Annotated in this window: 212 protein-coding genes and 9 pseudogenes; 105 read left to right on the top strand and 116 right to left on the bottom strand. The window is 65.7% G+C overall.

Annotation, left to right across the window (positions count from 1 at the left end; translation table 11 throughout):
- Positions 1–104 precede the first annotated feature (104 nt).
- The 6 genes from choX to PVZ72_RS01670 all read left to right on the top strand — a co-directional run bounded on the left by choX (position 105) and on the right by PVZ72_RS01670 (position 4872).
- Positions 105–1040 (top strand): choline ABC transporter substrate-binding protein, encoded by a 936-nt coding sequence (choX, locus tag PVZ72_RS01695; RefSeq protein WP_273861047.1) that lies wholly within the window; start codon positions 105–107, stop codon positions 1038–1040.
- A gap of 19 nt (positions 1041–1059) precedes the next feature.
- Positions 1060–1947 carry a 3-keto-5-aminohexanoate cleavage protein gene (locus tag PVZ72_RS01690; RefSeq protein WP_058791816.1) on the top strand — a complete coding sequence of 296 codons (888 nt, stop codon included), beginning with the start codon at positions 1060–1062 and terminating at the stop codon, positions 1945–1947.
- Positions 1944–2888 (top strand): L-carnitine dehydrogenase, encoded by a 945-nt coding sequence (locus tag PVZ72_RS01685; protein WP_273861046.1) that lies wholly within the window; start codon positions 1944–1946, stop codon positions 2886–2888. The genes PVZ72_RS01690 and PVZ72_RS01685 overlap by 4 nt, the downstream gene beginning before the upstream one ends.
- A gap of 8 nt (positions 2889–2896) precedes the next feature.
- On the top strand, positions 2897–3367 hold the full coding sequence (locus tag PVZ72_RS01680) for a thioesterase family protein (protein WP_273861045.1): 471 nt from the start codon (positions 2897–2899) through the stop codon (positions 3365–3367).
- Positions 3364–4353 carry an alpha/beta hydrolase gene (locus PVZ72_RS01675; protein ID WP_273861044.1) on the top strand — a complete coding sequence of 330 codons (990 nt, stop codon included), beginning with the start codon at positions 3364–3366 and terminating at the stop codon, positions 4351–4353. The genes PVZ72_RS01680 and PVZ72_RS01675 overlap by 4 nt, the downstream gene beginning before the upstream one ends.
- Positions 4354–4620: 267 nt before the next feature.
- Entirely contained in the window at positions 4621–4872 is a 252-nt protein-coding gene (locus tag PVZ72_RS01670) for a hypothetical protein (RefSeq protein WP_064309107.1), read from the top strand.
- A 6-nt stretch (positions 4873–4878) separates the two neighbouring features.
- Here PVZ72_RS01670 and PVZ72_RS01665 read toward each other — a convergent pair whose 3' ends face one another.
- The 3 genes from PVZ72_RS01665 to PVZ72_RS01655 form a co-directional block, all read right to left on the bottom strand.
- The gene (locus tag PVZ72_RS01665; protein ID WP_273861043.1) at positions 4879–5670 is read right to left on the bottom strand and encodes a phosphatase PAP2 family protein; all 792 of its coding nucleotides are present in this window, start codon (positions 5668–5670) and stop codon (positions 4879–4881) included.
- Positions 5671–5774: 104 nt separating this feature from the next.
- On the bottom strand, positions 5775–6653 hold the full coding sequence (locus PVZ72_RS01660) for an alpha/beta fold hydrolase (protein ID WP_133860312.1): 879 nt from the start codon (positions 6651–6653) through the stop codon (positions 5775–5777).
- 1 nt (position 6654) lies between these two features.
- Positions 6655–7740, bottom strand: coding sequence for a tartrate dehydrogenase (locus PVZ72_RS01655; protein ID WP_273861042.1), 1086 nt, complete (start codon positions 7738–7740; stop codon positions 6655–6657).
- A gap of 105 nt (positions 7741–7845) precedes the next feature.
- Here PVZ72_RS01655 and PVZ72_RS01650 point away from each other — a divergent pair, with 105 nt between their 5' ends.
- From PVZ72_RS01650 to PVZ72_RS01640, 3 genes are all read left to right on the top strand, one after another.
- Positions 7846–8742 (top strand): LysR family transcriptional regulator, encoded by an 897-nt coding sequence (locus tag PVZ72_RS01650; RefSeq protein WP_263258534.1) that lies wholly within the window; start codon positions 7846–7848, stop codon positions 8740–8742.
- 74 nt (positions 8743–8816) lie between these two features.
- A complete protein-coding gene (locus PVZ72_RS01645) occupies positions 8817–9656 on the top strand; it encodes an AraC family transcriptional regulator (protein WP_273861041.1) in 840 nt (279 codons plus the stop codon).
- Between the two features lie 47 nt (positions 9657–9703).
- Complete coding sequence (locus PVZ72_RS01640; RefSeq protein WP_273861040.1) at positions 9704–10288, top strand: LysE family translocator; 585 nt, start codon at positions 9704–9706, stop codon at positions 10286–10288.
- Here PVZ72_RS01640 and PVZ72_RS01635 read toward each other — a convergent pair.
- Positions 10285–11193 (bottom strand): LysR family transcriptional regulator, encoded by a 909-nt coding sequence (locus PVZ72_RS01635; protein WP_187980683.1) that lies wholly within the window; start codon positions 11191–11193, stop codon positions 10285–10287. The two genes, PVZ72_RS01640 and PVZ72_RS01635, sit on opposite strands and share 4 nt — an antisense overlap.
- A gap of 110 nt (positions 11194–11303) precedes the next feature.
- Here PVZ72_RS01635 and PVZ72_RS01630 point away from each other — a divergent pair, with 110 nt between their 5' ends.
- Complete coding sequence (locus PVZ72_RS01630) at positions 11304–11906, top strand: FMN-dependent NADH-azoreductase (protein WP_187980684.1); 603 nt, start codon at positions 11304–11306, stop codon at positions 11904–11906.
- A gap of 218 nt (positions 11907–12124) precedes the next feature.
- On the opposite strand, the gene PVZ72_RS01625 is transcribed toward PVZ72_RS01630, so the two are convergent.
- Positions 12125–13105, bottom strand: coding sequence for an aldo/keto reductase (locus PVZ72_RS01625; RefSeq protein WP_273861039.1), 981 nt, complete (start codon positions 13103–13105; stop codon positions 12125–12127).
- 119 nt (positions 13106–13224) lie between these two features.
- Between PVZ72_RS01625 and PVZ72_RS01620 the strand changes: the two genes are divergently transcribed.
- Both PVZ72_RS01620 and PVZ72_RS01615 read left to right on the top strand, forming a co-directional pair.
- Complete coding sequence (locus tag PVZ72_RS01620) at positions 13225–13653, top strand: OsmC family protein (protein ID WP_017641568.1); 429 nt, start codon at positions 13225–13227, stop codon at positions 13651–13653.
- 116 nt (positions 13654–13769) lie between these two features.
- Positions 13770–13898, top strand: a complete 129-nt coding sequence (locus PVZ72_RS01615) for a hypothetical protein (RefSeq protein WP_260175707.1) — start codon at positions 13770–13772, stop codon at positions 13896–13898.
- Here PVZ72_RS01615 and PVZ72_RS01610 read toward each other — a convergent pair.
- From PVZ72_RS01610 to PVZ72_RS01600, 3 genes are all read right to left on the bottom strand, one after another.
- The gene (locus PVZ72_RS01610; protein ID WP_273861038.1) at positions 13895–14167 is read right to left on the bottom strand and encodes a cupin domain-containing protein; all 273 of its coding nucleotides are present in this window, start codon (positions 14165–14167) and stop codon (positions 13895–13897) included. The two genes, PVZ72_RS01615 and PVZ72_RS01610, sit on opposite strands and share 4 nt — an antisense overlap.
- Positions 14168–14326: 159 nt before the next feature.
- Positions 14327–14560: a hypothetical protein gene (locus tag PVZ72_RS01605; RefSeq protein ID WP_187980687.1), complete on the bottom strand. Its 234-nt coding sequence runs from the start codon at positions 14558–14560 to the stop codon at positions 14327–14329.
- A 65-nt stretch (positions 14561–14625) separates the two neighbouring features.
- Positions 14626–15042, bottom strand: a complete 417-nt coding sequence (locus tag PVZ72_RS01600) for a MarR family winged helix-turn-helix transcriptional regulator (protein WP_044341206.1) — start codon at positions 15040–15042, stop codon at positions 14626–14628.
- 54 nt (positions 15043–15096) lie between these two features.
- Here PVZ72_RS01600 and PVZ72_RS01595 point away from each other — a divergent pair, with 54 nt between their 5' ends.
- Both PVZ72_RS01595 and PVZ72_RS01590 read left to right on the top strand, forming a co-directional pair.
- Entirely contained in the window at positions 15097–15891 is a 795-nt protein-coding gene (locus PVZ72_RS01595; RefSeq protein WP_273861037.1) for a siderophore-interacting protein, read from the top strand.
- Positions 15888–17234: an MFS transporter gene (locus tag PVZ72_RS01590; protein ID WP_208693409.1), complete on the top strand. Its 1347-nt coding sequence runs from the start codon at positions 15888–15890 to the stop codon at positions 17232–17234. The genes PVZ72_RS01595 and PVZ72_RS01590 overlap by 4 nt, the downstream gene beginning before the upstream one ends.
- On the opposite strand, the gene PVZ72_RS01585 is transcribed toward PVZ72_RS01590, so the two are convergent.
- Positions 17231–18352, bottom strand: a complete 1122-nt coding sequence (locus tag PVZ72_RS01585; protein ID WP_273861036.1) for an aminopeptidase — start codon at positions 18350–18352, stop codon at positions 17231–17233. The genes PVZ72_RS01590 and PVZ72_RS01585 overlap by 4 nt on opposite strands.
- Between PVZ72_RS01585 and PVZ72_RS01580 the strand changes: the two genes are divergently transcribed.
- Both PVZ72_RS01580 and PVZ72_RS01575 read left to right on the top strand, forming a co-directional pair.
- Positions 18351–18773: a PA0061/PA0062 family lipoprotein gene (locus PVZ72_RS01580; RefSeq protein ID WP_133860296.1), complete on the top strand. Its 423-nt coding sequence runs from the start codon at positions 18351–18353 to the stop codon at positions 18771–18773. The two genes, PVZ72_RS01585 and PVZ72_RS01580, sit on opposite strands and share 2 nt — an antisense overlap.
- 34 nt (positions 18774–18807) lie before the next feature.
- The gene (locus PVZ72_RS01575; protein WP_187980692.1) at positions 18808–19242 is read left to right on the top strand and encodes a PA0061/PA0062 family lipoprotein; all 435 of its coding nucleotides are present in this window, start codon (positions 18808–18810) and stop codon (positions 19240–19242) included.
- A 43-nt stretch (positions 19243–19285) separates the two neighbouring features.
- Here PVZ72_RS01575 and PVZ72_RS01570 read toward each other — a convergent pair whose 3' ends face one another.
- Positions 19286–19462 (bottom strand): hypothetical protein, encoded by a 177-nt coding sequence (locus PVZ72_RS01570; RefSeq protein WP_166655878.1) that lies wholly within the window; start codon positions 19460–19462, stop codon positions 19286–19288.
- A gap of 103 nt (positions 19463–19565) precedes the next feature.
- The gene (locus PVZ72_RS01565) at positions 19566–19796 is read right to left on the bottom strand and encodes a DUF1161 domain-containing protein (RefSeq protein WP_133860294.1); all 231 of its coding nucleotides are present in this window, start codon (positions 19794–19796) and stop codon (positions 19566–19568) included.
- Between the two features lie 147 nt (positions 19797–19943).
- On the opposite strand from PVZ72_RS01565, the gene PVZ72_RS01560 reads away from it, so the two are divergent.
- Positions 19944–20612, top strand: coding sequence for a hypothetical protein (locus tag PVZ72_RS01560; protein ID WP_133860293.1), 669 nt, complete (start codon positions 19944–19946; stop codon positions 20610–20612).
- Here PVZ72_RS01560 and PVZ72_RS01555 read toward each other — a convergent pair.
- Positions 20594–21823, bottom strand: a complete 1230-nt coding sequence (locus PVZ72_RS01555; RefSeq protein WP_208693405.1) for a nucleoside recognition domain-containing protein — start codon at positions 21821–21823, stop codon at positions 20594–20596. The genes PVZ72_RS01560 and PVZ72_RS01555 overlap by 19 nt on opposite strands.
- Before the next feature lie 127 nt (positions 21824–21950).
- Here PVZ72_RS01555 and PVZ72_RS01550 point away from each other — a divergent pair, with 127 nt between their 5' ends.
- From PVZ72_RS01550 to ubiA, 3 genes are all read left to right on the top strand, one after another.
- The gene (locus PVZ72_RS01550) at positions 21951–22520 is read left to right on the top strand and encodes a DUF2780 domain-containing protein (RefSeq protein WP_133860291.1); all 570 of its coding nucleotides are present in this window, start codon (positions 21951–21953) and stop codon (positions 22518–22520) included.
- Positions 22504–23061, top strand: a complete 558-nt coding sequence (locus tag PVZ72_RS01545; RefSeq protein ID WP_273861035.1) for a chorismate--pyruvate lyase family protein — start codon at positions 22504–22506, stop codon at positions 23059–23061. The genes PVZ72_RS01550 and PVZ72_RS01545 overlap by 17 nt, the downstream gene beginning before the upstream one ends.
- A gap of 75 nt (positions 23062–23136) precedes the next feature.
- Positions 23137–24084 (top strand): 4-hydroxybenzoate octaprenyltransferase, encoded by a 948-nt coding sequence (ubiA, locus tag PVZ72_RS01540; RefSeq protein ID WP_273861034.1) that lies wholly within the window; start codon positions 23137–23139, stop codon positions 24082–24084.
- Here the strand turns inward: ubiA and PVZ72_RS01535 are convergent.
- Together PVZ72_RS01535 and PVZ72_RS01530 are read right to left on the bottom strand one after the other, a co-directional pair.
- Positions 24069–25058, bottom strand: a complete 990-nt coding sequence (locus PVZ72_RS01535) for a DMT family transporter (RefSeq protein WP_273861033.1) — start codon at positions 25056–25058, stop codon at positions 24069–24071. The genes ubiA and PVZ72_RS01535 overlap by 16 nt on opposite strands.
- Before the next feature lie 243 nt (positions 25059–25301).
- Complete coding sequence (locus PVZ72_RS01530; RefSeq protein WP_133860288.1) at positions 25302–26255, bottom strand: LysR family transcriptional regulator; 954 nt, start codon at positions 26253–26255, stop codon at positions 25302–25304.
- A 256-nt stretch (positions 26256–26511) separates the two neighbouring features.
- On the opposite strand from PVZ72_RS01530, the gene PVZ72_RS01525 reads away from it, so the two are divergent.
- From PVZ72_RS01525 to PVZ72_RS01510, 4 genes are read left to right on the top strand one after another with little or no spacing between them, the layout of a single operon-like run.
- A complete protein-coding gene (locus PVZ72_RS01525) occupies positions 26512–28014 on the top strand; it encodes an efflux transporter outer membrane subunit (protein ID WP_263258540.1) in 1503 nt (500 codons plus the stop codon).
- Positions 28011–30167 (top strand): FUSC family protein, encoded by a 2157-nt coding sequence (locus PVZ72_RS01520; RefSeq protein ID WP_273861032.1) that lies wholly within the window; start codon positions 28011–28013, stop codon positions 30165–30167. Before PVZ72_RS01525 ends, PVZ72_RS01520 begins: the two co-directional genes overlap by 4 nt.
- On the top strand, positions 30157–30357 hold the full coding sequence (locus PVZ72_RS01515; protein WP_007160208.1) for a DUF1656 domain-containing protein: 201 nt from the start codon (positions 30157–30159) through the stop codon (positions 30355–30357). The genes PVZ72_RS01520 and PVZ72_RS01515 overlap by 11 nt, the downstream gene beginning before the upstream one ends.
- A gap of 10 nt (positions 30358–30367) precedes the next feature.
- Positions 30368–31267 carry an efflux RND transporter periplasmic adaptor subunit gene (locus tag PVZ72_RS01510; protein ID WP_273861031.1) on the top strand — a complete coding sequence of 300 codons (900 nt, stop codon included), beginning with the start codon at positions 30368–30370 and terminating at the stop codon, positions 31265–31267.
- 316 nt (positions 31268–31583) lie between these two features.
- Here PVZ72_RS01510 and PVZ72_RS01505 read toward each other — a convergent pair whose 3' ends face one another.
- Genes PVZ72_RS01505 through PVZ72_RS01495 form a run of 3 tightly spaced genes read right to left on the bottom strand, consistent with a single transcriptional unit; the run spans position 31584 to position 32261 of the window.
- Entirely contained in the window at positions 31584–31745 is a 162-nt protein-coding gene (locus tag PVZ72_RS01505; RefSeq protein WP_007160206.1) for a DUF1328 domain-containing protein, read from the bottom strand.
- A gap of 29 nt (positions 31746–31774) precedes the next feature.
- Positions 31775–31996, bottom strand: a complete 222-nt coding sequence (locus PVZ72_RS01500) for a hypothetical protein (protein WP_178083882.1) — start codon at positions 31994–31996, stop codon at positions 31775–31777.
- A 10-nt stretch (positions 31997–32006) separates the two neighbouring features.
- Positions 32007–32261, bottom strand: coding sequence for a hypothetical protein (locus tag PVZ72_RS01495; RefSeq protein ID WP_007160204.1), 255 nt, complete (start codon positions 32259–32261; stop codon positions 32007–32009).
- Positions 32262–32702: 441 nt separating this feature from the next.
- On the opposite strand from PVZ72_RS01495, the gene algB reads away from it, so the two are divergent.
- Together algB and PVZ72_RS01485 are read left to right on the top strand one after the other, a co-directional pair.
- Positions 32703–34052, top strand: coding sequence for a sigma-54-dependent response regulator transcription factor AlgB (gene algB, locus PVZ72_RS01490; RefSeq protein ID WP_187980698.1), 1350 nt, complete (start codon positions 32703–32705; stop codon positions 34050–34052).
- Positions 34049–35839 (top strand): ATP-binding protein, encoded by a 1791-nt coding sequence (locus PVZ72_RS01485; RefSeq protein WP_273861030.1) that lies wholly within the window; start codon positions 34049–34051, stop codon positions 35837–35839. The genes algB and PVZ72_RS01485 overlap by 4 nt, the downstream gene beginning before the upstream one ends.
- Positions 35840–36180: 341 nt before the next feature.
- On the opposite strand, the gene PVZ72_RS01480 is transcribed toward PVZ72_RS01485, so the two are convergent.
- Genes PVZ72_RS01480 through PVZ72_RS01470 form a run of 3 tightly spaced genes read right to left on the bottom strand, consistent with a single transcriptional unit; the run spans position 36181 to position 39476 of the window.
- Complete coding sequence (locus PVZ72_RS01480) at positions 36181–37653, bottom strand: FGGY family carbohydrate kinase (RefSeq protein ID WP_273861029.1); 1473 nt, start codon at positions 37651–37653, stop codon at positions 36181–36183.
- A 40-nt stretch (positions 37654–37693) separates the two neighbouring features.
- Positions 37694–38650: a transketolase family protein gene (locus tag PVZ72_RS01475; RefSeq protein ID WP_187980700.1), complete on the bottom strand. Its 957-nt coding sequence runs from the start codon at positions 38648–38650 to the stop codon at positions 37694–37696.
- Positions 38640–39476, bottom strand: coding sequence for a transketolase (locus PVZ72_RS01470; protein WP_133860280.1), 837 nt, complete (start codon positions 39474–39476; stop codon positions 38640–38642). The genes PVZ72_RS01475 and PVZ72_RS01470 overlap by 11 nt, the downstream gene beginning before the upstream one ends.
- A gap of 337 nt (positions 39477–39813) precedes the next feature.
- On the opposite strand from PVZ72_RS01470, the gene PVZ72_RS01465 reads away from it, so the two are divergent.
- The 7 genes from PVZ72_RS01465 to PVZ72_RS01435 all read left to right on the top strand — a co-directional run bounded on the left by PVZ72_RS01465 (position 39814) and on the right by PVZ72_RS01435 (position 47868).
- On the top strand, positions 39814–40809 hold the full coding sequence (locus tag PVZ72_RS01465) for an ABC transporter permease (RefSeq protein WP_133860279.1): 996 nt from the start codon (positions 39814–39816) through the stop codon (positions 40807–40809).
- 56 nt (positions 40810–40865) lie between these two features.
- The gene (locus tag PVZ72_RS01460) at positions 40866–41798 is read left to right on the top strand and encodes a sugar ABC transporter substrate-binding protein (protein ID WP_027597270.1); all 933 of its coding nucleotides are present in this window, start codon (positions 40866–40868) and stop codon (positions 41796–41798) included.
- 101 nt (positions 41799–41899) lie between these two features.
- Entirely contained in the window at positions 41900–43405 is a 1506-nt protein-coding gene (locus tag PVZ72_RS01455; protein WP_273861028.1) for a sugar ABC transporter ATP-binding protein, read from the top strand.
- Between the two features lie 14 nt (positions 43406–43419).
- A complete protein-coding gene (locus PVZ72_RS01450) occupies positions 43420–44184 on the top strand; it encodes an SDR family oxidoreductase (protein ID WP_273861027.1) in 765 nt (254 codons plus the stop codon).
- 54 nt (positions 44185–44238) lie between these two features.
- Positions 44239–45039, top strand: coding sequence for an SDR family oxidoreductase (locus tag PVZ72_RS01445; RefSeq protein ID WP_273861026.1), 801 nt, complete (start codon positions 44239–44241; stop codon positions 45037–45039).
- Positions 45040–45359: 320 nt separating this feature from the next.
- On the top strand, positions 45360–46310 hold the full coding sequence (locus PVZ72_RS01440) for a sugar-binding transcriptional regulator (RefSeq protein ID WP_027600541.1): 951 nt from the start codon (positions 45360–45362) through the stop codon (positions 46308–46310).
- 139 nt (positions 46311–46449) lie between these two features.
- The gene (locus tag PVZ72_RS01435; RefSeq protein ID WP_187980703.1) at positions 46450–47868 is read left to right on the top strand and encodes an MFS transporter; all 1419 of its coding nucleotides are present in this window, start codon (positions 46450–46452) and stop codon (positions 47866–47868) included.
- A 12-nt stretch (positions 47869–47880) separates the two neighbouring features.
- Here PVZ72_RS01435 and PVZ72_RS01430 read toward each other — a convergent pair whose 3' ends face one another.
- Together PVZ72_RS01430 and PVZ72_RS01425 are read right to left on the bottom strand one after the other, a co-directional pair.
- Positions 47881–49512, bottom strand: a complete 1632-nt coding sequence (locus tag PVZ72_RS01430) for a methyl-accepting chemotaxis protein (protein WP_273861025.1) — start codon at positions 49510–49512, stop codon at positions 47881–47883.
- 94 nt (positions 49513–49606) lie between these two features.
- Positions 49607–53077 (bottom strand): acyl-[ACP]--phospholipid O-acyltransferase, encoded by a 3471-nt coding sequence (locus PVZ72_RS01425; protein WP_273861024.1) that lies wholly within the window; start codon positions 53075–53077, stop codon positions 49607–49609.
- A 268-nt stretch (positions 53078–53345) separates the two neighbouring features.
- Between PVZ72_RS01425 and PVZ72_RS01420 the strand changes: the two genes are divergently transcribed.
- The gene (locus PVZ72_RS01420) at positions 53346–53555 is read left to right on the top strand and encodes a cold-shock protein (RefSeq protein WP_007160189.1); all 210 of its coding nucleotides are present in this window, start codon (positions 53346–53348) and stop codon (positions 53553–53555) included.
- A gap of 414 nt (positions 53556–53969) precedes the next feature.
- Here PVZ72_RS01420 and pap read toward each other — a convergent pair whose 3' ends face one another.
- Positions 53970–55454 (bottom strand): polyphosphate:AMP phosphotransferase, encoded by a 1485-nt coding sequence (pap, locus tag PVZ72_RS01415; protein ID WP_187980706.1) that lies wholly within the window; start codon positions 55452–55454, stop codon positions 53970–53972.
- A gap of 196 nt (positions 55455–55650) precedes the next feature.
- Between pap and PVZ72_RS01410 the strand changes: the two genes are divergently transcribed.
- The 8 genes from PVZ72_RS01410 (at position 55651) to PVZ72_RS01375 (ending at position 62532) form a co-directional block, all read left to right on the top strand.
- Positions 55651–56616: a CHAD domain-containing protein gene (locus PVZ72_RS01410; RefSeq protein ID WP_273861023.1), complete on the top strand. Its 966-nt coding sequence runs from the start codon at positions 55651–55653 to the stop codon at positions 56614–56616.
- Between the two features lie 75 nt (positions 56617–56691).
- Complete coding sequence (locus PVZ72_RS01405) at positions 56692–56955, top strand: PepSY domain-containing protein (RefSeq protein ID WP_059313049.1); 264 nt, start codon at positions 56692–56694, stop codon at positions 56953–56955.
- 111 nt (positions 56956–57066) lie between these two features.
- Positions 57067–57906 (top strand): STAS domain-containing protein, encoded by an 840-nt coding sequence (locus PVZ72_RS01400; protein ID WP_273861022.1) that lies wholly within the window; start codon positions 57067–57069, stop codon positions 57904–57906.
- A 10-nt stretch (positions 57907–57916) separates the two neighbouring features.
- Positions 57917–58342 (top strand): STAS domain-containing protein, encoded by a 426-nt coding sequence (locus tag PVZ72_RS01395; RefSeq protein ID WP_133860268.1) that lies wholly within the window; start codon positions 57917–57919, stop codon positions 58340–58342.
- A gap of 4 nt (positions 58343–58346) precedes the next feature.
- Complete coding sequence (locus tag PVZ72_RS01390; RefSeq protein ID WP_007160183.1) at positions 58347–58700, top strand: ATP-binding protein; 354 nt, start codon at positions 58347–58349, stop codon at positions 58698–58700.
- The gene (locus PVZ72_RS01385) at positions 58697–59677 is read left to right on the top strand and encodes a SpoIIE family protein phosphatase (protein ID WP_273861021.1); all 981 of its coding nucleotides are present in this window, start codon (positions 58697–58699) and stop codon (positions 59675–59677) included. The genes PVZ72_RS01390 and PVZ72_RS01385 overlap by 4 nt, the downstream gene beginning before the upstream one ends.
- On the top strand, positions 59670–61427 hold the full coding sequence (locus PVZ72_RS01380; protein ID WP_273861020.1) for an ATP-binding protein: 1758 nt from the start codon (positions 59670–59672) through the stop codon (positions 61425–61427). The genes PVZ72_RS01385 and PVZ72_RS01380 overlap by 8 nt, the downstream gene beginning before the upstream one ends.
- A complete protein-coding gene (locus PVZ72_RS01375) occupies positions 61420–62532 on the top strand; it encodes a hybrid sensor histidine kinase/response regulator (protein ID WP_187980711.1) in 1113 nt (370 codons plus the stop codon). Before PVZ72_RS01380 ends, PVZ72_RS01375 begins: the two co-directional genes overlap by 8 nt.
- Positions 62533–62719: 187 nt before the next feature.
- Here PVZ72_RS01375 and PVZ72_RS01370 read toward each other — a convergent pair whose 3' ends face one another.
- The 11 genes from PVZ72_RS01370 to PVZ72_RS01320 all read right to left on the bottom strand — a co-directional run bounded on the left by PVZ72_RS01370 (position 62720) and on the right by PVZ72_RS01320 (position 72076).
- The gene (locus tag PVZ72_RS01370) at positions 62720–63268 is read right to left on the bottom strand and encodes a DUF3299 domain-containing protein (RefSeq protein WP_187980712.1); all 549 of its coding nucleotides are present in this window, start codon (positions 63266–63268) and stop codon (positions 62720–62722) included.
- A 170-nt stretch (positions 63269–63438) separates the two neighbouring features.
- A complete protein-coding gene (locus PVZ72_RS01365) occupies positions 63439–63687 on the bottom strand; it encodes a GlsB/YeaQ/YmgE family stress response membrane protein (protein WP_007160058.1) in 249 nt (82 codons plus the stop codon).
- 128 nt (positions 63688–63815) lie between these two features.
- Positions 63816–64898, bottom strand: coding sequence for a 5-(carboxyamino)imidazole ribonucleotide synthase (locus tag PVZ72_RS01360; RefSeq protein ID WP_208693383.1), 1083 nt, complete (start codon positions 64896–64898; stop codon positions 63816–63818).
- Entirely contained in the window at positions 64895–65389 is a 495-nt protein-coding gene (gene purE, locus PVZ72_RS01355) for a 5-(carboxyamino)imidazole ribonucleotide mutase (RefSeq protein WP_059316745.1), read from the bottom strand. Before purE ends, PVZ72_RS01360 begins: the two co-directional genes overlap by 4 nt.
- Positions 65390–65846: 457 nt before the next feature.
- A complete protein-coding gene (locus PVZ72_RS01350) occupies positions 65847–66767 on the bottom strand; it encodes a dihydrodipicolinate synthase family protein (protein WP_241807486.1) in 921 nt (306 codons plus the stop codon).
- On the bottom strand, positions 66764–67555 hold the full coding sequence (locus PVZ72_RS01345) for an AraC family transcriptional regulator (protein ID WP_133860158.1): 792 nt from the start codon (positions 67553–67555) through the stop codon (positions 66764–66766). The genes PVZ72_RS01350 and PVZ72_RS01345 overlap by 4 nt, the downstream gene beginning before the upstream one ends.
- Positions 67552–68787 carry an NAD(P)/FAD-dependent oxidoreductase gene (locus PVZ72_RS01340; RefSeq protein ID WP_273861019.1) on the bottom strand — a complete coding sequence of 412 codons (1236 nt, stop codon included), beginning with the start codon at positions 68785–68787 and terminating at the stop codon, positions 67552–67554. Before PVZ72_RS01340 ends, PVZ72_RS01345 begins: the two co-directional genes overlap by 4 nt.
- On the bottom strand, positions 68784–69020 hold the full coding sequence (locus PVZ72_RS01335; protein ID WP_027600458.1) for a (2Fe-2S)-binding protein: 237 nt from the start codon (positions 69018–69020) through the stop codon (positions 68784–68786). The genes PVZ72_RS01340 and PVZ72_RS01335 overlap by 4 nt, the downstream gene beginning before the upstream one ends.
- Entirely contained in the window at positions 69014–70129 is a 1116-nt protein-coding gene (locus PVZ72_RS01330) for an NAD(P)/FAD-dependent oxidoreductase (protein WP_273861018.1), read from the bottom strand. The genes PVZ72_RS01335 and PVZ72_RS01330 overlap by 7 nt, the downstream gene beginning before the upstream one ends.
- Complete coding sequence (locus tag PVZ72_RS01325; protein WP_273861017.1) at positions 70126–71064, bottom strand: 4-hydroxyproline epimerase; 939 nt, start codon at positions 71062–71064, stop codon at positions 70126–70128. The genes PVZ72_RS01330 and PVZ72_RS01325 overlap by 4 nt, the downstream gene beginning before the upstream one ends.
- Before the next feature lie 106 nt (positions 71065–71170).
- The gene (locus PVZ72_RS01320; protein ID WP_187980717.1) at positions 71171–72076 is read right to left on the bottom strand and encodes a LysR substrate-binding domain-containing protein; all 906 of its coding nucleotides are present in this window, start codon (positions 72074–72076) and stop codon (positions 71171–71173) included.
- A 154-nt stretch (positions 72077–72230) separates the two neighbouring features.
- Here PVZ72_RS01320 and aspA point away from each other — a divergent pair, with 154 nt between their 5' ends.
- The 6 genes from aspA (at position 72231) to PVZ72_RS01290 (ending at position 78791) form a co-directional block, all read left to right on the top strand.
- On the top strand, positions 72231–73664 hold the full coding sequence (gene aspA / locus PVZ72_RS01315; protein ID WP_133860164.1) for an aspartate ammonia-lyase: 1434 nt from the start codon (positions 72231–72233) through the stop codon (positions 73662–73664).
- A gap of 99 nt (positions 73665–73763) precedes the next feature.
- Positions 73764–74765, top strand: a complete 1002-nt coding sequence (locus PVZ72_RS01310) for an AraC family transcriptional regulator (protein WP_273861016.1) — start codon at positions 73764–73766, stop codon at positions 74763–74765.
- Between the two features lie 46 nt (positions 74766–74811).
- Positions 74812–75171, top strand: coding sequence for a cupin domain-containing protein (locus tag PVZ72_RS01305; RefSeq protein ID WP_133860166.1), 360 nt, complete (start codon positions 74812–74814; stop codon positions 75169–75171).
- Positions 75172–75285: 114 nt separating this feature from the next.
- Positions 75286–76317, top strand: coding sequence for a histone deacetylase family protein (locus PVZ72_RS01300; protein WP_273861015.1), 1032 nt, complete (start codon positions 75286–75288; stop codon positions 76315–76317).
- Between the two features lie 23 nt (positions 76318–76340).
- On the top strand, positions 76341–77441 hold the full coding sequence (locus PVZ72_RS01295; protein WP_273861014.1) for a polyamine ABC transporter substrate-binding protein: 1101 nt from the start codon (positions 76341–76343) through the stop codon (positions 77439–77441).
- Between the two features lie 144 nt (positions 77442–77585).
- Positions 77586–78791, top strand: coding sequence for a GGDEF domain-containing protein (locus PVZ72_RS01290; protein ID WP_273861013.1), 1206 nt, complete (start codon positions 77586–77588; stop codon positions 78789–78791).
- Here PVZ72_RS01290 and PVZ72_RS01285 read toward each other — a convergent pair.
- Entirely contained in the window at positions 78788–79576 is a 789-nt protein-coding gene (locus tag PVZ72_RS01285) for a helix-turn-helix domain-containing protein (protein ID WP_273861012.1), read from the bottom strand. The genes PVZ72_RS01290 and PVZ72_RS01285 overlap by 4 nt on opposite strands.
- Before the next feature lie 271 nt (positions 79577–79847).
- On the opposite strand from PVZ72_RS01285, the gene PVZ72_RS01280 reads away from it, so the two are divergent.
- Together PVZ72_RS01280 and PVZ72_RS01275 are read left to right on the top strand one after the other, a co-directional pair.
- The gene (locus PVZ72_RS01280) at positions 79848–81302 is read left to right on the top strand and encodes an alanine/glycine:cation symporter family protein (protein ID WP_158890251.1); all 1455 of its coding nucleotides are present in this window, start codon (positions 79848–79850) and stop codon (positions 81300–81302) included.
- Positions 81303–81389: 87 nt separating this feature from the next.
- Positions 81390–82373 carry an asparaginase gene (locus PVZ72_RS01275; RefSeq protein WP_187980723.1) on the top strand — a complete coding sequence of 328 codons (984 nt, stop codon included), beginning with the start codon at positions 81390–81392 and terminating at the stop codon, positions 82371–82373.
- 338 nt (positions 82374–82711) lie between these two features.
- Here the strand turns inward: PVZ72_RS01275 and PVZ72_RS01270 are convergent, their stop codons facing one another.
- Positions 82712–83614, bottom strand: coding sequence for a D-hexose-6-phosphate mutarotase (locus tag PVZ72_RS01270; protein ID WP_273861011.1), 903 nt, complete (start codon positions 83612–83614; stop codon positions 82712–82714).
- A 171-nt stretch (positions 83615–83785) separates the two neighbouring features.
- Here PVZ72_RS01270 and ampC point away from each other — a divergent pair, with 171 nt between their 5' ends.
- Positions 83786–84940 carry a class C beta-lactamase gene (ampC, locus tag PVZ72_RS01265; protein WP_273861009.1) on the top strand — a complete coding sequence of 385 codons (1155 nt, stop codon included), beginning with the start codon at positions 83786–83788 and terminating at the stop codon, positions 84938–84940.
- Between the two features lie 293 nt (positions 84941–85233).
- On the opposite strand, the gene PVZ72_RS01260 is transcribed toward ampC, so the two are convergent.
- The 4 genes from PVZ72_RS01260 to PVZ72_RS01245 form a co-directional block, all read right to left on the bottom strand.
- Positions 85234–86904, bottom strand: coding sequence for a Na/Pi cotransporter family protein (locus PVZ72_RS01260; RefSeq protein ID WP_027600470.1), 1671 nt, complete (start codon positions 86902–86904; stop codon positions 85234–85236).
- A gap of 164 nt (positions 86905–87068) precedes the next feature.
- A complete protein-coding gene (locus PVZ72_RS01255) occupies positions 87069–87821 on the bottom strand; it encodes a TerC family protein (protein ID WP_133860176.1) in 753 nt (250 codons plus the stop codon).
- A 116-nt stretch (positions 87822–87937) separates the two neighbouring features.
- The gene (locus PVZ72_RS01250; RefSeq protein WP_273861008.1) at positions 87938–89272 is read right to left on the bottom strand and encodes a CitMHS family transporter; all 1335 of its coding nucleotides are present in this window, start codon (positions 89270–89272) and stop codon (positions 87938–87940) included.
- A 242-nt stretch (positions 89273–89514) separates the two neighbouring features.
- Positions 89515–90444, bottom strand: coding sequence for a LysR family transcriptional regulator (locus PVZ72_RS01245; protein WP_273861007.1), 930 nt, complete (start codon positions 90442–90444; stop codon positions 89515–89517).
- Positions 90445–90544: 100 nt separating this feature from the next.
- On the opposite strand from PVZ72_RS01245, the gene PVZ72_RS01240 reads away from it, so the two are divergent.
- Positions 90545–91297 carry an SDR family NAD(P)-dependent oxidoreductase gene (locus tag PVZ72_RS01240; protein ID WP_273861006.1) on the top strand — a complete coding sequence of 251 codons (753 nt, stop codon included), beginning with the start codon at positions 90545–90547 and terminating at the stop codon, positions 91295–91297.
- 76 nt (positions 91298–91373) lie between these two features.
- Here the strand turns inward: PVZ72_RS01240 and PVZ72_RS01235 are convergent, their stop codons facing one another.
- Positions 91374–92276 (bottom strand): homocysteine S-methyltransferase family protein, encoded by a 903-nt coding sequence (locus tag PVZ72_RS01235; protein ID WP_273861005.1) that lies wholly within the window; start codon positions 92274–92276, stop codon positions 91374–91376.
- A 100-nt stretch (positions 92277–92376) separates the two neighbouring features.
- Between PVZ72_RS01235 and PVZ72_RS01230 the strand changes: the two genes are divergently transcribed.
- The 4 genes from PVZ72_RS01230 (at position 92377) to PVZ72_RS01215 (ending at position 94626) form a co-directional block, all read left to right on the top strand.
- Complete coding sequence (locus tag PVZ72_RS01230; protein ID WP_133860181.1) at positions 92377–93198, top strand: transporter substrate-binding domain-containing protein; 822 nt, start codon at positions 92377–92379, stop codon at positions 93196–93198.
- A complete protein-coding gene (locus PVZ72_RS01225) occupies positions 93195–94001 on the top strand; it encodes an amino acid ABC transporter permease (RefSeq protein WP_017639191.1) in 807 nt (268 codons plus the stop codon). Before PVZ72_RS01230 ends, PVZ72_RS01225 begins: the two co-directional genes overlap by 4 nt.
- A 66-nt stretch (positions 94002–94067) precedes the next feature.
- The gene (locus tag PVZ72_RS01220; RefSeq protein WP_273861004.1) at positions 94068–94247 is read left to right on the top strand and encodes a DUF6434 domain-containing protein; all 180 of its coding nucleotides are present in this window, start codon (positions 94068–94070) and stop codon (positions 94245–94247) included.
- Positions 94248–94308: 61 nt separating this feature from the next.
- Positions 94309–94626, top strand: coding sequence for a hypothetical protein (locus PVZ72_RS01215; RefSeq protein WP_273861003.1), 318 nt, complete (start codon positions 94309–94311; stop codon positions 94624–94626).
- Positions 94627–94741: 115 nt separating this feature from the next.
- Here PVZ72_RS01215 and PVZ72_RS01210 read toward each other — a convergent pair whose 3' ends face one another.
- The 4 genes from PVZ72_RS01210 to pdxR form a co-directional block, all read right to left on the bottom strand.
- Entirely contained in the window at positions 94742–95575 is an 834-nt protein-coding gene (locus PVZ72_RS01210; RefSeq protein WP_273861002.1) for a hypothetical protein, read from the bottom strand.
- A 1-nt stretch (position 95576) separates the two neighbouring features.
- Positions 95577–97253 (bottom strand): hypothetical protein, encoded by a 1677-nt coding sequence (locus PVZ72_RS01205; protein ID WP_273861001.1) that lies wholly within the window; start codon positions 97251–97253, stop codon positions 95577–95579.
- A gap of 15 nt (positions 97254–97268) precedes the next feature.
- Complete coding sequence (locus PVZ72_RS01200) at positions 97269–98738, bottom strand: OmpA family protein (RefSeq protein WP_273861000.1); 1470 nt, start codon at positions 98736–98738, stop codon at positions 97269–97271.
- A 231-nt stretch (positions 98739–98969) separates the two neighbouring features.
- The gene (gene pdxR / locus PVZ72_RS01195; protein ID WP_273860999.1) at positions 98970–100388 is read right to left on the bottom strand and encodes a MocR-like pyridoxine biosynthesis transcription factor PdxR; all 1419 of its coding nucleotides are present in this window, start codon (positions 100386–100388) and stop codon (positions 98970–98972) included.
- 90 nt (positions 100389–100478) lie between these two features.
- Here pdxR and PVZ72_RS01190 point away from each other — a divergent pair, with 90 nt between their 5' ends.
- From PVZ72_RS01190 to PVZ72_RS01180, 3 genes are read left to right on the top strand one after another with little or no spacing between them, the layout of a single operon-like run.
- Complete coding sequence (locus tag PVZ72_RS01190) at positions 100479–101111, top strand: FMN-binding negative transcriptional regulator (protein WP_273860998.1); 633 nt, start codon at positions 100479–100481, stop codon at positions 101109–101111.
- A 14-nt stretch (positions 101112–101125) separates the two neighbouring features.
- Complete coding sequence (locus tag PVZ72_RS01185; RefSeq protein WP_187980734.1) at positions 101126–101575, top strand: GNAT family N-acetyltransferase; 450 nt, start codon at positions 101126–101128, stop codon at positions 101573–101575.
- A complete protein-coding gene (locus tag PVZ72_RS01180) occupies positions 101572–102243 on the top strand; it encodes a GNAT family N-acetyltransferase (protein WP_273860997.1) in 672 nt (223 codons plus the stop codon). The genes PVZ72_RS01185 and PVZ72_RS01180 overlap by 4 nt, the downstream gene beginning before the upstream one ends.
- A gap of 4 nt (positions 102244–102247) precedes the next feature.
- Here PVZ72_RS01180 and PVZ72_RS01175 read toward each other — a convergent pair whose 3' ends face one another.
- The 7 genes from PVZ72_RS01175 to PVZ72_RS01145 all read right to left on the bottom strand — a co-directional run bounded on the left by PVZ72_RS01175 (position 102248) and on the right by PVZ72_RS01145 (position 107621).
- The gene (locus tag PVZ72_RS01175; protein WP_007160094.1) at positions 102248–102682 is read right to left on the bottom strand and encodes a CBS domain-containing protein; all 435 of its coding nucleotides are present in this window, start codon (positions 102680–102682) and stop codon (positions 102248–102250) included.
- Positions 102683–102748: 66 nt separating this feature from the next.
- Complete coding sequence (locus PVZ72_RS01170; protein WP_187980736.1) at positions 102749–103594, bottom strand: metal ABC transporter permease; 846 nt, start codon at positions 103592–103594, stop codon at positions 102749–102751.
- Entirely contained in the window at positions 103594–104448 is an 855-nt protein-coding gene (locus PVZ72_RS01165; protein WP_273860996.1) for a metal ABC transporter permease, read from the bottom strand. Before PVZ72_RS01165 ends, PVZ72_RS01170 begins: the two co-directional genes overlap by 1 nt.
- On the bottom strand, positions 104448–105209 hold the full coding sequence (locus PVZ72_RS01160; RefSeq protein ID WP_273860995.1) for a metal ABC transporter ATP-binding protein: 762 nt from the start codon (positions 105207–105209) through the stop codon (positions 104448–104450). Before PVZ72_RS01160 ends, PVZ72_RS01165 begins: the two co-directional genes overlap by 1 nt.
- Complete coding sequence (locus PVZ72_RS01155) at positions 105206–106099, bottom strand: metal ABC transporter substrate-binding protein (protein ID WP_273860994.1); 894 nt, start codon at positions 106097–106099, stop codon at positions 105206–105208. The genes PVZ72_RS01160 and PVZ72_RS01155 overlap by 4 nt, the downstream gene beginning before the upstream one ends.
- Before the next feature lie 195 nt (positions 106100–106294).
- Positions 106295–106426, bottom strand: a complete 132-nt coding sequence (locus PVZ72_RS01150) for a hypothetical protein (RefSeq protein ID WP_256664437.1) — start codon at positions 106424–106426, stop codon at positions 106295–106297.
- A 100-nt stretch (positions 106427–106526) separates the two neighbouring features.
- Positions 106527–107621 (bottom strand): AraC family transcriptional regulator, encoded by a 1095-nt coding sequence (locus PVZ72_RS01145; protein ID WP_273860993.1) that lies wholly within the window; start codon positions 107619–107621, stop codon positions 106527–106529.
- A 171-nt stretch (positions 107622–107792) separates the two neighbouring features.
- Between PVZ72_RS01145 and PVZ72_RS01140 the strand changes: the two genes are divergently transcribed.
- Together PVZ72_RS01140 and PVZ72_RS01135 are read left to right on the top strand one after the other, a co-directional pair.
- Positions 107793–109181, top strand: coding sequence for a flavin-containing monooxygenase (locus tag PVZ72_RS01140; protein ID WP_273860992.1), 1389 nt, complete (start codon positions 107793–107795; stop codon positions 109179–109181).
- 12 nt (positions 109182–109193) lie between these two features.
- A complete protein-coding gene (locus tag PVZ72_RS01135) occupies positions 109194–110060 on the top strand; it encodes an SDR family NAD(P)-dependent oxidoreductase (protein ID WP_273860991.1) in 867 nt (288 codons plus the stop codon).
- Between the two features lie 57 nt (positions 110061–110117).
- Here the strand turns inward: PVZ72_RS01135 and oadA are convergent, their stop codons facing one another.
- Both oadA and PVZ72_RS01125 read right to left on the bottom strand, forming a co-directional pair.
- A complete protein-coding gene (oadA, locus tag PVZ72_RS01130; RefSeq protein WP_273860990.1) occupies positions 110118–111923 on the bottom strand; it encodes a sodium-extruding oxaloacetate decarboxylase subunit alpha in 1806 nt (601 codons plus the stop codon).
- 13 nt (positions 111924–111936) lie between these two features.
- The gene (locus PVZ72_RS01125) at positions 111937–113352 is read right to left on the bottom strand and encodes an acetyl-CoA carboxylase biotin carboxylase subunit (protein ID WP_158890719.1); all 1416 of its coding nucleotides are present in this window, start codon (positions 113350–113352) and stop codon (positions 111937–111939) included.
- Between the two features lie 138 nt (positions 113353–113490).
- On the opposite strand from PVZ72_RS01125, the gene PVZ72_RS01120 reads away from it, so the two are divergent.
- On the top strand, positions 113491–114465 hold the full coding sequence (locus tag PVZ72_RS01120; RefSeq protein WP_273861104.1) for a LysR family transcriptional regulator: 975 nt from the start codon (positions 113491–113493) through the stop codon (positions 114463–114465).
- On the opposite strand, the gene PVZ72_RS01115 is transcribed toward PVZ72_RS01120, so the two are convergent.
- Together PVZ72_RS01115 and hexR are read right to left on the bottom strand one after the other, a co-directional pair.
- On the bottom strand, positions 114395–114616 hold the full coding sequence (locus tag PVZ72_RS01115; protein WP_081594569.1) for a PA3496 family putative envelope integrity protein: 222 nt from the start codon (positions 114614–114616) through the stop codon (positions 114395–114397). The genes PVZ72_RS01120 and PVZ72_RS01115 overlap by 71 nt on opposite strands.
- A gap of 74 nt (positions 114617–114690) precedes the next feature.
- Positions 114691–115560, bottom strand: a complete 870-nt coding sequence (gene hexR, locus PVZ72_RS01110; RefSeq protein ID WP_017639169.1) for a transcriptional regulator HexR — start codon at positions 115558–115560, stop codon at positions 114691–114693.
- A gap of 340 nt (positions 115561–115900) precedes the next feature.
- Here hexR and PVZ72_RS01105 point away from each other — a divergent pair, with 340 nt between their 5' ends.
- The 3 genes from PVZ72_RS01105 to PVZ72_RS01095 all read left to right on the top strand — a co-directional run bounded on the left by PVZ72_RS01105 (position 115901) and on the right by PVZ72_RS01095 (position 119152).
- Positions 115901–116419, top strand: a complete 519-nt coding sequence (locus tag PVZ72_RS01105; protein ID WP_017639168.1) for an Hcp family type VI secretion system effector — start codon at positions 115901–115903, stop codon at positions 116417–116419.
- 133 nt (positions 116420–116552) lie between these two features.
- Complete coding sequence (gene uvrD, locus PVZ72_RS01100) at positions 116553–118721, top strand: DNA helicase II (protein ID WP_273860989.1); 2169 nt, start codon at positions 116553–116555, stop codon at positions 118719–118721.
- 2 nt (positions 118722–118723) lie between these two features.
- The gene (locus PVZ72_RS01095) at positions 118724–119152 is read left to right on the top strand and encodes an EamA family transporter (protein WP_273860988.1); all 429 of its coding nucleotides are present in this window, start codon (positions 118724–118726) and stop codon (positions 119150–119152) included.
- Positions 119153–119332: 180 nt separating this feature from the next.
- Here PVZ72_RS01095 and PVZ72_RS01090 read toward each other — a convergent pair whose 3' ends face one another.
- Positions 119333–121093 (bottom strand): cation:proton antiporter, encoded by a 1761-nt coding sequence (locus PVZ72_RS01090; RefSeq protein ID WP_187980744.1) that lies wholly within the window; start codon positions 121091–121093, stop codon positions 119333–119335.
- A 271-nt stretch (positions 121094–121364) separates the two neighbouring features.
- Here PVZ72_RS01090 and PVZ72_RS01085 point away from each other — a divergent pair, with 271 nt between their 5' ends.
- The 4 genes from PVZ72_RS01085 (at position 121365) to PVZ72_RS01070 (ending at position 124173) form a co-directional block, all read left to right on the top strand.
- The gene (locus PVZ72_RS01085) at positions 121365–122222 is read left to right on the top strand and encodes a Tim44 domain-containing protein (RefSeq protein WP_187980745.1); all 858 of its coding nucleotides are present in this window, start codon (positions 121365–121367) and stop codon (positions 122220–122222) included.
- Between the two features lie 180 nt (positions 122223–122402).
- Positions 122403–122804, top strand: a complete 402-nt coding sequence (locus tag PVZ72_RS01080; protein ID WP_133860206.1) for an SMI1/KNR4 family protein — start codon at positions 122403–122405, stop codon at positions 122802–122804.
- Between the two features lie 68 nt (positions 122805–122872).
- Positions 122873–123631 (top strand): SDR family NAD(P)-dependent oxidoreductase, encoded by a 759-nt coding sequence (locus tag PVZ72_RS01075; protein ID WP_027598710.1) that lies wholly within the window; start codon positions 122873–122875, stop codon positions 123629–123631.
- 59 nt (positions 123632–123690) lie between these two features.
- Entirely contained in the window at positions 123691–124173 is a 483-nt protein-coding gene (locus PVZ72_RS01070) for an acyl-CoA thioesterase (RefSeq protein ID WP_133860207.1), read from the top strand.
- Positions 124174–124312: 139 nt separating this feature from the next.
- On the opposite strand, the gene PVZ72_RS01065 is transcribed toward PVZ72_RS01070, so the two are convergent.
- Together PVZ72_RS01065 and PVZ72_RS01060 are read right to left on the bottom strand one after the other, a co-directional pair.
- Positions 124313–125275: an energy transducer TonB gene (locus PVZ72_RS01065; protein ID WP_273860987.1), complete on the bottom strand. Its 963-nt coding sequence runs from the start codon at positions 125273–125275 to the stop codon at positions 124313–124315.
- A gap of 131 nt (positions 125276–125406) precedes the next feature.
- Positions 125407–126363, bottom strand: coding sequence for a CobW-like GTP-binding protein (locus tag PVZ72_RS01060; RefSeq protein WP_273860986.1), 957 nt, complete (start codon positions 126361–126363; stop codon positions 125407–125409).
- Between the two features lie 51 nt (positions 126364–126414).
- Here PVZ72_RS01060 and PVZ72_RS01055 point away from each other — a divergent pair, with 51 nt between their 5' ends.
- A complete protein-coding gene (locus tag PVZ72_RS01055; protein ID WP_158890705.1) occupies positions 126415–126765 on the top strand; it encodes an NADH:ubiquinone oxidoreductase in 351 nt (116 codons plus the stop codon).
- An 18-nt stretch (positions 126766–126783) separates the two neighbouring features.
- Here the strand turns inward: PVZ72_RS01055 and glmS are convergent, their stop codons facing one another.
- From glmS to rpmH, 21 genes are all read right to left on the bottom strand, one after another.
- The gene (glmS, locus tag PVZ72_RS01050) at positions 126784–128619 is read right to left on the bottom strand and encodes a glutamine--fructose-6-phosphate transaminase (isomerizing) (protein ID WP_273860985.1); all 1836 of its coding nucleotides are present in this window, start codon (positions 128617–128619) and stop codon (positions 126784–126786) included.
- A 66-nt stretch (positions 128620–128685) separates the two neighbouring features.
- Entirely contained in the window at positions 128686–129456 is a 771-nt protein-coding gene (locus PVZ72_RS01045; protein ID WP_187980749.1) for a DeoR/GlpR family DNA-binding transcription regulator, read from the bottom strand.
- A 54-nt stretch (positions 129457–129510) separates the two neighbouring features.
- Positions 129511–130878: a bifunctional UDP-N-acetylglucosamine diphosphorylase/glucosamine-1-phosphate N-acetyltransferase GlmU gene (gene glmU, locus PVZ72_RS01040; RefSeq protein WP_273860984.1), complete on the bottom strand. Its 1368-nt coding sequence runs from the start codon at positions 130876–130878 to the stop codon at positions 129511–129513.
- Positions 130879–131032: 154 nt separating this feature from the next.
- Positions 131033–131458, bottom strand: coding sequence for a F0F1 ATP synthase subunit epsilon (locus PVZ72_RS01035; protein WP_133860214.1), 426 nt, complete (start codon positions 131456–131458; stop codon positions 131033–131035).
- Positions 131459–131496: 38 nt separating this feature from the next.
- Entirely contained in the window at positions 131497–132873 is a 1377-nt protein-coding gene (gene atpD / locus PVZ72_RS01030) for a F0F1 ATP synthase subunit beta (RefSeq protein ID WP_017641466.1), read from the bottom strand.
- A gap of 30 nt (positions 132874–132903) precedes the next feature.
- Complete coding sequence (gene atpG / locus PVZ72_RS01025; protein WP_187980751.1) at positions 132904–133767, bottom strand: F0F1 ATP synthase subunit gamma; 864 nt, start codon at positions 133765–133767, stop codon at positions 132904–132906.
- A 48-nt stretch (positions 133768–133815) separates the two neighbouring features.
- Entirely contained in the window at positions 133816–135360 is a 1545-nt protein-coding gene (gene atpA / locus PVZ72_RS01020) for a F0F1 ATP synthase subunit alpha (protein WP_273860983.1), read from the bottom strand.
- An 18-nt stretch (positions 135361–135378) separates the two neighbouring features.
- On the bottom strand, positions 135379–135915 hold the full coding sequence (locus tag PVZ72_RS01015) for a F0F1 ATP synthase subunit delta (protein WP_007160121.1): 537 nt from the start codon (positions 135913–135915) through the stop codon (positions 135379–135381).
- Between the two features lie 12 nt (positions 135916–135927).
- Complete coding sequence (locus tag PVZ72_RS01010) at positions 135928–136398, bottom strand: F0F1 ATP synthase subunit B (RefSeq protein WP_007160122.1); 471 nt, start codon at positions 136396–136398, stop codon at positions 135928–135930.
- Between the two features lie 55 nt (positions 136399–136453).
- Positions 136454–136711 carry a F0F1 ATP synthase subunit C gene (gene atpE, locus PVZ72_RS01005; RefSeq protein WP_003097235.1) on the bottom strand — a complete coding sequence of 86 codons (258 nt, stop codon included), beginning with the start codon at positions 136709–136711 and terminating at the stop codon, positions 136454–136456.
- 139 nt (positions 136712–136850) lie between these two features.
- The gene (gene atpB, locus PVZ72_RS01000) at positions 136851–137714 is read right to left on the bottom strand and encodes a F0F1 ATP synthase subunit A (RefSeq protein ID WP_133860216.1); all 864 of its coding nucleotides are present in this window, start codon (positions 137712–137714) and stop codon (positions 136851–136853) included.
- Between the two features lie 16 nt (positions 137715–137730).
- Positions 137731–138135 carry a F0F1 ATP synthase subunit I gene (locus tag PVZ72_RS00995; protein WP_133860217.1) on the bottom strand — a complete coding sequence of 135 codons (405 nt, stop codon included), beginning with the start codon at positions 138133–138135 and terminating at the stop codon, positions 137731–137733.
- 146 nt (positions 138136–138281) lie between these two features.
- The gene (locus tag PVZ72_RS00990) at positions 138282–139154 is read right to left on the bottom strand and encodes a ParB/RepB/Spo0J family partition protein (protein WP_273860982.1); all 873 of its coding nucleotides are present in this window, start codon (positions 139152–139154) and stop codon (positions 138282–138284) included.
- A gap of 9 nt (positions 139155–139163) precedes the next feature.
- Entirely contained in the window at positions 139164–139958 is a 795-nt protein-coding gene (locus PVZ72_RS00985) for a ParA family protein (protein WP_133860219.1), read from the bottom strand.
- Between the two features lie 8 nt (positions 139959–139966).
- A complete protein-coding gene (gene rsmG / locus PVZ72_RS00980) occupies positions 139967–140611 on the bottom strand; it encodes a 16S rRNA (guanine(527)-N(7))-methyltransferase RsmG (RefSeq protein WP_187980752.1) in 645 nt (214 codons plus the stop codon).
- Positions 140611–142503: a tRNA uridine-5-carboxymethylaminomethyl(34) synthesis enzyme MnmG gene (gene mnmG / locus PVZ72_RS00975; RefSeq protein WP_273860981.1), complete on the bottom strand. Its 1893-nt coding sequence runs from the start codon at positions 142501–142503 to the stop codon at positions 140611–140613. Before mnmG ends, rsmG begins: the two co-directional genes overlap by 1 nt.
- A 444-nt stretch (positions 142504–142947) precedes the next feature.
- Entirely contained in the window at positions 142948–144312 is a 1365-nt protein-coding gene (gene mnmE, locus PVZ72_RS00970; RefSeq protein WP_273860980.1) for a tRNA uridine-5-carboxymethylaminomethyl(34) synthesis GTPase MnmE, read from the bottom strand.
- A gap of 63 nt (positions 144313–144375) precedes the next feature.
- Positions 144376–146091 (bottom strand): membrane protein insertase YidC, encoded by a 1716-nt coding sequence (gene yidC / locus PVZ72_RS00965; protein ID WP_273860979.1) that lies wholly within the window; start codon positions 146089–146091, stop codon positions 144376–144378.
- Positions 146092–146093: 2 nt separating this feature from the next.
- The gene (gene yidD / locus PVZ72_RS00960; protein WP_133860224.1) at positions 146094–146342 is read right to left on the bottom strand and encodes a membrane protein insertion efficiency factor YidD; all 249 of its coding nucleotides are present in this window, start codon (positions 146340–146342) and stop codon (positions 146094–146096) included.
- Positions 146335–146736 carry a ribonuclease P protein component gene (gene rnpA / locus PVZ72_RS00955; RefSeq protein WP_133860591.1) on the bottom strand — a complete coding sequence of 134 codons (402 nt, stop codon included), beginning with the start codon at positions 146734–146736 and terminating at the stop codon, positions 146335–146337. Before rnpA ends, yidD begins: the two co-directional genes overlap by 8 nt.
- A gap of 12 nt (positions 146737–146748) precedes the next feature.
- Positions 146749–146883, bottom strand: a complete 135-nt coding sequence (gene rpmH / locus PVZ72_RS00950) for a 50S ribosomal protein L34 (RefSeq protein WP_017641476.1) — start codon at positions 146881–146883, stop codon at positions 146749–146751.
- Positions 146884–147409: 526 nt separating this feature from the next.
- On the opposite strand from rpmH, the gene dnaA reads away from it, so the two are divergent.
- The 4 genes from dnaA to gyrB are packed head-to-tail and all read left to right on the top strand — an operon-like array spanning position 147410 to position 153542.
- A complete protein-coding gene (gene dnaA / locus PVZ72_RS00945; RefSeq protein ID WP_133860225.1) occupies positions 147410–148873 on the top strand; it encodes a chromosomal replication initiator protein DnaA in 1464 nt (487 codons plus the stop codon).
- 28 nt (positions 148874–148901) lie between these two features.
- The gene (gene dnaN, locus PVZ72_RS00940) at positions 148902–150005 is read left to right on the top strand and encodes a DNA polymerase III subunit beta (RefSeq protein ID WP_007160136.1); all 1104 of its coding nucleotides are present in this window, start codon (positions 148902–148904) and stop codon (positions 150003–150005) included.
- A gap of 10 nt (positions 150006–150015) precedes the next feature.
- A complete protein-coding gene (gene recF, locus PVZ72_RS00935) occupies positions 150016–151125 on the top strand; it encodes a DNA replication/repair protein RecF (RefSeq protein ID WP_007160137.1) in 1110 nt (369 codons plus the stop codon).
- On the top strand, positions 151122–153542 hold the full coding sequence (gyrB, locus tag PVZ72_RS00930) for a DNA topoisomerase (ATP-hydrolyzing) subunit B (RefSeq protein WP_133860228.1): 2421 nt from the start codon (positions 151122–151124) through the stop codon (positions 153540–153542). Before recF ends, gyrB begins: the two co-directional genes overlap by 4 nt.
- Before the next feature lie 386 nt (positions 153543–153928).
- On the opposite strand, the gene PVZ72_RS00925 is transcribed toward gyrB, so the two are convergent.
- The 4 genes from PVZ72_RS00925 to glyQ are packed head-to-tail and all read right to left on the bottom strand — an operon-like array spanning position 153929 to position 158246.
- Positions 153929–154678, bottom strand: coding sequence for a lysophospholipid acyltransferase family protein (locus PVZ72_RS00925; RefSeq protein WP_187980756.1), 750 nt, complete (start codon positions 154676–154678; stop codon positions 153929–153931).
- Entirely contained in the window at positions 154678–155220 is a 543-nt protein-coding gene (gene gmhB / locus PVZ72_RS00920; protein WP_273860978.1) for a D-glycero-beta-D-manno-heptose 1,7-bisphosphate 7-phosphatase, read from the bottom strand. Before gmhB ends, PVZ72_RS00925 begins: the two co-directional genes overlap by 1 nt.
- Before the next feature lie 3 nt (positions 155221–155223).
- On the bottom strand, positions 155224–157281 hold the full coding sequence (gene glyS / locus PVZ72_RS00915; RefSeq protein WP_273860977.1) for a glycine--tRNA ligase subunit beta: 2058 nt from the start codon (positions 157279–157281) through the stop codon (positions 155224–155226).
- On the bottom strand, positions 157281–158246 hold the full coding sequence (glyQ, locus tag PVZ72_RS00910; protein WP_150340262.1) for a glycine--tRNA ligase subunit alpha: 966 nt from the start codon (positions 158244–158246) through the stop codon (positions 157281–157283). Before glyQ ends, glyS begins: the two co-directional genes overlap by 1 nt.
- Positions 158247–158590: 344 nt before the next feature.
- On the opposite strand from glyQ, the gene PVZ72_RS00905 reads away from it, so the two are divergent.
- From PVZ72_RS00905 to PVZ72_RS00895, 3 genes are all read left to right on the top strand, one after another.
- Positions 158591–159175: a DNA-3-methyladenine glycosylase I gene (locus PVZ72_RS00905; RefSeq protein ID WP_187980759.1), complete on the top strand. Its 585-nt coding sequence runs from the start codon at positions 158591–158593 to the stop codon at positions 159173–159175.
- A gap of 90 nt (positions 159176–159265) precedes the next feature.
- On the top strand, positions 159266–160153 hold the full coding sequence (locus PVZ72_RS00900; protein WP_273860976.1) for a lysophospholipid acyltransferase: 888 nt from the start codon (positions 159266–159268) through the stop codon (positions 160151–160153).
- Between the two features lie 168 nt (positions 160154–160321).
- The gene (locus tag PVZ72_RS00895; protein WP_017641486.1) at positions 160322–160594 is read left to right on the top strand and encodes a PilZ domain-containing protein; all 273 of its coding nucleotides are present in this window, start codon (positions 160322–160324) and stop codon (positions 160592–160594) included.
- On the opposite strand, the gene PVZ72_RS00890 is transcribed toward PVZ72_RS00895, so the two are convergent.
- On the bottom strand, positions 160585–160902 hold the full coding sequence (locus PVZ72_RS00890; protein WP_273860975.1) for a tetratricopeptide repeat protein: 318 nt from the start codon (positions 160900–160902) through the stop codon (positions 160585–160587). The two genes, PVZ72_RS00895 and PVZ72_RS00890, sit on opposite strands and share 10 nt — an antisense overlap.
- 217 nt (positions 160903–161119) lie before the next feature.
- Here PVZ72_RS00890 and PVZ72_RS00885 point away from each other — a divergent pair, with 217 nt between their 5' ends.
- From PVZ72_RS00885 to PVZ72_RS00875, 3 genes are all read left to right on the top strand, one after another.
- The gene (locus PVZ72_RS00885) at positions 161120–162082 is read left to right on the top strand and encodes a M23 family metallopeptidase (protein ID WP_187980761.1); all 963 of its coding nucleotides are present in this window, start codon (positions 161120–161122) and stop codon (positions 162080–162082) included.
- An 82-nt stretch (positions 162083–162164) separates the two neighbouring features.
- Positions 162165–162422, top strand: a complete 258-nt coding sequence (locus PVZ72_RS00880; protein ID WP_273860974.1) for a hypothetical protein — start codon at positions 162165–162167, stop codon at positions 162420–162422.
- A 16-nt stretch (positions 162423–162438) separates the two neighbouring features.
- A complete protein-coding gene (locus tag PVZ72_RS00875; protein WP_187980763.1) occupies positions 162439–162879 on the top strand; it encodes a bactofilin family protein in 441 nt (146 codons plus the stop codon).
- On the opposite strand, the gene rsmB is transcribed toward PVZ72_RS00875, so the two are convergent.
- Genes rsmB through def form a run of 3 tightly spaced genes read right to left on the bottom strand, consistent with a single transcriptional unit; the run spans position 162863 to position 165670 of the window.
- A complete protein-coding gene (gene rsmB, locus PVZ72_RS00870; RefSeq protein WP_273860973.1) occupies positions 162863–164164 on the bottom strand; it encodes a 16S rRNA (cytosine(967)-C(5))-methyltransferase RsmB in 1302 nt (433 codons plus the stop codon). The genes PVZ72_RS00875 and rsmB overlap by 17 nt on opposite strands.
- On the bottom strand, positions 164161–165105 hold the full coding sequence (fmt, locus tag PVZ72_RS00865; protein WP_273860972.1) for a methionyl-tRNA formyltransferase: 945 nt from the start codon (positions 165103–165105) through the stop codon (positions 164161–164163). Before fmt ends, rsmB begins: the two co-directional genes overlap by 4 nt.
- A 58-nt stretch (positions 165106–165163) precedes the next feature.
- Positions 165164–165670, bottom strand: coding sequence for a peptide deformylase (gene def / locus PVZ72_RS00860; RefSeq protein ID WP_273860971.1), 507 nt, complete (start codon positions 165668–165670; stop codon positions 165164–165166).
- A 229-nt stretch (positions 165671–165899) separates the two neighbouring features.
- Here def and PVZ72_RS00855 point away from each other — a divergent pair, with 229 nt between their 5' ends.
- The 3 genes from PVZ72_RS00855 (at position 165900) to PVZ72_RS00845 (ending at position 168687) form a co-directional block, all read left to right on the top strand.
- Positions 165900–166931, top strand: coding sequence for a LysM peptidoglycan-binding domain-containing protein (locus tag PVZ72_RS00855; RefSeq protein WP_187980767.1), 1032 nt, complete (start codon positions 165900–165902; stop codon positions 166929–166931).
- A 51-nt stretch (positions 166932–166982) separates the two neighbouring features.
- Positions 166983–168068 carry a DNA-processing protein DprA gene (gene dprA, locus PVZ72_RS00850; protein ID WP_273860970.1) on the top strand — a complete coding sequence of 362 codons (1086 nt, stop codon included), beginning with the start codon at positions 166983–166985 and terminating at the stop codon, positions 168066–168068.
- A 64-nt stretch (positions 168069–168132) separates the two neighbouring features.
- Positions 168133–168687, top strand: coding sequence for an L-threonylcarbamoyladenylate synthase (locus tag PVZ72_RS00845; protein WP_273860969.1), 555 nt, complete (start codon positions 168133–168135; stop codon positions 168685–168687).
- A gap of 8 nt (positions 168688–168695) precedes the next feature.
- Here PVZ72_RS00845 and PVZ72_RS24125 read toward each other — a convergent pair.
- The 4 genes and pseudogenes from PVZ72_RS24125 to PVZ72_RS00835 all read right to left on the bottom strand — a co-directional run.
- Positions 168696–169013, bottom strand: a pseudogene (locus tag PVZ72_RS24125) (response regulator); the annotation flags it as partial.
- Positions 169014–169157: 144 nt separating this feature from the next.
- Positions 169158–169394, bottom strand: a pseudogene (locus PVZ72_RS24120) (ATP-binding protein); the annotation flags it as partial.
- Between the two features lie 201 nt (positions 169395–169595).
- A pseudogene (locus tag PVZ72_RS24115) lies at positions 169596–171110 on the bottom strand (PAS domain S-box protein); the annotation flags it as partial.
- A 1127-nt stretch (positions 171111–172237) separates the two neighbouring features.
- On the bottom strand, positions 172238–173215 hold the full coding sequence (locus tag PVZ72_RS00835; RefSeq protein WP_158891453.1) for an NADPH:quinone reductase: 978 nt from the start codon (positions 173213–173215) through the stop codon (positions 172238–172240).
- Between the two features lie 143 nt (positions 173216–173358).
- Between PVZ72_RS00835 and hemF the strand changes: the two genes are divergently transcribed.
- Positions 173359–174288 carry an oxygen-dependent coproporphyrinogen oxidase gene (gene hemF / locus PVZ72_RS00830; protein WP_187980769.1) on the top strand — a complete coding sequence of 310 codons (930 nt, stop codon included), beginning with the start codon at positions 173359–173361 and terminating at the stop codon, positions 174286–174288.
- Between the two features lie 5 nt (positions 174289–174293).
- Positions 174294–175109 (top strand): shikimate dehydrogenase, encoded by an 816-nt coding sequence (aroE, locus tag PVZ72_RS00825; RefSeq protein ID WP_273860967.1) that lies wholly within the window; start codon positions 174294–174296, stop codon positions 175107–175109.
- Positions 175110–175154: 45 nt separating this feature from the next.
- Here the strand turns inward: aroE and PVZ72_RS00820 are convergent, their stop codons facing one another.
- Positions 175155–175619: a hypothetical protein gene (locus tag PVZ72_RS00820; RefSeq protein WP_273860966.1), complete on the bottom strand. Its 465-nt coding sequence runs from the start codon at positions 175617–175619 to the stop codon at positions 175155–175157.
- 71 nt (positions 175620–175690) lie between these two features.
- Between PVZ72_RS00820 and PVZ72_RS00815 the strand changes: the two are divergent.
- Positions 175691–176032, top strand: a pseudogene (locus PVZ72_RS00815) (MerR family transcriptional regulator); the annotation flags it as partial.
- 351 nt (positions 176033–176383) lie between these two features.
- Here the strand turns inward: PVZ72_RS00815 and PVZ72_RS00810 are convergent.
- The gene (locus PVZ72_RS00810; protein ID WP_273860965.1) at positions 176384–176935 is read right to left on the bottom strand and encodes a gamma carbonic anhydrase family protein; all 552 of its coding nucleotides are present in this window, start codon (positions 176933–176935) and stop codon (positions 176384–176386) included.
- 44 nt (positions 176936–176979) lie between these two features.
- On the opposite strand from PVZ72_RS00810, the gene prlC reads away from it, so the two are divergent.
- The 5 genes from prlC to gloA2 all read left to right on the top strand — a co-directional run bounded on the left by prlC (position 176980) and on the right by gloA2 (position 181987).
- The gene (gene prlC / locus PVZ72_RS00805; protein ID WP_187980772.1) at positions 176980–179076 is read left to right on the top strand and encodes an oligopeptidase A; all 2097 of its coding nucleotides are present in this window, start codon (positions 176980–176982) and stop codon (positions 179074–179076) included.
- A complete protein-coding gene (locus PVZ72_RS00800; protein ID WP_158890069.1) occupies positions 179073–179345 on the top strand; it encodes a YheV family putative zinc ribbon protein in 273 nt (90 codons plus the stop codon). Before prlC ends, PVZ72_RS00800 begins: the two co-directional genes overlap by 4 nt.
- A gap of 365 nt (positions 179346–179710) precedes the next feature.
- On the top strand, positions 179711–180169 hold the full coding sequence (locus tag PVZ72_RS00795; RefSeq protein WP_273860964.1) for an anti-virulence regulator CigR family protein: 459 nt from the start codon (positions 179711–179713) through the stop codon (positions 180167–180169).
- A gap of 262 nt (positions 180170–180431) precedes the next feature.
- Positions 180432–181598: a lactonase family protein gene (locus tag PVZ72_RS00790; RefSeq protein WP_064307107.1), complete on the top strand. Its 1167-nt coding sequence runs from the start codon at positions 180432–180434 to the stop codon at positions 181596–181598.
- Positions 181598–181987: an SMU1112c/YaeR family gloxylase I-like metalloprotein gene (gloA2, locus tag PVZ72_RS00785; protein ID WP_064307108.1), complete on the top strand. Its 390-nt coding sequence runs from the start codon at positions 181598–181600 to the stop codon at positions 181985–181987. Before PVZ72_RS00790 ends, gloA2 begins: the two co-directional genes overlap by 1 nt.
- A gap of 7 nt (positions 181988–181994) precedes the next feature.
- Here gloA2 and PVZ72_RS00780 read toward each other — a convergent pair whose 3' ends face one another.
- Positions 181995–182981 carry a choline sulfate utilization transcriptional regulator gene (locus PVZ72_RS00780; protein WP_273860963.1) on the bottom strand — a complete coding sequence of 329 codons (987 nt, stop codon included), beginning with the start codon at positions 182979–182981 and terminating at the stop codon, positions 181995–181997.
- A 117-nt stretch (positions 182982–183098) separates the two neighbouring features.
- Between PVZ72_RS00780 and betC the strand changes: the two genes are divergently transcribed.
- Both betC and PVZ72_RS00770 read left to right on the top strand, forming a co-directional pair.
- Positions 183099–184598 (top strand): choline-sulfatase, encoded by a 1500-nt coding sequence (gene betC / locus PVZ72_RS00775; RefSeq protein WP_273861103.1) that lies wholly within the window; start codon positions 183099–183101, stop codon positions 184596–184598.
- A gap of 21 nt (positions 184599–184619) precedes the next feature.
- Complete coding sequence (locus tag PVZ72_RS00770) at positions 184620–185537, top strand: choline ABC transporter substrate-binding protein (RefSeq protein WP_187980775.1); 918 nt, start codon at positions 184620–184622, stop codon at positions 185535–185537.
- Positions 185538–185555: 18 nt separating this feature from the next.
- On the opposite strand, the gene norR is transcribed toward PVZ72_RS00770, so the two are convergent.
- Positions 185556–187094: a nitric oxide reductase transcriptional regulator NorR gene (gene norR / locus PVZ72_RS00765; RefSeq protein ID WP_273860962.1), complete on the bottom strand. Its 1539-nt coding sequence runs from the start codon at positions 187092–187094 to the stop codon at positions 185556–185558.
- Positions 187095–187225: 131 nt separating this feature from the next.
- Here norR and hmpA point away from each other — a divergent pair, with 131 nt between their 5' ends.
- Complete coding sequence (hmpA, locus tag PVZ72_RS00760) at positions 187226–188395, top strand: NO-inducible flavohemoprotein (protein ID WP_273860961.1); 1170 nt, start codon at positions 187226–187228, stop codon at positions 188393–188395.
- 87 nt (positions 188396–188482) lie between these two features.
- On the opposite strand, the gene PVZ72_RS00755 is transcribed toward hmpA, so the two are convergent.
- Complete coding sequence (locus tag PVZ72_RS00755; protein WP_273860960.1) at positions 188483–188710, bottom strand: DUF1161 domain-containing protein; 228 nt, start codon at positions 188708–188710, stop codon at positions 188483–188485.
- Positions 188711–188753: 43 nt separating this feature from the next.
- A complete protein-coding gene (locus tag PVZ72_RS00750) occupies positions 188754–188969 on the bottom strand; it encodes a dodecin (RefSeq protein WP_017641514.1) in 216 nt (71 codons plus the stop codon).
- Between the two features lie 218 nt (positions 188970–189187).
- Between PVZ72_RS00750 and PVZ72_RS00745 the strand changes: the two genes are divergently transcribed.
- A complete protein-coding gene (locus PVZ72_RS00745; protein ID WP_273860959.1) occupies positions 189188–189511 on the top strand; it encodes a DUF883 family protein in 324 nt (107 codons plus the stop codon).
- Between the two features lie 39 nt (positions 189512–189550).
- On the opposite strand, the gene PVZ72_RS00740 is transcribed toward PVZ72_RS00745, so the two are convergent.
- A complete protein-coding gene (locus tag PVZ72_RS00740) occupies positions 189551–190447 on the bottom strand; it encodes a LysR family transcriptional regulator (RefSeq protein WP_187980781.1) in 897 nt (298 codons plus the stop codon).
- Positions 190448–190539: 92 nt separating this feature from the next.
- Here PVZ72_RS00740 and trpB point away from each other — a divergent pair, with 92 nt between their 5' ends.
- The gene (gene trpB, locus PVZ72_RS00735) at positions 190540–191748 is read left to right on the top strand and encodes a tryptophan synthase subunit beta (RefSeq protein WP_133860257.1); all 1209 of its coding nucleotides are present in this window, start codon (positions 190540–190542) and stop codon (positions 191746–191748) included.
- Positions 191745–192551 (top strand): tryptophan synthase subunit alpha, encoded by an 807-nt coding sequence (trpA, locus tag PVZ72_RS00730; protein WP_133860258.1) that lies wholly within the window; start codon positions 191745–191747, stop codon positions 192549–192551. Before trpB ends, trpA begins: the two co-directional genes overlap by 4 nt.
- Before the next feature lie 732 nt (positions 192552–193283).
- Here the strand turns inward: trpA and PVZ72_RS00725 are convergent.
- The 6 genes and pseudogenes from PVZ72_RS00725 to gbcA all read right to left on the bottom strand — a co-directional run bounded on the left by PVZ72_RS00725 (position 193284) and on the right by gbcA (position 199297).
- A complete protein-coding gene (locus tag PVZ72_RS00725; RefSeq protein ID WP_273860958.1) occupies positions 193284–193694 on the bottom strand; it encodes a DUF2141 domain-containing protein in 411 nt (136 codons plus the stop codon).
- 10 nt (positions 193695–193704) lie between these two features.
- The gene (locus PVZ72_RS00720) at positions 193705–194337 is read right to left on the bottom strand and encodes an HAD hydrolase-like protein (RefSeq protein WP_273860957.1); all 633 of its coding nucleotides are present in this window, start codon (positions 194335–194337) and stop codon (positions 193705–193707) included.
- Between the two features lie 97 nt (positions 194338–194434).
- Positions 194435–196060 (bottom strand): methyl-accepting chemotaxis protein, encoded by a 1626-nt coding sequence (locus tag PVZ72_RS00715; RefSeq protein WP_187980783.1) that lies wholly within the window; start codon positions 196058–196060, stop codon positions 194435–194437.
- 142 nt (positions 196061–196202) lie between these two features.
- Positions 196203–197258 carry a methyl-accepting chemotaxis protein gene (locus PVZ72_RS24110; RefSeq protein WP_423815038.1) on the bottom strand — a complete coding sequence of 352 codons (1056 nt, stop codon included), beginning with the start codon at positions 197256–197258 and terminating at the stop codon, positions 196203–196205.
- A gap of 30 nt (positions 197259–197288) precedes the next feature.
- Positions 197289–197828, bottom strand: a pseudogene (locus tag PVZ72_RS24105) (MCP four helix bundle domain-containing protein); the annotation flags it as partial.
- 176 nt (positions 197829–198004) lie between these two features.
- Positions 198005–199297 carry a glycine-betaine demethylase subunit GbcA gene (gbcA, locus tag PVZ72_RS00705; RefSeq protein ID WP_187980785.1) on the bottom strand — a complete coding sequence of 431 codons (1293 nt, stop codon included), beginning with the start codon at positions 199295–199297 and terminating at the stop codon, positions 198005–198007.
- A gap of 328 nt (positions 199298–199625) precedes the next feature.
- On the opposite strand from gbcA, the gene PVZ72_RS00700 reads away from it, so the two are divergent.
- Positions 199626–200723 carry a hybrid-cluster NAD(P)-dependent oxidoreductase gene (locus PVZ72_RS00700; protein WP_187980786.1) on the top strand — a complete coding sequence of 366 codons (1098 nt, stop codon included), beginning with the start codon at positions 199626–199628 and terminating at the stop codon, positions 200721–200723.
- A gap of 111 nt (positions 200724–200834) precedes the next feature.
- Here the strand turns inward: PVZ72_RS00700 and PVZ72_RS00695 are convergent, their stop codons facing one another.
- Positions 200835–201212 (bottom strand): glutaredoxin family protein, encoded by a 378-nt coding sequence (locus PVZ72_RS00695; RefSeq protein ID WP_158890691.1) that lies wholly within the window; start codon positions 201210–201212, stop codon positions 200835–200837.
- A gap of 141 nt (positions 201213–201353) precedes the next feature.
- Here PVZ72_RS00695 and PVZ72_RS00690 point away from each other — a divergent pair, with 141 nt between their 5' ends.
- Entirely contained in the window at positions 201354–202043 is a 690-nt protein-coding gene (locus PVZ72_RS00690; RefSeq protein ID WP_273860955.1) for a uracil-DNA glycosylase family protein, read from the top strand.
- A 174-nt stretch (positions 202044–202217) separates the two neighbouring features.
- Here PVZ72_RS00690 and PVZ72_RS00685 read toward each other — a convergent pair whose 3' ends face one another.
- From PVZ72_RS00685 to PVZ72_RS00675, 3 genes and pseudogenes are all read right to left on the bottom strand, one after another.
- Complete coding sequence (locus PVZ72_RS00685; protein WP_273860954.1) at positions 202218–204080, bottom strand: hypothetical protein; 1863 nt, start codon at positions 204078–204080, stop codon at positions 202218–202220.
- Positions 204070–209880 (bottom strand): hypothetical protein, encoded by a 5811-nt coding sequence (locus tag PVZ72_RS00680; RefSeq protein WP_273860953.1) that lies wholly within the window; start codon positions 209878–209880, stop codon positions 204070–204072. Before PVZ72_RS00680 ends, PVZ72_RS00685 begins: the two co-directional genes overlap by 11 nt.
- Positions 209881–210347: 467 nt before the next feature.
- Positions 210348–210781: pseudogene (locus PVZ72_RS00675) on the bottom strand (UPF0758 domain-containing protein); the annotation flags it as partial.
- Positions 210782–210917: 136 nt separating this feature from the next.
- On the opposite strand from PVZ72_RS00675, the gene coaBC reads away from it, so the two are divergent.
- From coaBC to argB, 4 genes are all read left to right on the top strand, one after another.
- Complete coding sequence (gene coaBC, locus PVZ72_RS00670; protein WP_273860952.1) at positions 210918–212141, top strand: bifunctional phosphopantothenoylcysteine decarboxylase/phosphopantothenate--cysteine ligase CoaBC; 1224 nt, start codon at positions 210918–210920, stop codon at positions 212139–212141.
- Positions 212134–212589, top strand: a complete 456-nt coding sequence (gene dut, locus PVZ72_RS00665) for a dUTP diphosphatase (RefSeq protein WP_044341301.1) — start codon at positions 212134–212136, stop codon at positions 212587–212589. The genes coaBC and dut overlap by 8 nt, the downstream gene beginning before the upstream one ends.
- Before the next feature lie 1212 nt (positions 212590–213801).
- Positions 213802–215196 (top strand): phosphomannomutase/phosphoglucomutase, encoded by a 1395-nt coding sequence (gene algC, locus PVZ72_RS00660; protein WP_218568701.1) that lies wholly within the window; start codon positions 213802–213804, stop codon positions 215194–215196.
- A gap of 74 nt (positions 215197–215270) precedes the next feature.
- Positions 215271–216173: an acetylglutamate kinase gene (gene argB, locus PVZ72_RS00655; protein ID WP_187980809.1), complete on the top strand. Its 903-nt coding sequence runs from the start codon at positions 215271–215273 to the stop codon at positions 216171–216173.
- A gap of 60 nt (positions 216174–216233) precedes the next feature.
- On the opposite strand, the gene PVZ72_RS00650 is transcribed toward argB, so the two are convergent.
- The 4 genes from PVZ72_RS00650 to pyrE form a co-directional block, all read right to left on the bottom strand.
- Positions 216234–217085: an urea carboxylase-associated family protein gene (locus PVZ72_RS00650; RefSeq protein ID WP_273860951.1), complete on the bottom strand. Its 852-nt coding sequence runs from the start codon at positions 217083–217085 to the stop codon at positions 216234–216236.
- 15 nt (positions 217086–217100) lie between these two features.
- Positions 217101–217766 (bottom strand): GntR family transcriptional regulator, encoded by a 666-nt coding sequence (locus PVZ72_RS00645; protein WP_273860950.1) that lies wholly within the window; start codon positions 217764–217766, stop codon positions 217101–217103.
- Between the two features lie 147 nt (positions 217767–217913).
- A complete protein-coding gene (locus tag PVZ72_RS00640) occupies positions 217914–218510 on the bottom strand; it encodes a DUF4124 domain-containing protein (protein WP_187980811.1) in 597 nt (198 codons plus the stop codon).
- Positions 218511–218534: 24 nt separating this feature from the next.
- Positions 218535–219176, bottom strand: coding sequence for an orotate phosphoribosyltransferase (gene pyrE, locus PVZ72_RS00635; protein WP_158890670.1), 642 nt, complete (start codon positions 219174–219176; stop codon positions 218535–218537).
- Between the two features lie 80 nt (positions 219177–219256).
- On the opposite strand from pyrE, the gene PVZ72_RS00630 reads away from it, so the two are divergent.
- Entirely contained in the window at positions 219257–220036 is a 780-nt protein-coding gene (locus tag PVZ72_RS00630) for an exodeoxyribonuclease III (RefSeq protein WP_027598631.1), read from the top strand.
- A 58-nt stretch (positions 220037–220094) separates the two neighbouring features.
- Here the strand turns inward: PVZ72_RS00630 and PVZ72_RS00625 are convergent, their stop codons facing one another.
- The 3 genes and pseudogenes from PVZ72_RS00625 to PVZ72_RS24095 form a co-directional block, all read right to left on the bottom strand.
- Complete coding sequence (locus PVZ72_RS00625; RefSeq protein WP_158973736.1) at positions 220095–220523, bottom strand: universal stress protein; 429 nt, start codon at positions 220521–220523, stop codon at positions 220095–220097.
- Between the two features lie 81 nt (positions 220524–220604).
- A pseudogene (locus tag PVZ72_RS24100) lies at positions 220605–221081 on the bottom strand (methyl-accepting chemotaxis protein); the annotation flags it as partial.
- Between the two features lie 111 nt (positions 221082–221192).
- Positions 221193–221963: pseudogene (locus PVZ72_RS24095) on the bottom strand (PAS domain-containing protein); the annotation flags it as partial.
- Between the two features lie 215 nt (positions 221964–222178).
- Here PVZ72_RS24095 and glyA point away from each other — a divergent pair.
- A pseudogene (gene glyA, locus PVZ72_RS00615) lies at positions 222179–222354 on the top strand (serine hydroxymethyltransferase); the annotation flags it as partial.

The following is a 222354-nucleotide window of genomic DNA, read 5'->3' as shown; positions in this document are numbered from 1 at the left end:
GGGTGCAAATTCCGGTCGTCGGGCTGCACATGACCGCGGGGCGAGGCGCCTAGGGTAGAAGGCAACCGGCAGTCATCCCCGCCCGCCGCCCCAGGGAGTTCGCCATGCCCAACAAGACCCTCAGCACCACCCTCCTCGCCTGCGGCCTGCTGGCCGCCACCCTCGGCAGCGCCCGCGCCGCCGATCCCGACAGCTGCCAGACGGTGCGGATGGGCATTGTCGGCTGGACCGACGTGGTCGCCACCAGTGCCCTGGCCGAGGTCATGCTCGAAGGCCTCGGCTACGGCGTGAAGCCGACCACCGCCTCCCAGCAGATCATCATGGCGGCCATGGGTGACAAGAATCTGGACGTGTTCCTCGGCTACTGGCAGCCGACCATGCAGCCGGTGGTGCAGCCCTTCGTCGACAAGGGCCAGGTCAAGGTGCTGACCCCGCCGCTGCTGGCCGATGCCCAGTCCACCTTCGCGGTACCCGAGTACGTCTACGAGGCGGGCCTGAAGACCTTTGCCGACATCGCCCGCTTCAAGGACAAGCTCGGCGGCAAGATCTACGGCATCGAGCCGGGCAGCGGCGCCAACCGTGGCACTGCCGAAATGATCAAGACCGACCGCTTCGGCCTCAAGGACTTCCAACTGGTGGAATCCAGCGAGGCGGGCATGCTCACCGCCGTGCGCCGGGCCGAGAAGCGCAAGGAGTGGATCGTGTTCTTCGGCTGGAAGCCGCACCCGATGAACCTGCAGATCAAGATGCGCTACCTGACCGGCAGCGAAGACGTCTTCGGCCCCAACGAAGGCCAGGCCACGGTCTCGGTGGTCACCACCGCCGACTATCCGCAGCGCTGCCCCAACGTCCAGCGGCTGCTCGGCAATCTGCACATGGACAGTGCCGAGGTCAGTGCCGTGATGGCGCCCATCCTGGAGCGCACCGCGCCCAAGGACGCCGCCCGCGCCTGGCTCAAGGACCACCCGCGACGCCTCGACGCCTTTCTCCAGGGCGTGACCACCCGTACCGGCCAGCCCGCCGCTGCTCTCAAGCTCTGATCGCCCAAGGACAGACCCCATGAACACCGATGTCATCGTCACCTGCGCCCTGACCGGCGCCGGTGATACCGTAGGCCGCAATCCCCATGTCCCCGTTACCCCGGCGCAGATCGCCGCCGCCGCCCTGGAAGCGGCCCGCGCCGGCGCCACCGTGGTGCACGCCCATGTGCGCGATCCCGCCACCGGCAAGCCGAGTCGCGACGTGGCCCTCTATCGCGAGGTGGTCGAGCGCATCCGCGAGGCGGACGCCGAGATCGTCATCAACCTCACCGCCGGCATGGGCGGCGACCTGGAGATAGGGCCGGGCGAGACGCCCACCGACTTCGGGCCCGGCTCGGACCTGGTCGGCCCCCTTACCCGCCTGCTGCATGTCGAGGAATTGCGCCCGGACATCTGCACCCTGGATTGCGGCACCCTCAACTTCGGCGACGGCGACTTCATCTATGTGTCCACCCCCGCGCAACTGCGGGCCGGGGCCAGGCGCATCACCGAACTGGGGGTGAAGGCCGAGCTGGAGATCTTCGACACCGGTCACCTCTGGTTCGCCAAGCAGCTGCTCAAGGAGGGTCTGCTGAAGGATCCGCTGTTCCAGCTGTGCCTGGGCATTCCCTGGGGCGCCCCGGCCGATACCACCACCATGAAGGCCATGGTCGACAACCTGCCGGCGGGCGCCTGCTGGGCCGGCTTCGGCATCGGCCGGATGCAGATGCCCATGGCCGCCCAGGCCATGCTGCTGGGCGGCAACGTTCGCGTCGGCCTGGAAGACAATCTCTGGCTGGACCGGGGTGTCCACGCCACCAACGGCAGCCTGGTGGAGCGGGTCATCCAGATCATCGAGCGGCTGGGCGGGCGCGCCCTGAGCCCCGCCGAAGGGCGGGACCGGATGCAGCTGGGAGGTGCCCGATGAGCGCCGTCTTCGCCGCCCTCGGCACCGGCGTGATCGGTGCCGGCTGGATCGCCCGCGCCCTGGCCCGCGGCCTTACGGTGCGCGCCTGGGACCCGGCACCCGGCGCCGAGGCCGCCCTGCGCATCCGCCTGGCCAATGCCTGGCCGGCCCTGGAGGCCCAGGGCCTGGCACCCGCTGCCAGCCTGGAGCGCCTGAGTTTCCATACCGACCTGGACGCCGCGGTGGCCAGCGCCGACGTCATCCAGGAAAGCGCCCCCGAACGCCTGGAGCTCAAGCGCGAACTGCATGCCCAGGTCAGTCGCGCGGCCCGGCCCGACGCCCTGATCTGCTCCAGCACCTCGGGCCTGCTGCCGAGCGACTTCTATGCGGAGGCGCTGCACCCCGAGCGCTGTCTGGTGGGCCATCCGTTCAATCCGGTCTATCTCCTGCCGCTGGTGGAGGTGGTGGGTGGCCGCCAGACCTCGGCGGCCAACCTGGAGCGCGCCGAAGCCTTCTATCGCGAGCTGGGCATGCGACCGCTGCGGGTGCGCAAGGAGGTGCCCGGCTTCATCGCCGATCGCCTGCTCGAAGCGCTCTGGCGCGAAGCCCTGCACCTGGTCAACGACGGCGTCGCCACCACTGGCGAGATCGACGACGCCATCCGCTATGGCGCCGGCCTGCGCTGGTCGTTCATGGGCACCTTCCTGACCTACACCCTGGCCGGCGGCCCGGCGGGCATGCGCCACTTCATGCAGCAATTCGGTCCGGCGCTGAAGCTGCCCTGGACCTACCTGGAAGCCCCGGAGCTGACCGACGGCCTGATCGACGCCGTGGTCGAGGGTACCCAGGCCCAGCAGGGCGATCTGGAACTGGCGGCGCTGGAGCGCTATCGCGACGACTGCCTGCTGGCGGTGCAGGCGGCCATCGCCGACTGCAAGACGCGCCACGGGATTCGGGACTAGGAGCGGCCATGATCATCCATCGCACCCCGGTCGCGCCCGAGTGGGTCGACTACAACGGCCACCTGCGCGACGCCTACTACCTGCTGATCTTCAGCCACGCCAGCGACGCCCTGATGGACGCCATGGGCCTGGACGCCGCCGGCCGCGCCGCCAGCGGGCACTCGCTGTTCACCCTGGAGTGCCACCTCAACTTCCTCCATGAAGTGAAGGCGGATGCCCGGCTGGAGGTGCGGGTGAGATTCCTGGCGCTGGACGCCAAGCGGCTGCACCTGCACTTCGGCCTCCATCACCAGGGCCAGGCCGACCTGCTGGCCGCCTCCGAGCAACTGCTGCTGCACGTCCACCTGGACGGCCCCCGTTCCGCGCCCTTCGCGCCACGGGTGCACGACTGGCTGGCGACCCGGCTGGCGGCGCAGCGGGACGAGCCCTGGCCGGAGCATGTCGGGCGGGTCATCGGCCTGCCTCCGCCCCGCCCATGAAGGCGCCGCCGCTGTCGGCGGACATGGCCGCCTTCGTCGCGGCCAGCCAGGCCTTCGCCACCATCGATCCGGACCTCCGGGCACAGCGCCAGGCCTATGCGCGGCTCTGCGCCGCCCTGGCGCCGGCTGATTACAGGGGCCTGGCGGTCAGCGATCACCGCGCTGGCGCCGTGCCGTTGCGGCTGGTGGCGCCGCGGGAGTCCGCCGCTGACCGCCCCGCCCTGCTCTATCTGCACGGCGGCGGCTGGATGCTCGGCGACCTGGATTCCCATGGCTTTCTCGCAGCACGGCTGGCGCAACGACTGGGACTGGCGGTGCTGCTGGTGGACTATCGCCTGGCGCCCGAACACCCCTATCCCGCCGCCCTGGACGATGCCTGCCAGGCCTGGGACTGGTTGCAGCAGCAAGCCTTGACCCTGGGGCTGGACCCGACCCGGCTGGCGGTGGCCGGCGACAGTGCCGGCGGCGCTCTCGCTGCCGCCCTGTGCCTGGCGCTGCGGCAGCAGAGGCGTGCCCAGCCGCGGGCCCAGGCATTGATCTATCCCGCGCTGACCGCACGGATGCTGCCCAGCGAACGCCGGCAGGCCCAGGCGCCGCTGCTGAGCGCCGCCGACTGGCGGGCGTGTCTGGATGTCTATCTGCCCCGCCCGGCGGAGCGCCGCGAGCCTCTCGCCCTGCCGTTGCAGGCTGGCGATTTCAGCGGGTTGGCGCCGGCCCTGGTCGCCGTGGCCCAGCGCGATCCCCTGGCCGACCACGGCCGCGCCTATGCCGCTGCCCTGCGTGGCGGCGGGACGCCCTGTCGCCTGTGGCAAGGTGCCGGTCTGTTGCACGGCGCCCTGCGCGCGCGGGGCCAGAGGGCCGAGGCCCTGCGCGAGGCCCTGGAGCGCTTTCTCGCTGGCGAATTGGGCACCCTGCCCACCGCTGACCTGGCAAAAGACAAAAAAAAACCTCAACCGCTGGAGACGGAAGAGGTTCAAACGCCCTGATGGGCCTCAGTGTGTAACCGGGGGTTGCTCGACTCTGGTGGCGAACAACCGGAAAATGTCGTTGATAGGCGCCATTCTAACGGCGAACCTCGCCCTTGACCCTGCGGCAGATTGTCCGGGCAGGGCGTCGTAATAAATCTACATTGCCTGGGCAGACGGCGAGGCGCTTTCCAAAAACGACATCCGGCTATGCGGCGACGCCAGCCCGGCTTGCCGTCTGCGACACCAGTGGGAGAATCCAGGCATTCCACCGGAGAGGGCAGCACCATGATGATCGCCGACTTGATCGACCAGGACGACTTCCGCGACCGCCTGCGTGCGCTGGGTTTCAATGTGACGCCCGCGGCGACCGCGGACGAGGCCTGTCGCCAGGCGGTGACGGGCCTCAACCAGGAACGCGCCCAGGTCTTGCGGCAACTGATCCAGGAATTGCTATCGGGCAGCGCGGCGCTGCTGCCGGCGGTGCGCCAGGCCATCGACCAGCAATTGCTGCCGGCCCTGGCCCCGACGCGTGCCTAGCGAACCCTAGGGCCGCAGCAGACTCAGCCGGCCCAGCAGCGGCAACCGTCCCAGGCCCCGCAACGGGGGCGTCAGCAGGCGCTCGCCCTGGCGGGCAAAGGCGGCGGCCAGCGGCGTGTGCAGGCCCAGGCTGATCACACCCAAGGCCAGGGCCAGCCCGCCGATATAGTCATCCGAGCCCCAGTGGGCGCCGGCCACCAGCCGCGGCAGCATGAACAGCACGGCCAGCGCGGCCACTATCAGTCGCCGTCCCCCGCGGGTGAAATGCGCCATGAACAGCGCCCACAGCAGCAGCACCGAGGCGTGATCGCCGGGAAAGCTGGCGCCGGATCTGTCCTTCAACTCCCAGCCGTGTTCCAGCCCGGGAAAGCGATCGCTGAGCAGATAGGCGCCGGCGAGCACATCGGACGGACTGGAATGCTGCAAACCCCAGGCTTCGATGCCCTTGGTCAGCAGGGTGCGCACGATCAGCAGGATCACCAGTAGACCGACGAAGGCCGCCAGCGCTGGCCGTACCTGCCGGGCCGGATAGGCCCAGTCGCCCCGGACCAGCAGCGCCAGCAGGATCAGGCCGACCAGGGCATCCACTGGTCGCAGGCTGAAAAAGGTCCAGAGATAGAGCCAGGCGCTGGACTGCGCCAGCGGGGCATTGAGGGAGTGGAACAACCTGGCGTCGAAGGCCAGCAACTGACTCCGAACGTCAGGGATCAGCCAGAGCAGCAGCAGGCCCAGGGCCAGCCCCTGGCATAGCGCCAGGCGGCGCCACTGCCAGGTGGAAGGGAAGAGTGGAGCGTTCATCGAGGTCTCTTTTCACGAAAATTTCACGAATAGACCCACTTGACCTCGATAACGTCACACTTTGTTACAGCCAGATGACGCAACAGTCCTTTGCATCCGCTGACTCAACCCAGGAAGGCCAGGGCCTCGTCTGCGACCAGCTCCGGTAATTCCTCCGCCAGGTAATGGCCACCCGGCAAGGCGCGCCCGCTGACCTGGGTGGCCACCTGGCGCCATTCGGCCAGCGGATCGAAGCAGCGCCCCACGGTGCCTTCGGCGCCCCAGAGCACCCGCAGCGGCAATTCCAGCCGGCGCCCGGCATCCAGGTCGGCCTGGTCATGCGCCAGGTCGATCCCGGCGCTGGCGCGGTAGTCCTCGCAGATGCCACGGGCGGTGCCGGGCAGGCTCAGGCAGCGCAGGTATTCGGCCAGCACCTCCGGCGGAAAGGGCGCCAGGCCGGCACTGCGGGTACCCATCACGCCCTTGAGATAGCCTTCCGGATCGGCTTCGATCAATCGCTCCGGCAACGGCGCCGGGCGGATCAGGAAGAACCAGTGCCAATAGGCCCGGGCGAAGGCCTCGTCGGTCTGCCGATACATGGCCAGGGTCGGCGCGATGTCCAGCAGCATCAGCCGCTCCACCGCCGCGGGATGATCCAGCGCCAGGCGATGGGCGACGCGGGCGCCACGGTCGTGGGCCAGCACGGCGAAGCGCTCGTGACCGAGCCGGCGCATCAGCGCGACGTTGTCCCGCGCCAGGGTGCGCTTGCTGTAGGCCTCGGCACCCGCGTCGGGCTTGGCGCTGTCGCCATAGCCGCGCAGGTCGGCGGCTACCAGGGTAAAGCGCTCGGCCAGCCGCGGCGCCACCTTATGCCACATGACATGGGTCTGGGGATGGCCGTGGAGCAGGAGCAGCGCCGGCCCCTGACCGCCGACGCGGCAATTGAGCTCGACGCCGCCGACGTCCAGCCGCCGCTGTTCGAAGCCCGCAAAGAGGCCGTCCATCTCAGGCCAGGGCCGCGGCGATGGCCTGTCCCAGGCTTTCGGTGGTGCCCTGGCCGCCGAGGTCGCGGGTCAGGGGCGCCTGCTCCGGCCCCTGGCGCAGCACGGCCTCGATGGCCGCCACCACGGCAGCGCCGGCTTCGGCATGGCCCAGATGCTCCAGCATCATGGCGCCGCACCAGATCTGGCCGATGGGATTGGCGATGCCCCGCCCGGCGATGTCCGGCGCCGAACCGTGCACCGGCTCGAACAGGCTGGGGAAGGTGCGCTCCGGATTGATGTTGGCCGAGGGCGCGATGCCGATGGTGCCGGTGCAGGCCGGGCCCAGGTCGGAGAGGATGTCGCCGAACAGGTTGCTGGCCACCACCACGTCGAACCAGTCCGGATGCAGGACGAAGTTGGCGGTGAGGATGTCGATGTGGAACTTGTCCACCGCCACGTCCGGATAGGCCTTGCCCATCTCCTCCACGCGCTTGTCCCACCAGGGCATGGTGATGGCGATGCCATTGGACTTGGTGGCCGAGGTCAGCTTCCTGCGTGGCCGCTGCTGGGCCAGGTCGAAGGCGAACTTGAGGATGCGGTCGGTGCCGTGACGGGTCATCACCGTTTCCTGGATCACCACCTCGCGCTCGGTGCCCTCGAACATGATGCCGCCGACGCTGGAATACTCGCCCTCGGTGTTCTCGCGCACCACATAGAAGTCGATGTCACCGGGCTGGCGATTGGCCAGGGGCGCCTTGACCCCGGGCATCAGCCGGCAGGGACGCAGGTTGACGTACTGGTCGAAGCGACGGCGGAATTGCAGCAGCGAGCCCCAGAGGGAGATGTGATCGGGCACCACGTCCGGCCAGCCGACGGCACCGAAATAGAGGGCGTCGTAGCCCTTGAGCGTTTCGAACCAGTCGTCCGGCAGCATCTTGCCATGAGCCTGGTAGTACTCGGCGCTGGCGAAGTCGAAGTGGTCCCACTGCAGTTCGATACCAAAGCGGCGGGCGGCGGCGTCCAGCACGCGGATGCCTTCGGGCATGACCTCCTTGCCGATGCCGTCTCCGGCGATGACCGCGATCTTGTGGGGCTTGGACGCTTGCATGGGCTTTCTCCGGCAGTCTGGATGGAATGGACCCAGTGTAGTCTCGCGCCGGAGGCGTACAATCCCGCTCCAGGGAAAGCCATTCTTAACCTGGGATCAAGAATCTTGTCCACTGATGACCTTGCCTTCTTCGTCCGCCTGGCTGGCCATCCCAGCCTGACCGCCGCCGCCCGGGAACTGGGTCTGTCGCTGGCGGCGGTGAGCAAGAGACTCACCGCCCTGGAGCGCCGGCTGGGCGTGCAGCTGATCCGCCGCACCACGCGGCGCCTGGACCTGACCCCGGAAGGCCTGCGCTATCTGGAAGGCGCACGCCCGCTGCTGACCCAGCTGGAAGACCTGGAAGCCGCGGTCGGCCGACCCGATGCGCCTCTCGCCGGGGTGCTCAATCTCAACGCCACCTTCGGCTTCGGCCGCCGGCACCTGGCGCCGCTGCTGTCGGACTTCGCCCGCCGCCATCCCGAACTTGAGCTCAACCTGTACCTCTCCAGCCATCCGGTGAATCTGCTGGACGGTCCCTTCGACCTGGACATCCGCGTCGGCGAACCGCCGGACGCCCGGGTCATCGCCCATCGCCTGCTGGACAACCGCCGCCTGCTCTGCGCTGCCCCCGCCTACCTGGCCCGGGCCGGCGTGCCGGAAAGCGTGGCCGACCTGGCGCGGCACAACTGCCTGGTGCTGCGCCAGGACGCGGGCGACTACGCCGTCTGGCGCTTCACCCGGGACGGCGAGCATTTCGCCCAGAAGGTCCGCGGCAGCCTGAGCAGCAACGATGGTGAGGTGGTGGTGCGCCTGGCGCTGGAGGGCCACGGGCTGATCCTGAGATCGGAATGGGACGTGGCCGAGCTGATCGCCAGCGGCGCCCTGGTGCCGCTGCTGACCGATCATGAGGCCTCGGCGGCGGCCATCTATGCGGTGCACCGCCAGCAGCGCCACGTGCCGCGCCGACTGTCCGAACTGATCCGCCATCTGGCGCAGGAGCTGCCCGCGCGGCTGGGACGCTAAGGCTGCACGAATCTTCCAGACCGACATCAGGTCAGTGACTAGACTGAAAGGCCCGAAAGCCCCCTTCTCTCGCCATGGCCGACGATCACTGGATCCAGCTGCAGCAGGACGCCGAGACCGGCATCGAGACCCTGCGCGCCCATTTCGAGGGCCATGCCTATGACCCGCACTGGCACGACGCCTATCTGGTGGGCTACACCGAGCAGGGCCTGCAGCAATTCCACTGCCGCGGTCAGCGCCACCTGAGTACCCCCGGGCAGGTCTTCCTGCTGGAGCCCGGTGAATTGCACGACGGCCAGGCGCCGGAGGCCGAGGGCTTCACCTACTCCATGCTCTATCTCGATCCCCAGTGGCTGGCGCGCGAGCTGCAGGGACTGCATGGCGACGGCCGGTCCCTGGGCGAGCCCGGCTTCGCCCGGACCCTGGTGGAGCAGGCCGAGCTGCATCGCGCCGTGGCCTGGGCCCATGAGGTCCTGAGTCGTCCGGAATTGCGCATCGTCCGCCAGAGCGCCCTCGATGCCCTGCTGCTGCGCCTTCTGCCGCACCTGCAATGGCGGGCGCCCCAGGCCGGCGATCCACGGCTGCCCCAGGTGGCCCTGCGCGCCCGCGACTTCCTGCAGGCCCATCATCACGAGGACATCGGTCTGGAGGAACTGGCCCAGGCCGCTGGCGTCGACAGATTCCGCCTGACCCGCGCCTTCAAGGCGGCCTTTGGGCTGGCGCCCCATGCCTATCTGGTGCAGCTGCGCCTGTCGCGGGCGCGCCGCCTGCTGGCCGACGGCCTGTCGCCGGCGGAGACCGCCGCCGCCCTGGGCTTCGCCGACCAGAGTCATCTGGGTCGCTGGTTCCGCCGCGCCTATGGCCTGACCCCGGCGGCCTATCGCGCGCGCTGCTCGAATCTTCCAGACCGCTAGCGGCAAGGCTTGCGACCCTGGTGGCTCAGTCCTTCCAGGAGTCTCCCATGTCCCTGTTGCCCTTCCTGCTGTTCGCCCTGGTCGCCTCCATCACCCCCGGACCGACCAATGTGCTCATCCTCGGCCACAGCGCCCGCCACGGTGCCCGGGCCAGCCTGCCGCTGGTGCTGGGCGGCAGCCTGGGCGCGGTGACCCTGGTGCTGGTGGTGGGTTTCGGTCTCGGCCAGCCCCTGGCGCAACATCCGGACTGGCAGCGCGGCCTGGCCTGGGCCGGGGTGCTCTGGCTGAGCTGGCTGGCCTGGCAACTGGCCCGCGCCGGCGCGCCCGCGGTGGCGGATGACGGTGCCCGTCTGGGCTTTGGGGGTACCGCCGGGCTGCAGGTGCTCAACCCCAAGAGCTGGAGCATGGCGCTGGCGGTAGTGACCGTCTACGCCGAACCCGGTGCCGATCTCTGGCAGCAGGTGCTGGTGCTGGCCCTGGTGTTCCTGCTGGTGTCCGTACCCTGCCTGGGTCTCTGGGCGCTGCTTGGCCGGGTCGCGGCGCATGGCCTGAAATCGACCCGCGCCTGGCGCGGCTTCAACCTGGGGATGGCGGCGCTGCTGCTCGCCTCGGCCTGGGCGACGGTGATCTAGACCGGCATCCCGCCCTGATCGCGAAAGCTGTCCTCCAGGTGCTCCAGCCAGGCGCGTACCGCCGGCAACTGGCCGCGCCTGTGGGCATAGGCGGCCTGCAGGTGGCCGCCGGGCAGCGACCAGTCCGGCAGCAGGCGCTGCAGGCGACCCTCGGCCAGTTCGGTCTCGCAATAGAGCAGCGGCAGCATCGTGTAGCCAAGGCCCGCCAGGGCGGCGGTCTTGCGTACGCTGAAGTCGTCGATGCCCAGTCGGGCTTCCAGCACCAGTTCGCGGCGCTGGCCGGCGGGACCGACCATGCGCAGGTGCACCCGGCGATCCAGCTCCAGGGCGCCGAGCAGCGGGACCCCCAGCAGGGCTTCCGGCGCATCCAGCTGGCGACCGACGAGAAAGGCGGGGGCGGCCACCAGCACCCCGGAGGCTTGGCGCAGGCGGCGCACGATCAGCCCCGGCTCCACGTCGTCGACGTCCCTTACCCGCAGGGCCACGTCGAGGCCCTCGTTGACCACGTCCACCCGCCGATTGACCAGCACCAGCTCCAGCTGCACCTGGGGATAGCGCTGCAGGAAGCGGGTGACGACGTCGGGCAGGTAGTCCTGGGCCAGGGCCACCGGGCAGGACACCCGCAGCGGTCCACGGGGTTCGCTGGACAGACTTGCCGCCGTTTCGGCAGCGTTCTCCGCCTCGCGCAGCAGCGCCTGGCAGTGCACCAGGTAGCGCTCGCCGAGAGTGGTCAGGGTCAGGGTGCGGGTGGTGCGCTGCAGCAGCCGCGCGCCCAGGCGGGTCTCCAGTTCGGCAATGCGCCGGGACAGCCGCGACTTGGGAATGCCCAGCAGGCGCCCGGCGGCAGCGAAACCCCCGGCTTCCACCACCTTGGCGAAGTAGGCGAGATCATTGAGGTCTTGCATGGGCGATTGTCCTATCCATGGGACGAAGCATCGCATTCTAGGCGACTAATCAGCCGATCGTCTTATCGGTAGTCTGGGCTCATCGCGTCGAACCCCACAGGACTACCGCCATGAAACTCTTGCACATCGATTCCAGCATCCTGGGCGATCACTCCGCCTCCCGCGCCCTGAGCGCCAAGGTCGTCGGCGCCCTCAAGGCCGCTACGCCAGGTCTCGAGGTCAGCTACCATGACCTCGCTCACGATTCCCTGGGTCACTTCTCCGCCGCCAGCCTGGCTGCCGGTGCGACCCCGGCCGAGCAGCGCAGCGCCGAGCAACGTGACGAAGCCGAGCGCAACACCCGCGCCCTGCAGGAATTCCTCGCCGCCGACGTGCTGGTGCTGGGTGCGCCCATGTACAACTTCACTATCCCGACCCAGCTCAAGGCCTGGATCGATCGCATCACCGTGGCCGGCACCACCTTCCGCTACGGCGAAGCCGGTCCGGAAGGCCTGTGTGGCGACAAGAAGGCAATCATCGTCGCCACCGCGGGCGGCATCCATGCCGGCAAGCCCACCGGTATCGCCCATGAGGACTATCTGAAGCTGCTGCTGGGCTTCCTCGGCATCACCGATGTCCAGATCGTCCGCGCCGAAGGCCTGGCCTATGGCGACGAAGCCAAGCGCGCGGCCCTGGCCAGCGCCGAACGCCAGATCGCCGACCAGTACGCCTGAGTCCGGACGCCCTCAACCCCGGCCCCTCTCCCTCAGGGAGAGGGAAGCAGAGCGGCCCTCGTCTTTGTAAGGTGAGATTCGGGTACGCCTGAAAACTCCTCACTTCAAAGATCGCGGCAAGCTCTGGAGGCCTGGGGCACCAGCGCTCATCCAACCGCACCGATGCGCTTTTCCCCCTCTCCCTACGGGAGCGGGCCGGGGTAAGGGCAGGCCCCGCCTCAGCTGAATCCCACCACCGGATGCGGCACATAGGGCGCTTCCAGGGCACTGATCTCTTCCTCGCTCAGCTGCAGTTCCAGCGCCGCCACCGCATCCTCCAGGTGCTGCGGCTTGGACGCGCCGACGATGGGCGCGTCGATGCCCGGCTTCTGCAGCAGCCAGGCCAGGGCCACCTGGGCACGCGGCACGCCGCGGGCTTCGGCGATGCGCGCCACGGCGGCGACGATCTGCCGATCGGATTCCTCGCTGGCGGTATAGAGCGTCTTGCCGAAGGCATCGCTTTCGGTGCGCGCGGTGCTGGCGTCCCAGTCACGGGTCAGGCGGCCACGGGCCAGCGGACTCCAGGGGATCACGCCGATGCCGGCATCACGACACAGCGGCAGCATCTCCCGCTCCTCTTCGCGAGCGAGCAGATTGACGTGGTTCTGCATGGTGGCGAATCTCGTCCAGCCATGGCGCTCGGCGGTGTGCAGCGCCTTGGCGAATTGCCAGGCGTACATGCTGCTGGCCCCGATGTGCAGCGCCTTGCCGGCCTTGACCACGTCGTGCAGGGCTTCCAGGGTCTCCTCGATGGATGTGTGATAGTCCCAGCGATGGATCTGGTAAAGATCGACATAGTCGGTGCCCAGGCGCTGCAGGCTGGCGTCGATGGCGGCGAAGATGGCCTTGCGCGACAGGCCGCCGACATTAGGCTTGTCGCGCAGCGGGAAGTACACCTTGGTCGCCAGCACGATTTCCTCGCGCACGGCATTGGCCTTGAGGAAGCGGCCGACGATCTCTTCGCTGGTGCCGTCGGAGTAGCTGTTGGCGGTGTCGAAGAAGTTGATGCCGAGATCCAGCGCCTTCTTCAGCAGCGGCTGGCTCTGGTCTTCCGGCAGGGTCCAGGGGTGATTGCCGCGCTCGGGGACGCCGTAGGTCATGCAGCCGAGGCAGAGGGGCGAGATCTTCAGACCGGTACGGCCTAGATTGCGGTAGTTCATGGGGGCCTCCAGGGGTGGTCGAAAAGAGTTGACCATGGCGGTCCCGGATCGACTGCAACGAACTTACCGGCTGCTGGCTTGTTCTATATGGATTCGTACCTAACAACCGGAGATGCTCCATGAAGAAATATGCTTCCGCGGTCTGGCAAGGCGGTCTGAAGGATGGCAAAGGCCATATCTCCACCGAGAGCGGCGCGCTCAAGGACAATGCCTACGGTTTCAACACCCGTTTCGAAGGCACGCCAGGCACCAACCCCGAAGAATTGATCGGCGCGGCCCATGCCGGCTGCTTCTCCATGGCCTTCTCCATGCTGCTGGGCCAGAACGGTCTGACCCCCGAGCGGATCGAGACCAAGGCCGACGTGACCCTGGACAAGGTCGGCGACGGCTTCGAGATCACCACCATCGATCTGACCATGAAGGCCAAGATCCCCGGTGCCACCCAGGAGCAGTTCACCACCATCGCCAATCAGGCGAAGGAAGGCTGCCCGGTGTCCAAGGTGCTCAAGGGTGCCAAGATCAACCTGAACGCCACGCTCGAAGGTTAAGGGTCACAGGTGCCTGCCGGTGCCGCCCAGGCATCGGCAACACCCTGTTCCAGAGCTCGTTCGCCGAGACCTTGGTGAGTCGCTAGACTGCTCCGACCCCGCTTTCGGAGAGCACGATGAACGACTCCATCTTCATGACCCTGTTTTCCATCCTCGCTCTGTTGCTGCTGGGCGGCGGTGTATACGGCTGCGTGATCCTCAACCGCCAGCGCAAGGACATCGAGAAGAACGACAGCGAAGGCTAGGCCGGTCGCCGACACGCCAGATAGCGCACGCCCTGGGCGCCGAAGACTTCCGAGTGAGGCTCATGGGCGGCCAGGTGAAAGACCTCCCCTGCCCCATAACGACGCTCGCCCGTTGCCGTGCGAATGCGCAGTTCGCCTTCGATGACCAGCGCCTTCGCTTCGAAGGGATGCGCATGGGCTTCCAGGCTGCCCAGGGCTTCGCGCTCGACCAGCACCGGTGGCTGAAAGCCCTCGCGGGCGAGTTGTTCGATGAAGGTGGCCTGGTCCAAGAGCGCTCCTTGAGTTGATGACGATCAACGCCCAGATTAGGAACCCAGTCCAACAGGGGCCAGTGCAATATCGCTATGACAGGGCATGGCTGCCGCTATGGCCGACCGCGCCTGCCGAGACGATGGAAACCTCGGCGACCCGAGGTTCCACGTGGAGCATCAGCGCTCCAGCTTGCGCTCGACCTCGGCGGTCTTGCGCTTGAGCGCTTCGGCTTCCTGCTCCTTGGTCTTGATGTCGGTCGGCGTGATGACCTTGTCGATGGCATCGGTCGGCGTCGATTCCGGCTGCTCCATGTCCTTTTTCACCACATCCACCGGACGGCCCGCCTCATCGAGAGCGGGTTCGTTGGGCGGGGTCTTGCCCAGGTGGGCATCGGAACGCTGGTCAGTCATGGCAGGCTCTCCTCAATAGGGTGTCTCTTTCGAGCGCAACGACCGACAGGGAGTTCGCCCGCGACTCAATTGCGGATGCGAACCCGCTCCAGATAGGCCAGCAACTGCGCCTGCTCGCTGGCATCCAGCGGCGCGAAGACCGCTTCCAGCGCCTGGGTACGCGGCACCTGGGCCTGGTCCAGCGCCTGGCGACCCTGCTCGGTCAGATGGACCAGCAGCGCCCGGCGGTCCTGGGGATGGGGTTCGCGACGGACCAGGCCGTCGCGCTCCAGGGCGTCGAAGGCATCGGTCAGGGTACGGGGCGCATGGCGCAGCTGTTCGGCGACCTCGCCCGGACGGCAGGGTCCCAGGCGCTCCAGCACCTTGAGCACCTTATAGCGGGCGAAGGAGAGTCCGGAGGCCTTGAGGGTCTCATCCAGTTGTTGGCGCATCTGCCGTTTCAGATCCATCAGGGCTTCGGCAATGGCGGCGGCGGTTGACATGAAAGCTGCTTACCTCGAATATAGTGAGTAACCTCAATGAATGGTACCTCCGCAATGGCGACATCTTTTCACAGCCGCGAGGGCGATGCCAGTGCCCCTCACCTTTTCCAGCGTGTGCGCTTCGACCTCAAGCGACGTTGGGCGACCGTCGTCCGCCGCGAAGACCTGGGTGGCGACCTGCTGCGCCTGACCTTTGGTGGCAGCGACCTGGCCGATTTCCAGAGCGCGGCCTTCGACGAGCACGTGAAGCTGTTCGTGCCCGCCGACACCACCCCGATCCGCGCCGCCAGCGCCGAGCAGCTGGTGGGTCGACACTACACGCCGCGCCACTACGATGCCGCCCGTGGCGAACTGGCCATCGACTTCTATCTGCATGAAGCCGGGGTGCTGACCACCTGGGCGCGTCAGGCGCAGCCCGGTGCCGAGCTGATCATCGGCGGCCCCAAGGGCGCCCTGGTGCCGCCCGAGGACTTCGACTGGTACCTGCTGGCCGGCGACGAGACTGCCCTGCCCGCCATCGCCCGCCGCCTGGAGCAGCTGGCCGCCGGCGTCCGGGTCCAGGTCGTCGCCGAAGTGGCGCGTCCGGGCCTGGAGATCGCCCTGTCGACGGCCGCCGCCGCCGAGATCCGCTGGGTCTATCGCGAAACCGGGGCCAATGCCCTGATGCAGGCCCTGGAGCAGCTGGAGCTGCCCGCGGGCGAAGGCTATGCCTGGATCGCCGGTGAAGCCACGCAAGCCCGTGCCGCGCGCCAGGCGCTGCTGGCCAAGGGATTGCCGCGGGACTGGGTCAAGGCGGCCGGCTACTGGAAGCTTGGCGAAAGCGACCAGCACGTGAAGGTCGAGGATTGAGCACCACCGCCGCCGTCACCGACGGCCTGCCCCCGCCACGCCGCTATCGCGCCGTCGCCGCCCTGCTACTGGCCATCAGCATGACGGTGCTGGACAGCGGCATCGCCAACCTGGCGCTGCCCAGCATCGCCGAGGCCCTGGACGTCTCGGCCGCCGCGGCGGTCTGGATCGTCAGCGCCTATCAGCTGAGTCTGGTCGCCCTGCTGTTTCCCCTGGCCGCAGTGGCCGAGCGTCTTGGCCTGCGCCCGGTCTTCACGGCCGGGGTCGGGATCTTCGGCCTGGCCTCCCTGGGCTGCGCCCTGGCGCCGGATCTCGCCAGCCTGGTGGCTGCACGGGCGCTGCAGGGGGTGGGCGCCGCCGCCATCATGTGCGTCAGCGCCGGTATCGTCCGACTCTCCTATCCGCGCGACCGGCTGGGTCGTGGCATCGCCATCAATGCCCTCTGCGTGGCTCTGGGATCGGCTGCTGCGCCCAGCCTGGGGGCGGCCATCCTGGCGCTGGGTGGCTGGCCCTGGCTGTTCGCCGTCAATGTGCCCGTGGCGATGCTGATCGCACTGCTGGTGCACAACCTGCCCGACAGCCCCCGTGCGCAGCGCCGCCTCGATCCGTTCAGCGTGCTGCTCAACGCCCTGCTGTTCTGCGCCGGCATCGGCGGTCTCGAACGCCTCGGCGCCGCGCCGTTGCAGGGCGTAGGCCTGCTGCTGCTGGCCGCGGCCAGTCTGCTGTTGCTGGTACGCCGCGAGCGCGGTCTGCCGGCGCCCCTGCTGCCGGTGGACCTGCTGGGACTGCCAGCCATGCGTCACTCGGTGCTGGCTTCGGTCTGTTCCTTTGCCGCGCAGATGCTCTGCTTTCTCGCCCTGCCCTTCTATCTGCAACACCAGCTCGGGCTGGTGCCCTTGCAGGTGGCCCTGCTGATGCTGGCCTGGCCGCTCACCGTGGCCGTGTCGGCGCAGGTAGCCGGGCGCCTGGCCGACCGCCATCCGCCGCAGCGGCTGTGCATGCTCGGCGGTCTGGGCATCGCCCTGGGGCTGGCGGCGGCAGCGGTGATGCCACTGGAGCGCTCGACCGCCCTGCTGATCCCCTGCCTGATCCTCGGCGGCATCGGCTTCGGCTTCTTCCAGGTACCCAACAACAGGATCATGCTCACCGCCGCCCCGGCCGGGCGCAACGGCGCCACCGGCGGCGTCCAGGCCACTGCGCGGCAGACCGGCATGGCCCTGGGCGCCGCGGCCCTGGCGCTGCTGCTGCATCTGGACAACAGCCTGGCCCCGCGGCTGGGGCTGGCCCTGGCGGCAACGCTGGGTCTGGTCGCCGCCTGGTCCAACTGGCGGGCACCGCGCTAGGGCTGCGGTGTCGCCTGGTCGAGCAGCGCCTTGAGCGCCTGCTCACGCTCGGCCGCCGGCCGCTCGCCCAATAGCCGTACCCGCTGGAAGAACGCCGGCCAGTTGCCCGGGTGCTGTCGATAGAGGGCGGCAAAGGCCGGCACCCACTGTTCGTACAGACCATAGGGCACCAGCCGCGCGTTGTTGAGCGGCTGGCTCATCCAGCCATCGAAGCGGCGATCGTCACGCCAGGCCGGGGTGGCGCGCAGCCGCTGGTAATCGCTGCGCAGCTGCGCGAAGCGCCGGGCCTTGGCCGCGCGCTTGGCCGCGGTCGTCAATGGCTGGGCATAGAGCCTGGCCAGGTCTGCGCGAGTGGTCAGCAGCAGCGCGCGGAATTGCTGATAGCGGGCTTCGCGCCCCGTATCGGGTGGCGGCAGGCCGCGACTGGCGCGCCATTGCCGCAGGCCTTCGCCCTCGACGAAGGTGGCATAGGACTCGTTGAAGGCGGTATCGCCGGGCAGATAGAAACGCTGGTGCGCCAGCTCGTGGAAGATCGTGGCCGCCACCTGGTCGTCGTCCCAGCGCAGCATGCTGCTGAGCAGCGGATCGCTGAACCAGCCCAGCGTCGAATAGGCCGGCACGCCACCGACATAGGTGTCCTGGCCCTGCGCCCGCAGCCGCTGCGCCTCGGCTCGGGCCTTGGCTTCCCGGTAGTAGCCGCGATAGGCCACGCAACCGGCGATGGGAAAGCAGTGGGTGGTGGGCTGGGTGGAAAATTCGGCGGTGGCGAAGACATTCCACAGCACGAAGGGCCGCTTGAGTTCGACGAAACTGCGATAGCTGGCGTTGTCCGGCAGGGCCAGTTCGGCACTGGCGAAGCGGCGGGCCGCCGCCGCGGCGGCGAGGCGTTCGCGCAGGACGGCGGGGCGCGCCGGATCTGCGACGACCGTCGCAATGGGCTCGCGATCACGGATCAGCGCCCACTGGCCCTGTACCATCTGGCCGTAGTACCCGACCGAGGTACAACCGCTCAGTCCGATCACGAGGGACAGCAGCGCCAGCCAGCGGCTCGTGCGTTGCGCAGGCAGGGTGCCTGGCTGGGTGGCGCGTCCTTCCCTGCCCGGAGTTGTAGCCGTCATGCGTAGACTGTGCCTGCTGTTGCCTGTGCTGTTCCTAGGTGGCTGTTCCCTGTGGCCCTTGCCCAAGCCCGATCCGGCACAGGCCTGGATCGATCTGGACAGCGATGGCAAGGCCAAGCTGGAAGCCCTGCGCGCCGATCGCAAGGATCTCGAAGACAAACGCTACTTCCAGGTCTGGCCAGGGAGCCATGATCTGCAGGTACGCTACCAGTTCGAGGTGCAGCCCACCAACATCGGCGCCCAGGTGGCCGATCCGCTGGCGCGCACCTGCCTGGTGACCCTCAACTACAAGGCCTTCGCCGCGGGCGAGCGCTATCGCCTGGAAGCCGGCCAGACCGGCTGGCGGCCCTGGGCGCGCCTCTATGACGAGCGCAACCAGGAAGTGGCGCGCAGCACTGCCAGTCGTTGCGGCGACGTGTAGACTCGGCTGATCTCCCTGCCGCGAGTCGCCGTCCATGCGTCTGCGCCTGCTGGTCCCTCTGCTGCTACTGCTGGGCGGCTGCACCACGCCGCTGCCCCCTGTGGATCCCCATCAGGCATGGGTCGATCTGGTGCTGCGCGAATCCGCGGTAGGGGCTTCGCTGCTGGCCGAGTCCCAGGACGGCAGGCGTCTCGACGATGGCCGCTATTTCCAGCTCACCCCCGGCAGCCACAGCCTCAAGGTGAGCTATCGCTACGAACTCTATGGCGGCGGTGGCTTCGGTTCGCGCTTCGGCTGGCGGGAACCGCTGCAGATCCAGTGCTATCTGGAACTGGACTACGCGGACTTCCAGGCCGGCCGGCGCTATCGCCTGGAAGCCGAGAACACCTTCGGTCAGGGCGAGATCACCCTCTACGACGGCCCGCGCGAACTGGTGAGTTCCGAACGAGGCATCTGCTCGCCCTTCTGACCCGCGACTGGCCAGGCGGCCAGCACGGTCAGGCAATGGACCGCTAGGCGGGCACGCTGAGCCAGTCGTCCTGGCTGCGGTCCTGGGTGCGGACCACGGGCGGACGACTCTTCTGCTCGCGCAGCTGGCGACTCATGCGCAGGAAATCCTCGCGTTCCATCCAGCGCGGTGCGGGCTGGGCAAGGGACAGAGCTTGGCGAATCCGGGCGAACGGCGACATGGCATTACCCTCTTGGCTAAATACTGTATGCGCAAACAGTACTAAGCCAGGCGGAACTGTACAAGTATCCAGCGGATGAACGGTCTGTCCCCCGGGTCGGGGATCAGTCGTTGCGCTGATAGAGGATCTTGTAGGTCCCGTTGGCGCAACTGCCCACCACCATGTTGGGATCGCGCACCTCGGCATTGGGGACCGCTTCGAGGGTATAGGCGGTCACCCCGGCCGACTGGATCTTGACCTCGATGTCGGCCTTGAGCTGGTCGCAGGACAGGGGTTCGGCCCGCACGGCGGTGCTCAGCAGGGCGGCGCAGCAGAGTAGCGATAGACGCAGCATGGCGATTTTCCTTGGCGTGATGACCTCTCAGGCTTGGACGCCCGAGCTGTGGCGATGTTCTCAGCGCTGCCCTTTGCTCAGCGAAGCGGTGGAACCTGGAGCCCGAACGGTATTTCCGATGGTCACTCCTTCCAGCGAAGTGCCCCCATGTTCCAGTGGTTGAAAGACAATTCCCAAGTCCTCACGCTCTTCGCCCAGTGCTGCACCCTGGGCGTCTGGGTGCTCTATGCGCAGCTCCTGCTCAACAACTACAAGCGCCAGCGCCAGCCGCGGCTGATCATCAACCGCGGCGCCGGTAAGGGCGTGGGTGCCCTCTGCCTGCTGTCCAACATGAGCGCCGAGCCGGTGTTCATCAACCAGCTCACGGTGATCCTCAAGACCAATCGCGAGACGCTCTACACCGATGTCACCGACATCCGCGAGAGCGGCCAGGATGACTTCGACCCCGATCTGGTGCTGGGCGAGGCGACCCACCAGGGTCCGCTCAACACCGGTGACTTCACCCACATCGGTACCTTCCAGGGCCTGATCCGCCGCGCCGCCGAGCACAACGGCCTGACCCTGGAAAACCACCGGCCGCCCGAGGGCTGGGTATTCGAGGGCCTGGAGATCCGCGCGGTCGCCTTCTATGGTTCGGATCACGATCCCATTGGAGTACGCCGGCGCTTTCGCCTGGGCCAGCACGACGGCCACTACTGCGCGCTGATCGCCGAAGACTGGCAGACCCAGCAACTGACCTCGCGCCGCCAGCGGCGCATGGTGCAGGACGACTGGATGGTCGACCTGGAACCCAAGGCTCAGCCAAAGAACCAGTAGCAGATCAGGATCGACGCCGTGACCCCGGTGAACTCCGCCAGCAGGGCGCAGCCCACCGCGTGGCGGGCGCGCTGGATGCCCACCGCGCCGAAGTACACCGCCAGCACATAGAAGGTGGTCTCGGTACTGCCCTGGATGGTCGCCGCCACCAGCGCCGGAAAGCTGTCCACGCCATGGGTCTGCATGGTCTCGATCAGCAGCGCGCGGGCGGCGCTGCCGGAGAAGGGCTTGACCAGCGCGGTGGGCAGCGCCTCGACGAAGCGGGTGTCCCAGCCAAAGAAGGTCACCGCATGGCGAACGCCTTCGAGGATGGCTTCCAGGGCGCCGGAGGCGCGTAGCACGCCCACCGCGCAGAGCATGGCGACCAGATAGGGCAACAGCGACTTGGCGACGTCGAAGCCTTCCTTGGCGCCTTCGACGAAGGCTTCGTAGACCGGCACCTTGCGCAGGGCGCCAAGGATCATGAACGCCAGGATGATGCCGAACAGGGTCAGGTTGCCGAGCAGCGACGACAACCCGGCCAGCGCGGTGGCGGTCAGGGTGAAGAGAAAGGCGACGAAGGCGCCGAAGGCCAGGGCGCCCCCGCCGATCCAGGCCAGCACCACCGGATCCCAGAGTTTCAGCCGCTGCATGAAGGCCACCGAGAACAGCCCGACCAGGTTGGCGCAGGTATGGGCGAGCAGGATCGGCAGGAACACCAGGGTCGGATCGGTGGCGCCCTGCTGGGCGCGGTACATGAACACCGTTACCGGCAGCAGTGTCAGCGAGGAGGCGTTGAGCACCAGGAAGAGGATCTGCGCATTGCTCGCCGTGGTGCTGCTGGGATTGAGCTCCTGCAGGGCACGCATGGCCTTGAGGCCGATGGGCGTGGCGGCGTTGTCCAGGCCCAGGCCGTTGGCGGCGAAGTTGAGGGTGATCAGCCCCAGCGCCGGATGGCCGCGCGGCACCTCGGGCATCAGCCGGGCGAACAGCGGCCCGAGCAGTCGCGCCAGGGCGTCCACCAGCCCGGCCTTCTCGGCGATGCGCAGGATGCCGAGCCAGAGGGTCAGGGTGCCGAACAGCAGCACCATGACCTCCACCGACAGCTTGGCCATGGCGAACAGGCTCTCCACCATGGCGGCGAACACCCCGGTGTTGCCGGCCACCAGCCACTGGCCGAAGGCGCTGATCCCGGCAACGATGAAGAAGCCCAGCCACAACCCGTTGAGCATCGCGGTTCTCCCGGCAAAACGGCGATGATAACCGCAGCGTCCGCTCCCTGCAGGGACGCCGTTCAGTCTGTGGTCATCGCCGTCGGGTTATCCTCTGACCTTTCACGCAACCCGCTGGAGTCCGCCCATGCGTCTGTCCGTTCTCGCCCTGCCGCTGGTGCTCGCCGCCAGTCCGGTCTTCGCCTTCAACCTCAACGACGCCGTCAACGCCTACAACGGCGCCAACGGCAACAACAACGCCAAGGCCACCGCCGCCGCGGCGGCCACGCCCCAGGCCCAGGGCCTGCTGCAGGCGCTGACCAGCCAGCTCAACGTCACCCCGCAGCAGGCGGTGGGCGGCACCGGCGCCCTGCTCGGCCTGGCCAAGAATCAGCTGGTGGGCAACGACTATCGCCAGCTGGCCAAGGCCGTGCCAGGCCTGGATCAGCTGGCCGGCGCCAATGCCACTGGCGGCCTGGCGCAACTGGGCGGCCTGGGCAGTCTGCTCGGTGGCGGCGGTCAGGATGCCAAGCAGAGTCCGCTGGGCAGCCTGCTGGGCAATGTCGACAGCCGCCAGGACGTCGACAAGACCTTCAACGCCCTGGGCATGAACAGTGGCATGACCAGCCAGTTCGCCCAGGTGATCCTCGGCTATCTCGGCAAGCAAGGCACCCAGCCCTCCCTGCTGAGCACCCTGGGCAATGTCTGGGGCCTGTGACGGCGGCCCGCGCTGGCTGACCTACGCAGCGGCCGGCGCCGAGCCGGACTACACCGAGGCGCCGCTCGGCTGGCTCTATGCGGACCGTGGTTCCCTCACCGAACGGCTGACCGCCCTCAGCGATGGACGCTTCGCCGTCGAGGTGATCGCCCAGGGCTGGCAACCGCTGCGCCCGGACGAGTGCCAGGCGCTTGAAGTGCCGCCGGCCAGCCCCGGCTGGGTGCGCGAGGTCTGGCTGCGCGGCAATGGCGAAGCCTGGGTCTTCGCCCGCAGCGTGGCGGCGCGCACGGCCCTGGAAGCGGCGGATTTCGACCTGGCGGCGCTGGGCGAGCGGCCGCTCGGGCACTGGCTGTTCCAGGCACCGGCCTTTGTCCGCGGGCCGCTGCAAGCCTGCCGCTATCCACTGGCCTGGCTGCCCGCAGGGGCGGCAACCGCGCCCTGCTGGGCCCGGCGCTCGGTGTTCCGGCGCGGTCCCCTGGCGATCCTGGTGGGCGAGGTCTTTCTGCCGGCCTTCTGGCCTCACGCCGGGCGCGAGGGCTAGGCGGAGCATCACGACGGCAGCGGCGACGCCCCGGGGCCCCTATAATCGCCAGGCCCTTCACCATGCAGCCGTCCGATGAAAAAGAACGCCTCCCGTCCCCGTGATCGCCGTCCTGCCGCGCCGCGCGGCCCCGAGCCCAGCGCCCGGGTGATCGCCACGCGTCCGCGCCGCGAGCGCATCCGCGACTTTGTCCAACTGACCCGGCTGGACCGACCCATCGGTATCTATCTGCTGCTCTGGCCCACCCTCTGGGCGCTGTGGATCGCTGCCGAGGGCGTGCCGAGTCTGAAGAATCTGCTGATCTTCGTGCTCGGCGTGGTGCTGATGCGCTCGGCCGGCTGCGTGATCAACGACTTCGCCGACCGCAACTTCGACGGCCATGTCGCCCGCACCAAGAATCGTCCCCTGGCCACCGGGCGCATCTCGCCCAAGGAAGCCCTGCTGTTCTTTGCCGTGCTGGTGCTGCTCAGCTTCGGCCTGGTGCTCTGCACCAATGCCACCACCGTCTGGCTGTCCTTTGGCGCCCTTGGCGTAGCGGCGCTCTATCCCTTCATGAAGAGATATACCTACTACCCTCAGGCGGTACTGGGTGCGGCCTTTTCCTGGGGCATGCCCATGGCCTTCACCGCCGAGACCGGCGAGTTGCCGGCGGCGGCCTGGCTGCTGTTCGTCGCCAACGTGATCTGGACGGTGGGCTACGACACCTACTACGCCATGGCCGACCGCGAAGACGATCTCAAGATCGGGGTGAAATCCACCGCCATCCTGTTCGGCGACGCCGACCGGGTGATCATCGCCACCCTGCAGGGCCTGACGCTGTTCTGCCTGGCGCTGGCCGGCGGCCGCTTCGGCCTGGGCCTGCCCTTCTACCTGGGCCTGCTGGTGGCAGCCGGCTGCTTCGCCTGGGAATTCCACGTCACCCGCGACCGTGACCCGCTGGTGTGCTTCAGGGCCTTCCTGCACAACCACTGGGCGGGTCTGGCGATCCTCATCGGGATCATCGCCGATTACGGACTGCGCTGAGCCGGAGCGCCCGCGGCGGCATCGGCCACCACCTCCGGCAGCGCCTCGGGTTGCGCCGCCGGCACCGCCCGGGCCTTCTTGGCCCTGGAGGCCTTGCGGCTCTGCTGCCAGGCCACCGCCAGGCCGCTGGCGCAGATGATGAGGATGCCGATCAGCGCGCCGCTGTCCGGCACATGGCCGAAGACGAGGTAGCCGATGATGCCGGCGGTGACGATCTGGCCGTAGCTGAAGGGCGCCAGCAGCGCCGGCGGCGCATAACGGAAGGCCTGGGTCAGCAGCAGGTGGCCGGACATGCCGAAGAGGCCGAGCAGCGCCAGCATGAAGCCGTGGGTCAGAGTCGGGATCTCCCAGAAGAAGGGCACCACGCTGCTCAGCACCAGGGTATTGATGATGCCGGTGAGAAAGTTGCTGGTGGTGGGGCTGTCGATGCCGCTGAGCAGGCGCGTCAGCAGCTGGTAGAGCCCGAAGCAGACCGCCGAGCAGACCGGCAGCAGCACCGCCGGGGTGAACAGCTGGCCGCCCGGCCGCACGATGACCAGCACCCCGATGAAGCCGGCCAGCACCGCCGCCCACTGGCTGCGGGTCACGCTCTCCTTGAGCAGCGGCACCGACAGTGCCGTCACCATCAGCGGGGCGAGAAAGTTGACCGCGGTGGCCTCGGCCATCGGCAGATAGCGCAGCCCGGTGGTGAAGAACAGGCTGCAGCCGATCAGGCACAGCGCCCTGAGCACCTGCAACCCCGGCCGCTTGGTGCGGATCACCGCCAGCCCCGAGCGCGGGATGAAGATGCCCATCATCAGCAGGGTGTGGGAGAGGTAGCGGGCCCAGACCACCATGACCACCGGATAGAAGCCGGACAGGTACTTGGAGAGGGCATCGTGGGAAGCGAACAGCCAGACCGCGAAGCAGATCAGGGCGATGCCCTTGAGCGGCTGGTCGGCGAATCTCAGAGTGGGTCCTGCGGTAGCGCTCATTGGACTCCCGTGGTACTGACGGCGGTCCCTGACCGCCTGCATGATCCGGCCGTCCTGCACGGCGGTCCGTCGGCGTGACCACCGACTCGGGACATGGACCTCGACGCCACCGGAGCGTGCCGTCGAGCAACCGTCCTGTCGCCCTCAGGACCGCGATACCGGGCGATATTTCAATAGCTTACTAACTATGACCTGGCGTGCAGCCCGGTCTCCCCCGAGCTTAGTCCAAGCGCCCCGCCGATCTCAATGCGCTTGGCCGACGACTTCGCTGACGGCCCGCACGAAGGCCTCGTCCGCCTCCAGCGCCCCGGGTATCTGCTCGCGCAGATAGGCCACCCAGGTGCGGATCTTGGCATCCAGGTACTGCCGCGAGGCATAGAGGGCATAGACGTTGAGGCGCTGCAGGCGATAGGCCGGCAGCACTCGCACCAGGCTGCCGTCGCGCAGGCCGTCTACTGCCGAATAGAGCGGCAGCACGCCAATCCCCAGTCCCTGGCGCAGGGCCTCGGTCATGGCGTCGCCGACGTTGACCTGGAAGGGGGTCTCGCCGATGCGATAGGTTTCCGGTCCATTGGGGCCGTCGAAGTGCCAGCGGTCGAAGGACACCACCGGACTGATGAATCTCAGGCAGGCGTGATTGGCCAGCTCCGCCGGCGTCTGCGGCTGGCCATGCTCCTGCAGATAGGCCGGCGAGGCGCAGAGGATGCTGTAGGTGTGGCCGATCTGTTGGGAGACGAAGCCGGAGTCGGGCAGCTCCACGGCTACCACGATGGCGAGGTCGAAGCCCTCCTCCAGCAGATCGGGGATGCGGTTGGCCATGGTCAGGTCGAAGCGCACCTCGGGGTGCAGGGCGCGATAGCCGGCGATGGCGCGGATCACGTAATGCTGACCGATGCCGGTCATGCTGTGCACCCGCAGCCGCCCTTCGGGCCGCGCCTGAGCGTGCCCGGCCTCGGCTTCGGCCTCCTCGACATAGGCGAGGATCTGCTCGCAGCGCGCCAGGTAGCGCTGGCCGGCTTCGGTCAGGGCGATGCGTCTCGTCGTGCGGTGCAGCAGGCGGGTGCGCAGATGGGTTTCCAGATGGGCCACCGCCCGGGAGACGTGGGCCGTGGTGGTCTGCAGCGTCTGGGCCGCCCCGGTGAAGCTGCCGCTTTCCACCACGGCGACGAAAACGCGCATGTTGTGCAGGGTGTCCATGCCGCCTCGACAGTCGGGAAAAGCGTCATTCTCCATATTATTTCAGTATGTGAAACAAAGATTCGCGGGTTGACGCGCTAATCGACCACCTCGGAATTTTATAGAATCGTTAGCAGCCTAATGGTAACGTCCGCTGACCTCGCGGTTTACGTCCGTCCTCTACAGGCGTCCTCTTCAGTTCCAGCTCATCTCGCCAACCTCGCTGCGCTGCCTCATGCCAGACGCAGGTTTGGCCCTGTTGCCAACGGACCTCCACGTGTCGCCTTCCTCTAGCAGAGTCTGGCCTGCGCTCTCGGTGGTCGCCCTCGCGACCCTGCTGGCCGGCTGTATCGGTACCGGTCACAACGCGCCCCAGGCGCAGCGCCTCGACGACCAGGCGCTGGCCACCGACGGAGCCATCCAGGCCGCCGCCAGCCAGGCCGCCTGGCCCGAGCGCCAGTGGTGGCGCGCCTATGGCGATCCCCAGCTGGATGCCTGGATCAGCGGCGCCCTGGCGGACAACCCGCGCCTGGCCACGGCTGCCGCCCGGGTGCGCCGCGCCGAGTCCCTGGCCGGCCTGGCCGAATCCCGTGAAGCCCTGCAGGTCGAGGGCAAGGGCGCCTTCAAGCGCTACAGCTGGCCCACCGACGGCTTCTATGGCCCGGGCGAGCTGGCCGATCGCACCACCTGGAACAACAATGCCGAACTGGGTCTGAGCTATGCCCTGGACTTCTGGGGCCGCGAACGCGACGCCAGCGCCCAGGCCCTGGACCAGGCCCACCAGGCCGCCGCCGAGGTGCGCGCGGCCGAGCTGGAGCTGACCGGCAACATCGTCCGCAGCTATATCGGCTTCGCCCTGCACCACGACCAGCGCGACATCCTCGCCGCCACCCTGGAGCAGCAGCGGCACCTGGCCGACCTCGCCCAGCGCCAGCTGGACGGCGGCCTCGGCACCCAGTTCGAGGTCAGCCAGGCGCGCGCCCTGCTGCCCGAGACCGAACGCCAGCTGGAAGCCCTGGACGAGACCCTGGCGCTGGATCGCAACCAGCTCGCCGCCCTGGCCGGCAAGGGCCCGGGTGCCGGCGCCCGCCTGCAACGCCCGCGCCTGACCCTGGGCGCGGCACCGCGCCTGCCCAGCGCCCTGCCGCTGGAACTGGTCGGCAAGCGCCCCGACGTGGTGGCGCGTCGCTGGCAGATCGCCGCGGCGGCGAAGGGCGTGGACGTCGCCCGCGCCAGCTTCTATCCCAACATCGACCTGGTGGCCAACGTCGGCCAGTTCCTGACCCTGGGTCGCCTCAGCGAGATGCTGACCCACGCCAAGACCGGCTCCTTCATAGGTCCCGCCTTTTCCTTGCCGATCTATGACGGTGGCGCCCTGCGCGGCCGCCTCGGCGCGGAGTCGGCGGCCTACGACGTGGCCGTCAGCGCCTACAACCAGACCCTCGTCGACGCCCTCAAGGACATCTCCGACGCCCTGATCAAGGCCGATTCGGCAGCCCGGCAGGCCACCCTCGCCGACCAGGCCAGCCAGGAGGCCCAGCGCACCTACGACATCGCCCGCGAGGCCTTTCGCCGCGGCCTGACCGACTACCTGCACGTGCTCGACGCCCAGACCCGGCTGTTCGCCCAGCAACGCGTCACCGCCCAGGTGCACGCCCTGCGCCTGGCGGCCCAGGCCGCGGCCCTGGTCGCCCTCGGTGGCGGCGCGGACCTCGAACGCGGCCCGGGCGACCACGACCTGGTGCCGGCGCGCGTCGCCGTCGAGCGAGCCCCCCGATGACTGCCGGCACCGCCACCGGTGCGCCGCTGCGCCAGGCCCTCGGCGCCTGGGCCCGCAGCGATGGCAGCCTCTGGCTGTACCAGGCCAAGGTGCTGCTCGCCGCCAGCCTGACCCTGTGGCTGGCCATGCGCCTGCAACTGCCGCATCCCAGCTCGGCGGTGATCACCGTGTTCATCGTCATGCAGCCGCAGAGTGGCCAGGTGCTGGCCAAGAGCTTCTATCGGGTGATGGGCACCCTGCTGGGACTGGCGGTGATGCTGATGCTGATCGCCCTGTTCGCCCAGGAACGGGTGCCCTTCCTGATCTTCCTGGCGCTGTGGATCGGCCTCTGCGTGGCCGGCTCGGCGCGCTACCGGGACTTTCGCAGCTATGCCTGCATGCTGGCCGGCTACACCGCCGCGCTGATCGGCATCCCTGCCGCGCTCAATGCCGACACCGCCTTCATGTCGGCGGTGATGCGGGTGCTGGCCATCACCCTGGGCGTGCTCTGCAGCGGCGCGGTGAGCGCGGCGGTCTTTCCGCAGACCAGCGCCACGGCCATGCGCGCGACTCTCTATCGGCGCATGGGCGGCTTCGCCGGACTGGCCGCCGACGTCCTGCGCGGTCGTCTCGACCGTGCCTCCCTGGAGGCTGCCGGAGTACGCCTGGCCGCCGAGGCGGTGGGGCTGGAAAGCCTGCGCAGCGCCTCGGCCTTCGAAGACCCGCACATGCGCATGCGCAGCGGGCGCCTGGCCCGGCTGAACGCCGAATTCATGGGCCTGACTACCCGCCTGCATGCCCTCAGCCGCCTGCTGATGCGCCTGCGCGAGCGCAATGCCCAGTTGCCGCTGGCAGCCCTTGAACGCCTCTGGGCGCCGCTGCTGGAGGTGTTCGAGGAATGGCGTGGCCAGGCCCTTACCGAACGCGCGGCCCTGGTGGCGGCGGCGCGTCTGGAGCAGCTGCACCAGGGTCTGCGGCCGCGCATTCGCGCCCTGCGTGCCGAGTTGCCGTCCCTGAGCGAAGCTGACCGGCGGGACTTCGAGACCGCCGTGGAGCTGCTCTTTCGCTTCACTGGCGAATGGCACGGCTATCTGCAGACCCATGCCTCCCTGGCGGCGCCACGCCACAGTCGCGAACAGTGGAAGCCGCGCTTCGTGGCCAAGGCCAATGCCCTGGGCGCGGCGGTCACCGGCCTCCGCAGCGCCTTTCTGGTGCTGGTGCTGGGCGCCTTCTGGATCGCCAGCGCCTATCCCAGCGGCGGCATGCTGGCGCTCAACGCCGCGGCCGTCTCGGCGCTGGCCTCGGCCTCGCCCGATCCCAAGCGCACCGCCCTGCAGATGGCGGTCGGCGCCAGTGGCGGCGTGGTGCTGGGCTTCTTCCTGACCTTCTTCGTCTTTCCCTGGATCAGCGGCCTGCCGCTGCTGCTGCTGACCCTGGCGCCGGTGTTCATGCTGGGCACCTGGATTTCCCTGCGCCCGGGCTGGATGGGCTATGGCCTGGGTTGCCTGGTGTTCTTCTGCTTCACCTCGATTCCCGACAATCCGCCGGTCTACGACGCCTACGTCTTCATCAACAACGGCATCGCCGTGGTCCTGTCGATGGTGATCACCGCGGCGGTCTCGGCGGTGCTGCTGCCACCCAACAGCCCCTGGCTGTGGCGCCGCCTGGAGCGTGACCTGCGCCAGCAGCTGGTGCGGGCGGTGAGCGCGCCGTTGCCGCACCTGGCGCCGACCTTCGAAGGCCAGACCCGCGACCTGCTCAACCAGGCCTATGGCGTCAGCGCCGGACGCGGTGAAGCGCAGCGGCGCCTGATCGGCTGGGCCTTCGTGGTGCTGGAGATCGGTCATGCGGTGATCGAACTGCGCCAGTTGCAGGCCCGCCTGCCCGCGACCCCGCGCTATGCCGAGGGCAGCGCCTGGCGCCAGGCCATCCGCGTGCTCGGGCGCGCCCTGGTGCGCCTCTTCCTCAAGCCCGGCGCGGAACATCTGCGGCGGGCGCTGGTGGCAGTGGACGCGGCCCTGCTTGCCGTGGCAACCGTGACCGAACCGCCGGAACTGCCCTATGACGAGTCGCCCCTGCGCCAGGTGCAGAGCGACCTGCATTTCATCCGCAGTGCCCTGCTCGATCCCCAGGGGCCCCTGGCCCGCTATCACGAGATTCCCCATGCCCCGTGAAATCGCCTTCCACGGCCTCTACCTGCCCACCGTGACGGTGCTGTTCCTGGTCGCCGCCCTGCTCGCCTGGGCGCTGGACCGGGTGCTTGCCGCGGTCGGCCTCTACCACGTCGTCTGGCATCCGGCGCTGCTGCGCCTGGCCCTGTTCATCTGCCTCTACTGCGCCCTGGCGCTGTGCGTCTATCGCTAGGACTCCTGCCATGATCCTCAAGAAACTCTTCGGCGTGCTCTTTACCCTGCTGGTGGTCTGCCTGGCGCTGATCCTCGGGCGGCTGCTCTGGGTGCACTACATGAACGATCCCTGGACCCGCGATGGCCGGGTGCGCGCGGAGGTCATCACCATCGCGCCCGACGTGGCGGGTCTGGTGACCGAGATCGCCGTGCGCGACAACCAGTGGGTCAACAAGGGCGACCTGCTGCTGCAGATCGATCCGGAGCACTACGAGATCGCCGTGCATCAGGCCGAGGCCACGGTCGCCGCGCGCAAGGCCACCCTGGCCATGCGCCAGCAGAACGCCCGCCGCCGTGCCGACATCGACAGCCTGGTGGTTTCTCGCGAGAACCGCGAAGACGCCAGCAGCGCCGCCCTGGCCGCCGAGGCGGATCTGCGCCAGGCCCAGGCCCAGCTGGAATCGGCGCGCCTCAATCTCAAGCGCACCCGGGTACTGGCGCCGGTCGACGGCTACGTCACCAACCTTTCGGTGTTCAAGGGCGATTACGCCGCCGCCGGCGCAGCCAAACTGGCCGTCATCGACGCCCATTCGTTCTGGGTCTATGGCTACTTCGAAGAAACCAAGCTGCCCCACGTGCAGGTGGGAGCGGCAGCCGAGATGCGCCTGATGAGCGGCCAGACGCTGCGCGGACATGTGGAAAGCATCGCCCGCGGCATCTATGACCGGGACAATCCCCAGAGTCGTGAACTCACCGCCGACGTGAATCCCACCTTCAACTGGGTTCGCCTGGCCCAGCGGGTACCGGTGCGCATCGCCCTGGATCCGCTGCCCGAGGGGCTGCTGCTGGCGGCTGGCACCACCTGCACCGTGGTACTGGAAGACGTTCGCGGCGAACGCTCCTGGTGGGACGCCTTCTGGCAGGGCTGAGCTCGCCCCGGACACCCGCCTTTTCACTGCGCCAAAACGACAACACCCCTGACACCGGCAGGTTTCGCTTGAGACGAAACCGGTCGAATTCAGGGGTGTGGTCGTATCCAGCCCAGTCCGCCGCGAGTGCGAAAGTACTCCCTGTACTCTTGGAACCCTCCCTTACTGCAGAGCGTCCCGACCTTGTGGCCCTTGCGTCTCGGATCAGGAGACGACTTCGAGGTTGTCCATTGAATCGGCTTAAAGCTGCAATTCAATGACAGCGCCTCGGCTACCGGTCGTCACGACCGGCAGCCTGTCTCTCATGAGGCTGGCGTCAGGGACGACGACGGCCCATGAAGAACGACACCACGAACAGCACCAGGAACAGCACGAACAGGATCTTGGCGATACTGGTGGCAGTACCGGCGATGCCACCGAAACCCAGGACGCCTGCGATGATCGCGATGATCAGGAAAGTGATAGCCCAGCTCAGCATGGTGTTTCTCCTATGTATTACAAGTGCACTCAGCGGACGACAGCACCTGTCCAGCGAGCAGTGGTTTTATTAGCGAAATCCTGGGTATCCAGACTCGCCATCCGTGGTTCCACAGCGGTCAGATCGAGATCCAGACCGTTGAGGTTGTGCGTCTGATTGAGCGCACGACCCATTATCAAAGCGCTGAGCAACATCCCGATCACAACCGCCGCTGCAGCGAACAACACAATCACCAGCAGCATCCACATCATGGTCATGACCTCAGAATACCCAGCGGGTCTGCTTTACCAGACGGTCACCGTTGGACTGTGCCGGGATGGCTTTGAGTTCCCCACGACCTTGACTTGCCAGCGGCTTGGCTGCGGGCACCATGGCCTGGGCAGCAATGCGGGTAGAGGCGATGAGGGCCTGTTCGCGGCTGACGTCCTGGCCCTGAGGGGCAGCGACGGCGGCGCTGGCGAAGCAAGCGAAGAGCGCAGTACCTACCAAGTGCTTGCGAAGGGTCTGGCTGATCATCGGGTCTCTCCTGCAGTCCGTTGGCCCTAAGGCCGGCTTGCCAAGGAGATTGCAGACTACGTGCCAGCTTTTCGAAAATATTTTTTATCTTATAAATCAAAAACTTACAGTTTTCACTGGTAGCCGCCACACATGCACCTTGCAAGGTGCAACGCCAGAAGCATTGCGTTTTGCATGATGGCCAGGGGTTGCTTGGATGGCCCCGGTCCGGTCGGCTGCCAGGCGCAACGGCAAATGACCGGATAAAAGTCTTCCCGGGCACCAGGAAAACCGTCTTTTCCCCGTTTTCGCCCCTCCGGGTTGCGATCTGCACGATGCTCGCAGAGGGACGGTCGATAGCCCGATGATCCTGCGGATTGCAACTTGCACGATGTATCATGGACTAACTGCCAGCCCTGTCCTTTAGCGCGTTTCGGCCCTTTGGCCTGGAGTTTTGCCGTCATGGAACAAACCAGCGGTCGCATCCTGCTCGTGGACGACGAAGCCGCCATCCTGCGTACCTTCCGCTTCTGTCTGGAAGACGCCGGCTACAGCGTCGCCACGGCCAACAGCGCGGCCCAGGCCGAAGCCCTGCTGCTACGTCAGGTCTACGACCTCTGCTTTCTCGATCTGCGCCTGGGCGCGGACAACGGTCTGGACGTCCTGCAGCAGATGCGCATCCAGGCACCCTGGATGCGGGTGGTGATCGTTACCGCCCACTCGGCCATCGACACCGCGGTGGACGCCATGCAGGCCGGCGCCGCCGACTATCTGGTGAAACCCTGCAGTCCCGACCAGTTGCGCATGGCCGCGGCCAAGCAGCTGGAGTTCCGCCAGCTCTCGGCGCGCCTGGAGGCGCTCGAAGGCGAGGTGCGCAAATCCAGCGCCGGTCTCGATTCGCGCAGTCCGACGATGATGAGCATCCTGGAGACCGCCCGGCAGGTCGCCACCACCGATGCCAACGTGCTGATCCTCGGCGAGTCCGGTTCCGGCAAGGGCGAACTGGCCCGCGCCATCCACGCCTGGAGTCGCCGCGCGAAAAAGACCTTCGTCACCATCAACTGCCCCTCGCTGTCCGCCGATCTGATGGAAAGCGAGATGTTCGGCCATACCCGCGGCGCCTTTACCGGGGCCAGCGAGAGCACCCTCGGTCGCGTCAGCCAGGCCGACGGCGGCACCCTCTTCCTCGACGAGATCGGCGACTTCCCCCTGGCCCTGCAGCCCAAGCTGCTGCGCTTCATCCAGGACAAGGAATACGAACGCGTCGGCGATCCGGTGACCCGCCGCGCCGACGTGCGCATCCTCGCCGCCACCAACCGCAACCTGGAACAGATGGTGGCGGAAAACGAATTCCGCGAAGACCTGCTCTATCGCCTCAACGTCATCGTGCTCAACCTGCCGCCGCTGCGCGAGCGCAAGGAAGACATCGTCGATCTCGCCGAGCGTTTCCTCGCCCGCTTCGTCAAGGACTACAACAGACCCGCCCACGGCTTCAGCGAGGCGGCCCTGGACGCCCTGCGCAACTACGGCTGGCCGGGCAACGTCCGCGAGCTGCGCAACGTCATCGAACGCGCGAGCATCATCTGCGGCCAGGACCTGGTGGACGTCAATCACCTGGGCCTGGGTGACAGCCCGGCCACCGGCGGCGCCGCCAGCGCACCGCGGGTCGGCGAGGCGCTGAGCCTGGAGGCCTTGGAGCGCGCTCACATCGCCGCGGTGATGGCCACCAGCGAAACCCTCGACCAGGCTGCCAAGACCCTGGGCATCGACGCCTCCACGCTCTATCGAAAACGCAAGCAGTACGGGCTATGAAGCTGCCGATCAAGTTGCACACCCGCCTCTTTCTCAGCATCTCCGCCCTGATCGCCGTAGCCCTCATCGGGCTGCTGGTCGGCCTGGTCAGCGTGCTGCACCTGGCCCGCGAGCAGAGCGTCCAGACCCGCAGCAACCTGGACTTCATCAACCTGACGCTGAACATGCGCCAGGAGCTGAGCAACAGCCTGTTCCAGATGCTCGACGGGGCACCCGATCCGCAGTCACTGGTGGCGGCCCAGCAGCGTTTCCAGGAGTACCTGCAACGGGTCGAGGGCCAGATGCGCAATCCCGAGCAGCTGGCCATCCTGGAAGACGTCAAGCAGCGCTACCAGCGCTTCGCCGACTACCTGCGCTCACCGCCGGCGGGCTATGGCGAGTTGCGCGCCGATCGCGGCTTCCAGCAAACCCTCAATGCGCTGCGCACGCGCATCTACGACCTGCAGCGCAGCTACGTGGTGACCCTGGAGCGCATGCAGGACGAGGCCCATGACCGCGCGGTGATCATCGCCCTGCTGCTGGCGCTGATCGGCGTGGCCATCCTGGTCACCGGGGTGGTGACCGCCAACGGCATCGCCCGGCGCTTCACCGGACCCATCGATGGCCTGGCCAAGGCCGCCGAGCGCATCAGCCAGGGCAACTTCGACGTCCAGCTGCCGACCTCGCAGATCGCCGAATTCACCCTGCTCAGCCGCCGCTTCGGCAACATGGCCCAGGCCCTGCACCGCCTCAGCCAGACCAATGTCGAGGCGCTGGTGGCCGGGCAGCGGCGCCTGCAGGCGGTGCTCGACAGCATCGACTACGGCCTGGTGATCCTCGATCCCCAGGGCAACATCGAACACGCCAATCCGGTGGCCTGCCGCCAGCTGGGCTGGAACGAGAATCACCTGGGTGAATCCCTGATCGCGGCGCTGGAACGTCCGGAAATCGAGGCCAGCGTGCAGCGCGTCCTGGCCGGCGGTGCCCTGGATGCGGCGCCCGAAGACCTGGAGATCCGCGTCGACGACGAGGTGCGGCTGCTGGCCTGGAGTCTGACCCCGGTCAACCACGCCGACGGCCGCAGCGTGGGCGCGCTGATGGTGCTGCGCGATGTCACCGAGCAGCGCGCCTTCGATCGGGTGCGCAACGAATTCGTCCTGCGCGCCTCCCACGAATTGCGCACCCCGGTCACCGGCATGCACATGGCCTTCGGTCTGTTGCGCGAACGCCTCAAGGTGGCGCCGGAATCCCGCGAGGCCTTTCTGCTGCAGACGGTGGACGAGGAAACCCATCGCCTGGTGCAGCTGATCAACGACCTGCTGGACTATTCCCGTCACCAGAGCGGTCTGCAGCGTCCGGAAAAATTGCCGAGCGAGATTGGCGATCTGCTGGAGGCGGCCCGTGCCCGCCACGCCGACGAGGCCCACGAGCGCGATGTCGAGCTGGCCGTCGAGTTGCTGCACACGCCGCTGCCACGCGTCAGCCTGGACCCCAAGCAACTGGGCCGGGTGTTCGACAACCTGCTGAGCAATGCCCTGCGCCATACCCCGGCGGGCGGCCGTATCGTCATCCAGGCCATGCGCCAGAACGAGCAGCTGCTGATGGCGGTGCAGGACAATGGCGAGGGCATCGCCTACGCCCAGCAGGGCCGGGTGTTCGAGCCCTTCGTACAGATCGGCAGCCAGAAGGGCGGCGCCGGCCTGGGCCTGGCCCTGTGCAAGGAAATCATCCGCCAGCACGGGGGGCGCATCGGCGTCGTCTCCCGCCCCGGTCAGGGCACCCAGATCTTCATGACCCTGCCGACCTGAGCCAGGTCGGCCTCCGCCCACGAGTAGGGTCGCGCCAGTCGGCCCGATCCTGCCAGGACGGATGAAAACGAACGCCCGCTCGGACAGCCCCCTGTCCCTCGGGGAGAGGGTTGGGGTGAGGGCAACAGCCCATCACGACGTCACAGTGGAAAAGGCTGCGCCGTTTTCCACGCTACGGAGCCCAGTGGAATCGCGGCCATGGGCCGCTCCTACAGGTACGTATGCCATTGTAGGAGCGGCCCATGGCCGCGATCAGCAGAACATCAGAACATCAGAATCCTGCCGGATCGGTCGCATCGGCGCACCGCCATGGCCGCGATGAAGACCGTTGCCCTTCTCGTTTACCGCAGCGTCCGCTCCAGCGCCTGGCGCCAGCCGGCATAGAGTTCGGGCACGGCATTGGCGCGGGGTTCGTAACGGCGGCGGGGCCGTTCGAGATCGGCCAGGGCCGCGGCGTCCTGCCACCAGCCCAGGGCGTGGCCGGCCAGGTGGGCGGCGCCCAGCGCCGAGACCTCCGGCGACAGGCTGCAGATCACCGGGCGCTGCAGGAGATCGGCCTGGAATTGCAGCAGCCATTCGTTGCGCGTGGCGCCGCCATCCACCCAGAGTTCGTCCAGGGGCGTCGGACTGTCCTGCTGCATGGCGTCGAAGACGTCGCGAATCTGGTAGGCGATGGCTTCCAGGGCCGCGCGCATCAGGTGCGCCCGCCCGCAATTCTCCGCCAGGCCGCAGAACAGTCCGCGCGCCTCGGCCCGCCAGTGCGGCGCACCGAGGCCACCCAACGCCGGGACGAAGTAGACGCCGCCGTTGTCCGGCAGCGCCGCGGCTTCGGCGGCCAGGGCCTCCAGCTCTCCGGCGCCGCCCAGCAGCCGCGCCGTCCAGCCCACGGCGGCGCCGGTGTGGACGATGTTGCCTTCCAGGGCAAAGGTCGGGGTCTCGCCCAGGCGCCAGGCCAGGGTGGTGGCCAGGCCATGGGCGGAGACCACGGGTTCGGCGATGGGGGTCATCAGCGAGGAGCCGGTACCCAGGGTGGCCTTGACCTTGCCCGGGACGAAACCGCCCTGGCCGAACAGCGCCGCATGGGAATCGCCGATCATCGCCAGGATCGGCAGACCGGCCGGCAGCGGGCCCTGGGCACGGGTCTCGCCGAAGCAGCCGGCACTGGAGCGGATCTCCGGCAGCGCCGCCCGGGGAATGCCGAACAGACCCAGCAGTTGCGGATCCCAGTCACCATCGCGCAGGTCGAGCAACTGGGTACGGGCCGCATTGGCCGCGTCGATGAGAAAGCTCGTGCCACCGCTGAGTTGCCAAAGCAGCCAGCTGTCCACGGTGCCCAGGCAGATCTCGCCGGCGGCGGCGCGGGCCGTGCCGTCGGGAATCTGATCGAGCAGCCAGCGCCACTTGCCGGCGGAAAACATCGGGTCCAGCGCCAGGCCACTGCGCTGCAGGATCAACTCGCCGTGACCGGCGGCGTGCAAGGCTTCGCACTGCGGCTGGGATCTCTTGCACTGCCAGCTCACCAGCGGGCCGAGCAACTGGCCGCTGCTGCGCTCCCAGGCCAGGGCGGATTCACGCTGGTTGCTGATGGCGATGGCCGCCAGGGGGGCGTCCGTCTGGGCCAGGCAATCGCCGATGGCGCCCTGCAGGGCCTGCCAGATGGCCAGGGGATCCTGCTCGGCATAGCCCGCCTGCGGATGCTGGACGGTGAGCGGCCGAGAACCGCGGGCCACGACCCGACCGGCGCGATCCACCAGGATCGCCTTGGCATTGGTGGTGCCCTCGTCGAGGGCGAGGATCAGCGGTTCGGCGGCCATGGCAGCTCCTGTTGTTCTTGTCGTGGCAGACGCCTGAGCCTCAGCGCAGGCGCTGCACCGCAGCAACGATGCCGGCGGCATCGATACCATGCTTGGCGCGGGTCGGCCCGCGGCCACCGGCGGCAGCATACTCGCCATCGGCGATGCCAAGGCGGATCAGCGGCACGCCCAGCGCGGCTTCGGCCATGACCTCGGCGACCAGGCTGCCCACCCCGCCGTTGACGTTGTGCTCTTCCACCGTGACCACCCCGCCGCGAGCGGCGCAAAGGGCTTCCAGCAGCGCCTCGCGCTGCAGCGGACGGATTGACGACAGATTGATCACCTGGGCGCTGATGCCCTGCTCGGCCAGCGACCGCGCGGCCTCCACCGCCTCGTGGACCACCGAGCCCAGGGCCACCAGGCTGACGTCGTGACCCTGGCGCAGCACATCGACCTGACCGGGGACGAAACGGTAGTCGGACCCATGCAGATCGGGCAGCGCCTTGCCGTCCAGGCGGATATAGACCGGACCGTCATGGGCCAGGGCGTGCTCGACGATCTGCCGGCACTCGCGGCCATCGGCCGGCGCATAGATCTCCACGTTACCGAAGCCGCGCATCACGGCGATGTCGTCGAGGCTGTGGTGGGTACTGGCCAGGGGACCATAGCTGGCCCCGGCGTTGAGCCCGAACATCTTGACGTTGGACCTGTTGTAGCAGACGTCCACCTTGACCTGTTCGTTGGCGCGGGAGATCAGAAAGGGCGCGGCGTTGCAGGTCACCGCCACCTTGCCGGCGAGGCCCAGGCCGGCGGCCACCCCGACCAGGGTCTGTTCGGCGATGCCGACGTTGACCAGGCGCTCCGGGAAGCGTTTGACGAAGGGGCCGATCTTGGCCGTGGAGGTGGAGTCGCTGACCACCGGCACCAGGTCGACGCCGGCGTCCACCGCGGCGATGAAGGCCTCGACCATGACGCTGGCGAGATGGGCTTCACCCGGGGTCTGGGTATCAGTGGCCATGGTCGAGTTCCTCCAGTGCAGCGGCGATCTCGTCGCCCTTGGGCACCCGGTGGTGCCATTCAGGTTTGCCTTCGATGAAGGAAACCCCCTTGCCTTTGACGGTATTGGCGATCAGCACCTGGGGCTGGCCGCGGTGTTCGCGCAGGGCTTCCAGGGTCTCCACCAGCTGGGCCACGTCGTTGCCATCGCACTCGACCACATGGAAGCCGAAGGCGCGCCACTTCTCGGCCAGGGGCTCCAGCGGCAGGATCTCGGCGGTGGGACCGGCCAGTTGCAGGCGGTTGTGGTCGACGATCACCGTGAGGTTGTCCAGCCGGTACTTGGCGGCGGTCAGCGCCGACTCCCAGTTGGAGCCCTCGCCCAGTTCGCCGTCACCGGTCAGCACATAGACGCGGCGCGGACTGCCATCGCGTTGGGCGGCCAGGGCGATCCCGGTGGCGACCGGCAGGCCGTGGCCGAGGGCGCCGGTGTTGAGCTCGATGCCAGGGGTCTTCTGCCGCACCGGATGACCCGGCAGGTGGGAGTCGAAATGCTGGTAGGTGTCGAGCCATTCCGGCGGAAAGTAGCCGGCCTCGGCCAGGCAGCAGTAGAGGCCGCCGACGCCATGGCCCTTGCTCTGGATGTAGATGTCGCGCTGGGGATCGGCGAGGCGTTCCGGGGCGACATCGAGCAGGCGGAAATAGAGGGTGGCGAGGATGTCGGTCTCCGACAGATCCGCCCCGGTATGGCCGCCGGCAGGCGAGCCGGCATTGAGCTGGATGACGCGCCGGCGGATCAGCCGGGCCTTTTCGCGAATCTGCGCGACGTCGTACTGGAACGGATTCATCAGGCGACCCCCTCGGGTATCCGAAGCTGCGATGGAGCAGACGCCTGCCGAGGTTTCAGTGGGCGTCTTATGAATATTTATTCGTCACTGAAAATATATTTACCATTTAGACCCCAATCCGCAGGGCCGTCAATAGCCAGGAAAGGCCATTGGCGATCTGGCGAGCGGATAGAATGCGGGGCGGGATGCGGGATTGCCGAAGCCATCGCGTTCGGCATGCAGCGATGAAAAGGCGCTTGACTTCCATTCGGAACAGGCGGAGTCTGAATTAAAAATCAGGCACGCATAAATATTCAGGCGAGCCGGACACAAGAACAATAACCCCTAGGAGAAGTGCGTGGACGCCAAAGCCCCGACCGCCTCGCCACCCGCCAAGCCCCTCGCTCGCCTGGCACTGCGCCTGCCGCGCAACGTCGGCGGCCCGCTGATCGGGCTGGCGCTGCTGATCGCCGTGTTCTCCTTTGCCTCGGAGTACTTCTTCTCCGTGCGCAACGCCCTCAACATCCTCGACCAGGTGACCGTGCTCGGCATCCTGGCCATCGGCATGACCCTGGTCATCGTCATCGGCGGCATCGACCTGTCGGTGGGTTCGGTGCTGGCCTTCTCCATGATGCTGCTGGGCTGGCTCTACCAGGACATCGGCTGGTCGCTGGGCCTGGCGATTCCCGCCGCCATCCTCGGTGGCCTGGTCTGCGGACTGGTCTCGGGGCTGCTCATCGCCAGGGCCCGGCTGCCGGCGTTCATCGCCACCCTGACCATGATGTCGGTGGCCCGCGGCCTGGCCAACATCCTCACCGACGGTCGCCAGATCGTCGGCTTCCCGGACTGGTTCACCAACCTGGCCACGGTGCGGCACTTCGGCTTCCTCTCGGTCACCGTCGGACTGTTCCTGCTGATGCTGCTGGTGGCCTGGGTGTTCCTGCGCTTTCGCGCCGGTGGTCGCAACCTCTATGCCATGGGCGGCAGCGCCGAGGTGGCGCGGTTGTCGGGCATCAAGGTGCGCACCATCACCATCTGGATCTATGCCCTGAGCGGCGCCCTGGCGGGCCTGGCCGCGGTGGCCATGGCGGCGCGCCTGGACTCGTCCCAGCCCAGCGCCGGCCTGTCCATGGAGCTGGATGCCATCGCCGCGGTGGTGATCGGCGGCGCCAGTCTCAGCGGCGGCGTCGGCAGCGTCGGTGGCACCCTGGTCGGGGTGCTGATCATCGGCGTGCTGCGCAACGGCCTGAATCTGCTGGGGGTCTCGCCCTTCGTGCAGCAGGTGGTCATCGGCATCGTCATCGCCCTGGCCGTCACCCTGGACACCCTGCGCCGCCGTAACGGGCAGCGCTAGGTCAGATCTGCTTCGTCTCGTCACCGCAGTACAACAATAACAACGGAGTGCCATCCATGCTGACCCCCAAGAAGCTGTTGCTCAGTACCCTGTTCGCCGCCATCACCTGCACCGGCGCCCTCAATGCCCAGGCCAAGGAACTCACCGTGGGCCTGGCCGTGGCCAACCTGCAGGCCGACTTCTTCAATCAGATCAAGCAGGCCGTCGAGGCCGAAGGCAAGGCCAAGGGCATCAAGGTGATCACCGTGGACGCCCAAGGCAACTCGGCGACCCAGGTCAACCAGATCCAGGACCTGATCACCCGCCAGGTCGACGCCCTGATCTACATCCCGGCCGGCGCCACCGCTGCCGGTGTCCCGGTCAAGGCGGCCAAGGCCGCCGGCATCCCGGTGGTGGCGGTGGACCGCAACGCCCCCGACGCCCCGGGTGACACCTTCATCGCCAGCGACAGCGTCGCCGCCGCCCGCACCCTGGCCGAATACGTCGGCAAGGTCACCAACGGCAAGGGCCGCGTCGCCATCCTCCAGGGCCAGATCGGCACCACGCCGGAAAACGATCGCGCCAAGGGCTTTGCCGAAGGCCTGGCCAAGTTTCCCGAGCTGAAGGTGGTCGCCCAGCAGCCCGCCGAGTGGGCCCAGGACAAGGGCTTCGCCGTGGCCCAGGACATGCTCCAGCGCGATCCCAACATCAGCGTATTCTTCGGCCGGGCCGACGCCATGGCCCTGGGTGCCGCCCAGGCGGTCAAGGTCGCCAACCTCGACCATCCGGTGACCATCGTCGGCTTCGACGGCGACGTGGCCGGCCTCAAGGCCGTGGCCGCCGGCACCCTGTCCGCCACCATGACCCAGCAGACCCGCAAGATGGGACGCATGGCCCTGGAATCGGCGGTGGCGCTCAAGGAAGGCAAGCAGGTACCCAAGGAGCAGCTGCAGGAGGCGATCCTGACCACCAAGGATAATGTCGCCCCCTTCATCGAGAACCATCCGTAACGGATCGTCTGGCCAGCGGCGGGTAACGGCCGCCGCCTCCCGCCCCTTATCCAGGTGCCTCCCGAGGGAGGCACAGCTTCTGCTCCCCCTTCGGAGGCCCCATGTCCGCCGTCATGCCCCTGGAACAGCCCGCCGCTCTCAGCCTGAGAAACATCGGCAAGAAATACGCCGGCATCGAGGTGCTGGCCGGGGTGGACGTCGACATCCAGCCGGGTGAGGTCCTGGCCCTGCTCGGCGAGAACGGCGCCGGCAAGTCCACGCTGTCGTCGATCATCGCCGGCCTGGTACCCCCCGAGGCCGGTGGGCGCATGACCTGGCTGGGTCGCGACTACGTCCCGGATTCCCCCGGCGCCGCGCTGGCCGCCGGCATCGGCCTGATCCACCAGGAGATCCGCCTGCTGCCGGAGCTGACCATCGCCGAAAACATGTTCGTCGGCCGCCTGCCCATGCGCGGCGGGCGGATCGATCGCGCCTTCATGGCAACCGAGGCCCAGCGCCAGCTGGATCGCCTGGGCCTGAAGGTACCCGCCACACGCACCGTGGCCGGCCTCAGCGTGGCTGCCCAGCAACTGGTGGAGATCGCCAAGGCGCTGACCCTCAAGGCACGCCTGCTGATCCTCGACGAGCCCACCGCGGCCCTGGGTGGAGAAGAAACCGAGTTGCTGTTCGCCCAGGTCGAGCGGCTCAAGGCCGAGGGCGTGTCCTTCATCTATATCAGCCATCGCCTGGAAGAGATCGCGCGCATCGCCGACCGGGTGCTGGTCTTGCGCGACGGGCGCCAGATCGCCCTGCACGCCACCGCCCAGGTGCCGGTGCGGCAACTGGTGGAAGAGATGGTCGGGCGCAGCGTGGAACGCATCTTCCCGACCATGGCCGCGCCCGGTACGCAGGAGGTGCTGCGGGTCAAGGATCTCAGCTGCCGCGAGATGCCGCTCAAGCACATCGATTTCGCGGTGCGCGCCGGCGAGGTGTTCGGCGTGGCCGGGGTGGTCGGCGCCGGCCGTACCGAACTGGTCCGCGCCATCGCCGGCGCGGCCGAACAGGTCACCGGCACCCTGGTGCTGGAAGGCCGGACCTGCCGCTTCGCCAGCCCGTGCGAAGCCATCCAGGCCGGCATCGTGCTGGTGCCCGAGGATCGCAAGCAGCAGGGCGTGGTGGTCGACCACGCCATCGAGGAAAACCTCATCTATGGCAACACCGATCTGCTCGCCGCCGGTGGCTGGGTGTCGCCCGGCAAGCTGCGCGCCTTCGCCCGCAAGGCGGTGGCGCGGCTCGGCGTGAAGGGTCAGCCGGAGCAGGCCATCGCCGCCCTCTCGGGTGGCAACCAGCAGAAGGTGATCATCGCCAAGTGGCTGGCGCGCAATCCCAAGGTCTTCATCCTCGACGAGCCCACCCGCGGCATCGACGTCGGCGCCCGCGCCGCCATCTACCAGGTGATCGCCGAACTGGCGGCCACCGGCATGGCGGTGATCGTGGTCAGCTCGGACCTCGACGAGGTCCTCGGCCTGTCGCACCGGGTCATGGTGATGAGCCGTGGCCAGCAGATGGGCATTCTCGAACGCGAACAGGCCACTCCGGTGGCCGTGATGGAATTGGCTACCGCCTGACTAGGAGTTTTCCCATGCGTCTCTTCGATCTCGGCGGCCAGACCGCCTTCGTCACCGGTGCCGGCAGCGGCATCGGCCAGGCCATCGCCATCGGTCTCGCCGAGGCCGGGGCCCAGGTGGCCTGCTTCGACCTGCCCGGCAGTCGCGACCTGGCCGGTACCCTCGAGCGTATCCAGGCCCACGGCCGCCGTGCCCTGGCCCTGGAAGGCTCGGTGACCAGCGCTGCCGATCTCGAGGCCGCCGTGGCCCGTACCGAAGCCGAACTCGGCCCGCTGAGCCTCGCCGTCAACAGCGCCGGCATCGCCAACGCCCAGCCGGCCGAGGAACTGGAACTGGAGCGCTGGCAACGCATGCTCGACATCAACCTCACCGGGGTGATGCTCAGCTGCCAGGCCCAGGCGCGGGTGATGCTGCCGCGCGGCAAGGGAGCCATCGTCAACATCGCCTCCATGTCCGGCAGCATCGTCAACCGCGGCCTGCTGCAGGCCCACTACAACACCTCCAAGGCCGGCGTCATCCACCTGACCAAGAGCCTGGCGATGGAGTGGGCCGAGCGCGGCATCCGGGTCAACTGCATAAGCCCCGGCTACACCGCCACGCCGATGAACACCCGTCCCGAGGTAGCCGACCAGGTCAGGATCTTCGAGCAGACCACCCCGCTGGGCCGCATGGCCGAGGTGGAGGAAATGGTCGGCCCGGCGATATTCCTCTGCAGCCCGGCGGCGTCCTTCTGCACCGGCGTCGATCTGATCGTCGATGGTGGTTTCGTCTGCTGGTAACAACCCGCTGGCGATCACGCGCGCCGGATCGCCAACCGCCCTAGGAGGTTTCACGTGGAACGTCGCTTCGCTGGTCAAACCGTGGTCATCACCGGCGGTTGCCGCGGTATCGGTGAGGGTATCGCCGAGCGCTTCGGTCATGAGGGCGCCAACCTGGTGCTGGTCTCCAACGCCGAGCGGGTGCACGACACCGCCGCGCGGCTGGCCGCCGAGACCGGTGCCGAGGTGCTGCCGCTGGTGGTGGACATCACCGACGAGGCGGCGGTGGCCGACCTCTATGCCCAGGCCGAGGCCCGCTTCGGTCGCATCGACGTCTCGGTGCAGAACGCCGGGATCATCACCATCGACGCCTTCGACCGCATGCCGCGCGAAGACTTCGATCGCATCCTGCAGGTCAACACCACCGGCGTCTGGCTGTGCTGCCGCGAGGCGGCCAGGCGCATGGTCGCGGCCGGGCGTGGCGGACGCCTGATCAACACCAGCTCCGGCCAGGGTCGCCAGGGCTTCATCTACACGCCGCACTATGCGGCGAGCAAGATGGGCGTCATCGGCATCACCCAGAGCCTGGCCCACGAACTGGCGCGCCATGGCATCACGGTCAATGCCTTCTGCCCGGGCATCATCGAAAGCGAGATGTGGGACTACAACGACCGGGTCTGGGGCGAGATCCTTTCCACCCCGGAAAAGCGCTATGGCCAGGGCGAACTGATGACCGAGTGGGTCGGCAACATTCCCATGAAGCGCGCCGGCACCCCCGCCGACGTGGCCGGCCTGGTGGCCTTCCTCGCCTCGGCGGACGCCGCCTACATCACCGGTCAGGCGATCAATGTAGACGGTGGCCTGATCATGTCCTGAGAAGCTGCTCATAGGCGGCTACGCGTCGGCCAAACGGCGTTGAAAGCCCTTCGGAATGTTCATTTACCACTCGTAAACTCCGCTTCCTCAGGGCTTTTCGCCTTGCCTGACGCTAGCTCGCGCGCTGACGAGCAGCCTCGGGCAGGAGCGCCCGGCCGCAAAAGCCTTGGCGTCCGGCGGGAAGCTGGGGGAAAATAGCTGGAAAATGCGCCTTTCTAACAGGTACGTGCCTGCTTTTCGGTGGTTCGTCGCGGCCAGGGACTTCCCGGTCCGGGCTGGCGGCCGCGAGCGCGGCGTATCCGCTGGTACCGGGAATCTGGATGAGTAACCTCGAAGAACAACGCCTGCTGACCAAGATCGCCTCCCTCTACTACGAAGAGGGACTCAAGCAGTCGCAGATCTCCGAACAGCTCGACCTGTCGCAATCCTTCGTCAGCCGCGCCCTGAGCCGAGCGCTCAAGGAAGGCATCGTGCGCATCTCGGTGCAGCGCCCGCGCAACTTCCATCTGGAACTGGAGCGTCAGCTGCAGCAACGCTACGGCATCCGCCAGGCCATCGTGGTGGAACCCACCGGCGACGACGAAGAGGCCATCAAGCAGGCCATCGGCTCGGCGGCCGCCCACTACCTGGAAACCAGCGTCACCGAGAAGGACCACATCGGCATCTCCTCCTGGAGCTCCACCATCCGCGCCATGGTCGGCCACATGCACCGGGGCAGCAGTCGCCAGGGCGCGACCGAGGTGGTGCAGCTGCTCGGCGGGGTCGGCAACAAGGGCGCCTTCGAGGCCACCCTGCTGACCCAGCAACTGGCCAATCTGCTGGGTTGCCCGGCCTATCTGCTGCCGTCCCAGAGCATCGAGCAGTCACCGGAAAGTCGCCAGCGCATCCTGCAGCTGGACGAGGTGCGCGAGGTGACCGAACGCTTCGCCCGGCTCACCGTGGCGCTGGTCGGCATCGGCGAACTGGAGCCGTCGCAGCTGCTGCGCAACAGCGGCAACTACCATGGCGAGGCCATGCTGGAGGTACTCGCCGCCCGCGGCGCGGTGGGCGACATCTGCCTGAGGTACTTCGATGCCCAGGGCCGGCCGGTGCTGGACGACAGCGAAGAGACGGTGGTCGCGGTGGATCTGCCGCAACTGCTGAAGATCGACCGCGTGGTGGGTCTGGCCGGCGGCCTGCGCAAGGTCAACGCCATTCGCGGCGCGCTACAGGGTGGTTATCTGGATGTCTTGGTGGTCGATCTGCGCACCGCTCTGGCGCTGGTTCCCTGATCGACGCAAGCCGCTGCCAGAAACCGGCTCGAAAACGCGATTTCCTGCCAAACCTTACGTTGCACTTGGAAATCTTTGGCAACATTCGGCACAGGCTGATCCGTAAGCTGTAGGACGACTGTTCTCTGGATAGCGTCCCATGACCTCTGCGTCTTCGGCTTCGGCCACTGCCCTGCCCCCCTCCCAGCGCGCCGCCGCCCTGTCGGCGCGTCTCGATCGCCTGCCAGCCACCCGCAGCCTGTGGCGCCTGGTGGCGCTGCTGTCCATCGGCGGCTTCTTCGAACTCTACGACCTGTTCCAGACCGCCTACATCAGCCCCGGTCTGTTGCGCGATGGCGTCTTCCAGACCGGCGCGGCCGGGGTGTTCGGCGTCTCCGACCAGGCCGCCTTCGCCGCGGCCACCTTTCTCGGCCTGTTCGTCGGCGCCAGCCTGCTCAGCCCCATCGCCGACCGCTTCGGCCGCCGGGCGATCTTTACCTGGGCGCTGGTCGGCTACACCCTGGCGACCCTGGCCATGGGCCTGCAGACCACCGCCCTGGGGCTGATCGTCCTGCGCTTCGTGGTGGGTATCGGCCTGGGCCTGGAGCTGGTGACCATCGACGCCTATCTGTCGGAACTGGTGCCCAAGGCCATGCGCACCTCGGCGTTCGCCTTCGCCTTCGCCCTCCAGTTCCTCTCGGTGCCGGCGGTGGCGTTGCTGTCCTGGTGGCTGGTGCCCCAGGCGCCGCTGGGGATCTCCGGCTGGCGCTGGGTGGTGCTGTCCAGTGCCGTCTTCGCCCTGTTCATCTGGTGGCTGCGCCAGCGCCTGCCCGAATCACCGCGCTGGCTGGCCCAGCAGGGCCGGCTGGACGAAGCCGAACAGGGTGTGGAGCGCCTGGAAGCCGCCTGCCAGGCCGACCGCGGCCAGCCGCTGCCGCCGCCGGCGGCAGTGGTGGAAGAACCTGCGGTAAGCGCGCGCTTCGCGGCGTTGTGGCAACCACCCTATCGGCGCCGGGTGATCATGCTGATCGTCTTCAACCTGTTCCAGGCCATCGGCTTCTTCGGCTTCGGCAACTGGCTGCCGGCGCTGCTCTCCGGCCAGGGCGTGAGCCTGACCCACAGCCTGGGCTATGCCTTCGTCATCACCCTCGCCTATCCGCTGGGGCCGCTGCTGTTCGTGCGCATCGCCAATCGCTTCGAGAACAAGTGGCAGATCGTCGGCTCCGCCCTGGGGACGGTGGGCTTCGGCAGCCTGTTCGCCCTGCAGCAGGGCGCCCTCGGTCTGATCCTCTGTGGCATCGGCATCACCTTCTGCAACGCCTGGCTGACCTTCGCCTTCCACTCCTACCAGGCCGAGCTGTTTCCCACCGCCATCCGCGCCCGGGCGGTGGGCTTCTGCTATTCCTTCAGTCGGCTGTCCACGGTGTTCAGCAGCCTGCTGATCGGCACCCTGCTGGAGCGCCTGGGCACTCCGGGCGTGCTCGCCTTCATCGTCGCCAGCATGCTGATCGTGGTGCTGACCATCGGCCTGTTCGGCCCGCGCACCCGCAACCGGGCGCTGGAGGCCATTGCCCGCTGAAGGATTCCGCGTTCAGAGCCGGAATTGCCGCACCGCACCGCTCAGGTCACCGGCCAGGCGCGCCAGGTCGGTGCTGGCGGCGGCGGTCTGCCCGGCCCCGGCGGCGTTCTGGGTGGACAGGTCGCGAATGCTGGTGAGGTTGCGATCCACCTCGCGGGCCACCTGGGCCTGCTCCTCGGTGGCGGCGGAGATGCTCAGGTTGCGCTCGGTGATCTGCCCGATGTGGCGACCGATCTCGGCCAGGGCCTCGCCGGCGGCCGCGGCCACCTCCAGGCAGACACCAGCCTGCTGATTGCTGGTGGCCATGGCGTCCACCGCCTTGCCGGCGCCGCCCTGGATGGCGCCGATCATGTCTTCGATCTCGCCGGTGGACTGCTGGGTACGGGCCGCCAGGGCGCGCACCTCGTCGGCCACCACGGCAAAGCCGCGACCCGCCTCACCGGCACGCGCGGCTTCGATGGCGGCGTTGAGCGCCAGCAGATTGGTCTGCTCGGCGATGCCGCGGATGACGTCGAGCACCCCGCTGATGCGTTGCACCTGGGCGGCCAGGCCGTCGATCTCGCCACTGCTGGAGGTCACGGCGCCATGCAGGGCGTGGATGGTGGTGAGGGTCTCCTCGACCCGGCGCTGACCGAGGTCGGCCGAGGTGCGCGAATCCTGGGCGGCGGCGCTGGCGGCGGCGGCGTTGCGCGCGACCTCCTCCACCGCGGCGGTCATCTGGTTGACGGCGGTGGCCGCCTGGGCCAGTTCATCGTTCTGCCGCTGAATGCCGCGCAGCCCGGTATCGGTGACCGTCGACAGCTCTTCGGAGGTGGATGCCAGGGTGGTGGACGACAGGGTCAGCCGCTCCAGGGTGCCGCGCAGGTTGTCCTGCATCCGCGCCATGGCCGCCAGCAACCGGCCGGGTTCGTCGCGGCCGTCCGGCTCGACGATCCGGCTGAGGTCGTTGGCGGCGATGCGCTCGGCCACCGCCAGGGCCTTTTCCAGCGGCCCGGTGAGACTGCGGGTAAAGCGCCAGGCCAGCAGCAGGGTACCGGCCAGGGCCGCCACCATCACCGCCACGGTGATGGCGATGGCGTTGTGGTAGCTGGCCATGGAAGCAGCGGCCAGCCGCGTGACCTTGCCGTCGACCACCCCGGCGAGTTCGTTGACGGTAGCGCTCAGGGCATTGCCACTGTGGGCCATTTCGCCGTCCTGCCCGGCCAGCTTGAGCAGCTCGGCGTCGTTCTGGTCGTCCAGCGCCTTGAGATATCGATTCTGGTTGTTCAGGTAGGTGGCCAGCTGGCCGGTCATCCGGGTGTAGACCTCCCGCCCGGTGTCGGTGAGCAACAGGGCGTCGAACTGGCGCACATGCTGTTCCAGGCTGGCCTTGGCCGCCTCGATGGCCTTGTGCACCGCCTGGGTCTCGGCGTTGGAGCTGGCCAGCATCAGGCCCTGGTTGTGCATGCGCAGACTCAGCAGATCGGCGCGGATCTCGCCGATGGTCTGGACGCTGGGGATGACATTGCCGACGATCTGCTCCTCGCCCTCCTTGATGACGCGATTCTGGCCCAGGGAAAACAGCCCGAGGCCGATCACCAGCAGGGCGAAGAAACCAAAGGCAACCAGGGCCCGCGGGGCGATGTTGAGGGAGCGTAGCTTCACCGGGAAGACCTCGAAAAAATGATTAGCCCCCTCATGATCGGCCAAACGGCGCCAGGCTTTAGGGTTCGCTGGCGCCGGATGAATGTTTTATCGCCTAGGCCTCCCCCGCCTCGCTCAAGCGCGTCTGCGCCAGCCGTTTCGCGCCGGCCACGTCGGCCTTGCCGGTCCCGAGTTTCGGCAGGCTGTCCACCGCCAGCCAGGCCGAAGGCAGCAGCAGTCCGCTCACCCCCTGGGCCAGCAGGGTCTTTTCCACCGCGGCGCCGTCCAGGGTGCCGGTATGCAGCACCACGATGCGCTCGCCCTTCCTGGCATCCGGCAGATTGACCGCCTGCAGCTCGATCTCCGGATCGGCCACCGCCTTGGCCAGGGCCTGCTCCACGGCGCCCAGGCTGACCATCTCGCCGCCGATCTTGGCGAAGCGCGAATAGCGGTCGACGATGGTGAGAAAGCCGTCCTCGTCCAGCCGACCCTGGTCGCCGGTCACGTACCAGCGCTCGCCGTCGATCTCGCGGATCGCCTTGGCGGTGCGCTCGGGATCGTTCAGGTAGCCCTGCATCAGTTGCGGCCCGCCGATCAGCACCATGCCGGCCTCGCCGGTGGGCAATTCGGCAAGGGTCTGGGGGTCGACGATCTTGAAGCCGGTCCCCGGCAGCGGCATGCCCACGGTGCCGAGCTTGCCGCCGCGCTGCACCTGCAGGTAGCTCATGTCCAGGGCATCGGGCAGGTTGACCGAGGCCACCGGCGCGGTCTCGGTGGCGCCGTAGCCCTCGTAGATGTCCTGGTTGAACTTGAGCTTGAAGGCTTCGCGCACCGCCGGATCCAGGCGCTCGGCACCGGCCACCACGATGCGCAGACTCTCCAGCATCAGCGGATGCACCTTGGTGTTGCGCACGAACAGCCGCAGGAAGGTCGAGGTGCCGCAGAGCACCGTGGCGCGGTGGGTCGCCACCGCCTTGGCGATGCCAGCCACGTCGGTGGGATCGGCCTGGCAGACCACCGGCACCCCCTCGATCAGCGGCAGGAACTGGGTCACGGTGAGGCCGAAGGCGTGGAACAGCGGCAGCGAGGCCATGAAGACGTCGTCGTCCTGGGTGTTGAGCACGTCCGAGGTCTGCTTGAGATTGGCCATGAGGTTGCTGTGGCTGAGCATCACCCCCTTGGGCGTGCCCTCGCTGCCACTGGAGAAGAGGATCGCGGCGGTGGCCTCGGGATCGTGGGCGCGACTCACCAGCACCTGCAGCATGGCGGTGGGCAACAGCCAGACCGCCAGCCAGTTGGCCAGTAGCTCGGCCTTGCCGATGCCGGCGCGCAACTCCTCCAGATCCACCACCTCGCGTCCGGCCAGCAACTCGTCCACCGGCAGGCCGCGCTTGCGCAGGCGGTCGAGGAAGCGCGTCGAGGTGTAGACGGTACGGATACCGGCCTGGTCCAGGCCGGATGCCAGCGCCTCAGGCGTGGCCGTGTAGTTGAGATTGACCAGGGTCTTGCCGGCCAGCAGCACCGCCATGTTGGCCAGCATGCCGCCGCTGCTGGTAGGCAGCAGCAGGCCGAGATTGGCCTCGGGCCGCTTGCGCATCCGCCGCGCCAGGCAGGCGGCGCCGGTAAGCGCCTGGGCGGCCTTGAGCGGAGCGCCCAGGTCGTCGATCAGCGCCAGGCCATTGGGCCGGCGCTTGACGCTGGCGACCCAGGCATCGGCCAGCGACGGCAGGCCCTGCATGTAGCGCTCCCAGGAGCGGATCGACAACTCGAAGATCCGCCGCTTGAGCACATCGGCCGGAGTGTCCTTGGGCAACGCCTTGCCGAAGGCCACCACCACCTCGCGGTGCAGCGGGCTGTCTCGCAGCTCCTTGAGCTTGCTGGAAGAGCGCGAGAACTGGCTGCCCCAGAGGCCGCGCAGGTAGAAGGGCACGATCTGCACCTCGGGACCGACCCGCTCGCAGGCCTTTTCATAGCCGCGGCGGAATTCGCCGAGCTGACCGGTGCGGCTGATCGCCCCTTCCGGAAACAGGCAGACCACCTCGCCGGCGCTCAGCAGCCCGGCCACCTGCTCCAGCGCCGCGCCGGCGCCGGTACCCTGGGCGATGGGCAGGCAGCCCATGGCCTTGAGGAAGGGCTTCAGGTACCAGCGCTCGTAGATGGCGCGCAGCATCACGAAGCGTACCGGGCGCGGACTGGCGATCTGCACCATGGCCCAGTCCACCCAGCTGATGTGATTGCCCAGCAGCAGCACCCCGCCCTGGGCCGGCAGGTTCTGCAGGCCCTGCACCTGGATGCGGTAGTGCCGGGTGACCATCAGGCCGAGCAGGAAACGCACCAGGCTCTGGGGCAGCTTCCACACCGTGTAGGCGCCGCCGATCAGCGCCACGGCGGCGATCAGCAGCAACAGCCAGCGACTGTCCAGACCGAGCAGGGCGATCACCGCGGTGAGCACCAGAAAGCTCAGCATGGCGACGTTCTGCACCCAGTTGTTGGCCGCCAGCACCGTACCGAGCTGATCCTCGCGGGCATGGAACTGGATCAGGGCGTTGAGCGGGACGATGAACAGCCCGCCCATCAGGCCGATGAAGATGAAGTTGAGCGCATGCACCCAGGCCGAACTGGGCGCCGGCAGCCACCACAGGCCGAGGGCGATGCCCAGGGCGCCCACCGGGATCAGCCCGGTCTCGATGCGCCCGCGGGAGGCCCGACTGGCCAGCGCCGAGCCGATCGCGATGCCGATGCCGGCGCAGGCCAGGATGCCCTGCAACAGCAGCACGTTGTCGATGCCCAGATGATCCTTGGCATAGGCCGGAAAGCTCGCCAGCAGCACCTGGCCCACCGACCAGAACACCGCCAGGCCGATGATCGACAGGCGGATCACCGGATTCTCGCCGATCACCGCCAGGTTGCGTCGGGCGGTCTGCAGCCGCAGATAGGCATGCCAGTCGAAGGGCTCGCGCGGCCTGGGCTCTTCCAGCAGCGGCAGGCGATAGAGCAGCGCCACCTCGGCCAGGCTGCAGAGCACCAGCAGCCAGCCCAGCGGGGCGATGTCCTGCAGGATCGCATGGGGCGTGGCCTGGCCCTCGCCCAGGTGCAGCTGGAAGAAGGCGGTGAAGACCACGGTGCCGGCGAGAATGGCGATGATGGAATTGGCCTGCACCAGGCCATTGCCCTCGGCCAGCCGCTGCTTGCCGAACAGCGCCTTGATGTAGCCGTACTTGGCCGGCGAATAGAAGGTCGCCTGGATGGCCAGCAGGAGCGTCATGGCGAAGGCCAGTTCGAACAGCCCGGCATAGTAGGCCAGGGTGATGCCCAGGGTGATGGCCACCGCCGCCCAGCCGCCAAGGCGCAGCACCCGGACCTTGGCGAAGCGATCGGCCACATGGCCGGAAGGACTGAACAGCAGGATGAAGGGCAACAGCATCATGCCGTTGACCAGGGCGGTCAGCACCACCTGAGTGGAACCGTCATAGACCTTGAACACGGTGTTCTGGATGACGATCTTGTGGCCAAGATCGACGAAGGCGTTGAGAAAGACGGCGATCAGGTAGGGCCAGGCCCCCTTGATCCGGTGCAGCTTGTCCATGCGGAGTCTCTTTCGAGCAGGGGAATCCGTAGCCTGAGTGAGACGCTCTGGCAGCGCAAGCAGCGCCATTGGTCAACAAATATGCGAATCAGGGCTATACAAGCTCGTGAAAGCGAGTATGGTGTGGGCACTGCTACTGCAATAGTTACTCGATACCTGCTTGATGTTGCTTCATTTTCATCTCCTGGCTCGTCTCACTCTCGCATTACAGTCCCGCTAGCGAATGTCTCGCTAACGTGGTTGTTCCCCCTACACCCTGGAGATACTCATGTCCAATCGTGAAAATGGCACCGTCAAGTGGTTCAACGATGAAAAAGGCTACGGCTTCATCACCCCGGAAAGCGGCGCCGACCTGTTCGTGCACTACCGCTCCATCGAAAGCGCCGGCTTCAAGAGCCTGAGCGAAGGCCAGAAGGTCACTTTCGTGGCTGTCAAAGGCCAGAAGGGTATGCAAGCTGACCAGGTTCAAGTCGTCTAACGACTGATCCGGTTGCAGAAAGGCCCCACTTCGGTGGGGCTTTTTCGTTTCTGGGATTTAATGTTTCAGCCGGCTTTACCGCGCTTCACGCCGCCTCTTCTCTTGGGCACCCCAAGATGCAGGCGCGCCCAACGCCCCTTCCAGCAGGGCGAACGCAATCGTTGCGTAAGGGGTCGAGCGGCATGGATGCCGCGAGAGTCGCGAGGGCCAGGGAAGGCCCTTCGCGGCGGGCCCCTGGAGCGACGATGGAGAGAACGGACCCCGGCGCAGCCGGGGCCGGATGGCGGGGCAAGCGTTTTTGGTTACTTTTGTCCGGGGCGCGCAGCCGCGACTGGCAAAAGTGACTCGCCCGAGGGGGCGAAACAAGGGGTGGCCGCAAACCTCGATAATCAGCCAATCAGCCCAGGCATTGGCTCAGCACTTGTCATACGCCCTTTCTAGCGCCTCGTTGAGCGTCCGCAATACCTTCACCCGCGCGAATCTCTTGTCGTTGGCCTCCACCAGCGTCCAGGGCGCGATGGCGGTGCTGGTCTGCACCACCATGTCGTTGACCGCCTGGCTGTAGAGGTCCCACTTGTCCCGGTTGCGCCAGTCGTCCTCGGTGATCTTGAATCGCTTGAAGGGCGTTTCCTCGCGGGCGCGGAAGCGCTCCAGCTGGGTGTCCTGGTCGATGGCCAGCCAGAACTTGGCCAGCACGAGGCCGGCGTCGTGGAGCTGTTCCTCGAAGTCGTTGATCTCGCCATAGGCACGCTGCCAGTCGGCGGCGGAGGTCAGCCCCTCGACCCGCTCCACCAGTACCCGGCCGTACCAGGAACGATCGAAGATGGTGAAATTGCCCTGCCGCGGGATATGCCGCCAGAAGCGCCAGAGATAGGGCTGGGCCAGTTCTTCGTCGCTGGGCGCGGCGACCGGGACGATGCGGTACTGTCGGGGATCCAGGGCACCCGTGACGCGGCGGATGGCGCTGCCCTTGCCAGCGGCATCATTGCCCTCGAAGGCCGCCACCAGGGCATGGCGGCGATACTTCTTGTCGCGCAGCCGCCGCGCCAGCCGGGCCTGCTCGGCGAGCAGCTGGTCGTCGTAATCGGCCTTGTCCAGGCGCTGACTCAGGTCCATGGCCTCCAGCACGCCGCGGCCATCGACCGGCGGCGGCAGCACCGCGGCGGCTTTGCGCTGCTTGCGCGGCTTGTTGGCCAAGGCGCGCTGCAGCGCCTTGAGCAGCACGGTGCCGACGGTCAGGCTGCGAAAGCGCTCGTCGAAACCGGGCACCACGTGCCAGGGGGCATAGTCCTGATGGGTTCGCCGCACCACGCGCTCGCCCTCCTTGACGAAGCGGTCGTAAACCTTGGCCTGGCGCCAGTCCAGCGGACTGAGCTTCCAGCCCAGGCGGGGATCGTTCTTGAGGTGCTTCAGGCGCTGCTTGAGCTGGGGCTTGGAGAGGTGGAACCAGAACTTGAGGATCAGCGCGCCTTCGTCGGCGAGCATGCGCTCGAAACGTTCCGCCTGGCCGATGGCGGCATCTAGCTCGACACGACTGAGTTCCTTGTTGACCCGGCCGTGCAGCATCTGGCTGTACCAGTTGCCAAAGAACACGCCGATCCGCCCCTTGCCCGGCAGGCGCTGCCAGTAGCGCCACGCCGGCGGATGCTGGCGTTCCTCGTGGCTGGGCTGCAGAAAGGTCTCGACACGGATCAGGCGCGGATCCATCCACTCGTTGAGCAGCTTGACGGTCTCGCCCTTGCCCGCCCCCTCGATGCCATTGATCAGCACGATCACCGGGAAGCGGCCTTGGGTCTTGAGTTCGTACTGGGCGGCCAGCAGCGCCTCGCGCAGCTTGGGCAGCTTGGCGTCGTAGGTGGCCTCGTCGAGCAGGTGTTCGTTTTCGGCGGCTTCGAACATCCGGATCTCCTTGCGCGGGTGGTCGGGCAACTATAGCCCTTCTGACCGACCCGGCGGCAGGCGGTGCCCGAGCCGACATCCATGACCGAAATATGACGATTAAATGAAATTTGGCATCTCCCGCTGTTGTAGCGGTCTTCCCACCGTTAGGCTCCCGCGCAGAGCGGGTCTGCAGTCCACCCATAAGGAGAGTTCGATGGCCTTTCGTTTCGATGCGCGGCAACCGGCTGACGAGGAAGTCCGCCGCGTGGTGACGGATCGTCTGGGACAGGCTGAGGCGTCCCTGTCCAGCGGTACCCCCAAGGGCGTGCACGAGACGCGCAAGCGCCTCAAGGAATTGCGCGCCCTCCTGCGGCTGCTGCACGGCGCCCTGGGCAAGCGCGCCTTCGCCAGTCGTAATCGGCACCTGCGCGATCTCGGGCGCGAGCTGTCCTCGCTGCGTGACAGCGCCGCCCTGGTGGAAAGCTGGGACAAGCTGGGCGAGTCCGATCGCAAGAGATTCGCCTCGCCGGCCATGAAGCGCGTGCGCCAGCGCCTGCAGGAGCGCGCCGACCAGCAGATCGCCGCGGCCAGCGGCCATCCCGCGTTGCTCGAGGCGCTGACCGCCCTGCGTGAGGAGGTGGCCGGCTGGAAACTCGCCGGCAAGGGCTTCGCCCTCTTCGCCCGCGGCCTGGAAGACAACTACAAGGCCGGGCGCCAGGCGCTCAAGACCGCGCGCGACAAGCCCACCGACGATACCCTGCACGACTGGCGCAAGCGGGTGAAGGATCACTGGTATCACACCCAGTTGCTTGCCGCGGCCTGGCCGGCGGAGTTCAAGACGCGGCAGAAGAGCCTCAAGCGTCTTTCGGAATACCTGGGCGACGATCACGACCTAGCGGTGATGCAGCAGCTGTTGGTGGACGAGCCGACCCTGTTCGGCGCCAGCAACACCCGCCTGGCCATCGGCGAAAGCCTGGCCCAGCAGCGCGAGCGGTTGCAGGAGAAGGCCTTTTCCCTGGGCCTGCGCCTCTATCTGGACAAGCCCACGGCCCTTGCCGAGCGCTGGCGCGATCTCTGGCGCCTGGCCAGTCGCCCCTATGTGCCGCGCAAGGTCAAGGGTAGGCCCAAGTCGGCACCGGTCGGGCTGTTGCCGCACCTGGTCGAAGAATCGTCAGTCTAACGCCTGGGCCAGAGGGGATCTGTAGCGTCTGGTGGTGGTCCAACCCTGGGCATACCACCACGACGAGGTCTCGCGATGAAATCCAAGCTGCTCGCTTCCCTGTTTGCCTGTTCCGTCCTGGCCAGCACCGCGGCCCTGGCCGACCAGCCCGGTGCCGACTGGATGCCCATGAACGACGTCAAGTCCAAGCTCATGGAGCAGGGCTACACCTCGATCAGCAAGATCGAAGCCGATGACGGTCAGTGGGAAGGCGAAGGCATGAAGAAAGATGGTATGAAGTACGACTTCCATGCCGACGCCAAGACCGGCAAGATCACCAAGGAAAAGATGGACATGTGATCCCCCGGGGATCCGATCGCGCGGTCGGATCCCTCTCTGCACCTGCCTCTTCCCACGCTTTCCGCCCGGTCGGCCCGTCCTGAGCCGTCTTCTCGTCACCTAGGAACCTTCATGTACAGTACCGCTTTGGTCGAGCTGCTGCGCACCCATGAGCGGCCGCTGCTCGATGCCTGGATCGGCGCCCAGCGCGCGGCCGGCATGCGCATCGACCTGCTCGACGAAACCACCATCCTGGCCAATTCCGCCGAGTTGCTGCGGCGGATCACCGTGGCCGCCGCCCAGGGCCTGGGCAATCTGCGCGAGCCGCACTGGCAGCCGGTACGGGCGCTGCTGGAGCGCTTCTCCTTCGACCAGAGCCGTGCGGGCCTGACGCCCGCGCAGACGGCGACCTTCGTCTTCTCGCTCAAGGAACCGCTGTTCAAGCTGATCCAGAACGAGTGCGACGACCCGCTCGCCGAGATCTGGGCCGCCACCCGGCTGATCGACGATCTCGGTCTGTACAGCATGGAAAGCTACATGAGCGGCCGCGAGACGGTGATCCGCGAGCAGCAGGAAAGCATGCTGGAACTGTCCACCCCGGTGGTGGAACTGTGGGATGGCATCCTCGCCATCCCGCTGATCGGGGCGCTGGACAGCAACCGCACTCAGGTGGTGATGGAGTCGCTGCTGGAAAAGATCGTCCAGACCGAATCGGACATCGCCATCATCGATATCACCGGCGTGCCCACGGTGGATACCATGGTCGCCCAGCACCTGCTCAAGACGGTGACCGCCGCCCGCCTGATGGGTGCCCAGTGCATCATCAGCGGCATCCGTCCGCAGATCGCCGCCACCATCGTCCACCTGGGCGTGGACCTGGGCGATGTGATCACCAAGGCGTCCCTGGCCGATGCCTTCCGCCTGGCCCTGCGCCAGCAGGGCGTGCGCCTGGCCGCCCCGGTAAGGGTCTGAGGAACGCGCCATGATCGAGCGGATTCCGATCCTCAAGCTGGGCCCCTTCCTGCTGCTGAGCATCCAGGTCGACATGCACGACCAGCTGGCGCTGGACCTGCAGGAAGACCTCACCGAGCAGATCGTGCGGCACAAGGCCAAGGGCGTGCTCATCGACATCTCGGCGCTGGAAATCGTCGACTCCTTCATTGGCCGGATGCTGTCCCATATCGCCCAAGTCTCGCGCATCCTCGATGCCAAGGTGATCGTGGTCGGCATGCAGCCGGCAGTCGCCATCACCCTGGTGGAGCTGGGGCTGTCGCTGGACGGCATCGCCACGGCGCTGAACATGGAAAAGGGCATGCGCCGACTGGAAGCCATGGTCGCCGCGGACGAATCGCTGGAGGAGTCAGAGGGTGGCGAAGACACAGACGCTTCCACTCCGCCAGGAGACTGACATCGTGCTGATCCGTCAGCAGGTGCGCAAGGTCGCCGAAGCCATCCGCCTGGGCCTGATCTCCCAGACCAAGATCGTCACCGCGGCCAGCGAAATCGCGCGCAACGGCCTGGTCTACGGGCTGGGGGGCGAATGCCTGATCGAGGAGACGCTGCGCGCCGGCAAGCCGGCGATCCGCCTGGTGATCCGTGACCAGGGTCCGGGCATCGCCGATCTCGACCGCGCCATGGTCGACGGCTACACCTCGGGCAAGGGCCTGGGCCTCGGCCTGTCCGGCTCGCGACGGCTGGTGGACGACTTCCACATCGACAGCCAGCCCGGCCAGGGCACCACCGTCGAACTCTGGAAGTGGCGATGAGCGACCAGCCGTGCAGCCTGGTGCTGCCGGTGACTACCACGGTCCACGTCGATGCCGCCCGGCGCGCCCTGGTCCGGCTGGCCGCCAGCGTCACCACCGATGAAACCCTGCTCGGGCGCCTGACCATCGTCGCCCAGGAGCTGGGCTACAACCTGGTTCGCCATGCCGGGCATGGCGAGCTCCTAGCCACCCTGAGCGGCGAAGGCGTGCTGGATGTCCTGGCGGTGGATCGCGGCCCGGGCATGCATGACGTCGCCCGCTGCCTGAGCGATCACTACAGCACGGCGGCCACCCTGGGTGCCGGTCTGGGGGCGATCCGCCGGCAGTCCGATGTCTTCGACATCCATTCGCGACCGGGCCAGGGTACGGTGGTGCTGGCGCGCTTCCATCTGGCCGGAGTGCCCGGTACCCGGTTGCAGCATGGCGCCCTGTGCACGCCGCACCCCGAGGAACAGGTCTGCGGTGACACCTGGGCGGTCAGCGGACGGCGCCTGCTGGTGTGCGACGGCCTGGGGCATGGCCAGCAGGCCGCCATGGCCAGTCGCCGGGCGCGGGAGGTGTTCCTGCGCCATGGCGCGCACCTGCCGCTGCAGCGGCTGATGGAGAATCTGCACCAGGCGCTGATGGACACCCGCGGCGCCGCCCTGGCGCTGGCCGAGCTGGACCCGGATCAGGGCCAGGTGAGCTTTTGCGGCATCGGCAACATCGCCGGACGCCTGCTCGGCAACACCTCGCGCAGCCTGGTGTCCAACAACGGCACCCTGGGCTACCGGATCGGCCGGATCCAGACCTATACCTACCCCTGGACACCCGGCACCCTGCTGGTGCTGAACTCCGATGGACTGACGTCCAAGGTGGGACTGGCCGAGCACTCCGGGCTCGGGGCGCGGCATCCGGCCTTGATCGCCGCCCTCCTGCACCGTGACTTCCGGCGCTCCGCCGACGATGCCACCGTTTTGGTACTCAAGCATGTCTGACGTCTTGCCCCTGCTGACCCTCGCCCTGCGCAGCGAGCAGGACATCGTGCACTGCCGCCAGGCCGCCAAGCGCCTGGCCGCGGCCCTGGACTGGCCGGTGCTGGAGCAGATCCGCCTGGCCACCGCGGTCTCCGAACTGGCGCGCAACATCCATCAGTACGCCGGCAGCGGTCAGTTCGACTTCGCCCTGCTGCGTGACGAAGGCCAGCGCCTGCGCGGCCTGGAGGTGCGGGCGGTCGACCAGGGCCCAGGCATCGCCGAGATGGAGGCCATCCGCGCGGGCAGCTATCGTTCCAGCACCGGCATGGGCATCGGCCTGCGCGGCGCCCAGCGGCTGTTCGATGACTTCGACATCCAGACCTCCCCTGCCGGCACGCGCATCACTGCCCGCAAGTACCAGGCGCCACGCGCCTTTCCCGAGGCGGCGCTGCTGCAGGCGCTGACGGCTGAATTGCAGGGCAGTCCGCCAGCGGATCCCTATCAGCAGATCCGCCTGCAGAGCGAAGAGCTGCTGCTGACCAACACCGAACTGCAACTGCGCCAGTCGGAACTGGAGGTCACCAACAAGGAACTGGAAAACACCAACCAGGGGGTGGTGGCGCTCTATTCCGAACTGGAAAAGGCCACCCAGGAACTCAAGGAGGCCAGCGAGGCGAAGACGCGCTTCTTCTCCAACATGACCCATGAATTCCGCACCCCGATCAACATCATCGAGAATGTCGCCAAGCTGCTCGCCAGCGGCGTGGACGGGGCGCTCAATGCCGAACAGCAGCGCCAGGTGCGCTTCATCAGCGACGCGGCGCTGGAACTGGCCAACCTGGTCAGCGAGCTGCTGGCCCTGGCCGAGGTGCAGTCCGGACGACTGACCGTCGTGCCCCAGCCCTTTGCCCTGGCGCCCTTCATCGATCGCCTGGAACAGTTCGCCGCGGCCCTGGCGCCGCGCTATCCCCAGGTCAGTTTCAGCGTCGCCCCGCCGCCTGCCGAAGTGCTGCTGGATACCGACGAAAGTCGGCTGTTCCAGGTGCTGCGCAACCTGATCTCCAACGCCTTCAAGTACACCCCCCGGGGCCAGGTGCGCATCCAGGTATTCCAGCCGGACGACGCCAGCCTGGAATTCTTGGTGGAAGACAGCGGCATCGGCATCGCCGCCGCGGATCAGCAGAAGATCTTCGAGGAATTCGAGCGCATCCGCTCGCCGCACCTGACCCACATCGAGGGTACCGGCCTGGGCCTGCCCCTCGCCCAGCGTCTGGCCGTGCTGCTTGGTGGCGAGCTGTCCCTCGACAGCGCGATCGGGCGCGGCAGTCGCTTCACCCTGCGTTTGCCACGTCACTACGCCAGCCACCGGGCTGCCGCGCCGGAACCCGATCTCAGCGGCCTCACGGTGCTGGTGATCGAGGACAACGAAGGGGATCGCTATCTGGTCCGCCGCACCCTCGAACGCCTCAATCCGGTCCTGCTGGAGGCCGACAGCGCTCGCAGCAGCCTGGATCGCCTCAATGCCGTGCGCCCGGACATCATCATCCTCGACCTCGACCTGCCCGACATCAACGGCGAGGACCTGCTCGCCAGCATGGACTGGAGCATGCACCGGCGGGTGCTGATCAATACCGCCCAGCCGCTGGACGAGGCGGGTTGCCAGCGGCTGCAGGACTATTGCCACGCCATCCTGTTCAAGCATGCCCCCGATCACGCCGAGCGGCTGCTGGCCGAGGTCTGCGCCCTGGCGCGGAGCCTGTCCGATGACTAGCGCCCTGCGCCGCATCGTCATCATCGACGACACCGAAGCCAATCGCTATGTGCTGCGCAAGATCCTCGTCAGCCAGCGCCACTATGAGGTCCTGGAAGCGGCCAGCGGCGCCGGCGGCCTGGCGCTGATCGACGCATCCGTCGAGCTGGTGATCATCGACGTCAATCTGCCGGACACCACCGGCTTCGAGCTGATCCAGGCCATCGAGCGCAAGTGCGGCTGGGGCCGGTTGCCGGCCATCATCAACATCTCGGCCACCTTCGTCTCCGGCAAGGACAAGGCCCAGGGCTTCAACACCGGGGCCCAGGCCTACCTGACCCACCCGATCAATCCGGAAGAGGTGCTGGCCACCGTTGGCGCCCTGCTCAAGGCCAGCTCCCGGGTCGGGCACATGGAGCAGCAGCGCAATTCAGCCATCGCCCGCAGCGAGAACCTGCAGGCGGAAAAGGTCATGCTCGAACGCTTCATGAGATCGCTCAATCACGACCTGCGCTCGCCACTCACCGCCGCCACCATGGTGGTCAACCTGATGCAGCGCAGTCCGGCGCGGCGTACCGACGATCTGCTGCAGACCCTGCACGACAACCTGCAGCGCATGAACCAGATGATCACCGACGTGCTCGACATCAGTCACATGAGCCTGGGTGGTGGTGTCCGCCTCAGCGGCGATCCGCTGGTGCTGGGTCCGCTGCTGAACGAGGCCGCGGCCAATCTGCAGCTGCAATTCAGCAACCCCCTCGACCTGCAGGTGGAGACGCCGGAGCTGGAGGTTCTATGGGACAGATACGCCTTTCTGCGCATCTTCGACAACCTGGTGCTCAACGCCGCCAAGCACGGCGAGGCGGGGACGCCGATCCGGGTCCGCCAGTGGCTGGCGGATGACCAGGTCATGCTGGAGCTGCGCAACCTTGGGCAGTTTCCCGACGAAGTCCTGGCCAACCTCGCCACGCCCTATTTCATCTCCACCCGCAGCGACAAGCGCGGCTGGGGCCTGGGCCTGCCCATCGTCAAGGCGCTCAGCGAAAGCTTCGGCGGCGAGGTGCGCTTCGCCAACGGCGCGGGCGAGGTGGTCATCACCCTGCACCTACCGCTGCGGCTGGCCTAGCGACTTTCAGGGTAACGCGCTGTGATAATCCTGGCGCCGGTAGCGTGGAAAACCGCGCAGCGTGTTCCACTGGGGTAAGACGAGGGCCTCGGAGACGTGGACAAGGCTGCGTCGTTGTCCACGCTACGGTGCCACCTCTGGCTGTTGGGCTGCGACGGTGGAGCTGTCTTAGCCCAACCTACGATCGTTAGAGATCGCTTTCTTCGACCTTGCGGACCTTGCTGGCGTCCAGGGTGTAGGACGCCTCGGCCAGGGCGTTGTCGACCGCCTCGGTGTGCAGGGTGCCGATGACCCAGTAGGGCTCGTAGATGTCGGGAAGCGGCACGCCCTTGGGGTAGCGCACCAGCACGATCTGGTTGGGCGGCGGCGGCGGGACGTGGATGCAGGCGCCCGGATAGGGCACCAGGAAGAATTCGCGGAAATTGCCCTTGGCGTCGGTCTCAAGGGGTACCGGAAACCCTCCCAGGCGCACGTTCCTGCCATTCAGGGCAGCCACGGTGCGGGTGGAGTGCATCACCTCGGGCAAGCCACTGTCCTTCTGCTTGAGTCCGCCGGGCGAGCCGAAACCACCAGGGGCCTCGGGGCTGTTGTGGCTGATCTCGGGCATGGTTTCCAGGGCGTGACGATCCTCTGCGGTGAGCAGGTCGAGCCAGTTGGTTTCCGGCGGTTCGCCCTTGGCGGCGTGGGTCAGCAACGGCAGGCTGGCGAGCAGCAGGGTGATGAGCAGTCTGGGCATGGTCGGCGGGTCGGACACAAAAGTCCGAGTGTGCGGCGCGCCAGGTCAGGGGTCCAGCCCCAGGGCCGCAAAGCGGGGCCTCGCCCATGAAAAAGCCCCTGGGTCGACGGGCGACACCAGGGGCAGAAACGCGGTGCTGCGAAGCGGCGTCTTAGAACCTGTTCACGATCTTAGCGACGCTTGGTCACCATGCCGTAGATGAACAGCACGATGATGGCGCCGACCACGGCACCAATGAAGCCTGCGCCTTCACCGGCGCGGTAGATGCCCAGTGCCTGGCCCAGGTAGGTGGCGACCACGGAGCCGACGATGCCCAGGATGATGGTCATGATCCAGCCCATGCTGTCGTCGCCCGGCTTCAGGAAGCGGGCAACCAGGCCGACGATGAGACCGATGATGATGGTTGCGATGATGCCCATGTGAAGAATCCCCTGTTTAAGTGCTGGTAAGACAACGCCGGTCAGCAGGCGTCGTTGTACTCTCCGACCACCGGTGATCCTTCGAGGTTCAGGGAAAAACGGCTTCCGTGTGCGGAAGCCGTTGGGCATCAGTCCTGGATCAGGGCTTCCAGGGCAGCGATGCGGGTCTGCAGGGTTGCCGCATCGGCGCTGCGCAGGGTGGCGTGACCGACCTTGCGCCCGGCCTTGAAGGCCTTGCCGTAGTGGTGCAGGTGGCAGTCTTCCAGGGCGGTGACGGCGGCCACCGGCGGTACCGAGCCGATGAAGTTGACCATGGCGCTTTCACCGACCTTGGCGGTGGAGCCCAGCGGCAGGCCGGCCACGGCGCGCAGGTGGTTCTCGAACTGGCTGCACTCGGCGCCTTCGATGGTCCAGTGCCCGGAGTTGTGCACGCGTGGGGCGATCTCGTTGGCCTTGAGGCCACCCTCGACCTCGAAGAATTCGAAGGCCAGCACGCCGACGTAATCGAGCTGTTCCAGCACGCGGCGGGCATAGTCTTCGGCCAGGGCCTGCAGCGGGTGGTCGGAACTGGCCACCGACAGGCGCAGGATGCCGCTCTCGTGGGTGTTGTGCACCAGCGGATAGCAGGCCACCTCGCCATCACGCCCGCGCACGGTCACCAGGGAGACCTCGCCGGTGAAGGGCACGAAGCCTTCCAGCAGCAGGGGGACGCTGCCCAGTTCGGCGAAGGCGCCGGTGACGTCTTCCGGCTGGCGCAGGACCTTCTGGCCCTTGCCGTCATAGCCCAGGGTGCGGGTCTTGAGTACCGCCGGCAGGCCGATACGGGCCACGGCGGCATCCAGGTCGGCCTGGGAGAGGATGTCGGCGAACGCCGGCGTGGGGATGCCCAGGTCGCGGAACATCGACTTCTCGAACAGGCGATCCCGAGCGATGCGCAGGGCTTCGGCGGACGGATAGACCGGCACGAACTGCGCGAGGAAGGCCACGGTCTCGGCCGGGACGCTCTCGAATTCGAAGGTCACCAGATCGACCTCGTCGGCCAGCTGGCGCAGGTGGTCCGGGTCGCCGTAGTCGGCGCGCAGGTGTTCGCCCAGGGCGGCGGCGCAGGCATCCGGCGCCGGGTCGAGAAAGGCGAAGTTCATGCCCAGCGGCGTGCCAGCCAGGGCGAGCATGCGGCCCAGCTGGCCGCCACCGATGACGCCGATCTTCATGCCTGCTCCCTCGGATCGGGATTGTCCAGCACGGTGCGGGTCTGCTCGTCGCGGAAGGCGTTCAGCCGCTCGTGGTACTCGGGATGCTTGCCGCCGAGGATGCTGGCGGACAGCAGCGCGGCGTTGATGGCGCCGGCCTTGCCGATGGCCAGGGTGGCGACCGGCACACCGGCGGGCATCTGCACGATGGACAGCAGGGAGTCGACGCCCGAGAGCATGGACGACTGCACCGGCACGCCGAGCACCGGCAGGTGGGTCTTGGCGGCGCACATGCCCGGCAGGTGGGCGGCGCCACCGGCGCCGGCGATGATCACCTCGATACCGCGCCCGGCAGCCTCTTCGGCGTACTGGAACAGCAGGTCGGGGGTGCGGTGGGCGGAGACCACCTTCACTTCGTGGGGAATGCCCAGCTTGTCCAGCATGTCGGCGGTGTGGCTCAGGGTGGACCAGTCGGACTTGGAGCCCATGATCACGCCTACGAGTGCGCTCATCGTCGTGCCTCTGAAATGAAGAAGCCACGCGGTGGACGTGGCTTGGGAAATGAGCGGGACAGTATAGACGAAAGCGGGGCGGAGCGTGCCCCTGCACCGGGTATCGCCTGTCGCGTGCAGGACAGGCCATGGCGCCCTTGGGATGGGGGGTGGTGTGGGGTGAAAGGTACGGACCAGAGGGCTGGATGATTCGGGGGGGATCGCCTTGAAGAGCGCCCTCACCCCAGCCCTCTCCCGCAAGCGGGAGAGGGGGCGGATTAGCGTAGCTTGAGAGCTCGGGTGTTCCGGTTCCCTGCGGCGACAAGTCATGCTGAAGCGTTGTGTTTATCGCGGCCATGGGCCGCTCCTACAGGTTCAGACACGACTGTAGGAGCGGTCGCTACGGCGCACCGGCATGGCCGCGATTAAGGCAGAGCGGTCGCAGCGGCGAACCACCATAGCCGCGATAAGCCCAGCCTCAGATCCCCACGTCCGGCAGTTGCGGGCGGGTTTCCAGGGCCTTGGCCATCAGCCGTTCGACGAAGGCGCGGTCCGTGTCGGGCAGGGCCAGGCGGGGCGGACGGGTCAAGGCACTGCCGCGGCCGGCGAGTTCTTCGCAGAGCTTGATGCACTGCACCAGGTCCGGGCGGGCGTCCAGGTGCAGCAGCGGCATGAACCACTCGTAGAGCGGCATGGCGTCGGCGAAGCGACCGGCCTTGGCCAGGCGGAAGATGGTTTCGCCTTCGGTGGGGAAGATGTTGGACATGCCCGAGACCCAGCCCTCGGCGCCTACGGCGATGCTTTCCAGCACCACGTCGTCGAGACCGGCGAAGAGCACGAAGCGGTCACCCACCTCGTTGCGCACGTCGATGAAGCGGCGGGTATCGCCGGAGGAATCCTTGAAGCAGACGATGTTGTCGACGTCGGCCAGGGAGATGAGGATGTCCGGGGTGACATCGTTCTTGTAGATCGGCGGGTTGTTGTAGACCATCAGCGGCAGGTCGAGGGCGCTGGCCACGCTGCGGAAGTGCGCGGCGGTCTCGTGGGGCTTGGCCGAGTAGACCAGGGCCGGCATGAGCATGATGCCGTCGGCGCCGGCGCGCCCTACCGCCTGGGCGGTGCGGGTGGCATTGAGGCTGGTGAATTCAGCCACGCCGCAGATCACCGGCACGCGACCGCCGGCAGCGTCCTTGGCGACCTCCACCAGGGAGATCTTTTCTTCCAGGGTCAGGGAGGTGTTCTCGCCCACGGTGCCGCACATCACCAGACCGGAGACGCCATCGCGCACCAGATTGCTGATCACGCCATGGGTCTTTTCCAGGTTGACCGAGAAGTCGTCGTTGAATTGGGTGGTGACGGCGGGAAAGACGCCGCTCCAGTTGACGCGGGGAGTGCTCATGCGGGGGTTTCCTCCAGACGGGAACGGGGCTTGAGAGAGTCGCGGTATTGCCGGGGCGACAGGCCGGTGAGACGGCGGAACTGACGGCTGAAGGCGCTGTGGTCGGTATAGCCACAGGCCAGGGCCACTTCGGTGACGGGCAGATCGCGGGCCAGCAGGCGCGAGGCGGCGTCGAGCCGGGCCTTGTGCAGCAACTGCTGGGGCGTGAGGCGCAGGATGCGCTTGCACTGGCGTTCGAGCTGGGAGACCGACAGGCCGACTCTCTGACTCAGTTCGCCCACCGAGAGCGGCTGGGCATAGTGCTCGCGCAGATAGCGATCGACCTCGGCCACCTTGGCGTGGGCCGGATGATCGGCGGCGGGCGCCTGCAGATCGTGGGAGATGCCGGCCATGCCCATCAGCTGGCCCTGGGCGTCGTGCAGCGGCAGCTTGCGGGTCAGGCACCAGCCCGGGGTACGCCCGGCATAGAGGTGCAATTCCAGCTGGTCATCCAGCGCCAGGCCTTCGCGCAGCACGCGACGATCCTGTTCGGCGTAGGCGCCACCCAGGGGCGCCGGGAAGACTTCCTCGGCGGTCTTGCCGAGCAATTCGCTGACGTCCTCGTAGCCGCAGCGCTGGGCCAGGGTCAGGTTGACCAGCACATAGCGCGCGTCCAGGTCCTTGACGAAGAACACCACGCCGGGGATGGCATCGAGCAGCGGCGCCACTAGACTCAGGCTGGCCAGCAGCGCAGGCAGGTCGGCGGGCCGGGCGCGGCTCAGGGCGTCCAGGTGGGCGGCGGCATTCATCTCTCGTCCTCGGTCAGGGCCAGCAGGCTGTCGATACGGGTGGGTTGCAGGGGAAAGCGCGGCGCCGGCGGCGTCCAGCCCAGCAAGACGCGGGTGGCCTGGCCGCAGATGCGGCCCTGGCAGGCACCCATGCCGCAGCGGCTGCGCAGCTTGGCCTGGGTCCAGTCGGCGTGGCCGACCAAGGCGCCGAGGGCGACGTCCTCGCAACGGCAGACCAGGGTATCCGGCTGGGCGAGCCGGGCAATGGCCGGATTCAGGGCGAAGGTGCGCGCCAGCTGGGCGGCGAAGCGGCGCCAGGCACGGGCCTCGGTCTGCGCGCCAGCGATGGCGCCGAGCTTGTCACTGGCGACCAGGCCGGCGATACGGCCGGTGGCCTGGGCCAGTTCGTTGCCGCCGATGCCGGTGCATTCACCGGCGGCCAGGATGTGCGGCTGGCTGGTACGCTGATGGTCATCCACCGCCACGGCGCCGTCCAGGGTCGCGCAGCCCAGGCTCTGCGCCAGTTCGACATTGGGTACCAGGCCGTAGCCACAGGCCAGGCGGTCGCAGGCGACCTCCCAACGACGGTCGCCCTGGCGCAGGCGCACGGCTTCGAGACGCTCGCTGCCGAGTGCCGCCTCGACCCAGGTGCCGGGGCTATAGCGAGGAGTGGCCAGGGTCAGCGCCTGGCGCAACTTGTTCGGCCAGCGCCAGAGCTGCAGGCCGAATTCGACTAGGGCGCGGCGCGCGGCCTGCTCGGCGACCAGGGCGACCCGGGCACCCGCCTGGCGCGCGGTAGCGGCGCTGGCCAGCAGCAGCGGACCGGTGCCGGCGACGACGACGCGCTCAGCGGCCACTTCCACGCCCCCCTTGATCAGCGCCTGCAGGCCACCTGCGCCGGTCACCCCAGGCAGGGTCCAGCCGGGGAACGGCAGCAGCAGTTCGCGGGCGCCGGTGCAGAGGATGAGGGTATCGAAACTCAGGGTCCGGCTGCCGTGGGCGTCTTCCAGCAGCAGCTGGTGCGATCCCAGGACCGCGGCGACGCGGGTCTGGGTGAGCAGGGTGACGTCCGCCGGCAACTGACCGACTTCGGCGGCGACCTGGCCCATCCGGGCGCGCCAGATCTGGCCGCCGGGCAAGGGATTGTCGTCCAGCAGTATCAGGTTCAGGCCGCGGCCACTGGCGGCGCGGGCGGCGGCGAGACCGGCCGGGCCGGCGCCGATGATGAGCAGGTCGCAGCTCGCGCTATTCATGACAGGCGCTCCACCTGCATGCCGTCCTGGCACGGCGTCTGGCAGGCCAGGCGGCGTACGCCGTCGACCTGTACCCGGCACTCCTGGCAGATGCCCATGCCGCAGAACGGTGCCCGGGCTTCTCCGCCTACCGAACGGCGCGCGGCGGGATTGCCGCTCTTGGCCAGCGCGGCGGTGAGCAGGCTGCCAGGGCGAATCTCCAGGCGCTCGCCATCGATGAACAGGGTCAACATGCCTGGCTCCTCGGCACGGTGGTGAAACGCGCCGGTGCGAAGGGTTCCACGTGGAACGTCGAAGGCTCGCCGAATAGCCCGTTGGCGATGGCTTCGGCAGTGGCCGGGGCAGTAGTGACGCCCAGGCCTTCGTGACCGACCGCCAGCCACAGACCGGGCTGTTCGGGATGGGCGCCGATCAGCGGCAGGCCATCGGGACTGGCGGCGCGCTGGCCGGTCCAGCCACGGATCAGCGAGGTATGGGTCAGGCCGGGCAGATAGTCCAGGGCACGGCGCAGCAGCTGGCCAACCACCGCAGGCTCCACCGCCATGTCCGGACGCTCGAATTGCCGCGACGAGCCGATCAGCAGTTGCCCGGTAGGTCGCGGCTGGACATTGAAAGCCACCGAGGCACCGCTGCTGGCGTGGGCGCTGGCGCCATAGCCAATCTCCACCAGCTGGTGGCGGACCTGCTCGGGATAGCGATCGGTGATCAGCAGATGGCCCTTCTTGGGCACCAGCGGCAGGTCCGGGCAGAGACTGGCGGCTTGCAGGCCGGCGGCGAGCACCACGGCATCGGCGGTCAGCCAGCGACCGTCGTCCAGGCGGACGCGCCGGCTTTCGACCGCCGTCACCCGGGCACGCTGGAATTCGATCAGCGGCGAGCGCTGCAGCAGCCAGGCGGCCACCACCGGCGCATAGAGCAGGCCATCGCCGGGCACCTCCAGACTGCCAGCCAGGGTGGTCAGCGCCGGCTCGGCAGCGGCGGTGGCGGCCGCATTCAAGGGCTGGTTGGCGACGCCCTGGGCGTCCAGACGCTGGCGCTTCGCGTCGATCAGATCCAGCTCGGCTGCGTCGCGCGCCAGCCAGAGGGTGCCGCAGTTGCGGTAGTCGGCGGCGCTCGGCAGCTGGGGCACCAGCTCACGCCAGAGCGCCAGGGAGCGCGCGCTCAGGGTCAATTCGGCGGGGTCGTCGTCCATCACCACCAGGTGGCCCATGCCGGCGGCGGAGGCGCCAGGCAGGCCGGCATCCAGCACCCGCACCCGGCAGCCGCGCGCGGCCAGGGCCGCGGCGCAGCTGGCGCCGATGATGCCGGCGCCGACGACGAGGACCTCCGCCACGGACTTCACCCCGGGATACCCCAGGCGAAGGGATCGTCGGCGGCCAGCAGCAGGGTCGCCTCGGCCATGACATGGGCGCGGCCGCGGATCACCGGCAGGATGCGACCCTCGTCGCCGGGCTGATAGTGCGCCTCGAAACGACTGCCGATGACACTGGCCTGCTGCCAGACGGCTCCGGGCGCCAGGTCACCGTCGGCCGCCAGGCACGCCAGCTTGGCGCTGGTGCCGGTGCCGCAGGGCGAACGGTCATAGGCACGCCCCGGGCAGAGCACATAGCTGCGACTGTCGGCGCCGTCCGGATCCTCGGCGAAGAGTTCGATATGGTCGATATGGCCGCCCTGGTCGCCAGTGATACCGGCGGCCTCCAGCGCGCCCCGCAGGGCCAGGCTGAAGGTGAGCAGGCCGTCGAGGTTGTCGGCGGCGATGCGCTGGCCGTGATCGGCACAGAGGAAGAACCAGTTGCCACCCCAGGCGATGTCGCCGCTGACCGGGCCATGGCCGGGAATCTCCACCTGGACGGCCTGGCGATGGCGATAGGCCGGGACGTTGCGCACGCTGACGCTGCCGTCGTCATGCAGGGTGGCGGTGACATCGCCGACCGGGGTCTCGATCAGGTGATCGCCAGGGCCGATCCGGCCGAGATGAGCCAGGGACACTACCAGGCCGATGGTGCCGTGGCCGCACATCCCGAGGTAGCCGACCTCGTTGAAGAACACCACGCCAGCGCTGGCGGCAGGAGATACCGGCTCACAGAGCAGGGCGCCGACCAGCACCTCGTTGCCGCGCGGTTCGCGCATGCAGGCTCGCCGAAAGGCGTCATGCTCGCCGGCCAGCAGGGTGCGGCGCTCGGCCATGCTGCCCTGGCCGAGCTCGGGAAAACCATCGAGAACCAGGCGGGTGGGTTCGCCGCCGGTATGGGAGTCGATGACGCGGATGCGCTGCATGGCTGACCTCCGTGAGAGAGGTGCCAGTGTCGCGCAGACAGGCGCAAAAGGCTTGCAGGACGTCGGCTAACCAAAAGCCGATATCAGCATAGTTGACTACCGTCGATCAGCCGCCGTGGCTTTGACTTTCGAGATGTCGCCAGACCTGCTGCACCAGTCGCTTGCGCAACAGGGCACAGCGGTAGAGGCGGATTTCCAGGCCGACCTGCCAGGCGGCATCGCCACACACGGCCAGTTCGCCGCGGGCCAGTTCCGCCGCCACCGACAGCTGCGGCACCCAGGCCACGCCCAGGCCCTGTAGCGCCATGGTCTTGAGGCTGTCGGCCATGGCGGTTTCGTAGAGGGTGACGGCGCGCAGCTTGCGCTGGCGCAGGAGCAGATTCACCGAGCGACCGAGGAACGCACCGGCGCTGTAGGCCAGCAGGGGAACGCTGCTCTGCCCGTCCAGCTGGAACATCGGTCGGCCTTCACCATCGGTGGCGCAGACCGGCAGCATGGCGGTATGCGCCAGGTGCAGCGACGGAAACAGCTCCGGATCCATCTGCAGCGCGGCGTCGGGATCGTGGAAGGCCAGCATCAGGTCACAGGCGCCGTCGCGCAGGGCGTGGATGGCGTCGCCGACGTTGGTGGCCACCAGCCGGCTGGCCAGCGCCAGGCCCTGGCCACGCAGCCCGGCGATCCACTGCGGAAAGAAGCCCAGGGCCAGGGAGTGGGCGGCAGCGAATTGCAGCACCTCGCCCTGCCCGCCTTCCAGGTGATGCAGATGGCGCACCGTCTCGCCCAGTTGCTCCACCACGCTGCGCGCCGTGACCAGAAACAGCTGACCGGCCTCGGTAAGGCTGATCGGAGTATGGGATCGGTCCACCAGGGTCAGGCCGACGCTTTCCTCCAGCGCGCGGATGCGCCGGCTGAAGGCGGGCTGGGTGACGAAACGCTTTTCGGCGGCCTGGGAAAAACTGTGGGTGGCCGCCAGGGCCACGAAGTCTTCCAGCCATTTGAATTCGATGTTCATGGCACCCATACGTCGTCTGCTCTCGCGAGGTCACAACCAGAGTTATGCCGATCCGGCATGAGGCTTGGCGGATCGGCATTGGCGGCGATCGGCTGGCAGGCCTAGATTCTAAAGCATCGCGGCGCCTGCCGCTCGATCGAAGCCCAACGCTATCATGTCCGACTCTGCATCATCCGTCCGCCTCGAAAAAGATCTTCTCGGTACCCTCGACGTCCCCGCCGATGCCTACTACGGCATCCAGACCCTGCGCGCCGTGCAGAACTTCCGCCTCTCCGGCGTGCCCCTCGGTCACTACCCCAAGCTGGTGGTGGCCCTGGCCATGGTCAAGCAGGCGGCGGCGGACGCCAACCACCGGCTCGGCCACCTGCCGACCGAAAAGCACCAGGCGATCGTTGATGCCTGCTCGCGCATCATTCGCGGCGAATTCCACGATCAGTTCGTGGTGGACATGATCCAGGGCGGGGCCGGCACCTCGACCAACATGAACGCCAACGAGGTGATCGCCAACGTCGCCCTGGAGCTGCTCGGCCACGCCAAGGGCGAGTATCGCCATCTCCACCCGAACAACGACGTCAACATGGCGCAGTCGACCAACGACGCCTACCCCACCGCCATCCGCCTGGGTCTGTTGCTCGGCCATGACGCCCTGCTCGCCAGCCTGGACAGCCTGATCACCGCCTTCGCCGCCAAGGGCGTGGAATTCGCCGAGGTGCTGAAGATGGGTCGCACCCAGCTGCAGGACGCGGTGCCCATGACCCTCGGCCAGGAATTCCATGCCTTCGCCACCACCCTGGGCGAAGACCTGGCGCGCCTCAAGACCCTGGCGCCGGAGCTGCTCACCGAGGTCAACCTGGGCGGTACCGCCATCGGCACCGGCATCAACGCCGACCCCGGCTACCAGCTGCTGGCCGTGCAGCGCCTGGCGGACATCAGCGGCCAGCCGCTCAAGCCCGCCGCCGACCTGATCGAAGCCACCTCGGACATGGGCGCCTTCGTGCTGTTCTCCGGCATGCTCAAGCGCACCGCGGTGAAGCTGTCGAAGATCTGCAACGACCTGCGCCTGCTCTCCAGCGGTCCGCGCACCGGCATCAACGAGATCAACCTGCCGCCGCGTCAGCCGGGCAGCTCGATCATGCCGGGCAAGGTCAATCCGGTGATCCCCGAGGCGGTCAACCAGGTGGCCTTCGAGATCATCGGCAACGACCTGGCGCTGACCCTGGCGGCCGAGGGCGGCCAGCTGCAGCTCAACGTCATGGAGCCGCTGATCGCCTACAAGATCTTCGACTCCATCCGCCTGCTGCAGCGCGCCATGGACATGCTGCGCGAGCACTGCATCACCGGCATCACCGCCAACGTCGAGCACTGCCGCCGTCAGGTGGAGCACTCCATCGGCCTGGTCACCGCGCTCAATCCCTACCTGGGCTACGAGACCTCCACCCGCATCGCCAAGACGGCGCTGGAAACCGGTCGCGGCGTGCTGGAGCTGGTGCGCGAGGAAAATCTGCTGGACGAGGCGACCCTGGACGACATCCTGCGCCCGGAAAACATGATCGCCCCGCGGCTCGTACCGCTGAAGGCCAAGGTCTGAGTCCCGCACGCCAGACCTGAGCGGTAACCGACGGCAACTCCCCGCGGGCGCGGTATCCTTCTTGCCTGGAAGGCTGCCACCGCCCCGGGGAGTTTGCCCATGCGTCAGTCCGGTCTGATCAATCTCAACCTGGTGTCCCTGGTGCTCCAGCAACTGGCGGCCGACACGCCCGCCCGGGCGGCGCCGCTGCTGGCCGGCAGCGGCCTGCGGCTGGACGATCTCGAACAGCCCCATCGACTCATCACCCTGGCCCAGGAACAGCGGGTCATCGCCAACGCCCTGCCGGTCGCCCCGCCCGAACTGGGGCTGCTGCTGGGCTGGCGGCTGCGCGTCTCCGGCTACGGACTGCTCGGCTATGCCCTGCTCAGCGCCCCGACCCTGGGCGCCGCGTTGCAGGCGGCCCTGGCCCACCAGGGGCTGCTGGGCGCCTATTTCACCCTGCGCCTGGAGCGCCACGGCGAGCTGGCCTGGCTCAGGGCCGACGACCATCCCTTCGCGCCGGAACTGGAGCGCTGCAACGCCGAGTGCTGCCTGGCCTCGCTGCTGGCGATCTGCTGCGACCTCCTCGGTACGCCCCTGCCGTTGGTGCAGGTGGCCTTTCGGCACGCCGAGCCGGCCTATCGCGCGCGCTATGGCGACTGCTTCGGCGCCACACCCCTGGCCTTCAACGCGCCCTATAACGGCCTGGCCTTTCCCGCTGCCTGGCTTGAGCGCGGGCTGCCCCTGGCCGATCCGGTGACCCATCGCGACGCCCTGGAGCAGTGCGGTCGCCTGGCCCCCGAGCAGGATCGCCAGCGCGCCCTGCTCGCCCGCATCCGCACCCTGCTGGGCGCCGACCTGGCGGCCCCGCCCTCCTTCGCGGCCCTGGCCGGCCACCTCGGCATGGCCCCGCGCAGCCTGCGCCGCCATCTGCAGGCGGGCGGCAGCGGCTATCAGCAACTGCTCGACGAGTTGCGCTTCGAACGGGCGCGCGACCTGCTGGCCCAGGAGCGGCTGCCCATCTATCGCATCGCCGAGGTGATGGGCTTCAGCGAAACCGCCAGCTTCCGCCATGCCTTCCGCCGCTGGAGCGGACAATCGCCGCGGGGGTATCGGCTCTAGCGGCCGGCGTATGCTGAGCGCTTCCCGTCCCCAAGGAGGATTTTTCATGCCCTCGCTGAAACTGCTCGAAGCGCGCGGCCAACCCACCCAGCAATACCGCCTGCCGGCGGAGAAGTTGCTGGCCGGCGATCCACTGCAGAGCCTCTGGCTCGACTACGAGGATGGCAGCGGTGTCTTCGCCGTTGGCCACTGGCACAGCGAGGTGGGCGCCTGGCGGGTGAACTACACCGAGGAGGAGTACTGCCAGATCCTCGAAGGGGTGAGTCTGGTCACCGATGACCAGGGCCACGCCACCCGGCTCGGTCCCGGCAGCAGCTTCGTCGTGCCGCGCGGCTTCCAGGGTACCTGGGAGGTGCTGGAGCCGACCCTGAAGCGCTTCGTGGTCTACGAAGCCAAGGGCGGTTGATGGTCGACGCCGGGCGCAATCTGGCCGGATCTATCCCCTTTTGGCCGCTGCGCCTCTCGTCGCGGGTCGCCGGGCTGGCAAGAATCAGGGGAGAGCCCGCCGCCCGGAGTCGCCATGCGCATCCACCACAGTCCCGATCACGCCCTGCACCACGGTCGCTGCGAATTGATCGACGGCCAGTTGCAGCCCTGTTTCGAAAAACCCCAGCGCGTCGAATTCATCCTCGCCGAGTGTCACCGCCGGCAGCTCGGCGAGGTGGTGGCGCCGAGGGACTTCGGCCGGACGCCGCTGGCACGCGTCCATAGCACGGCCTATCTCGACTTTCTCGCCGGCGCCTGGGACGAATGGGCGGCCCGCGGCGAGACCGTGGACCTGCTGCCCTATACCTGGCCGGCGCGTACCCTGCGCCAGGTGCTGCCGCCCACCAGCCTGCACGGACGCCTCGGTTACTACAGCTTCGACGGCGGCGCGCCCATCACCGCCGGCACCTGGCAGGCCGCCTACAGCGCCGCCCAGGTGGCCCTGAGTGCCGGGGCCGAGGTCGCCGCGGGCGCGCGCAGCGCCTTCGCTCTCTGCCGTCCGCCGGGCCACCACGCCGCGGCCGATGTCATGGGCGGCTACTGCTATCTGAACAACGCCGCCATCGCCGCCCAGGCCGCCCTCGATGGCGGCGCCCGGCGGGTGGCAATCCTCGATGTCGACTACCACCACGGCAACGGCACCCAGGACATCTTCTATGCGCGCGACGATGTGCTGTTCCTCTCGCTGCACGGCGATCCGGGTTTTGAATTCCCCTTCTTCCTCGGCTATGCCGACGAGACCGGCAGCGGCGCGGGCCAGGGCTTCAACCTCAATCTGCCGCTGCCCGCCGGCAGCGCCTGGGACAGCTGGAGCGCCTCCCTGGAAACAGCGCTGACGCGCGTGCAGGACTATGCCCCGGACCTGCTGCTGGTCTCCCTGGGCGTGGATACCTTCAAGGCCGATCCCATTTCCCAGTTCAGGCTGGAGAGCGACGACTACCTGCGCCTGGGCGAACGCCTGGCGCGGCTCGGCCTGCCGACCCTGTTCGTCATGGAGGGCGGTTACGCCGTGGCGGAGATCGGCATCAACACGGTGAACGTCCTGGCCGCCTTCGACGGCGCCTGATCCCTATCGCGAGGAATCCGACCATGCACAGCCTCCTGCGTCCGCTCACCACCCTGCTCGGTGGCGCCCTGCTCGCCACCGCCGTCCAGGCCGCCGATCCCGGCGAACTGCGGGTCTACAACTGGGCCGACTACATCCTGCCCGAGACGCCCAAGGACTTCGCCAAGCAGACCGGCATCCGCGTCACCTGGGACACCTTCGACAGCAACGAGTCGCTGGAGGCCAAGCTGCTCACCGGGCGCTCCGGCTATGACCTGGTGATTCCCTCCAACCAGTTCCTGGAAACCCAGATCAAGGCCGGGGTCTTCCAGAAGCTGGACAAGCGCAAGCTACCCAACTGGCAGAATCTCGATCCGGAGTTGCTCAAGCTGCTGGAGGTCAACGACCCGGGCAACCAGTACGGCGTGCCCTACATGTACGGCACCATCCTCATCGGCTTCAACCCGGCCAAGGTCAAGGCGGTGCTGGGGGCGGACGCACCGGTGGACAGCTGGGACCTGGTGTTCAAGCCGGAGAACATGGCCAAGCTCAAGAGCTGTGGCGTGGCCATGCTGGACTCGCCCTCGGACATCCTGCCGGTGGTGCTGCACTACCTGGGCCTGGACCCCAACAGCGCCAACGCCAAGGACTACGAGAAGGCCACGGCGCTGATGCTGAAGATCCGCTCCTACATGGCCTACTTCAATTCCACCAAGTACATGACCGATATCGCCAACGGCGACATCTGCGTGGCGGTGGGCTATTCGGGCAGCTTCTATCAGTTCGGCAACCGGGCCAAGGAAGCCGGCAACGGCGTGGTGGTGGACTGGCGCCTGCCGCGCGAGGGCGCGCCCATCTGGTTCGACACCTGGGCCATTCCGGCCAGCGCCGCCAACGTCGACCAGGCCCATGCCTTCATCAATTACCTGCTCGAACCCAAGGTGATCGCCGGGATCAGCGACTATCTCGGCTACCCCAACGCCAACAAGCCGGGCATGCCGCTGGTGACCGCCGCCATCCGCGACAACCACGACTTGGTGCCCACTCCGGACATGCTCAAGAAGCTCTATGTGGTGCAACCGCTGCCGCAGCCCATCGAGCGGGTGCGGACGCGCGCCTGGAGTCGCATCAAGGCCGGCAACTAGCGACCGCGGCGTTTACGGCCTTCCGAATGGTAGCCAATGGCTACCATTCGGCGGTTACATTCCCGCGTCCGGGAACCCTCTATCGTGCTAAGGGACTTATTGTGCTGAAGTGATCCTCGGATTTTCCCGCCAGGTACGGCATCCATGTCCCTCAGTCTCGCCCTCGCCCGAGCGCTGGCTCGCCCTTTCTGGGCCCTGCGCTTCGAACCGGTATTGGAACGGCATTATCAGCGCGACATCGCCCGTTCGCGCCGGCGGCACCTGCGCATCAGCCTGACCGTGGCCATCCTGGCCTATGCCAGCTTCTCGATCTGGGACTGGATCCTGACGACCAATGCCTTCTGGCTCATCAGCCTGCTCAGCGCACTGGTGGTGGTTGGCGGCGGTCTGGTCTTGCTGGCGCTCAGGCTGATGCCAGCCGAGCATCCGGCACGCGAATGGGTGGGTATCCTGCCCTGTCTGCTGGCCTATGCGCCGCCGCTGCTGGACGTCGAGGCCACCGATGCCGCGCATCGCGCCCTCTGGCTGGCCACCATGCCGTTGATGACCCTCTTCACCAACAGCTGCATCGCCCCGCCCCTGCGCCAGGCGGCGGTACACAGCCTGGTCGCCCTGCTGGCCATCGGCCTGGCCACCCAGATGCACGCCCTGCCTGCCCTGGAGGCGTCGCTGGTCATGACCCTGGCGTTCGCCACCGCGAGCTTCACCCTGCTCAACAACTTCTGGATGGAGCGCGCGCGTCGTCAGGGCTATCTGCTGATCCTGCGCGACCGCCTGCGCAACGAAGAACTGACCGCATCCAATCGCTTCCTGGCACAGCAGTCCGCCACCGACCCCCTGACCGGCGTGGCCAATCGCCGGGCGCTGATGCAGGCCCTGGCCAACGCCCTGGCTCATCCCCCGCCCCGCCCGCTGCTCCTGCTGATGATCGACGTCGATCACTTCAAGGCCTTCAACGATCGCTACGGGCATCCGGCCGGCGATCGCTGCCTGCAACAGGTCGCCACCGCCCTGGCCGACGAGTTGCGCGCCGGTGACTGCCTGGCCCGCTACGGCGGCGAGGAATTCGCCATCCTCTGCACGCCTTCGCGCGAGGAGGATGCCGGCAAGCTGGCACAGCGCCTGCTAGACGCGGTAAGGCGCCTGGAGATCCCCCATCTCGGGCCCCATGCCGGTCCGCGCGTGACGGTGAGTATCGGCGGCGCCTGCGCCCGGCCGGATCACGACTGCGCCGAAACCTTCATCGAAGCCGCCGATCGCCAGCTCTACTGGGCCAAGCAGGCCGGGCGCGACCGCGCCATCCTCGAAGACTGCGATCGCTGCCACCCAGCGATCGAGGAACCCCTCTAGCCCAGGCGATAGACCCGATCGACCAGGGCCACGCTGGCCAGGCGCTGGCGCAGATCCTCGTCCAGACCAGGGTCCTGCCAGTCGTAGAGGCCGATGCGGGCATAGGCCCGACCCCGAGGTGGCCGCGTGCCGAGGTACTCCCAGACCACCCGGGTGCAGGCCGGCTCGCGCCGGTCGGAGGCGCTGACGCCGAGCTTGAGTCCGTTCAGGCGATCGATGCGGTTGCGCGCGCTGGGCAGCAGCACCGTCTGCGACAACTCGTTGCCGGTGAGGGATTCGTAGTCGGTAAAGAACAGCCGGCTTTCCAGGCTCATGGCCAGGCCCAGGTAGCGAAAGCGCGCCTGGCTGGTGGCTTCGTCGCGCCGGCGCAGGCGCTCGAAACGCACGTAGCGGAAGACGCCCGCTTCCGCGAACAGCCAGACCAGTCCGCAGAGCACCACACCCGGCGTGGACAGCGACGGATAGTATTCGTGGTAATAGCCCTGGTAGCGCGCCAGGCCTTCCTGACGCTCGCCGAACAGGGCCAGGGCCTGCCCCGCCCAGCCCGTCTCCTGACCAACCGGCGCGCCCATGCGCGCCGCGAATTGCCGCTGCGGCAGCTGCAGATCGCCCACCGGCAGCCCGAAGAACTCCGCCAGGCGCTGCAGGTTGTAAGGCGACGGACGGCTCTGCCCGTTGAGGTAACGATTGAACTGGGCACGGTTGATGCCGACGGCGCGACAGACGGCGGCAATCGAGCGGTGGCGCTGGCAGAGCAGCTGCAAATTGGCGGAAAAGTCGCTCATGAATCCGGCCCGAGCTTGACAGACGGCCAGAAAACTAGCATCAAGTCGCGCCATTTTGAAGCGAGGCGCGGAATTGTTCACGCCGGTGGGATAGCCGAATCTAGGCGCCCGGTCCGTCTTACTGCCCGTTCCACCCGGACCGACCCGTTCCAGAGCCTGTTGCCGTCGTCTCCCCATGCCGGGAGCAGGCCCTGGCGGGATATTCCACAATAATAGCCCCAAGGCTTGCGAGCCGGCCTTGGAGCATCACTAGCATGCTCGAGGATTCTTCATGCACTACCTAGAAATGCTCAACGACTTCCTGTCCGGCCATGTGCTCATCGTGCTGATCGTCGGCCTGGGCAGCTATTTCACCCTGCGCTCGCGATTCGTGCAGGTGCGCCATTTCCCGCACATGTTCACCGTCTTCAAGGATTCCCTGCGCAACAGCGGTGACGGCCTGAGTTCCTTCCAGGCGCTGATGCTCAGCCTGGCCGGTCGCGTCGGTGCCGGCAACATCGCCGGTGTGGGCCTGGCCGTGACCCTGGGTGGCCCCGGTGCGGTGTTCTGGATGTGGGTGACCGCCCTGGTCGGCATGGCCAGCAGCTTCTTCGAGTGCACCCTGGCGCAGGTCTACAAGCGCGCCGACGGCGACGGCCTCTACATCGGTGGTCCGGCCTATTACATCCAGCACGGCCTCAACAAGCGCTGGATGGCCCTGATCTTCTCGGGCCTGTTGCTGGTGACCTACGGCTTCGCCTTCGTCGGCCTGCAGTCCTTCACCGTGACCCACTCGCTGGAAAACGCCTTCGGCCTGCCGGTGCAGTACACCGGGATCGCCCTGGCCATCCTGCTGGGCCTGGTGTTCATCGGCGGCATCAAGCGCATCGCCGCGGTCTCCGACATCCTGGTGCCGGTCAAGACTCTGGCCTACATCGCCGTCACCCTCTATGTGATCATCACCCAGATCGACCTGGTCCCCGGCACCCTGCTGACCATCGTCAAGAGCGCCTTCGGCCTGGAGCCGGCCTTTGCCGGTCTGCTCGGCGCCGCCATCACCATGGGCGTCAAGCGTGGCGTCTTCGCCAACGAAGCCGGCCTGGGCGCCGCACCCAACGTCGCCGCGGTGGCCGCGGTCAAGCACCCGGCCGCCCAGGGCGTGGTGCAGGCCTTCAGCGTCTTTCTCGACACCTTCGTCATCTGCACCTGTACCGCGCTGCTGATCCTGCTCTCGGGTTTCTACACCCCGGGCTTCGAAGGTGACGGCATCGTCCTGACCCAGAACTCCCTGGCCGCGGTGGTCGGTGACTGGGGCCGCATCTTCATCAGCGTCGCCCTGTCGCTGTTCGTCTTCACCTGCATCCTCTACAACATCTACCTGGGCGAGAACGGCCTGCGCTACCTGCTCGGCCGCGGCAAGGCCGTGCTGCTCGGCTATCGCGGCCTGGTGCTGGTGCTGATCTGCTGGGGCTCGATGCAGAACCTGACCACGGTGTTCGCCTTCGCCGACATCACCATGACCTGCCTGGCCTTCGTCAACCTGATCGCCCTGGCCATGCTGATCAAGGTCGGCATGCGCATCCTCAACGACTACGACGCCCAGCGCCGTGCCGGGGTGGATCAGCCGGTGTTCGATGCCGACCAGTTCCGCGACCTGGACCTGGATCGCCAGGCCTGGCCGGCGCTGGAGCGTCTGGAAGAGACCGTCGCCGAAGCCCGCGCCGCCCAGCCGCGCCAGGCGCACTGACCGCCGCCACCGGGTCGCGCTGACCCGGACCGCGACCGCTTTCCTGCCCCCACCCCGTGTGGGGGCAGTCCTATCAGGAAGTCCCTCATGAGCTCACCCTACCTGCACATCCTCTACACCGGCGGCACCATCGGCATGCAGGCGACCGCCGCCGGCCTGGCCCCCGCCGCTGGTTTCGAGGCGCGCATCGACGCCCTGTTGGCCAGCCGTCCGGAGCTGGACAATCCGGCCTGGCGGCTGCAGGAGCTGCTGCCGCTGATCGACAGCGCCAACATGACCCCCGCCGCCTGGGAGCGCATGGCCCAGGCGATCCTGGCGGCAGCCACCGACCCCGCCTGCCGCGGCGTGCTGGTGCTGCACGGCACCGACACCCTGGCCTACAGCGCCGCCGCCCTGGCCTTCCGGCTGCTGGGCCTGGCCATTCCGGTGCTGCTGACCGGCTCCATGCTGCCGGCCGGCGTGCCGGACAGCGATGCCGACGGCAACCTGGCCGACAGCTTCGCCGCCTTCGCCAGCGGACTGATGCCGGGGGTGCAGGTGCAATTCCATGGCGAACGCCTGCCGGCGGCGCGCTGCACCAAGCAGGCCAGCAGCGGCTGGAAGGCCTTCGTGGAAAGCGCCCGGCCGCGCAGCGGTGACACCCTGGTGGCCACGCCGGCCGCCTTACGCTTCGACCAACCGCGTCAGCCAGCGCGGGTAGCGGTGCTGCCGCTGTTTCCGGGGATCGACGGTGCCACCCTGCGCGGTCTGGCGGGCAGTGGGGTGCAGGGGCTGGTGCTGGAGTGCTATGGCAGCGGCACGGGTCCGGCGGATGACGCCGACTTCCTCGCCGCCCTCGCCGAATGGCGCGCTGCCGGCGTCCCCGTGGTCGCCCTCAGCCAGGGCGCTCGCGGGACGGTGGAGTTGGGTACCTACGCCGCCGGCAGCGGCCTGGCCGATGCCGGGGTGATCTCCGGCCGCGGCATGACTCGTGAAGCCGCCCTGGGCAAGCTGCACAGCCTGCTCGGCTGCGGCCTGGAGCGCGCGGCCGTGGCCGAGTGGATCGGGCGGAATCTGTGCGAGGAGTTGTGATCTTCGGCTAGGTGCCGGCGGCTCCCTCACCCCGGGCCTCTCCTAGGGGGAGAGGGGGCGTTTGGGTAGACGCCGCAGCAAGGCAGTGACTCTGCCAAACCAGGAGTGAGTCCTGCGCACGCTCCAATATCCAACACGCCAAAGCCTATCGGAGCCTCCCCTCTCCCTCTGGGAGAGGGCCAGGGTGAGGGTGCGCTTGAAGCCTGACAGCCCCAAGTCCTGCGCATCAAACTCCCCTGAGCGCCCCAAGTCCTAACGCACCAAACTCTCCCCTGAGCCCCCCCTCTCCCTCCGGGAGAGGGCCGGGGTGAGGGCAAGCCCGGACGCCTGAGCAGCCCCTACAGCGCCTCGCGCCACAGGCTCACCGCCATCTCGGCCGAGGCGCCCGGCGCCACGGTGAGGACGTCGTCCATCACCCGGGCGGTCTCGATGCAGAGCATGCCGGTCCAGGCGTCGTTGGCGAACTGGCTCAGGCGCGCGGCCTTGTCGATCCAGGGATTCCACAGCACCGCCGAATGGCTGTTGCGGGTCTCCACGAACAGCCGGCGCTGCCACTGGGGATCGCGGATCGCCAGGCGTGCCGGCAGGCCGACATAGACCCGGTCGGTCTCGGCGGTGATGGTCGGCTCGCCGTTCTGCCGCTTGCGGGTCCAGCCGTCCAGGCAGTCGTAGTAGTCGGCGTTGGCCAGGCCTTCGATGCCCACCTCACGGACGTCGCTCACGGCGAAATAGGTGTGCAGCGCCTGGCTCAGCACCAGCGGGTGATCTTCCAGATTGCGCACGCTCAGGGTCAGCTCCAGGCGTTCGCCCACACTTAGGCTGAGGGTCAGCTCGGTGGCATGGGGCCAGCCCGGGGTGGTCTCGGCGGAGGTGCGGTGGTGGAAGTCCAGGCGCACCCGATCGGTGTCCACCTCGACGCCGCCGGCCTGCCAGGCGACCTGGCGCGCCAGGCCGTGGGCCGGGGCGTCCGCAGTGGTGGTGCACATGGCCTGGACCGCGGCCGGATTCTTCAGCAGGTCGCCGAACCAGGGCCAGCAGACCGGGATGCCGCCACGGATCGGGGTACCGGGCTCGAACACGGCTTCCGGATTGCCCCAGACGATGTCCGGCTCGCCGTCGAAGCCGTAGCGCAGCACATGGGCGCCCTGGCAGGCCACCAGGGCTTCGGCCTGGCCGACGCGGATGCGCCAGACGGGCAATTGGCCCAGTTGGATCTGTTCGACGAGGGGGGCAGCGGACATGGGATGACTCCTGGAAAAGGTGAGAGGCGACTGTAGTCCAGTCGAGGATCGGGCTCCAGCCAGCCATGGACAGCGCCGGCGGCAAAATCTTCCAACGATGGCCGCGTCTCATACCTGAGCAGCAACGCTCGGCTAGACTCCTGGCCTCTCCTCCTCAGGAATGGCTCCCGCATGTCGGCTTTCCCGCGTCTTTCCCTGCTGCTCGGCCTGGGCCTGACCCTGCCGCTCCTGGCCAACGCCGCCAATCCCCTCGACGACGAGATCCGCGCCGCCGCCCGCGCGGTGATGGCCGAGCAGGACATTCCGGGCCTGGCCGTGGGTGTCACGGCCCCGGGCCTGCGCCGGCTCTACTACTTCGGCACCGCCGATCGCCGCAGTGGCCAGGCGGTGGACGCGGCCACCCTGTTCGAGATCGGCTCCCTGAGCAAGACCTACAGCGCCGCCCTGGGTGGCTACGCGGCAGCGACCGGTCGCCTGCGGCTGGACGAGTCCGCCGCTCAGGTCCGCCCGGCTCTGGCCGGCAGCGCCATCGGCCAGGCCAGCCTGCTGCAGCTGGCCACCTACAGCGCCGGCGGCCTGCCGCTGCAATTTCCCGACAGCGTCACCCGCGACGATCAGACGACGGCCTTCTACCGCGCCTTCCAGCCGCCCTTCCCCGCCGGCAGCCACCGCCTCTACTCCAATCCCAGCATCGGCCTGTTCGGCGCCCTGGCGGCCCAGCGGCTCGACGAGCCCTTCGCCACGGCCTTGCAGCGGCACGTGCTCAAGCCCCTCGGCCTCGGCCATACCTATCTGCAGGTGCCGGCGGCCGAGCAGGCCCACTACGCCTGGGGCCATGGCAGGAACGACCAGCCGCTGCGGGTCAATCCGGGCGCCTATGCCGAAGAGGCCTATGGCATCAAGACCACCGCGGGCGATCTGCTCGCCTTCGTCGAGGCGAATCTGCATCCCGGCCGGTTGCCGGCGCCCCTGGCCAAGGCGCTCGACGCCACCCAGCAGGGCTACTATCGCAGCGGCCCCATGACCCAGGGTCTGGCCTGGGAGGCCTACGCCTATCCGCTGCCCAAGACCCAGCTGCTGGCCGGCAACACCCCGGCGATGGCCCTGCAGCCGCAACCGCTGGACTGGCAGCACCCGCCACGGCCGGCGAGCGGCGCCCGGCTGTTGAACAAGACCGGCTCCACCAACGGCTTTGGCGCCTATGCGCTGTTCATCCCCGAGCGCCAGCTCGGCCTGGTGATCCTGGCCAACCGCAACTACCCGAATGCCGCGCGGATCGAGACGGCCTGGCGGATCCTGCAGCAGCTCGATAGTCGGGCGCAATGAGGTACCCCAATCGCGGCCATGGGCCGCTCCTACAGAAGCATCACACCCTGTAGGAGCGGCCGCATCGGCGGACCGCCATGGCCGCGATCAACTCGAACCCCGTAGCGTGGATGACGGCACAGCCTTTTCCACTGGGAGTTCGCAGCAGGGGGGCGCCCTCACCCCAGCCCTCTCCCCAGGGGAGCGGGGGCCATCCGAAGTGGCGCTCAACTTCATTGGCGATGACAAGATCAGATCAGTAGCGTGGATGACGGCGCAGCCTCATCCACGAACCCGCACGTCAAACCGCGACCTCAAGCCCCACCCGACTCCTCGCGCCCCTCCACCGGCAGCTCGTGCTCGGTGGCGTAGCCGGCATCGGCCGCCTCCAGCACGCCGTGGGCGATGCTGCAGAACAGCGAATTGACCCGGCGCATGTCGCTGAGCAGGCCCAGGTGCAGGGAGCTGGTCTCGAAGCTCTCCACCACCTGCTGGTGCAGCCGCTCGACATGGGCATGGGCATAGCGCCGCTCCAGCAGGCGGAAGCGCTGCTTGAGCCGACGCAGGCGGCGCGCTGCGTCCAGGTCGCCGGAAAGATAGACCGACAGGCACAGCTTGAGGCTGTCGACCAGCAGCCGGTGCAAGGCAGAGAGTTCGTCCACCCCGGAAGCCGAGAACGAGCGCCGGGCGGCGATCTTCTTGCTGTCGACGTCGCTGGCCATGCGCTCGATCAGATCGCCGGCCTGCTCCAGGTTGATCGCCAGTTCGATGGTCTCCGCCCAGCGCCGGCTGTCGCGCTCGTCCAGGTCGTCGCGCGGCATGCGCGCCAGGTACAGCTTGATCGCCGTGTAGAGGGCGTCGACATCGTCGTCGAGACGGCGCACCTCGCGGGCCAGCTGCTTGTCGCCGGCATTGATCAGCACCAGCAGGTGCTGCAGCATCTGCTCGATGACATCGCCCATGCGCAGGAGCTCGCGGGACGCATTGGTCAGCGCCAGGGCCGGGGTATCCAGGGCGGCGGTGTCCAGGTGGCGCGGCCGCAGGATGGTCTCGGCGCTGTCCTTGGCCGGCAGCATGGCGGTGCAGAAGCGCGCCAGGGGCCCGGTCAGCGGCAGGAACAGCAGGCAGCGCACCAGGTTGTAGGCGACGTGGAAACCGATCACCACCTCGGCGTCGTTGAAGTCGTAGCCCTGCAGCCAGTCGGCCAGCAGGCCGATCCAGGGCAGCACCAGGATGCAGCCCGCGAGCTTGAACAGCAGGCTGCCCACCGCCACCCGCCGCGCCTCCACGCCCTGCTTGGCCGCGCCCATCAGCGCCAGCACGCCGCTGCCCAGGTTGGCCCCCACCACCAGGCACAGCGCCACCTTGAGCGAGATGACCCCGGAGCCGGCCAGGGTGGCGGTCAGCAGCACCGCCGCCAGGCTGGAATAGGAGACCATGGCGAAGACCGCGCCGGTCAGGGCGTCGAGCAACTGGTCACCGGTCAGTGAAGAGAACAGCACCTTGACCCCGGCCGCATGGGTCATGGGCGAGGCCGCCTCGACGATCAGCTGCAGCGCCAGGATGATCAGCCCCAGGCCGATGGCGACCCGGCCGAGCTGGCCGGCGCGGGTCTGCTTGCGGCCGAGAAAGAACACCACGCCGAGAAAGATCAGCAGCGGCGACAGCCAGGACAGGTCGAAGGTCAGCACCCGCGCCATCAGCGCGGTGCCCACGTCGGCGCCGAGCATGATGGCCAGCGCCGGGGTCAGCGGCACCAGGCCCTGGGCGACAAAGGAAGTCACCAGCAGCGCGGTGGCGTTGCTGCTCTGCACCAGGGCGGTGACGGCGATGCCGGAAAGAAAGGCCAGCGGCATGCGCTGCATGCTGCGGCTGAGCACCCGGCGCAGGCTGGCGCCGTATACCCGCAGGATACCGGTGCGCACGATATGGGTGCCCCATACCAGCAGGGCAACGGCGGATAGCAGATTGAGCAGTGTCAGCATCGTGGCGCCCTCCCGGCGCGTGTCCAAGAGCTCCTGGCGAGCTTGTCACAAAATCGTAATGACCGTTCTGCACAGACGCACGAGCCCGAAGGCAGGGCACCTTCGGGCTCGTGGGGACTTGCTGGTTTAGGCGGCGGAGAGCCGGGTCGGTTCCGCCCCCGCGATCAGATCTGCTCCTTGCGCAGCTTGACCGCTTCGCGCGCCTTGGCCTTGCCGCGCAGGCGGATGTTGATGGCTTCCACCGCCAGCGAGAAGGCCATGGCGAAGTAGACGTAGCCCTTGGGCACATGGACTTCGAAGGCTTCGGCGATGAGCACGGTACCGACCACGATCAGGAACGACAGCGCCAGCATCTTCAGGCTCGGGTGCTTGTCGATGAAATTGCTGATGGCGCCGGCCGCCAGCATCATCACCAGCACCGCGACGATGATCGCCGCGACCATCACCGGCACGTGGCTGACCATGCCCACCGCGGTGATCACCGAGTCCAGCGAGAAGACGATGTCGATGATGGCGATCTGGATGATGGTGCCGATGAAGCCGCCACCCTTCTTCTGGGGGGCGTCCTCGTCGTGCTCGTCTTCGCCTTCCAGGCCTTCGTAGATCTCGGCACTGCTCTTCCACAGCAGGAACAGGCCGCCGAAGAAGAGGATGAGGTCACGCCCGGAGATGCCCTGGCCGAAGACGAAGAACAGGTCGGCGGTGAGGCGCATCACCCAGGTGATGGACAGCAGCAGCAGGATGCGGGTGACCATGGCCAGGGCCAGACCGAAGAAACGGGTCCGCGCCTGCATGTGCTTGGGCATGCGGCTGACCAGGATGGAGATCATGATGATGTTGTCGATGCCCAGAACGATTTCCAGGGCCGTCAGGGTAAAGAAGGCGACCCAGATTTCCGGGTTGGTCAGCCAGTCCATTGCAAATCCTCTTTTAGCTGAGACGCGCTCGGGCGCGCGCTCCAATGGAAAAGGCGCGTCAGGCGACGCGCCATTTTCGAACAGCCGGCAAGGCTAGTCGTACAAATGGTAAAACTCTAGCGGCTGTACAGCGGAAACACACCCAGTAACAAAGCACCGCCCAGCAGGAACATGCAGGTCACGGTCGCCCATTTCAGGGTGAAGCGCTGGTGGTCGCCGAACTCCACCTTGGCCAGGCCCACCAGCAGGTAGGTCGAGGGCACCAGGGGGCTGAGCAGGTGCACGGGCTGACCGACGATGGAGGCCCGGGCGATCTCCACCGGACTGATGCCATAGGCCGCGGCGGCCTCGGCCAGCACCGGCAGCACGCCGAAGTAGAAGGCGTCGTTGGAGATGAAGAAGGTGAACGGCAGGCTGACCAGGGCGGTGATCACCGCCATGTACGGACCCAGGGCGTCCGGGATCACCGCCAGCAGGCCCTTGGACATGGCGTCGACCATGCCGGTACCCGAGAGGATGCCGGTGAAGATGCCCGCGGCGAAGATCAGCGAGACCACCGCCAGGACGTTTTCGGCATGGGCGGCGATGCGCTGCTTCTGCATGTTCAGGCAGCGGTAGTTGACGGTCATGGCGATGCCGAAGGCGATCATGAACAGCACCGGCATCGGCAGGATGCCGACGACCAGCGCGGCCATCAGCGCCAGGGTCAGCAGGCCGTTGAACCAGCGCAGGTGCGGGCGGCGGGCCTCGGCGCACTGGGAGACGGTGACGTCGGCGCCTTCGGTCTCGCCGATCTGCAGGATGCCCAGGCGCGCGCGCTCGCTGCGGCCATAGAGGTAGGCCAGGAAGAACAGCCAGGCGATGGCCAGCAGCATGGGCGCGATCATGGGCACGAAGACGTCGGCCGGGTCCACGTGCAGGGCACTGGCGGCGCGGGCGGTCGGACCGCCCCAGGGGGTCAGGTTCATCACGCCACTGGAGAGCAGCATCAGGCAGGTCATGATCAGCGGATTCATGCCCAGGCGCTTGTACAGCGGGAACATGGCCGCCACGCAGATCATGTAGGTGGTCGAGCCGTCACCGTCCAGGGAGACCACCAGGGTCAGGAAGACGGTGCCCATGGCCACCTTGAGCGGATCGCCCTTGACCAGCTTGAGGATCCAGCGCACCGCCGGGTCGAACAGGCCGGTGTCGATCATCACGGCGAAGTAGAGGATCGCGAACAGCAGCATCACGCCGGTGGGCGCCAGCTTGCGGATGCCGTCGAGCATCATCGGGCCGAGGGCGTCGAGCTTGACGCTGCCGAGGCTGGCGAATTCGCTGGACAGCGCCCAGGCCAGCACGGCGAAGGCGATCGGCACCATGGTCAGGGCGATCAGCGGAGACAGGCGCTTGGTCATGATCAGGTACATGAAGGTCATGACCATGGCGAAGCCGAGGAAAGTCAGCATGGGAATACCTCTGGATTTTCGCGAAGAGAAGGAGGGTTCAGCCGCGGCGCAGCGGCGCGGAGAGGGCGAAAATCCAGGGGAGACGGGCGCGCGAGGACGCCTGGAAGGACAGATACGACATGGCAAGAATCCTGGTTATTTTTGTAGGCACGTCGCCCGCTCACGGGGGCGGGTCTTGAGCGGATCCTAAGAGGTCAACCTTTCGCCAGCCTTGCGTGGCGAAAGGTGGATGTTGCGGGATGTCACGAAGCGGACGGAGGGCTCGCCTGCCAGCCGGGACTGCTCAGATGCTCGACGAAGAAATCGAGCAGCACCTGGATCTTGGTCGGGCGACTGCGCGCCGAGGGGATCACGAAATAGAGGCCGCCACGGGTCAGCTGCCAGTCCGGCAGCAGCGGCACCAGCCGGCCATCGGCCAGGTAGTCGGCGGCGATGAAGTCCGGCAACTCGGCGATGGCCAGGCCTTCCAGCAGCACCGGCAGCAGGGCTTCGGAATTGGTGACGCGCAGGGGACCACGCGGCAGCACGCTTGCCTCGCGACCGTCGTCCCCGCTGAAGCGCCACACCTGGCTGCGCGCCCGGTAGGCGTAGCTCAGGCAGGCATGTTCGGTCAGCTCCTGCGGATGTTGGGGATGGCCATGGCGCTCGACGTAGGCCGGCGCCGCCACCAGCAGCTGGCTGACCGCGCAGAGCCGCCGGGCGACCAGCGAGGAGTCGGGCAAGGCGGCGATGCGCAGGGCGGCGTCGAAGCCCTCCGCCACCAGATCCACGGTGGCATCGGACAGGTGCAGATCCACCGTCAGCTGGGGATAGCGGCGCAGCAGCTCGGGCAGCAGCGGCGCCACCCAGCGCAGGCCGAAGGCCATGGGCACCGCCAGCCGCACCTGGCCGCGGGGCTGCACGGCGCGCGCCTGGGCAGTGCTTTCGGTCGCCTCCGCCTGGCGATAGAGATCACCGGCCTGGGCGGCCAGCTCGCGGCCGAATTCGGTCAACGCCAACTGCCGCGAGGTGCGATTGAACAGCCGCCCGCCGAGGCGCTCCTCCAGGCGCGTCACCGCCCGCGAGACAGTGGCCACCGACACGCCCAGCACCCGCGCCGCGGCGGCGAAGGAGCCCTCCTCGGCGACCTTGGCGAACATCGCCAAGCCTTCGAAATCCGGCAATCTGCTCATTTCATTTCTGCAACGATGACTTGCCAATCATTCTATTTTGCAGAGAGGCCAGGGTCGATAGGCTGACTCCACCTGATCACAACCACTCGGAGATTCAGCCATGACCCTCAAGCTCGCCGACAAGATCGCCCTCGTCACCGGCGCCACCAGCGGCATCGGCCTGGCCGCCGCCAAACTCTTCGCCCAGCAGGGCGCCCATGTCATCCTCACCGGCCGGCGGCAGGCGGAACTGGACGCCGCGGTCGCCCAGGTCGGCAACGCCACCGGCATCGCCGTGGACTCCTCGCGCCTGGACCAGCTCGATACCCTCTATGCGCGCATCCGCCACGAACACGGACGCCTCGACGTGCTCTACGTCAACGCCGGGGGTGGCAGCATGCTGTCCCTCGCCGAGGTGACCGAAGCCCACTACGACGACACCTTCGATCGCAACGTGAAGGGGGTGCTGTTCACCGTGCAGAAGGCCCTGCCGCTGCTGGCGGACCATGCCTCGGTGATCCTGGCCGGCTCCACCGCCGCCAGTACCGGCACCCCGGCCTTCAGCGTCTACGGCGCGTCCAAGGCCGCCGTACGCGCCTTCGCCCGCAACTGGATCCTGGAGCTGCAGGGCCGCGGCATCCGCATCAACACCCTGAGTCCGGGTGCCACCCGCACCCCGGGGCTGGTGGAACTGGCCGGTCCGGATGCCGCCCAGCAGCAGGGTCTGCTGGACCACCTGGCCAGCCAGATCCCCCTGGGTCGCGTCGGCGAGCCGGAGGAAGTCGCCAGGGTTGCCCTGTTCCTGGCCTCCAGCGATTCCAGCTTCGTCAACGGCGCCGAACTCTTCGCCGATGGTGGCCAGGCGCAGGTCTGAACGGCGTCTGGCGGCAAGGAAAAAGCGGACAGCGCCCTGAGCGCTGTCCGCTTTTTTTGCCGACCGAATGCGGGCGTCAGCCGCGCAGTCGCGTGTTGAGCACGGCGATGTGCTCCGGGCCGATGCCGCAGCAGCCGCCGATCAGGCTCGCGCCACGCGCCTGCCAGTCCTGGGCGAAGCTCAGGTAGCCGGGCGGATCCAGGTCCGGACGCAGGGGATCGAGGCCATCATTGGCGGTGGCCTCTTCCGGCTGGGGCGGGAAGGCGTTGGCATAGGCGCCAAAGGGAATCTCGATTCCCGCCGCGGCAAAGGTCGCCCGCGCGGTATCCAGCGCCGCGGCCATCACCTCGGGCTGGCTGCAATTGAACAGCAGCGCTCCGGCGCCCAGCTCCACCGCCAGCTGCGCGGCCGCGGCCACCGGCTCGCCGGATCTCAGCCGTGGGATCTCGTCGACGTCTTCGTCCTTCAGGGTGAAGGACAGCCACAGCGGCTTGCCATCCCCGGGCAGCCCGGCGGCGATGGCACGCACCTCGGCCAGGGAACTCTGGGTTTCCGCCAGCCAGAGATCGACATGGGGCGCCAGGCCGCGGATCAGCGGCTGCAGCACCTCGTCCACCCGCGCCGGCTCGAACAGATCGGGGCGATAGGAGCCGAACAGCGGCGGCAGCGAACCCGCCACCCGCACCGGCTGACCACTGGCCAACACCGCCTGCCGCGCCAGCTGACCTGCCCGCGCGGCCAGGGCCTCGCCTTCGGCGGCGAAGCGCTCCTCGCCGATATGGAAGGGCACCACCGCATAGCTGTTGCTGGTGATCACCTGGGCACCGGCCTCGATATAGGCCCGATGCACCGCCTCCACCTGCTCCGGCGCCTCGCTCAGGGCCAGGGCCGACCACTCCGGCTGACGAAAGGGCGCGCCACGGCGCTGCAGTTCGCGGCCCATGCCACCGTCGAGCAGAACTAGATTCATGTTGGCCATATAGCTATTTCACTTTTCCTTATAACCAAAACAGAGTTCAATATCGGTTCTCATATCTCTCTAATACCAGGCCCTCTTTCCCTTTGCAAAGGACGCCCCCATGAGAACCGCTCTGCTATCGGCCCTCGGCCTGACCCTGGCGCTGGTCGCCACCTCGGCCTCGGCCGGTACCACCCTGGACCGCATCAAGGCCAAGGGCGAGCTGGTCAATGTGCTCATGGAGAGCTATCCGCCCTTCTCCCAGCTCAATGCCCAGAATCAGCTGGAAGGCTTCGACGTGGACGTGGCCAAGGCGGTGGCCGACAAGCTCGGCGTCAAGCTGCGCCTGGAAACCCCTTCCTGGGACGTGATCGCCGCCGGTCGCTGGAGCGGTCGCTACGACGTCTGCATCTGCTCCATGACGCCGAGCCAGGCGCGCGCCCAGGTGTTCGATTTCCCGGTCAACTACTACGCCTCGCCAGCGGTGATCGTGGTCAACGCCGGTGACGACCGCATCCACGGTGCCAAGGACCTCTCCGGCAAGAAGGTCGGCGTCACCAGCGCCTCCTCCTACGAAAGCTATCTGAACAAGGACCTGACCATCGAAGGCCAGGAAGACCAGCCGCTGAGCTACCCCTTCGACCAGGTGCAGGTGGTGCCCTTCCCCGACGACAACGTCGCCTTCCAGGACCTGGGCCTGGGCGCCGGCAAACGCCTGGACGCGGTGCTGACCAACCTGGTGACCGCCCAGCCGCGCCTGGCCCAGGACAGCAAGTTCAAGCTGGCGGGCGCACCGCTCTATGCCGAGCCCAACGCCGTGGCCATCGAGAAGGGTGATGCGGAATTCGCCGCCAAGCTGCGCGAGATCATCGAGGGGCTGCGCCAGGACGGCACCCTGAAACGGATCTCCGACAAGTGGATCGGTGCCGACATCAGCCAATGAGTCAGTTACCGCCCCCGGTCGAATCGCGTCCGCTGCTGAGCTTTCGTACCCGTGTCTGGCTGACCTGGCTGGCGCTGCTGGCCGGGGGCGTGGTCTTCGTGCTCGGCTTCGACCTCAAGTTCGCCAGCGTTTGGCCGCGCCTGCCCAACCTGGTGGGCTGGCGCCTGGGTCCCAACGGCTTCCTCCAGGGCGCGGCCCTGACGCTGTTCCTCAGCCTCAGCTCCATCCTGGTGTCGGTGCTGCTGGGCTTCGCCGCGGCCCTGGGGCGGCTGTCGTCCAGCGCCCTGGCCTATGGCGTGGCGACCTTCTACGCCTCCTTCTTTCGCGGCACCCCGCTGCTGATCCAGATCCTGCTGATCTACCTGGGCCTGCCGCAGATCGGCGTGGTGCCCGGCGCCATCAGCGCCGGCATCCTCGCCCTGTCGCTGAACTATGGCGCCTACCTCAGCGAGATTTTCCGCGCCGGCCTGCTCGGCGTCCCCGCCGGTCAGCGCGAGGCGGCCCGGGCGCTGGGCCTGTCGCCGCGGGTGATCTTCTGGCGCGTCACCCTGCCCCAGGCCATGCGCAGCATCATCCCGCCCACCACCAGCCAGTTCATCTCCATGCTCAAGGACTCCTCCCTGGTCTCGGTAATGGGTGTCTGGGAGGTGATGTTCCTCGCCCAGTCCTATGGCCGCTCCAGCTATCGCTATCTGGAAATGCTGACCACCGCGGCGGTGCTCTACTGGCTGATGTCCCTGGCCATGGAATTCATGCAGTCGCGCCTGGAGCGGCACTACGGGAAGGCGTATCGGGGGCGTTAGCGAGGCTAGGCCGGGCCGAGGTAAACGACCGACGCCCGATCACTCCCCACTACCGAAGTAGCCGGAATGAAAGTGGATTGGCATGGTGCCGAGCTGACTCGCGCCACCGTCATCGATCGGCACTATAGGCACACGCAGAACGTTCGCCGCTTCGATCGCGACCTCAAGGCGTGGATCCGCAGTGAAATACCCAAGACCTTGGGCGATGTGATGGATGAACGGCAACGTCGGCAGCGCGCTCGATAGAATCTTTTCGCCTCTAATCAATCGCTGATCCTTGCCATTGGTAAGCAGAACCGGAGGTCACATGACTGATACGGACACTACTATCCAAAAGCTGGCCCGCTTTGAAACGGCGCGCTTTGGTCTGGAAGCGCTGATGGCCAACTGTTCGCGGTTGATCCAGGCAGAAGAGGCAAAACCAGAGCGGGATCAGGCCTGTATCGATCAATTGAAGGTCAGGCGTCGCGAATACCGCAGACTTCGTAACGATCTGGATTTCGACGATCGAAGGCAGATCGAGGACGCCATAGCCACCTATGGCCCCCAGGCAAAAGCCGCTCTTCGGCAGACAGAGAGATCGGATTCTGGTGCAAGCCGATTGACTGGGCGCCAACCGGGATGAATGCCGATCGTGTTTGATGACGTCAGCGTGGGAAAAGCGGCTCTTCAAAGGATCGCACCTGGTAAAGGAGGATTGATCCTTTGAAATCGCCGCTGAGGCAGCAGGATCCAGCGGCTTACTTGAGATCGGTCGTCAGCTCCGGCGTACCGAAGCTGACGAGCCTGGCATTGGAACGCTCGAAATAGCCCTGCCAGAAACGTTCGAGACTCTGCAGTACCTTGCCTGAACGATAGGCGCCCTTGGCATCGTCGCCGATCAGCCCCGCACCCATGACATAAACCCGGGCACCGTGCAGTTCGGCGAACAGCGCCTTCTTCTCTACCTTGGCCAGCTCGGCTGCGGGGTCGATTCCACGAATGCGGTTGGCTTGATAGAAGCTGCCGAAGTCGCTGTTTTCCAGCATGTCGGATACCAGCAGGATGACCTGATCCTCGCTGGGCTCCTGGCCTAGGTCTTCACCAATTTTCTTGAGGCTGGCGAAGATTTCACTGCGCGAAATCTCCTCGTTCGGCTTGCCGAAACTGTCGACGAATTGCTTGCCGAACGCCTTTTGAAAGAAGCCAGCCTGCTGTTGCAGACAGGTATCGAGCTTCTTGAGACTGGCGTTGCCAATATGGTTACGCACCTTGCCAACCAACGGCTTTTCCAGGATGCCGGCGAACTGCAACTTCATGTAGTTGTTCTGCAACAAAGCCGAAAATTGATAGAGCTTGATGCTGTCGCCTGGCTGCAGGTATCTCAGGGTGTGCTCCCAGGCACTGCTTTTCAGCGCCTGGGGCATATTGACCGTTTCATCGATGACCACCGTCAACGCTCGCCCCGACGCGGCTGGCTGTTCGCTGGCCAATTGCGCATAGCGGTAACAGCTCGGCAGGTCGTTACGTTCAGCCGCCATTGCCGCAGGCGCCAACAACAGGCCAGCGATTGCCAGGGTTACGGTCAGACGCATCTCAGGCACCCTCTTTCTTGGCGCGCTTTATCGCCATCTGCACTTTCTGCTTGCTCAGCAGCGCGGCGCTGTCGATACCCAGCTCTTCGCCGATGGCGGTCAGTTCTTCGGGGGAATAGACGGTGAGGTCACCCAGGTTGGCGATCAAGGCGTTCTGATCCAACGCAGCTGCGGGTACCGGTGCTGGTACCGGTGCTGGTGCTGGTGCTGGTGCTGGTGCTTCAACGGTCGCACTCGACGAGCGCTCAGGCGTTAAGGTTTCAGCACTGGCCGCCGCGTTGTTGAGCGCAGCCAGTTCACGCTGCAACGCCTGCTTTTTCTTGGCGGTATCGAGTGCCTCACGCATCTCTTCCAGCTCGCTGGCGGCGTCATGCGCTTTTTTCTGGCGCTGACTTTCGCTGTTCTGCCGCTCTTTCTCGTTGGCATAGAGCGCAAAGCTCCGGCGCGGCCCACGGTCAGCACTACCGCCTAGAGAATGCCGGTGCTCGATCCGCTCTTGCAGACTGCTGAGCTTGGCCTCGGCATCTCGGGCGACTCGATCACGCTGACTCTGCTGATAGGCCGCGAATTCGCTGGCACTGCTGAAGCCGGAGATATAGCCCGCTGCTTCCCGTGATTGGGTGCCGGCGAACGAACGGAAGACGCCGATCAGGATGCCGATGATCTGCACGCCGATGAAAATGACCGACAGGATGAAGAAGGTGAGTTTGTAGGCGAAGATCCGATCGCCAGCGACCTCACTGGCCGCACGCTGGTCAGCCGCCTGACCATCGGCAGTGGCTTCGCTGGGCAACTGGAAAGGCGAGGCGTCTGGGGTAAGCGCCGAATTGCTGGCCGACGCATAGGGTGAACCGTTTACCTGCTGGGTTTCCAATTCGTTGATGGTGGACGCCCGGATGAAATAGGCACCGATGGCCAGCGTCAGAATAAGCGCGGTGGCAATGACCGTGGTCCACCAGGTTGGGGAGACCGTGGCGTTATGCTTTACCCGGTTGATGATATGCAGGTACTTGGGCTCTCTATCATCGAGGCCGGTACGGTCCAGATCGACGCCGGCATCCGCCTGAAGATCCTTGGCATTGTTGTTGCGCCTGGCCTGACGATGCCATTCGCGGGCTTTGCGGATAAGGCCGTTGCGGTGAATCTCGGCGCCCATGAGGTGGGTAGCGGGAACCAGAATGGTACCGATCAGCAGGGAGATGACGATGGCCGAGAATTCCGCCTGATTGGCGGAGATGTTGTTGGCAATGAAAGGCGCCAGTACCAGGGCGAAGATGAACGCCTCGAGGATCACCAGAAAGATGCTGCCGATCCACAGGGGCAATCCCGTCGGTTTACGGCCGCGCTCTTCCACCTTGTTCAGGTAGTTGGCGCACTTGTCGTAAAAGGCTGCGTCCTTGTTCACACGCTCGTAATAGCGGTGATATTTCGCGCACAGTTCGCGTTCAGCCTTGTACCAGGCTGTCCCGCCCTCTTCGCGATCCTGCATGAGATCGCGTTTGGAGGCTTTGGCAATGAAGCCCACGACCGGAAAGCTGACGCCTAGATTGAGGAAGAAGTACTTGACCTCTTCCCACCAGCGGATGATTACCACGACCAGGACCAGCAGACTGATCAGTGGCCAGATCGCGTAGCGATAAGCCGCCAGCGCTGTCGTCAATGTCTCGAAAAGTTCCATGTTTCGTCCCCGGAATCAGCCGCGCACAGGCGCATAAGTCGCTATGTAAGGTTTGGTGCCATTGTCGTAGAACAGGTCGCCGTCGATACTTTTGTCGCCGGTCTTTTTAATCACTACATCAATACAACTTACCGGTGCCTGCTCGGGTTTTTCCAGGAAGACCCGGTAGAGAATGGCGTCTTCACCTTCATAGGTATTGGCGATGGCCGTGTAGGCATCGCTGGGTCCGCCTTTGTTTTTTTCATAATTCTGGGTGACGAAGACTTTCGGATCCTTCACCAGCGCTGCGTTATCACGCAGCACGGCAACCGGCGACAGGGTTACCAGATGGCCATTGACCAGACCCGCCCAGGCACGCCCGTTCATGCCTGGCAGGTATTCGCGCGTGGCGTGGTCAGACAGCGCAGCGCCTGTGGCGAAGCTTTTGACTTCGCCGCTGATGCGCGGGGCGTCCTGCTGACAGCTGCTCATGGGTACCTGGGCGTAGGCACTGGAGATCAGCGCGAATCCACCGCTTTTCGGACGCAGGGCCTGACCGAGCTTCCAGGCACCGCTATCAACCGGCTGACCGCCGAAGTCGATTTTTGCCAGGCTCTGTTTTGCCTGCCGAGGCGCCTCGGTATCAGCCGTCCTGGTCGCTTTCGAAGACGTCGTGGCAACAACCGGTTTTTTACCCTCGGGTTTGGCTACAGCTTCCGTGGCGGTGCCATGGGCCAGATACTTGGCATTGTTCTTTTCCGCGTTGATGCGCTTGACCAGCATCGCCTTGTCGTTCAACTCGACGATCTCGACGCGACGATTCTTGCCGCGCTCGAGCGGATCGCTGTTGTCGGCGATGGGGCGTGAGGCACCGGCGCCCTGGAAGTACATGCGATCTCGCGAAATGCCCTGCTCGACCAGAATGCTCGCCACCGCGCGCGCCCGCTGCTCCGACAATGCCTGATTGATGGCCGGTGTGCCGGTAGCGTCGGTATGGCCAACGATAAGAATGGGCGTGGCTTCCTTGCCCACATAGGCACTGGCCAACTTGCCGATCTTGCGGCGACCTTCGTCGTTGAGCTGGGCGCTCCCTATCGGGAACATGCCTTCATCGGCGATCTGGGCCACCAGACCCGCCTCTTGGGGCGCGGCCGAAGGCGTAGCAGCGGCGGTCTGCAACGTTTCCACCTGAAGCGGGATCTTCTCCTGCTCGGCGATCTGCTTGAGTCGCTCAAGACGATTCTTGTAGGCCAGGGCGGCGCCACAGCCAACCGAGGCGCCGACCACCGCCCCGGCGATCAGCGTTGCCCCATCGCCCTTGGCCAATGCAGCAGCGGCGACCCCGGTAGCGGCACCGAGAAAACCGCCGGCCAGGCAGTTGACGGTGCGACTTTGGCCGCTGGAAAAATTATCGACGGTGGCGCAGCCGGTAACGCCCAAGGAAATGGCTACGGCCAGCGCAGCGAGGCGTACTGGCCGGGAAGGAAGCAAAGAAGCCTGACTCACGTAAGTGACTCCTGGTTACTGGAGATAACGGATAACCAGGATGAAACGACCTATGATGTTTCATCCATGAAAACGGCGGGTGCTCTATCTAGCAGGATAGAAGCCTGGATTATATCCCGATATCAGGGATGGCAAGTGAAGCAGAAGTAGGCTCAATTGCAATGACAGCCAAACTTGGGTCAGTCTAATAATCTCACGGCAATATCATAACTAATGTTATTGCCGGCATAACTACTCCATCCAGGCTTCCCGCAGCCTGGCCAGCGCCTCGACGATCCGCGTCTCCGGCACCGCCGCGAAGCCCAGCACCAGTCCGGCGCGGGCGTCGGGCGGGGTCGGGCCCTCGGCCAGCCAGTAGCGCGACAGCGCATTGAGTTCCACCCCGACCGCGGCCGCCCGGGTCACCAGCTCGGCTTCGCGGGCCAGGTGGGTGACCGGCAGGCACAGATGCAGGCCGGCCACCGGGACGCCCGGCGGGGCGCAGCCGGCAACCGCTGGCCAGCCGGCCAGCAGGGCATCGCGGCGATTGCGCGCGGCCCGTCGCATGCGGCGGATGTGGCGCTGGAAGTGGCCCTGTTCGATGAAATCGGCCATGACCGTCTGGGTGGCGCTGTCGAGATGGCGGATGCCGGCCCGTTGCAGCTCCAGCAGCGCCGGCAGCAGCGCGGGCGGGGCCACCAGATAGCCCAGGCGCAGGCCGGGAAAGGCGATCTTGGAAAAGGTGCCGACATAGAGCACCCGACCGTGGCGATCCAAGGCGGCCAGGGGCGCCAGCGGCGCGCCCTGGTAGCGGTACTCGCCGTCGTAGTCGTCCTCGACGATCCAGCCGTCGGCCTGCCGCGCCCAGTCCAGCAGCGCCAGGCGGCGCGGCAGGGACAGTACCGCGCCGGTGGGATACTGGTGCGACGGGGTGACATAGACCAGCTGGCAGTCAGGCAGTCCTGCCAGCTGCTCCACCATCAGCCCGGCCCCATCCACCGCAACGCCCTGCAACCGCGCCCCGCCACTCTGCAAGGCCAGACCCGCGGCGCGATAGCCGGGATCCTCCATGGCCGCCCGGGCTCCGGGCGCCAGCAGCAACCGGGCGCAGAGTTCGATGGCCTGCTGGGCCCCGCTGGTGATGAGGATCTGCTCGGGTGCGCAGACCAGGCCCCGCGCCTGGCGCAGGTAGGCACAGAGCAGGCGGCGCAGCCGCGGTTCGCCGCCGGGTTCGCGATAGCCCAGCAGCGCCGGCTCCGGCTGGCGCCAGAAACGCTGTTGCAGCCGCGCCCAGGTGGCGAAGGGAAACAGATCCACCGCCGGCAGGCCGACCCGAAAGGCGCACGGTGCGCCGGGCGGCACACTGGCCGGGGGCACGGGTGTCGTCCTGGCCGTTGCTTCGGGAGCGGCCAGCGCCCGGGTGACGGGCGCGACATAGGTACCGTCACCCAGGCGACTGTCGAGAAAACCCTCGGCCAGGAGCTGCTCGTAGGCGGCGGTCACGGTATTGCGCGAGATCCCCAGCAACCGCGCCAGTTCACGACTGGCCGGCAGCCGTACCCCGGCGGCCAGCTCACCGGCCAGGATGCGCTCGCGCAGGCCCTGGTAGAGCTGGCGCGCCAGGCCCTGACCCGGCTCCAGCAACAGCCCCGACGGCTCGAATCCCAGCATGGATTGGCACCCTGAAAGTCATGGAAATTGGCTCTTACAGGGAGCCAAAGTCGACCTTAGCATGGCTGGACGTCGCTGGAGTTCCTGCCCATGTATCCCAATCCCGCCTTCTGTCTCGACGACCTGCCCAGGCTGCACCAGCACCTGCGCGATCACGCCCTGGCGCTGCTCATCAGCCAGACCGACGCCGGTCCGCTGGTCAGCCATCTGCCGCTCTGGCTGGCGCCCGACGAGGGTCCCTGTGGCACCCTCTACGGCCATCTGGCGCGCAGCAATCCCCAGGCCCAGGCGCTGGTCGAGGCAGGTCAGGTGCTGGCGGTGTTTCAGGGCCCCCAGGCCTACGTCAGCCCGGCCTTCTATCCCGGCAAGGCCGAACATGGCCGGGTGGTGCCGACCTGGAACTACCAGGCCGTGCACGCCCGCGGCAGCGTCGAGGTGTTCGATGACCCCGAGCGACTGCTACAGCTGCTGGAACGCCTCACCGACCAGCACGAAGCCGGGCGTGTCCGCCCCTGGCAGGTCGCGGATGCGCCCGCGGATTATGTCCAGGGCATGCTGCGCGCCATCCGCGGCCTGCGCCTGCCGCTGGACAGTCTCCAGGGCATCGCCAAGCTCAGCCAGAATCGCAACGCCGCCGATCGCGAAGGCGTCCGCCAGGGACTGGCCGCCAGCCTGGTACCCGGCGACCAGGCGCTGGCCGTCCTGATCCCCTCTCTCGCCTGACCCTGGAGCCACCCATGACCATCCGCCCCCTGAGCGAAGCCGATCACGCCGTCTGGCACGCGTTGTGGCAGGCCTACCTGGCCTTCTACGAGACCCGGCTGCCGGAAACCACCTATGCCCGCACCTGGCAACGGCTGCTTGACCCCGCCCAGCCCCTGCACGGCGCCCTGGCCTGGGACGGCGAGCGCCCCCTGGGCCTGGTGCACTTCATCTATCACCCGTCCTGCTGGACCGAAACCGACTACTGCTACCTGCAGGATCTCTATGTCGCCGAGGATTACCGCGGCGGCGGCCTGGGCCGCGCCCTGATCGAGCACGTCTATGCCCGCGCCGCAGCGGACGGCTGCGACCGGGTGCACTGGCTGACCCAGGAGACCAACTACCCGGGGCGTCAGCTCTATGATCGCATCGCCACCCGCTCCGGTTTCATCCAGTACCGCCACCTGCTGGGAGACAGACCATGACCCCTCTCGACTGGACCCCGGCCCTTCCGCCCCAGCCCCGCTTGCTGCAGGGTCGCCATGTACGCCTGGAACCCCTGAACCCTCAGCGCCACGGCGACGATCTCTGGGAGGCCCTGCACGACCAGGACCCGGCCCTGTGGGACTATCTGCCCTATGGCCCCTTCACCGAGCGGGCGGTCTTCGACAGCTGGCTGGCGGGCCTGGCCCAGGGGCGCGATCCCTTGTTCTACGTTGTGGTGGATCCCCACCATGGCCGCGCCCTGGGACAACTCAGCCTGATGAGCATCGTCCCCGAACACGGCAGCATCGAGATCGGCCATGTCGCCTTTGGCGGGCGCCTGCAGCGAACGCCCCTGGCCACCGAAGCCTTCTATCTGCTGATGCAGGAAGCCTTCGCCCTCGGCTATCGGCGCCTGGAGTGGAAGTGCGACGATGCCAATGCCCGCTCGAAACGCGCGGCCGAACGGCTGGGCATGCGCCATGAGGGGCTGTTCCGGCAGCACCGGGTGGTCAAGGGCCGCAACCGCGATACCGCCTGGTTCAGCCTGCTGGATCACGAATGGCCAACGGTGGACGCCGGCTTCCGGCACTGGCTGGCGGCGGAGAATTTCGACGCCGAAGGGCGCCAGCTCAGCGCCCTTGCTGTAAGCGCCGGACGGACCGGCTGACCCGTCACTCGCCGCGGATATAACCCTCCAGATGGCGAATCAGCTCCGCCTGCTGGACGGTGGTAGCCTTGACCAGATCGCCGATGGACAGCAGCCCGATCAGCTTGCCGTTGCCCATCACCGGCAGGTGGCGCAGGTGGTGGTCGGTCATCATCTGCATGCAGTCGCCCACGGTCTGCTGCGGCAGCACGATGATGACCGCCTCGGTCATGATCTCGCTGACCGGGGTCGCATAGGAGGAACGTCCCTGCAGGGCCACCTTGCGCGCATAGTCGCGCTCGCTGACGATGCCCACCAGCTCGCCGTCGCGCATCACCGGCAGCGCCCCGACGTTCTTTTCCGCCATCAGCCGCAGGGCGTCGAGCACCCAGGCGTCGGGGGCGATGGTGTAGACGTCCTGCTGGGTCTTCAGGGCGAGCAACTGGGCGACGGTTTTCATTGTGGTTCTCCTGAGGTGAGGCGAGCGTGACCGGAAACGCCTGGCAGGGCCGGTCAGCCGATTACATCAGGCCACCTGAACGCCCTTGTCGCCCGAACGACGTCGATCCCGCCACAGGCGCCATGCCAGGGCCAACAGGAAACCGGCCGTCAGCAACACCACCAGGGTGGGCGCCGGCGCGCTGTCCCAGACCAGGCTCAGCAGCACCCCGCCCAGGGCCGCCGTCACGGCCAGCGCCGTGGCCACCAGCAGCATCCAGCCAAAGGAGCGGGTCAGCAGGAAGGCGGTGGCGCCGGGGGCGATCAACAGCGCCACCACTGGCACCATGCCCACCGCCTGCAGGGCGCCGACCACGGTCAGGGCGATCAGGCCGAGCAGGCCGTAGTGCAGCAGCCCTACCCGCAGGCCCAGGGCCCGTGCCTGGGCCGCATCGAAGGCCAGCACCAGCAGGTCGCGCCAGCGACAGGCCAGCCCCAGCACCACCAGGGCGGCGATCACCGCCATCTGCCAGAAGGCCTCCGGGGTCACTCCCAGCAGATCGCCGAGCAGGATGTGGTCCAGGTGCAGCTCGGTGGGCAGCCGGGCGTGCAGCACCAGGCCCAGGCCGAACATGCCGGAGAAGACCACGCCCATGAGGGTGTCCTGCTTTACCCGGCTGTGGCGCTTGAGATAGCCGGTGGCCAGGGCGCAACCCAGTCCCGCGACAAAGGCGCCCGCCACCAGCGGCGCGCCCAGCGCCGACGCCAGCACCAGGCCGGGAAACACCGCGTGGGCAATGGCATCGCCCAGCAACGCCCAGCCCTTGAGCACCAGAAAGCAGGACAGCAGTGCCGCGGGCACCGCTACCAGCACGGCCATCAGCAGTGCCTGGCGCATGAAGTCGACTTCCAGGGTCAGCCACAGCCAGTCCATCAGCCCGCCTCCGCCGTCTGCCGCGCCCGCCGGCGGTTGGCCAGCAGGCCGTGACGCGGCGCCAGGACGAAGGCCAGCAGGAAGATCAGGGTCTGCAAGACCACCACGCAGCCACCGGTGGCGCCGTCGAGGAAGTAGCTTAAATAGGTGCCCAGCAGCCCGCTGCCGACGCCGATGGCGACGCTGATCAGCACCACCCGGGAGAAGCGGTCGCTGAGCAGATAGGCCGTCGCCCCCGGCGTCACCACCAGGGCGATGACCAGGAAGGCGCCCACCGTCTGCATCGCCGCCACGGTGCTCAGTGCCAGCAGGGTGAAGAACAGCAGTCGGTATGCCGTGGGATTGAGGCCGCAGGCACGCGCCTGGCCCTCGTCGAAGAACACCAGCAGCAGATCGCGCCACTTGAGCAGCAAAACCAGCAGGGAGAGGGTGGCGATGATCAGCAGCTGGCGACTGGCCTCGGGGGTGATGGCCAGGATGTTGCCGAAGACGATGGTCTGGATGTCCACCGCGACCGGCGCCAGCGAGACCAGGAACAACCCGCCGCCAAAGAAGGCGCTGAAGATCAGCCCGATGATGACGTCTTCCTTGAGCCGGGTGTATTGCCGCAGGCCGAGCATGGCCCCGGCCGCCGCGCCACCGGCGAGAAAGGCGCCGAGGGCCAGCGGCAGGCCGAGCAGATAGGCGCCGGCCACGCCGGGCACCACGGCATGGGACAGGGCATCGCCGATCAGCGACCAGCCCTTGAGCATCAGGTAGGCGGAAAGGAAGGCACACAGCCCGCCCACCAGCGCCGCCGCGCCCAGGGCGTTTCTCATGTAGCCGTAGGCCAGGGGTTCCAGCAGCCCGTCCATCAGGCACGCTCCCGGCGCCGCGGCGCCGCCTGGCCCGCCTCGAACAGGCGCAGCGCGCCGCCAAAGGTGCGTTCCAGATTCTCCCGGGTAAAGACCTCGGCCGTCGGTCCCTGGGCCAGCACGGTGCGATCGAGCAATACGGTGCGATCGCAGAAGCGCTCGATGCTGGCCAGGTCATGGGTCGACACCAGCATCGAGCGACCCTCGGCGCGCAGGGCCTGGAGCAATTCGATGATGGCGCGCTCGGAGGTGGCGTCCACCCCCGTGAAGGGTTCGTCCAGCAGGATCACCCGGCTGTCCTGGGCCAGGGCGCGCGCGAGGAAGACCCGCTTCTTCTGGCCGCCGGAGAGTTCGCCGATCTGCCGCTTGCGCAACTCGGTCAGCCCCACCCGCGCCAGGGCGGCATCCACCGCCTGATGATCGGCGGCGCGGGCCAGGCGCAGGAAATTCATGCGGCCATAGCGACCCATGAGCACCACGTCTTCCACCCGCACCGGAAAGTCCCAGTCCACGTCTTCGCTCTGGGGGACGTAGGCGACGAGGTTTCGCTTGAGCGCCTGGGCCACCGGCAGGTCATCGACCCGTACCTGGCCAGTGCGCAGGGGCACGAAACCCATGATCGCCTTGAACAGCGTCGACTTGCCGCTGCCATTGACGCCCACCAGGGCGGTGATGGAGCCGCCGGGTACCACCAGACTGGCGTCGCGCAGGGCGGTGTGGCCATTGCGATAGGTCACGCCGACCCCGTCGAGGGCGATCATGGCGCCAGCCCCTTGACCAGGGTTTCGGTGGTGACCCGCAGCAGGTCGAGATAGGTGGGCACCGGTCCCTCGGCGGCGCTCAGGGAATCCACATAGAGCACCCCACCGTAGCGGGCGCCGCTCTCCCGTGCCACCTGCTCGGCCGGGGCGGCGGAAACCGTGCTTTCGCTGAACACCGCCGGAATCCGCTCGGCGCGTACCGTCTCGATCACCCGGCGGACCTGCTGCGGCGTGCCCTGGGCATCGGCGTTGATCGGCCAGAGATAGAGCTCCCTGAGCCCCAGGTCGCGCGCCAGGTAGCTGAAGGCGCCCTCACTGGACACCAGCCAGCGTCGCTGTTCGGGAATCGCCTGCAGCTGCTGGCGCAGGGGTTCGAGGGTGGCGGTGATGCGCGTCTTGTAGGCCTCGGCGTTGCGCCGGTAGGTGTCGGCCTGGCCCGGGTCATGCGCCACCAGGGCATCGCGGATGTTGTCGACGTAGATCAGCGCTGCCCGGGGCGACATCCAGGCATGGGGATTGGGCTTGCCGGCATAGGGGCCCTGGGCGATGGCGATGGGCTCGACGCCCCGCGAGACCACCGCGCTGGGCACGTCCTTCATGCGGCTGAAGAAGCGCTCGAACCAGAGCTCCAGATTCAGGCCGTTCCACAGCACCAGCTGGGCATCGCGTGTCTTGAGCAGATCGCCCGGGGTGGGCTGGTAGTTGTGGATCTCGGCGCCGGGCTTGGTGATGGATTCCACCCGTGCGGCATCACCCGCCACATTGCGCGCCATGTCGGCGATCACCGTGAAGGTGGTGACTACCTTGAACGGCTCCGCGGCCTGGGCGGCGTTGCCCAGCAGCACTCCCAGCAGACCCGCCAGGGTCCAGCGTCTCGTCTTCTCCAGCATCCGGCCCGCCTCTCGGTGGTTATAGCCTTGGCTAAATTAGATAGCACAACCTATCAGAGGTGCAGGGAGACTTTGTAACCTGGGATGAGAAGGGTCCAGGACAGAGACGAACAGGACAAGGCACCTCGCTCAGCACATAGCGAAGGCGCCTATGAGGGCGGTAGAGGCGAGTGGCCCCTACCTGATCGGCAGGGATCAGTGCGCGGCGTGGACCGTCATGCCGCGAGAGCGCTCGGGCTGGGTCTCCAGTGGGCGACGTTCGGCGTGCCCGTCGAGCAGCTTGTCCAGCAGACCACGCAGGGCGCGTTTCTTGAGATCTTTCAGCATCGCGAATCCTCCCGGGATCGTTATAGCCTTGGCTATATTAAATAGCAGACCCTATCGAGAGGTGTTAGTGCTTTTTCTCAATCAGATAAATAGAGGCTCCCTAAACAGCAGGCGCTAGCGCGCTCGGGCGGGCCACAGGCGACGCCTGGTCGCCTTCTGCCACACGCGCATTCAGGCGGCGCCGGGCTTCCTGCGGCGCCAGGCCGGTCCAGCGCCGGAAGGCCCGACGGAAGTTGCGCAGATCGCCGAAGCCGGTCTGAAAGGCCACCTCGGCCAGGGTCAGGTCAGCCCGACCGAGCAGCGTCAGGGCCCGCTCGCGACGCGCTTCGTCAACCAGGGCCTGGTAGCGGGTACCCGCTGCCTCGAGTCGACGCCTTAGCGTACGCTCGCTGAGATTGAGCGGCGCGGCCAGTTGCGCCAGGGTCGGCGGCGCATCCAGCCGCTTGCGGATCTCGCGCTGCAAGCCCTCGACCAGATCCGTTCGTAGCGGATCGTGGCCGGCAGCTGCGCCCAGCAATTCGATCACCTCGGCGGCCACCGCATCGTCGCGGGTGGCGAGGGGCAGGCCCAGCCAGGCGGAGTCGAATTCAATGGCGGTCGTTGGTGCGGCAAAGCGCACCGGGCACTCGAACAAAGCCGGATAGCGCTCGCCATGCGGTGGAGTGGGATAGTCCAGGCTCAGCGCCCGCGGCGGCAGTCGGGTCCCGGCCAGATGCCGGGCGACGCTCAGCACGCTGGCCAGCCCCTCCTCCATGTAGAAGGCGGTCACCGCCGGCTCGTGGAAGCGTGGTGTCAGCACCAGTCGCACCGCCGAGCGCTCTTGCTCCAAGGCATAGTCGAGCATGGCACCGGCCTGCTGCTGATAGTGCAACCCCAGCTCCAGGGCCGCACCCAGCGTGGCGCAAGCCTGCATGCCGAGCCCGACCAGGCCGAGCGAGACGCTGGTCTGCCGGGCGCCCACGGCCAGGCCCAGGCCCTCGTCGCCCAGCTGCGCCAGGCAGCGCCTGACCAGCAGATAGCCCTGCCGGTGCGACAGTCGAAAGCCTGGTCGCTGCACATCGGCCGCCGTGAACCCCAGGCCGCGGCAAAGTCGCTCGACATCGCCCTGGCGTTCGGCCGCCACCCGCAGCAGCAGCCGCGACACCTGCGGCGGCGCCGAGGCACGGGAAAAGCGCGGATCGACGGGGTCTGGCATGACGACGCTCCACGGACGAGAACCTGCCTGGACGTTAACCCAGTGGCGACCAGGCGGACATCCCCTGGTAACGGCTGTCCGTTTCGGCCCCCCTCGCTGGCCACCGCCACCCTGCCGAGTCCCCTCGACCCGCCGCTAAGGTTGCCTCGACACCCATCCGTGGAGACCCGCATGAACGACAACCTTCCCTACCAGGATTGCGGCGAGCGCATCTGCATCGTCGGCGGCGGCCCCGGCGGCCTGTGCATGGCCCGTGCCCTCAAGCGCCGCGGCCTGGACTACGAGCAGTTCGAGCGCCACAGCGACTTCGGCGGCGTCTGGGACCTGGATAATCCCGGCACCCCCATGTACGAATCCGCCCACTTCATCTCGTCGCGGGACCTCTCGGGCTTTCTCGACTATCCGATGCCCGCCACCTTTCCCGACTATCCGGGCAATCGCCAGATCCTCGACTACCTGCGCGCCTTCGCCCGCACCTTCGGGCTCTACGCCCAGGCCCGCTTCAACACCGCCGTCGTACGGGTCGACCAGGATGCGGACGGCCGCTGGATCGTCACCCTCGACAGCGGTGAACGCCGCCGCTATCGGGCGCTGATCTGCGCCACCGGCTGCAACTGGGACCCCAACCTGCCGGAGATCCCGGGGCACTTCAGCGGCGAGATCCGCCATGCGGTCAGCTACCGGCGTGCGTCGGAGTTCCAGGGCAAGCGGGTACTGATCGTCGGCGCCGGCAACTCCGGGGCCGACATCGCCTGTGACGCCGCGGCCAACGCCGAGCGCGCCTTCATCAGCCTGAGGCGCGGCTATCACTTCATCCCCAAGCACCTCTTTGGCGTGCCGGCGGACGTCTTCGGCGAACGCGGTCCGCGCCTGCCGCTGTGGCTGGAGCGCCCATTGTTCCAAGGGCTGCTGCGCCTGCTGCAGGGCGACCTGACCCGCTTCGGACTGCCCAGGCCGGACCATCGCCTGTTCGAGAGCCATCTGCTGCTCAACAGCCAGCTGTTGCACCATCTGCAGCACGGCAACATCCAGGCGCGTCCGGACATCGCCCACTTCGAGGGCGACCAGGTGGTGTTTCGCGATGGCAGCCGGGAGAGTCTCGACCTGGTGCTCTATGCCACCGGCTATCGCTGGAGTTGCCGCTACGCCGCCGACTACTTCACCTGGCAGCACGGCCGGCCGCAGCTCTACCTGTCCATCTTCAGTCGCGAGCACCGCAACCTGTTCGGCATCGGCTACCTGGAAACCAATTCCAGTGCCTACAAGCTGTTCGATCAGGAAGCCCACCTGATCGCCTGCCACCTGGCCGACCAGCTGCAACGGCCGCACCAGGCGCGCGAGTTCCAGGCGCTGATCCAGCAGGACGATCCAGACCTCTCCGGCGGCATCCGCTTCGTCGACTCGCCGCGCCACGCCGTCTACCTGGAGGTGCACGCCCTGCAGACCTACCTGCGCCAGCTGCGCCGCCGGCTGGGCTGGAGCGACCTGACCCCGGGCTATTTCGATCCCCTGCGCCAGGCGCCCGAGCCGCTTCCGGCCAGCCTGGCCACCCCGTCCTGAGCGAGCCTGCCCATGAGCGACGTCATCCTGATCACCGGTGCCGCTGGCGGCATTGGTCAATGCCTGGCGCGGCAACTCAGCCGCCGGCCCGTCCAGTTGGTCCTGGTGGACCGCGACGCCAGGGGCCTGGCCGCCCTGCGCGCCGAACTGGGCGAAGCCACCCTGACCTACGCCGCCGATCTCTGCGACGAAGACCAGCTCGCCGCCCTGATCGACTTTGTCCAGCAGCGCTGCGGTCGCCTCGACGCCCTGGTCAACAACGCCGCCATCGTTCGCGTCGGCCCCCTGACCGAACGCAGTCCGGCCAGCATTCGCCAGGAGCTCGACATCAACCTGCTGGCGCCCCTGCTGCTCGCGCGCCTGGCCATCCCCCTGCTCAGGCGCTCGACCAATGCCCGGCTGGTCACCACCGTGTCCCTGGCGGGCATCTTTCCCACCCCGGAGAGCCCCGTCTATTGCGCCAGCAAGTTCGGCCTGCGCGGCGCCATGCTCGCCCTGGCCCAGGATCTCGCGCCCCAGGGCATCCGCGTCTGCTGTGTCCTGCCGTCGGCCACCGACACCCCGATGCTGCGCCACGAAGCCATCGCCGGCGGCAATGCCCTGCAATTCATGGATCCGCCCCAGTCGCCCGAGACGGTGGCGCGGCTGCTGGTCCGGGTGCTGGATCGACCGCGGCTGGAAAGCGCCCCGCGCGCCGGCGAACTCTGGCTGAGCCGGCTGGCGATGCTGGTCCCCGACCTGCTGCCGCGCGTCTTGCCGTTCTTTCAGCGTCGCGGCGAACGCGGTCTGCGCCGCTATCTCAGCGACCTGGAGCAGCGCGGCCTGGCCGAGCGCCACGAGGGCGCCTGGCGCCTGCGCCCGGACGACCGGCCCGACTAGCCCGCCGGCGGAAACAAAAAAAGGGGCCCGAGGGCCCCAAGGGAAATCGAAGTGATCTCAGCCTTCGATTTCGATCAACACCTCGCCCGGATTGACCCGGTCGCCCTTGGCCACCCGTACCGCGGTGACGGTGCCGGCGATGGGGGACTGGATCTCGGTTTCCATCTTCATGGCTTCGGTGACCAGCACGCCCTGCCCGGCCTTGACCTGATCACCCTCCTTGACCAGCACCTCGACGATGTTGCCCGGCATGGTGGTGCTGACGTCGCCCGGACGCTCCGCCTGACGGCGTCGTTGGCCGCCCTCGGCGACGAACTCACCGCTGGCTTCGAACACCACCTCTTCCGGCACCCCGTCGATGGACAGGTAGAAGTGCCGCTTGCCCTCGCTCTTGAGGCCGATACCGGTGATGTCCACCTGATAGGTCTCGCCATGCACGTCGACGCTGAACGCGGTCGGCACGCCCTGGCCACCCACCGCGGCCACGCCATCGGCCGACGGCATGGGCAGCAGGGCTTCCGGCACCAGGGTCCCGGCGGCGCGCTCCTCGAGGAACTTGCGCCCGATGTCGGGGAACATGGCGAAGGTCATCACGTCCTCTTCGCTCTTGGCCAGGTCGCCGATCTCGGCACGCAGTCGCGCCAGCTCGGGGCTGAGCAGATCGGCCGGACGCACCTCGATCACCTCTTCCTGGCCAATGGCCTGCTTGCGCAGCTGCTCGCAGATGGCGCCCGGTGCCTTGCCGTAGCGGCCCTGCAGATAGAGCTTCACCTCGTTGGTGATGGTCTTGTAGCGCTCGCCGGCCAGCACGTTGAAGAAGGCCTGGGTGCCGACGATCTGCGAGGTCGGGGTCACCAGGGGCGGGTAGCCCAGGTCCTTGCGTACCCGCGGGATCTCTTCCAGCACCTCGTTCATGCGATTGAGGGCGCCCTGCTCGCGCAACTGGTTGGCCAGGTTGGAGATCATGCCGCCCGGTACCTGGTTGACCTGTACCCGGGTGTCGACCCCGGTGAATTCACTCTCGAACTGGTGGTACTTCTTGCGCACCGCATGGAAGTACAGGCCGATCTCCTGCAGCAGTTCCAGGTTCAGGCCGGTGTCGTAGGGCGTGTCGCGCAGGGCCGCGACCATGGACTCGGTCCCCGGGTGGCTGGTGCCCCAGGCCAGGCTGGAGATCGCCGTGTCGATGCGATCGGCGCCGTTTTCCACCGCCTTGAGCTGGCACATGGCGGCCACCCCGGCGGTGTCGTGGGAGTGCACCACCACGTCCAGGCTCAGGGCCGCCTTGAGCGCCTTGACCAGTTCGCCGGTGGCATAGGGCGTCAGCAGACCGGCCATGTCCTTGATGGCGATGGAGTCCACGCCCAGGTCGGCCATGCGCCGCGCCTGCTCGACGAAGGCCGCCACCGTGTGCACCGGGCTGGTGGTGTAGCAGAGGGTGCCCTGGGCATGCTTGCCGCTGGCCTTGACCGCGCGGATGGCGGTTTCCAGGTTACGCACATCGTTCATGGCATCGAAGATGCGGAAGACGTCGGTGCCATTGGCCGCGGCGCGCTCGACGAAGGCCTCGACCACGTCATCGCTGTAGTGCCGGTAGCCGAGCAGGTTCTGGCCGCGCAGCAGCATCTGGAGCCGGGTGTTGGGCAGGGCCTGGCGCAACTGGCGCAGGCGCTCCCAGGGATCTTCCTTGAGGAAGCGCACGCAGGCGTCGAAGGTGGCGCCGCCCCAGACTTCCAGCGACCAGTAGCCGACCTGGTCGAGCTTGGCGCAGATCGGCAGCATGTCTTCGGTGCGCATGCGGGTCGCCAGCAGCGATTGGTGGGCGTCGCGCAGGATGGTGTCGGTGATCTGGATGCTTTTCATTGTTCTGTCGTCCTTACAGACCGGCGTGGGCGGCGATGGCGGCGGCGATGGCGATGGCCAGGTGCGTCGGGTTGCGCTTGATCGAGTACTGGGTCAGCTCCGGATGGCTTTCCACGAAGCTGGTGTTGAAGCGCCCGCTGCGAAATTCCGGATCGCGCAGGATGGCCTGGTAATAGGGCGCGGTGGTCTTCACCCCCTGCACGCGCATGTCGTCCAGCGCGCGCAGGCCGCGATCCATGGCCTCTTCCCAGGTCAGCGCCCAGACGATCAGCTTGAGGCACATGGAGTCGTAGTACGGCGGGATCACGTAGCCGGTGTAGATGGCCGTGTCGGTGCGCACCCCCGGTCCCCCCGGCGCGTAGTAGCGGGTGATCTTGCCGAAGCTCGGCAGGAAGTTGTTCTTCGGGTCCTCGGCATTGATGCGGAACTGCAGGGCGAAACCGCGGTGCAGGACGTCTTCCTGGGCGAAGGACAGCGGCAGCCCCGAGGCGATGCGGATCTGCTCGCGAACGATGTCGATGCCGGTGATTTCCTCGGTGATGGTGTGCTCCACCTGCACCCGGGTGTTCATCTCCATGAAATACACCTCGCCCTCGGCGAGCAGGAATTCCACGGTACCGGCGTTCTCGTAACCCACCGCCTTGGCCGCGCGTACCGCCAGGTCGCCGATATAGGCGCGCTGCTCGGGGGTCAGCTGAGGGCTGGGCGCGATCTCGATCAGCTTCTGGTTGCGCCGCTGGATGGAGCAGTCACGCTCGAACAGGTGCACGGTATTGCCGTGGCTATCGGCGAGGATCTGCGCCTCGATGTGCTTGGGATTGACGATGCACTTCTCGAGAAACACCTCGGCCGAGCCAAAGGCCTTGGTCGCCTCGGAGATCACCCGCGGATAGGCCTGCTCCAGTTCCTCGCGGGAGTTGCAGCGGCGGATACCGCGACCGCCGCCGCCGGAGGTAGCCTTGAGCATCACCGGGTAACCGATACGATCGCCTTCGCGCAGGGCCTCGGCGATGTCCGCCACGTTGCCCTCGGTGCCAGGGGTGCAGGGCACGCCGGCGGCGATCATGCTGCGCCGCGCCTCGGTCTTGTCGCCCATGCGGCGGATGACCTCGGCGGACGGTCCGATGAAGCGAATGCCGCGCTGGGCGCAGATTTCCGCCAGTTCGGCATTCTCGGAAAGGAAGCCGTAACCGGGATGCAAGGCATCGCAGCCGGTTTCCACGGCAAGGTTCACCAGCTTGCGCGGATTGAGATAACCCTCCAGCGGATCGCTGCCGATCCCATGGGCTTCGTCGGCACGTTTCACGTGGAGCGCTTGGCGATCGGCGTCGGAGTAGACCGCCACCGAGCGAATGCCCATCTCGGCACAGGCACGCACGATGCGCACGGCGATCTCGCCCCGATTGGCGATAAGTATCTTCTTGATCACACCTGGCTCCTTGTCTGCTGCAGCGTGCAGCCGCTTGTTATTGCCGGTGACCTGAAGCTACGCCAGGGCTTCTCTTATGGAAAATAAATAATTGTTGGATACTCCATAAGTCATTCCTTATGGATCTCGCCGATGCCTATGCGCAAGCCATTGATGCGACTCACCTTTCGCCAGTTGCAGGTGTTCGAGGCCGTCTGCGAGGCTCGCTCCTACAGCCGGGCGGCCGACATCATGGCGCTGACCCAGCCGGCGGTGAGCCTGCAGGTGCGTCAGCTCGAAGAGGTGGTGGGCGCACCGCTGTTCAACTACCTCAATCGCACCCTCTACCTCACCGAGGCGGGCGAGGCCCTGCGCCAGACCGGTCGCGATCTCTTCGCCCGGCTGGGCAGCCTGGACATGCAGCTGTCGAATCTGCGCGGCGCCCTGCACGGCCAGCTGCGCCTGGGAGTGGAAAGCAGTGCCCAGTACCTGGCGCCGCACCTGTTCAGCCAGTTCCGCAGCAGCCATCCCCAGGTCGACCTGGCGCTGACCGTGGGCAACCATGCCCGGGTGTTGCGTCGATTGACGGAGAATCGCGAAGACGTGGCACTGATGTCCGGGGTGCCGAGCAACGCGGACCTGGATTTCCTGCCACTGCTGGACAATGCCATCGTCGCCGTGGCGCGTCCCGGCCATGCCCTGGCCGAACGCAACGGCCTCAGCCTGCGCGACCTGACGGCCTATCCGCTGCTGGTGCGCGAGATCGGCTCCGGCACGCGCCAGGCCTGCGAGGACTATCTCAAGCAGAAGCGCGCGCACTTCGCCGAACAGCTGGAGATCGGTGCCTTCGAAGCGCAACGCGAGGCGGTCCGCGCCGGACTCGGGCTGGCGCTGCTGCCGCGCCAGGCCATTCGCAGCGATCTCGCCGCCGGCAGCCTGGTCGAGCTGGACGTCGCCGAGCTGCCGTTGCGCCGGTCCTGGTGCGTGGTCCAGGTACGCGGCAAGCCGCTGTCGCCAGTGGCCCAGGCCTTCGTCGACTATCTGCGCGGCCAGCGCAGCCTGATCAATGCGTTAGGTATTGCCCTGGAGCCTGCTGCCGGCGCTGGGCCTGGCGTTCGTCCAGCAGCTGATTGAGAAACAGCAGTTCATCGAGTTCCACGGCAAGCCGCTGTTCTTCGGCTCGGGCCTCGATGGCACGGCGGAATTTCATCCGCCGTTGATCCTGTAGCTTTCTGCGAGTCTTGCTGTCGAGACGAACGCTGGATTGCTGGATGAGAGCGGTCATGCCAATTCCTCCGGGCTGGGATCGGAATGGGCAGCTTCACCCCATCAGGTGACGGTTTGGCGACAGCGAGACGACTATTGGGTGTCGCTGTGCTTGGTCGACTTCGACGACAGCCGCAGACTGCGCAGGCTGCGCTTCACGCTCTTGAGATGCTCGACCAGCGCCGGACCACGGGACATGGCCACGCCCATGGCCAGCACATCGATCACCACCAGGTGGGCGATGCGCGAAGTCAGGGGCACATAGATGTCGGTGTCTTCATGCACGTCGATGGCGATGTTGACCGTGGACAGGTCGGCCAGCGGCGTCTGTCCCGGGCAGATGGTGATCAGCGCGGCGCCGTTGTCGCGCACCAGATTGGCGGTGATCAGCAGGTCCTTGGAACGCCCCGACTGGGAGATGCAGATGGCGGCGTCGGACGGCGTCAGGGTCGCCGCCGACATGGCCTGCATGTGCGGATCGGAATAGGCGGTGGCGCTGAGCTGCAGGCGAAAGAACTTGTGCTGGGCGTCGTTGGCCACCGAACCCGAGGCGCCGAAGCCGTAGAACATCACCCGCTGGGCCTTGGCGATCGCCTCGATGGCCGTTTCCAGCGCCCGCATGTCCAGGCGCTCGCGCACGTCCATGAGGGTGTGCAGGGTGGTGTCGAAGATCTTCAGGCTGAAGTCTTCCACCGCGTCGTTCTCGTGGATGGCGAACTGGCCGAAACTGGCCCCCGCCGCCAGGCTCTGCGCCAGGCGCAGCTTGAGATCCTGGAAGCCATCGCAACCGATGGCCCGGCAGAAACGCACGATGGTGGGCTCGCTCACGCCAACGTTGTGGGCGAGATCGGCCATGGAGCTGTGCATGACGGCAGCCGGATCCACCATGACCTGCTCGGCGACCTTGAGCTCCGACTTGCGCAGCAGGTGGCGGGATTGAGCAATGTGTTGCATGAGGTTCACAGGCGTATCTCGTCTAGCGGGCGGATGTAGTGCGTCGCACTTATACTACATAACGGTCGCCAAGGCTCTTGGTCATTACGATTCAGCAGGGTCTTTTTCGCCCTCCCGCCAGCACCAGGTAGTCGCCCGGACAGGCAACTACCTGAGCCCTAGCAGCTTTCGAACCGCTCTGCGCAAGGCCTTGCGCAGATTCCCGAGCAGTGGCGCACAGTAGTCCGGCCCATGTCTTGTAGTCCTTTTACAAGTCACTGATCAGAAAGGACTTTTCGGTTATGGCACGGCCCTTGTTAAGACCTGGTACCCGGGCCATGAAGCCCTATCACCAGGCAAGGAGAGCACCATGCCAACCCCCGCGTATCTGTCCCTCGAAGGCACCAAGCAAGGCCTGATCACCGCCGGCACCTTTACCGAAGACTCGGTCGGCAACATCTTCCAGGAAGGCCACGAAGACCAGATCCTGGTCCAGGCCTTCAATCACCAGGTGATCATTCCCCGCGATCCCCAGTCGGGTCAGCCCACCGGCCAGCGCGTGCACAAGCCGCTGATGATCACCAAGGTCTTCGACAAGGCCTCGCCGCTGATCTTCAACGCCCTCACCTCCGGCGAACGCCTCGGCAAGTGCCGCCTGGAGTGGTACCGCACCTCGGCCACCGGCACCCAGGAGCACTACTTCACCATCGAGCTGGAGGACGCCATCATCGTCGATGTCCAGTCGCGCATGCCCAACTGCCAGGACCCGAGCATGGCGCACTTCACCCACCTGGAAGACGTCTACTTCACCTACCGCAAGATCGTCTGGACCCACGAGGTCTCCGGCACCTCCGGTTCCGATGACTGGCGCTCGCCGATCGCCGCCTGACGCGCCGCTCCCAAGCCTTCCCCTTATCCCCGGCCAGCCCTGCTGGCCGGGGGTTCGGCTGCCCCGCGCCACCCGCCTCGCCTCCCATCCGTCCGGTTTGGCGCTCCTTCTACCGCATCGGTAGAATGCGGCGATGAATGACGACATCTCCCTGCTGCTCAATTCCCTCAACGATGCCCAGCGTCAGGCCGTGGCCGCGCCCCTGGGTCGCCAACTGGTCCTGGCCGGTGCCGGCTCGGGCAAGACCCGGGTGCTGGTGCACCGCATCGCCTGGCTGATCCAGGTCGAGCGCGCCTCGCCGCACTCCATCCTTTCGGTGACCTTCACCAACAAGGCCGCCGCCGAGATGCGCCACCGCATCGAGCAATTGCTCGGCATGAGTCCCCAGGGCATGTGGGTCGGCACCTTCCACGGCCTCGCGCACCGTCTGCTGCGGGCCCACTGGCAGGAAGCGGGGCTGTCGCAGAATTTCCAGATCCTCGACAGCGACGACCAGCAGCGCATCGTCAAGCGGGTGATCCGCGAGCTGGGCCTCGACGAGCAGCGCTGGCCGGCACGCCAGGCGCAGTGGTTCATCAACGGCCAGAAGGACGAAGGCCTGCGGCCGCAGCATATCCAGGCCGCCGGCGATCTCTTCCTCAGCACCATGCGCAGCATCTACGAAGCCTACGAGGCGGCCTGCGCCCGTGCTGGAGTGATCGACTTCTCCGAGCTGCTGCTGCGCGCACTGGATCTGTGGCGCAACAATCCCAGCCTGCTGGAACACTACCAGCGGCGTTTCCAGCATCTCCTAGTCGACGAATTCCAGGACACCAACGCCGTCCAGTACGCCTGGCTCAAGCACCTCGCCCAGAACGGCGCCAGCCTCATGGTGGTGGGCGACGACGACCAGTCCATCTATGGCTGGCGCGGCGCCAAGATCGAGAACATCCAGCAGTTCAACGAGGACTTCTCGGCCGAGATCATCCGCCTGGAGCAGAACTACCGTTCCACCGATACCATTCTCAAGGCCGCCAACGGCCTGATCGCCCACAACTTCGGCCGTCTCGGCAAGGAGCTGTGGACCGATACCGGCGAAGGCGAGGCCATCACCCTCTATGCCAGCTTCAACGAGCACGACGAAGCCCGCTACATCGTCGAAACCATCGAGAGCGAGTTCAAGAAGGGCAGCCGGCGCAGCGAGATGGCGATCCTCTACCGCTCCAACGCCCAGTCGCGGGTGCTGGAAGAGGCGCTGCTGCGCGAGAAGATCCCCTATCGCATCTATGGCGGTCTGAGATTCTTCGAGCGCGCCGAGATCAAGAACGCCATGGCCTACCTGCGGCTGATCCAGCATCGCCATGACGACGCGGCTCTGGAGCGGGTGATCAACGTGCCGCCGCGGGGCATCGGCGAGAAGACCGTGGAGGCGCTGCGCAGCGCGGCCCGGGCGCAGAACACCTCACTGTGGCAGGCGCTGCACGACCTGGTCGGCGCCCGCGCGGTGTCGGGTCGCGCCGCCTCGGCGCTCAACGTCTTCGTCGAGCTGGTCGATACCCTGGCCCTCAAGGCCGAGGACCTGTCCCTGCACAACCTGGTGCAGCAGATCATCGAGCAGACCGGCCTGGTCACCTTCCACAAGGAAGAAAAGGGCGAGAAAGGCCAGGCACGGGTGGAAAACCTGGAAGAACTGGTCAGCGCCGCGCGTTCCTTCGATTTCAGCGGTGACGAGGAGATGACGCCCCTGGCGGCTTTCCTCGACCACGCGGCCCTGGAATCCGGGGACACCCAGGCCGACAGCCACGAAGACAGCGTCCAGCTGATGACCCTGCACAGCGCCAAGGGCCTGGAATTCCCCCTGGTGTTCCTCGCCGGCATGGAGGAAGGGCTGTTTCCGCACAAGATGAGCCTGGAGGAACCCGGCCGTCTGGAAGAGGAACGTCGCCTGGCCTATGTGGGTATCACCCGCGCCATGCGCCGCCTGGTGATGAGCTATGCGGAGACCCGCCGTCTCTACGGCAGCGAGACCTACAACAAGGTGTCGCGCTTTGTCCGCGAGGTACCGGACGGCCTGATCCAGGAGGTGCGCCTGTCCAATGCGGTCAAGCAGCCCTTCGCCGGTAGTCGTCCCAACCTCTTCGCCCAGGCGCCGGTGCCGGAAACCACCTTCAGCCTCGGTCAGCCGGTGCGTCATGCCCTGTTTGGCGAAGGCGTCATCCTCAACTACGAGGGCTCCGGCGCCCATGCCCGGGTGCAGGTCAACTTCAAGTCCGAAGGCAGCAAGTGGCTGATGGTGAGCTACGCCAAGCTCGAACCCCTCTAGCGATGACCGCCTCCTGGCTGTTCTGGGCGCTCCTGGCAGCGGCCTTCGCCGCCCTCACGGCCATCTTCGGCAAGCTGGGCGTGGAACACGTCAACGCCGATTTTGCCACCCTGCTGCGCACCCTGGTGGTCGTGGTTGTCCTGGCGGCCATCGTCCTGGCCACCGGGCAGGCGCAACCCCTGGCCGGCATCGCCGGGCGCAGCTATCTGTTCCTGCTGCTCTCGGGCGTGGCCACCGGCCTGTCCTGGCTGTGCTACTACCGGGCGCTCAAGCTGGGCCCGGCGTCGCTGGTGGCGCCAGTGGACAAGCTGAGCGTGGTGCTGGTGGCGATCTTTGGCGTGGCGCTGCTGGGTGAGCGCCTGGACCTGCGCCAGTGGTGCGGCATCGCCGCCATCGGCGGGGGCGTGCTGCTGCTCGCCTGGCGACCTTGAAGGGGCGCAGGAAAAGGGCCTGACCGCCGGTGGGAGATTGCCGGACGGCAGAAAGCGGCCAAGCCGATTTCCTGCATTGCGCATTCCCTTGCCATCGCCCCGTTCATTCAAACGGGCGACTTAGAGCGATTCTGCCGCGTCGATCCCCAGCCGGCAATGGCAGGATTGCGCAAAAGCGGCCTAATGCTGTCCGCCCTTGTCCTGTTCCAGGGTCTCGATGAAGGCGATCTGCAGCCGCGAATGGACGCGGATGAACCAGCGCCACAGCACCGCGATCACCACCACCGCGACCAGGCCGATCAGCAGCAACAGCTCGCCGCGCGGCAGGATGCTGCTGCTCAGGGCCGCCAGCAGCACCAGGATGCCGGCCAGCGACAGCAGCGGGATCAACTCGCTGACCAGTCGCCGCACCGGCTGCGTATAGCGCCCGGCCTGGTTCTGCCTGACGCTGAGTTCGGCCATCAGCATGGCCAGGGCCTTGAGCTTGCGATAGGCGGCGATCAGGCAGGGCAGCGACAGCAGCAGCGCGCCACCCCAGATGCAGGCCTTCTGCAGATCGGGATCGGCGATCCAGGTACTGAGCCAGCTCGCCAGGCCGCCGGCGAAATAGGCCCCGCCGAGGAAGACGGCGATGACCAGCGACAGGTTGATGCCGACCTGCAGCAGGATGCGCCTCATCATGCCGGCCAGGACCGCCTTCTCGCCCTGGGGCTGGATGCTGCGCAGCCATTCGCCATAGATGCCCAGCACCCGCTGCAGGGGCTGCGGCAGCCAGCGGCCGATCCACAGCGCCAGCGGATCGGCGGCCCTGATCAGATAGGGGGTGAGCAGCGTGGTGACCGCCGACACGGCCACCGCCACCGGATAGAGGAAATGACTGGTGACGCCCAGGGTGATCCCCAGGGTGGCGATGATGAAGGAGAACTCGCCGATCTGCGCCAGACCCATGCCGACCCGCAGCGAAGTCCGGCCGTCGTTGCCGGCGATCAGGGTCCCCAGGCTGCAGGCGAGGATCTTGCCCAGGACCACGGCGACGCTGATCACGGTGATCGGCCAGGCGTATTCCACCAGCACCTTGGGATCGAGCAGCAGGCCGATGGCGACGAAGAAGATGGCGCTGAACATGTCGCGCAGCGGCTCCACCAGCTTTTCGATCTGCAGCAGCTGGCGCGACTCGGCCATGATGGCGCCGATCAGGAAGGCACCCAGCACCACGCTGTACTCCAGCTTGGCCACCAGCAGGCAGAAGCCGAAGCAGAGTCCCAGCACCGTGATCAGCAGCATCTCGTTGCTTTCGAAGGTGGCCACGTAGGCCAGCAGGCGCGGCACCAGCAGGATGCCGATGACCAGGGCCACGATCATGAACAGACTCAGCTTGCCCAGGGTCGAGGCCACCGCACCCGGCTCCACCGAGCCGCTCACCGCCAGCCCCGACAGCAGGGCGATGATGCCGATGCCGAGGATGTCCTCGACGATCAGCACGCCAAAGATCTGCTGGGCGAAGCGCTCGTGCTTCATCTTCAGCTCGTTGAGCGCCTTGACGATGATGGTGGTCGAGGAGATGGCCAGGATGGCGCCGAGGAACAGCGAATCCATGTGCGACCAGCCGAACATCTGCCCCACCTGGTAACCCAGCCAGAGCATCAGGCTGATCTCGAGGAAGGCGGCGATGAAGGCCGTGGCGCCCACCCGGAACAGCTTGCGCAGCGAGAATTCCAGACCGAGGCTGAACATCAGGAAGATGACCCCAACCTCGGCGAGGGTCTTGATGCTTTCTTCGTCGTGGATCAGACCGAATGGCGGGGTGTGGGGTCCGATGATGAAGCCGGCGAGGATATAGCCCAGGACCACGGGCTGCTTGAGGCGATGGAAGAGGATGGTCACCACGCCGGCCACCAGCATGATGACGGCCATGTCCTGGATAAAAGCTAGAGCATGCATCGGCCGGGCCCTCCTCTGACGGGCCGGGCACTCTCCCGACACCTGCGCTGACTGGAGACCAAGACTAGCATCTGCAAACTCTTGTGACGGATTCTGCAAAAATCTGTAATAGATTGATGTGCTTGGAAATTTTCAACGGTCGCAGGCACTTGGCGGCCTGCTTCCAGGGAACGCCGACAGGGCAAAATACCGAAACAATTCACGCTGGCTGTACTTGACCGGGCAGCGCAAGATGTATCCAACACCAGACTCTTCACAGAGAGAACACCACATGCAACGCCTGATGAGCATCTTCATGATCCTGTGCCTGGGCCTCACGCTCAGCCTGGATGCCAATGCCAAACGCATGGGCGCCGGCAAGTCCGCTGGCGCCGCGCCCATCCACCAGACCCGCCAGGCCGCGCCGACCCAGCAGCCGGGCATGGCCGCTCCTGCCGCCGGTGCTGGCGCCGCCGCCGCTGCCCGTCCCAGTGGCGCCTCGCGCTGGCTCGGCCCGCTGGCCGGTATCGCCGCCGGTGGTCTGCTGGCCTCCATGTTCATGGGTGACGGTTTCGAAGGCTTCCAGTTCTTCGACTTCCTGATCCTGGCCCTCATCGCCTTCGTGATCTTCCGCCTGATCGCCCGTCGCAAGCAGCAGGCCGGTCCGCAGCCCGCCGTGGCCGGTCATGCGCCCATGCAGCGCGAGATGCCCAACCAGCCCAGCAATGGCGGTATGTTCGGGGGTGCCGCTGCCGGTGCCGCGCCGGTGATCAACGCACCGAGCTGGTTCAATGCCGAGCGCTTCGTGGCGGCCGGTCGTGATCACTTCATGAGCCTGCAGCAGCACTGGGACGCCAACGAGATGGACAAGATCTCCGAGTTCGTCACCCCGCAGATGCTGCAGTGGCTGCGTGACGAGCGCGCTGCGCTGGGTGAAGGCTTCCAGTCCACCTACATCGAGAACCTGAACGCTACCCTGGACGGTGTCGAGGATCTGCAAGGCAAGACCATCGCCACCATCACCTTCAACGGTGTATCCAAGGAATCGCGCTTCGACCAGGGCCAGCCGTTCAGCGAAAGCTGGCGCATGGAGCGCATGGCCGGCGAGAACCAGCCCTGGCTGCTGGCCGGTATCCGCCAGAACGCCTGATAACGGCGCTTTACCGAAAAGCCCGGCTCTACGCCGGGCTTTTTCATGGGCGCCGCCTGCCGAACATCTCTCGAAACCGCTATCAAGTCCGCACGGAAGCTGCCGTTATCCCGGACTGAACTGCTAACCTTGCGCGCCTCTTTTCCCTTTATCCGGTGCGCATTTCGAGAGAGGCCTGCTATGGAAGACGTCATCGAACGCCTGCGTGAAGAAAACGAACCCGTTCCCGTACCCCTGGAGCTGCCCGACGAAGACCTACTGGTCGAGATCGAGGAAGAACTGCTCATCAGTCTGCCGCCGGAATTCCGTGAATTCCTGCTGACCGTCAGCGACGTGGTCTATGGCCGTATCGAGCCGGTGACCGTCACCGATCCGCAGTCCCACACCTATCTGCCGGAAGTGGCCGCCACTGCCTGGGACGAAGGCCTGCCACGGGAGTACATTCCCCTCTGCGCCAGCGACGACGGCTACTACTGCGTCAGCCAGGAAGGCGAGGTACTGTTGTGGGAAGACGGCGACCTGACCGACGAATCCTGGGATTCGGTGTGGATCTGGGCGCGCGACGTCTGGCTGGAAGGCTGACCGGGCCGGTACTGAACGACCCCGCCCGACACGGGTCTGGATAAGGCCATCACTCCGGAGGAAGCGTCATGAGCACTCCCGTCGTCCTGATCACCGGCGCTGCGGGCGGCCTCGGCCGCGCCCTGGCGCAACGCTTCGCCCAGAGTCGCTGGCGCGTTGCCGCCGCCGACCGCGATGCCGAGGGCCTGCATGGGCTGAACGGCATCGTCGGCCTGGATTCCAGCGTGACCGCCGATATCTCCAGCGCCGAGGGCTGCCGCTCCCTGGTCAGCAAGGTCATGGCCCGTACCGGGCGCCTGGATGCCCTGATCAATGCCGCGGGCATCTGGCGCGAAGGCGAGGTGGAGACCTTTACCGAGGACGACTACGACCTGGTGATGGCGGTCAATCTCAAGGCCACCTTCTTCATGTGCTCGGCGGCCATCCCCTTCCTCAAGGAAAATCGCGGCGTCATCATCAATGTCGCCAGCGGCGCCGGGCGTCAGCCCATCGCCGGTGCGGCGGCCTATGGTGCCGCCAAGGCGGCGGTGCGCTTCTTCAGCCAGAATTTGGCGGTGGAGCTGGCGCGCGATGGCGTGCGGGTCAACGCCGTCTCGCCAGGTGACATCGACACCCCCATGCTGGACTTCCAGGCTGCCCACTACGGCAGCGGCGATCCGGCAGGCTATCGTCGCAACCTGCTCAATCGCTATCCGCAGGGCGAAACCGCGCGTTTCATCCAGCCGGAAGAGGTGGCCGAGTTCGTCTATTTCCTCTGTCAGCCCCAGGCGGCAGCCATTTCCGGCGCCGACCTGCCCATCGACTTCGGTCTCTCCGCCGGCCGTTGATGGCTGTGACAGACGGCGCCGCTGCGCCGTCTACAGGATTTCCCCTCGAGGATTCGCCCATGGAAGCCGGCAACCACCAGTTGAGCATGACCATCCTGATGACCCCGGACCTGGCCAACTTTTCCGGCAAGGTCCACGGGGGCGCGCTTCTCAAGTATCTCGACGAAGTGGCCTATGCCTGCGCCAGCCGCTATGCCGGGCGCTACGTGGTCACGCTATCGGTGGACCAGGTGATCTTTCGCGAACCTATCCATGTCGGCGAGTTGGTGACCTTTCTCGCCTCGGTGAACTACACCGGGACCACCTCCATGGAGATCGGCATCAAGGTCATCACCGAGAACATCCAGCAACGCTCGGTACGCCATACCAACAGCTGTTTCTTCACCATGGTCGCCGTGGACGAAGACGGCAAATCCTGCCCGGTTCCCCAACTCGAACCGGCGACGACGGACGAGAAGCGACGCTGTGTGCAGGCCCAGCAGCGCCGGCAGATCCGCCGGGAACTTCAAGAGCGCTATCAGGCGCTCAAGGAAACCTTTTGAGTTTTGCCGGTTAGATCGCCGTCGTTCGACGGCATCGGGCTCGGGCTCGGGCTCGGGCTCGGGCAATGCTCGACCATGGCGCGTCCCGTTATCCAGACCTGGAGCGGTCCAGCGAACAGGGACTGCGCGATCTGACGACCTAGCGGCGCTGGATCTTGAAGTTGAAGGTCTTGGTCGCCTTGCGCGGCACGATCTGACCACCGGAGACCCGCGGGGCGAAGCGCCACTCGCCCAGCACCTCCAGCACGGCGCGCTCCAGTTGCTTGTTGGAGGCTTCCAGCACCTGGATGTCGGCCAGTCGACCGTCAGCGGTCACGGTGAACATCACCCGCACCTCGCCACCCACACCGCGACGACGGAGCATTTCCGGGTATTCCGGCGGTGTCATCTTGACCGGCCGGATATCGGCGTCGTCGATGCTGCCGGTAGGCAGACCCGCGGTCTTTGGCGGGCCGGACGGCGCCGCGGCCGGCGCCGGCTGACTGGGTGCAGCGGTGGCCGCAGGCGCGGGTGCCGGTGACGGCGCGGCCTGGGCGACGGGCTCCGGAGCAGGCTCGACCTTTTTCGGCAGCGGCTTCTGCTGGCTGTGTTCGACCGGCTTGGGCTTCGGCTTGGGTTTGGGCTTTTCCACCACTGGCTTGGGCGGCTCCACCGGCTTCGGTGGTTCCACGGGCTTGGGAGGCTCCGGGGGCGGCGGTTCGGGTTGTGGCGGCGGCGGCGCGGGCGGTGCCGGGGTCGGCGCCGGGGGTTCAGGAACCGGTTTGGGCAACTGGATGAAGCTGACCTGCATGGGTTCGTCACCCTTGGCGATCTTCAACTCCGGCGGCGCCTGGACCACCATGAACAGCGCCGCTGCCATGCTGGCATGCATGATCAGCGACAGCGCCGAGGCGGCGCCCCAGCCGCGGCCACGCGGTGGCTGCTCGCCCGGCTCGGCCGCACCGACCGGGGTCAGTACCGGTGTCAGGATCTCTTCGTTACGCTCGGGCATGCGGAACGACAGGATGGTGGCCGAAGGCTCGCTTCGCTCGGCATTGACCCCTGCCACCGGCTCCACGTCGCCGGTCAGGGCGGCCCTGAAGGGTCCCTGGACGGATTCCACCTCATCGCCGTCGGAACGTGCAGCGATTACGAGGGGGTCAGGCTTGGCAAGCGACGTCGGAGCCATGGGAGCAATACGCAGAGGAAGTAAATTTAATAATCATTATCATTAACTGAAGAAATTTGGCAACCTCAAATGTCGCGAATGGTCCCGCGCAGCGCCTTTTCGAGAGCCTCTAGATCCGGCCTCTCCTTCAGGATCAGCTCCAGCCGGTTGTCACGCCGCCATGGCGTCGGTTCCCAGCGCCCTTCTCCGGCGAGACCATTGTAGGCCTGCCAGCCGTCCGCCAGTTGCAGGACCGCCTTCAATCTGAGCAGGCCAGGAAGACCACCCAGCAGGGTCAGCAGCGCCGGCCCATCGAAGCTGTGACTGGAATGCCAGCGCCAACCGACGGCCAGGTGTCCCTCCTGGATATGGCTGAAGCGCAGCGGACGCCCCGGCAGCAGCAGTGCCTGCGGGCTGATGACGGCGCCAGGCTCGGGCAGCTCGCCGCCAGCCGATGGCTCGACACTTGCCAGGGGCAGTTCGGCCAGGGGGATCCGCCCGCCCTCGGTCCAGTACAGCGGCGTGTCGCCCAGTTGCGCAGGCAGGAGTGTCCGGTCCAGACCGGCGCTCTTGTTGAGCACGAACAGACCGGCCTGCTCCAGCGCCTGTTGCTGGGCCTCCGGCAGAGGCTGGCCTTGCAGCACCTGCCGGGCATCCACTACCCAGATCAGGGGTTGCAGGCTCAGCACCCCGGTCCAGGGCGAGGCCTGGAGTTGCCGATAGAGGCTGGCGGGATGGCCGAGACCGGAGGGCTCGATGAACAGCCGCTGCGGCCGAGCGCGTCGCAACAGCCGTGTGAGGGCCACCTGCAGGGGCACGCCCTGGACGCAGCACAGGCAACCACCCGGGACCTCGGCGATACTCAGGCCCTCGTCGTCCGGGGTCATCAGCGCCGCATCGAGTCCGACCTGGCCGAATTCATTGACCAGGATCGCCCACCGTTCATGGGCGGGACGCTGGGCGAACAGCTGGCGGATCAGGGTGGTCTTGCCGGCCCCCAGAGGACCGGCGATCACATGGGTCTTGATATCGGCGAGGCGCATGGCGGGAGGTCGAATGCTAGAGTGGCGATTTGATCGAGGAGAGGGGCTGGAATGTGGCGATCGCTGATCCCGCTACTGCTGTTGCCGTCACTGGCACTCGCCGATGCCTGCGTGATCCGCAGTCGTCAGGCCAGTGTGGACGTGCAGATCTGCCAGAGCAACATCGATATCCCCGCCCAGCTGTTTCGTGACGGCTTCTGCCAGCCGCAGCTCAAGGGTCAGCAGACCGAGGTGCGCTTCGTCGACCGCTGCCCGGTGGGCGAGATCGGGATCTGCCAGGGTGCGCGCAGCCCGGGTGTGCCCTATCGGCAGGACATCCACTATTACGGTGAGCCCGGCGACGGCCGCTTCCTGGCCGTCGCCTGCAGTCAGCAGAATCAGGGCAGCTGGCGCGTACCCTGAGGTTCCACGTGGAACCGCTTATTCCACGGTTACCGACTTGGCCAGGTTGCGCGGCTGATCCACATCGGTGCCCTTGAACACGGCCACGTGGTAGGACAGCAGCTGCAGCGGGATGGTGTAGAGGATCGGTGACAGGGCATCGTGGATGTGCGGCATGGGCACAATGCGGGTGCCCTCGCCTTCCTCGAAAGCGGCGCGCTCATCGGCGAAGACGATCAGCTGACCACCGCGCGCCCGCACCTCCTGCAGGTTGGACTTGAGCTTTTCCAGCAGCTCGTTGTTGGGCGCCACCGTCACCACCGGCATGTCGGCATCCACCAGCGCCAGCGGACCGTGCTTGAGTTCGCCGGCCGGATAGGCCTCGGCGTGGATGTAGGAGATCTCCTTGAGCTTGAGTGCGCCTTCCATCGCCACGGGATACTGCTCGCCCCGCCCCAGGAACAGAGTGTGGTGCTTCTCGGCAAAGGACTCGGCGAGCTTCTCGACGGTCTTGTCCATGGCCAGCGCCTCATCCAGACGCGCCGGCAGCCGGCGCAGCTCGGCCACCAGCTCGGCTTCGACACCGGTATCCAGGCGTTGCTGACAGCGTCCCAGACTCAGGGTCAGCAACAGCAGGGAGACCAGCTGGGTGGTGAAGGCCTTGGTCGAAGCCACACCGATCTCCGGACCGGCCTGGGTCAGGAAGCTCAGCTGGGATTCGCGTACCAGGGAACTGGTCGCCACGTTGCAGATCGCCAGACTGCTCAGATAGCCGGATTGCTTGGCCATGCGTAGCGCGGCCAGGGTATCGGCGGTCTCGCCGGACTGGGAGATGGTGACGAACAGGGTATCCGGGCTGACGGCGACGCGGCGATAGCGGAATTCGCTGGCCACCTCCACTTGGCAGGGAATCCCTACGTATTCCTCGATCCAGTAGCGCGCCACCGAACCGGCGTGGAAGCTGGTGCCACAGGCGACGATCTGCACCTGGCGCACCTTGGCAAACAACGCGGACGCCGAGGGACCAAAGGCCTCGGGCAGCACCTGCCCATCACCCAGCCGCCCTTCCAGGGTGCGCTGGACCACGCTGGGCTGCTCGTGGATCTCCTTGAGCATGAAGTGGCGATAGGCGCCCTTGTCGGCCGCCTCGCTGCCTTCGTGGTACTGCACCGTCTCGCGCTGGACCGGCACGCCGTTCACGTCCCAGAGGTGGACCTGATCCAGGCGGATCTCGGCCACGTCGCCTTCTTCCAGATAGACGAAACGGTCGGTGACCTGACGCAGCGCCAGCTGGTCGGAGGCCAGGTAGTTCTCGCCGAGGCCGAGGCCGATCACCAGGGGACTGCCGCTGCGGGTCGCCACCAGGCGATCCGGCTGCTGGCGCCAGACCGCCGCCAGGCCGTAGGCACCGTGCAGCTCCTTGACCGCTGCCTTGAGCGCCGTGGTCAAGTCGCCGCTGTCCTGCAGCCTGAGGTGCAGCAGGTGGACGATGACCTCGGTGTCGGTCTGGGAGGTGAAGACATAGCCCTGAGCCTTGAGCTGGGCGCGCAGGGCTTCGTGGTTTTCGATGATGCCGTTGTGCACCACGGCCACGTCACCCTGAGAGAAATGCGGGTGGGCATTGGCCTCGGTGGGCGCACCATGGGTAGCCCAGCGGGTGTGGGCGATGCCCAGGCGACCGGCCAGGGGATCGGCCAGCAGCGCCGCTTCCAGCTCGCTGACCTTGCCGATGCGGCGCAGGCGCTGCAACTCGCCCTGGCCATCCAGCAGGGCCAAGCCGGCGCTGTCGTAGCCACGGTATTCCAGGCGCTTGAGACCCTCGACCAGAATGGCGGTGATGTTACGCTCGGCAATGGCGCCGACGATTCCACACATGCTTACCTCCCGTTGCCGTCTTATCCACAGCGACCCGGCAGGGCCGCCTGTGGATGACCTGATTGTCTAGTTTTCCACAGGGGCGCAGACCACCTGCACCCCCCGGGTTTCGATTGCCCGGGCTGCCTCGGCGGGCAGGCGCTCATCGGTGATGAGCACGTCCACCCTTTCCCAAGGTAGTTCCAGATTGGGAATTCGCCTGCCCAGCTTGCTCGCTTCGGCCATGACCACCACTTCCCGCGCTACCTCGGCCATCACTCGCGACAGCGACAGATGCTCGTTGAAGGTGGTGGTACCGCGCTCCGGATCGAGACCGTCGGCGCCGATGAACAGCTGGTCGAAGTCGTAGGATCTGAGCACCTGCTCGGCGACCTGGCCCTGGAAGGATTCCGAATGCGGATCCCAGGTGCCGCCGGTCATCAGCAGCATGGGTTCCTGCTCCAGCTCGCGCAGCGCCATGGCCACCTGCAGGGAATTGGTCATGACCACCAGCCCGGGGCGGCGATCGAGCTGGGGAATCAGCGCCGCCGTGGTGCTGCCGCAGTCGATGATGATCCGTGCATGTTCGCGCAGGCGCTGGGCGGCGGCCCGGGCGATGGCCTGCTTGAAGGGCGACGCCTGAGGCGGTGCCTCGACCAGCAGTTCCTGGGGCATGGCCACCGCGCCGCCGTAGCGACGCAGGAGCAGGCCATTGCGCTCGAGGGCGGCCAGATCCTTGCGGATGGTGACCTCGGAGGTCTCCAGCTGACGGGCCAGCCCGTCCACGCTGACCTCGCCCTGCTCCTGAAGCTGGGCGAGGATGGCATGACGGCGCTGCGCGGTATTGCGACGGGTCATAAATTTCGATTCGAAAGATAATGGATCGAATCAAAACCTAATAGCGAGCGGCCGTCAAGTCTTGGGGGCCTTCTTCGGTCGCTGCCAGCCGGTCTTGTTGACCTGCCGGGCCCGCCCCAGCGCCAGGGTATCAGCGGGAACATCTGCCGTGATGACCGAGCCAGCCGCCGTGGTCGCGCCCGCGCCGAGGCTGACCGGAGCCACCAGCGAACTGTTGGAACCCACAAAAACATCCGCGCCGATTTCGGTTCGAAACTTGTTGGCGCCGTCATAGTTGCAGGTGATGGTGCCTGCCCCTATGTTGCTGCCTGGACCTATGCTGGCATCACCCAGGTAGCTCAGGTGCCCGGCCTTGGCACCGGCCTGCAGATGAGCGTTCTTCAATTCGACGAAGTTACCCACATGGGCCTTGCTGCCCAGTTCGCTGCCGGGTCGCAGGCGAGCGAAGGGACCGACGTCGGCGCCCTCCCCTACCACGGCGCCGTCCAGATGACTGTTGGCCTTGATGATGGCGCCGCGCTTGAGCACGCTGTCCTTGATCACGCAATTCGGACCGATGCTCACGCCGTCCTCCAGCACCACCCGACCCTCGAGAATGACATTGACGTCGATGGAGACGTCGCGGCCGGCCTCGACCTGCCCACGCTGATCGAAGCGCAGGGGGTCCAGCAGGGTCACGCCCTGCAGCATCAGGCGCTCGGCGGCGCGTTGCTGGAAGTGCCGCTCCAGCTGGGCCAGTTGCCGGCGATCATTGGCGCCCTGTACTTCCATGGCATCCGCTGGCTGGCTGGTGGCGATGGTCAGACCGTCCGCTACCGCGAGGGCGATGACGTCGGTCAGGTAATACTCGCCCTGGGCATTGCTGTTGGACAAGCGGCCCAGCCAATCCGCCAGTCGCCGACCGGGTACCGCAAGAATGCCGGTATTGCCTTCGCGAATGGTGCGCTGGGCGTCGCTGGCGTCCTTGTGCTCGACGATGGCGGTTACCCGCCCCTGGTCATCGCGCAGGATGCGGCCATAGCCGGTGGGATCGTCCAGCTCCACGGTTAGCAGCGCCAGGTGACCGTCATCCACCTGCTGCAGCAGGCGCTGCAGGGTCTCGGTCTGGATCAGGGGAACATCGCCATAGAGGATCAGCACCCGCTCCGCCGTCAGCGCCGGCGCCGCCTGGGCCACGGCATGGCCGGTGCCGAGCTGCTCGGCCTGGACCACGAAGCTCACGTCGTCGGCGGCCAGCTGGCTACGGACCTGGTCGGCGCCATGCCCGATGACGACGTGAATGCCGGCTGGCTGCAATTCACGGGCGCGGTCGAGGACATGCCCCAGCATGCTGCAACCGGCCACGGGATGCAGCACCTTGGGTAGAGCGGATCTCATGCGGGTGCCCTGGCCAGCAGCCAGGATGACGATTTCCAGGGACATCGGAACCTCGGAGACAGGAGGAAGGATCGGGCCGGCGACCGAAGGCGACAGGCGCCTTTCGAGTCCGACCACGCGAAATTTCTCGCCCACTTTTCGGGCGACAAAAGAAAAGGGTAGCCGAAGCTACCCTTGTCGTTACAGCCTGACCTTGCGCTTAGCGCTTGGCCTGCCGCTTGAGCTGCTGGATGGTACGCAGCTGGGCGGCGGCTTCGGCGAGCTGAGTGGCGGCAGCGGTGTAGTCGAACTCCGTGCCCTTGTCGCTCAGGGCTGCCTCGGCGCGCTGCTTGGCTTCCAGAGCGGCAGCTTCGTCGATGTCACCGGCGCGGCTGGCGGTATCGGCCAGCACCTCGACGACATTCGGCTGCACTTCCAGGAAACCACCGGAGATGTAGAACACCTCCTCGACACCCCCGGCCTTGACCAGGCGGATGGGGCCCGGTTTCAGATCGGTGAGCAGCGGCGCATGGCCCGGGGCGATACCCAGATCACCCAGGTGGCCGTGGGCGATGATCATCTCCACCGCGCCGGAGAAGATTTCCCCTTCCGCGCTGACGATGTCGCATTGGACTGTCTTGGCCATAGCGTGCCTCTAAGAGCGCCCGTCGCCGGGCGCGGCAGTTACAGTTTCTTGGCTTTCTCGATGGCTTCGTCGATGCCGCCGACCATGTAGAACGCCTGCTCGGGCAGGTGATCGTAGTCGCCACGCAGGATCCCGGAGAAGCCGGCGATGGTGTCCTTGAGGGACACGTACTTGCCGGGCGAACCGGTGAAGACCTCGGCCACGAAGAACGGCTGGGACAGGAAGCGCTGGATCTTACGAGCACGGGATACCAGCTGCTTGTCGGACTCGGACAGTTCGTCCATGCCCAGGATCGCGATGATGTCCTTCAGCTCCTTGTAGCGCTGCAGCACGTACTGAACACCGCGAGCGGTGTCGTAGTGCTCCTGGCCGATCACGTTCGGGTCCAGCTGGCGCGAGGTGGAGTCCAGGGGATCGACCGCCGGGTAGATACCCAGGGAGGCGATGTCACGGGACAGAACCACGGTGGCGTCCAGGTGGGCGAAGGTGGTCGCCGGGGACGGGTCGGTCAAGTCATCGGCAGGGACGTAAACGGCCTGGACGGAGGTGATCGAACCCAGCTTGGTGGAGGTAATGCGCTCCTGCAGGACACCCATCTCCTCGGCCAGGGTCGGCTGGTAGCCCACCGCGGACGGCATACGACCCAGCAGCGCGGACACTTCGGTGCCGGCCAGGGTGTAGCGGTAGATGTTGTCGACGAACAGCAGGACGTCACGGCCTTCGTCACGGAATTTCTCGGCCATGGTCAGACCGGTCAGGGCCACGCGCAGACGGTTGCCCGGCGGCTCGTTCATCTGGCCATAGACCAGGGCGACCTTGTCCAGAACGTTGGAGTCCTTCATCTCGTGGTAGAAGTCGTTCCCTTCACGGGTACGCTCGCCCACGCCGGCGAACACGGAATAACCGCTGTGCTCGATGGCGATGTTACGGATGAGTTCCATCATGTTGACGGTCTTGCCCACGCCGGCGCCGCCGAACAGGCCGACCTTGCCGCCCTTGGCGAAGGGGCAGACCAGGTCGATGACCTTGATGCCGGTTTCCAGCAGATCGTTACCACCGGCCTGCTCCGCGTAGGACGGGGCCTTGCGGTGGATTTCCCAGCGCTCTTCCTCGCCGATGGGGCCGGCTTCGTCGATGGGGTTGCCCAGCACGTCCATGATGCGGCCGAGGGTCTTGACGCCGACCGGGACCTTGATGGCCTCGCCGGTGTTGCCCACGTTCAGGCCGCGCTTGAGGCCTTCGGTGCTACCCATGGCGATGGTACGGACCACGCCGTCGCCCAGCTGCTGCTGGACTTCCAGGGTGGTTTCGGCACCCTGCACCTTGAGGGCGTCAAAGACGCGCGGTACCGCGTCGCGCGGGAATTCCACGTCGATCACGGCGCCGATGATTTGTACGATACGTCCGCTACTCATTTCGCGTTCCTCGAATGTTTAAGCTGTCCGTCAGACCGCGGCGGCGCCGCCGACGATTTCCGAAATTTCTTGGGTGATCGCAGCCTGGCGAGCCTTGTTGTAGACCAGCTGCAGGTCCTTGATGAGATCGCCGGCGTTGTCGGTGGCGTTCTTCATCGCGATCATCCGCGCGGCCTGTTCACTGGCAGCGTTCTCGACCACGGCCTGGTACACCTGGGATTCCACGTAGCGCACCAGCAGACCGTCGAGCAGGGTCTTGGCGTCGGGCTCGTAGAGGTAGTCCCAGTGCTTGCCCTGCAGCTCACCGCCCTCGCCCGGCACCAGCGGCACCAGCTGCTGGATGGTCGGCTTCTGGGTCATGGTGTTGACGAAGACGTTGGACACCACGTACAGACGGTCGATACGGCCGTCCAGGTAGGCATCCAGCATCACCTTGATGCTGCCGATCAGATCGCCGATCGCCGGGGCTTCGCCAAGGTGGCTGATGGCCGCGACCACGTTCCCGCCGAAGCTGCGGAAGAAGGAGGCACCCTTGGCCCCGATCACCGCCAGATCGATTTCCACACCCTTGCCGCGCTGGTCGCTCATGTCGCGAACCAGAGCCTTGAACAGGTTGGTGTTCAGACCACCGGCCAGACCCCGATCGGAGCTGACCACGATGTAGCCGACGCGCTTGACCTCGCGTTCCACCATGAAGGCATGGCGATACTCGGGGTTGGCGTTGGCCAGGTGGCCGATCACAGCGCGGATGCGCTCGGCATAAGGCTTGCTGGCAGCCATGCGGGCCTGAGCCTTACGCATCTTGCTGACCGCAACCTTTTCCATGGCGCTGGTGATCTTCTGTGTGCTTTTGATGCTCGCGATCTTGCCGCGAATCTCTTTTGCGCCTGCCATGTGACACCTATCGGGTTGGCAAACGGGGGCTGGCGCCCCCGTCGCGGCTTACCAGGTTTGCGTGGCCTTGAACTTCTCGATTCCCGCCTTGATGCCGGCGTCGATCTCGTCGTTGAAGTCGCCCTTCACGTTGATCTTGGCCATCAGGTCGGCGTGATCGCGGTTGAAGTAGGCGATCAGGGCCTGCTCGAAGCTACCGATCTTGTCCAGGGACACATCGCTCAGGAAACCACGCTCGGCGGCGTACAGGCTCAGGGACATCTCGGCGATGGACATGGGCGCGTACTGCTTCTGCTTCATCAGCTCGGTGACGCGCTGACCATGCTCGAGCTGCTTGCGGGTGGCTTCGTCCAGGTCCGAGGCGAACTGGGCGAAGGCCGCCAGTTCACGGTACTGGGCCAGCGCGGTACGGATACCGCCGGACAGCTTCTTGATGATCTTGGTCTGGGCCGCACCACCCACACGGGATACCGAGACACCGGCGTTGACCGCCGGGCGGATGCCCGAGTTGAACAGGCTGGCTTCCAGGAAGATCTGGCCGTCGGTGATGGAGATCACGTTGGTCGGAACGAAGGCGGACACGTCGCCGGCCTGGGTCTCGATGATCGGCAGTGCGGTCAGCGAGCCGGTCTTGCCGGTCACGGCGCCGTTGGTGAACTTCTCGACGTAGTCGGCGGAGACGCGGGAAGCGCGCTCGAGCAGACGGCTGTGGAGATAGAACACGTCGCCGGGATAGGCTTCACGGCCCGGCGGACGACGCAGCAGCAGGGAGATCTGGCGATAGGCCACGGCCTGCTTGGACAGATCGTCATAGACGATCAGGGCGTCTTCACCGCGGTCGCGGAAGTATTCACCCATGGTGCAACCCGAGTAGGGCGCGAGGAACTGCAGGGCAGCCGATTCGGACGCACTGGCCGCCACCACGATGGTGTTGTGCAGAGCGCCGTTCTCTTCCAGCTTGCGCACCACGTTGGCGATGGTCGACTGCTTCTGACCAATGGCGACGTAGACGCAGCGGATGCCGCTGTTCTTCTGGTTGATGATGGCATCGATCGCCATGGCGGTCTTGCCGATCTGACGGTCACCGATGATCAGCTCACGCTGACCGCGGCCTACCGGGATCATGGCATCGACGGCTTTGTAGCCGGTCTGCACCGGCTGGTCGACCGACTGACGCCAGATCACGCCCGGTGCGACCTTCTCGACGGCGTCGGTGGCGCTGGCGTTCAGCGGACCCTTGCCATCGATGGGGTTGCCCAGGGCGTCGACGACGCGGCCCAGCAGTTCCGGACCAACCGGGACTTCCAGGATGCGGCCGGTGCACTTGGCGCTCATGCCTTCGGCCAGACCCAGGTAGCTACCCAGGACCACGGCGCCGACGGAGTCCTGCTCCAGGTTCAGCGCCATGCCGTAGATGCCGCCGGGGAATTCGATCATTTCGCCGTACATGACGTCGGCCAGACCGAAGATCCGCACGATACCGTCAGACACGCTGACGATGGTGCCTTCGTTGCGGGCTTGCGAGGTCACGTCGAGCTTGTCGATGCGACCCTTGATGATTTCACTAATTTCGGAAGGATTGAGTTGCTGCATGCTACTGCCCCTTCAAACTCAAGGTTTCAACGCTTCGGCCAGTTGCGCGAGCTTGCCGCGAACGGAGCCATCGATTACCAAGTCGCCGGCGCGGATAACCACACCACCGATCAGGCTCGCATCCTCGGATGCATTTAGTCGCACTTGTCGACCTAGCCTTGCGCTGAGAGCCTTGGCGAGTTTGTCTTGCTGTTCGTCGCTCAGGGCGAAAGCACTGGTGACTTCCGCCTCGATGGATTTTTCCTGCTCGGCCTTGTACGCCTCGTAGATCTCGGCGATGGCCGGGAACAGGTCGATCCGGTTGTTTTCTGCCACGGTCCGAACGAAGTTCTGGGACTGTGCATCCAGCTGATCGCCACATACATCGATGAGCAATCCGGCCTTGGCGTCCGCAGTCAACTGCGGCTGCTGAAGCAGCTGGCGCACGGTCCCATCTTGGGATACCGCGGCGAGCAGCCCTAGCGCGGCCGACCACTGGGTCAGCTGCTGCTGGGACTGTGCGAACTCGAAAGCCGCCTTGGCATAGGGCCGGGCCAGCGTGTTCAGTTCTGCCATTGGTGGCCTCGCTTAGATTTCCGCTGCCAGTCGGTCGACCAACTGGGCATGAGCATTGGCATCAACGGTCGATCCGAGGATCTTCTCGGCGCCGGCCACGGCCAGCACGCCGACGCGAGCACGCAGAGCGTCCTTCGCGGTGTTGATTTCCTGCTCGATTTCCGCCTGAGCCTGCGCCTTGATCCGGTCGCCTTCGGCACGGGCCTTGGCCTGTGCGTCCTCGACGATCTGAGCGGCACGCTTGTTGGCTTGCTCGATGATCTCGGCTGCTTGACCCTTGGCTTCGTTCACTTTCTGGTTGGCTTGCTGCTGTGCCACTTCCAGATCACGAGCCGCGCGGTTGGCAGCGTCAAGGCCATCGGCAATCTTCTTCTCACGCTCACGCAGCGCCGAGATGATCGGCGGCCACACGTACTTCATGCAGAAGAGCACGAAGATGAAGAAGGCAACGGACTGGCCTATCAGGGTTGCATTAATGTTCACGCCAACACCTCGCTCGTTCGTTGTCCATCAGTCCTGCCTACACCCGTGAGGGTGATCAGCCGGCGATCTGACCAACGAAGGGGTTAGCGAAGGTGAAGAACAGGGCGATACCAACACCGATCATGGTCACGGCGTCGAGCAGACCGGCGACGATGAACATCTTGACTTGCAGCATCGGAACCATTTCCGGCTGACGAGCGGCGCCTTCGAGGAACTTGCCACCCAGCAGACCGAAGCCAATGGCGGTACCCAGAGCGCCCAGGCCAATCAGCAGAGCAACGGCGATCGCGGTCAAACCAACTACAGTTTCCATCTTTCCTCCCGACTTTTTTAGTCGTCTTGGTTAAGGTTGAAGCGAAAAAGTTTTCCCAAGTTACCCGGCGGACAACGTCCTCCGGGACTCACGGCAGAACCGCCTCCGGACGCCGTCAGCAGCGTCCGGGGGCCATTCCTTAGTGACTTTCTTCGTGCGCCATCGACAGGTAGACGATGGTCAGCATCATGAAGATGAAGGCCTGCAGGGTGATGATGAGGATGTGGAACACTGCCCACGCCCACTGCAGCACGATACCCAGGCCACCCAGCGCCAGACCGTTGGCGAACATGATGGCGATGAGGATGAAGATCAGCTCGCCAGCATACATGTTGCCGAACAGTCGCAGTGCCAGCGAGATCGGCTTGGCGATCAGGGTGACGAATTCGAGCAGGAAGTTGATCGGGACCAGGATGATCTGCAGCAGCATGTTCTTGCTGCTGAAGGGATGCAGGGTCAGCTCGCCGAAGAAGCCGCCCAGGCCCTTCATCTTGATGCTGTAGAAGATCAGCAGGGCGAACACCGACAGGGCCATGCCCAGGGTGGCGTTCGGGTCGGTGGTGGGCACCACGCGGAAGTAGGTGTGCTCGCCGAACAGCATGCCGGCCACGGACGGCAGCCAGTCCACCGGCACCAGGTCCATCAGGTTCATCAGGAAGATCCAGACGAAGATGGTCAGGGCCAGGGGCGCGATCAGCGGATTCTTGCCGTGGAAGGTGTCGCGGACGCTGCCGTCGACGAATTCGACCAGCACCTCGACGAAGTTCTGCAGGCCGCCGGGCTGACCACTGGTGGCCTTCTTGGCGACGCTGCGGAACAGCACCAGGAAGATCAGGCCGAGGGCGACCGACCAGCCGAGGGTGTCCACGTGGAAGGCCCAGAAGCCCATTTCCTTAGCTTCAGCGGGGGTGTGGGCGAAGCTCCAGCCGTTCACCGGGTGCATACCATAGGTCAGGTTCTGCAGGTGGTGCTGGATGTAGCCCGAAGCGGAGTCTGCTGCCATGTGTGCCTCGAATGCCTTAAGGTCTAGTCGGTTTTTTCAGTAGCAGGGGCGCGCCGGCATTGACCATCAGCGTCAACAGGTAGACGCCGAACAGTGCAGGAGCCGAAAGCGGTTTTACCCCAGCAAACGTCAGTGCAAAGAGCACTGCCGTGAGAATCAGTTTGCCCGCCTCGCCCGAGTAGAAAGAACGGACGATGTCTTGGGCGGCATGGGCGCCACGATAGCGGAACGCCTTGAACGAAAAATACAGATTGGGCAGCCAGGCAATCAGCCCGCCCAACAATCCGGAATAACCGGCGACCTTACCGACGAAGCAATACAAGACAACGGCGGCACACGACGCGACAGCCAGTTGGACGAGCAGCAGGCGAAAGGCAGGCTGGTGATGGAAAGGCAGGCGTTTGGGCGTGCGGCGGTCCATCGGCTCGAAGTCCTCTGGTGTCGGCTTAATAGTTGTTTTCACTGGCATGCTTTGTGCCGACAAAAAGCGGGCAAAGTATAGGGGCGCGTCCAGAGTGGTTCAAGCCACCCCGGACAGATTGCCGTCCAGGCTCGCAGGCATTTGTGTCAGCGAATGTGCGCCAGTACGCCTTGAAGTTCGTCCAAAGAGGTGTAGCGGATCACCAGTTGACCCTTGCCTTTCTCGCCATGGCGGATCTGCACGTTGGCGCCCAAACGTTCGGCCAGACGCTGCTCCAGCCGACTGATGTCGGGATCGACCACCGCGGCCTTCGCCTCCGGCTCCGCGCCGCTGAGCCACTGGCGCACCAGGGCTTCGGTCTGGCGGACGGTGAGGCCCCGTGCGACAACGTGCCGCGCCCCTTCGGCCTGGCGCGCCTTGGGCAGACCGAGCAGTGCCCGGGCATGGCCCATCTCCAGCTCGCCCCTGGCCAGCATTTCCTTGGCGTCTTCGGCCAGCGCCAGCAGGCGCAGCAGGTTGGTCACGCCCGAGCGCGACTTGCCGACGGCTTCGGCCACCTGGGCCTGGGTCAGCTCGAATTCGTCCTGCAGCCGCTGCAAGGCCATGGCCTCTTCCAGCGGATTGAGATTCTGCCGCTGGATATTTTCGATCAGCGCCAGGGCGATGGCCACCTGATCGGGCACGTCGCGCACCAGCGCCGGGATCCGCTCCAGACCGGCCTGCTGGCTGGCCCGCCAGCGGCGTTCGCCGGCGATGATCTCGTAACGGCCTTCACCGATGGCACGCACCACGATGGGCTGCATCAGCCCCTGGACGCGAATGGAGTTGGCCAGCTCTTCCAGAGCGGTCGGATCCATGTGCCGGCGCGGCTGGTACTTGCCGCGCTGGATGATGTTCAGCGGCAGCGATTGCAGTTCGCTGACCGGGGTGGCGGCAGCCTGCTCCTGCAGGACCTTGACGCTGGCACCGCCGAGCAGGGCGTCGAGACCGCGGCCCAGACCTCGTTTCTTCACAGCCATGGGGATTCCTTAGGCAGTCTTGGCGACGCGAGCCGCCTTGCGCTGACGTTTGACCAGCTCGCTGGCCAGCTCCAGGTAGGCCGCGGCCCCCTTGGAACTCTTGTCGTAGACCAGGGCGGGCATGCCGTAGCTGGGCGCTTCGGCCAGGCGGACGTTGCGCGGAATGATGGTTTCGTAGAGCTCGTCGCCGAAGTGCTGCTTGAGCTGGGCGGCGACGTCGTTGGCCAGGCCGATGCGCGGATCGAACATGGTGCGCAGCAGGCCCTCGATCTTCAGCTGCGGATTCAGCCGCTGGGCGATGTGCTGGATGCTGCCGACCAGATCGGTCAGGCCTTCCAGGGCGAAGTACTCGCACTGCATGGGAATGATCACGCCATCGGCGGCCACCAGGCCGTTGATGGTCAGCATGGACAGCGACGGCGGGCAGTCGATGAGGACGTAGTCGTAGTTGTCCCGCACGGGGGCGAGGGCATCACGTAGCCGGCTCTCGCGCCCGGTCATCTCCAGCAGCTCGACTTCCGCGGCGGTGACGTCGCGGTTCGAGGGCAGCAGCTGGTAGCCGCCGTGCTCGGAGAAGTGCATGGCGTCGAGCAGGCCGCAGGCCCCGGTGAGGACGTCCAGCACCGAATGCTCGAGGGCGTGCTTGTCCACCCCGCTGCCCATGGTGGCGTTACCCTGGGGATCGAGATCGATCAGCAGCACCTTGCGCCGGTTGGTGGCGGCCAGAGAAGCGGCGAGATTGATGCACGTCGTGGTCTTGCCCACCCCGCCCTTCTGGTTGGCTATCGCGTAAACCTTGGCCATGTACCGCCTTACCCCTCTCCGTTCGTGCGGCGCAGTATCAGCAAGTGCCGCTGGCCTTGGCAACCGGGAACCGCGAGGACGTGCGCCGCCGCAACCCGGAAATCCGCTGGTAGCTTGGCCAGCTCGTCGTCGGGGTGCAGTCCCTTCATCGCCAGCCACTGTGTTTGGTTGTCGCCCAGGTGGCGCGTCCAGGTGGCGAAGTCGTCAATGGCGCTGAACGCCCGCGAGACGATGCCGGTGAAGGGCGCGGCAGGCTGGAAGGCCTCGACGCGGGCGTGGACCACCTCGAGATTGGCCAGGCCCAGCTCGATCTTGGCCTGGGTCAGGAAGCGGGTCTTCTTGCCGTTGCTGTCGAGCAGGGTGAAGCGCGACTCGGGAAAGAGGATCGCCAGGGGAATGCCCGGCATGCCGCCGCCACTGCCCACGTCCAGCCACTGCCCGGCGCCCACGTGGGGGACGATGCTGAGGCTGTCCAGCAGGTGCCGCGAGACCATCTCGTTGGGATCGCGCACCGCGGTGAGGTTGTAGGCCTTGTTCCACTTGACCAGCAGGTCCAGGTAGCCCAGCAACCGCTCTTCCACGGCGGCGCTCAGGGCCACGCCGAGGGTCTCGGCGCCCTGGCGCAGTTCGTTGGCTTGGATCGCGCTGGCCATCAGGCGCTGTGCTCCAGGCTGCGACCGGCGCTGCGCTTCTTGAGGTGGATCAGCAGCAGCGAGACCGCCGCTGGCGTGACGCCCGGAATGCGCGAGGCCTGCCCCAGGGTCTCGGGACGGGCCTGGGCCAGCTTGTGCTGGATCTCCTTGGACAGTCCGGAGATGGTGGCGTAGTCGAGCTCCGCCGGCAGCGCCACGGCGTCGCTGGCGCGCAGGCGCTGGATCTCGTCCTGCTGGCGATCGATGTAGCCGGCGTACTTGGTCTTGATCTCGATCTGCTCGGCGACCTGGGCCTCGGCCGGTGTCTGACCTACCGCGGCCAGCAGACCGGCATAGTCGATCTCCGGACGAGTCAGCAGGTTCTGCAGGTTGTATTCGTGATTGAGCGGCGTGCCGAAGCGCTCGGCCACCGCCGTGCCCTCGGGCGTGCCCGGGCGAATCCAGATCGCCTTGAGACGCTGCTCTTCCAGGGCGATGCCCTCGCGCTTGGCTTCGAACAGCGCCCAGCGCTGGTCGTCCACCAGACCCAGCTCGCGCCCCTTTTCGGTCAGGCGCAGGTCGGCGTTGTCTTCGCGCAGGATCAGCCGGTACTCGGCGCGGGAGGTGAACATCCGGTAGGGCTCCTGGGTGCCCAGAGTGATGAGATCGTCGACCAGCACGCCGAGGTAGGCCTCGTCGCGGCGCGGACACCAGGCTTCACGGCCCTGGGCGCGCAGCGCGGCGTTGGCACCGGCGAGCAGACCCTGGGCGCCGGCTTCTTCGTAACCGGTGGTGCCATTGATCTGGCCGGCGAAGAACAGGCCGGCGATGACCTTGGTTTCCAGGCTGTACTTGAGATCCCGCGGATCGAAGAAATCGTATTCGATGGCGTAGCCGGGTCGCAGGATGTGGGCGTTCTCCAGGCCGCGCATGGAGCGCACCACCTCGAGCTGCACATCGAAGGGCAGCGAGGTGGAGATGCCGTTGGGATAGAGCTCGTGGGTGGTCAGACCCTCGGGTTCGAGAAAGACCTGATGGCTGTCCTTGTCGGCGAAGCGATGGATCTTGTCTTCGATGGACGGACAGTAGCGCGGCCCTACCCCTTCGATCACGCCCGAGTACATGGGCGAACGATCCAGGTTGGCGCGGATGATGTCGTGGGTGCGGGCGTTGGTGTGGGTGATCCAGCAGCTGACCTGCGCCGGATGCTGCTCGCGATTGCCGAGAAAGGACATCACCGGCAGCGGGTTATCCCCTGGCTGCTCGGTCATCACCGAGAAGTCCACCGAGCGGCCGTCGATACGTGGCGGCGTGCCGGTCTTCAGGCGGGAGACCCGCAGCGGCAGTTCCCGCAGGCGCTGGGCCAGGGCGATGGCGGGCGGGTCTCCCGCTCGTCCACCGCTGTGATTCTGCATGCCGATGTGGATAAGACCGCCGAGGAAGGTTCCAGCGGTCAGCACCACGTTGTCGCCATGGAATTTCAGGCCCATCTGGGTGATCACGCCGGCCACCCGATCGCCTTCGACGATGAGGTCGTCACAGGCCTGCTGGAATATCCACAGGTTGGGCTGGTTTTCCAGGGTGTAGCGGATAGCCGCCTTGTACAGCACGCGATCGGCCTGGGCGCGAGTGGCGCGGACGGCAGGTCCCTTGCGGCTGTTAAGAATGCGGAACTGGATGCCGGCGAGATCCGTCGCCGCGGCCATGGCGCCGCCCAGGGCATCGATCTCCTTGACCAGATGGCTCTTGCCGATGCCGCCAATGGCGGGATTGCAGCTCATCTGGCCGAGAGTTTCCACATTATGCGTGAGCAGCAGGGTGCGCACACCCATGCGAGCGGCCGCCAGGGCCGCTTCGGTACCGGCATGGCCGCCACCGATCACGATGACGTCGAAACGGGAAGGAAAGTCCACCACGCACCTCGTGCCTGTTGGCAGGAATTCGAAGGAAAGCCGGCAAGTATAAGGCCTAGGCCAGTCTTGCAGAAGGGGCCCTGGCCAAAAAATGACCAGACGCCGTGGTAGACGCTCAATATAAACAATAGAGAAGAAAGTTTTAAAAGGACTGATATAGAGCTTATGTATATGCAGGCCCTTCGCTGTGGATAAGCTTATCCAGCCCTTGGCAGGTCTGGGCTGGGGAAAAACTGAACCCGGTGTACGTCTTGTGCTGTGGATGAACACAAGCTATCAGCATCCTGTGGACCCTTTGCCCGCTTATCCACAGTGGCAATCATGGACAGGTCGTGCACCGATTTATGGGCAGACCTCAGGCGGGGTTATCAACAGGGCTCTGGAAGGGGGAAGTGAGGACAGACAAGGCCTGCATTGCACAGGCCTGCTACAGCGGAGCGGGAGTTACTTGCCGATGCAGAAGCTGGAGAAGATGCGGCCGAGCAGATCGTCGGAGCTGAAGGCACCGGTGATCTCGCCGAGTACCTGCTGAGCCTGGCGCAGATCCTCGGCCAAGAGCTCGCCGGAACCAGCCAGGGTGAGCTGGCGATAGCCGTGGTCCAGGGCGCTGGCCGCCCGCTGCAGGGCATCCAGATGGCGGCGGCGGGCGCTGAAGCCGCCCTCGGTGGTCTGCTCGAAGCCCATGCAGGCCTTGAGATGCTCGCGCAGGGCCTCGACTCCGCCGCCATCGGTGGCGCTGAGGGCGATCTCCACCGGTGCGGTCGACCCCAGCAACCCGGTGGGCTCACCGGTGAGGTCGGCCTTGTTGCGGATCACCGTCAGCTTGTCCAGCGGCGGCCTGGCGCTCAGCAGTTCCGGCCAGAGCGCCTGGGGATCGCGGGCTTCCGGTGCGCTGGCGTCCACCACCAGCAGCACTCGATCGGCTCCGGCGATGGCGTCCAGGGCCCGCTGGACGCCGATCTGTTCCACCCGGTCATCGGTGTCGCGCAGACCGGCCGTATCGACCACGTGCAGCGGCATGCCATCCAGGTGGATATGTTCACGCAGGACATCGCGGGTGGTGCCGGCGATGTCGGTGACGATGGCGGCTTCGCGGCCGGCCAGGGCATTGAGCAGGCTGGACTTGCCGGCATTGGGACGGCCGGCGATCACCACGGTCATGCCGTCACGCAGCAGGGCACCGCGATTGGCTTCGCGACGGACCTCCTGCAATTCGGCCTGGACCCCCTCCAGCAGGCCCTGGACCCGACCGTCGGCGAGGAAGTCGATCTCTTCCTCGGGAAAGTCGATGGCAGCCTCGACGTAGATACGCAGCTGGATGAGTTGCTCGACCAGGCTTTCCACGCGACGGGAGAATTCGCCCTGCAGCGAGCGCAGGGCATTGCGCGCCGCCTGTTCGGTGCTGGCCTCGATGAGGTCGGCGATGGCCTCGGCCTGGGCCAGGTCGAGCTTGTCGTTGAGAAAGGCGCGTTCGCTGAACTCGCCCGGGCGGGCCAGGCGCGCGCCCTCTTTCAGGGTACGGCGCAGGAGCAGGTCGAGGATTACCGGGCCGCCATGGCCCTGGAGTTCCAGCACGTCTTCGCCGGTAAAGGAGTTGGGACCGGGAAAGAACAGCGCGATGCCGGCGTCCAGCACGCTGCCGTCGGCGGCGAGGAAGTTGCCATAGTGGGCATGTCGCGGGGGCAGCTCACGGCCGCAGATCGCCCGCGCCAGGGGGGCGGCGAGGGGCCCGGAGACGCGGACGATACCGACTCCGCCGCGCCCGGTAGCGGTGGCGATGGCGGCGATGCTGTCGGAAGGCAGGGACATGACGATCCTCCAGAAAGCACGACGCCCCAATCAAGGGGCGTCGTGTGGACAGGGTGAGCGGGGTCAGGCCTTCTTGCTGGCCGCCTCGATCTTCCGGGTAATGTACCACTGCTGCAGGATCGACAGGCAGTTGTTGACGATCCAGTACAGCACCAGACCGGCCGGGAACCACAGGAAGAAGAAGGTGAAGATGATCGGCATCATCTTCATGACCTTGGCCTGCATGGGATCCGGCGGTGCCGGGTTGAGCATCTGCTGCACCAGCATGGTGCCGCCCATGATGATCGGCAGGATGAAGAAGGGATCCTTGGCCGACAGGTCGGTGATCCAGAACATCCAGGGCGACTGGCGCATCTCGACGCTTTCCAGCAGCACCCAGTACAGTGCCAGGAACACCGGCATCTGCACCACGATGGGCAGACAGCCACCCAGGGGATTGATCTTCTCCTTGCGGTAGAGCTCCATCATCGCCTGGGACATCTTCTGGCGATCGTCGCCATGCTGTTCCTTCAGCGCCTGCAGTCGCGGGCCGACGGCACGCATGCGGGCCATGGAGCGGTAGCTGGCGGCGGACAGCGGGAAGAACAGCATCTTGATGATGATGGTCAGGACGATGATCGACCAGCCCCAGTTACCCAGGATGCTGTGGATATGCTGCAGCAGCCAGAAGATCGGCTGGGCGATGAACCACAGGAAGCCGTAGTCGACGGTCAGTTCCAGACCGTGGGACAGGGTCTTGAGGTGCTCCTGGATCTTCGGACCGGCATAGAGGGTCAGCGAGGTCTCGCCCTTGCCACCCGCCGGCACGCTGAACTGCGGACCGGTGAAGCCGACGATGTAGTTGCCCTGGGCATCCTTGCGGGTGGTGATCTGGTGCTGCTCATCCTTGTTCGGCACCCAGGCGGTGACGAAGTAGTGCTGCAGCCAACCGACCCAGCCGCCCTGCACCGCTTCCTGCAGGCGATTCTTGTCCATGTCGCTCATGGACACCTTGCGGTAGGGCTCGGCCGGGGTACCGACCGCGGCGCCCAGGTAGGTGGACACGCCGGTGGCGGTGGTGGCCGAGGGATCGCCGCTCTTGTCACGCTTGAGCTGGGCATAGAGCACGCCGTTCCAGGCGCTGGCGCTCTGGTTGTCGATCAGGTAGCTGACCTGGATCTGGTAGGCGTCCGGGTTGATGCAGGCGATCTTCTTCTGCGCCTTCTCGGCGTCCGAGCAGTCGACCTTCAGGCCCCGGTGGAAGGTGAATCTCTTGATGTAGTCGACGCCATTGGCCTGGTACTTGAGATCCACCACCAGCTGCTGCTGGCCATCGGCGAGCACGTAGCTGGACTGCGCCGAGGTGTACAGCGGACGACCGGCGCTGTTGCCATCGGGACCGTTGGCACCGGTCAGGCCGCTCTGCGCCAGGTAGAGACGCTGGGCGCCGTTGTCGAACAGCATGAAGGGATCGTTGGGATGGTCCTGGCGGCTCGGGTACTGCACCAGGCCGAGCTGGACGATGTCGCCGCCGCGGGGGTCGATGGCCAGATCCAGGACGTCGGTACGCACCTTGATGAGCGCGGTGCTCGGTTGGGCAGCCGCGTTGTCCACCGGGGCAGCTGCCTTGGCATCGGCCGGGACGTCGGTGGGCACGTTGGGGGTATCGCCCGGCAGGACGCTGGTCTGCGTCTTGGCCGTGGGCAGATCGCCTTGGCCGTAGTCCTTGTTCCACTGGAAAACCAGGGTGTAGGACACGATCGCCAAGGCGGCAATGAGTAGCGGGCGCTTGATATCCATGTTTACTCGGCCATCGAAGAGGTCGGGGCTGGGTTCTTTGCGGGAGGAACGGGATCGTATCCGCCTGAGTGCCAGGGATGGCACCGGCACAGTCGCCGTGTGGTCAGCCAGCCACCACGCAGCAGCCCGTGGCACTCGATGGCTTCGAGGGCGTAACCGGAACAGGTCGGATAGAAACGACAGTGACTGGCCATCAAGGGGCTGATGGCATAACGGTAGAAGCGAATCAGCAGCAGGGCCGGTTTACGCATGAGCACCGTCGGGACTGTCAATGGGGTGGGCAATCGTCTTGCTCGCCTGGCGATTGAGACGTTTCCACAGTTGCAGCAGCTGATCGTGCAATTCGGGATTGTCGACCTCGCCGAGTCCCTTGCGGGCGACGAAGACCAGATCGAAGCTGCCGAGGCGGTCCTGATTCAGCCGGAAGGAATCCCGGATGACCCGCTTGATGCGATTGCGCTCGACAGAAAGCTTGACGCTTTTCTTGCCGATGACCAGCCCCAGGCGGGAATGGTCGAGCCCATTGGCATGGGCGAGCAGCAGCAGGTGCTTGCCGGATGCCTTGTGGGTGGGAGAGTCAAAGACCGCCTGGAACTGTTGGGAGCTCAGTAAGCGCCTGTCCCGACCGAAACCCTGACTCACCACCTGACCGGGCAATCAGATCGCCAGACGCTTGCGGCCTTTGGCACGGCGACGGGCGAGAACCTGACGGCCGTTCTTGGTTGCCATACGAGCACGGAAACCGTGGACACGGGCGCGCTTCAGGGTGCTGGGTTGGAAGGTGCGTTTCATGGACTTTTACCTAGGTGAAAGCGGCAAGGCATGAGTGCCCCGCGCAAAGAGACCGGCGATTCTAGAGAAAGCCTCGGTACAGGTCAATTTCCAACCAGCACCGGCTGGCAGACGAGCGCGTAAATAAAATCAACAGGTCAGAAGGTTTTAAAAGACTGTTGAAGTGAATATGTATGGTGCAGCGGTTTTCTGTGGATAGAACGTGGCAGCCCGGGTCCAGCCTGGTCGGAGCGGCAGCGGAAAGTCTGTTTTCAACAGGTGTGCCGAAGGTGGTCAGGCTGTCCAGGAGCTGTGGATAAGCAGAGCTGTTACGCACAGCCGGATTATCCACAGAGAAAAACCCCGGGATGTCCAGAGAGGTCAGACGGCCTTATCCACAGTGCTGACGGTCATATGCCCGGTCCTGACGGTTGAGGCGGCTATCTGCCGGGAAACTGCGCAGTCATGTGGATAACCCAGGTGGGGAGGGATACAATGGGCGTTTGCTCATGGCCCGTCCGGGCCGCTCCAGTTCTTGGGAGACGCTGTGTCGGTCGAACTCTGGCAACGTTGCGTGGATGTGCTGCGCGACGAGCTGCCTTCGCAACAATTCAATACCTGGATCCGGCCACTGCAGGTGGAAGCGGAAGGGGATGAGCTGCGGGTGTTCGCGCCCAACCGCTTCGTGCTCGACTGGGTCAACGAGAAATACCTGGGTCGCCTGCTCGAATTGCTCGAGGAGCATGCCGACGACGGTATCGCCCCGGTGCTGTCCTTGCTGATCGGCAGCAAGCGCAGCAACAAGCCGCGCGCTGTCCAGACGCCGAGCAGCCAGAGCACTCCGTTGCCACCACCGGTGCAGGCCCCGCAACCGATCCAGTCGGACATCGTCACCGCGGGCGTTGCCCTGGAAGACGTGACGGCGGAATTGGCCGACGAGCCGGTCGTCAAGACCGAACGTACCGTGCAGGTGGAGGGTGCGCTCAAGCACACCAGCTATCTGAACCGTACCTTCACCTTCGAGAACTTCGTCGAGGGCAAGTCCAACCAGCTGGCGCGCGCGGCGGCCTGGCAGGTGGCGGACAATCCCAAGCACGGGTACAACCCGCTCTTCCTCTATGGCGGCGTGGGTCTGGGCAAGACCCACCTGATGCACGCGGTGGGCAACCACCTGCTCAAGCGCAATCCGAACGCCAAGATCGTCTATCTGCATTCGGAGCGCTTCGTCGCCGACATGGTCAAGGCGCTGCAGCTCAACGCCATCAACGAATTCAAGCGTTTCTACCGCTCGGTGGATGCGCTGCTGATCGATGACATCCAGTTCTTCGCCCGCAAGGAGCGTTCGCAGGAAGAGTTTTTCCACACCTTCAATGCCCTGCTCGAAGGTGGACAACAGGTGATCCTCACCAGCGACCGCTATCCCAAGGAGATCGATGGCCTGGAAGAGCGGCTCAAGTCGCGCTTCGGCTGGGGGCTCACCGTAGCCGTGGAGCCGCCGGAGCTGGAGACGCGGGTCGCGATCCTGATGAAGAAGGCCGACCAGGCCAAGGTCGACCTGCCCCACGACGCCGCCTTCTTCATTGCCCAGCGCATCCGTTCCAACGTGCGGGAACTGGAAGGCGCGCTCAAGCGGGTGATCGCCCATGCCCACTTCATGGGCCGCGACATCACCATCGAGCTGATCCGCGAGTCGCTCAAGGATCTGCTGGCGCTGCAGGACAAGCTGGTCAGCATCGACAACATTCAGCGCACCGCGGCCGAGTACTACAAGATCAAGATCGCCGATCTGCTGTCAAAACGCCGCTCGCGCTCGGTCGCCCGGCCGCGGCAGGTCGCCATGGCGCTGTCCAAGGAACTGACCAACCACAGCCTGCCGGAAATCGGCGACGCCTTTGGCGGACGCGATCACACGACGGTGTTGCATGCCTGTCGCAAGATCGCCGAACTTCGGGAATCCGACGCGGATATCCGCGAGGATTACAAGAACCTGCTGCGTACCCTGACCACCTGACGGACGCGGCCCTGGCAAGGACCTGACCATGCATTTCACCATTCAACGCGAAGCCCTGTTGAAACCGCTGCAGCTGGTGGCCGGTGTCGTGGAACGTCGGCAAACGCTGCCGGTGCTGTCCAACGTACTCCTGGTCGTGGAAGGCCAGCGCCTCTCGCTGACCGGTACCGACCTGGAAGTCGAGCTGGTTGGAAGGGTCGATCTGGAAGAAGCCGCCGAAGCCGGCGAGATCACCGTGCCGGCGCGCAAGCTGATGGACATCTGCAAGAGCCTGCAGCCCGATGCGCTGATCGACATCCGTACCGAGGAGCAGAAGCTGCTGATTCGTGCCGGACGCAGTCGCTTCACCCTGTCCACCCTGCCGGCCAACGACTTCCCCACCGTGGAGGAAGGTCCGGGTTCGCTGAAGTTCAGCATTCCCCAGGGCCGCCTGCGCCGTCTGATCGAGCGCACTGGCTTCGCCATGGCCCAGCAGGACGTGCGCTACTACCTTAACGGCATGCTGCTGGAAGCCAGCACCGGCCGGCTGCGCGCCGTGGCCACCGATGGTCACCGCCTGGCCATGTGCATGCTGGAAGCCGACGTCGACCAGGCCGAGAAGCACCAGGTCATCGTGCCGCGCAAGGGCATCCTGGAGTTGTCGCGCCTGCTCACCGAACCGGAAGAGCCGGTCAACGTGGTCCTGGGCCAGCACCATATCCGCGCCACCACCGGCGACTTCACCTTTACCTCCAAGCTGGTGGACGGCAAGTTCCCCGACTACGAGCGCGTGCTGCCGCGGCATGGCGACAAGCTGGTACTGGGCGAGCGCCAGCATCTGCGCGAAGCCTTCAGCCGCACCGCCATTCTCTCCAACGAGAAGTACCGTGGTATCCGCCTGCAGCTGGAAAACGGCTTCATGAAGATCCAGGCCAACAACCCGGAGCAGGAAGAGGCCGAGGAAGAACTGCAGGTCGACTACGACGGCGGCAGCCTGGAGATCGGTTTCAACGTCAGCTACCTGCTCGACGTGCTCGGCGTGATGACCACCGATCAGGTGCGCATCACCCTGTCCGATTCCAGCAGCAGTGCGCTGTTGCAGGAGGCGGGCAACGACGACTCCTCCTATGTCGTGATGCCGATGCGCCTCTGATCGCCGCTCGATGACGCTGATCCGTTTCAACGCCGACCGCCTGCGCAATCTGCAGGCGGTCGCGCTTCAGCCCTCGCCCCGGGTCAACCTCCTGCATGGCGCCAACGGCAGCGGCAAGACCAGCCTGCTGGAAGCCATCCACCTGCTGGGCCTGGCCCGCTCCTTTCGCAGCACCAAGCTGGCGCCGGTCATCCAGCACGAGCAGGCCAGTTGCACGGTGTTCGGCCAGGTGCGGCTGCCCGGTGGCCAGGATTGCAACCTGGGTATCCAACGCGAGCGCGGCGGTGACTACCAGATCCGCATCAATGGCGAGAATGCCCGTAGCGCGGCGCAACTGGCCGAGGTGCTGCCGCTGCAGCTGATCAATCCCGACGGCTTCCGGCTGCTCGAAGGCAGCCCCAAGATCAGGCGGCAGTTTCTCGACTGGGGCGTGTTCCACGAGGAACAGCGATTTCTACCGCTATGGCAACGCCTGCAAAAGGCGCTCAGGCAGCGAAATCACTGGCTCAGACGTGGTAAAATCGACCCTGCGGCGCAGGCCGCCTGGGATCAGGAACTGGCCCTGGCCAGCGCCGAGATCGATGGCTTTCGCCAGGCCTATATCCAGCGTCTGAAGCCGGAATTCACCGCGGTACTGGCCGAGCTGATCCAGCTCGACGGCCTGACCCTGAGCTACTACCGCGGCTGGGACCGCGAGCGCGATCTGCGCGAGGTGCTGGCGGACAGTCTGCCGCGGGATCTGCAGCTGGGACATACCCAGGCCGGGCCCCAGCGCGCCGACCTGCGCATTCGCATCGGCAACCACAACGCGGCGGACATCCTGTCGCGCGGCCAGCAGAAGCTGGTGGTGTGCGCGTTGCGCATCGCCCAGGGGCGGTTGGTCAACCAGGTCAAGCGGGGCCAGTGCGTCTATCTCATCGACGACCTGCCCTCGGAACTGGACGAGGGACACCGGCTGGCCTTGTGCCGGCTGCTGGAGGCACTGGAGTGCCAAGTCTTCATCACCTGTGTCGAGCGCGAGACGCTACAGGCCGCCTGGCGGCCGGAGACAGAGGTCAGCGTGTTTCACGTGGAACACGGCCATATCAAGCAGACCCACACTAGCGGGAGCCAAGCATGAGCGAGACCAATACCTACGACTCTTCCAGCATCAAGGTGCTGAAGGGACTGGATGCCGTGCGCAAGCGCCCCGGCATGTACATCGGCGACACCGATGACGGCACCGGCCTGCACCACATGGTCTTCGAGGTGGTGGACAACTCCATCGACGAGGCCCTGGCCGGCTTCTGCAGCGAGATCAGCATCACCATCCACATGGATGAATCCATCACCGTGCGCGACAACGGCCGCGGCATCCCGGTGGACATCCACAAGGAAGAAGGCGTCTCGGCGGCCGAAGTCATCATGACCGTGCTGCACGCCGGCGGTAAGTTCGACGACAACACCTACAAGGTGTCCGGCGGCCTGCACGGCGTGGGCGTCTCGGTGGTGAACGCCCTCTCCGAGGAGCTGCGCCTGACCATCCGCCGCGCCGGTCAGCTGTGGGAGCAGGTCTATGTGCACGGCGTACCCCAGGCGCCGCTGGCAGTGATCGGCGAGACCGACACCACCGGTACCCAGGTGCATTTCAAGCCGTCCGCCGAGACCTTCAACAACATCCAGTTCAGCTGGGACATCCTGGCCAAGCGGATTCGCGAACTGTCCTTCCTCAACTCCGGCGTCGGCATCGTCCTGCGTGACGAGCGCAGCGGCAAGGAAGAGCTGTTCAAGTACGAGGGCGGCCTGCGCGCCTTCGTCGACTACCTGAACACCAACAAGACCGCGGTGAACGAGGTATTCCACTTCCAGGTGCAGCGCGAAGACGATGGCGTCGGCGTGGAAGTGGCACTGCAGTGGAACGACAGCTTCAACGAGAACATCCTCTGCTTCACCAACAACATTCCCCAGCGCGATGGCGGCACCCACCTGGCGGGCTTTCGCTCGGCGCTGACACGCAACCTGAACAGCTACATCGAGGCCGAGGGCCTGGCCAAGAAGTTCAAGGTGGCCACCACCGGTGACGACGCCCGTGAAGGCCTGACCGCCATCATCTCGGTCAAGGTGCCGGATCCCAAGTTCTCCTCCCAGACCAAGGACAAGCTGGTCTCCTCCGAGGTGAAGACCGCGGTGGAACAGGAGATGGGCAAGCACTTCTCCGACTTCCTGCTGGAGAACCCCAACGAAGCCAAGGCGGTGGTCGGCAAGATGATCGACGCGGCCCGGGCCCGGGAAGCGGCGCGCAAGGCGCGCGAGATGACCCGCCGCAAGGGCGCCCTGGACATCGCCGGCCTGCCGGGCAAGCTGGCGGACTGCCAGGAGAAGGATCCGGCGCTGTCCGAACTCTACATCGTGGAGGGTGACTCCGCCGGTGGTTCGGCCAAGCAGGGCCGCAACCGGCGCACCCAGGCGATCCTGCCGCTCAAGGGCAAGATCCTCAACGTGGAGAAGGCGCGCTTCGACAAGATGCTCTCCTCCCAGGAGGTGGGCACCCTGATCACCGCGCTGGGCTGCGGCATCGGCCGCGAAGAATTCAACATCGACAAGCTGCGCTACCACAACATCATCATCATGACCGATGCCGATGTGGACGGTTCGCACATCCGTACCCTGCTGCTGACCTTCTTCTTCCGCCAGATGCCGCTGCTGATCGAGCGGGGCTACATCTACATCGCCCAGCCGCCGCTGTACAAGGTGAAGCGTGGCAAGCAGGAGCAGTACATCAAGGACGACGAGGCGATGGAGGAATACCTGACCCAGACCGCCCTGGAAGAGGCCAGCCTGCACGTCAACGAGAACGCCCCGGGCCTGTCCGGCGTGGAACTCGAAAAGCTGGTGAACAGCTATCGCCAGGTGATGAAGACCTTCAAGCGCCTGTCGCGGCTGTATCCGGCCGCCGTCAGCGAACACCTGCTGTACCTGCCGCGGGTCGGTGTCGATCAGCTGGCTGATGAAGCGGCGATGCGTCAGTGGCTGGAAGGCCTTAGCGCGCGCCTGCAGACCTCCGAACGCTCTGGCACTACCTACCGCGTCAGCTTGCGCGAGGACCGCGAGCGAGGCCTATGGCTACCAGAGGTGGAAACCCGCGCCCATGGCCTGTCCAGCTACGTCACCTTCAACCGGGATTTCTTCGGTAGCAACGATTACCGCCTGGTGACCGAGCTGGCCGCCCAGCTGGACAACCTGCTGGAAGAAGGCGCCTATGCCAAGCGCGGTGAACGCCGTCGCCCGGTCAGCACCTTCAAGGAAGCCTGGGAATGGCTGATGAACGAGACCAGCAAGAGATTCAACATCCAGCGCTACAAGGGCCTGGGTGAGATGAATCCGGATCAGCTGTGGGAAACCACCATGGACCCGAACGTGCGCCGCATGCTGCAGGTAACCATCGAGGATGCCGTAGCGGCCGATCAGATCTTCAATACCCTGATGGGCGATCACGTGGAGCCGCGTCGCGACTTCATCGAGAGCAACGCCCTGGCGGTATCGAACCTCGACGTCTGATCGACTGCGGTTATGCACAAGCCCCGCCATGCGGGGCTTTTTTGTGGAAAACATTCTGGCTAGAGAGTCGCGCCGTTTCGTTCCACGACAACGAACGCCGTTCATCTTATAGCCGAAGGTTTTGTGGATAGTTTTCCTCAGCCGCTTTTGATCAACGCCGAAAATATCCGTAAAGGGGCCGTGCCATGCGGCATAGAGACACAGGATATAAAGGACGTTCCTGTGGATAAGCCTGGGAATAAGCTTGTCGGTACTTGTGGATGACGGTCAATCCGCGCTAGCAGCCCAAAATTCGGATGCGCGAAAAGCTTGGCACAGCCTGTGGATAAGTCTGTGGGAAAAGGGAGGAAAAGAGGTGGAAAGAGCCAGGCCTTGCGGCCTGGCGCTCAGGCTACGCAGCGCTCGGCCGGGTCGGCATCGGGCTTGGGCGCCAGGGCCTGCTCGATGAAGGCAAAGCAGCGATTATTGAGATCGACGATGGCGCGGGGATCCTGGCCCTGGGGATGGAGCAGCGGGCCGATGCTGACCTTGATGGTCCCCGGCGACTTGATCCAGGAGCGATTGGGCCAGTAGGCGCCGGCATCGTGGGCGATGGGCAGGATGGGCACGTTGAGGCTGCAGGCCAGGGCGGCGCCACCGCGGGAGAACTTGCCCATCTGACCGTAATCGATGCGGGTGCCCTGGGGAAAGATCAGTACCCAGCAGCCCTGGGCAAGATAACGGCCGCCCTGCTCGGTCAGTTGCTGCAGGGCCAGTTTGCCGTTGTCACGGTCGATGGCGATGGGCTTGAGCAGCGAGAAGGCCCAGCCAAAGAAGGGAATCCTGAGCAATTCGCGCTTGATCACCTGGGAGGTGGGCTCGAACTGGGCGGACAGGAAGAAGGTTTCCCAGGTGCTCTGGTGGTTGGCCACGATCACGCAGGGCTGCGCCGGGACGTTTTCCAGGCCGTCGATCTCGTAGCGGATGCCGCAGATGACCTTGGCCAGCCAGACGGCGAAACCGGTCCAGGCCTTGACCACCAGCCGATAGCGGGCGCGATAGGCCAGGAAGGGCGCGATCAGCAGGCTGACGCAGGACCAGAGGATGCCGCTGGTCCCCAGCAGCACATAGAACAACAGGGTACGCAAGAGCCGCATCAGGGCGCTTCCTCGAGCAGATGATCAGCCACCGCCGCCAGGTCGGCGAAGACCCGGATACCGGGTGGCAAAGGCTTGGCCAGGGTGCGCTCGCCCTTGCCGGTACGCACCAGGTAGGGCGTGCAGCCAAGGGCCGCGCCGGCTTCCAGATCGCGCAGGCTGTCGCCCACCACCGGGACGCCGCCCAGGTCGACACGCCCATAGTGGTGGGCGATGGCGCGAAATAGGCCGGGCAGCGGCTTGCGGCAGTCGCAGCCGGCTTCCGGGCCATGGGGGCAGTGGAGGATCAGGTCGACCCGACCGCCCTCCTCCGCCAGCAGCCGCTGCAGTTTCTCGTGCATGGCCGCGAGGTCGTCTTCCGTGAAGTAACCGCGCGCCAGGCCGGACTGGTTAGTGGCCACGGCCACCTGCCAACCGGCCCGGTTCAGCCGGGCGATGGCAGCCAGGCTACCGGGCAGCGGTTGCCACTGCGCGGCGCTGCGTACGTAGTCATCGGAATCGACATTGATGACGCCGTCGCGGTCCAGCACGATCAGTTTCATGCCCTAGCCCAGCACCGAGATGTCGGCGATGCCGAGGAACAGGCCACGCAGGTGAGCGAGCAGCGCATAGCGATTGGCGCGGACACGCTCGTCCTCGGCGTTGACCAGCACCTCGTCGAAGAAGGCATCAACCGGCGCGCGCAGACTGGCCAGGCGCTCCAGGGCTGCGCCATAGCGACGGGCTTCGGCCAGGGGCGCGGCATCCCGCTCGGCCTCGGCGATGGCGGCGGCCAGGGTGCGTTCGGCGTCGGTCTCGAACAGGGCGGCATCGGCCTGGGCCGCGACCTGGCCTTCGAACTTGCCCAGCAGGTTGGAGACGCGCTTGTTGGCGGCGGCCAGGGCCTCGGCCTCGGGCAGACGACGGAAGGCCTGCACGGCCTGGACGCGCTGGTCGAAGTCCAGCGCCGAGGCCGGACGCAGGGCGCGTACCGCCAGGTAGGCCGCGGTGTCGACGCCTTCGTCCTCGTAGCGGGCGCGCAAACGGTCGAAGACGAAGTCCAGCACCTGCTCCTGCAGGCCGGCAGCCTTGACCCGCTCGCCATAGCCGGCGATGGCGAAGGCGACGGCGGCTGGCAGATCCAGCTCCAGGCCCTTCTCGATGAGGATGCGCAGCACGCCCAGGGCCTGACGGCGCAGGGCGAAGGGATCCTTGCTGCCGGTGGGCAGCATGCCGATGCCGAAGATGCCGACCAGGGTGTCGAGCTTGTCGGCCAGGGCCACGGCGGCGCCGGTCAGGGTCTGCGGCAGTTCGGCGCCAGCACCGCGCGGCATGTACTGCTCGTTGAGCGCCAGGGCCACGTCTTCGGCCTCGCCGCCTTTCCTGGCGTAGTAGTAGCCGGCGATGCCCTGCATCTCGGGGAATTCGCCGACCATCTCGGTAGCCAGGTCGCACTTGGCGAGCACGCCGGCACGGTGGGCGCGCTCGGCATCACCGCCGATACGCTCGGCGATAAAGGCGGCCAGGGCGGCGACGCGCTGGGCCTTGTCGTAGACGGTGCCGAGCTGGGCCTGGAAGACCACGTTCTTGAGGCGCTCGTTGAAGCTTTCCAGCGGCTGCTTCTGGTCCTGCTTGAAGAAGAACTCGGCGTCGGTGAGACGGGGGCGGACCACCTTCTCGTTGCCGCTGACGATCTGCGCCGGATCCTTGCTTTCCAGGTTGGCCACGGTGATGAAGCGCGGCAGCAGCTTGCCCTGGGCGTCCAGCAGGCAGAAGTACTTCTGGTTGTCCTGCATGGTGGTGATCAGGGCTTCCTGGGGCACCTCGAGGAAACGTTCCTCGAAGGCGCAGACCAGCGGCACCGGCCATTCCACCAGGGCGGTCACCTCGTCCAGTAGCGCGGGTGGCACCACGGCGCTGCCCTGCTCCGCCGCGGCCAGCTCGGCTACGCGGGATTCGATGAGTTGGCGGCGCTCGGCGAAGTCGGCCAGCACATGGGCGGCGCGCAGGTCGGCGGCGTAGTGGGCCGGGGCGCTGATGCGCACGGCGTCGGGATGGTGGAAGCGATGGCCGCGGGACTCACGGCCGGCACGGCGGGTGAGGATCTCGCAGTCGATGACCTCGTCACCCAGCAGCATCACCAGCCACTGGGTCGGCCGGACAAACTCCTCGCGGCGGGCGGCCCAGCGCATGCGCTTGGGAATCGGCAGCTCGGCCAGGGAGGCTTCGACGATGCCGGGCAGCAGGCTGGCCGCCGGCTGACCAGGAATGCTCTGGGAGAATCTCAGCTTGGGGCCGCTGCGATCGATGGCGCTGATGTCGACGCCACACTTGCGGGCGAAGCCCAGGGCCGCCTGGGTGGGCTGGCCATCGGCGCCAAAGGCGGCCTGGAGCGGCGGGCCGTCCAGGTTGACGCTCCGCTCGGGCTGCTGGGTCTGCAGGGCTTCGACCAGCACGGCCAGGCGGCGCGGCGCGGCATAGGCGCGGGCGCTGGCATAGCCGAGACCGGCCTGCTTGAGGCCCTTCTCGATGCCGGCGAGAAAGCTGTCGCCCAGGGTCTTGAGCGCCTTGGGTGGCAGTTCTTCGGTACCCAGTTCGACCAGGAAATCCAGAGTGGTGCTCATCATTCGCCCTCCTTGAGCAGCGCCTGGACATCGTCGCGACCCAGGACCTCGTCACGCAGCGCGGGGCTGGCCAGCGGGAAGCCCAGCCGGGCACGGGCCTTGAAGTAGCCCTGGGCGACGCTGCGCGCCAGGGTGCGCACGCGCAGGATGTAACGCTGGCGCTCGGTCACCGAGATGGCGCGGCGGGCGTCCAGCAGGTTGAAGGTGTGGGAGGCCTTGAGCACCATCTCGTAGGTGGGCAGCGGCAGGTCCAGGGCGATTAGGCGATTGGCCTCGGACTCGTAGAAGTCGAACAGTTCGAACAGCTTGGGCACATTGGCGTGCTCGAAGTTGTAGGTGCTCTGCTCCACTTCGTTCTGGTGGAAGACGTCGCCGTAGGTCACGGTGCCGAAGGGGCCGTCGGCCCAGATCAGGTCGTAGACCGAGTCCACGCCCTGCAGGTACATGGCCAGGCGTTCCAGGCCATAGGTGATCTCGCCGGTCACCGGATAGCACTCGATACCGCCCGCCTGCTGGAAGTAGGTGAATTGGGTGACTTCCATGCCGTTGAGCCAGACTTCCCAGCCCAGACCCCAGGCGCCCAGGGTGGGCGATTCCCAATTGTCCTCGACGAAGCGCACGTCGTGCACCAGCGGATCCAGGCCGATGGCGGCCAGGGAGCCGAGGTAGAGCTCCTGGAAGTTGTCCGGATTGGGCTTGAGGACCACCTGGAACTGGTAGTAGTGCTGCAGGCGATTGGGGTTCTCGCCATAGCGGCCATCGGTGGGACGGCGGCTGGGCTGCACATAGGCGGCGTTCCAGGTCTCGGGACCGATGGCGCGCAGGAAGGTGGCGGTGTGGAAGGTACCGGCGCCGACTTCCATGTCATAGGGCTGGAGTACCACGCAGCCCTGCTCGGCCCAGTATTGCTGCAAGGCCAGGATCAAGTCTTGGAAGGTGCGCACGGTGGGCTTGGACTGGCTCACGAAAGATACCCGTTCGGCTGCGACGAAAAGCCGGGGAGTATAGCTGAAAGCCGGGGGTGGCCGCATTGGCGGATTAGGGCTGCCTGGCGGTATTGGGCAGAGATGACCGGCTGCGCGCTTTATCGCGGCCATGGGCCGCTCCTACAGGTACGGGTTGGCCTGTAGGAGCGGCCCATGGCCGCGATATAGGTAGCTGCTGCTACGGTAGCAGCGCCTGCAGTCTGTTAGAAACGTGCATTCAGCGCGTTCGCCGTGCTACCCATTCCAGAGGCTGTTATGACTCGCCTCCGCTGGCGCTCAACTGCGCTAAGGTGACGTCTCCCCTCGCCGTCCGAGCCTTCGCCATGCCGCGTTGTTTCTGGTGCACCGCCGATCCGCTGTACATCGAGTATCACGACCATGAATGGGGCGTGCCCCAGCGCGATCCGGCGGTGCTCTTCGAATTTCTCCTGCTGGAAGGCTTCCAGGCCGGACTGTCATGGATCACCGTGCTGAAGAAGCGCGAGCGCTATCGCCAGGTGCTGCATGGCTTCGATCCCGCGCGCCTGGCGCAGCTGAGCGATGCCGAGATCGCCGTGCTGATGCAGGACCCGGGCATCATCCGCAACGGCGCCAAGCTGCGCGCCGCTCGTCAGAATGCCCAGGCCTGGCTGAGACTCGAAGACCCTTCCGGCTGGCTGTGGTCCTTTGTCGGTGGCGCGCCCAGGATCAATCACTTTCGCGATCGCCAGGAGGTGCCGGCGATCACCCCGGAAGCGGAGGCCATGAGCAAGGCGCTCAAGCGGGCCGGTTTCACCTTTGTCGGTCCGACCATCTGCTACGCCTTCATGCAGGCCATGGGTCTGGTGATGGACCATACCCTCGATTGCGACCGCCATGCCGAATTGGCGTCTTCGTCGGCAGAACTGCAGGAAAAGTCGAATGTATAGGCGTCAGTTGGCGCGAACCTTACGCTTTCTTAACGTTTCCGGGACTTGTAGACGCTAAACTGTCGGCGCATTCAGACAGGAGTCCCTCTTTTGGAAAGATTCAAAGGCGCGCTGATGATCGCCTTCCTGCGCCTTTTCGCCCTGCTGCCCTGGCCATTGGTCCAGCGCTTGGGTGGATTCATCGGCTGGTGCATGTGGAAGCTGCCGACCCGCGCCAGCAAGGTTACCCGCATCAACCTCGCCCACTGTTTCCCCGAACTCGACGCCGCCGGCCTGGAGCGGCTGTCGCGCGAGTGCCTGCGTGGCATCGGCAAGACCCTGACCGAGAGCGCCTGCGCCTGGATCTGGTCGCCCCAGCGTTCCCTGCGCCTGGTGCGCGAGGTGGAAGGCATGGACGTCCTGCAGGAAGCCCTGGCCTCCGGCGATGGCGTGGTGGGCATCACCAGCCACCTGGGCAACTGGGAGTTGCTCAACCACTTCTATTGCTCCCATGCCAAGCCGATCATCTTCTATCGGCCGCCCAAGCTGAAGGCGGTGGACGACCTGCTCAAGCGCCAGCGGGTCCAGCTGGGCAACCGCGTGGCGCCCTCCACGCCGGAAGGCATCATCAGCGTGATCAAGGAAGTCCGACGCGGCGGCGCCGTGGGGATTCCGGCCGATCCCGAGCCGAGTCGCAGCGCCGGCCTCTTCGTGCCCTTCCTCGGCACCACCGCCCTGACCAGCAAGTTCGTGCCCTCGCTGCTGGCGCGCGGCAAGGCCCGCGGGGTGTTCTTCCATGCCGTGCGCCTGGCAGACGGCAGCGGCTACAAGGTGATCCTGGAGGCCGCGCCGTCGGCCATGTACGACCCGGATCCGGAAGTCTCGGTGGCCGCCATGAGCGAGGTGCTGGCCGGCTACGTACGGCGTTATCCGACCCAGTACATGTGGAGCATGAAGAGGTTCAAGAATCGCCCGGATGGCGAGGAGAAGTGGTACTGAGGTCTTTCACCCGGGTCCTGCCCGGGCGCTGAGGGACAGGCGGTGATCCTATGACCTATCGCTCGGCGCTTCGCCAGGACCGTTCGGTCGGCGCGCGGCTGACAGCCGCTGGGCTTTGCCGGAAGCTGCCCGAACCTCTAGGGAACGCCCAAGCCAGGGAGTCAGGCGATGAATTCGCGCGATCAGCGCCAACATACCCGTACCCCACTCAAGTGTCGGCTGTGGATCGCCTATCCGGATGGCGAGATCGTCGGTGAGACCCGCGACCTGTCCGATGGTGGCGTCTATGTGGTGCATCCCGAGCTGACCCGGCTACCGCAGGGCACCCGCGTGGTCGGCCAGGTACTCGATCTGCCGATCGAGGCGCCCAAGGTGACCATGGAAGTCATGCGCACCGACGCCGACGGCGCGGGCCTCAGGTTCCTGCGCGATCAGGACTGAGCGTGGCGCGCCAGGCGCTTGAGAAACACCGTCATCTCCTTTTCCGCCTGCTTGTCGCCCCTGGCCTGCGCCGCCTGCAGGCCCTGGGTCCAGGCTGCCTCGGCGCTGGCCAGATCGCCGCTCCCCTCATGGGCCTTGCCCAGCAGCTTCCAGGCCGCCGAATAGGCCGGATCGAATTCGACGCAGCGCGCCAGGTGCTCGATCGCCCGCGCGGGCTCCCCGGCATCCAGATAGCCCTTGCCCAGTCCGAACCTGAGCAGGGCGTTGTCCTGGCCGCGAGCGAGCATTTTCTCCAGGGATTCGAGCATGGCGGACTCCGGTAGCAGCGGGAGGGACGGGCCGATTCACGACCCTGAGCCGAACATTCTGCCCCGACTACCGGCAGCCTGGCGATCCGGCACTGAAAATGCCATATGTCAGGTGGACAGGCAGGTTGGTCTGGAACAGGCCTTTTGCCATCATTTTGTGACGTGTTTCACTTTAAGCTGACTGATCTATCGGCGCCTAGGACGGCCGCAGGATCTGATGAAGCTGTTTTCTTCCCTCAGTCGCAAGCTTGTGCGGGACGGTGCCCACATCGTCGACCCGCGTCAGGCAAAGAGCCCCTGGCTGCTGATCCTGACGCTGACATCGCTGCTGACATTCGCTCTGGGCTGCTGGCTGGGGGGTCGGGTTTCGCCTGCCGCAGCTCCGGCCGCCCCTGTCGCTGACACTCCGGGCAGCGCCAGCACACCGGTGGCCCTGGAGCGAATGGGCGTGCTGGTCGGCCGGCTGCAATCGCTGGAGGCCGATACCCAGGCGCTGCAGCGGATGCTGGAGCAGAACAGGCAATTGCGCGACCAGGTGAGCGCTGTCGACCCCAGTCTGCTGGTCGAGCCTTCCGCGCGAGGTGCCCAGGGCGGTGCCTGGCTGCCGGCGCGATCCTGTAACGCCGGTACCGCCAGCCAGGGCTTGCCTCTGCGCATGCTGGGTGCCAGCGAACAGGTAGCGCTCTGCCTGCGTCAACAATTGGATCTGCTGCTGAACCGGGTGGCCAGTCGCAATGCCGCCCTGATGGCGATTCCCTCGCTACGCCCAGTGGAACAGGCCCGTCTGGGATCGCTGTTCGGCAATCGGGTCGATCCCTTTACCGGTCACCTGGCGTTTCATTCCGGTGTCGACTTCGCCGCGCCCACTGGCACCCAGGTACACGCCGCGGCCGGGGGGCGTGTCCAGGTCACGGGCGCCCTGGGTGGCTATGGCAATCGGGTGGAGGTCGCTCACGGCAATGGCCTGGTCACCCGCTATGCCCACCTGAGCCGCATCTTCGTCAAGGAAGGCCAGGTGGTCACCCCCGGGCAACTCCTGGGTGCGGTGGGCTCCACCGGACGCTCGACCGGGCCTCATCTGCATTTCGAGGTCTTGCGTGACGGCCAATTCCTCGACCCCCAGCGCTTTCTTGCCTTGGGCCGACTGGAGCCCGAGCGCGATGGCCAGGCGCGCGACTAGTCGAGCGTCGAGTCGCGAGCTGCTGCGCGGCGAATTTCGCCTGCAGCCGGTCCCGCGACGGCGACTGGCCGGCTGGGTTGGCTTGGGCCTGCTGCTGTTGATACCGCTCGCGTTGCTGGTGGTCGGGCAGCGGATCCACCAGGGATACCAGGCGGAACTGAATCACCTGCAAGCCGAGAATCAGCACCTGCGCGATCGTCTGGCGCAGCAGGCGCTGGATCGGCAAGTGGGCACGGCTGCCGAGCGCCAGCTGACCGAGCGCAACGCTGCTCTGCTGGCGCAGATCGAGCGCCTGACCACGGAGCTGGCCTTTTTCCGTCGCCAGAATCAGAAACCCTAGCTGGAGAGCAGCACGGATGTTCAATAGAAAGAAGGCGGCCCCCCGCCCCGCGGTGAATGGCTTTTCCAGTCTCATCGCCGACAACCTGGCGGTCCAGGGCGACCTGGAATTCAGCGAAGGCCTGAAGATCGACGGGCGGGTGCAGGGCAGCGTCAGCTTCAAGCCGGGCACCACCAGTCTCCTGGCGCTCAGCGTCAATGGTGTGGTGGAAGGTGACGTAAGCAGCTACGACGCCTTGATCGACGGCACCATCGTTGGCGATCTGCGGGTCGAGCATCTGCTGGAACTGCACTCCAATGCCCGGGTGCGCGGCAACATCACCTATCGCCAACTGAGCATGGAGAACGGTGCGGTGGTGGAGGGTACCCTGCGCCGTCTCGACGAGGCCACGCCGGTGCTGGAATTGCCCCAGCCCATCACCACCGCCTTACCTTCGGCGACTAGCGAGCAATCTTGATCAGTTTGCAGTAATAGAAGCCGTCGTGGCCGTCGGGCTGCGGCAGGAGCTGGCGGCCATGGGGCTGGGCGAGGCCCCAGGGGGCGGGGATATCCAGTTCGCGGGCGCCCGGGGTGCGGACGAGAAAGGCGGCGAGGTTGTCGCTGTTTTCTTCCGGTAGCACCGAACAGGTGGCATAGACCAGGATGCCGCCCTCCTCCAGCGTCGGCCAGAGGGCGTCCAGCAGTTCGCCCTGCAGCTGCACTAGGGGCGCGATGTCGCTGGCCTGGCGGGTCAGCTTGATGTCCGGATGGCGGCGGATCACCCCGGTGGCGCTGCAGGGGGCGTCCAGCAGGATGCGCTGGAAGGGCGTGCCGTCCCACCAGTCGGCCACGGCGCGGCCGTCGGCGGCCAGGGTGCGGGCGGTAAGGCCCAAACGGGCCAGATTCTGCTCGACCCGCTGCAGACGGCCGGCATCGGCGTCCAGCGCCACCACCTCGGCCAGCCCCGGTTCGCGTTCCAGCAGGTGGCAGGTCTTGCCACCGGGCGCGGCACAGGCGTCCAGCACCCGCTGGCCAGGCGCCAGTTCCAGAAGTTCGGCGGCCAGCTGGGCGGCTTCGTCCTGCACGCTGAGACGCCCCGTGGCAAAGCCCGGCAGGGCGGTGACGTCCTGGGGCTGCAGCAGGCGGATGCCGTCGGCGCTGAAGGCGCAGGGCACGGCCTCGATGCCGGCGGCGGCCAGCTCGGCCAGATAGCTGTCGCGATCGCCCTGACGACGATTGACCCTGAGAATCAGTGGCGGATGCAGGTTGTTGGCCGTGGCGACGGCTTCCCACTGCTCCGGCCAGCGTGCCTTGAGCGTCTTCTGCAGCCAGCGTGGATGGGCCAGGCGCGCGGCCGGATCATGCTCCAGGCCTGGCAGCAGGCTGTCGTATTCACGCTGGGCGCGGCGCAGCACGGCGTTGAGCAGACCCTTGGCCGAGGATTTCTTCAGTTTGTCGACGCAGCCTACCGTCTCGCCGATGGCGGCATGGGCCGGGATGCGGGTATGGAACAGCTGGTAGAGCCCGATCAGCAGCAGGGCTTCGAGATCGCGGTCGCCGGCCTTGAAGGGTTTTTCCATGAGCTTTTCCGCCAGCAGCGACAGGCGCGGCTGCCAGCGGGCGGTGCCGAAGGCCAGATCCTGGGCCAGGGCGCGGTCACGCGGATCGACCTTGGCCAGTTGCTCGGGCAGGCTGCTGCCCAGGGAGGCACGTCCGGCAAGGACCGCCGCCAGGGCGCGGGTAGCCGCCAGTCGCGGATTCATAGACCCAGCACCTGACCGGGGGCGAAGCGCTCGCGACGGGCGTTATAGAGATCGGCGAAGCCCAGTGGCTTGCCACCGGGCAGCTGCAGGCGGGTCAGGCGCAGGGCACCCTCGCCACAGGCGACCAGCAGGCCGGAGCGATCGGCATCCAGCACCATGCCCGCCACGCCCTGCCCTTCGGCCAGTTCCGCGGCCCAGACCTTGAGTGGCTCGCCGGCCAGGGCGGTGTGGCACAGCGGCCAGGGATCGAAGGCGCGGATACGGCGCTCCAGTTCCGCCGCCGGACGACCCCAGTCCAGCCGGGCCTCGTCCTTGTTGAGCTTGTGGGCGTAGGTGGCCAGGTTGTCGTCCTGCGCCTCACCCGGCAGACTCCCGTCGGCCAGACCCGGCAGGGCCTGGACCACGGCAGCGGCGCCCAGGGCGGCCAGGCGATCGTGCAGGCTGCCTCCGGTGTCCGTGGCGGTCAGCGGCGTGGTCACCTTGCTCAGCATGGGGCCGGTATCCAGACCGGCTTCCATGCGCATCACGGTGACCCCGGACTCGGCATCGCCGGCCTCCAGGGCGCGTTGGATGGGCGCGGCGCCGCGCCAGCGCGGCAGCAGCGAGGCATGGCTGTTGATGCAGCCCAGACGGGGGATGTCGAGCACCGCCTGGGGCAGGATCAGGCCGTAGGCCACCACCACCAGCAGATCGGGTTCCAGCGCCGCCAGGGTGGCCTGGGCGGCGGGATCGCGCAGGGTCGGCGGCTGCTGCACGGGGATGCCGTGGCTCAGCGCCAGCTGCTTGACCGGACTCATGGCCAGTTTCTGGCCACGCCCGGCGGGGCGATCCGGCTGGGTGTAGACGGCGGCGATGGGATAACCGGCGTCGATCAGCGCCTGCAGGTGCACGGCGGCGAATTCCGGGGTTCCGGCGAAGACGAGGCGAAGGGATCTGGACATGGCGGACCTGGCGGAAAGGGCGAGCGGCGGACGCCGATGACGCCGTCCGCCAGGGCGATCAGGCCTTGTGGCGCTGCTGCTTTTCGAGCTTCTTCTTGATGCGATCGCGCTTGAGCGGCGACAGATAGTCGACGAACAGCTTGCCGTCGAGGTGATCGATCTCGTGCTGGATGCACACCGCCAGCAGGCCGTCGCATTCCAGCTCGAACGCCTTGCCGTCGCGGTCCAGGGCCTTGACCCGGACGCGCTCGGGGCGGCAGACCTTTTCGTAGAAACCGGGGATCGACAGGCAGCCTTCCTGGTACTCGCCCAATTCCTGGGTGAGCGGCTCGGCCTCGGGATTGATGAAGACCAAGGGTTCGCTCTTGTCTTCGCTGACGTCGATCACCACCAGGCGACGATGGACGTTGACCTGGGTGGCTGCCAGACCGATGCCGGGCGCTTCGTACATGGTCTCGAACATGTCTTCGATGGTCTGGCGCAGGGCGTCGTCCACCGTGTCGATGGGCTTGGCGACGGTGCGCAGGCGGGGATCGGGGAATTCGAGGATGTCTAGGATCGCCATGGCGTTGAGGGCACTTGTGGAATACAGTCAAGGGGCGCTGCTAAGATGCCGCAGCGTTGTTTCCACCCGGCTCGGGCTGGTCCCGAACGGTGGATGACGTCGGTCGACGGGGATGAGCGCCTGCGCCGCCCGGTGCCGACAGAGGTGGCGATCAGGGCACGACTGGGGCGATTCCCCGACGTTTGCGTGAAGACGGTTCTTCAAAGCTAAGTGTAAAGGGATTCGACGCATGAGGAAATCTTTGTTCGCCCTGCTGCTGGTTGCAGGGGGCGCCCTGCAGTCGGCGTACGCAGCGGTCACCCTGCGTCAGGATCACCCGGAAAGCTATACCGTGGTCCGCGGCGATACCCTCTGGGACATCTCCGCCAGATTCCTCAGCAAACCCTGGGAATGGCCGGAGATCTGGCAGGCCAATCCGCAGATCAAGAATCCCCACCTCATCTATCCCGGCGATACCCTGGTGCTGAGCTATGTCGACGGCCAGCCGCGCCTGCAGCTCAACCGCGGCGCCTCGCGCGGCACGGTCAAGCTGTCACCCACGGTGCGCAGCACGCCCATCGCCGAAGCCATCCCGGCCATTCCGCTGGAAGCGGTCAACAGTTTCCTGCTGCAGAATCGCGCCATCGATTCGGCCGAACAATTCCAGGCGGCGCCCTATGTGGTGGCCGGCAACGCCGAGCGCGTGGTGAGCGGCGCTGGCGATCGCATCTATGTGCGCGGCAAGCTGCAACCGGGCGTCTCGGCCTATGGCATCTATCGCCAGGGCAAGACCTATGTCGATCCCAAGACCGGTGCCTTCCTCGGCATCAACGGCGACTTCATCGGCAGCGCCGATCTGGTTACCCAGGAAGGGGACATCGCCACCCTGCGGCTGACCCGGACCACCCAGGAGGTCCGCCTGGGCGACCGGCTGTTCCCCACCGAGGAGCGGCTGGTGAATTCCACCTTCATGCCCAGCGCGCCGGCGCGTGACATCAGCGGCCTGATCCTCGACGTGCCCCGTGGCGTCACCCAGGTCGGCCAGTTCGATGTGGTGACCCTGAACAAGGGCACCCGCGATGGCCTGACCGAAGGCAATGTGCTGGCGGTCAACAAGACCGGCGAGACGGTGCGCGATCGCATCACCGGCGAGCTGGTGAAGATCCCCGACGAGCGCGCCGGCCTGCTGATGGTGTTTCGCACCTACGACAAGATCAGCTACGGCCTGATCTTGACCGCCACCCGCCAGCTGGAAATCATGGACAAGGTGCGCAACCCCTAACCCCTCCCGGGTCGCCAGGACGGCGACCGGCCACCCCTCAAGGACGACACCATGGCCAGCTTCTCCCCTGCCGAGCTGGACGCCCGGCTTCGCCTGCATGCCCTGCCGGAACTCGGCGCGGTGCGCCAGCGCCTGCTGCTGGATGCCTTTGGCAGCGCCGCTGCCGCCCTCAATGCCCCCGCCTCGGCCTGGCGCGCCCTGCGCCTGCCGGCGGTGGCCGCGGATGCCCGTCGCAGCCCGGCGACCCGCGAACGGGTCGATCAGGCGCTGGCCTGGCTGGACCGCTCCGAACGCCACCTGCTCTGCCTGGGTGACGAGCGCTATCCGGCGTTGCTGGCCGAGATCGCCGATCCACCCCCGCTGCTGTTCGTCGAAGGACAGGTCGCGTTGCTCGAACGGCCGCAACTGGCCCTGGTCGGCAGTCGCCAGGCCAGTGCCCAGGGGCTGGACAATGCCCGGCGTTTCGCCCACAGCCTGGCCGCGGCCGGCTTCTGCATCACCAGTGGCCTGGCGCTGGGCATCGATGGCGCGGCGCATCAGGGCGCCCTGGAAGCCGGCGGCGGCACGGTCGCCGTGCTGGGCACCGGCTTGCGGCAGCTCTATCCGCGCCGGCACCTGGGTCTTGCCCGGCGCCTGCTGGCCGAGGGTGGCGCGCTGGTTTCGGAGTTGCCGCTGGACTGCACGCCCCAGGCGGCCAACTTCCCGCGGCGCAATCGGATCATCAGCGGTCTCAGCCTGGGTACCCTGGTGGTGGAGGCCAGCCCCTCCAGCGGCTCGCTGATCACCGCGCGGCTGGCTGCCGAGCAGGGCCGCGAAGTGTTCGCCCTGCCCGGCTCCATCCATCATCCCGGCGCCCGCGGCTGTCATCAGCTGATCCGCGAGGGCGCGCAACTGGTGGAAAGCGTGGAACACATCCTCGACGCCCTGCAGGGCTGGCGCAGCCTGGCCCCGCTCGCCGCGGCCGTGGCAGTGGAGGATCATCCCCTGCTGCGCCACCTGACCGCCGGACCGCTCAACAGCGAAGAGCTGGCGCGGCTCTGCGGCCTGTCGCTGCCGGAGGTCCTGGTCCAGCTGACCGAGCTGGAGCTGGAAGGCCGGGTAGTGGCGCAGCAGGGCAGCTGGAGTCGGCTCGGCTAGCGGCGGATGACTGGCATCGGCAGCGCGCTCGGGTAGACTTCAGGGATTTGGCGGAGGCTAGGCGATGCATAACAGCTGGCGAGTGCGGCAGGCGGCGCGAATCGTGCGCGAGGGGGGCGTCCTGGCCTACCCTACCGAGGCCGTCTGGGGCCTGGGCTGCGATCCCTGGGATCAGGCCGCGGTCTATCGCCTGCTGATGCTCAAGCGGCGGCCGATGGAAAAGGGTCTGATCCTGGTGGCCGACAACATCCGCCAGTTCGACTTCCTGCTCCACGATCTGCCCGAGGCCTCACTGGCCAAGCTGGCCAGCACCTGGCCAGGACCCAACACCTGGCTGGTGCCGCACCACAATCGCCTGCCCGGCTGGGTGACCGGCGCCCACGCCACCGTGGCGTTGCGGGTCTCCGAGCATCCCCTGGTAGGCGAACTCTGCGCCCTGACCGGGCCGCTGATCTCCACCTCGGCCAATCCCGCCGGCCGCCCGTCCGCGCGCACCCGGCTGCGGGTCCAGCAGTACTTTCCCGATAACCTGGACGGCATCCTCATGGGCGAACTGGGCGGGCGCAAGAATCCCAGCGTGATTCGCGACCTGGTGACCGGCAAGGTCTTCCGGCCCTAGGCCCTAGGTCAATCGAGCAGTTGGCGCAGCAACCGCGCCAGTGCATCGATCTGGAACGGCTTGGCCAGCGAGAGCTCGCCATTCGGGGTCGGCCGCTCGGCGTGACCACTGACGAACAGCACCGGCAGCTCCGGCCAGCGCTCGCGCAGACGCCCTGCCAGCTCGGCACCGTCGAGATCCGGCAGGCCGAGATCGGTGATCAGCAGGTCACAGGGCAGATCGCCGTCGACCAGGGTGAGCGCCGCCGAGGCACTGGCGGCGGTGCGCACGCGATAGCCCAGCTCGGTGAGCATCTCGCGTAGCAGCAGTCGCACCGAAACATCGTCTTCCACCAGCAGCAGGCGTTCGCCCCGACTCTGGGCGATGGCCGCCTGGGGCGTGTCGCTCGCCGCCGGCCGCTCGGGTGGGGCGCAAGGCAGCCAGAGGCTGACGCGGGTGCCACTGCCCATTTCGCTCTCCAGGGTCACATGGCCACCCGACTGCTTGATGAAGCCATAGAGCATCGACAGACCCAGGCCGGTGCCCTGGCCAATCGGCTTGGTAGTGAAGAAGGGATCGAAGGCGCGATCCACCACCTCGGCCGGCATGCCGCTACCGGTGTCGGCGATGGTCAGGCGTACGTAATCACCTGGTGGCAGGTCATGCTCGGCGGCCAGGTCGGTGAGGTGATCGACGGCGGTTTCCAGGGTCAGCTGGCCGCCCTCGGGCATGGCATCGCGAGCATTGATCACCAGATTCAGCAGGGCGTTCTCCAGCTGGTTGGTGTCGGTGCGCGCCGGTGGCAACTGCAGCGCGAGGCTGCTGCGCAGGCTGATGCGTTCGCCCAGAGTGCGCTGGAAGAGTTCTTCCAGGGACAGGATCAGGTCATTGACGTTTACCGGCCGTGGATCCAGCGTCTGCCGGCGGGCGAAGGCCAGCAGGCGATGGGTCAGGGCAGCGGCGCGGGTGGCGGATTGCTCGGCGGTGTCCAGGTAGCGCTGCAGGTTGTCGTGGCGCCCCTGATCCAGGCGGCGGCGCAGCAATTCCAGGGAGCCGCTGATGCCGGTGAGCAGGTTGTTGAAGTCATGGGCGATGCCGCCGGTGAGATGGCCGATGGCTTCCATCTTCTGCGCCTGGCGCAGCGCGGCCTCGGCGTTCTGCAGGGCCAGGGCGGCGTCGTGCTCGACGGTGACGTCGCGACCGAAGACATAGATGCGTCCGTCGTGATCGGCGGTGGCCTTCCACATCATGTGGCGCCAGTGACCGTCGCGGGTGCGCAGGCGCCCGGGCAGATCGCTGAGCACCTCGCCGTGGCGCAGGGCGGCCAGGCGCGGAAATACCGGCGGATCGTCCGGATGCTCCAGCGAGGTCGGCGGCTGATGACGCAATTCCTCGTCGTCCCAGCCCAGGGTCCGGCCCCAGGCGGGATTGCGGCTGAGCCAGCGTTGCCCCTGGATGACGCCGAGCAGGTCGTCGGCGACCCGCCACATGCGGTCACGCTCGACGGTGCGTTCGTGGACGCGCTGTTCCAGCAATTCGGCCAGGCGCCGCAGGCGGTGCTCGGCCATGCGGATCTCGCTGACGTCGGTGTGCACGCCCACCCATTCGCAGACCACGCCATTCTCCCGCACCGGCAGGGCGCGCACGCTGAAGGTGCGCCATTGACCATCGCGACAGCGCAAGCGGTGCTCGTCGTGGAAATCCACCTGCTGCTGCACCGCCAGGCGCCAGCGACGCAGGGTGCGGGGGGCATCCTCGGGATGCAGGGCATCGGCCCAGCCGTCCTGCTGATACTGCGCATAACTCTGCCCGGTCAGGGTGCTCCAGGCGAGTTGTTCGCCGAGCAGATGGCCCTGGGCGTTGCTGGTCCAGACCACTCCCTGCACTGCCTCCACGGCATTGCGGAAGCGCTGGTTGGACAGGTGCAGCGCGGCTTCAGCCTGCTTGCGCTGGGTGAGATCCACCACCACCAGACTCACCGACAGCGCCTGGCCGACTTCCGACTGCAGCGGTGAGCCGTGCAGGCTGACCCAGACCACCGTGCCGTCGGGGCGCAGGAAGCGCTGGTCCAGCTTGAAGCTGTCGCCCCGCTCGCGCAGGGTGTCGAGGTGGCGCTCCAGGATGGCCCGATCCTCGGGATGGGTCTGGGCCTGCAGGGTCTGCTCCAGCACCCCGACCTCGTTGCGATCGAGCATTTCGCAATAGCGACGATTGGCGAGCAGGATGCGCCCGCGGGCGTCGGTCTGGCAGATGCCGACCGCCGCCTGGTTGATCAGGCTGGCCAGGCGCGCGCTGTGTTCGCGCAGGGCGGTTTCGGCATCGACGCGCTGCTGGACGTCGTCGAACAGGGTGACCGAGGCGATCACCTCGCCGGTGGCGGAGCGGACCGGGGCGCTGGAGACCTCCAGCAGCCGGATGCTGCCGTCGGGTCGCCGATAGCGCATCAACTCGGGCGCCACCGCCTGGCCGCTGCGCAGCACCCGTACCGTGGGATAGTCGTCCACCGCATAGGGCTGGCCATTGGCGTGCAGGGCGCCGATGGCGCCATAGCGTTCGTCCAGCGTCTCGCCGGCCGGACGTCTGCCCAGCAGGGTATCGACGCGGTCGTTGAGCATCACCGCTTCTTCGCTGCCGGCCTCGGTGATGGAGATACCCAGGGGCGCCTGCTGCAGCACGCTGGCCAGCAGCCCTTGTTCCAGCGACAACCGCCGTTCGAGGTGGCGGACCTGGTCCTGGGTCTGCTGCCGCATGAGCAGGGCGCCCAGCAGCAGGGCCAATTGATCCAGCACCAGCCGGGTATCCGCCTCGACGGCGCCGCCCAGTTGCAGATAGCCCAAGGGCTGAGTGGCAGGACCGAAGGGGATGAGCAACTCACCCACCGGCGGACTGCCCGCCTCGGCCACGGACAGCAGCCGCGCCTGGGGATCGTCAGCCAGGTCCCGCAGGGCCTGGGTGGCGCACAGTCGCAAGGCGGCCAGATCCGTGGTGCCGCCGAGGCGCCGTGACCATTCGCCGAGCGCCTGCAGGCGTTGCGGCAGCTCCCGCTCGGCGCTGCGCCGAGCGGCGAAACGCGCACGGCTCGCCGGGGCCTGCCAGACATGCAGCAACCAGCCCACGGCGACATCGGCCCGGCGCAGCGGCACCAGATGCAGGTCGAGGCGTACCAGGTGACCGTCGCGGTGGCGCAGGCCCTGGGTCTGGCAGCGTTCGAGGGCGGTCAGCCAGCCGTCGGCCGGCGGCTCCGGGAGCAGCAGGCCGACGATGGATTCACCGAGCCAGTCCTGCGCCGTCCAGCCCAGCAGCCGGGCGACGTTCGGACACCACTGCCCGATCCGCCCTTCGGCGGTCAGGGTGATGAGCGCCGTGTCCGTGGCGGTGTCGAGCAGGCTGGCGAGGGGGCTGGAGATAGGCATGACGAGGGCAGCGATCCGGCCGATTCTGGAAAGAACGTCGAGGCCGAGGCGACCTGACTGTCCGAGATAGACCGGCGTTTACCCCCGTCGTGCCGCCTGGGTGCGGGAAACTTAATGGCCGTCACGATTTACCCGGCCAGGCATCCGGGTGCTTCGCCTCAGGGCAGCAGGATGGTCGAGCCGCTGGTCTCGCGACCCGACAGCGCCCGGTGCGCCTCCTGCACTTCGGCCAGTGGATAGCGTCGGCCGATGTCCACCTGGATGCGGCCATCGCTGATCAGCTCGAACAGCTGATCGGCCATGTCCTGCAGGGCTTCGGGGGAGGCGGCGTAGGTGGCCAGGGTCGGCCGGGTCACATAGAGCGAGCCCTTCTGCGAGAGAATGCCCAGATTGACCCCGGTGACCGCGCCGGAGGCGTTGCCGAAGCTGACCATGAGACCGCGTGGGGCCAGGCAGTCCAGCGACATCTCCCAGGTGTCCTTGCCGACGCCGTCGTAGACCACCGGCACCTTGGCGCCCTCGGTCAATTCACGGACCCGCGCCGGGACGTCTTCCTGGCGGTAGTCGATCACCGCCCAGGCACCCAGCGCCTTGGCCTTTTCCAGCTTTTCCGGGGAGCCGGCGGTGCCGATCAGACGCACGCCCAGGGCCTTGGCCCACTGGCAGGCCAGGGAGCCGACGCCCCCGGCCGCGGCATGGAACAGCACGGTGTCGCCGGCCTGCAGCGGATAGGTCTGGCGCAGCAGGTATTGCACGGTCAGCCCCTTGAGCATGACCGCGGCGCCCTGTTCGAAGGAGATCGCCTCCGGCAGGTGCACCAGATGCCGCTCGGGCAGCACATGGACCTCGGCATAGGCGCCCAGCGGCCCGGTGGCATAGGCCACGCGATCGCCGGCCTTGAAGCGGGTGACGGCGCTGCCGACCGCTTCCACCACCCCGGCACCCTCGGTGCCCAGGCCCGAGGGCAGCGCCGGCGGCGGATAGAGGCCGCTGCGGTAATAGGTCTCGATGAAGTTGAGGCCGATGGCGTGGTTGCGCACCTGCACCTCGTCGGGGCCGGGCGCGGCGGGTTCGAAATCCACAAGTTCGAGTACTTCGGGACCACCGGTGCGGCTGAACTGGATGCGCTGGGCCATGCTTGCGTGTCTCCTGGTTGGAGCCCTTGGCCGGGCTCTCTTGGGGTGAGCCTTCATCCAAGCCGCAACCGCGGGCCACGTCAACCGGTCGGATACGGGTGTTATGCTCTGCGCCCTCCCCGCCTGTTGTGGAAATCCTTGCGATGAATCCCTCCCTGGAGGCCGTCAAGGCCTATCTGCTCGATCTGCAGGAGCGCATCTGCGCCGCACTGGAAGCCGAGGATGGCAGCGCAGCTTTCGCCGAAGACGCCTGGACCCGGCCGACCGGCGGTGGTGGCCGCACCCGGGTGATTGCCGACGGCGCCCTGCTGGAAAAGGGCGGCGTGAACTTCTCCCATGTGCATGGCGACAGCCTGCCGCCCTCGGCCAGCGCCCATCGTCCGGAACTGGCCGGGCGCAGCTTCGAGGCCATGGGTGTCTCCCTGGTCATGCACCCGCGCAATCCCCATATCCCCACGGCTCACGCCAATGTGCGCTTCTTTCTCGCCGAGAAGCCCGGCGAGGCGCCGGTCTGGTGGTTCGGCGGCGGTCTCGACCTCACCCCCTACTACGGCAACGAGGCCGACTGCGTGCACTGGCACCAGGTCTGCCATGACGCCTGCGCGCCCTTCGGCGCCGACGTCTATCCGCGCTACAAGGCCTGGTGCGACCGCTATTTCCATCTTAAGCACCGGGGCGAGCCGCGCGGCATCGGCGGTCTGTTCTTCGACGACCTGAACGATTGGGACTTCGACACCTGCTTCGCCTTCCAGCGCGCCATCGGCGATGCCTTCGTCGACGCCTACCTGCCCATCGTCCAGCGCCGCCGCGACCAGCCCTACGGTCAGGCCGAGCGGGAATTCCAGGCCTATCGCCGCGGCCGCTACGTGGAATTCAACTTGGTCTATGACCGTGGCACCCTGTTCGGCCTGCAGTCCGGCGGGCGCACCGAGTCCATCCTCATGTCGCTGCCGCCCGAGGTGCGCTGGGGCTATGACTGGAAACCCGTGCCCGGCTCGCCGGAAGCGCGGCTGACCGATTTCTTTCTCACCGACCGCGACTGGCTCGCGCTCGCCCCGACGCCCGCAGGATAGAGCCCATGGATCGCTACGCCGTCTTCGGCAATCCCATCGCCCACAGCAAGTCGCCGCTGATCCACAGCCTGTTCGCCGACCAGACCGGGCAGCGCCTGCACTACGGGACGCTGCTGGCGCCGCTGGACGGCTTCAGCGAAAGCGCCCGCAGCTTTTTCCAGAGCGGCCTGGGCGCCAATGTCACGGTGCCCTTCAAGGAAGAGGCCTATCAGCTGTGCGATGAACTCACCCTGCGCGCGCGGCGGGCCGGAGCGGTCAACACCCTCAAGCGCCAGGCCAATGGTCGCCTGCTCGGCGACAACACCGACGGCGCCGGTCTGGTCCGGGATCTCACGGTCAACGCCGGTCTGCAGCTGGCCGGCCAGCGCGTCCTGGTGCTGGGCGCCGGCGGCGCCGTACGCGGCGTGCTGGAGCCGCTGCTGGCCTGCAACCCCGGACAACTGGTGCTGGCCAATCGCACCGAACTCAAGGCGGTGCAACTGGCGCGGGAGTTCGCCGAGCTGGGGACCATCGAGGTGGCCGCCTTCTCCACCCTGAGAGAGCCCTTCGACGTCATCATCAACGGCACCTCGGCCAGTCTCGGTGGCGGTCGCCCGCCCCTGTCGGAGGCGGTTATCGGCCCGCAGACGGTGACCTACGACATGATGTACGGCAAGGATCTCACCCCCTTCAACCGCTGGGCGCAGGACGAGGGTGCCTTCCACACCCTGGACGGCCTGGGCATGCTGGTGGAACAGGCCGCCGAGGCCTTCGAACTCTGGCGCGGCGTGCGTCCCGATGGTGCTCCAGTGCTGGCGGAGCTGAGGCGGCAGCTGGGCTGAGGTCGGGCCTGGGCGGTGTTGGGCTTCGCTGCGCTCAGCGCCAACCTACTGGAGCGTCGTCGTCGTAGGTTGGGCTGAGGCGGTTCTATCGCCGAAGCCCAACGAGCAGGGGCATGAGGCCAGAGATACCGGCCACGCCTGGGCGACGCCGAAGCCGATTTCGACTACCAGGAACATTGCCAGCAAGGGACTGGCGCCCTGGTACAGCGCCCAGGCCTGCCAGAAGGCGAACAGGCCCCTGGCCACGGCGTCGTAGCGTCCCAGCAGCAGAGAAGGCCTGACCAGGCGCAGCACAGACCAGACGCACACCAGGGAGCCCAGCAGATTGCCCAGCAGCAGGGCTTCCGGCGGGAACTCCGCCAGGGGCGCCAGGCCCAGTGCCTGGCCGAGATCGTCGAGCTGCCGCAGCAGCCAGGCGAGACTCCAGGGGGTGGCGAAGGGCGCGGTAACCAGCAGATCATAGAGGGCGCTGGCACGGACCAGCCGCAGATAGGGCGCAAGCTTCCACATGGGCGGACTTCCTTGAACGAGAGGAAGTCCAGTGTCGACCCTGGAGCTAGGTCCAGGGTCAAGGAGAATGGATGCGTATCGGCACCCTCGCCCAGGCCACCGGCCTGAGTCGCGACACCCTGAGATTCTACGAGCGCCAGGGGCTGCTCAAGGCGCGGCGGCGGGCCAACGGCTATCGTGACTATCCGCCTGAAGCCGTGGAATGGCTGGGCTACATCCGTACCGCCCAGCGACTGGGTTTCAGCCTGCAGGAAATCGCCGCCAACCTGGAGGACGTCGAGCGCGCTGCCGATCCCGACGCCTATTTGCAGGAACTGCTGCGCGACAAGCTCAGGGTCATCGAGGCGCGCATCGACGAATTGCAGGCGTTGCGTGGGGTGCTGTATTCGCGGCTGGGTGAAGCCTGTCCGCTGCGGGGTTGGCAGATCGCGGCCGACGCGACCGCTCCTAGGGGCTGGGTCATAACAGCTGATCGCGATCGGGTCGGAGATGTGGAAGATGACCCCCCGCTCGGATAGCCCCGTCTTCCTTTGGGAGAGGGTTGGGGTGAGGGCGAGCCTCGCGCCACGAAGTCACCTGTGGAAAAGGCTGCGCCGTTTTCCACGCTACGGCTCTGCAGGCTACTCGGATAGCGCCCTCTCTGGGGTGAGGGCGTGCCCCGCGCCATGAAGTCACCTGTGGAAAAGGCTGCGCCGTTTTCCACGCTACGGCGCTCGCTCTGCGGCTGAGGCGGCTTTGTCTCCGAAGCCAACGAATGCGGACGCCTAGGCACCCTCCTCCCCATAGCCTTCGGCCAGATGCTGGTCCTTGAGCTTCACGTAGTTGCCGGCGCTGTAGGTGAAGAAGGCGCGTTCCTTCTCCTCCAGCGGGCGGATCCGCTTGACCGGGCGGCCGACGTAGAGGTGGCCGCCTTCCAGCCGCTTGCCTGGCGGGACCAGACTGCCGGCGCCGATCACCACGTCGTCCTCCACCACCGCGCCGTCCATGACGATGCTGCCCATGCCCACCAGCACCCGGTCGCCAATCGTGCAGCCGTGCAGGGTCACCTGGTGGCCGACGGTGACGTCGTTGCCGATCAGCAAGGGATAGCCGTCCGGATTGAAGGGGCCGGCGTGGGTGATATGCAGCACGCTGCCGTCCTGGATGCTGGTGCGGGCGCCGATGCGGATGCGATGCATGTCGCCGCGGATCACTGTCAGCGGCCATATCGAGCTGTCTGCGCCGAGCTCGACATCACCGATTACCACCGCGGTGGCATCGACGAAGGCGCGTTCGCCCAGGTGCGGGGTCTTACCCTGGAAGGTCCTTATGGTCACGATAGATACCTTTTCTCGTCGGAAGGGTCTTGAGACCTATTAGGATGGGCTCCATATATAACTGTCAAAGCCATCGCCCCGAGGGGAACGCCGTGAGCGCCAGCAATCCGCTGCTTCAGTCCTACGACCTGCCGCCCTTTTCCGCCATCAAGCCCGAGCACGTCGAGCCGGCCATCGATACCGTCCTGGCCGAGAACCGTGCCGCCCTGGCCAAGTTGCTGGAGACGCAGAAGGAACACCCCACCTGGGCCGGCCTGGTGCTGGCGATGGACGAGCTGAACGATCGGCTGGGCCAGGCCTGGAGCCCCATCGGCCACCTCAACGCCGTGTGCAACAGCGCCGAGCTGCGCGCCGCCTATGAGGCCTGCCTGCCCAAGCTGTCGGCCTACTCCACCGAGATCGGCCAGAACAAGGACCTCTTCCAGGCCTACAGCCGCCTGGCCGAGAGCGAAGAAGCCAAGGGCTTCGACGCCGGCCAGAAGACCACCCTGGAACACGCCCTGCGCGACTTCCGCCTGTCCGGCATCGACCTGCCGCCGGCCGAGCAGCAGCGCTATGCCGCCATCCAGGCGCGCAAGTCCGAGCTGGGCAGCAAGTTTTCCAACCAGTTGCTCGACGCGACGCAGGCCTGGACCAAGCACCTCACCGATGAAGCCGCCCTCGCCGGCCTGCCCGAGTCGGCCAAGGCCCAGCTGCAGGCCGCTGCCCAGGCCAAGGAGCTGGACGGTTGGCTGGTGACCCTGGAATTCCCCAGCTACTACGCGGTGATGACCTACGCCGATGACCGCGCCCTGCGTGAAGAGGTCTATGCCGCCTACGCCACCCGCGCCTCCGAGCAGGGCCCCAACGCCGGCCAGTTCGACAACGGCCCGGTGATGGAAGAACTGCTCGACCTGCGCCAGGAACTGGCCCGCCTGCTGGGCTACGCCAACTATGCCGAGCTGTCGCTGGCCACCAAGATGGCCGAGAGCAGTGATCAGGTGCTGGGTTTCCTGCGCGACCTCGCCGTGCGCTCCAAGCCCTTCGCCCAGCGCGACCTGGAAGAACTGCGTGCCTTCGCCGCCGAACAGGGCGTGCAGGATCTGCAGAGCTGGGACACCGGCTATTTCGCCGAAAAGCTGCGCCAGCAGCGCTATTCGCTGTCCCAGGAAGAGGTCCGCGCCTGGTTCCCGGTGGACAAGGTGCTCTCCGGCCTGTTCGCCACGGTGCAGAAGCTCTATGGCATCGAAATCGCCGAATTGCGCGATTTCGAGAAGTGGCATCCGGACGTGCGCCTGTTCGAGATCAAGGAAAACGGTACCTCCATCGGCCGCTTCTACTTCGATCTCTATGCCCGCGCCAACAAGCGCGGTGGCGCCTGGATGGACGGTGCCCGCGACAAGCGTCGCGATGCCCAGGGCCGGCTGATCGATCCGGTGGCCTACCTGGTCTGCAACTTCACCCCGGCCAGCCCCGGCCAGCCGGCGCTGCTCACCCATGACGAGGTGACCACCCTCTTCCATGAATTCGGCCACGGCCTGCATCACCTGCTGACCCGCGTCGAGCACGCCAGCGTCTCCGGCATCAACGGCGTGGCCTGGGATGCGGTGGAGCTGCCCAGCCAGTTCATGGAGAACTGGTGCTGGGAGCCCGAGGGCCTGGCGCTGATCTCCGGTCACTACGAGACCGGCGAGCCGCTGCCCCAGGCGCTGCTGGACAAGATGCTGGCGGCGAAGAACTTCCAGTCCGGCCTGATGATGCTGCGCCAGCTGGAATTCTCGCTGTTCGACTTCGAATTGCATGCCAGCCACGGCGACGGCCGCAGCGTGCGCGAGGTGCTGGAAGGCATCCGCGACGAGATCTCCGTGGTACGGCCGCCGGCCTACAACCGCTTTCCCAACAGCTTCGCGCACATCTTCGCCGGCGGTTATGCCGCGGGTTACTACAGCTACAAGTGGGCCGAGGTGCTGTCCGCCGATGCCTTCGCCAAGTTCGAGGAAGAAGGCGTCTTCAATCCGCAAACCGGTCGGGCCTTCCGTGAAGCCATCCTGGCCCGCGGCGGCTCCCAGGCACCCATGGTGCTGTTCGTCGACTTCCGCGGCCGCGAACCCAGCATCGATGCCCTGCTCCGCCATTCCGGGCTGAGCGAGGAGGCGGCGTGAGCGAGCCGATCCGCAAGAGGTTCATCGCCGGGGCGGTCTGCCCGGCGTGCCAGGCGCAGGACACCCTGAAGATGTGGACCCAGGACGGCACGCCCAACCGCGAGTGCGTCTCCTGCGGCTACAGCGACACCCTGGACGAGCGCGGCAATTCGGTCCCCAAGGAATTGCCGACGCGGGTCAACATCAGTGCGCTCAAGCCCAAGAAGCCCGATCCCAAGGTGCAGGCCGTGCAGTTCTTTCCCAATCCCAAGCTGAAGAAGCCGGAATAGGGAAAGGCGACCTCCGGAAAAGCCGCGCCCGGTCATCCAGGCGCGGCTTTTCCGTTCCCAGGCTGGGGAAAATCGCTCCGCGCAGGGCTTGAGTGCAGGCGAAAATGGACGTCAGCATAGGGGGGTCCCAGGCTTTATCCACAAAAAGCGGATTCGATAGCCAGCCGATCATCTTTTTAAGGTATTGATAATAAAGGATTTTTATTTGGTCCCTAACAACGTTTGGGGATTTATCACGGAGTTATACCGCTTTTATCCCCGATTTATCCACAGGCTATAAGTCCGGGAATGACCCGGGAGTCTTTTTCAGTAACCAGACTCCAAGTGGATAACCGCTGCCATCGTCTTCTACGAGGAAGCCGCCGATGCGTACCCTTCTTTCCACTGCAGCCCTCTGTCTGATCGGCAATCTGGCCCTGGCCGCGCCTCCGGATCACGGACCCGGCGGGCCCAAAGGTCCGCACGGACCGGGCTGGCAGGAACAGGGTGGCCCCCATGGCCAGGGACCGGGGCCCGGGTCGCGCGGCCCGGGTCGCCCGGGTGCCGGACCGGCCGCCGGTGGACCGCCGGATCTGGGACCGGCGCGGGAGCGCATCCAGGCACTGCGCGGCCAGATCGGCCGCGGTGGCGACCTGCCGCCAGGACTGCGTCTGGAACGCGGGCACCCTTTGCCTCCCGGGTATGGCCGACCGCTGCCGCCGGGTATCGCCCGCCAGCTGCCGGATTATCCGGGCTACGAATGGCGCCGCCTGGGGACCGACATGGTGCTGGTCGCCGTGGGCACCGGGCTCGTCTACGCCATTCTGCAGGGCGTGCTGGACTAGCCTGACCAATTCTTTTACCGGCAGCCCCCGGACAGTGCCGAGTTCACCGCAGGCTCTGGCGCGGCCTCCTCGCGCCGGTTGACCCGACATAGACCGCCAGCGCGCCGGCGCAGGCGATAAATGGCGAAAGGCCTCTGGCACAGTGCCAGCCCGGATTTCAGTAGAATAGCCGCCGCGCGCGGCCGCCTTCCGCCTCCAGACGGTAGGGAAACCGGGCCGCTCCGCATCGGTCTCAACGCCCACCGCTCGCCAAGGATTTCCCATGAGAGCTCTGCCCCGTCTGCTGCCGCTGGCCCTGTTCGCCCTGCTCGTGGGGCACAACGCCCCGGCCCGCGCCGAACCCGGTCTGTTCAATCTGCTGGTCGGCAGCTACACCGCGGGCAGCAGCCAGGGGCTGTATGTCTATCGCTTCAACAGCCGCAATGGTCAGATCGATGGCCCGCTGCGCATCGTCAAGGCGTCCAACCCCTCGTTTCTGACCCTGTCGCGGGATGGCCGGACCCTGTTCGCCGTCAACGAGAATGGCCGGGGTTCGAGCGGCGACAGCATCGGGCGGGTCACTTCCTATCGTTTCGAACCCGGCAATGGCCGCCTGCAGCAGATCAGCCAGGTCAAGAGCCTGGGCGACGAGCCGACCCATTCCAGCCTCAGCACCGACGGCAAGTTCCTGTTCGTGGCCAACTACTCCAGCCTGCCGGAGGGCTCGCTGGCGGTGCTGCCGATCCAGGACGGCGGCGTGCTCAGTCCGGTGGCGCAGATCGAATTCCACCAGCCCAGCGAACAGCACCCGCGCCAGCAGTCCAGCCATGTGCACGCGGCGGTGACGACCCCGGACGGCCGCTTCGTCTTCGCCCCGGATCTGGGCGCCGACAAGGTATTCGTCTATCGCTATCTGCCGCAGCAGCCGGAGCGACCGCTGGTGGCCGCCGAGACGCCCTTCGTGCCGGTGCCGGAAGGTAGCGGGCCGCGCCACCTGGTGTTCAGCGCCGATGGCCGCTACGCCTACCTGACCCTGGAGCTGGCCGGCCAGGTGATGGCCTTCGCCCATCAGGACGGCATGCTACGGCAGTTGCAGAGCTACAGCCTGACACCCCAGGAATTCACCGGCGAGCGGGATGCCGGGGCCCTGCACCTGTCCGGCGACGGACGTTTCCTCTATGTCGCCAGCCGTGGCACGGACAACCAGCTTGCCGTGTTCGCGGTGAATCCCGACGGCACCCTGACCTTTGTCGAGCGCCATCCGGTCAATGGCCTGTCGCCGCGGGAATTCGCCATCGATCCGTCCGGGCGGTACCTGCTGGTGGCCAACCAGAAATCCAACCAGCTCAAGGTCTTCGCCCGGGATCCCGACAGCGGCAAGCTCGGCGATGAACTGCAGAGCCTGGACGTCGGTGCTCCGTCCGACCTCAAATTCGTCGCGGTACCCTGATGACCCACTTCGACCGTCTGCACCATGTGGCGCTGATCTGCGCCGACTACGAACGCTCCCGGCACTTCTATACCGAGATCCTCGGGTTGCCGGTGATCGCCGAGACCTATCGCGAGGCCCGGCGCTCCTGGAAGCTGGATCTGGCAGTGGGCACGCATGCCCAGCTGGAGCTGTTCTCCTTTCCCGATGCCCCGCCCAGGCCGTCGCGCCCGGAGGCCCAGGGCCTGCGCCACCTGGCTTTCGCCGTGGCCGACCTGGACGCCACCGTCGCCCACCTGCAGGGCCATGGCGTGGTCACCGAGCCGATCCGTACCGACGAGCTGACCGGCAGGAGATTCACCTTTTTCGCCGATCCGGACGATCTGCCACTGGAAGTCTACGAGCGCTGAGTTCGGCTCAGGTCGCCAGCCGTGCGCCGGCCAGGGACTCGCGCGGCATCTCCAGCTCTTCCAGCAGCCAGTCGAGAAAGCGCTGCACCAGCCGCTGGCGCCGCTTGCGCTCGGGCAGGATGGCGTAATAGCCATAGCGCGAGGTGGCCAGTCCGGCGAAGGGGCGACAGAGCAGTTCCTGCCGCAGCAGATCGTCCACCAGGTGACGCCAGCCGATCGCCAGCCCCTGGCCGGCGATGGCCGCCTGGATCACCAGGGTGTAGTTGTCGAAGCTCAGCACCGCGCCGGACGGCGCCGCGGGCAGGGGCGCCAGGTCCAGCGCCGGCAGCAGGGTCTTCCAGTCGTACCAGCGGCTGTTGGGCGCCGCCTTGAGATGCAGCAGCGGCCAGCGCCCCAGCTCCATGGCGGGCAACGGCGGCTGCCGACCCTGGAGCAGGCGCGGACTGCACACCGGAAAGACCTCTTCGCGAAACAGCGGCCAGGCTTCGCCATGCTTGAAGCGGCCGTCGCCGAAGCCCAGGGTGATGTCGATCTCCGGACCGGGCAGCGGCACCCGGTCGCTGGTGACCAGGCTGACGTCCAGCTCCGGGTGGCGGGCATGGAAGCGCGGCAGGCGCGGCAGCAGCCAATAGGCGGCGAAGGCGAAGTCGGTAGCCACCTGCAGGACTTCATGGGCAGGCCGGGCGGTAACCAGCCGCACCCCCTCGTCCAGGGTGGCGAGACCGGCCTCGACGTATTCCTGCAGCAGCCGTCCGGCCTCGGTGAGCAGGATGCCGCGATGGACCCGGTCGAACAGGCGGACCTGCAGCTGGGCCTCCAGGCGCTTGATCTGCTGACTGATGGCCGGCTGGGTGGTGCCCAGTTCGCTGGCCGCCGCGGTAAAGCTCAGGCGGCGCGCCACCACCTCGAAGGTGCGCAGGCTGTCCAGCGCCAGGGCAGGGCGGTCGGCTGGGAGGGTGGCGTCCAAAAGGGCTTTCCCGTGGCGATCAGACATAAGTCCAGCTTATCCGAAACATCACTCCAGATGGCCTTCACGCAGATTTTTCGGCATCGGATGATGGACTACCCATAAGCAACCCTGATCCTAGCGGAGGCGCTCTTGTCCAAGCCGATGAACATCCTCTTTCTCATGGCCGACCAGATGGCGGCGCCCATCCTGCCGCTGTACGACCCCGCCTCGCCGATCAAGCTGCCGAATCTGCAACGCCTGGCCGAGCGCGCCGTGGTGTTCGATTCCGCCTATTGCAACAGCCCGCTGTGCGCACCCTCGCGCTTCACCCTGGTGAGCGGCCAGCTGCCGTCGAAGATAGGCGGCTACGACAACGCCGCCGATTTCGCCGCCGACATCCCTACCTATGCCCACCACCTGCGGCGCCTGGGCTATCGCACGGCGCTGTCGGGCAAGATGCACTTCTGCGGACCGGACCAGTTGCACGGCTACGAAGAGCGGCTGACCAGCGACATCTATCCCGCCGACTACGGCTGGGCGGTGAACTGGGACGCGGCGGACGTGCGCCCGAGCTGGTACCACAACATGTCCTCGGTGCTGCAGGCCGGACCCTGCGTGCGCACCAACCAGCTGGATTTCGACGAAGAGGTGGTCTTCAAGGCGCGTCAGTACCTCTACGATCACGTGCGTCGCGGCGATGACCAGCCGTTCTGCCTGACCGTGTCCCTGACCCACCCGCACGATCCCTACACCATTCCCCGCGAATTCTGGGACCTGTACAACGAGGTCGACATCCCGCTGCCGGAAGGCGCCATTCCCCAGGCCGAGCAGGACCCCCACAGCCAGCGCCTGCTCAAGGTGATCGATCTGTGGGACAAACCGCTGCCCGAGGCCAAGATCCGCGACGCCCGCCAGGCCTACTACGGTGCCTGCAGCTATGTCGACGCCCAGGTCGGCCATCTGCTCAAGACCCTGGAAGAGTGCGGTCTGGCCGACGATACCGTGATCGTCTTTTCCGGCGACCATGGCGACATGCTCGGCGAGCGCGGACTCTGGTACAAGATGCACTGGTTCGAGATGGCCGCGCGGGTACCGCTGCTGATCCACGCGCCCGGCCGTTTCGCCCCGGCGCGGGTGCAGGCCTCGGTATCGACCATGGACCTGCTGCCGACCTTCGTCGAGCTGGCCGGCGGCCAGCTGCCGGAGGAGCTGCCGCTGGACGGTCGCTCGCTGCTGCCGCACCTGGAAGGCCGGGCAGGGCACGATGAGGTCATCGGCGAATACCTGGCCGAGGGCACCGTCAGCCCGCTGCTGATGATTCGTCGCGGCGCCTACAAGTACATCCATTGCGAACTGGATCCGCCGCTGCTGTTCGATCTGCACAACGATCCGCTGGAGCGCGAAAACCTGGCCGCCAGCCCCGACTATGCCGAGCTGCTCGCCAGCTTCCAGGCCGAGGTCCGCCAGCGCTGGGATCTGGCGCGCCTGCACGGCGAGGTGCTGGCCAGCCAGCGGCGGCGGCGCTTCGTCGCGTCGGCCCTGGAGCAGGGCGAGCGGACCAGCTGGGATCACCAGCCCTTCGTCGATGCCAGCCAGCAATACATGCGCAATCACATCGACCTCGACGACCTGGAGCGTCGCGCCCGCTACCCTCAACCCTGAACCGCTAACTGGAGCACGGCCATGAAACACGGAATCATCGCTACCTTCACGCTGGCCCTGGTCAGCCTGTCGGCCCAGGCCGAGGACCAGGCCTGCGCAACGGTTCGCCTGGCCGATCCGGGCTGGAGCGACATCGCCGCCACCAACGCCCTCACCGGCGCGATCCTGAGTGCGCTGGGCTATACCGGCAAGGTCGAGACCCTGGCGGTGCCGATCATCTACGGCGGCATGCGCAACGGGCAGGTGGATGCCTTCCTCGGCAACTGGATGCCGGCGCAGCAGGCGCACTATGACCAGTTCGTGAAGACCGGGCAGGTCACCGAGCTGGCGCAGAATCTGGTCGGGACCGAATTCACCCTGGCGGTGCCCACCTATGTCTGGGAAGGCGGGGTGAAGAGCTTCGACGACCTGGCCAAGCACGCCGACCAGTTCGGCAAGAAGATCTACGGCATCGGCGCCGGCGCGCCGGCCAACCAGTCGCTGCAGAAGATCATCCAGGACAACGAATTCGGCCTGGGCGGCTGGCAACTGGTGGAGTCCAGCGAGCAGGCCATGCTGTCCCAGGTCGGGCGGGCGGTGAAGCGCGACAAGTGGGTGGTCTTCCTTGGCTGGACGCCGCATCCCATGAACGTCGACTACCCGATCAAGTACCTGACCGGGGGCGACAAGTATTTCGGTACCGCCGGCACGGTGAACACCCTGACGCGCAAGGGCTACGCCGAACAGTGCCCCAATCCGGCCCGGCTGCTGACCAACATGAAGTTCACCCTGGACATGGAAAACGCCGTCATGAGCGCCGCGCGGGACAAGGGCGGCAGCTACGACACCGCCGCCAGGGCCTGGCTCAAGGCCCATCCCCAGGTGCTGGAGCCCTGGTTGCAGGGGGTCACCACCCGCGACGGCCAGCCCGGCCTGCCGGCGGTACAGAAAGCGCTCTGACCGCTAATTCTCCAAGCGCTACTTGAGCCCGAGTCGCCGCGCCAGGCGGGCGAGGTTGGCGCGGTCCAGCCCCAGGGCGGCGGCGGCCAGGGTCCAGTTCTGCCCATGCTGTTCCAGGGCCAGGGTAATGGTCTGCCGCTGGAAGGCCTCCGTGGCTTCGCGCAGGGAGGCGGCGGGCAGGGCGGGATCCTCGTCGGGCAGGGCCGTGCTGCCCAGTGGCAGGCCGAGCTGATCGCTGTCCAGGGTCAGGATGCCGCCGCGTTCCTCGCTGCCGGCATGGGCCTTGAGCGCCGCCCGGCTGATGAGGTGAGAGAGTTCGCGCACGTTGCCCGGCCAGTCGTAGGCCAGCAGGGTCCGTTGCGCCGCGGGGGTCAGCCGGAGGCCGCGCAGGCCCAGGCGGGCGCGATTCTGCTCCAGGTAGAAACCGGCCAGGAGCAGGACGTCGCGGCCACGCTCGCGCATGGCCGGCACGGCCAGCGGATAGACGCTCAGGCGATGGTAGAGATCGGCACGAAAGCGCCCGGCACGCACGCAGTCGGCCAGGTCGCGATTGGTGGCGGCGATGATGCGCACGTCCACCTTGAGATCGCGATCCGAGCCCAGCCGCTGCAACTGGCCGCTCTGCAGCACCCGCAGCAGCTTGGCCTGCACCGTCAGTGGCAATTCGCCGACTTCGTCGAGAAACAGGGTGCCGCCATCGGCCAGTTCGAAGCGCCCGCGGCGTTCGCTGATGGCCCCGGAAAAGGCACCGCGCACATGGCCGAAGAGTTCGCTTTCCACCAGCGCCTCGGGCAGGGCCGCACAGTTGAGGCTGATCAGCGGCCGCTGCTGGCGCAGCGAGCGCGCGTGCACGGCTTCGGCCACCAGCTCCTTGCCGACCCCGGTCTCGCCGGTGATGAGCACGGTCAGATCGCTGGCCGCCACGGTCTCGATCTCCTGGCGCAGGCGCAGGCTGGCCGGACTCTGGCCGATGAGTTCGCGAGGCCGCTGGTGCCCCACCGATTGCTGATAGGCCACGGTCAGCTCGTGCTCGCTGACGATGCGCGCGGAGAGCTGGCCGATGCGCTCGGCGGCGGCCACGGTGGCGGCGGCCAGCCCGGCAAAGGCCGCCAGGGTGGTGAGATCCCCGGGCTGGGCGTTCTGCGCCTGCAGCGAATCCAGGGTCAGCAGGCCCCAGAGCTGGTCCTGCACATAGAGTGGACAGCCCAGGCAGTCGTGGACCTCCAGATGCCCCTGCACGCCTTCCACCAGCCCATCGTAGGGATCGGGCAGGTCGCAATCGAGGGCGAAGCGGGTGGGCGCGCGACTCGCCAGCAGCAGCGCCAGGCGCGGGTGCTCGCCGACCTTGAAGCGGCGGCCCAGGGTATCGGCCGCGAGCCCGCGCACCGCCAGGGGCACCAGCACCTCGCCATCCAGGCGCAGCAGGGCCACCGCATCAAAGGGCAGGACCTGGCGCAGGGCGTCGAGCAGGTTGGCATAGCGCTGCTGATCGGGCAGGTCGCGGGCCAGATCCGCCACCAGTGGCACCATGGCTTCGAGCAGGGTGGTACGGGTCAATTTGACCTCGGCGAGTCATAGGGACCTGGTCATTATGACCAGGTCCCCGGATAAAAGACTGATCTAGCGCAGTTTTTTGGTTGGCACGACTCGTGATACGACCAGGGCAGTCCTGTTTGGAGATCCCTGCCATGCTGTCATCCGACCAAAAAGCCATCATCACGGCTACCGTCCCGCTGCTGGAAACCGGCGGTGAAGCCCTGACCCGGCATTTCTACGCCAAATTGCTGGGCGACAACCCCGAGATCCGCCCGCTGTTCAACGGCGCCCACCAGGCCAGTGGCGCCCAGGCGCGGGCGCTGGCCCGGGCGGTACTCATGTATGCCCGCTACATCGACCGGCTGGACACCCTGGGACCGCTGGTGGAGCAGATCGTCAACAAGCACGTCTCGCTGCAGGTGCAGCCGGATCACTATCCCCTGGTGGGCATCGCCCTACTGCAGAGCATCCGCGAAGTTCTGGGGGCCGAGGTGGCCACCGATGCCGTGATCGACGCCTGGGCCGCCGCCTATGGCCAACTGGCCAATCTGCTGATCGGCGCCGAGGAACACCGCTATGCAGCCCAGGCCGAGGCGCCCGGTGGCTGGCGTGGCGGGCGGCCGTTCCGCATCGCCCGGATCGAGCCGGAAAGCGAAGAGATCAGCTCCTTCTACCTGGAGCCGGTGGACGGCCTGCCCACCAGCATCGCCCAGCCCGGCCAGTACCTGGGGCTGAGTGTGATCCTCGATGGGGTGGAATACCGGCGCAACTATTCGATCTCGGCGGCCAGCGATGGCCGTGGCTACCGGATCAGCGTCAAGCATCAGCCGGGTGGGGTGGTCTCGCGCTTCCTGCACATCGATGCCCATGAAGGCAGCGTACTGCAGGTCTTCGCACCGGCCGGTGAATTCGTCCTGCAGGATTCCACCCGGCCGCTGCTGCTGATCGCCGGCGGGGTCGGCATCACGCCGTTGCTGCCCATGGTGTCGGCGGCGCTGCCCAGCGGGCGACCGATCCAGCTGATCCACTGCACCCGCCACGTCGGGGTGCAGGCCTTCGGCCACTGGTTGGAAGAGCAGGCCGCCCACCATCCGCAATTGCAGCTGTACTTCTGCTACAGCGAGCCGGTGGCGGAAGAGGCCTACGCTTCGCGGCTGGACCGGGCGCGCCTGCAGCGCTGGTTGCCCAAGGATCGCGACCTGGACGCCTACGTCCTCGGCCCGCAGCCCTTCATGGCCCAGGTGCGGCGTGATCTGCTGGAGCTGGGGGTGCCGGAGCAGCAGATCCGTCACGAGTTCTTTGGTCCCGCCACGGATCTCTGAAAGCAGAAACGCCCACGGTCTGGCGACCGTGGGCGTTTCTTCGAGAGCCAGGGTGCCGTCTCTGAGCGGCGCCTTGCCGTCAGCGACCTAGCGACGCTGGTAGACGATTTCCTTGCTACCACCTTCGCAGCTGCCCACCACCTTGGCGGAGGCGCTGGCGCTGCCCTTGTCCACCACCTCGAGACTGTAGTGCGCTACCTGCTTGGCTTGCAGCTTGGCATCGATATCGGCCTTGACCGTGTCGCACGAGGTGCCAGCGGCGAAAGCACCGCTGCTCAGGGCCAACAAACCGAGGGTAATCACGACTCTACGCATCTTGCCTGTCCTTTTGCGAGGGAGGGAGGTCTTGAGTATCTACTCAGCTGGCTTCGATACGGAAGCCGATCTTCAGGGTGACCTGATAGTGCGCCACCTTTGCGTCCTGGATGTGACCGCGGATTTCACCCACTTCGAACCATTCCAGGTTCTTCACCGACTTGGACGTCTCGGCGAGGGCATTATTAATGGCGTCCTCGACACTGGTGGTGGAAGAGCCAACGATTTCCAGCTTCTTGTAGGTGTGATGATCGGACATGAAAATCTCCTGGGTCAGCAATGACGGGCGCTGCAGCGGATAACCGGCAACGCGTTGACCGGTGTCGCGGTCGACTCGCCGGGAAGGGTGCTTCTGACATTTGAGGCCGCGAAAGGCCCCGATAAGTTCACTGCCCAGGCTCTCGCCCACCGCTTTGCAGCACTTTCCAACGCCTCGGTAGTCACATTTCCTGAATCCGTCCATCCCAGGAGGTTGTCATGGCCCGTAACACCGATTACCAGGCGTCAATCGCCAGCATCGAGAACGAAATCAACAGCCTGCTCGACTCGCTGGCATCGGTGAAGAAGAACGCTGCACGCGAATCCCGCAGCAGCCTGAATTCCTTCAAGAGTACCGCTCGCGAAGCCCTGCATCATTCGGGCGATTCGCTGGAAGAAGTCTATGACGACGTGCGTCGTCTGACCCGTCAGTACGGTCGCGCCGCCAGTGGCGTGGCTCGCGAACATCCCTGGGCCACCGTCGGCATTGCCGCTGGTGTGACCGTCCTGGTCGGCTGGGCACTGCTGCGCGGCGACAACTGATCGTGGCAGTCCGAGGCATCCCAAGGGATGCCTTGGGCGCTAGCGCTCGGCCAGCTCGGTTCTGAGCCAGGCCGCCAACCGCTCCACCCGCTCATCCGCCAGCCGACCCGGCGCCCATAGCGCCAACTCCGCACCGGTCGCGGCGAAGCCCCAGGGCGCAACCAGCCTGCCCGCCTTCAGATCCGCCGCCACCAGTGGCTCCGGCGCGATCGCCACGCCCAATCCCGACAGCGCCGCCTCCAGCAGGTAATAGAGGTGCTCGAAGCCCTGCCCGTAATCCAGCACCGGCGCCTCCAGGCCCTGGGTGGCAAACCACTGTGGCCAGGCCTGGGGCCGTGACAGGGTGTGCAGCAGACGTTCGGCCAGCAAGGCCTGCAGGTCGCCTTCCCTGAGCCGCAGATAGGCCGGGCAGTAGGGACTCAGCACCGGCCCGATGCGCTCGGGCGCGAGGTGATAGGGCAGGACGTCCTGTGGCGGCGCCGTCTCGGTGAACAGCAGGCTGGCGTCCAGGCCGGCGGCGGCCAGCGGGGTGTCGTCGGTACGGGTCGAGAGGTGCAGGTGTAGCTCCGGCAGGTCGCGATTGAGGCGATCCAGCCGTGGAATGAACCAGCGCGCCACCAGGCTGCCTGGGCAGCCCAGCACGAACGGCCCCCGGCGATTGCCGGCCTTGAGTTCGGCGCTCACCTCACGCAAGCGCTCGAAGACCTCGCTACTCACCTCACGCAAGCGCAGCCCCGCCTCGGTCAGCGCCAGCCCCCGGCCTTCGCGGCGAAACAGCGCCACTCCCAGCTGTTCCTCCAGGGCACGGATCTGGCGACTCACGGCGCCATGGGTCACGTGCAGTTCGTCGCCGGCGCGGCTCATGCCACCCAGACGGGCGGTGGCCTCGAAGGCGCGCAGGGCATTCAGCGGGGGCAGGTCGCGGGGATCGCTCATCTGTGAGATTTCCTGACGGGTCATCGCGATCTTATCGATTTATCAGCGGCACTCAAGCAGGTAAGGTAGATCCATCTTTGCAGGAGAATCCCATGACCCAGTTTGCTTATCGCCAGGGCCCCGACGCTCAAGGCATGTTCGGCCAGTTCGGTGGTCGCTATGTCGCCGAAACCCTGATGCCGCTGATCCTCGATCTGCAGCGCGAATACGAGACCGCCATGGAGGATCCGGCGTTTCTCGAGCAGCTGGCCTACTTCCAGCGCGACTACGTCGGTCGGCCCAATCCGCTGTACTTCGCCGAGCGCCTGACCGAGCACTTCGGCGGCGCCAAGATCTATCTCAAGCGCGAAGAGCTGAACCACACCGGCGCGCACAAGATCAACAACTGCATTGGCCAGATCCTGCTGGCCAAGCGCATGGGCAAGACCCGCATCATCGCCGAGACCGGTGCCGGCATGCACGGCGTGGCCACCGCTACCGTCGCCGCGCGCTTCGGCCTGCCCTGCGTCATCTACATGGGCAGCACCGACATCGATCGCCAGCAGGCCAACGTCTTCCGCATGAAGCTGCTGGGCGCCGAGGTGATTCCAGTCACGTCCGGTACCGGCACCCTCAAGGACGCCATGAACGAGGCCCTGCGCGACTGGGTGACCAACGTCGCCGACACCTTCTACCTGATCGGCACAGTGGCCGGTCCGCACCCCTATCCGGCCATGGTCCGCGATTTCCAGGCAGTGATCGGTCGCGAGACCCGCGCGCAGATCCTGGAGAAGGAAGGACGCCTGCCCGACAGCCTGATCGCCTGCGTCGGCGGTGGCTCCAATGCCATGGGCCTGTTCCACGAATTTCTCGATGACCAGGACGTCGCCATCATCGGCGTCGAGGCCGGCGGCCACGGCGTCGACACCGACAAGCATGCCTCCAGCCTCAACGGCGGGGTACCCGGGGTGCTGCACGGTAACCGTACCTTCCTGCTGCAGGACGACGATGGCCAGATCATCGACGCCCACTCCATTTCCGCCGGCCTGGACTATCCCGGCATCGGCCCGGAGCACGCCCACCTGCATGACGTGAAGCGCGTGGAATACGTACCGATCAACGACGACGAGGCGCTCAAGGCCTTCCACCAGACCTGCCGTCTGGAAGGCATCATCCCGGCGCTGGAAACGGCTCACGCCCTGGCCGAGGCCTACAAGCGCGCGCCACACCTGCCCAAGGACCACCTGATGGTGATCTGCCTCTCGGGCCGCGGCGACAAGGACATGCAGACCGTGATGAGTCACCTGGGAGACAAGCTATGAGCCGCCTGGAAACCCGCTTCGCCGCGCTGAAGGCCGAGGGCCGCGCGGCCCTGGTCACCTACACCACCGCCGGCGATCCGGACTACGACACCGCCCTGGCCATCCTCAAGGGGCTGCCGGCGGCCGGTGCCGACGTCATCGAGCTGGGCATGCCCTTCACCGATCCCATGGCTGACGGCCCGGCCATCCAGGCCGCTGCCCTGCGGGCCCTGCAGGCGGGCCAGAATCTGGCCAAGACCCTGGAGATGGTGCGCGACTTCCGCCGCGGGGAAGGCGAGACGCCGCTGGTGCTGATGGGCTACTACAATCCCATCCATCGTTATGGCGTGGAGCGCTTCCTGGCGGAAGCCGCCGAAGCGGGCGTGGATGGCCTGATCGTGGTCGACCTGCCGCCCGAGCACGACGCCGAGCTGGCGCTGCCGGCCCAGGCCGCCGGCATCGACTTCATCCGCCTGACCACTCCGACCACTGATGACGCCCGCCTGCCGCGCGTACTCAACACCAGCTCAGGCTTCGTCTACTACGTGTCCGTCGCTGGCGTGACCGGTGCCGGCTCGGCCACCACCGAGCACGTCGAGGCCGCCGTGGCGCGCCTGCGCCGTTTCACCGACCTGCCCCTGGCCGTCGGCTTCGGCATCCGTACCCCCGAGCAGGCGCGGGTGATCGCCCGCATCGCCGATGGTGTGGTGGTGGGCTCGGCGTTCGTCGACCAGATCGCCAAGGCTGCGTCCTCGGGCGCTGCCATCGACGGCGTGCTTGGCCTCTGCAAGCAGCTGTCGGACAGCGTACGCACCGCGCGCTAGGCCTTCGCCAGCTCTCCAAAAGACCGCTTCAGGCGGTCTTTTTTTATGCCTGGACAACCTGCAAGCTGTGCATAACCCTGTGGGCAGTCTGTTCGCTTTCAACGAAGAGCCGCGTGCCAGAAGGGCTGGACGGGTACTCGGCCTGTTGATCGAATCCGTTACGGCTTGATCCGCCGAGTTAGGCTGCGAACACCGGATCGCTTTGCCGTCATTGCCTGACAGGTAAAGGCTGTGGATAAGCCCTGGGCAAGTTGTCAGCAACCGATCAGGCGATTGCTCGGGAAAAATTGCTCAATAAATAGCCAATTCGATCTAGGTCACTCGAACGGCCGAAAGCGGACCGGGCCTCCGGGTTTTCCCACATCTGCTGTGTGCGTGCCTGTGGAAAAGATGTGAGACCTGACCTGTACGCCATGCCTGGCAAGGCCTGCAGAGGATCGTACAAAAAATGATCAATCCACTTTCGGCTGTTTTCCACAACCCACAATAGAGCTGCATAGGGCTGTGGATAGGTTGTTCGTCTAGTGCCAGAGGCCAGAGCTGGCGCGGCTTACAGAGAATCGATCAAATAATGACCAGTTTTTCGGGATATTCCCAAGTCAAGGGATTTCTGCTGCCATCCCAAGGAGTTATCCACGTCTGTTCAGCGCCGGACTCAGCAATCGTCGCTAAAGGCCTTGTGGATAACTCTGTTGATTTTCTGTTTGGAAGCCTGTGCATGACCACTGTGGCCTAGCGCAGCGTCACCTGCTGGCGCAGGCCTGCGGCGGGCAGCGTGAAGGCGCATTCCTCGAAGGTGGCCATGCGCATGCGCAGCGGCGGATTGTTGCTGTAGCCGTATTGTTCGGTGGGCATGCCGATGAAATTGGTGTCCAGCTGGCTGTTACCGTTGCTGTCGTGGATGACCGATACGGCATAACGCCCGGGCGGCAGGTCGAAGCGCTGTTCCTGGGCACCCGCCTGCGCGGCGAGATGGGCCTGGGCCACCGGTGTCTTGTGCTCCTTCCAGGCCGCTTCGCTGTCGAACACCGCCAGCAGCAGCTGGCCCCCCGAGGCGTCGACCGTCTCGACCCGCACCTGCAGTTCGGCGGCGTGCAAGAGACCGCTCAGACAGAGACCAGCGACCAGCAACAGAGACTTCATGGGCATTCCTTCAGCAGGGAGAGGGCGTCAGCCGCAGCAGCTCGGCCGGCTGTTCGAAGAAGAGATCGGGGCGCTGCGCGCGCAGTGTCGCCGGGCAGCCATAGCCCCAGGCCACGGCCGCGCAGCCCAGACCGGCGCGGCGCGCGGCCTGGAGGTCGCGTAGCTCGTCGCCCACATAGAGCGCATCGGCCGGCGCGACACCCTGGCGGCGCAGCAGGCGGGTCAGGCGTCGGGCCTTGCCCAGCAGGGGGATGTCGAATTCGCCAGCGGGGAACAGACGTCCGGCCTGGGGCAGTACCTGGTGGACGGCCGCGGCGGAATTGGAGGTCGCCAGGCCCAGCTGCAGGCCGCTGGCCTGCAAGCGGTCGAGGGTGGCGGGAATCTCGGCGAAGGGCAGGACCTGATCGCCCCGCTGGGCCAGCAGCCGGCGATAGTGCCGGGCGATACGTGGCACCTGCCAGAGGGGAATGCCCAGGCTGTCGAGCAGACCGGTCAGGGAGGCGGTGCGCAGCCGGGGCCACTCGTCGGCGGTTGGCTGGCGAAAGCCATGGGTTCGCGCCAGCTCGCCCAGGCAGCTCAGCAGAAAGGGCAGGCTGTCCGCCAGGGTACCGTCGAAGTCGAAGATGACGTAGCGATAGCTCATGCGAGAGAGGCGCGGTGGGCGAAGGCGCCAGCGTAGCGGTCGCCTCCCGGTTTTGCCACCGCGACGGGATCCGGCAGGGGTGTCCCTGCCGGACAGGTCACACGCGGAAGCGGCGGATCTGGCCGTTGAGCTCCACTGCCAGCTCGGAGAGCTGCTGGCTGGCGGCGCGGGTCTGTTCGGCACCGGCGGCGGTCTGCACCGACAGATCGCGGATGCGCACCAGGTTGCGATCCACCTCGCGGGCCACCTGGGCCTGCTCTTCGGCGGCGCTGGCGATCACCAGGTTGCGCTCGTCGATGCCCGACACCGACTGGGCGATGGCGGCCAGGGCGGCGTTGGCCGACTGCGCCTGCTCGCGGGTCTGGCGCGCCTGGTCGGCGCTGGTCAGCAAGGCATCGACGGTCTGCCCGGTACCCTGCTGGATGCTGCCGATCATGCCTTCGATCTCGCGGGTGGATTCGCCGGTGCGATGGGCCAGGGCGCGGACCTCGTCGGCGACCACGGCGAAGCCGCGACCGGCATCACCGGCACGCGCCGCTTCGATGGCGGCATTGAGCGCCAGCAGGTTGGTCTGTTCGGCGACCGAGCGGATCACGTCCAGCACCTGGCTGATGTTGCGGGTCTGCTCGGCCAGCTGGCGGGCCTGCTCGCTGGCACCCAGCACGTTCTCGGTCAGCACCTCGATGGCGCCCAGGGTATCGCCCAGCTGCCGCTGGCCCTGGCGCGCGGTATCGGCGGCCTGGCGCGATTCGGACGAGGTGGAGGTGGCGTTGCCGGCCACTTCATCCACCGCCTGACTCATCTCGGTGACGGCGGTGGCCGCCATCTCGATCTCGCTGTTCTGCTGTTGCAGGCCGTGGGCGCTCTCCTGCATGACCGCGGTCATTTCCTCGGCGGCGGAGGCCAGCTGGGTAGCGGAATGGCCCAGGTGCCCCAGGGTGTCGCGCAGATTGGTCTGCATCTGCTGCATGGCCTGCAGCAGCTGGGCGGCTTCGTCGTGACCGCGGGTGTCCAGGGTCTGGGTCAAGTCGCCGCTGGCGATGGTCCGGGCGGCGGCCACGGCCTCGGCGATGGGTCGGGTCATGCTCAGGGTCAGGCGCCAGGCCAGCAGCACGGTCAGACCCAGGGCCAGGGCGATGACCATCCAGGTAATGGAGGTGGCCTGGGCATAGGTGTCGCCGGAGTGCTGGGAGGCCGCCTTGATGTCTTCCTGGTTGATCTTGCGCAGGGCTTCGGTGCGCTCGTTCATCTGCACGCCGAGCTGGGCCATGCTGGTCTGGATCAGGCTGCGGGCCTCGTCGAGCTTGCCGGCGCCGATGAGGTCGGCCAGTTGCGCGGTGTAGCGGACATAGTCGCCATGGATCTGGCGCAGGGCATCGAAGGCCTGGCGCTCGCGATCGCTGCTGACGAGTTTTTCATAGCGACTGAAACCCGCGCCGATGTCGGCATTGATGCTGTCGATCTTCTTGCGCGTGTTGGCGACGGTGGCGGCGTCCGGAATGGCCAGCAGGCGCAGCACCTCGACCCGGGTGCGGGCCAGTTGCAGGGCAAGGTTGTCGGCTTCGACGATGCTAGGCACGTTGTTGGTCTCGATCACCTGACCCTGGGCCCGGATCTGCGACAGTTGCAGCAGGCCGAACAGGCCCAGACTGGCGACGAGGATGGCCAGCAGGCCGAAACACAACACACTGCGAATGGCGAGGGAGAAGGAACGAAAGGTCACGGCGGCAGCCCCGGTGAAGAATGAGGCTCCCTTTAACGGCTAGGGCCGCCGTGACTTGATGGTCATTCGTCTTAAATCTGATCTTCGCGCAGAGGACGGCGACGGGCGAGCAGGGCTGGCCAGTCGCCGTCCTCGATCACGGCTAGAACTGGAAGCGCCGCACCTGGCCGCTGAGGGTCGCGGCCAGCGCCGCCAGTTGCTGGCTGGAGGCGCGGGTCTGCTCGGCACCCGCCGCGGTCTGCACCGACACGTCGCGGATGCGTACCAGGTTGCGGTCGACTTCGCGCGCCACCTGGGCCTGTTCTTCGGCAGCGCTGGCGATCACCAGATTGCGCTCGTCGATGCCCGCGACCGACTGGGCGATGACGGCGAGGGCGGCATTGGCGGATTGCGCCTGCTCGCGTGTCTGGCGCGCCTGGTCGGCGCTGGTCAGCAAGGCATCGACGGTCTGGCCGGTACCCTGCTGGATGTTGCCGATCATGCCCTCGATCTCGCGGGTGGACTCACCGGTGCGATGGGCCAGGGCGCGCACCTCGTCGGCCACCACGGCGAAGCCGCGACCGGCCTCGCCCGCGCGCGCCGCTTCGATGGCGGCGTTCAGTGCCAGCAGGTTGGTCTGTTCGGCGACCGAGCGGATCACGTCCAGCACTTGGCTGATGTCACGCGTCTGGGTTTCCAGCTCGCGAGCCCGGGCGCTGGCACCGAGGACCTGCTCGGTGAGGGCCTCGATGGCGGTGAGGGTATCGCCCAGCTGACGCTGCCCCTGAACGGCGGTATCGGCAGCCTGGCGCGAATCATTGGAGGTGGAGGAGGCGTTGCCGGCGACCTCCTCGATCGCCTGGCTCATTTCGGTGACGGCCGTCGCCGCCGATTCGATCTCGTTGTTCTGCTGTTGCAGGCCGGTGGCGCTTTCCTGCATGACCGAGGTCATCTCCTCGGCGGCGGAAGCCAGCTGGCTGGCCGAGTCGCCGATATGCCCCAGGGTCTCGCGCAACTGGCCCTGCATCTGCTGCATGGCCTGCAGCAGCTGAGCCGCCTCGTCGTGGCCACGGCTGTCCAGCGCCTGGGTCAGATCTCCCGTCGCGATGGTGCGGGCCGCCGCTACCGCCTGGGCAATGGGGTTGGCCACGCTGCGCGTCAGGCGCCAGGCCAGCAGGCCGGTGAGGGTGAGGGTCACCAGGATGGCCAGCCAGGTCACGTTGTTGGAGCGCGCATAGGCTTCATCGGCATCCGCGCTGGCGGCGTGAATGTCCTGCTCGACGGCCTGACGGAGCGTCTCTATGCAGGCGTTCATCCGCGTACCCAGCGGACCCATGCTCTGCCGCACCACCTGGCGCGCCTGGTCGAGCTGACCCGCACCGGCCAGATCGGCGATTTGCTGCACGCCCTGCATGTAGCTCTGCTGCACCTGGCGCAATTCGTCCAGCGCGGAGCGGCTCTTCGTCGACAGCAGTTCGTGCTGATAGCGGCCGAAGATGGCCTGGACCTCGGTGCTCAGGCCGTCCAGCTTCTGGCGGGTGCTGGCCAGGGTCTGGGCATCGGGCATGGCCAGCAGACGCAGGGTCTCGATGCGCGTACGGGCCACCAGCAGACTCAGATTGTCGGCCGCGATCAGGGTCGGGATGTAGCGCTGCTCCACCTGATGACCCAATTGACGGATCTCGGACAGCTGATACCAGCCGAAGAGTCCGAGCGCCGCGACGAGGACCGCCAGGATGCCAAAGCACAGCAGGTTGCGGGTAGCGATGGACAAGGATCGAAGAGTCATGACGGCCTGCTGGGAGGAGGGTTCGGAATGCGAACAGGGTCACAACTTTAGGTGATGATTTGGCGAAAAGGCTCTAGGACGGGTGCGGCAAAAGCTCGCACTACAGGAAAGGTCGGACATTTGCAGACTTCCGTGGAGCCCTTGCGGCTCCACGGAAGGATCTTCTCAGCGACTCGTCAGTCGCCGCTGACCTGACGCAGGTGCGCCGCCGGTGCTTCTTCTCCGAGGTTGTTGAGCAGCCGCTCGCTGTACCAGTCGATGAAGTTGATCACGCCGAATTCGTAAGTCTTTGAATAGGGACCCGGCTGATAGGCCTTGGAATTGATGCCGCGCTGGTTCTCCTCGGCCAGCCGGCGATCCTGGTCGTTGGTGGCATCCCAGACCTTGCGCAGGTTGACCGGATCGTAGTCGACGCCCTCCACGGCATCCTTGTGCACCAGCCACTTGGTGGTCACCACGGTCTCGGTCGGACCCAGCGGCCAGACGGTGAAGACGATCATGTGATCGCCCATGCAGTGGTTCCAGGAGTGCGGCAGGTGCAGGATGCGCATGGAGCCCAGGTCCGGGTCCTTGATGCGCCCCATGAGTTTCTTGCAGCCGGGCTTGCCGTCCATGGTCATGGACACGGTGCCGGCGAGCAGCGGCATGCGCACGATGCGGTTGCGCAGGCCGAAGCTGGCATGGGCGTAGGGGATGTTGTCGGCGTCCCAGCGACTGGTGCAGGCGGCGACCTGATCCTTGAACGCCTGGGAGGCGCGCGGATCGGTGACGTCGTCCCACTCCAGCAGGGTATTCAGCAACTCGGGATGGGAGCCGCTGCAGTGGTAGCACTCGCGGTTGTTTTCCAGCACCAGCTTCCAGTTGGCCTGCTCGACCAGGTCGGTGCGCACCGCGACCTTGGCATTCTCCATGTCGTACGGCTCCATGTAGTGCTCGAGCGTACGCAGGAAGTCGTCTATGGCCGGTGGCTCATCGGCCAGGGAGATGAAGATGTAGCCGCCGGCGGTCTTGACGTGGATCGGCTTGAGGTTGAAGTCGGCCATGTTGAAGTCGGCGCCCATCTCGCTGCCGGCGAACAGCAGGCGGCCGTCCAGCTCGTAGGTCCACTGGTGATAGGGGCAGACCAGCTTGGCGACCTTGCCCTTGTCGCTGACGCAGAGGCGCGAACCCCGGTGGCGGCAGACGTTGTGGAAGGCATGCACCTTGCCCTCGGCCCCGCGGACCACCAGGATGGGATTGTCACCCAGCTGCAGGGTGATGAAGTTGCCCTTGGTGGGGATCTCGCAGGTCATGCCGGCGATCAGCCATTCCTTGCCGAAGATCTCCTGCATGTCGATCTGGAACAGGCGCTCGTCGTTGTAGAACGGCTGGGGCAGGGAGTAGGTGCGCTCGCGGGTGCGCAGCATCTCGGCCGTGGCCTTGCGGGCCGGATCGAGAGGGTCGCCCAAACTCAAGGTGCTGACGTCCATCGTACATCCTCGTGGCCACCGCGGCGGGTGGCGAAAGTGGTTGGTCACGGTACTGCAAGGCTATTGGCCGACGGGGCAGGGCCGCCGAATGACCCTAGGTTTCGCCCGTCGCGCGCTATTCAGGTTCGGCTTGGGGCGGAGTGTGGGGCCGGAGCCGGGAGAGGGCCTTGCTCATGGGCGACATGGCCGACGCTGTTCACGACGCCCCAGCCCTTGCCACTGCTGGGCCGGTCGCCATCGACATGTGGATGTCGCGATTGGGAAAGTGGCGGTCGTGGGGCCCTCCCAGAATCGCCGCCAATAGCCCCAGTGGCAGTCGAGGTGCGTCATGAATACCTTCCTCAATCCCGTAACCACCCAGACCTGGACCAATGGCCGCCACCCCGTGCGCTGCGTCAAGGTCATCCAGGAAACCTGGGACGTACGCACCTTCTGCTTCACCGCCGAAATCCCGCTGATGTATTTTTTCAAGCCGGGCCAGTTCGTGACCCTGGAACTGGAGATCGACGGCCGCCAGGTGATGCGCTCCTACACCATCTCGAGCTCGCCCTCGGTGCCCTACAGCTTCTCCATCACCGTCAAGCGCGTGCCGGGTGGCCAGGTGTCCAACTGGCTGCATGACAACCTCAAGGTCGGCGACAACCTTGCGGTGCACGGTCCGGTCGGGCTGTTCAACGCCATCGACTATCCCGCCGACAAGGTGCTCTACCTCTCCGGCGGCGTCGGCATCACCCCGGTGATGTCCATGGCGCGCTGGTTCTACGACACCAATGCCAGCGTCGACATGGTCTTCGTACACAGCGCCCGCACCCCGCGCGACATCATCTACCAGGGTGAGCTGGAGCACATGGCCGCGCGGATCGACAACTTCGCCCTGAACCTGGTGTGCGAGCGCACCGAGCACGGTGAGTCCTGGGCCGGTTTCCGCGGCTACTTCGACCGCCGCATGCTGGAGCTGATGGCACCGGACTTCCGTGAACGCGAGATCTTCTGCTGCGGCCCTACGCCCTACATGAATGCCGTCAAGGCCATGCTCCGCGAGCTGGACTTCGACATGACCCGCTACCACGAGGAATCCTTTGGCGCGACGCCGCCGGAAGCCAAGGTCGAGGCCGCCGAACAGGCCGAAGCCGCGGCCGACCTGCCGCCGATTCCCCTGGAAGCCCAGTGCCTGATCTCCTTCACCGAGAGCGACAAGAGCGTCAGCATCGGCCCGGGCGAAACCATCCACGGCGCCGCGGCCAAGCTCGGCCTGCACATTCCCAAGGCCTGCGGCATGGGCATCTGCGGCACCTGCAAGGTGCTCAAGAAGAGCGGCGAGGTGGTCATGGACCACAACGGCGGCATCACCGAGGAAGACGAAGCCGAAGGCTACATCCTGTCCTGCTGCAGCATTCCGCAGGGGGATGTGCAGATCGAGTTCTGAGGGCGTAGGTTGGGTTGAGCGCAGCGAAGCCCAACACACCAAGGCGCCAGCTTGAGCCCCGTAGCGTGGACAACGGCGCAGCCCTGTCCACACTCCTTCACCCGCTAGACTCTAGGCCGGCTGCCGCTCGCCGTAGCGCTGCTCCAGATAGGCGATGATGTCGTCCGACTCGTACATCCATACGCTCTGGCTGCCTTCGTCGATCCGCAGGCAAGGCACCTTCACCCGACCACCGCCCTGTTCCAGCTCGGCGCGCAGTTGCGGGTCCTTCTTGATGTCCTTGAGGCGGATCGGCAGGTTCAGCCGATGCAGCGCCCGCCGCGTCTTCACGCAGAAGGGACAGGCCTGGAACTGATAGAGCGACAGATTCGCCAGCTCCGCCTCGATGGCCGCCTGGGCCTGCTCAGGGCGCTGGAGCTTGCGCGGCCGGGTCACCAGGTCCAGGCCGACGATCACCTGGCCGAGGCCGTTGCGTAGCAGATTGATCAACGGGATTCACCTTGAGAGGTCGTTCGAGCCGGGCAGTTTACCCTATCGTCCCAGGGCTGCCGCTCCGCCAGTCGTTACGGAACGTCACCCGCAACGCAGCGCTCTACAAGAGGGATTAATTCCTCGATGGAGACCTGTTGCATGCCGCTGTCTTCCGCAGAGCGCGAAGCCTTTCGCCAGCTCGCTGCCGATCTTCCAGGTGTCGATCTTCCGGTCTATGAACAATTCGCCAAGGACCCGCTGGACCCCATCATCGGTCTGGGCGATCCCGATGCACCCCTGGGCTTCTTCGGTCGCGATCCGGGGCGGGACGAGGTGAAGTACGGCGAACCCTTCATCGGCAGCGGCGGCCAGATCGCCCGCAAGGTCCTCTACAAACACCTGTACGGCCAGCCCCCGACCGACTTCGAAGCCACCCGCAGCCTGAGCCAGCAATTCTTCTGGGCCAACACCGTGCCCTACAAGCCGCTCGGCAACAAAGCCTGGTCGGAACGGGTGAAAAAGACTTTCCACCCCCTGATGCGCCGCCTGCTGATAGAGCATTGGCATGGCACTCAGCTCATCACCCTCGGCCGCGAAGCCTTCCTCTGGTTCGGCATCGGCCAATCCAAGGAAGAACGCGCTCGCCTTGAAGCCTTCTGGAAGAGCGAAGACCGCTTCGAAAGCAGCATCGAGGTCACCCTGGAAACGGAGGAGGGCACGCGCAAGACGCTGACGCTCTATCCACTGCCGCACCCGTCGCCGTTGAATCAGACGTGGTATACGAGGTTTCCTGGGTTGTTGGAAAACAGACTGAAATTTCTTCACTGGCCCCTACGTAGCGACCAGTAAAGAACAGTCCCTACATTCAAGAGCGTGGGCGTATCTATTATCGCTGGGGTCAATCACCTGTAGAACATTCCGGATGCCAGCTAAATTTTGCCATAGGCAGAAATTCAGCGGTCCAGACTTCGGGTTTGCTAATTATAATGATGAATGAGCCCAGGACTCAAAGACTTCAACATGTCATGATTTCGGCAAAATATGATTGATTAATTTTCCTACCATCAATCCAGGCTCTTGAAGCCAGGAGGTTGAAACGTCAGGGTAGATACATTCAAACGCGCGCTCTATTAGAGTATGACAAAAGTCGACATATTCTCGAGTTCTGGCTTCTTGAGCAAAAGCTGTACTATGAACCTGCCCCTTTCGAACTTCATAAAATTTCTCGAATTTATCAATATCCTCATAACCGCGGATGAATTGGCTTGAAGTATCAAGGTCTTTAGTCCTAAAGGCAGCTAAGTAGAGGAGCTCTACAAAGCCTAAAGGATTAGATGTGCAATTAATTGTAATGGATTTTCGCGAAAAACCCTTAATTTTTTCTTTTTCCTCAGGGGCCAACCCTTCAAAATTCCAGAATTCAATACCCAGTGCGTAGTAAGAGTAAATTTGCAAAATCGCTTCTGGCTGGGTAACGATGGATTGGAGAGCGAGATATGGGTCTAACAAAGACGTCGACTGTAGGCGTAGCTTCAGTAGATGGAAAAAAGGTAAAACCTCTTCCCTAGTATAATTTTGACAGAGATACGTTTCTATTCTTGCATCTCTGTTGTTCTGAACTTCGCGGGAAAAGTCACTCAGCATCGAAACTAAAGGTCTCCACGCAAGTACGCTTTCAAGTGTTAAAGCTTCAGATTCGATCTGCTGCCGGATAGCATCTAGTAAGAAAAGTATGCGACTTGCTTGATGCCAATGAACTCCTTCTAGAAATAGTTTCTGAGTTAGTGAGGAAAAGTCATTTACGAGCTTTACTGCTTCCCACTTATGGGAGCTACGCTCATCCGTTTCTATTAAAATCTCGAGTACTGGTGCAGCTTGGTCGTACTTTTTCGTATCTATTAATAAACGAAGTCCTTGTATAAAGCTCGGCTCCGACTGTCTCGCTAGGACAAACACCGAAGCCCAAGCCAGCATTTTGCAATTCAATCTGTGGGTTTTGTCTAAGATTATATCGGCCCAATCATGATGTCTTAAGTTGATCGCGCTTCCGACGCACAGTTGAGGATCGAGCAGGTTTACCACGGATTTCTTATAGACGTGCGAAAGATTTTGAGGATCTAACCACCTTACTAACCGCTCGCAAAGTTCGAGCGAGCGGCTTTGAATATACCTTGCGGCGCCGTTAGTGTTTTTTCCTTCTAGATCTGGTAACAGCCGATCTACCAGCTCCACCATTCCAGCTGTCGCGCTGAAGAGTTCATCCGCGATACCCTGACTTAATTTATTAGTTACAGATTTTTCTTTCAACTCAGCTAGAGAGTAGCCTTTTAGGAGTTTATGGCTATGTCCTTGGCCCCAGTCGGATTGCAGAAATGGAGCTTTCTCCTTTTCAATGGCGTCCCACCGCTGCCGTAATACGTCAAGCGAAACAGGCAATTCAACAACAGTCTTAAGATTGTATTCGTGCTCTAAATTGCGTAGATGTATACCTATTTCTTCTCCAAGTTTCTTTAAGGCTTCGTGGAATCTTTGAATAATTATTACAGGGATTTTTCCTGCCTCTACAAGTCGAGCAACCGCAAAATTCATCACTTCAAGGGGGTCGTCGAAAGTACTGTCGTTCACTGATTGAAGGACGCCCCATTTAACAGCCACCCGTTTAGCGAACAGCAAGTCGTTGTGAAAATCGCGATTATCGAGTTTGGCTATTGCAATTAAATCAGCGCTCTTGCTGACTATTCGATGAATATTTGGAGGCGATGTTAATTCTGCAAAGAAGTGATTGCTGCCGCTCATGGGTGGTGCGATTACTACATAGTTACTAGTCGGCTTCAACCATGATCGTATTATCTCTTCAGCAAGGAGCTTTTGCGAATTAATTTTCATTCTGCGCTTCCTCGATAGCATGGTTGGACAGTTCGTGGTCTATAGTCGCCCAAAATCTACCAGAAGACTTTCTAAGAGTTTCTCCCAAGATAGGAATTACGAAGTCCATCTCTGGGGCACTATCATTTTCTATCAACCGAATTAGACCTAAACCAATACAAATGTCAATTCCTCGTTCGATGATAGGTTTGGCGAGGAAATACTTATAGACAAGTTTGCTTTCTTTAGACGCTAGCTTGCCTCGATATGTTCTATGGCCACTAACGGGGCTATGGATCTCCGCGAACGCATATAGTACCGCTTGCGCAACAATCCCTTCGAAACTACGTTGAAGAGTAATGGTCGTTCTTAGATCATCAGAGCCAGGTTCACCTCCCATATCGTCTAGCTTAGGTATTCCTGTTTCACGGGCCAGAAGTGCGCGCAGACCGTCATTAATATCACCTTTCAAAATATGTGACTGCTTGGCAACTGCGAAGGTAGCGCCTGCAACCAATTTCATATAATAGGGGATGCCCGCACATATCCAAATTAAATGTTCTAAAGCCTCCTTCGGCATCACATGACGGGACTTTATCCTTGTGGGCTCAACAATCTGTCTAGAGTGAGCCTCTAAAAGATCTGTTTTACACGAGAAAGGAGTCAACTCCATGTGATCAATACTGTTATAAAATGGCGATTCAGCGTTTGATATAAACACCTGTTTCGCTGCGGAAGATCCGGCAAAAACGACTCCTATATCCCGCCTGTCAGAGATAGCAAGCCTGATTTGCCACAAAATATCAGTCGCCACTTTCTTTTTGTCGTCGCTATCGAAATACATCGAGGCGAATCGATCTATCTCATCGATAAGGAAAATTATGCGAGATGCCTCTGAGTGTCCGTTCAGTAGTCGGTCAGAGATATAACACAGAAAAGTCCCCGCATCCGAGTCGTAGGGCAAATCTCGCCCAATCAACTCAAAGTCGGGATACAGCTCCCTCAGTTCCTTATTTGGATTCAAAGTGCGAATGCGCTTCCAAACCCACTTGTTAAACATTGTAATGTCGGAAATCGACTCATCTAAAGTCAGGTATACCACTAAACTGTCACGATTAGCCTTATGGGAGAACTCATCAAGAATCCGGAACAACATGGTAGTTTTACCGGAACGTCGCGGACTTGATATCCATAGGCTACGCACAGTTTTACTACTAAATAAAGCTTTCTCTATCTTGCGCTCATCAGCAACACGAGGAACATAGCGAGGTCCACGCATTTGTTGTGCAGGAAAATAATCAAATGCTTCTTCTATCTCATCAGAGGTTAGCGGGTTAAACTTTTCACTCCCATCAATTGTAAAGTCCAAACGCTGATCAAACTTTGATTTGATTCCTTTGAGGGAAGTCGCAACACACTGTATCTCGACTGAAAATATTTCAGCGCGCTCGTCAAGTAATAGGAATTCCTGAGCGATAGATATTTCAGACAGGAATGGTCCATCATAAGTTAGGGTGGTCAAAGCTCCAGGAAAGCGGATTGGAGCTGTCGGCGGCAGAGTAATTACTAGTCGGTCCGGACTATCCGATTTCCTTGGCGATAGGCGAATAACGGCGAATAACTGTCCATCACTTCTTCTTTGCAGGCCGGAGCTCACTGATAATATAGCCGGCAAATCAGATTGACCCACTGACTGTTTCTGAATCATTTCAACAAAGAGTTGGAATGGCTTTGACGGTATGCTTTGCTTTAAGTCTAGAAAACCTTGAATAAGATCGGGAATTCCATTTTTTAATGCAACATCTGCTGCATTTGCAAGCGCTTCCGCCTTACGTTGTTCAATATTTATTGGCTGAGAGACCAGGCAATTTGCTAGGGTCTTCGGTGCGTGAAGCATCCAAGCCAAGTACATAAATATTGATCGTGCCTCCGCTTGCTTAGAGTCACCGGTGAATGACTCCCACAGCGCTCTTGTCGCTAATGATTCAAAGCCGCTCTCTGCGCTAAAGACTTCCGAGAACTCTCTTTCAAACTTACGTGCTACATCTATGAGAAGAACGATTTTTTGAAGGCTTTCATAAACTGGAGCGATGGCCGCGTCTGGAGTTAAGACGCATGCGAAATGCTGGATAAAGCTAAGTGAGAGCTGTGTTAGAGGAGACTTTGAGGTCTTATCGGTTAGTATGTATTTGACTATTGGTAGTTCGCTGTCTTTCCGGAAAAGACTCATAACAGCTGCGTACTGAGGGATTTCAAAGGCGGTACTGTCATTAAGTAACGCTGCTATTGCCCACGTCTCGACAGCTTCCGCTGAGGTGTAGCTAGATCGCGTTAGATCTCTCAGCGCTAGATTTGCGGTCCTACTCCAATTTCGTGATTTGATCAGAGATGGCATGTCTGAGCTAGGGCCAATGACCTCAGCGCCAATTTCAGCTTTCCTTGACATGTCAATCAGTATCGAGCGAATGTCCCTACTGGGTGTCACGCTCGCAGCATTAGCAACCTCTGCGCGCACTGCAATATCGACAGTGGGAGCTGGAGTTTGGGCAGTGATCGATAGGCCGCGTCTAGTAAACTCGGCCAGTATTGAATCTACACCTTCCTTACCTCTTTCGGAAATCTGTTGCCAGATTTCATCTGTCTCTACCAATAACGATAGGAGTAGTGAGTTTTCTGAAAAGAGATCCTCAGCTTTTTCAATATTATATATTAGAGAAAGGGCGAGAAAATTTAATTGCCTCGCATATGATGGTAATAGAGTATGGCTTCTTGCAATTTCCTTGGCGAGAGGAGTAATAGCTTGATTGAGATAAAATGCAGCAGTTTCCGAAGCGTCAGCGGAGGGTAATGGAAACGCTTGTTCTAAAGTTTGTATGCATGAGTCTACCGCGCTGGCTAACTCTTTATCCGCGATAGATATAGATTGAATCTTGTTTAGTATCTGGATATGAGCGCGGCGTGGAAGGTACTCCGCCTCCAAAGCTTGAAGGATATCAGTAAGCGACTGCTCATCTAGATCATCGCGCTCTAATGCTCCGCCTAGAGATATAATCTTTTTAATGATGAGATTTCGGCGATTAGCCAGCTCTTTCTCATATTCAAGTTCAAGAATGTATTGTTCGGCTTCGGAAAACTCCTTTTCAAAGATGCTCCATTCATGATTGTCAAGGTGCTCTTGCAGTTTGGCTATTATGCCGGCGCTTTCCGTCTCCCCCAAGTTGTCATACAATTTCGATAAGTTTAGTAACCTGCTCCCTTGTCGACTTTCTAGATCCTCTACCTTTTTTTCAATTTTTCGATCCAACGCCGGAGGCAACTCTTCGTTGAGTTCATTCGCCAATGAAGCATATGCCTCTAGCAGATCTTTGGACTCATAAAGTTCAGCAAGCTCTACAGGTCTGTTAAAACCGAAATCATAAATTAGGGTGTCGGTAAACAGATCGTCATAGATGGGCTGCCCATCCATACGATGCGTAAAAACGCGGGGTAATAATGGGTCGTTTTTGGGCAGAATTATCGCTAGTGTGTTACACGGCTCCTGACTCCGCTGATACATAACATAATTATTATTTTGTTTGCTTCGTGGCCTAGTCGCAGCTTCAAGCCACGCTTGGATTGTTCTCGATTCAGAATCCTGCCCTCTCAGCAATTCGCCTAGCGTTCTTTTAAACTTTTTGACGGCGTCACCGTCAGCAAAATCAGGGCTCTGGTCGCTACTTGCTTTATAAAGTTTAATCCAGGCTTCGATTTCATTCGTCTTCAAGCCAATTTGGTTCCGAATAAACTTGTTGTATTCGGAGTTTTTCTTTAGATGCTCTGGAATCTCTGATTTCCATTTATCGAGGTATTCCTCAATATCAAATCCAGCCATCCACGAATTATAATGCTCAAGAAAAGCGACGATACCACCTCTCTCTAGGGACTTGGCTAGGTGACTAAAGGTGTCGTCATATGCTTCTCGCCATATGTGAGCATATGTGGTTTTACCTCCCTTTCGTCTGAATGATAATATTTCTGTTAAATTAGATACTAACGCTTCATTTGATGCGGTTCGATTTTTGATATGTGCGCTTTGTACTCGCGCTGTAGCTGCGAGCAATAGAATCTGATCAGGAGTCGCAGTATGGAAACCCAAACCCACAGAGGCTTCGTATACTTGCCGGAAAAACATCTCGCATAAGTTATTACTTTGGCTAGAGATGACATCCCTTAATGGACTTGAGCTCCAGCATGCGAAGCCATCGACTCCCAGATCTAAAGATTTAAAATACGCGTCTAGCTCGACTACAGCTAATAGTACTTTCAGTTCATGTTGCTTTTCGAATATTTGTTCTATCTGGCCAAGTGATAGCCAAGACATTATATCTAGGAGCTTTATCATTTCCTCTTTGTCGCTACGTGCGACCTTTTTCTTGAGGAGTTCAGAAAACTCTAAATTAAGTTCGTTAAAATAGTTGTGGACTATTAGTGCAAGTTTTACGCTAAGCTCTTCGCGCTGAATAAGCAGTCGGCCGATCGAAACCCAAGAGTTACTGGTTATTGATTTGTCGCCGAACGCGCTCCAACGTAAATCAGATAAGTTTTCACGCACTCGCTTGTTGACAAGTTGAAGAGCTTCCTCCCCCTTGTGAACTATATTTTGAAGTTTTTGAAGATTGTCGCAAAAACTATCAACTTCGCTAAAGTGGGCTATGTTTTGGGATTCATACAGCCGTTGATGTGACTCACTCGGTCGTTTATTAATTATTATGTTGTCCAGGCGGGGAAGTAAAGCATCGACCTTCTGTCCCCAATCGGTGGCTTCTTTGATCCATCGATTGAGTTCTATAAGACTCGCTTCGGTTTTTATAGTAAATAGAGGTTTCGCACCCAGTACGTTCAATCGATCGGAGACTGCCGAATTCAGATAGCTTTCGAGGGTTTCTGCCTGGATTATTGCGTCGCTAAAGGCGCTACGCGCATCATTCACAATATCGGAAATTGCTTCAAGGCTTATTATGGGATCTTTATCTTTATGAAGTAGCCCGACCTTATTAAGCAGTAGTTTACTGATAGCCTCATATCGGCCAATATCAGTCTCGACTTTCTTCAACAGGTTGGTAAACTCTCCAAAAAAAATAGTTTTCTGTGGTGGGCTTACGTCTTGTGCTTTTTTTGTGTGCGATTTCAATTCAATTGCCGGTTTGACAATTGGATTGGCGGCTGGTTTAGAGTCTACATGCCAGTTAGGGGTCTGAACCAGTCTGAGTAGCTCTAACTCACCACTACACTGTAAAGCTTCGTTCAGTCTTGGCCAAAATTGGTATAAACAGTCTTCACTTGGATCTTCTGCATATCCACTTATGCACCCATCTTTGAGCGCCCATAGAAACAATGCGGCCACTCGCCGGTCTGCTGATGATTCGCGTACTACTTCAATGAGAAGGTCTATTTTCTCTAAAATCGGGTACTTCTTTTTCCCATTGCGGGTTTCGAAAAAATTCTTAAGCTTCTCTGAGTCTATGCAGAAATCAGGGTCTTTCAGCTTCAAGAAGATTTTAAGACAATATGTGAATGGTGGAAATGAACCTTTTGGAAAGTTTTCCCATTTTGTCAAAAAGCGTTTATCCGCAATTAATAAGGCCATGCGCTCCATTGCATTGGCTTTGGAACTCAAAGGTGTTGAGCTTAAGTTGTTAATAACAGCTCTAATGGTTTTTCCACTTCTGGGTATGACACCAAGAATTTGGCTCAGCAGCACTTGATCAATGTGCCCGGAGTGGCTTTCGAGAGCACGAGGAAGTTCAGCAACATATGTGGCGCGTGGGTTTTCAATAGACATCTGAAGCCCCTGGATAACAGGTAGGTTTGATAATTTTATTTTGTATGCTGCGAGAAGTTATTACTAACAAGTTTGCTTCTCGCCACGGAGCACGTTCGTCGTGACCGCCAGCGGTTTAAAGTGGCACGCGACCGGAAAGCGGGAAAGAATCTCTGCAAATCAGAAAGGTGGGAGGCCGGCATTTTTTCGTCCATGATAATTAGTCAGATAACATATCAAAAAATCATCTGCGTCAAACGTTTGCTGGCTTTATGATATTAGCTTCCATTTTCTGCCCCCTGACACATTCCTAGCTCGCTGATGCCATCACCTTGGTACCAAGGCACTTGGTTTCAGCCTCAGATGGCAAATGCGATCTAGCTGTTGTTAGGTGAAGGGCGGCCAGGCCTTGTACTTCCATTATGCTTCGCGCCGTGGTTGAGGGCGACTGACCTAGCTTGCAGCATCCTCTTTTTTACATAACCACGGAGGATGACGGCGGCGGCATTATGGGCGAGGGCGCGCTTGACCACCTGGCGGGGGTAGACGCTGGCGCCGTCGATGGTGCCGTGGAACAGGGCTTCGAAGGCCAGCACCCGGTGGCGGGTGTCGAGGAACAGGCAGCCGAAGATCTCGTGGGGTTTGTGGCGCAGGCGGGCCCTGAGATAGTCACGGACCTGCTGGGGGCTCTCCAGGGCCGAGGCCGAGGTGGGCGCTGAAGGCGGCGAGGTCGGCTTCCAGCAGGGGCCCTCAGGCTGCCGAATTCCCCGAGTAGCTGGCGGGCGAGGTCCACCGCGCTTTTGCCAGCCACGCCGGTGCGTAAAAAGATCGCCAGCAGTTCGGCGTCGGTGAGGGCTTGAGCGCCCTGTGCCAGCAGTTTCTCCCGCGGCCGTTCCTGGGCCGGCCAATCCTTGATGCTCATGGGGCGCTCCCTGTCTGGCGGGGCGCCTGCGTCCTGCAGGCGCTGTGCTATCTTAACCGGATCATTCGCGGGTGCGCGCAGGCCTCGATTGGCCGTGCGATGCCCGTTCTAGACGGTTCGAGAACGGAAAGGCTATATGCAGCGGCTCCATCGTAAACGCATCGTGCTGGGCGTCGGAGGTGGCATCGCCGCTTACAAGAGCGCCGAGTTGGTGCGCCGCCTCAAGGATCAGGGTGCCGAGGTGCGGGTGGTACTAACCCGCGGCGGACGCGAATTCATCACGCCGCTGACCCTGCAGGCACTGTCGGGTCTGCCGGTGCATCTTGATCTGCTGGACCCGGCTGCCGAAGCGGCCATGGGTCATATCGAGCTGGCCCGCTGGGCCGATCTGGTGCTGGTCGCGCCGGCCACCGCCGATGTGATGGCGCGCCTGGCCCAGGGCGTGGCGGACGATCTGCTCACTACCCTGGTGCTGGCCACCGATGCCCGGGTCGCCCTGGCACCGGCCATGAACCAGGCCATGTGGCGCGACCCGGCCACCCAGGCCAATGCCGACCTGCTGCGCAGCCGTGGCATCAAGCTATTCGGCCCGGCCAGCGGCAGCCAGGCCTGTGGCGACGTTGGTCCCGGCCGGATGCTGGAAGCCACCGACCTCGCCCAGCTCGCCGCCGACTGCTTCCAGCGCCTCGACCTGACCGGTTGCCATGTGGTCATCACCGCGGGCCCGACCCAGGAAAACATCGACCCGGTGCGCTACATCACCAACCACAGCTCCGGTCGCATGGGCTTCGCCCTGGCGGGAGCGGCGGCGGAGGCGGGCGCGCGCGTCAGCCTGGTGAGCGGCCCGGTGCATCTGCCGACCCCCGATCGCGTCGAGCGCATCGACGTGATCAGCGCCCGCGACATGCTGGCCGCCTGCGAGGCGCTGATGCCCTGCGACGTGCTCATCGCCTCGGCGGCGGTGGCGGACTATCGCCCCGAGGTCATCGCGCCGCACAAGCTGAAGAAGGACCCCACCCGCGGTGACGGTCTCCTGCTGGAGCTGGTGCGCAACCCCGACATCCTCGCCACCCTGGCGGGGCGCCCGGATCGGCCCTTCAGCGTCGGCTTCGCCGCGGAAACCCAGAATCTGCTGGAGTACGCCCAGCGCAAGCTGCGCGACAAGAATCTCGACCTCATCGTCGCCAACGACGTGGCCAATCCGGCCATCGGCTTCAACAGCGAAGACAACGCGGTCACCGTGATCGACCGTGGCCTGCACGAGATCCGCTTCGAGCAGACCAGCAAGGGCAAGATCGCCCGCCAGCTCATCGCTCTGATTTCCACCCATCTCAAAGATACCGCCCAGAACCATGCATAGCCTTCAAGCCAAGATTCTCGACCCGCGCCTGGGGCGCGATTTCCCGCTGCCGTCCTACGCCACCCCCGGTTCGGCCGGCCTCGACCTGCGCGCTATGCTGCAGGAGGATCTGGTGCTGGAGCCGGGGCAGACCGTGCTGATTCCCACCGGGCTCGCCATCCATGTGGCCGATCCGTCGCTGGCGGCGCTGATCCTGCCGCGCTCGGGCCTGGGCCATAAGCACGGCATCGTGCTGGGCAACCTGGTTGGCCTGATCGACTCGGACTACCAGGGTGAGCTGATGGTCTCCTGCTGGAATCGCGGCCAGACCACCTTCACCGTGAGCGTGGGCGAACGTATCGCCCAACTGATGCTCGTACCTGTGGTCCAGGCGCACTTCGATATCGTCGACAGCTTTACCGAGACCGAGCGGGGCGCTGGCGGCTTCGGGCACTCCGGTACCCGCTGACGCCAGACACGCAAGACGCGCCGTGACATAAAGGAGAAGAACGGCATGGCAACGGGCAAGAACGGCAAGGATGTGCGCAAGGCGGCCCCCCGGGTCGCGGTTTTGCCCGGCCTGGGCGCGGGGCTGCTGCTGGCGCTCGCCGGCCTGCTGCTGGCCGCGCTGCTGCTGTGGTTCCTGGTGTTGCAGCCGCAGGGCGCGCGCAACCAGGAGCAGCAGGCGGACCAGGCGCTGCAGGCCCAGGCGGCCTCCCTCAATCAGCTGCTGGTTGGCCTGACCCGGCGGCTGCAGGGCGTCGCCGGGGATGCCCTGGTGCTGCAGGCCCTGCAGGGCGACGACCCGGCGGTGCGGGCGGCGGCCGAACGCCAGCTGCGCGAGCGCCTCGGCGTGGTCGATGTCCTGGTGGTGCCGGCCGGCATGCGCCAGATCGAAGACGATCGCCCCGGTCCCCTCAACTATGCCGCCCTCGATCTGCTCAAGCGCCTGGAAAGCGGCCAGCGGACCCCGCCGGAAGCCTATCGCGTGAGGGATCGCTGGCTGGTCTACAGCGCTCAGCCCATCCGCCGCGGCGATCAGCTGCTCGGCAGCGCCGTGCTGGTGGAAGCACTGCCGGACGTCTTGCAGAGCTGGGCCACGCCGCCGGCGAATGTCGGCCAATGGCGCCTGCTGCAGCAATTCCCCGGCAGCAGTGTGCAGGTGCTGGCCAGTGGCGGCAGCCCCGGTGATCCGGCGCTGATGCGGCGGCTCGCGACCGGCAGTCCGCTGTGGACACTGGAGCTGGCACCCGCCGCCGAGGCCGGTGCCGATACGCCCCTGGGTATTCCGCTGGTGGCGCTGCTGCTGGCGCTGTTTGGCGTGCTGACGGGCTTTTGGCTGTTTTCCCGGGAGCTGTCACGCCGGCTCCGTGACGACGTCCGCAGTCTGACGGCCTATGCCGAGGAACTTGAATCCAATCAGATAGCCAAAAGCCCGACTTTGCGCCTGGCGGTAATGGAACCCGTGGCCAAGTCGACGGCCCGATTGGCCAGCCGATCGGCCGGGTCGTCGCCGGACCTATATGCTGCGGCACCTAGCGATGCCGTGGCCAAGACCCTGGCGGAGTTTGCCGACAGAGGCCGCGCTCAGCAGAGCGAGCCGCTGTTCCAGACCACCGACATCCTCGATATCAGTATCCTCGACGAAGACCAGGATCTCCTGGGATTGGAGAAACCCCCGATGAGCACTACCCCGCAAGCCCCCCAACTCAACGCCAGCATCTTCCGCGCCTACGACATCCGTGGCGTGGTGGGTGACTCCCTGACCGCCGAAGCCGCCTACTGGATCGGGCGCGCCATCGGCTCGGAGAGCCTGGCGCGTGGCGAGCCCAACGTGGCCGTCGGCCGTGACGGCCGCCTGTCCGGCCCCGAGCTGGTCGCCCAACTGATCAAGGGCGTGGCCGACAGCGGCGCCAATGTCAGCGATGTCGGCATGGTGCCGACCCCGGTGCTCTACTACGCAGCCAATGTGCTCGAAGGCAAGTCCGGCGTCATGCTGACCGGCAGCCACAATCCGCCGGACTACAATGGCTTCAAGATCGTCATCGCCGGCGAGACCCTGGCCAACGAATCCATCCAGCGCCTGCGCGAGCGCATCGAGACCGGCGACGTGGCCAGCGGCCAGGGCCAGATCAAGCAGGTCGACGTGCTCAAGAGCTACGCCGACTACATCCGCAACGACGTAGTGCTGGCCAAGAAGCTCAAGGTGGTGGTGGACGCCGGTAACGGTGTCGCCGCGGTCAATGCCCCCCAGCTGATCGAGTCCCTGGGCTGCGAGGTCATCCCGCTGTTCTGCGAGGTGGACGGCAACTTCCCCAACCACCATCCGGATCCGGGCAAGCCCGAGAACCTGGAAGACCTGATCGCCAAGGTCAAGGAAACCGGTGCCGACCTGGGCCTGGCCTTTGACGGCGACGGCGACCGCGTCGGCGTGGTGACCAACGAAGGCAAGATCATCTATCCCGACCAGCTGCTGATGCTGTTCGCCAAGGACGTGGTCTCCCGCAACCCGGGCGCCGACATCATCTTCGACGTCAAATGCACCCGCCGTCTGAACAACCTCATCGCCGGCTACGGCGGTCGTCCCATCATGTGGAAGACCGGCCACTCGCTGATCAAGAAGAAGATGAAGGAAACCGGCGCCCTGCTGGCCGGCGAGATGAGCGGCCACGTGTTCTTCAAGGAACGCTGGTTCGGTTTCGACGACGGCATCTACAGCGCCGTGCGCCTGCTGGAGATCCTCAGCCAGGAGAAGAACAGCGCCCAGCAGGTGTTCGATACCTTCCCGGTAGACATCTCCACCCCGGAGATCAATATCCAGGTGACCGAAGAGAGCAAGTTCGGCATCATCGAGACCCTGCAGCGCGACGCCCAGTGGGGCGATGCCCAGATCACCACCCTGGACGGCGTTCGCGTCGATTACCAGAACGGTTGGGGTCTGGTGCGTGCGTCCAACACCACGCCGGTGCTGGTGCTGCGCTTCGAGGCGGAAACCCTCGAGGAGCTGGAGCGCATCAAGACGGTGTTCCGCAAGCAGCTGCTGGCGGTGGAGCCGGATCTGAATCTGCCGTTCTGACCTCGGGTCAGCGGTAGCACAGAGGGCGCCTAGGCGCCCTTTGTCTTTTCTTAGTCGACCTTGAGAGGTGAGCCATGACCCTGAGCCGCGAGGATGCCTCGCACGTCGCCGAGGTGCTGTCCGAGGCGCTGCCCTATATCCGCCGGTTCGTCGGCAAGACGCTGGTGATCAAGTACGGCGGCAACGCCATGGAGAGCGACGAGCTCAAGGCCGGCTTCGCCCGTGACATCGTGCTGATGAAGGCGGTGGGCATCAACCCGGTGGTGGTGCATGGCGGCGGTCCGCAGATCGGCGACCTGCTCAAGCGCCTGTCCATCGAGAGCCACTTCATCGACGGCATGCGCGTCACCGACGCCCAGACCATGGATGTGGTGGAGATGGTCCTGGGCGGCCAGGTCAACAAGGACATCGTCAACCTGATCAACCGCCATGGCGGCAAGGCCATCGGCCTGACCGGCAAGGATGCGGGCCTGATCCGTGCCACCAAGCTCAAGGTCAGCCGGCAGACGCCGGAGATGACCAAGCCGGAGATCATCGACATCGGCCATGTCGGCGAGGTCACCGGGGTCAACATCGACCTGCTCAACATGCTGGTGCGCGGTGACTTCATCCCGGTCATCGCGCCCATCGGCGTGGGTCCGGACGGTGAGTCCTACAACATCAACGCCGACCTGGTGGCAGGCAAGGTGGCCGAGGCGCTCAAGGCCGAGAAGCTGATGCTGCTGACCAACATCGCCGGCCTGATGGACAAGCAGGGCCAGGTGCTCACCGGGCTGTCCACCGAGCAGGTCAATTCGCTGATCGCCGACGGCACCATCTACGGCGGCATGCTGCCGAAGATCCGCTGCGCGCTGGAAGCGGTGCAGGGCGGGGTGCAGAGCGCCCACATCATCGACGGCCGGGTGCCCAACGCGGTGCTGCTGGAAATCTTCACCGACGTCGGCGTCGGTACGCTGATCTCCAACCGCAAGCGCTGAGCGCTTTCGCGCGGACCCAAAACGGCGCCCCAGGGCGCCGTTTCTATTGCTGGCCCGGACTCACTGCTCCCAGCTGGCCTTGGGCAGGGTCAGGCCGTGCTGGCCGTTGTAGGCCGCCCGCTTGGGCGACTCCCAGTCCTGCAGCAGCGCCTCCTCGACCCGGTAGATCTCCACCCCCAGCGGACGGCAGACCTTGAGCGGGTCCTCGGCATCGGGCCCCCACATCGCCAGGGACAGATCGCCGCCCGGGCAGGTGGACAGGGCGCAGAGCACGTCGATCTCGGCGAAGAATTCCAGGTAGTCGCCGGGCTTGGCCGGGCAGGCCTTCATGAAGTACAGGTCATCGTGGTTGAGGCCGGTGCACTGGAAGATGTTCAGCACATCGTGGACATCGAATTCGGTGAGGCCGTGGGGCAGTACCGCACGGGTCAGATTCGAATGGCAGTGGTGGTGGAAATCCTCGCCGGTGAGCATCTTGTTGACGTAGGGATCGCAGCGGGTGCCGAGCAGGTCATGCAGGCGGCCGCCATGTTCGTCGATGCCATAGCCGGCCAGGCTGTCGTCGGTGATGGTCAGCAGCGGACGCAGGAAGGGCAGGTTGGACCAGAGCCGGTCGTAGGTGCTGACGTGGGCACCCTGCAGTTGCCGGGTGCGCGCGGCCCACATCCGTTCGCGGGGATCCTCGGCGTTCCAGACGTTGAAGTCGCCGACCTGAGGCCCGTGCGGGGTGGTGACGCGGAACAGATGGCCGGCGGGGACCTTCCAGGCGCGACCGGTACGGATCGGGATCTCGAATTGCTCGATCAGGGTGCGTCCGTCCTTGCGTTCACGCAGCCGATCATAGAAGGCCTGATCGACCTGCAGGGCGGAGCCCTGGGTGGACTGGTAGGCAGCGGGGTAGTCCTTGTACATGGGAGGTCTCCTCGGTCAGAGCGGCCTGGCTGCGCTGAGCAGATCCAGCAGCCGGTTTTCGGAATCGTCGAGATAGCTGGCCATGGCCTCGCCCGCCGCCTGGCGGTGCCCGGCGGCGAGCAGGTCGTGGATCTGGCGGTCGCGGGCTATCCAGGGCCGCTGGAAGTGCTCCTCGTCGGGCGCGAGGGAAAACAGCAGGCGCGTCTGGGCGGCGACGGTGGCGAAGAATTCATCGAACAGCGGACTGCGCAACAGGCCGACGATGTGCTGATGGAAATGCAGGCTATGGGTGCCAAGGGCGCGCCAGTCTTCGCGCGACTGCGCCAGTTCGGCTGCCTCCAGAGCATCCAGCATCCGATCGGACTGGTATTCGCGCAGCGGGCGGCTGGTGAGGATGGCCTGCAGTTCCAGGGTGCGACGCACCTGGAAGATGTCGCGCACCTCGGCCAGGCCCAGGCGCCGCACCATGACCCCCTTGTGGCGAACATAGGTGGCCAGGCCCTCGCGATCCAGCTGGTGCAGGGCTTCGCGGATGGTGTTGCGCGAGGCGTTGTAGGCCTTGACCAGCTCACCCTCGACCAGCGCGGTACCGGGCAGCAGGCGACCGCCGATGATGTCTTCGCGCATCTCCAGCAGCAGTTGAGCCCCCAGGGACAGCTCGCCTGCATCCTTGCCACTCATGGGTCTTCACGCTCGATTGTTCAACAATGTGTTGGAAACGAGCTTGCACGGCGTGTGCCAGAAATTAGCGGGGAGATTGAGGAAGTCCGTTGTGCTGCCCAGGTGGCGCGAGGTGGAGGTGACCGCAGGTAGCGGGTTTGGCAGGGCTCAGCGATCCGCGGCCTGGGCCGCTTCCAGGCGCTGCATGCGCGCACGGTCGGCGTCGAAGGCGGCGCTGGTGCTGGTGCGCATTTCGGCGTAGCGCTGCAGATCGGTCTGCAGACGCACCTGATCGGCCGCCGCGGCGTCGAGGCGTGCCTGCAGATCCGCCGGGAGCGCCTGGCCATTGCGCTGCTGCACCGCCGCCTGCTCCATCAGCTGGCTTTGCAGCTGACGCGTGGCCTCCAGGTTGGCCTTCTTGATCTGCAGCACCCCGTCCAGCTCGGCCAGCTTGCGCGCCTTGGCGCGGTCGACGTCCTCGACATTGCTGTAGAGCTTGCGCAACTGGCCATCGACCAGGGCCTGCTGGCGCTCGCGCGCCTGGCGATCGAGTTCCGCGGCGGGCAGCGCCGGCGCGACCTTGCGGATCACCCGGCCCTGTTCGTTGAGCACGTCGTAGCCCTTGCCGGCGTACTCCGGCGGCACGCCCTGGCGATCGATGACCAGGGTGCCGTTACGGTCCAGGTAGCGGTACAGCTCGGCTGCCTGGCCGGCCAGCGGCAGGGCGATGAGCAACAGGCTGGCAGCGGCGCGACGTACGACCATGGCCGTCTCTCCTGGGGCTGACGGCTAGATGCCGTATTGGGCGCGATAGTCCTGGACGGCGGGCAGGTGACGCTTGAGCTCGGCATCCTCGGCCAGGTATTCGAGCACCTGATCCAGGGCGACGATGCTGAGCACCGGAATGCCGTAGTCACGCTCGACTTCCTGGATGGCCGACAACTCGCCACGGCCACGCTCCTGGCGATTCAGGGCGATGAGCACCCCGGCCGCGCTGGCACCCTGGCCTTCGATGATCTGCATGACCTCGCGGATGGCGGTGCCGGCAGTGATGACGTCATCGATGATCAGTGCCCGACCGGTCAGGGGCGCGCCCACCAGCAGGCCGCCTTCGCCGTGGTCCTTGGCTTCCTTGCGGTTGAAGCACCAGGGCACGTCGCGGCCATGGTGCTCGACCAGGGCCACCGCCGTGGCCGCGGCCAGGGGGATACCCTTGTAGGCCGGGCCGAAGAGGACATCGAACGGCAGATTGGCCTGGACCAGCGCATCGGCGTAGCAGCGGCCGAGCTGGGCCAGCGCCGAACCGCTGTGGAACAGGCCGGCGTTGAAGAAATAGGGGCTGATGCGACCCGATTTCAGGGTGAATTCACCAAAGCGCAGAACTCCGCGCTCGATGGCGAAACGAATGAAATTACGCTGGTACGCCTGCATATAAGTCCTTGCGCGGCTTGTATTTAGCTAAACCGGTTTAGCTCGGGTATCATACATCCACGATTTTTTGGGGGCCATTTATGCGGATCATCAGCTTGAACGTCAATGGTATTCAGGACGCTGTGGAGCGGGGCCTGCTGCCTTGGCTCAAGGCGCAGAATGCCGACGTGATCTGCTTGCAGGATACCCGCGCCTCTTCTTACGACATGGACGACCCGGCCTATGCGCTGGAGGGTTACATCCTCTATGCCTGCGACGCCGAAGTGCCGTCCCAGGGCGGTGTCGCGCTCTATACGCGGGTCCAGCCGAAGGCGGTGATCAGCGGCCTGGGCTTCGAGTCCTGCGATCGGTTCGGTCGCTATCTGCAGGCGGACTTCGACAAGGTCAGCATCGCCACCCTGCTGCTGCCTTCGGGCAAGCGCGGCGATGAAGATCTGAACATGAAATTCAAGTTCATGGACGACTTCACCCACTACCTGAACAAGCAGCGCCGCAAGCGCCGCGAGTACATCTATTGTGGCTCGCTGTACGTGGCGCACCAGAAGCAGGACGTGAAGAACTGGCGCGACTGCCAGCAGATCCCCGGTTTCCTGGCCCCCGAGCGGGCCTGGATGGACGAGGTGATCGGCAACATGGGCTATGTGGATGCCCTGCGCGAAGTGAGCCGCGAAGGCGACCAGTTCAGCTGGTGGCCGGACAGCGACCAGGCCGAGCACCTGAATCTGGGCTGGCGCTTCGACTACAACATCCTCACTCCGGGTCTGCGCCGCTTCGTCCGCTCGGCGCGCCTGCCGCGGCAACCGCGCTTCTCCGAGCATGCGCCGCTGATCGTCGACTACGACTGGACCCTGAGCATCTGATCCACGCGATGCCCGGAAACGAAAAAACCAGCCCAAGGGCTGGTTTTTTGTTGGGTGGCTATTTCACCAGGATCACCGGCAAGGGTACCTGGTGCACCACACGATGGGCCACCGAGCCGAGCAGCAGGCCACTGAGCGAACCCAGGCCGCGGGTGCCCATGACCACGGTGTCCACCTCCAGGCGCCGCGCTGTCTCGCCGATGGTCTCGGCGATGCCGCCAAAGCCGACGTGGGTCTGGGCCTCGATACCGGCTTCGAGCAGGGCCGGGCGCGCCCTGACCAGAATATCCTCGGCCTTGTCCTGCAGGCTGCCGCGCCATTCGCGCAGGATGCGGTCATCGAAGGGCGCGCCATAGATCTCCGGCTCGTTCTGGACGTTGAGCAGGTGCAACTCCAGCGTCAGCCCGGCCTTCACCAGGTCGAGGATATAGCGCAGGGCGTTGTCGGCGCTGGGAGAACCATCGTAGGCGACCAGGACAGTGTGCATGGGGCATCTCCACGAGAGGGGTATGCCTTCATGCTAGACCCTGGCTGTCAGGGTCGCTTGATCCCGATCAAGCCCGCAGCCTCAATGGCCCACCCAGTTGCGCGCGCCCTTGGGAATCACCTCGGATTCGTCCAGCTTGCTGGCGAACATGCTCACGGCTTCCACGGCGTCGCTGGCGCCATCACGGATCTGCACGATCACCGCGCCGGCCTGGTCCGCCAGCTCGACGCCCTTGACCGCGCGCCCCTGGGTACTCTCCATGCTGGCCACCGCCTGCTGGGTTTCGTTGAGAATCCGCCCGATCATCTCGGCAATCTCTGCCGTGGCGCTGCTGGTGCGCCCCGCCAGCTGACGAACCTCGTCGGCGACCACGGCGAAGCCACGGCCCTGGTCACCGGCGCGGGCCGCTTCGATGGCGGCGTTGAGCGCCAGCAGGTTGGTCTGGTCGGCGATGCCGCGGATGGTGTTGACGATGGCGGTGATCTGCTCCGAGCGCTGACCCAGCTGGCCGATCACCTCGGCGGAGGCGCTGACGTTGTGCGCGATCTCGCGCATCTCGCCGGCGGCGGCCTGGATAATCCGGGTACCGTGCTCGGCGACCTTCTCGGTCTCGGCGGAGATGTGATAGGCCCGCGAGGCGCTGCGGCCGTCGCTTTCGTGCTTTTCCACCCGCTCGCTGATGTCGCTGGCGTACTTGACCACCTTGTACAGCCGGCCGGTGGCGTCGTACACCGGGTTGTAGCTCGCTTCCAGCCAGATCACCCGGCCATGCTTGCCCAGGCGCTTGAACTGGCCGCGAAAGAATTCACCGGCGTTGAGGCGGCGCCAGAAGTCGGCGTATTCGCTGCTGTTGACCAGGGCCGGCTCGCAGAACAGCCGATGCTGCTGGCCCTGGATCTCCTTCAGGCTGTAGCCCAGGGTGGCCAGGAAGTTGTCGTTGGCGTCCAGGATGCGTCCGTCCAGGTCGAACTCGATGCGCGCCAGGGCGCGGTCCAGCGCCTTGAGCTTGCTCTGGGCTTCGCTGTCGCGCTCGACCTGGGCGGTGACGTCGAGGGCGTACTTCACCACCTTGGCGATCTTGCCGCTGCTGTCGGGCAGCGGGTTGTAGCTGGCTTCCAGCCAGAGCGTACGGCCCTGGGCGTCCAGGCGCTGGAAGGCGCCGGAGACGAAATCGCCACGCTTCAGGCGCGCCCAGAAATCGCCATAGTCGCGACCCTGGACCACGCTGGCCGGGCAGAGACGACGATGGTGCTGGCCGACCAGGGCGTCGGCGCGGTAACCGGTCAGGCGGAGGAAGTTGTCGTTGGCGCGCAGGACGGTGCCGTCGAGATCGAACTCGATCACCGCCATGGAACGCTCCAGAGCCTGGGTCAGGCCCTGATTGGCATGCTGCTCGGCTTCCAGCCGAGCGATGGTCTTCTTTAGATGCGCATTGAACATGGCAAAACTCGCTGGCTGGGGCAAAGGCGTAACCAGCCTATCGGCGCCAATGGAGCCGACTTGATAGGACCCGGCGAACGGCAGAACTCGCCCGTTGAGCGGCTGTCGCAAACGCGCCGGCCCGGGGCGTAAACAGGCATCTTGGGGTCAGGGGCGGGGCCTACCATCGCGGCAAGGGGGTGGTTTTCACCGCCACAGACTTTAGGAGCGCCGCGATGTTCAGCAAGCAGGACCAAATCCAGGGCTACGATGATGCGCTGTTCGCCGCCATGGGCGAGGAAGCGCGGCGCCAGGAGCATCACCTGGAACTGATCGCCTCCGAAAACTACACCAGTCAGCGCGTCATGGAAGCCCAGGGCAGCGTGCTGACCAACAAGTACGCCGAAGGCTA

The organism is Pseudomonas sp. LA5, from assembly GCF_028640825.1.
Classification (GTDB): Bacteria; Pseudomonadota; Gammaproteobacteria; order Pseudomonadales; family Pseudomonadaceae; genus Chryseomonas; species Chryseomonas aestiva.
The sequence above is the reverse complement of the archived record's forward strand: the minus strand, read 5'-3'. Positions and strand labels throughout refer to the sequence as shown.

Excerpts from the sequence above, each read along its gene's own strand:
- choX (WP_273861047.1), top strand. The coding sequence starts at position 105 with ATGCCCAACAAGACCCTCAGCACCACCCTCCTCGCCTGCGGCCTGCTG.
- PVZ72_RS01690 (WP_058791816.1), top strand. The coding sequence starts at position 1,060 with ATGAACACCGATGTCATCGTCACCTGCGCCCTGACCGGCGCCGGTGAT.
- PVZ72_RS01685 (WP_273861046.1), top strand. The coding sequence starts at position 1,944 with ATGAGCGCCGTCTTCGCCGCCCTCGGCACCGGCGTGATCGGTGCCGGC.
- PVZ72_RS01680 (WP_273861045.1), top strand. The coding sequence starts at position 2,897 with ATGATCATCCATCGCACCCCGGTCGCGCCCGAGTGGGTCGACTACAAC.
- PVZ72_RS01675 (WP_273861044.1), top strand. The coding sequence starts at position 3,364 with ATGAAGGCGCCGCCGCTGTCGGCGGACATGGCCGCCTTCGTCGCGGCC.
- PVZ72_RS01670 (WP_064309107.1), top strand. The coding sequence starts at position 4,621 with ATGATGATCGCCGACTTGATCGACCAGGACGACTTCCGCGACCGCCTG.
- PVZ72_RS01665 (WP_273861043.1), bottom strand. The coding sequence starts at position 5,670 with ATGAACGCTCCACTCTTCCCTTCCACCTGGCAGTGGCGCCGCCTGGCG.
- PVZ72_RS01660 (WP_133860312.1), bottom strand. The coding sequence starts at position 6,653 with ATGGACGGCCTCTTTGCGGGCTTCGAACAGCGGCGGCTGGACGTCGGC.
- PVZ72_RS01655 (WP_273861042.1), bottom strand. The coding sequence starts at position 7,740 with ATGCAAGCGTCCAAGCCCCACAAGATCGCGGTCATCGCCGGAGACGGC.
- PVZ72_RS01645 (WP_273861041.1), top strand. The coding sequence starts at position 8,817 with ATGGCCGACGATCACTGGATCCAGCTGCAGCAGGACGCCGAGACCGGC.
- PVZ72_RS01640 (WP_273861040.1), top strand. The coding sequence starts at position 9,704 with ATGTCCCTGTTGCCCTTCCTGCTGTTCGCCCTGGTCGCCTCCATCACC.
- PVZ72_RS01635 (WP_187980683.1), bottom strand. The coding sequence starts at position 11,193 with ATGCAAGACCTCAATGATCTCGCCTACTTCGCCAAGGTGGTGGAAGCC.
- PVZ72_RS01630 (WP_187980684.1), top strand. The coding sequence starts at position 11,304 with ATGAAACTCTTGCACATCGATTCCAGCATCCTGGGCGATCACTCCGCC.
- PVZ72_RS01625 (WP_273861039.1), bottom strand. The coding sequence starts at position 13,105 with ATGAACTACCGCAATCTAGGCCGTACCGGTCTGAAGATCTCGCCCCTC.
- PVZ72_RS01620 (WP_017641568.1), top strand. The coding sequence starts at position 13,225 with ATGAAGAAATATGCTTCCGCGGTCTGGCAAGGCGGTCTGAAGGATGGC.
- PVZ72_RS01615 (WP_260175707.1), top strand. The coding sequence starts at position 13,770 with ATGAACGACTCCATCTTCATGACCCTGTTTTCCATCCTCGCTCTGTTG.
- PVZ72_RS01605 (WP_187980687.1), bottom strand. The coding sequence starts at position 14,560 with ATGACTGACCAGCGTTCCGATGCCCACCTGGGCAAGACCCCGCCCAAC.
- PVZ72_RS01600 (WP_044341206.1), bottom strand. The coding sequence starts at position 15,042 with ATGTCAACCGCCGCCGCCATTGCCGAAGCCCTGATGGATCTGAAACGG.
- PVZ72_RS01595 (WP_273861037.1), top strand. The coding sequence starts at position 15,097 with ATGGCGACATCTTTTCACAGCCGCGAGGGCGATGCCAGTGCCCCTCAC.
- PVZ72_RS01580 (WP_133860296.1), top strand. The coding sequence starts at position 18,351 with ATGCGTAGACTGTGCCTGCTGTTGCCTGTGCTGTTCCTAGGTGGCTGT.
- PVZ72_RS01585 (WP_273861036.1), bottom strand. The coding sequence starts at position 18,352 with ATGACGGCTACAACTCCGGGCAGGGAAGGACGCGCCACCCAGCCAGGC.
- PVZ72_RS01575 (WP_187980692.1), top strand. The coding sequence starts at position 18,808 with ATGCGTCTGCGCCTGCTGGTCCCTCTGCTGCTACTGCTGGGCGGCTGC.
- PVZ72_RS01570 (WP_166655878.1), bottom strand. The coding sequence starts at position 19,462 with ATGTCGCCGTTCGCCCGGATTCGCCAAGCTCTGTCCCTTGCCCAGCCC.
- PVZ72_RS01565 (WP_133860294.1), bottom strand. The coding sequence starts at position 19,796 with ATGCTGCGTCTATCGCTACTCTGCTGCGCCGCCCTGCTGAGCACCGCC.
- PVZ72_RS01560 (WP_133860293.1), top strand. The coding sequence starts at position 19,944 with ATGTTCCAGTGGTTGAAAGACAATTCCCAAGTCCTCACGCTCTTCGCC.
- PVZ72_RS01555 (WP_208693405.1), bottom strand. The coding sequence starts at position 21,823 with ATGCTCAACGGGTTGTGGCTGGGCTTCTTCATCGTTGCCGGGATCAGC.
- PVZ72_RS01550 (WP_133860291.1), top strand. The coding sequence starts at position 21,951 with ATGCGTCTGTCCGTTCTCGCCCTGCCGCTGGTGCTCGCCGCCAGTCCG.
- PVZ72_RS01545 (WP_273861035.1), top strand. The coding sequence starts at position 22,504 with ATGTCTGGGGCCTGTGACGGCGGCCCGCGCTGGCTGACCTACGCAGCG.
- ubiA (WP_273861034.1), top strand. The coding sequence starts at position 23,137 with ATGAAAAAGAACGCCTCCCGTCCCCGTGATCGCCGTCCTGCCGCGCCG.
- PVZ72_RS01535 (WP_273861033.1), bottom strand. The coding sequence starts at position 25,058 with ATGAGCGCTACCGCAGGACCCACTCTGAGATTCGCCGACCAGCCGCTC.
- PVZ72_RS01530 (WP_133860288.1), bottom strand. The coding sequence starts at position 26,255 with ATGGACACCCTGCACAACATGCGCGTTTTCGTCGCCGTGGTGGAAAGC.
- PVZ72_RS01520 (WP_273861032.1), top strand. The coding sequence starts at position 28,011 with ATGACTGCCGGCACCGCCACCGGTGCGCCGCTGCGCCAGGCCCTCGGC.
- PVZ72_RS01515 (WP_007160208.1), top strand. The coding sequence starts at position 30,157 with ATGCCCCGTGAAATCGCCTTCCACGGCCTCTACCTGCCCACCGTGACG.
- PVZ72_RS01510 (WP_273861031.1), top strand. The coding sequence starts at position 30,368 with ATGATCCTCAAGAAACTCTTCGGCGTGCTCTTTACCCTGCTGGTGGTC.
- PVZ72_RS01505 (WP_007160206.1), bottom strand. The coding sequence starts at position 31,745 with ATGCTGAGCTGGGCTATCACTTTCCTGATCATCGCGATCATCGCAGGC.
- PVZ72_RS01500 (WP_178083882.1), bottom strand. The coding sequence starts at position 31,996 with ATGATGTGGATGCTGCTGGTGATTGTGTTGTTCGCTGCAGCGGCGGTT.
- PVZ72_RS01495 (WP_007160204.1), bottom strand. The coding sequence starts at position 32,261 with ATGATCAGCCAGACCCTTCGCAAGCACTTGGTAGGTACTGCGCTCTTC.
- algB (WP_187980698.1), top strand. The coding sequence starts at position 32,703 with ATGGAACAAACCAGCGGTCGCATCCTGCTCGTGGACGACGAAGCCGCC.
- PVZ72_RS01485 (WP_273861030.1), top strand. The coding sequence starts at position 34,049 with ATGAAGCTGCCGATCAAGTTGCACACCCGCCTCTTTCTCAGCATCTCC.
- PVZ72_RS01480 (WP_273861029.1), bottom strand. The coding sequence starts at position 37,653 with ATGGCCGCCGAACCGCTGATCCTCGCCCTCGACGAGGGCACCACCAAT.
- PVZ72_RS01475 (WP_187980700.1), bottom strand. The coding sequence starts at position 38,650 with ATGGCCACTGATACCCAGACCCCGGGTGAAGCCCATCTCGCCAGCGTC.
- PVZ72_RS01470 (WP_133860280.1), bottom strand. The coding sequence starts at position 39,476 with ATGAATCCGTTCCAGTACGACGTCGCGCAGATTCGCGAAAAGGCCCGG.
- PVZ72_RS01460 (WP_027597270.1), top strand. The coding sequence starts at position 40,866 with ATGCTGACCCCCAAGAAGCTGTTGCTCAGTACCCTGTTCGCCGCCATC.
- PVZ72_RS01455 (WP_273861028.1), top strand. The coding sequence starts at position 41,900 with ATGTCCGCCGTCATGCCCCTGGAACAGCCCGCCGCTCTCAGCCTGAGA.
- PVZ72_RS01450 (WP_273861027.1), top strand. The coding sequence starts at position 43,420 with ATGCGTCTCTTCGATCTCGGCGGCCAGACCGCCTTCGTCACCGGTGCC.
- PVZ72_RS01440 (WP_027600541.1), top strand. The coding sequence starts at position 45,360 with ATGAGTAACCTCGAAGAACAACGCCTGCTGACCAAGATCGCCTCCCTC.
- PVZ72_RS01435 (WP_187980703.1), top strand. The coding sequence starts at position 46,450 with ATGACCTCTGCGTCTTCGGCTTCGGCCACTGCCCTGCCCCCCTCCCAG.
- PVZ72_RS01425 (WP_273861024.1), bottom strand. The coding sequence starts at position 53,077 with ATGGACAAGCTGCACCGGATCAAGGGGGCCTGGCCCTACCTGATCGCC.
- PVZ72_RS01420 (WP_007160189.1), top strand. The coding sequence starts at position 53,346 with ATGTCCAATCGTGAAAATGGCACCGTCAAGTGGTTCAACGATGAAAAA.
- pap (WP_187980706.1), bottom strand. The coding sequence starts at position 55,454 with ATGTTCGAAGCCGCCGAAAACGAACACCTGCTCGACGAGGCCACCTAC.
- PVZ72_RS01410 (WP_273861023.1), top strand. The coding sequence starts at position 55,651 with ATGGCCTTTCGTTTCGATGCGCGGCAACCGGCTGACGAGGAAGTCCGC.
- PVZ72_RS01405 (WP_059313049.1), top strand. The coding sequence starts at position 56,692 with ATGAAATCCAAGCTGCTCGCTTCCCTGTTTGCCTGTTCCGTCCTGGCC.
- PVZ72_RS01400 (WP_273861022.1), top strand. The coding sequence starts at position 57,067 with ATGTACAGTACCGCTTTGGTCGAGCTGCTGCGCACCCATGAGCGGCCG.
- PVZ72_RS01395 (WP_133860268.1), top strand. The coding sequence starts at position 57,917 with ATGATCGAGCGGATTCCGATCCTCAAGCTGGGCCCCTTCCTGCTGCTG.
- PVZ72_RS01385 (WP_273861021.1), top strand. The coding sequence starts at position 58,697 with ATGAGCGACCAGCCGTGCAGCCTGGTGCTGCCGGTGACTACCACGGTC.
- PVZ72_RS01380 (WP_273861020.1), top strand. The coding sequence starts at position 59,670 with ATGTCTGACGTCTTGCCCCTGCTGACCCTCGCCCTGCGCAGCGAGCAG.
- PVZ72_RS01375 (WP_187980711.1), top strand. The coding sequence starts at position 61,420 with ATGACTAGCGCCCTGCGCCGCATCGTCATCATCGACGACACCGAAGCC.
- PVZ72_RS01370 (WP_187980712.1), bottom strand. The coding sequence starts at position 63,268 with ATGCCCAGACTGCTCATCACCCTGCTGCTCGCCAGCCTGCCGTTGCTG.
- PVZ72_RS01365 (WP_007160058.1), bottom strand. The coding sequence starts at position 63,687 with ATGGGCATCATCGCAACCATCATCATCGGTCTCATCGTCGGCCTGGTT.
- PVZ72_RS01360 (WP_208693383.1), bottom strand. The coding sequence starts at position 64,898 with ATGAAGATCGGCGTCATCGGTGGCGGCCAGCTGGGCCGCATGCTCGCC.
- purE (WP_059316745.1), bottom strand. The coding sequence starts at position 65,389 with ATGAGCGCACTCGTAGGCGTGATCATGGGCTCCAAGTCCGACTGGTCC.
- PVZ72_RS01350 (WP_241807486.1), bottom strand. The coding sequence starts at position 66,767 with ATGAGCACTCCCCGCGTCAACTGGAGCGGCGTCTTTCCCGCCGTCACC.
- PVZ72_RS01345 (WP_133860158.1), bottom strand. The coding sequence starts at position 67,555 with ATGAATGCCGCCGCCCACCTGGACGCCCTGAGCCGCGCCCGGCCCGCC.
- PVZ72_RS01340 (WP_273861019.1), bottom strand. The coding sequence starts at position 68,787 with ATGAATAGCGCGAGCTGCGACCTGCTCATCATCGGCGCCGGCCCGGCC.
- PVZ72_RS01335 (WP_027600458.1), bottom strand. The coding sequence starts at position 69,020 with ATGTTGACCCTGTTCATCGATGGCGAGCGCCTGGAGATTCGCCCTGGC.
- PVZ72_RS01325 (WP_273861017.1), bottom strand. The coding sequence starts at position 71,064 with ATGCAGCGCATCCGCGTCATCGACTCCCATACCGGCGGCGAACCCACC.
- PVZ72_RS01320 (WP_187980717.1), bottom strand. The coding sequence starts at position 72,076 with ATGAACATCGAATTCAAATGGCTGGAAGACTTCGTGGCCCTGGCGGCC.
- aspA (WP_133860164.1), top strand. The coding sequence starts at position 72,231 with ATGTCCGACTCTGCATCATCCGTCCGCCTCGAAAAAGATCTTCTCGGT.
- PVZ72_RS01310 (WP_273861016.1), top strand. The coding sequence starts at position 73,764 with ATGCGTCAGTCCGGTCTGATCAATCTCAACCTGGTGTCCCTGGTGCTC.
- PVZ72_RS01305 (WP_133860166.1), top strand. The coding sequence starts at position 74,812 with ATGCCCTCGCTGAAACTGCTCGAAGCGCGCGGCCAACCCACCCAGCAA.
- PVZ72_RS01300 (WP_273861015.1), top strand. The coding sequence starts at position 75,286 with ATGCGCATCCACCACAGTCCCGATCACGCCCTGCACCACGGTCGCTGC.
- PVZ72_RS01295 (WP_273861014.1), top strand. The coding sequence starts at position 76,341 with ATGCACAGCCTCCTGCGTCCGCTCACCACCCTGCTCGGTGGCGCCCTG.
- PVZ72_RS01290 (WP_273861013.1), top strand. The coding sequence starts at position 77,586 with ATGTCCCTCAGTCTCGCCCTCGCCCGAGCGCTGGCTCGCCCTTTCTGG.
- PVZ72_RS01285 (WP_273861012.1), bottom strand. The coding sequence starts at position 79,576 with ATGAGCGACTTTTCCGCCAATTTGCAGCTGCTCTGCCAGCGCCACCGC.
- PVZ72_RS01280 (WP_158890251.1), top strand. The coding sequence starts at position 79,848 with ATGCACTACCTAGAAATGCTCAACGACTTCCTGTCCGGCCATGTGCTC.
- PVZ72_RS01275 (WP_187980723.1), top strand. The coding sequence starts at position 81,390 with ATGAGCTCACCCTACCTGCACATCCTCTACACCGGCGGCACCATCGGC.
- PVZ72_RS01270 (WP_273861011.1), bottom strand. The coding sequence starts at position 83,614 with ATGTCCGCTGCCCCCCTCGTCGAACAGATCCAACTGGGCCAATTGCCC.
- ampC (WP_273861009.1), top strand. The coding sequence starts at position 83,786 with ATGTCGGCTTTCCCGCGTCTTTCCCTGCTGCTCGGCCTGGGCCTGACC.
- PVZ72_RS01260 (WP_027600470.1), bottom strand. The coding sequence starts at position 86,904 with ATGCTGACACTGCTCAATCTGCTATCCGCCGTTGCCCTGCTGGTATGG.
- PVZ72_RS01255 (WP_133860176.1), bottom strand. The coding sequence starts at position 87,821 with ATGGACTGGCTGACCAACCCGGAAATCTGGGTCGCCTTCTTTACCCTG.
- PVZ72_RS01250 (WP_273861008.1), bottom strand. The coding sequence starts at position 89,272 with ATGCTGACTTTCCTCGGCTTCGCCATGGTCATGACCTTCATGTACCTG.
- PVZ72_RS01245 (WP_273861007.1), bottom strand. The coding sequence starts at position 90,444 with ATGAGCAGATTGCCGGATTTCGAAGGCTTGGCGATGTTCGCCAAGGTC.
- PVZ72_RS01240 (WP_273861006.1), top strand. The coding sequence starts at position 90,545 with ATGACCCTCAAGCTCGCCGACAAGATCGCCCTCGTCACCGGCGCCACC.
- PVZ72_RS01235 (WP_273861005.1), bottom strand. The coding sequence starts at position 92,276 with ATGGCCAACATGAATCTAGTTCTGCTCGACGGTGGCATGGGCCGCGAA.
- PVZ72_RS01230 (WP_133860181.1), top strand. The coding sequence starts at position 92,377 with ATGAGAACCGCTCTGCTATCGGCCCTCGGCCTGACCCTGGCGCTGGTC.
- PVZ72_RS01225 (WP_017639191.1), top strand. The coding sequence starts at position 93,195 with ATGAGTCAGTTACCGCCCCCGGTCGAATCGCGTCCGCTGCTGAGCTTT.
- PVZ72_RS01220 (WP_273861004.1), top strand. The coding sequence starts at position 94,068 with ATGAAAGTGGATTGGCATGGTGCCGAGCTGACTCGCGCCACCGTCATC.
- PVZ72_RS01215 (WP_273861003.1), top strand. The coding sequence starts at position 94,309 with ATGACTGATACGGACACTACTATCCAAAAGCTGGCCCGCTTTGAAACG.
- PVZ72_RS01210 (WP_273861002.1), bottom strand. The coding sequence starts at position 95,575 with ATGCGTCTGACCGTAACCCTGGCAATCGCTGGCCTGTTGTTGGCGCCT.
- PVZ72_RS01205 (WP_273861001.1), bottom strand. The coding sequence starts at position 97,253 with ATGGAACTTTTCGAGACATTGACGACAGCGCTGGCGGCTTATCGCTAC.
- pdxR (WP_273860999.1), bottom strand. The coding sequence starts at position 100,388 with ATGCTGGGATTCGAGCCGTCGGGGCTGTTGCTGGAGCCGGGTCAGGGC.
- PVZ72_RS01190 (WP_273860998.1), top strand. The coding sequence starts at position 100,479 with ATGTATCCCAATCCCGCCTTCTGTCTCGACGACCTGCCCAGGCTGCAC.
- PVZ72_RS01185 (WP_187980734.1), top strand. The coding sequence starts at position 101,126 with ATGACCATCCGCCCCCTGAGCGAAGCCGATCACGCCGTCTGGCACGCG.
- PVZ72_RS01180 (WP_273860997.1), top strand. The coding sequence starts at position 101,572 with ATGACCCCTCTCGACTGGACCCCGGCCCTTCCGCCCCAGCCCCGCTTG.
- PVZ72_RS01175 (WP_007160094.1), bottom strand. The coding sequence starts at position 102,682 with ATGAAAACCGTCGCCCAGTTGCTCGCCCTGAAGACCCAGCAGGACGTC.
- PVZ72_RS01170 (WP_187980736.1), bottom strand. The coding sequence starts at position 103,594 with ATGGACTGGCTGTGGCTGACCCTGGAAGTCGACTTCATGCGCCAGGCA.
- PVZ72_RS01165 (WP_273860996.1), bottom strand. The coding sequence starts at position 104,448 with ATGGACGGGCTGCTGGAACCCCTGGCCTACGGCTACATGAGAAACGCC.
- PVZ72_RS01160 (WP_273860995.1), bottom strand. The coding sequence starts at position 105,209 with ATGATCGCCCTCGACGGGGTCGGCGTGACCTATCGCAATGGCCACACC.
- PVZ72_RS01155 (WP_273860994.1), bottom strand. The coding sequence starts at position 106,099 with ATGCTGGAGAAGACGAGACGCTGGACCCTGGCGGGTCTGCTGGGAGTG.
- PVZ72_RS01150 (WP_256664437.1), bottom strand. The coding sequence starts at position 106,426 with ATGCTGAAAGATCTCAAGAAACGCGCCCTGCGTGGTCTGCTGGACAAG.
- PVZ72_RS01145 (WP_273860993.1), bottom strand. The coding sequence starts at position 107,621 with ATGCCAGACCCCGTCGATCCGCGCTTTTCCCGTGCCTCGGCGCCGCCG.
- PVZ72_RS01140 (WP_273860992.1), top strand. The coding sequence starts at position 107,793 with ATGAACGACAACCTTCCCTACCAGGATTGCGGCGAGCGCATCTGCATC.
- PVZ72_RS01135 (WP_273860991.1), top strand. The coding sequence starts at position 109,194 with ATGAGCGACGTCATCCTGATCACCGGTGCCGCTGGCGGCATTGGTCAA.
- oadA (WP_273860990.1), bottom strand. The coding sequence starts at position 111,923 with ATGAAAAGCATCCAGATCACCGACACCATCCTGCGCGACGCCCACCAA.
- PVZ72_RS01120 (WP_273861104.1), top strand. The coding sequence starts at position 113,491 with ATGCGCAAGCCATTGATGCGACTCACCTTTCGCCAGTTGCAGGTGTTC.
- PVZ72_RS01115 (WP_081594569.1), bottom strand. The coding sequence starts at position 114,616 with ATGACCGCTCTCATCCAGCAATCCAGCGTTCGTCTCGACAGCAAGACT.
- PVZ72_RS01105 (WP_017639168.1), top strand. The coding sequence starts at position 115,901 with ATGCCAACCCCCGCGTATCTGTCCCTCGAAGGCACCAAGCAAGGCCTG.
- uvrD (WP_273860989.1), top strand. The coding sequence starts at position 116,553 with ATGAATGACGACATCTCCCTGCTGCTCAATTCCCTCAACGATGCCCAG.
- PVZ72_RS01095 (WP_273860988.1), top strand. The coding sequence starts at position 118,724 with ATGACCGCCTCCTGGCTGTTCTGGGCGCTCCTGGCAGCGGCCTTCGCC.
- PVZ72_RS01090 (WP_187980744.1), bottom strand. The coding sequence starts at position 121,093 with ATGCATGCTCTAGCTTTTATCCAGGACATGGCCGTCATCATGCTGGTG.
- PVZ72_RS01085 (WP_187980745.1), top strand. The coding sequence starts at position 121,365 with ATGCAACGCCTGATGAGCATCTTCATGATCCTGTGCCTGGGCCTCACG.
- PVZ72_RS01080 (WP_133860206.1), top strand. The coding sequence starts at position 122,403 with ATGGAAGACGTCATCGAACGCCTGCGTGAAGAAAACGAACCCGTTCCC.
- PVZ72_RS01075 (WP_027598710.1), top strand. The coding sequence starts at position 122,873 with ATGAGCACTCCCGTCGTCCTGATCACCGGCGCTGCGGGCGGCCTCGGC.
- PVZ72_RS01070 (WP_133860207.1), top strand. The coding sequence starts at position 123,691 with ATGGAAGCCGGCAACCACCAGTTGAGCATGACCATCCTGATGACCCCG.
- PVZ72_RS01060 (WP_273860986.1), bottom strand. The coding sequence starts at position 126,363 with ATGCGCCTCGCCGATATCAAGACCCATGTGATCGCCGGTCCTCTGGGG.
- PVZ72_RS01055 (WP_158890705.1), top strand. The coding sequence starts at position 126,415 with ATGTGGCGATCGCTGATCCCGCTACTGCTGTTGCCGTCACTGGCACTC.
- glmS (WP_273860985.1), bottom strand. The coding sequence starts at position 128,619 with ATGTGTGGAATCGTCGGCGCCATTGCCGAGCGTAACATCACCGCCATT.
- PVZ72_RS01045 (WP_187980749.1), bottom strand. The coding sequence starts at position 129,456 with ATGACCCGTCGCAATACCGCGCAGCGCCGTCATGCCATCCTCGCCCAG.
- glmU (WP_273860984.1), bottom strand. The coding sequence starts at position 130,878 with ATGTCCCTGGAAATCGTCATCCTGGCTGCTGGCCAGGGCACCCGCATG.
- PVZ72_RS01035 (WP_133860214.1), bottom strand. The coding sequence starts at position 131,458 with ATGGCCAAGACAGTCCAATGCGACATCGTCAGCGCGGAAGGGGAAATC.
- atpD (WP_017641466.1), bottom strand. The coding sequence starts at position 132,873 with ATGAGTAGCGGACGTATCGTACAAATCATCGGCGCCGTGATCGACGTG.
- atpG (WP_187980751.1), bottom strand. The coding sequence starts at position 133,767 with ATGGCAGGCGCAAAAGAGATTCGCGGCAAGATCGCGAGCATCAAAAGC.
- atpA (WP_273860983.1), bottom strand. The coding sequence starts at position 135,360 with ATGCAGCAACTCAATCCTTCCGAAATTAGTGAAATCATCAAGGGTCGC.
- PVZ72_RS01015 (WP_007160121.1), bottom strand. The coding sequence starts at position 135,915 with ATGGCAGAACTGAACACGCTGGCCCGGCCCTATGCCAAGGCGGCTTTC.
- atpE (WP_003097235.1), bottom strand. The coding sequence starts at position 136,711 with ATGGAAACTGTAGTTGGTTTGACCGCGATCGCCGTTGCTCTGCTGATT.
- atpB (WP_133860216.1), bottom strand. The coding sequence starts at position 137,714 with ATGGCAGCAGACTCCGCTTCGGGCTACATCCAGCACCACCTGCAGAAC.
- PVZ72_RS00995 (WP_133860217.1), bottom strand. The coding sequence starts at position 138,135 with ATGGACCGCCGCACGCCCAAACGCCTGCCTTTCCATCACCAGCCTGCC.
- PVZ72_RS00990 (WP_273860982.1), bottom strand. The coding sequence starts at position 139,154 with ATGGCTGTGAAGAAACGAGGTCTGGGCCGCGGTCTCGACGCCCTGCTC.
- PVZ72_RS00985 (WP_133860219.1), bottom strand. The coding sequence starts at position 139,958 with ATGGCCAAGGTTTACGCGATAGCCAACCAGAAGGGCGGGGTGGGCAAG.
- rsmG (WP_187980752.1), bottom strand. The coding sequence starts at position 140,611 with ATGGCCAGCGCGATCCAAGCCAACGAACTGCGCCAGGGCGCCGAGACC.
- mnmE (WP_273860980.1), bottom strand. The coding sequence starts at position 144,312 with ATGTCCCTGCCTTCCGACAGCATCGCCGCCATCGCCACCGCTACCGGG.
- yidC (WP_273860979.1), bottom strand. The coding sequence starts at position 146,091 with ATGGATATCAAGCGCCCGCTACTCATTGCCGCCTTGGCGATCGTGTCC.
- yidD (WP_133860224.1), bottom strand. The coding sequence starts at position 146,342 with ATGCGTAAACCGGCCCTGCTGCTGATTCGCTTCTACCGTTATGCCATC.
- rpmH (WP_017641476.1), bottom strand. The coding sequence starts at position 146,883 with ATGAAACGCACCTTCCAACCCAGCACCCTGAAGCGCGCCCGTGTCCAC.
- dnaN (WP_007160136.1), top strand. The coding sequence starts at position 148,902 with ATGCATTTCACCATTCAACGCGAAGCCCTGTTGAAACCGCTGCAGCTG.
- recF (WP_007160137.1), top strand. The coding sequence starts at position 150,016 with ATGACGCTGATCCGTTTCAACGCCGACCGCCTGCGCAATCTGCAGGCG.
- gyrB (WP_133860228.1), top strand. The coding sequence starts at position 151,122 with ATGAGCGAGACCAATACCTACGACTCTTCCAGCATCAAGGTGCTGAAG.
- PVZ72_RS00925 (WP_187980756.1), bottom strand. The coding sequence starts at position 154,678 with ATGCGGCTCTTGCGTACCCTGTTGTTCTATGTGCTGCTGGGGACCAGC.
- gmhB (WP_273860978.1), bottom strand. The coding sequence starts at position 155,220 with ATGAAACTGATCGTGCTGGACCGCGACGGCGTCATCAATGTCGATTCC.
- glyS (WP_273860977.1), bottom strand. The coding sequence starts at position 157,281 with ATGAGCACCACTCTGGATTTCCTGGTCGAACTGGGTACCGAAGAACTG.
- PVZ72_RS00905 (WP_187980759.1), top strand. The coding sequence starts at position 158,591 with ATGCCGCGTTGTTTCTGGTGCACCGCCGATCCGCTGTACATCGAGTAT.
- PVZ72_RS00895 (WP_017641486.1), top strand. The coding sequence starts at position 160,322 with ATGAATTCGCGCGATCAGCGCCAACATACCCGTACCCCACTCAAGTGT.
- PVZ72_RS00890 (WP_273860975.1), bottom strand. The coding sequence starts at position 160,902 with ATGCTCGAATCCCTGGAGAAAATGCTCGCTCGCGGCCAGGACAACGCC.
- PVZ72_RS00885 (WP_187980761.1), top strand. The coding sequence starts at position 161,120 with ATGAAGCTGTTTTCTTCCCTCAGTCGCAAGCTTGTGCGGGACGGTGCC.
- PVZ72_RS00875 (WP_187980763.1), top strand. The coding sequence starts at position 162,439 with ATGTTCAATAGAAAGAAGGCGGCCCCCCGCCCCGCGGTGAATGGCTTT.
- rsmB (WP_273860973.1), bottom strand. The coding sequence starts at position 164,164 with ATGAATCCGCGACTGGCGGCTACCCGCGCCCTGGCGGCGGTCCTTGCC.
- fmt (WP_273860972.1), bottom strand. The coding sequence starts at position 165,105 with ATGTCCAGATCCCTTCGCCTCGTCTTCGCCGGAACCCCGGAATTCGCC.
- def (WP_273860971.1), bottom strand. The coding sequence starts at position 165,670 with ATGGCGATCCTAGACATCCTCGAATTCCCCGATCCCCGCCTGCGCACC.
- PVZ72_RS00855 (WP_187980767.1), top strand. The coding sequence starts at position 165,900 with ATGAGGAAATCTTTGTTCGCCCTGCTGCTGGTTGCAGGGGGCGCCCTG.
- dprA (WP_273860970.1), top strand. The coding sequence starts at position 166,983 with ATGGCCAGCTTCTCCCCTGCCGAGCTGGACGCCCGGCTTCGCCTGCAT.
- PVZ72_RS00845 (WP_273860969.1), top strand. The coding sequence starts at position 168,133 with ATGCATAACAGCTGGCGAGTGCGGCAGGCGGCGCGAATCGTGCGCGAG.
- PVZ72_RS00835 (WP_158891453.1), bottom strand. The coding sequence starts at position 173,215 with ATGGCCCAGCGCATCCAGTTCAGCCGCACCGGTGGTCCCGAAGTACTC.
- hemF (WP_187980769.1), top strand. The coding sequence starts at position 173,359 with ATGAATCCCTCCCTGGAGGCCGTCAAGGCCTATCTGCTCGATCTGCAG.
- aroE (WP_273860967.1), top strand. The coding sequence starts at position 174,294 with ATGGATCGCTACGCCGTCTTCGGCAATCCCATCGCCCACAGCAAGTCG.
- PVZ72_RS00820 (WP_273860966.1), bottom strand. The coding sequence starts at position 175,619 with ATGTGGAAGCTTGCGCCCTATCTGCGGCTGGTCCGTGCCAGCGCCCTC.
- prlC (WP_187980772.1), top strand. The coding sequence starts at position 176,980 with ATGGGCTCCATATATAACTGTCAAAGCCATCGCCCCGAGGGGAACGCC.
- PVZ72_RS00795 (WP_273860964.1), top strand. The coding sequence starts at position 179,711 with ATGCGTACCCTTCTTTCCACTGCAGCCCTCTGTCTGATCGGCAATCTG.
- PVZ72_RS00790 (WP_064307107.1), top strand. The coding sequence starts at position 180,432 with ATGAGAGCTCTGCCCCGTCTGCTGCCGCTGGCCCTGTTCGCCCTGCTC.
- gloA2 (WP_064307108.1), top strand. The coding sequence starts at position 181,598 with ATGACCCACTTCGACCGTCTGCACCATGTGGCGCTGATCTGCGCCGAC.
- PVZ72_RS00780 (WP_273860963.1), bottom strand. The coding sequence starts at position 182,981 with ATGTCTGATCGCCACGGGAAAGCCCTTTTGGACGCCACCCTCCCAGCC.
- betC (WP_273861103.1), top strand. The coding sequence starts at position 183,099 with ATGAACATCCTCTTTCTCATGGCCGACCAGATGGCGGCGCCCATCCTG.
- PVZ72_RS00770 (WP_187980775.1), top strand. The coding sequence starts at position 184,620 with ATGAAACACGGAATCATCGCTACCTTCACGCTGGCCCTGGTCAGCCTG.
- hmpA (WP_273860961.1), top strand. The coding sequence starts at position 187,226 with ATGCTGTCATCCGACCAAAAAGCCATCATCACGGCTACCGTCCCGCTG.
- PVZ72_RS00755 (WP_273860960.1), bottom strand. The coding sequence starts at position 188,710 with ATGCGTAGAGTCGTGATTACCCTCGGTTTGTTGGCCCTGAGCAGCGGT.
- PVZ72_RS00750 (WP_017641514.1), bottom strand. The coding sequence starts at position 188,969 with ATGTCCGATCATCACACCTACAAGAAGCTGGAAATCGTTGGCTCTTCC.
- PVZ72_RS00745 (WP_273860959.1), top strand. The coding sequence starts at position 189,188 with ATGGCCCGTAACACCGATTACCAGGCGTCAATCGCCAGCATCGAGAAC.
- PVZ72_RS00740 (WP_187980781.1), bottom strand. The coding sequence starts at position 190,447 with ATGAGCGATCCCCGCGACCTGCCCCCGCTGAATGCCCTGCGCGCCTTC.
- trpB (WP_133860257.1), top strand. The coding sequence starts at position 190,540 with ATGACCCAGTTTGCTTATCGCCAGGGCCCCGACGCTCAAGGCATGTTC.
- trpA (WP_133860258.1), top strand. The coding sequence starts at position 191,745 with ATGAGCCGCCTGGAAACCCGCTTCGCCGCGCTGAAGGCCGAGGGCCGC.
- PVZ72_RS00725 (WP_273860958.1), bottom strand. The coding sequence starts at position 193,694 with ATGAAGTCTCTGTTGCTGGTCGCTGGTCTCTGTCTGAGCGGTCTCTTG.
- PVZ72_RS00720 (WP_273860957.1), bottom strand. The coding sequence starts at position 194,337 with ATGAGCTATCGCTACGTCATCTTCGACTTCGACGGTACCCTGGCGGAC.
- gbcA (WP_187980785.1), bottom strand. The coding sequence starts at position 199,297 with ATGGACGTCAGCACCTTGAGTTTGGGCGACCCTCTCGATCCGGCCCGC.
- PVZ72_RS00700 (WP_187980786.1), top strand. The coding sequence starts at position 199,626 with ATGAATACCTTCCTCAATCCCGTAACCACCCAGACCTGGACCAATGGC.
- PVZ72_RS00690 (WP_273860955.1), top strand. The coding sequence starts at position 201,354 with ATGCCGCTGTCTTCCGCAGAGCGCGAAGCCTTTCGCCAGCTCGCTGCC.
- PVZ72_RS00685 (WP_273860954.1), bottom strand. The coding sequence starts at position 204,080 with ATGAAAATTAATTCGCAAAAGCTCCTTGCTGAAGAGATAATACGATCA.
- PVZ72_RS00680 (WP_273860953.1), bottom strand. The coding sequence starts at position 209,880 with ATGTCTATTGAAAACCCACGCGCCACATATGTTGCTGAACTTCCTCGT.
- coaBC (WP_273860952.1), top strand. The coding sequence starts at position 210,918 with ATGCAGCGGCTCCATCGTAAACGCATCGTGCTGGGCGTCGGAGGTGGC.
- dut (WP_044341301.1), top strand. The coding sequence starts at position 212,134 with ATGCATAGCCTTCAAGCCAAGATTCTCGACCCGCGCCTGGGGCGCGAT.
- algC (WP_218568701.1), top strand. The coding sequence starts at position 213,802 with ATGAGCACTACCCCGCAAGCCCCCCAACTCAACGCCAGCATCTTCCGC.
- argB (WP_187980809.1), top strand. The coding sequence starts at position 215,271 with ATGACCCTGAGCCGCGAGGATGCCTCGCACGTCGCCGAGGTGCTGTCC.
- PVZ72_RS00650 (WP_273860951.1), bottom strand. The coding sequence starts at position 217,085 with ATGTACAAGGACTACCCCGCTGCCTACCAGTCCACCCAGGGCTCCGCC.
- PVZ72_RS00645 (WP_273860950.1), bottom strand. The coding sequence starts at position 217,766 with ATGAGTGGCAAGGATGCAGGCGAGCTGTCCCTGGGGGCTCAACTGCTG.
- PVZ72_RS00640 (WP_187980811.1), bottom strand. The coding sequence starts at position 218,510 with ATGGTCGTACGTCGCGCCGCTGCCAGCCTGTTGCTCATCGCCCTGCCG.
- pyrE (WP_158890670.1), bottom strand. The coding sequence starts at position 219,176 with ATGCAGGCGTACCAGCGTAATTTCATTCGTTTCGCCATCGAGCGCGGA.
- PVZ72_RS00630 (WP_027598631.1), top strand. The coding sequence starts at position 219,257 with ATGCGGATCATCAGCTTGAACGTCAATGGTATTCAGGACGCTGTGGAG.
- PVZ72_RS00625 (WP_158973736.1), bottom strand. The coding sequence starts at position 220,523 with ATGCACACTGTCCTGGTCGCCTACGATGGTTCTCCCAGCGCCGACAAC.